Here is a 230686-nt window from a genome sequence, read left to right on the forward strand (position 1 = left end):
ACTACCGTCCGCAGTTCTACTTCCGTACCACCGACGTGACCGGCTCGATCGAGCTGCCAGCGGACAAGGAAATGGTCATGCCAGGCGATAACGTGTCGATCACCGTCAAGCTGATCAACCCGATCGCAATGGAAGAAGGCCTGCGCTTCGCAATCCGCGAAGGCGGCCGTACCGTCGGCGCTGGCGTGGTTGCCAAGATCATCGCCTAATAGCGTTTGATCGCCGGCGGTTCGTTCCGCCGGCACAACAAGAGGGGGCAGAATTTCCATTCTGCCCCCTCTGTTTAACGAGGAACGATGCTATACTCTCGCTCCTTTGCTGTACCGAAGTACCTGACAAATCATTGCCGGCCCTTCTGAAAGCCGGTTCGTTCTTTTCCAAGGAAATAGCATGTCCGCAAATCAAAAAATCCGTATCCGCCTGAAAGCGTTCGACTACAAGCTGATCGACCAGTCCGCACTGGAAATCGTCGACACCGCCAAGCGCACCGGCGCCGTGGTCAAGGGCCCAGTCCCACTGCCGACCCGCATCCAGCGTTTCGACGTGCTGCGTTCCCCACACGTGAACAAGACCTCGCGCGACCAGTTCGAAATCCGTACGCACCAGCGTCTGATGGACATCGTGGACCCGACCGACAAGACCGTTGACGCACTGATGAAGCTGGACCTGCCAGCTGGCGTCGACGTCGAAATCAAGCTGCAGTAATTTTTTGGCGAACGCGGAGCGATCCGCGAGCCGAAAGCAATCGGGGCCGGGAAGGGCCGCCAACTGGCGGACTTTCCCGGCCCCGATGCCGTTTACGATCCGGTAGCGTCAATATTGCTCGTTGTTAATTATGGTAGGATGGAATATCATTTTTGACAACACGTCAGGAGGCTGGCATGAAGAGCGTACGGGAGGCTGCGAGTCACTATGCAAGACAGCTCAACGAGGCCACCTGGACAAGTGTCCTGGGCTACGCCTACCTTCTGTTCTTCGGCATCGGCACCTTGCGGCTGCTGATGCCCGCTCAGTTGAGCGAACCGCTCCGCCTGCTCGGGCTCGCCATACCGCCGCTGCTGCTCATCGCAAAGGATTTGGCCCAGTTTCCCGACGTCGTCGTCCGTCTGCGGCGGCTGCGTGCGGAAGGCGCACGCTGGCCGCGTTTCATGGCAGCATGCCTGCCCCCCGCACTGCTCGGCATGGCCCGCCTCGACCGCGCGCTCTGGTCCGGCTTTTTCCGCTGGCTGCGCCGCCAGCCGAATCCGGCGCGCCCGGCCGGCAATGCGCTGACCTATCACCAGCGCGGCGCCTATTCGACCGCCGTCGCCTTCGGCCTGTTTTCTACCCTGATCGAACTGCCTCTCAGCGCCGCGATTCTTCCCTTGCTGATTCGCGATCCAGACGCCGTCGGCACCATCCACCTTGTCATGGCCGCCGCCAGCATCTACACCCTCGTATGGCTGCTGGGCGACCGCTGGATGGTGCGCGACGACTACCACGTGCTGACCGACACCCACCTCGATTTGCACATCGGTGCGCGCGCCAGCGCCCGCATTCCGCTAGATGCGATCGCCGACGCCCAGCCGCTGTCGCAATCCCTGGTCCAGTGGAGAAGGGCGAATCCCTGCCGCCCGGCCGACATGGTCAGCATTACGCCGTTCGACAAGCCGAATCTCGTGCTGCGCCTGCGGCCCGGTGTCGACTGCGCGATCACGCATCACGGCGTGGCGAGAGAAGAAGTACGCTACGTATTCCTGTATCTCGACCGGCCGCAGCAGCTGACGAGCGCGCTTGCAGGTGCGAGCCTTGGGAGCCGCGGCGCGTAAGCGCGATAGTTCAACACGCCGCACTCGACGCACTATACTGAAAGAGCAAGCGGCTACCGGGTGATTGGATATCGATGCCGACAGCCAAACCAGGCCACCGGGAGAACATCATGGGGCAGACCTTGAAGGCGGTCTTCGATGGCCGCGGCGCTGCGCAGCATGCGCTTTACAAATTGCTTGCCGCGGGATTCAGCCGTGCCGACGCGGCGCTTTCCCTTGCCGCCGACCCGCTTTCCGGTACTCGCCACGTACTCACGCTGACGGCCGAGTCGCCAGACGACGCGGACCGGGCTGCAAGGCTGGTCGGATGCCTGATTCCCGTCGATGGCACGCTCACGGCCGAGCACTACGGCACCGAGATGCACAACAGCGAAAAGTACCGCAACCGCTCGTGGGACGAGGTGGATCGCGAACTCAGGCGCGGTTGGGAACAGCGCTATCACGGTGGCGCGCGCTGGGACGAGTCGCAAGCCGCCATTCGCCGCGGCTGGACCGGCGCGGCTCCCGAGATCGACGAGGACCCTTACTACCGCACGCATTGGAATGCGTGCTACCCGCAGCCGGCGCGCCGCGCCGGATACCGCGGGCCGGGCACCGAGGGAGCCGTCAGCAAATCCCGGGACAGTTTCCAGCAGCACCTGCGCCGCTGGACGGCGGCCGCGGCGGGCCGCAAGGCCAGCTGGGCATCCCGCCACGAGCAGGAACTGCCGCCCTGGGCGAGATTCAAGGATGCCGTGCTGCACGGCTGGGGCCGGATCGACCTGGGCGACGGTGACACGCCAGGCCAGCGTGGCTGACGTCTCGGTCTTTGCCGCAGGCCTGGCGACCTCGATGCACAGCGGCGCCTAGTCCTTACTGCCGGTCGTCCAGCGTAGCCCGAAATTGAAGCGCCGGTCCATCAGCTCGTGCGCGCTGGTGCGGCCCTGCTGCTCGAAGTACTCCGTCATCTTGGTCACTTGTAGTTGACCGCCCTGGTTCTCGATCATCGCGATCGCGCACATCATCTGGTTGCCGCCGCCATCGAGGCACCTCGATCGGCGCCTGGTTCGGCACGGCGATGGTGACCACGCCATCGGTTGCCGACCAGTTCGGGACGCCCTCGTAAATAAAACTGAAGATGATCGCGCGCCGGATCTGGGCGAACTGGTCGCCGTTGATCCAGAGGTTTTCGCCATTGCTCGAGGCGCCCGTGCGGTCGTCGGCGTCGAGCTTCATGAAGGGCGCATGGTCGTAGTCGCCCCACGCATTGCCGAGCGCTTGCACCAGGCCCTTGCGGCCGTCGCTCAGTTCGAACATGCAGCCGAGGTCGAGATCGATGCCGCCCGAGCGCCGGCGTCCGCCCGCCGCGCCACCCATTACTTCGCTCAGGCGGCCGAGCAGGCCGGACTTTTGTTGCGGGACCGGGGCTGGCGCCGCGCCCATGCCCGAGCGGTTCCAGTTCAGGTTGACGTGGATGCGGCCGAAACCGGCGGCGCCGCGCTTGTCGAGAGAGACCTTGTCGCCGCGCTTTTCCAGCGTCACCTTCGACAGCGAGACTTTCGGCGCGGCCTGCGCGGCCGGGGCAGGCGAGGGCGCCGGCGCCGCCTCGGTCCCGCCGAAGTGTTTCAAGAGAGCCGACAGGCCACCATTAAAACCCTGGCCGACGGCGCCGAAGCGCCACTGGCCGTCGCGGCGATAGAGTTCGGCCACGATCACGGCCTTCTCGTCGCCGAAGTCCGATCCTGACCAGGGGAAGCGCAGCGCGTTCCCGAGCGTCAGGCTGCTCGCGCCCAGCGCACGCATGGTCTGGGCGCCGTCGATGGCTGCCACGAAGACGAGTTTCGCGATCGATGCCGGCAGGGCGTCGAGGTTCACGCTGAAGCGCGCCGGGTTGCCGAGGGTGAGGCGCACCGCCTCGCCCGGGCTGGCCAGCTGGTTGTAGAAGACCATGTAGCGGTCGTCCGAGAGTTTATCGGCGCCGTCCAGCCCGAAGCAGGAAACGTCGACGGCAAAGCCGGGCGCGTTGACGTCGAGTTCGACATTGAAAGCGCTGCCAACGCCGAGGTCGGCGAGCTTGCCCTTCTGGCCGCGTGCAAAAACGTTCATGGTCCTTCCCTTTCGATATTCAATGCGGCGGCCCCATGGGCACCAAATAAGTGTGATTGCGCGACCATGCGCTCGGCCCAGGCGCGGTGGGTGGCGACTTCGCACATCGAGTCGTGCATCTTGAAGACGGCCGGGCTGTTCTCGTCGAGGATGGCGCGCGCCGCGGCCAGGTCTTGCGGTTTCACTTTGTAGTGCTCTTCGATCGGCCCGATCTGGCTCGGGTGGATCGCGGTCTTGCCGACCATGCCGTAGGCGATGTCTTCGCTCACTTCCTGCGCCAGCAGCTCAGGCAAATCGAGGTGCTCGAACACCGGGGCGGTGAGCATGAAGCCGTGCGGACGGAAGATCGTCACCAGGCGCGCGATCACGGGGCCGAGCGGCGTGCGGTAGATGGTCATGCCGCGCGGACGGCGCAAGCCCAGCAGGGCGAGTAAATCGTTGCCGCCGATGCGCAGCGCCAGGATGCGGCTACGCACGCCGGGCGACTGCAGCAGGTCGCGGAAGGCTTCCATCTTCTGCTCGCTGAACACCTCGCTTGTCTCCAGCGTCGGCATCAACATGTGATCGGTATCGCGCACCAGGCGGTAATAGGACTCGAAATTCTGGCGCGTCGCCTTCGGGATCACGAAGCCGGTCAGTTTATCGGCGCCCGGCATCGCCAGCACCCGCGTCAGGACCTCGGCGTTGCGCACGCGGACGAAGCGCTCCGCCTGCACGCCGCCGCGCATGTTTTGCAGCACGACCGACAGGTTGAACAGCGCCCAGCTGAGATCGCGGTCGGCGACCGAGTCCTCGGTACAGAAGATCAGCGAGCGCGCCTGCGGCAGCTTCTCGCCGTTCGCGATCTGCAGCAGGTCCTTGTGATTGGCCGGCACGTACAGCGACGCGCCCATCGATTTATGCATCCGACGCACTCCTGATCAGGGAAACAGCTTGATAGGGCAAGGCCGGATCGATCGCGACCGGCACCTTCTTTTCTTCCGCCAGCAGGCGCAGGTGCGCGACCGCCGGATCCAGCGCATCGCGCAGCAGCAGCAGGCGCGGCATCCGGCGCAGCAGCACGCGCGTGGCTTCGCCGATGCCGGGTTTTATCAGATTGACGTCATTGATGCCGTAGCGGTGCCGCGCGGTCGCCAGAAAAGCGCGCGAGCGCCTGGCGGCGGCGCGCGCATCCACGGGCTCTCCGGTTTCAATGTGCGCGGGAGCCAGGGCGTCGAGCATGTCGACGAAGCTGCGCGAACGGTCCTCGCTCGCAAAATCCTCGTACAGCACGCAGCCGTGAAAATCCTCCGGTCCGATCGCTTCGTTGAGCACCGAACGGCTGACCAGGCCCGACACTGTCGCGTTCAGGATGCTCGACGGGATCAGGTAATCCTCGCAGGAGGCGGCGACGGCGGCGGCACCGGCCAGGTCGGACAGCACGTGCAGGCCCGGATCGATCTCGACGCCGTGGGACGCATTGAAGCGGGCGATCGAATCGGCCAGCTCACGCGCGATCACGCCCTTGCCGGTCCAGCCGTCGACAAACACGATCGAAGACGGCGCGTGGCCCTGCGCCAGGATATGGCGCAGCGCATTGGCATCGATACCGCGGTCGCGTACGATCGAGACGGAATAATGCGTCGCTTCGCGGCCGCAGACGCGCTCCAGCAGGCGTTTCAGCACGACGCCGACCGGCGTGCCGCCGCGCGCCAGCGAGACCAGCGTGACCGGCCCCGCGCGGCGCGCCGCGATCAGCTGCGCCAGGCGCAGGCAGTCGCGCGCCATGCGCTCTCCGTTCAGGCGGCAGGCCTGCTCGAATAGAGCGAGATAGCGCGCCGAGGGCAGGCGCTCGGGCGAAAGCATCTCGCTGTAGTGGCGCCGGCCCGACTGGATCAGCGCCTCTTTCTCCTGCACCTCGACGAAATCGGCCAGCGGCAGCCGCTTGAGCAGGAAGTGGACATCGCTGTCCAGATAGCTGCCGGCGAAGGTCACAGCGCCTCCAGCGCCAGCCTGGCCAGCTGCGTACGGCGCGGGACGATGGCGTAGTCGCAATCGGCCATGAAGCGCGCGTCCGAGCGGCTGTCTCCCATGCCGAAGGTGACGATCTCACCGTGTTCGCGGCGCAGGCGTTCGGTGACCCAGGCAACCGCATCCGCTTTGTCCAGACTGCGCGGCAGTACGGCAAGGTTGTTGCCGTTGCGGTGCACGCAGTAGTCGCGGCCCTCGCCGGCGATCCAGGGCAACACCACCTCGCGCTCGACGCGCTCCAGGTTCAGCGCGACCTTGTCCGGATCCTTTACAACGACGAAGAAAGGCGTGCCGCCATCCTCCACCAGGCGCGGGCGCCCACCGTAGCCGGTACGCGCGCACCAGTTCTCGATGCGCGCCCCCAGCGCCTGCAGGCCGGGCAGGGCGGCCGTCATGAAGCCGTGCATGCGGCCCTGCCAGTCGCGCTCGATGCTGCCGTCGGGTTTCAATATGATGCCGCCGAAGTCGAGTATCGCGTAACTGGTAAAACCGATGTCGACGCGGCGGTAGGCATCGAGACTGCGCGCCGTCGTCGGGATCACGGTCATGCCCGCGCTCATGAAATCAAACACTGCGCGCTGGGCCGGCGTGGTGAACGAACAGATGCTGCCGTCGCTGTAGTAGGCGGCAGGCTCCAGGGCATCGCGCACGGCGCATTTCTCGAGCGTCTGGAACAGGGTGTCGTCCAGGTCAGCGAACAGGAACTTCTTCAACATCGTCCTCGGTGTGATAGTGGAACAGGCGCGCATCGAGCGTGCGGGCAAAGCCGAGCAGGGCCTCGTTCGGCGGCGTTTCGTGGCAAATCAACACGTGCTGATACTGGCCGGGCGCCACGTTGTAGACGAAATTCGGGATGCCCTCGCCGTAGTTGTCCGGCAGGCCCAGCGCATGCCGGACCGCGCCCCAGGTCAAAATGGGCGAGCGCGTGGTCGATTGCACGACGACGTCGAGGCCCAGGCCTTCGAGTGCGGCGCCCAGCAGCGTCGAGGGATGCATGAATTCGCCGGTGCCGAGCACCAGCACCTTGTCGTTCGCCTTGATGCCGGCCGCCAGTTCGCGCGCCAGCCCTTCCGGCGTGCGCAGCGCACGGGCCAGGCCCAGACGGCCGAACGCCGTGCTGGCGCCGCGTTCGGCCGTTTCTTCGTAACGCTGGGCCGGGGCCGCGTCAAACGGGCAGTCGGCGGGCGTGAACCGGTAGGCGCCTTCGACCAGGGCGCCCATCGTCGCCGGCACGGTAAAACGTTCGCTCAAGGCCGCGGTCGCAGCCGCACCCATGAAGTTGGCGAGTACGGCGAGATGCACGCGTTCGAGCTGCGGATTCAGGCGGCGGCAGGCCTGGGTCAGGTTCAGGAAGGTGTTGCCGGTGCTGGCCTCGTCGTCGACCAGCACGATGGTACGGGCGCTTTTCAATAGCGCCTGCTCGTGCGCGCCGGCCGGCATGTGCAGGAACTGGCGCGGCGCGTGGCTATGCGCTTCCTCGAATTCGATGATCGGCCCCGTGCCGACGCGGTAGCGCGTCGTCTGCAGGAACAGGGCTTCCTGTCCCGGGTGGGCGCGCAGCCAGGCTTCGAACACGCCCTGGCCCAGGCCGACGGCGGTTTCCGCCATTGCGATGAAGAGGACCGGGCCGGGCGCAGCGGGCACGGTAGCGGCCAGGCGTTCGTGGATCGCCAGCATGCGCGCGGGACGCACCGGCCAGTGCTTGCCCAGCACTTTACTCACGAACAGGAAGCCGCGTTTCGCATTGGCGCGCGCGGCAAAGCCGAGCAGCGCGTCGAGTTCGTGCGCGCCTTCGTGCAGTTCGACTTCCAGCAGGCCGGTCGGCAGCTGCTGCGTCAAACGCAGGGGGATGGTTTCGCTGCGCGCGTTCATGTCAGCTCCACGGCGCGAGACAATTCGGCGACGCGGATGCCGTCGCGCACGGCAGGAATCTCCAGGCTTTCATAACCGTCGGCGAAGCCGCGCAGGGCAATGTACGGCAGGTTAGGCCCGGCCACGCAGGCCATGCCGATCCCGCCCGACATGCGCGGATTGATCTCCAGGAGGCGTGGTTTGCCGGCGGCTTCGCGGAACTGGACATTGAACATGCCGTTCAGGCCGTGGGTGGCGCACAGCTGGGCGGTCGCTTCGAGGATGTCGGCGCGCTGGTCGATGCGCTGGCCGGCGCCGGCCTGGTTTGACTTGCGGCGCACCACGGCGGTGACCAGGCGGCCGTTGTCACCGACGCAGTCGACGCTGTATTCGCGCCCTTCGAGGTATTCCATCAGCAGCATGCTGCGGAAGGTCTCCAGCCTGGCCAGGCCGGCGCGGAAGTCGGCCAGGGAAACGTGGTATTCGGCGCCCGCCATCAGCAGCTCGGCGCTATTTCTCTCCTCGTCGAGGACGGCGAAACCGAGGCCGTAGATCGAGTGCGCGGGTTTGACACAGAGTTTCGCGTGGCGCCGGCGCAGGAAGTCGTAGGCGGCTTCGAAACCGGCGGCGTCCTCGAAGTGACGGAACTCGGCCACTGGCGCGACCGGCAGCGCCGTCTCCGCATAGAAGCGGGCCTTGTCGTGGATGAGTTGCAGGTGGGGTTCGGAGGCCGCGCTCAGCACCCGCGTGCCCGCCGCTTCGAAACGGGCCTGGGCGCCGGCGATGGCGGTCGCTTCGCGGCCCGGCACGAAGATGTCGATCCGGTGCTCGCGGCAGAAGCCGGCGCACCAGTCGATGTAGTCGGCGGTGGCGAGGCCGGTCGGTTCGGTATGAAAAGCGTGCGCCAGGCGGGCGGCGGGCGTACGCGGGTTCGGATTGCTGTGGATGATCGTGAATCGCTCATCCACGTCCGCCTGGCGGATCAGATCGATCGCCGTGTGGACGGTGGAGAAGCCACGGTTGAACCAGACGCGCATGGGTGTCTTCTGTTACAAGGGAAGAGGGCAGTCCCGCCCTGCGGCGGGACCGGGGTCTGGCAGGAACGGCTTAGACGTTCACGCCGAACGAGCGGGCGAGGGGGCCGAGGCCGCCGTTATAGCCCTGGCCGACGGCGCGGAACTTCCAGTCGCCGCCGGCGCGATACAGTTCGCCGAAGATCATCGCCGTCTCCGTCGAGCTGTCCTCGGACAGGTCGTAGCGCGCGATTTCGGCGTTGCCGTTGGCGTTCATGCAGCGAATGAAGGCTTTGCCGACCATGCCGAAGTTCTGGCGGCGGTTGTCCGCTTCGTGGATGGTGACGCAGAAGGAGATCTTGTCGACATCGGCGGGCACTTTGGTCAGGTCGACGGTGACGGTTTCGTCGTCGCCTTCGCCCTGGCCGGTGGTGTTGTCGCCGTTGTGGACGACCGAGCCGTCGGAGGACTTCAGGTTGTTATAGAAGATGAAGTCGGTGTCGCTGCGGACCTTGGCGTCGGATTTCAGCAGGAAAGCCGAGCCGTCGAGGTCGAAGGCGGCGCCGTCGGTCGAGCGCGGGTCCCAGCCCAGGCCGATGACGACCTTGGTGAGATTCGGTGCTTCCTTGCTGAGGTTGACGTTGCCGCCTTTTTGCAGACTGATTGCCATTACAGCTCCTTTCGTGATTGAAACGGGTCGTGTGGCGCGGCTGTCCGGCCGCCGCGAATGCGCACTGTGAATATAACGCTAATTGACGGATATTACACATGCGGGCTTATGGAAGACTTAGGCGGGCGGTGGCGACATGCATGCATCCGCGCGGGCATGCCCGCCCTACGGTGCACCGCAGCCAGTGGCAGTTGCGTAACGTACGGGGCCGTTGAGGCCAATGGCCTCAACGGCGGATTCACTGGGCATGCCCGCGCGAAACGCCGTGTCGTGTTGGCCCGGCCGGCGAGAGCCGCACCAAAATAAACTCAGCTATTGCAAACCGCTCCAACCCTTGGCATAATGCGGCTCCCCGGGCGGTTAGTTCAGTTGGTTAGAATACTTGGTCGACATCCAAGGGGTCGCAGGTTCGAATCCTGCACCGCCCACCAAATTCCAAATGTCGCAGAGCCTCGATGCTCTGCAGAGAAAAGGCGCTTCAAGTGCCTTTTCTGTGCTGGCAAGCCTTGCCAGATTCCTTCTTCTCCAGACTACTCGCGATAAACGCGCAACAGGGGCGACATACCCCCGATTCTCTTGTTGCGTCAAGCCTTTTTGCGCGCTATACTAGCCGGCTTCGGTATGGGTTCGTTGTTCAGGACCTGTACGTTTTTAGTAGTTCAACTACCCCCGCCCAATCGTAGGTGGGAATGGAGAAAAAATGAGCTTGGGCCTTCTCGGTCGCAAGGTTGGCATGATGCGCATCTTCACGGATGACGGGGACTCGATCCCAGTCACCGTGCTGGACGTGTCGAACAACCGTGTCGCACAAATCAAAACTCCTGAAACTGACGGCTACGCTGCAGTCCAGGTCGCATTCGGTCAACGTCGCGCTTCCCGCGTGACCAAGGCTGTTGCGGGTCACCACGCAAAAGCAGGCGTCGAAGCTGGCACCATGCTGCGCGAATTCCGCGTTGACGCTGCCAAGGCAGCCGAACTGAAAACTGGCGACGCAGTCAATGTCTCGCTGTTCGAAGTGGGCCAGAAAATCGACGTGCAAGGCACCTCGATCGGTAAGGGCTACGCCGGTACCATCAAGCGTTACAACTTCTCGTCGGGTCGTCAGACCCACGGTAACTCGCGTTCGCACAACGTTCCTGGCTCCATCGGTATGGCGCAGGATCCGGGCCGCGTGTTCCCAGGCAAGCGCATGACCGGTCACATGGGCGACGTTACCGTCACCACCCAGAACCTGGAAATCGCGCGTATCGACGCCGAGCGTCAACTGCTGCTGGTGAAAGGTGCCGTTCCAGGCGCCAAGAACGGTCAAGTGATCGTCAAGCCGGCTGTCAAAGTCAAAGCCAAGAAAGGAGCTTAAATATGGAACTTCAGCTCCTGAATGAGCAAGGTCAAGCCGGCGCCGCTGTTGCTGCTGCCGATACCGTGTTCGGCCGCGAATACAACGAAGCCCTGATTCACCAGGTCGTGGTCGCCTACGCTGCCAACGCACGTAGCGGCAACCGCAAGCAGAAAGACCGTGAAGAAGTCAGCCACACCACCAAGAAGCCATGGCGCCAAAAAGGCACCGGCCGCGCTCGTGCTGGTATGTCGTCGTCGCCTCTGTGGCGCGGCGGTGGCCGTATCTTCCCGAACTCGCCTGACGAGAACTTCACCCACAAGGTCAACAAGAAGATGTTCCGCGCAGGTATCTGCTCGATCTTCTCGCAGCTGGCCCGCGAAGGCCGTCTGAGCGTTGTGGAAAACCTGTCGATCGAAGCCCCAAAGACCAAGCTGCTGTCGCAAAAGCTGCAGGGCATGGGCCTGGAATCGGTCCTGGTGATCACCGACACCATCGAAGAAAACCTGCTGCTGGCATCGCGCAACCTGCCGAACGTGCTGGTCGTCGAGCCGAAAGCAGCTGACCCGATGTCGCTGGTGTTCTACAAGAAAGTCCTGGTCACCAAAGCTGCACTGGCCAAGATCGAGGAGATGTACGCATGAGCACCGCAATCAAATTTAGCGAAGAGCGCCTGATGAAGGTGCTGATGGCTCCGGTCATTTCCGAGAAAGCTACCTTCGTCGCGGAAAAGAACGAGCAGATCGTGTTCAAGGTTCTGCCTGACGCGACCAAGCCGGAAATCAAGGCTGCCGTCGAACTGCTGTTCAAAGTCGAAGTGGAATCGGTGCAGACCGTGAACCGCGAAGGCAAAGTCAAGCGTTCGGGCCGTTTCACCGGTCGCCGCAACCACACCAAGCGCGCTTTCGTGTGCCTGAAGCCAGGCCAGGAAATCAATTTTGTCGAGGAGGCTAAATAATGGCACTCGTTAAGATGAAGCCAACCTCCCCAGGCCGCCGCGGCATGGTGAAAGTTGTGACCGAGGGCCTGTACAAGGGTCGTCCGTTCGCAGCACTGGTTGAGAAGAAATCGAAGACTGCTGGCCGTAACAACAACGGTCACATCACCACCCGTCACATCGGCGGTGGCCACAAGCACCACTACCGTCTGGTCGACTTCAAGCGCCAGAAGGACGGCATCCCTGCCAAGGTCGAGCGTATCGAATACGACCCGAACCGTACCGCGCACATCGCACTGCTGTGCTACGCGGACGGCGAGCGTCAGTACATCATCGCCACCAAGGGCATGGCTGTGGGCGACACCGTCATGAACGGCTCGGAAGCGCCGATCAAGGCCGGTAACTGCCTGCCGATCCGCAACATCCCGGTCGGTACCGTGATGAACTGCGTCGAAATGCTGCCAGGTAAGGGCGCCCAGATGGCCCGTACCGCCGGCGCCGCCGTGGTCCTGATGGCCCGCGAAGGCACCTATGCCCAGGTTCGCCTGCGCTCGGGTGAAGTCCGTCGCGTGCACATCGAGTGCCGTGCAACCGTGGGTGAAGTCGGCAACGCCGAGCACAGCCTGCGCAAGATTGGTAAAGCCGGTGCAATGCGCTGGCGCGGTGTCCGTCCTACCGTCCGCGGTGTGGTCATGAACCCGATCGACCACCCGCACGGTGGTGGTGAAGGTCGTACGGCTGCCGGTCGCCATCCAGTGTCGCCATGGGGCCAGCAGACGAAGGGCAAGAAGACGCGTTCGAACAAGCGCACTTCTTCGATGATCGTTTCGCGCCGCGGCAAGAAATAAGGGATAACACATGACTCGTTCATTGAAAAAAGGGCCGTTCGTTGACGCCCACCTGGTGAAAAAAGTCGAAGCCGCGCAAGCGACCAAAGACAAGAAGCCAGTCAAAACCTGGTCGCGCCGCTCGACGATCACGCCAGACTTCATCGGCCTGACGATCGCTGTCCACAACGGCAAGCTGCACGTGCCGGTGTACGTCTCCGAGAACATGGTCGGCCACAAGCTCGGCGAATTCGCGCTGACCCGTACGTTCAAGGGCCACGCCGCTGACAAGAAGGCGAAAAAATAATGGAAACTAAAGCTATCCTCAAAGGCGTGCGCCTGTCGGAACAAAAAGGCCGCCTGGTGGCCGACATGATCCGTGGCAAGAAAGTTGACGCAGCACTCAACATTCTGCAGTTCAGCCCAAAGAAGGGCGCCACCATCATCAAGAAGGTTCTCGAGTCGGCTATCGCCAACGCGGAACACAATGACGGCGCCGACATCGACGAGCTGAAAGTCGTTCAGATCTACGTCGAAAAGGGCCCGATCCTGAAGCGCTTCACTGCTCGTGCAAAAGGCCGCGGCGATCGCATTTCTAAACAATCCTGTCACGTCTACGTGACTGTCGGTAACTAAGGAGCAAACGATGGGTCAGAAAATCCACCCAACCGGCTTCCGCCTGGCGGTCACCCGTAACTGGGCGTCGCGCTGGTACGCTGGCAACGGCAACTTCGCCGACATGCTGAAGGAAGACCTGGAAGCACGCGCTTTCCTGAAGAAGAAGCTGAAGAACGCTTCGGTCGGTCGCATCGTCATCGAGCGTCCAGCCAAGAACGCGCGCTTCACCATCTACTCGTCGCGTCCTGGCGTCGTGATCGGCAAGAAGGGCGAAGACATCGAAGTGCTGAAGTCGTCGCTGACGAAGATCATGGGCGTGCCTGTGCACGTCAATATCGAAGAGATCCGCAAGCCGGAAATCGATTCGCAGCTGATCGCCGATTCGATCTCGCAGCAGCTCGAAAAGCGCATCATGTTCCGCCGCGCGATGAAGCGCGCCATGCAGAACGCCATGCGTCTGGGTGCCGTCGGCATCAAGATCATGTCGTCGGGCCGTCTGAACGGCATCGAGATCGCACGTACCGAATGGTACCGCGAAGGCCGTGTGCCTCTGCACACCCTGCGCGCCGATATCGACTACGGCACCAGCGAAGCATCGACCACGTACGGCATCATCGGCGTCAAGGTCTGGGTCTACAAGGGCGACCGTTCGGTCACCGGCGAAGCCCCGGTCATCGACACCCCGCCGGACGAGAAGAAGCCACGCGGCCCACGTCGTGACGATGGCAAGCCATCGCGCGGCCCACGTCCAGCTGGCGGCGCCCGCCCAGCTGCAGCGCCTACCGTGCGTGCTCGCCCAGCCGTCAAGCTGGCGACCCCGGCCGCTGCTGCACCAGCTGAGAAAGCAGGAGAATAAGCATGCTGCAACCATCGCGCAGGAAGTATCGTAAAGAGCAGAAAGGCCGTAACACCGGCATTTCGCACACCCGCGGCACCGCGGTCTCGTTCGGTGAATTCGGTCTGAAGGCAGTTGCCCGCGGCCGTATCACCGCCCGCCAGATCGAAGCGGCACGTCGCGCCATGACCCGTCACATCAAGCGTGGCGGCCGTATCTGGATCCGTATCTTCCCGGACAAGCCGATTTCGAACAAGCCGGCCGAAGTCCGTATGGGTAACGGTAAGGGTAACCCGGAGTACTACGTCGCTGAAATCCAGCCAGGCAAAGTCCTGTACGAGATGGACGGCGTCGCAGAAGAACTGGCGCGCGAAGCATTCCGCCTGGCCGCTGCCAAACTGCCACTGGCTACCACCTTCGTGGTGCGCCAGGTCGGCCAATAACAGGAGTTGAATATGAAAGCATCGGAACTCCGCGGCAAGGACCAGGAAGCGCTGCAAAAGGAGCTGAGTGAGCTGCTGAAGGCCCAGTTTGGCCTGCGCATGCAAATCGCTACCCAGCAGCTGGGCAACACCGCGCAGCTCAAGAAAGTACGTCGCGACATCGCGCGTGTGAAGACTGTGATGAACTCGAAGGAAGCCAAATGAACGACACCACTAAAACGGCGCTGAAGCGTACGCTGGTCGGCAAGGTCGTGTCCGACAAAATGGACAAGACGGTAACCGTCCTGATCGAGCGTCACGTGAAGCACCCGCTGTACGGCAAGATCATCGTGCGCTCGAACAAGTATCACGCGCACGACGAGACCAACCAGGCCAAGACCGGTGACACGGTCGAGATCGCGGAAGGTCGTCCGATCTCGAAGACGAAAGCTTGGACTGTGACCCGTGTTGTGCAGGTTGCACAGGTTCTGTAAGCACTAGCAAAATTTGTCTTGCGTGGCCCGCTGGTATCTGGGATACTAGCGGGCTTCGTTCATGTGTTGCCGCAGTTTGTCCCCCTCGGTAACTGCGGCCTGTACGAAGTTAATTGGAAAGTCCAATCACCCAATCGTGTGCTCCAGCAGGGGCGCTCCGGCGGGACCAAGACTGACCGCAGGCCTACGGTTCTCCGTGGGGTTTCTTCGGCTTAAGTTGGGAAAGAAAATACTATGATTCAAACTGAAAGCCGGCTCGAAGTAGCCGACAACACCGGTGCAAAAGAAGTTTTGTGCATCAAGGTGTTGGGCGGCTCCAAGCGCCGTTATGCGAGCATTGGCGACATCATCAAGGTAACCGTCAAGGTTGCTGCGCCACGTGGCCGTGTCAAAAAAGGTGAAATTTATAACGCTGTGGTTGTGCGTACCGCCAAAGGTGTGCGCCGCCAAGACGGCTCCCTGGTGAAGTTCGACGGCAACGCCGCCGTTCTGCTCAATGCCAAGCTGGAACCGATCGGCACCCGTATCTTCGGACCAGTGACCCGCGAACTGCGCACTGAAAAGTTCATGAAGATCGTGTCCCTGGCACCTGAAGTACTGTAAGGAGTCGTAATGGATAAGATTCGTAAAAACGACGAAGTCATCGTTTTGGCCGGTAAAGACAAGGGCAAGCGTGGCGTGGTTTCGCGTCGCGTCGACGCCGAGCACGTGATCGTCGATGGCGTGAACGTTGCCAAGAAGGCCGTCAAGCCGAACCCGATGACCGGCGTCCAAGGTGGTATCGTCGACAAGGCGATGCCGATTCACGTCTCCAACGTCGCGCTGTTCAACGCCGCGACCGGCAAGGCTGACCGCGTAGGCTTCAAAGACCAGGACGGCAAGAAAGTCCGCGTCTACAAGTCTTCCGGCGAAGAAGTGAAGGTGTAAGAAATGGCCCGTCTCCAACAATTCTACAAAGACAAAGTCGTCGCTGACCTGACCGAAAAATTCGGCTACAAGTCGGTGATGGAAGTGCCACGCCTGACCAAGATCACCCTGAACATGGGTGTTGGTGAAGCCGTCGCTGACAAGAAAGTGCTCGAGCACGCAGTCGGCGACCTGACCAAGATCGCCGGCCAGAAGCCAGTGACCACCAAGTCGCGCAAGGCAATCGCAGGTTTCAAGATCCGCGAAGGCTACCCGATCGGTACGATGGTGACCCTGCGTGGCGCCCGCATGTACGAGTTCCTGGACCGCTTCATCACCGTGGCCCTGCCGCGCGTGCGTGACTTCCGCGGTGTGAACGGCAAATCGTTCGACGGTCGTGGCAACTACAACATCGGTGTCAAGGAACAGATCATCTTCCCTGAAATCGACTACGACAAGATCGACGCGCTGCGTGGCATGAACATCTCGATCACCACCACCGCTAAGACCGACGAAGAAGCCAAAGCGCTGCTCGCCGCCTTCAAATTCCCGTTCAGGAACTAAGAGCATGGCAAAACTTGCACTGATTAACCGCGAACAGAAGCGTGCAGACCTGGTGGAGAAATTCGCCGCAAAGCGTGCAGCTCTGAAAGCAATCATCGACGACCAGTCGAAGACCGAAGAAGAGCGTTACGAAGCGCGCCTGAAGCTGCAGGCACTGCCACGTAACTCGGCGCCGACCCGCCAGCGTAACCGCTGCGCCATGACCGGCCGCCCACGTGGCACGTTCCGCAAATTCGGCCTCGCCCGTACCAAACTCCGCGAATTCGCCATGAAAGGCGAAATCCCGGGTATGACTAAAGCCAGCTGGTAATAGGAGAATAAGCAATGAGTATGAGCGATCCTATCGCCGATATGCTGACCCGCATTCGCAACGCGCAAGGCGTGCAGAAGACTAACGTCGCTATGCCGTCGTCGAAGCTGAAGGTTGCAATTGCCAACGTCCTGAAGGACGAGGGTTACATTGAAGATTTCGCCGTGTCCACCGAAGGTGGCAAGTCGGAACTGAAAATCGGTTTGAAGTATTACACCGGCCGTCCGGTTATCGAGCGCCTCGAGCGCGTTTCCCGTCCTGGCCTGCGCATCTACAAGGGCAAGGATGAAATCCCGTCGGTCATGAACGGCCTGGGCGTGGCAATCGTCTCGACCCCACAGGGCGTGATGACTGATCGCAAAGCACGCGCTACCGGTGTCGGTGGCGAAGTGATTTGCTACGTGGCTTAAGGAGTAGACGATGTCTCGAGTAGCTAAGATGCCAATCGCTGTCCCAGCTGGCGCCGAAGTGGCGATCACTGCAGCAGCGATCACGGTCAAAGGCCCACTGGGCACCCTGACCCAGCCGCTGAACGGCCTGGTCAAGGTAGAAAACAACAATGGCACGCTGACCTTCGACGTGGTGGACGATTCGCGTGAATCGAACGCCATGTCGGGTACCCTGCGTGCTCTGGTCAACAACATGGTGACCGGCGTGACCAAGGGCTTCGAGAAGAAGCTGAACCTGGTCGGCGTGGGCTACAAGGCAGCAGTGCAGGGCAACGCCCTGAACCTGTCGCTGGGCTTCTCGCACCCGGTGCTGCACGCGATGCCGGAAGGCGTCACGGCTGCAACCCCGACCCCGACCGAGATCCTGATCAAGGGTATCGATCGTCAAAAGGTCGGCCAGGTTGCCGCTGAAGTGCGCGCTTACCGCTCCCCTGAGCCTTACAAGGGCAAGGGCGTCCGTTATTCGGACGAGGTGGTGAAGCTTAAAGAAACCAAGAAGAAATAATCGGAGCTGACGATGGACAAGAAAGAATCGCGTCTGCGTCGCGGACGCCAAACCCGCATCAAGATCGCGCAGCAAGGCGTGAACCGCCTGTCGGTTCACCGCACCAACCTGCACATCTATGCGAACCTGATCAGCCCGGATGCGAAGGTCCTGGTTTCGGCTTCGACGCTGGAAGCAGACGTGCGCGCCGAACTGGCCGGTCAAAGCGGCAAGGGCGGCAACGCCGCCGCTGCTGCCCTGGTTGGCAAGCGCGTCGCAGAGAAAGCACTGAAAGCAGGGATCACCGAAGTCGCATTCGACCGTTCGGGTTTCCGTTACCACGGCCGTGTGAAGGCGCTGGCAGAAGCCGCGCGTGAAGCCGGTCTGAAGTTCTAAGGAAGAATCGTCATGGCAAAAATGCAAGCGAAAATGGCAAGCGACAAGCCGGATGATGGCATGCGCGAAAAAATGATCGCGATCAACCGCGTGACCAAAGTGGTCAAGGGTGGTCGTATCATGGGTTTTGCAGCGCTGACCGTTGTCGGTGACGGCGATGGCCGCATCGGCATGGGTAAAGGCAAGTCGAAGGAAGTTCCTGTCGGCGTGCAAAAGGCAATGGAAGAAGCCCGCCGCAACCTGATCAAGGTGCCCCTCAAGAACGGTACCCTGCACCACACCGTCACCGGTCGTCACGGCGCCTCGCGCGTCATGATGTCGCCAGCCAAGCCTGGTACCGGCGTCATCGCTGGTGGCGCAATGCGCGCTATCTTCGAAGTGATGGGCGTGACCGACGTGGTCGCCAAGTCGACCGGTTCGTCGAACCCGTACAACCTGGTGCGTGCAACCCTCGACGGTCTGTCGAAGATGAGCACCGCCGCCGACATCGCCGCCAAGCGTGGCAAGTCGGTCGAAGACATCCTGGGCTAAGGTGAAGACAATGGCAAACACCATCAAAGTACAACTGGTCAAGGGCCTGATCGGCACCCGTCAAGACCACCGCGCTACCGTGCGTGGTCTGGGTCTGCGCCGCGTCAACTCGGTTTCCGAGCTGCAGGACACCCCGTCGGTGCGTGGCATGATCAACAAAGTCTCGTACCTCGTTAAAGTAGTCGGGTAAGCCTTCGGGCTTACCTAACGGAGAAAACAATGGAATTGAATACCATTCAACCAGCTGACGGCGCCAAGCACGCGAAGCGTCGCGTCGGCCGCGGTATCGGCTCGGGCCTGGGCAAGACCGCCGGTCGCGGTCACAAGGGTCAGAAATCGCGTTCGGGCGGCTTCCACAAGGTCGGCTTCGAAGGCGGTCAGATGCCTCTGCAGCGTCGTCTGCCGAAGCGCGGCTTCAAGTCGCTGAACGCTACGTTCAAGGCTGAAGTGCGTCTGTCGGACCTGAACAACCTGGCCGTCGGCGACGTCGACATCCTGGTGCTCAAGCAAGCAGGCATCCTGCCGGTGGTGGCACGCGACGTGCGCGTCATCCTGTCGGGCGAGATCACCAAGGCGGTGAACCTCAAGGGCCTGAAGGCGACCGCGGGCGCGAAAGCGGCCATCGAAGCAGCTGGCGGTTCGGTCGCTTAATTGCGATCCTGCCTGATCGGAGCAAAAATTGGCGACTAATTCACAACTTGGTAAAAGCGCCGCCGCCGGCTTCCCCTGGGGTCGGCTGTGGTTTTTGCTTGGCGCATTGGTCGTGTACCGCATCGGTGCTCACATCCCGGTTCCCGGGATTGACCCGGTAGCGCTGGCGTCGCTGTTCAAGCAGAACGAAGGCGGCATCCTGGGCATGTTCAACATGTTCTCGGGTGGTGCCTTGTCCCGCTTTACCGTGTTCGCACTCGGGATCATGCCCTACATTTCGGCTTCGATCATCATGCAGCTGGGGTCGATCGTTTCGCCGCAGCTCGAAGCGCTGAAGAAGGAAGGCGAAGCAGGGCGCCGCAAGATCACCCAGTACACCCGTTACTTCACGGTGGCACTGGCTCTGTTCCAGGCGTTCGGCATCGCCGTCGCGCTCGAAGCCCAGCAGGGCCTCGTGATCGACCCGGGCATGGGCTTCCGCTTCGTCACGGTCGTGACCCTCTTGACCGGCACCATGTTCCTCATGTGGCTGGGCGAGCAGATCACCGAACGTGGCCTCGGCAACGGCATCTCGATCATTATTTTCGCCGGTATCGCAGCCGGTCTGCCGTCGGCACTGGGTGGCCTGTTCACCCTGGTTTCGAACGGTTCGATCAGCAGCATCGCCGCGATCTTCATCGTCATCCTGGTGGTGGCGGTTACGTATGCAGTCGTGTTCGTTGAACGCGGGCAGCGCAAGATCCTCGTGAATTACGCCAAGCGCCAGGTCGGCAACAAGGTGTACGGTGGCCAAACCAGCCACCTGCCCCTGAAGCTGAACATGGCCGGCGTGATTCCACCGATCTTCGCGTCCTCGATCATCCTGTTCCCGGCGACGATCGTCGACTGGTACACGCGAGGCAAGGACTCCAGCGGCCCGGTCATCGGGTTCCTGAAGGACCTCGCTGCTTCGCTCGGTACCGGTGAGCCGATCCACGCGTTGCTGTATGCGGTGGCGATCATCTTCTTCTGCTTCTTCTATACCGCGCTGGTGTTCAACAGCAAGGAAACGGCGGACAACTTGAAGAAGAGCGGTGCGTTTGTTCCTGGCATCCGTCCAGGTGACCAGACGGCCCGTTACATCGACAAGATCCTGATGCGCCTGACCCTCGCCGGTGCGGTTTACATCACCCTCGTGTGCCTGGTGCCGGAGGCCCTGCAGTCGTTCTGGAAAGTTCCTTTCTATTTCGGCGGCACGTCGCTCCTGATCATCGTGGTGGTGACGATGGACTTCATGGCACAAGTGCAGAACTACGTCATGTCGCAGCAATATGAATCGCTGCTGCGCAAGGCGAACTTCAAGGGCGGAATTCCGACGCGATAAGCGGGGAGTGAAGAGACCGAATGGCAAAAGACGACGTCATCCAAATGCAAGGCGAGATTCTCGAGAATCTCCCAAATGCGACATTTCGCGTAAAGCTGGAAAACGGGCATGTGGTCCTGGGTCATATCTCGGGTAAAATGCGGATGAACTATATCCGCATTCTCCCGGGAGACAAGGTAACGGTGGAACTCACGCCGTACGACTTGTCCCGGGCGCGCATCGTATTCCGCACCAAGTAAAAAATATTCAGTAATCTCACCAGGAGTACAAAATGAAAGTTAATGCTTCAGTCAAGCGGATCTGCCGCAACTGCAAGATCATCAAGCGCAAGGGCGTGGTCCGCGTGATCTGCGTCGAGCCGCGTCACAAGCAGCGTCAAGGTTAAGAGGAATAACGAATGGCACGTATTGCAGGGGTTAACATCCCAAATCATCAGCACACTGTTATCGGCCTGACGGCGATCTACGGTGTTGGCCGTCCACGTTCGCAGAAGATCTGCGACGCGACTGGTATCGCGACCAACAAGAAGGTCAAGGACCTGGACGACAACGAACTCGAAAAACTGCGTGACGAAGTTGCGAAGTTTGTCGTGGAAGGCGACCTGCGCCGCGAACTGTCCATGAACATCAAGCGTCTGATGGACCTGGGCTGCTACCGCGGCATGCGTCACCGTAAGGGCCTGCCAGTGCGCGGCCAGCGTACCCGTACCAATGCACGTACCCGCAAAGGTCCGCGTAAGGCCGCTCAATCGCTGAAGAAATAATAGGAACTGACCATGGCTAAGCAACAAAGCAGCGCAGCAGCAGCGCGCGTTCGCAAGAAAGTCAAGAAGAACGTGGCTGAGGGCATCGCCCACGTCCACGCTTCGTTCAACAACACCATCATCACGATCACCGACCGTCAGGGCAACGCTCTGTCGTGGGCGACGTCGGGTGGCGCAGGCTTCAAAGGCTCGCGTAAGTCGACTCCGTTCGCAGCTCAGGTCGCTGCTGAAGCAGCCGGCAAGGTCGCACAGGAAAGCGGCGTGAAGAACCTGGAAGTGCGCATCAAGGGCCCAGGCCCAGGCCGTGAATCGGCTGTCCGCGCACTGAACAACCTGGGTATCAAGATCACCGAGATCCAGGACGTGACGCCAGTTCCGCACAACGGCTGCCGTCCTCCAAAGCGTCGTCGTATCTAATAACGGCCGGGCAGTTCTGCTGCCCAGTTGTTTTCGGTACACCGCTTGAGCAGTAAGCAGTAGCAAAAGCCGGTGCAGTGACCCGAATTCGGGTATACTGCCCGGCTGTTGTCGCCTCGGGCTCTCGCTCGGGGTTTATTTTTTAGCCACGTCCGCTCGCTATCGGGTCGGACTAGCGCCTGCCGCATCCTCAAGGATGCCTCTGGGGCGTGATTAATACATTAAAGGATTCAACGTGGCACGTTATATCGGACCAAAAGCAAAACTGTCGCGCCGTGAAGGCACCGACCTGTTCCTGAAGAGCGCACGCCGCTCGCTCGACTCGAAGTGCAAACTGGACGTCAAGCCAGGCCAGCACGGCGTCAAGTCGGGTGCGCGCACCTCGGACTACGGCAACCAGCTGCGTGAAAAGCAGAAGGTCAAGCGCATGTACGGCATCCTCGAGCGCCAGTTCCGCCGCTACTTCGCAGAAGCGTCGCGCCGCAAGGGCAACACCGGCGAAACCCTGCTGAAGCTGCTGGAATCGCGCCTGGACAACGTCGCTTACCGCATGGGCTTCGGCTCGACCCGCGCTGAAGCGCGTCAGCTGGTGAGCCACAAGGCCTTCACCGTCAACGGTAACGTCGTGAACATCGCTTCGTACGCCGTCAAGACCGGCGACGTCATCGCCGTCCGCGAAAAGGCCAAGAAGCAAGTGCGTATCGTCGAAGCGCTGTCGCTGGCTGAACAGATCGGCATGCCGAGCTGGCTGTCGGTCGACACCAAGAAGATGGAAGGCACCTTCCGTTCGTTCCCAGAGCGTAACGAGATCGCCGCCGACGTCAACGAAGCACTGATCGTCGAACTGTACTCGCGTTAATCGTAAGACAGCAGATTCGCCTACTCGCATGCGAGAGGGCGAATCTGCTTTTTACGTTCTGTTTCAAGATTTTAATAAGCCATCAGCCTTATCGGTGTAACGAGCCGAGGGTATTGAAAAGGACATTTCATGCAAAATAGTTTGTTGAAGCCACGTATCATCGACGTCGAAGCCCTGGGCGCCGGTCACGCCAAAGTCGTGATGGAGCCGTTCGAGCGTGGCTACGGCCACACGCTGGGCAACGCGCTGCGCCGCGTCCTGCTGTCGTCGATGATCGGCTACGCGCCGACCGAAGTCACCATCGCCGGCGTCGTGCACGAGTACTCGTCGCTCGACGGCGTGCAGGAAGACGTCGTCGACCTGCTGCTGAACCTGAAAGGTGTCGTGTTCAAGGTGCACAACCGTGACTCCGTGACCCTGACCCTGAAAAAGGAAGGCGAAGGCGCCGTCCTGGCATCGGACATCGATCTGCCGCATGACGTGGAACTGATCAACCCGGATCACGTGATCGCTCACCTGACCGCCGGTGGCAAGCTGGACATGCAGATCAAGGTCGAAAAAGGCCGTGGTTATGTCCCAGGTAACGTCCGTCGCCTGTCGGAAGACACCAACAAGACGATCGGCCGCATCATCCTGGACGCATCGTTCTCGCCAGTGCGCCGCGTGTCCTACGCAGTCGAATCGGCTCGCGTCGAACAGCGTACCGACCTGGACAAGCTGATCATCAACATCGAGACCAACGGCGTCATCACCCCGGAAGAGGCGATTCGCCAGTCGGCTCGCGTGCTGGTTGACCAGCTGAACGTGTTCGCTGCCCTGGAAGGCACGGAAGCCGCCGCCGAAGCACCATCGCGTGCTCCGCTGGTCGATCCGATCCTGCTGCGTCCGGTGGACGACCTGGAACTGACCGTCCGTTCGGCAAACTGCCTGAAAGCAGAAAACATCTACTACATCGGCGACCTGATCCAGCGTTCGGAAAACGAACTGCTCAAGACGCCGAACCTGGGCCGCAAGTCGCTCAACGAAATCAAGGAAGTCCTTGCTTCGCGCGGCCTGACCTTGGGTATGAAGCTCGAGAACTGGCCGCCAGCTGGTCTGGAGAAGTAATTCGCAGTACCTGCCCGGACAATGTTGTCCGGGCAGTCTTAAACCTCAATAACCGGTCCGCGGTCATGCTCCGGCATGAACGATCGAAGAACTGGAATTTATACACTCGAAAGGAAGTACCATGCGTCACCGTCACGGCCTCCGTAAGCTGAACCGTACCTCGTCCCACCGTCTCGCCATGCTGCGCAACATGACCGTCTCGCTGCTGCGTCATGAAGCCATCAAAACCACCGTGCCAAAGGCCAAGGAACTGCGTCGCGTCATCGAACCGATCCTGACCCTGGGCAAGACCGACACGCTGGCCAACAAGCGCCTGGCATTCGCCCGCCTGCGCGACCGCGAAATGGTGCAGAAGCTGTTCGCTGAACTCGGCCCACGTTACGCCAACCGTAACGGCGGCTACCTGCGCATCCTGAAGATGGGTTTCCGCGTGGGCGACAACGCGCCGATGGCGTACGTCGAACTGCTGGACCGTCCGGAAGTGACCTCGGCTGAAGAAGCTCCGACCGCCGAGTAAATCGCTTCATGCGAATGAAAAAACCAGGCCCTGTGCCTGGTTTTTTTTCGCCTGTCGAGCCGCTGCGTTAACATCGCAAGCATCCCGATCGTCCAGAGACAAGAAATGAACGCTTTCGAAGAATACGTGCATGACGCCGTAAAGGCGGCGCTCGCACACATCGATACGGCCGAGTTGGCGGATGTGTACGCCCTGTCGTTCTACCTCCCGCAAGCGGAGCCGCGCGAGCCGCTGCTGCAGGTTGGCTACAACACGCGCTCGCGAGTGCAGGCCTGTACTCCGGCCCCAGGCCAGTCCGCTGGCTGGCCGACCGCCTCCGATGCCGGCGAAGCTGCATGGAACTATGCCTTCTGGCTACAGAACGAACTGGTATGGGTGCCTGAACCGGACAGCGCGGGGCAGGCGATCCTGGAAGAGGTCCTGAAAGGCGAGGGCCTGTGGTACACCGACGAGGAAGCCGACGACGATGAAGACGGTTGTCTCGCAATCGCCGAGCAGATCGACACCCGCTTCGCCGACATGTGCGCCGCAGCTGCGCGCGCGCTGCATGCGTCGGGTGCGATCGAGGCGATGTTCGGCCGCGCCATACCGATCATCGTTCACGAGCTCGAGTATCACGACAGGATCGTGAGTCTCACCGAACTGGCCAATCCGCCCGCCCTTGCTGGGCAATTCACCGCATGGGTCGGCTCCCTGTACGGCTGAGATTCACCGCGCACGCCCGGCCGGTGTACCATGCTGCTGCGCCGTGTCCCACCAAAGGAAGTCATGTTCATCGCCCGTTTTCGTGAAGCCCCCAAGCGCCTGCTTGCCGCGCTGACCCTGCTGTTCATCTCGTTCGCCCTGTTTTGCGCGCCAGGCCGCGCCGAGGACTTCCTCGACCCCGCTGTCGCCTTCAAATTCTCGGCGCGCATGGAGGGCGAGCGTACGGCCGTCGTCACCTACGATATCGCCCCTGGCTACTACATGTACCGCGAGCGCTTCAAGTTCACGGCGACCGGCGCCCAGCTGGACGAGCCGCAGATCCCGCCAGGCAAGGTCAAGTATGACCAGACCTTCGAGAAGGATGTCGAGACCTACCACGGCAGCGTCACCATCCGGATTCCCGTCGAGAGCGGCAGCGCTTTCACCCTCAACGCGACCAGCCAGGGCTGCGCCGATGCCGGCCTCTGCTATCCGCCGCAGGAGCACAGCGCGCGCCTGACCGCTGGCGGCGGCACAGCGCAGCCGTCGATTCCGATTGGGGCCAACGCTGCGCCGCAGTCGTCGATCGCGCTGTCCTCGGCGCCGCTGAGTGAAGGGCCTGCAAGCGCTTCCACGCCCGGACCCCGAAGCACGCAAGCCGAGTCGGTGCCCGCACCTGCGCCCGCTGAAGAGGCGCCGGCACCGGCTCCGGGCGTCTCCAGCCCGGCGCCCACCACGACCACCGCGCCTTCGGACATGGCCAGCATCGGTGCCATCCTGCAAGGCGGCCGCCTGCTCGCCATCGTGCCCGCTTTCGCGTTGCTCGGCCTGGGACTGGCGTTTACCCCCTGCGTCCTGCCGATGGTCCCGATCCTGTCGTCCATCATCGTGGGTGAGGGCAAGACAAAACGTTCGCGCGGCCTGCTATTGTCGGTCACCTATTCGCTGGGCATGGCGATTGTCTACACGGCCCTGGGCGTCGCCGCCGGCCTGATCGGGGAGGGACTCTCCGCCGCGCTGCAGAACCCCTGGGTACTGGGCGCTTTCGCCTTGCTGATCGTAGCGATGGCGATGTCGATGTTCGGCTTTTATCAGCTGCAGGTGCCAGCCGCGCTGCAGACGAAGCTGGCCAACGCGTCCGGACGCCAGGCTTCAGGAAAGCTGGCCGGCGTGTTCGCGATGGGGGCGATCTCGGCCCTGATCGTCGGCCCCTGCGTGGCGGCACCCCTGGCCGGCGCCCTGGTCTACATCAGCCAGACGCGCGACGTGCTGGTCGGCGGGGCAGCGCTGTTCTCGATGGCGATCGGCATGAGCATCCCGCTGCTGCTGGTCGGGGTCTCGGCCGGTTCGCTGCTGCCGCGCGCGGGCGCCTGGATGGAATCCGTGAAACGCTTTTTTGGCGTGCTCATGCTGGGCATGGCCTTGTGGCTGGTCTCGCCCGTGCTGCCGGCACTGGTGCAGATGATCCTGTGGGCGGCGCTCCTGCTCGGCTACGGCGCCTGGCTGTTGAGCCGGCGCGGACACTGGGCGGCGATCGCGTTCGGTGCAGCCTTCGGCATCCTCGGCGCGCTGCAGCTGGTAGGACTTGCCACCGGCGGCCGCGACCCATTGGCGCCGCTGGCGCACCTGACCGGTACGCCGAAGCATGCGCTCCAGTTCCAGCGCGTGAAAACCGTCGCCGAGCTCGACGCCGTACTCGCCGCCAACCGCGGCAAGACGGCCATGCTCGACTTCTATGCCGACTGGTGCGTCTCGTGCAAGGAAATGGAAAAGCTGACCTTCGTCGAGCCGGCCGTGCAGGCGAAACTCGCGAACACGCTGCTGTTGCAAGTCGACGTCACCGCCAACGATGCGGCCGACAAAGCGATGCTGAAGCGTTTCGGATTGTTTGGCCCGCCCGGCATCATCCTGTTCGGCAAGGACGGGACCGAGATTCCCGACAGCCGCGTGATCGGCTACCAGAGCGCCAACAAATTCCTCGGGTCGCTGCAAAAGCTCGATTAGCCGGGGGCGTCCAACGTACAAATGCAAAAAAGGGATGCCGATGGCATCCCTTGTCGTTTTATTACCTAAACAGTTTAGCTCTGCACTGCCGCGCCGCGCTCGCCATGATGGCCGCCATGGCCACGGTGACCGCGGTGCTTGCCGCCGAAGCGCATCGCTTTGCTATCGAGCACCTGCTTCTGTTCCGGCGTCAGCACGGCGTACAGGTTGTTCAGGGCGGCCAGGCGCGCCTCCATGCGGGCGGTGCGCTGCTTCTGGCGCTCGATGTGCTGCTGCAGGCGCTGCGGCGCGGGCAGGGCGGCCAGCTGGGCACGGTCGCCTTGTGCACGTGCGTGCTGGCCGGCGGCTGGCTTGCCCGCAGCCAGGAAGGCGGCGAAGGCCGGTTCCTGCTGCGGCGTGATCTTCAGCTCGGCGCGCAGCTTGGCGGCGCGCTCGGCCTGGCGCTCGGCGCGCTTGGCCTTGAAGGCGGCGCGCTGTTCGGCGCTGACGGCGTGGCCATGGCGGCCTGGCTCCGGTTGTGCCGGTGCGGTCTGGGCGGCGGCGGCGCCGGCGATGCCGAAAGCGGTCAGGGCGATCAAGACATTTTTGTGAAAGGTGTTCATTTCAGGGTCCTTGTTGGTGTGTGAGTCAGTCGAAGTTGTGCGTGAACCACTCACTGCACGGAATCCATCATCGCGAAAAAATGTAAGCCCAGCGTGTCCGCTGCCACACTCTTTGTATCAGTTTGTTTCCTTCGTTATTTCATATACATACGGATACAAACCCGCTGTTCATGCCCCATAGAAGCAAGGATAATTGCGACCATGGACAATCCATCTACCATTCTCATCGTCGACGACGATCGCGACATCCGCCAGTTGCTGGCCGACTACCTCGAGTCGAACGGCTACCGCGCGCTGGCCGCCGGCGACGGCGTGGCGATGTGGAAGATCCTCGACGAGGCGCGTCCCGACCTGATCGTGCTCGACCTGAACCTGCCGGGCGACGACGGCCTGACCCTGTGCCGCAAGCTGCGCGCCACCTCCAGCCTGCCCGTCATCATGCTGACCGCGCGCAGCGAGCCGCTGGACCGCATCCTGGGCCTGGAGATGGGCGCCGACGATTACCTCCCGAAACCCTTCGAGCCGCGCGAACTGCTGGCGCGTATCCGCAGCGTGCTGCGCCGCTCGCATGCGATGCCCTCGAATGCGCCGGCCGAGAACGTCCAGCAGATGCGCTTTTCGGGCTGGACGCTCGACCTCACCGCGCGCCACCTGCTCAATCCCGACGGCATGGTGATCATGCTCTCGGGCGCCGAGTTTCGCCTGCTGCGCGTGTTCCTCGAACACCCGAACCGCGTGCTGAACCGCGACCAGCTGCTGAACCTGACGCAGGGACGCGACGCCGATCCCTTCGACCGTTCGATCGACATCCAGATCAGCCGCCTGCGCCAGAAGCTGGGCGAGGATGCGCGGATGCCGCAAATAATTAAAACCGTGCGTAATGGCGGCTACGTGCTGGCCGGCCAGGTAACCGTGGAGCCGACCACGTGAAAGCCTTCCTCGGCTCGATGACGGGCCGTGTCTTTGCAACCCTGCTCCTCGGTATTCTGATTTCGGCGGCACTGACCCAGTGGCTGGCCGACGTCGAGCGCCAGCGCGTGCTCGAGCGCCAGCGCGACCAGACCCTGATCGAACGCGCCGAGCAGCTGATCATGGCGACCGAGATCGTGCCGGCCTCGGCCCGCCGTGCCTATCTCGGCGTCGCCAACCGTCCCGGCCTGCAGCTCGAAGCGGGACCACCGCAAGCGCTGGCGACGACGCCGACCCCGTTCGCGAAAACCCTGTCCGACCGTATGGGCAAGGGATACCGGATCGAGGCCGCCGCCAACCCGCCGGCGGCCTGCGCAAATCCGCCGCGCATGCCGCTGCTGTACGGCTTGCTCAGCGCCGAATGGCGCGGCGCCTGCGAGAACCTGAACGTGCGCCTGCGCGACGGCGAGCAGCTGCACCTGGCGGTGCTGCCGCCGCGTAGTCTCGTCTCCGCAGAAACCGACTACCGCGCCGTGCTGGCGCTGTTTTTCCTGAGCATCGCCATCCTGGCTTACCTGGTCGCGCGCATGACGACGCGGCCCCTGAAACAGCTGGCGCAGGCGGCCCAGGACCTTGGCAACGACATCAACCGCGCGCCGCTCGACCTCACCGGCGCCAGCGAAATCCGCCAGGCCAGCGCCGCCTTCAACGCCATGCAGGCGCGTATCCGTCAGTACATTTTCCAGCGCACGCAAATGCTGGCCGCCATCACCCACGACTTGCAGACCCCGCTCACGCGCATGCGCCTGCGCCTGGAAAAAGTGGCGGACCACGAACTCCAGGAGCGCCTGATCGGCGACCTGTCGGCGATGCAGGCCATGGTGCGCGAAGGGCTGGACCTGGCGCGCAGCATGGATACCACCGAGAGCATGCAGTGCGTGAACCTCGATTCGCTGCTCGACTCCGTTTGCGACGACGCGGCAGACGCCAGCCAGGCCGTCACGCTGACCGGGCGCTCGAACATGGCGCTGCTGGGCCGGCCGCTCGACCTGCGCCGCTGCCTCGGCAACCTGATCGACAACGCGGTGAAATACGGCCAGCAGGCGCAGGTCACGGTGGACCGGGTGAACGGCGCTGCGCGCATCCGCGTGCGCGACGGCGGACCCGGCATTCCGCAGGCGGAAATGCAGCGCGTGTTCGATCCGTTCTACCGCGTCGAAACCTCGCGCTCGCGCGAATCCGGCGGCACCGGCCTCGGCCTGACGATCGCCCGCAACATCGCCGAGCAGCACGGCGGCAGCATTGCATTGGCGAACCATCCCGAGGGCGGCCTCGAAGTCACGCTGATGCTCCCCGAGTACTACCCGAGTAAATGAGCATCTCAAAAAATCCCCATGGCTGCGTTGCATCGTCTCGCCGTACTAGCGTACTGTCTTCGACGATGCGCCTTGCCCTGTGAATTTTGTGAGATGCTCTGGCGCCGTCATATGCCGGTGTCATACTGATTGATCTCATCGCACCATTGACTGATAAAGCCGCCGACACGCGCGGTAAGGGACTTGAATGAAAAAGAATACGCTCGCAATCATCGCCATCGTCGTGGCCGCAGGTGCCGGCGGCGCCTGGTACATGAACCATGGCGCCTCTGCTGAGAGCCAGTCTGGCCAGGGCGGCCCCGGCGGCAAGGGCGGCGCCATGCCCCCGACCACCGTCAACGTGGTCAGCCCGCAACGCCAGGACGTCGGCGTCGACGTCGCCGCCAACGGCACCGTGACGCCCCAGCGCACGGTCGACCTGCGTCCGCAGACCACCAGCACGATCCGCGAAGTGCACATCAAGGAAGGCCAGTTCGTGAAAGCGGGACAATTGATGTTCTCGCTGGACGACCGCAGCGACCGCGCCAGCGTGGCGCAAGCCGAGGCGGAAGTGGCGCGCGGCCGCGCCACCCTGGCCGACCTCGAACGCCAGTACAAGCGCAGCCAGGACCTGGTGGCGCAGAAATTCCTGGCGCAAAGCGCCGTCGATACGCTGAAGAGCCAGGTCGACGCCGCGCGCGCCGCGCTGGCCGCCAGCAGCGCCGCGGCGCGCGCCAGCCAGGTGAACGCCAGCTACACCTCCATTCGCGCTCCGATGGCCGGTCGCGTCGGCGCCATCAACGTCTATCCGGGCAGCCTGGTGCAGCCCGCCACCTCGCTCACCACGGTCACCCAGCTCGACCCGATCGACGTCGCGTTCACGCTGCCGGAATCGAGTCTCGGCTCGCTGCTGGCCGCCCAGAAACAGGGCGCGGTCACGGTCGAGGCGAGCACCGGCGGCGAGGCCAAGCCGGTGAGCGGCAAGCTTTCCTTCGTGGACAACACGGTCGATCCGACCAGCGGCACCATTCGTGTAAAAGCGCAGTTCGGCAACAGCGAGGGCCTGCTGTGGCCAGGACAATACGTGAACACCCGGGTCACCGTGCGCACGATCCGCGACGCCGTGGTGATTCCGCAAAATGCGATTATCATCAATGCCCAGGGCACTTTCGTCTACGTGGCCGAGAACGGCGCCGCGCGCATGGTGCCGATCACGCGCCTGCATGCCTTCGGCCTGAACGCGGCGGTGAGCGGCCTGAACGGCAATGAACAGGTCATTACCGAAGGCAAGCAGAACCTGCGTCCGGGCGGCAAGGTACGCTCGGCCGGCGCTCCGGTGGCTGGCGCCAAGGGACCGGGCGCCCAGGGCGCCCAGGGTGCAACTGCGGCGGGAAAGGATAAAGCGGCATGAATGTGTCCGAACTGTGTATCCGCCGTCCCGTGATGGCGGTGCTGCTGTCGATCAGCCTGGTGCTGGTCGGCATCCTTGCCTACATGCACATCCCAGTTGCGGCGCTCCCCAGCTATAACACGCCGGTCATCAACGTCAACGCCAACCTGCCGGGCGCCAGCCCGGAGACGATGGCGTCCTCGGTGGCGCTGCCGCTCGAGAAGCAGTTTTCCACCATTGCCGGCATCAAGCTGATCACCTCGACCAGCACCCAGGGCAGCACCTCGCTGACGCTGGAATTCGACACCGCGATCGACGTCGACAAGGCGGCGGTGGACGTCCAGGCCGCGCTGCTTGTTGCCCAGCGCCAGCTGCCGCTGGAAATGACCGACTTGCCGTCCTACCGCAAGATCAATCCGGCCGACGCCCCGATCCTGTTCGCGCACATGACCTCGCCGTCGATGAACCTGTCGGAGCTGAACGACTACGCCGAGAACATGATTTCGCCGGCGATCTCGACCTTGCCGGGCATCGCCCAGGTCACGGTGAACGGCGGCAAGCGCTTCGCCGTGCGCGTGCGCGCCCGTTCCGACCTGATGAACGCGCGCAACATCTCGATGGATGAACTGGCGACCGCGCTGCGCGCCGCCAACTCGAACGCGCCGCTGGGCGTGCTCGACGGTCCGGCGCAGACGCTCACCATCCAGGGCGGGGGCCAGCTGATGAAGGCGGCCGATTTCGCCAAGCTGATCGTCGCCACCCGCGACGGCATGCCGGTGCGCCTGCAGGACGTGGCCAGCGTCGAAGACAGCTACCAGTCGGTCAAGGCGGCGGGCAGCCTGAACGGCGAGCGCTCGATCGTGCTGATGATCCAGCGCCAGCCGAACGCGAATACCGTGCAGGTGGTCGATGCCGTGCGCGCGCTGCTGCCGAAGTTCGAGCAGCAGCTGCCGGCCTCGATCAAGATCCACCTCGTCAACGACCGCTCGGTCTCGATCCGTGAAGCGATCCACGACGTCAACCTGACGCTCGCCGGCACCATCGTGCTGGTCATCCTGGTCATTTTCCTGTTCCTGCATCGCCTGGCCGCGACCCTGATCCCGGCGGTCACCGTGCCGATCTCGCTGCTGGGCGCGCTGTCGCTGCTGTATGCGTTCGGCTATAGCCTCGACAACATTTCGCTGTTGGGTATTACGCTGGCCGTGGGCCTGGTGGTCGACGATGCCATCGTGGTGCTCGAAAACATCGTGCGGCACATGGAGTTGGGGAAAAAACCCTTCCACGCGGCCCTGGTCGGTTCGCGCGAGATGGGCTTCACCATCATTTCGATTTCGATCTCGCTGGTTGCCGTCTTCATCCCGATCTTCTTCATGCCGGGCGTGATCGGCCTGTTGTTCCGCGAGTTCGCCGTCATCGTCGGCCTGGCGGTGCTGGTGTCGGCGGCGGTGTCACTGACCCTGGTGCCGATGCTGTGCTCGCGTCTGCTCAAGGGCGGCGGCCATGTCGAGCCGCACGAGATGTCCTGGATCGGCCGCCGTTTCGAAGCCCTGTTCACGAGCGTGCGCAACGGCTACGCGCGCAGCCTGGACCGTGCGCTGCGGCATCGTTTCCTGGTGCTGATGCTGGCGGTCGGTACCGTGGTGCTGACCGGGGTGCTGTACTCGACCATGCCGAAGGGCTTCTTCCCCGAGGAAGACCTGGGCCAGTTGCGGGTCACGGTGGAGGCCGCGGAAGACACCTCGTCGGCCAAGCTGATGGAATTGCAGGGCAAGGTCGTCGACATCATGCGCGCCAACAAGCACGTGAAGGACGTCACCTCGTTCACCGGCGGCGGCAATACCGGACGCATGTTCCTGGTGCTGGTGCCGCGCTCCGAGCGTCCGGCCATGCCGCAGGTGCTGGACGAACTGCGCAAGGCCACGCGCGGCGTCGCCGGCGTCCAGGTGTACATGGCGCCGGTGCAGAACCTGCAACTGGGCGGCCGCCAAAGCAAGAGCCGTTACCAGTACTCGCTGCAAAGCGTCTCCGGCGGCGAAATCGGCGGCTGGGCCGACCAGTTCCTCGAGCGCATGCGTGCCAACCCGATCTTCCGCGACGTTACCAGCGATTCGCAGAACCGCGGCCTGCAGGCCACGCTCGACATCGACCGCGACAAGGCGGCCCTGCTGGGCGTCGAGATGGCTGACGTGCGCACCGTGCTGTACGCCACCTTCGGCGAGCGCCAGGTGTCCACCATCTATTCGACCGCGGCCAGCTATTACGTGATCCTGGAAGCGGCCGAAGCCGACCGTTATTACGACGACGCCTTGTCGAAGGTATCGGTGCGCTCGAAGAGCGGCCAGCTGGTGAAACTGTCGAGCTTTGCCAACGTGCGCCGCACGGTCGGCCCGATCGCGATCAATCACCAGGGTCAGCTCCAGGCGATCACGCTGTCCTTCAACCTGGCGCCCGACGTGCCGCTGGGCGACGCCACCGCGGCGATCGAGCAGATGGGCCGCGACATGAAGCTGCCGGCCTCCGTCATCACCCAGTACGGCGGCGACGCGGCCGTGTTCCAGGACACGCAATCGAGCCAGCTCATCCTGATCATCACGGCCATCGGCGTCATCTACGTGCTGCTTGGCGTGCTGTACGAAAGTTATATCCACCCGTTGACGATTCTGGCCGGCCTGCCGTCGGCGGCAGTGGGCGCCTTGCTGACGCTGTGGCTGTTCAACATGGACCTGACGCTGATCGCGATGATCGGTATCCTGATGCTGATCGGTATCGTCAAGAAGAACGCGATCATGATGATCGACTTCGCCCTCGACGCCCAGAGGAATGCCGGCATGACGCCGGTCGAGGCGATCCGCGAAGCCTGCATCCTGCGTTTCCGTCCGATCCTGATGACGACGCTGGCCGCGATGATGGGCGCGCTGCCGATCGCGCTCGGCATCGGCGCCGGCGCCGAACTGCGCCAGCCGCTGGGCCTGGCCGTGGTGGGCGGCCTGATCTTCTCGCAGGTGATCACGCTCTACATCACGCCGGTCATCTACCTGTACCTCGACAAGTACAGCGGCAGCGGTCCGATGACGGACGACGACGTGGCGGCGGCAGAAGCGGCGGCCGATGCCCACCACGCGCAGCACGAACCGCTGAAACATCCGCACGTGCGGGTCGGCTGAAACATCCTGTAACAACCATCAGGATACGAGGCCTGTAAGCTGTACGCGGAACGCGGCCGTGCGTAGTCCACTCAAACCGGGTAGACTGCGCACGCGGCCGCGTGTCGCGTTAATGGCTATCCGGAAAGTGTTATCGATCTTGCGTGACCAATCCCATATTTGCGTAGAGCACGGCGAAGTGTGCGAACACTGCGGGCAGCCCTTGCCTGGCCGCGGCCCCACTGTGCCGCAATATGGCGACCACCGCACCAGCCGCATCGGCCTGGCCGTTACGATCCTCCTGCACTTGCTGCTGGTGTCCTTGTACTTCTACCAGCCCGAAAAGCCGGAAAAGAAAGCCCGTCCGCCCGACGGCAGCGAGGTCGTGTATGTCGCGCCCTTGAAGAAACCGTCCCCGCCGCCGCCGCAGAAGTCGACGGTCAAGCCGACCCAGCCGAACAAAAGTACGCCGCGCCTGCGCCCGACGACGCCGCGCGTCGAACGCTTGCCCGACACCATCACCTTGCCGAACGAAAAACCGGTCGAGGTGGCCAAGGTCGAACCGCCACCCGAGCCCAAGCGCGAGGAAATTCCGCCGGACATGGACATGACGGAGTACATCGCCAAGCGTCGCCAGGCGCGCGGCGCGACCGACCCAAGTACCACGACGGAGGAAAGCGAAGCCGCACGCGGCTCCCGCAATGCGCTGGCGAACATTGCCGCGATCAACAACCGCGGCCGCGACGATGCCAACGAGAGCGGCGGCATCTTCTCGATCTCGAACAAGACCTTCCACAGCATGGACTTGAAGTTCCGTGGCTGGAACCCGAACTTCAAGCGCCGCTGGCTGACCGCGGTGACGGTGGAGCAGGGCAGCGAGCCGGATGTCGAGACCGCCGTCGTCAAGAAGATGATCGAACTGATCCGCCGCGAGAAATCGGGCGACTTCGAATGGGATTCGCATCGCCTCGGCAAGGTCATCACGATGAGCGCACGGCCGAAGGATACGGCCGAACTGCAGGCCTTCCTGATGAAGGAAATGTTCCCGGAATACAGGCCGCCGGCACGCTGAACACGCTTGCTCCCGGACTGTGCGGCCGCTCATGCGGCCGTTTTCTTTTCCGCGGAAAACATCGTCGACATCCTGTGCGGTAACCGAACCGCACCTTTGCGGTGCATTATGGGGAACTGATATGGACGAGCTAGGCTGGTTTCACGCCAGCCGGTTCGTGCCCACCCCGGGTGCAGGCGGGCGATCCTCCCGGAGCAACCCATGAGCAAGAAGCCGTTATCCGCCTTCGATCCCTCACGTCGTGCCACCCTGGTCAAGACCGGCGCCGCCCTCGCCGCCGGCATGTTGCCGTTCGGCCTGTCCGCAGCACCGCCTCTCGTGTCCACAGCGCATGCACGTACCTGGCGCCGCCCGAACGCGTCGAGTCCTGTCGGCAAGCACATGCTCAAGATGTACGCGAAGGCGGTGCGCGCGATGCTGGCGCTGCCGCCCGAAGACCCGCGCAACTGGTATCGCCATGCCATCATCCACACGCTCGACTGCCCGCACGGCAACTGGTGGTTCCTGCCCTGGCACCGTGCCTATCTCGGTTATTTTGAACAGATCTGCCGCGAACTGAGCGGCTACCCGCGCTTCGCCTTGCCCTATTGGGACTGGACGGCGGAGCCCAAGGTCCCCGACGGCATGTTCGACGGCGTACTCGACCCCAACCACGAGGCCTATATCCCGACCGCCGCCGACTTCGACGCCCGCCTGCGTTCGGCGCTCGCCAACTCCGCTTACTGGACTTCGCCGAACGGTGTATTCAGCCGCAATTCGCAGTTCGGCCAGCTGCTCGGGCGCAGCGTGCGCTTCGAGCAGGACCTGATGTTCGATATCGTGAGCGACCCGTCCGGACGCCTGTTCTACGAGCAGCCGGGTGCGCGCGGCCTGCGTCGCGAACGTCCCGAATTGAATGCCGCCACCACCGATTCCGTCTCCACTGCCACCATCCGCGCGGCACTGGCCGCGCCCGACTTCCCGACCTTCGCCAGCCCGAAGACCTCGAACCACGCCACTTCGGCCGGCTTCGGCATCCTGGAATCGAAGCCGCACAATTCGGTGCACCGCTGCGTCGGCTCGCGCGACTGCAACTTCGTTGAGTCGCGCGGTTTCATGGCCGACATGCTGTCGCCGGTCGACCCGATCTTCTTCCTCCACCACGGCAACATGGACCGCCTGTGGGATGTCTGGGAGCGCAAGCAGCAGCGCCTCGGACTGCCGACCCTGCCGAGCGGCGTGGAACTGCGCACCGACTTGCCGGACGACCAGAAGTCAGCCGCAGAAAAGGCGACCGACTACTACCGCTGGGCACGCGAGCAATTGCTGTTCTTCGTCGACGCGCAGGGCGCGCCGGTCAAGGAAACGCGGGCCGGCGCCTATGCGGCGATGGCGGCATTCAACTACGACTACGAGCCCGGATCCGGTGAAGACGTGGTGCCGCGCACCGACAGCCGGCCGCGTTCGCGCCCGGCGGGCCCGCGTTCCTTCCCAGGCAAGGTCCTCACCCGGCGCGTTGGCGGCGAGCAGCCGGCCAGCGCCGTCGTGCCCGTGCCGGCCGCGACGATCGAGGCCGCGGCGACGTCCGGGATCACGCTGGTGGCCAACGTCACCCTGAGCTTCAGCGACATGGCGCACGACCCCTATGTCGTGGTCCTGAACGGCCCCGACGACCTGTCCTCGGTCGATGCGAACAGCCCCTTCTACCTTGGCACCATCATCATGTTCGGCCACCACCGCCACGGCGGCCCGTTGACCTTCGCGCTGCCGCTGGGCGAGAAGCTGGGCAGTGCCGGCACCAGCCAGCGCAGCGATACGGACGGCGGCTTGCGGGTGCGCGTCGTGCCGCTGCATACGGCGATGGGGCACCATGGGATGGGAGACATGGGGCAGGTGGAGCTGGTGGGAGTGGATGTCGAGGCGTATTGAGCCCGGCCTGCGGGCATAAAAAAACCGTGCCTCGGCACGGTTTCGTAGGGGTGGTCGAGGCCAATGGCCTTGACCACGGTTTCATCGGGCATTCATGCCCACGCGGTCGCATCGTCGTAACAGCGTCAGCGAGAAGCCAGGCCAGCGGCGGGTGCATGTGGCGCCGATGTTCGAATGGTGAGACCGCGTGGGCAAAATTGCCCGATGAAACCGTGGTCGAGGCCATTGGCCTCGACCACCCCTACAAAATCACAGGCTCGCCTTCAGCTTGCGCGCCACATCCAGCGCAAAATAGGTCAGCACGCCATCCGCGCCGGCGCGTTTAAAGGCCATCATCGATTCCATCATGACCTTGTCGTGATCGAGCCAGCCGTTCTGCGCCGCGGCCTTCAGCATCGCGTACTCGCCGCTGACCTGGTAGGCAAAGGTCGGCACCTTGAACTCTTCCTTTACGCGGCGCACCACGTCCAGGTAGGGCATGCCGGGTTTCACCATCACCATGTCGGCGCCTTCGGCCAGGTCCAGCGCGACTTCGCGCAGGGCTTCGTCGCTGTTGGCCGGGTCCATTTGATAGGTGTTCTTGTCGGCCTTGCCGAGGTTCGCGGCCGAGCCGACGGCGTCGCGGAAGGGGCCGTAGAAGGCCGAGGCATACTTGGCCGAGTAGGCCATCAGGCGCGTGTGGATGAAGCCGCGCTGCTCGAGGGCATTGCGGATCACGCCCATGCGGCCGTCCATCATGTCGGATGGGGCAACGACGTCGACGCCGGCTTCGGCCTGGGCCAGCGCCTGGCGCGTCAGCATGGCGATCGTCTTTTCGTTGACGATGTAGCCGGTCTCGTCCGGCAGGCCATCCTGGCCGTGGGTCGTGTACGGATCGAGCGCGACGTCGGTCAGGATGCCCAGCTCCGGGAAGTGCTTTTTCAGGGCGCGCACCGCGCGCGGCACCAGGCCGTCGGGGTTGGTCGCTTCCACGCCGTCATAAGTTTTAAGGGAGGCATCGATCACCGGGAACAGGGCCAGCACCGGGATGCCGAGCGACACGCATTCTTCCGCCACCTTCAGCAGCAGGTCCACCGATACGCGCTCCACGCCCGGCATCGAGGCCACCTGCTGGCGCTGGTTTTCGCCGTCGAGGATGAAGACCGGGTAGATCAGGTCGGAGGCGGTGACGGTGTTTTCGCGCATCAGGGCGCGCGAGAACGGGTCGCGGCGCATGCGGCGCATGCGGGTGGCGGGGTACTGGCCGGTAATGATGGAACTCATCGTGATCGCTTTCTTCAGGATTAGTCGGGATCGCTGCCGCCGTCGATCGCATCGTCGATCTCGGGCTCGATGTCCAGACCGATCAGGGACTGGATCTTGGCGTCCGCTTCTTCGATGCCGATCCGCTTCAGGGCCGAGAACAGTTGCACGGTAAATGGAAAACCTTCGCCATCCTCGTCGACATAGCTCTCCAGCACGCCCTTCGCTTCGCGTAGCGCATTCGCCTGCTCGTTGCGGTTGAGCTTATCGGCCTTGGTGAGAATGCAGTGGATCGGCTTGCCGGTCGGGGCGAACCATTCGAGCATCTGCACGTCGAGGTCGGTGAAGGGGCGGCGCGAATCCATGATCAGGACCAGGGCCGCCAGCTGCTCGCGCCGCTGGACGTAGTCGCCCAGCAGCTTTTGCCAGTGCAATTTCGCATTGCCCGACACTTCCGCATAGCCATAACCCGGCAAGTCGACCAGTAGGGCGCGGATTTCCTCGACGATGGTCGGGTCCTTGCGGTGCTGGGCGACGTGGGCGCCACCGATCGAAAAATAATTGATGTGCTGCGTGCGGCCAGGGGTCTTCGAGGCGAATGCCAGGCCCTTCTGGTTGGTCAGGATATTAATCGCGGTCGACTTGCCCGCGTTGGAACGGCCGGCAAAGGCGATCTCCGGCACCACGGTGTTGGGGAGATCGCGCAGCTGGTTGACGGTCGTGAAGAAGCGGGCTTGCCAGAGTTTGGACATTGGGAAAGAGGTGAAAAAGGCAATGAAATGAAGCAATGAGGAAACAAAGCTATTGTACAATAAGGGGTTATCAATTGTTTGGGGCTTCCCTCCGGGAGCCGGTTAGGCCGCTGTAATTACAATATTCTTGTTGTCGACTTTTTCAGGGTGCTCGAATGAATCGTGTGTCTGTATCGTCCGCTAACGCGGTGTTCGTGAAATCGTTGTTGGTTGCAACCCTGGCTCTCAGCAACGTCGCTGGCGCAGCCGAAGCGCAGCGCCCCGCCAAACCCGACGCCGCCAAAGGCGCCACCCTGTACGAAAGCGGCGATACCGCTAGAGGCCTGCCGGCCTGCCTGTCCTGCCACGGCGCCAACGGCAATTCCACCATCGCAGCAAACCCAAAATTGTCGGCGCAGATCGAAGCCTACACCCACAAGCAGCTGGTCGACTTCACGACGCCGCAGCGCGTGAACCCGGTCATGACGACCTACGCCAAGATGCTCACCGACGAGGAAAAGCGCAACGTCGCCGCCTACCTCGCCGTGCAAAAGACCAAGCAGGGCGCTGCGAAGAACAAGGATACCGTCGAACTGGGCCGCAAGATCTATCGCGGTGGCATTGCCGAGAAGGGCGTCGCCGCCTGCGCCAGCTGCCATGGCGCCGCCGGCGCCGGCATCCCGGTCCAGTATCCGCGCCTGGCCGGCCAGCAGCAGGACTACACGACCGCCCAGCTCGTCGCCTTCCGCACCGGGGCACGCAAGAACAGCGCGCAGATGACGGCGCTGGCGCAGCGTCTGTCGGACGATGAAATGAAGGCTGTCGCTGACTATATCGCCGGCCTGCGTTAATCTGTCTGGCTTGACCTGAGTACCGAAAGGGCGGCAGCGCGAGCTGGCGCCCTTTTTGCTGCAAACTATGCTGTACAAGGAAGTCGCAAGAACCATGAGCACCACCGGAATTGAACTGAAAACGCGCCGCTCCTGGCTCGCCGAAACCGTCGAGCTGGTCTCGTCGATGCGCTTTGCGATCAGCCTGCTGGTGATCCTGGCGATCGCCGCCATCGTCGGCACCGTGCTGCGCCAGGGCGACATCATGCCGAACTACGTGAACCAGTTCGGTCCCTTCTGGTACGAAGTCTTCCGCAAGCTCGGCCTGTACACGGTCTATACGAGCTGGTGGTTCCTGCTGATTCTGCTGGTGCTGATCGTCTCCACCAGCCTGTGCGTGATCCGCAACGCGCCGAAGATGATGCGCGACATGCGCAGCTGGCGCGACAGTGTGCGCGAGGAGTCGCTGCGCAACTTCCACCACAAGGCCGAATGGACGGCGCCGCTGGATGCGCGCGCGCTGGCCGAGCAAAGCGCCGTGCGCCTGGGCCATGTCGGCTACAAAGTGAAAATCGTCGAGAAGGAACACGGCACCCTGGTCGCGGCCAAGAAGGGCGCCGGCAACAAGTTCGGTTATATCTTCGCGCACACGGCCATCATCGTGATCCTGCTCGGCGGCATGCTCGATTCCGAGCTGCCCATCCGCATGCAGCAATGGTTCTTCGGTAAGACCCCCTACATGGGCGGCGGCCTGATCTCCGACGTCCCGGCCCAGCACCGTCTCAGCGTCAACAACCCGACTTACCGCGGCAATATCCTGCTGGCCGAAGGGCAGATCGGCCGCGTGGCCACCATCCAGCAAGCCAGCGGCTCGCTGCTGCAGGAACTGCCTTTCGACATCGAACTCAAGAAGTTCAACATCGATTTCTACTCGACCGGCATGCCGAAGCTGTTCGCCAGCGAAGTCCTCGTGCACGACCGCGAAGGGAATAAAACCTTCCCGGCGACCATCAAGGTCAACGAACCGCTGATTTATAAAGGCGTTGCCGTCTACCAGTCCAGCTTCGAGGATGGCGGCAGCCGCCTGAAACTGACCGGCTTCCCGATGACGGGGCCGGATGCGAAGAGCTTTTCGATTAGCGGCGCAGTCAATGGCGCGACCGAATTGAAGGCGGCCGGCAGCAGCTTCTCGGTCGAGTGGTCGGGCTTCCGGCCTTTTAATGTCGAGAACGTGTCCGGCAACGATCCGCGCGCGGTGGCGAAAGGGCAGACGCTCAACGAGCAGTTCGCGGCGACGCTGGGCAAGGCCTCCGGCTCGGCCGGCAAATACGCCGACAACAAGGACCTGAAAAATGTCGGCCCCAGCGTGCAATACAAACTGCGCGACCAGACCGGACAGGCCAAGGAATTCCTGAACTACATGCAGCCGGTGACGCTCGAGGGATCGCAGGTCTACCTGGCCGGCGTGCGTTCCAGCCCGTCGGAAACCTTCCGCTTCCTGCGCATTCCGGCCGACGACGCCTACAGCGTGCGCGAATGGATGCGCCTGCGCGCGGCGCTGGCCGATCCTGCTTTGCGTGCCGAGGCTGCGCAGCGCTACGCCACGCGCACCATGGCGCAAGGGCAGCAGGGTGGCGCGGCATTCGCCGAACAGCTGCGCGATTCGGCCGAGCGCACGCTGGGCATGTTCGCAGGCGTGGGCACGCCGGGCGGCTTTGTCGCCGTGGCGCAGTTCCTGGAAAAGATCCCCGCGGCCGAGCAGGAAAAGGCGGCTGGCGTCTTCATCAAGATGCTCAACGGCGTGCTGTGGGAATTGTGGCAGGCAGCGCGCGCACGCGAGGGCTTGCCGGCCATCGAAGGCAACGACACCCATGCGCGCTTCCTGCAGCTGGCGACGAATGCGCTGTCCGACAGTTTCTTCTACGGCGCCCCGGTCTACCTGCAACTCGAGGAATTCCATGAAGTCAAAGCCTCGGTACTGCAGGTGACGCGTTCGCCGGGCAAGAAGATCGTCTATCTCGGCTGCGTGCTGCTGATTGCCGGCATTTTCGCGATGTTCTATATTCGCGAGCGGAGACTGTGGGTCTGGGTGCGCAAGAACGAGGAGGGCGCCCATGCCCTGATGGCGATGAGCACCCAGCGCAAGACCCTGGATTTCGAAAAAGAACACGCCGAGCTGTCAGCCAAGCTGGCGCAATCGGCGTAAGCTGTTCCAAAAATTGGCACTGGAGACAAGCATGGAAGCATCCCAACTCAAGCCCGGCATGGCCCACAAGGAGGCCTATAAGGAAGCGCCAGGCTATTTCCGTAGCCTGAGCGCGGTCGACTGGCTGTTCGGCGCCGGCCTGCTCGCCGCGGCCCTGTTCGCCCTGAACCGCTACGCCGGCTACATGGACATCTACGAGCGCGCGATTTTGCTGCTGGCCGCGCCGACCTTTGCCGCGCTCGGCTGGCACTGGAAGCCGGTGCGCTGGCTGATGCCCCTCGTCGCCCTGCTGTCGCTGTGGGCCGTGTCGCTGTACGACGGCGCGCTGGTGAATGCCGAGCAAAAATTCTTCCTGAAATACATGCTGTCGAGCCAGTCCGCGATCCTGTGGATGAGCGCGCTGTTCGTGTTCTCGACCGTGTTCTACTGGATCGGCCTGCTGGCCCGTTCGCCATCCGGCGCCGCGATCGGCTCGCGCCTGTGCTGGGCCGCGGTGGTGCTCGGCTTTACCGGCATGATGGTGCGCTGGTTCGAGTCGTATTTGATCGGCAGCGACGTCGGCCACATTCCGGTGTCGAACCTGTACGAGGTGTTCATCCTGTTCGCGATGATCACGGCCCTGTTCTACCTGTATTACGAGAAGCGCTACGCCACGCGCCAGCTGGGCGCCTTTGTCCTCCTGATCATCGGCGCCGCCGTCGCCTTCCTGCTCTGGTACACGGTCTCGCGCGACGCCGCCGCGATTCAACCGCTGGTGCCGGCGCTGCAGAGCTGGTGGATGAAGATCCACGTGCCGGCCAATTTCATCGGCTACGGCACCTTCGCGCTGGCGGCCATGGTGGGCACCGCGTATTTGCTGAAATCGCATGGCATCCTGGCCGACCGCCTGCCTGCACTGGAAGTGCTCGACGACGTCATGTACAAGTCGATTTCGGTCGGTTTCGCCTTCTTCACGGTGGCCACCATCCTCGGCGCGCTGTGGGCGGCCGAAGCCTGGGGCGGCTACTGGTCCTGGGACCCGAAAGAGACCTGGGCACTGATCGTCTGGCTGAACTACGCGGCCTGGCTGCACATGCGCCTGATGAGCGGCCTGCGCGGACGGGTGGCGGCATGGTGGTCGGTGGTGGGCCTGTTGGTGACGACGTTTGCCTTCCTGGGCGTCAACATGTTCCTGTCGGGTCTGCATTCCTACGGAGAGTTGTAACGCCTTTGTAAAAAAGGGCCAACGCGGCATGCCAATTTGACGAAATCGTGTAAGGTAAAGATTCAATTGCCTGGAGTTAGCGATGCTCATCAAACCACACCGCGACGGCAGCAATCCGCCGCTTTCCTCCGAAATCACGCCGCGTGAAGTCTACGAGGAGCGGCGCAAGTTCATCGCCCGCATGGCGGCCGGCGCCGCCGTCGGCAGCGCGCTGTGGGAAATGGCCAACCGCGAGGCCTTCGCCCAAACCCCGGCAGGGCAGAAGCTGGCCGCGAAGGCCAATCCGGCGCTGTCCACCACCGAGCCGCGTACCGCCTTCAAGGACGCGACCAACTACAACAATTTCTACGAGTTCGGTCTCGATAAAGGCGATCCGGCCGACAACGCCCATACGCTCAAGACCCGTCCCTGGACCGTCTCCATCGAAGGCGAGATCAAGAAGCCCATGCGCCTCGACATCGACTCACTCACCAAGCTGGCGCCGCTGGAAGAGCGCGTGTACCGGTTGCGCTGCGTGGAAGGCTGGTCGATGGTGATCCCCTGGGTCGGCTACTCGCTGTCGAACCTCATCAGGCAGGTCGAACCGACCGGCAACGCCCGCTATGTCGAATTCACGACCCTGGCCGATTCGAAGCAGATGCCGGGCCTGCGCAGCGGCGTGCTCGACTGGCCCTATGTCGAGGGCCTGCGTCTGGACGAGGCCATGCACCCGCTGACGCTGCTGACGGTGGGCATGTACGGCCAGGTGCTGCCGAACCAGAACGGCGCGCCGGTGCGCGTCGTCGTGCCCTGGAAATACGGCTTCAAATCCGCCAAGTCGATCGTGCGCATCCGTTTTATGCGCGACCAGCCGAAGACGGCCTGGAACGTATCGGCGCCTTCCGAATACGGTTTCTATTCGAACGTGAACCCGAAAGTGGATCACCCGCGCTGGTCGCAGGCGAGCGAGCGCCGCATCGGCGAGGATGGCTTCTTCAAGAAAAAGCGCGAAACCCTGATGTTCAACGGCTACCCGGAAGTCGCTTCGCTGTACGCCGGCATGGACCTGAAAAAGTTCTTCTGAAATGGCCTTCAATCCCTCGGCCAAACAGATCCCGCTGATCAAGGGCGCCGTCTTCGTCGCGGCGCTGCTGCCATTTCTTTGGGGTGCCTTGCTCGTGTTCGGGGGCGAGCTGGTCGATCCGCTCGAGTACATCACCCACGAGACGGGCGACTGGGCCCTGTACCTGCTTTGCACCACGCTGGCGGTGACGCCGCTGCGCCGCTTCACCGGCTGGAACTGGCTCGTGAGATTGCGGCGCATGCTCGGGCTGTACACCTTTTTCTATGCGCTGTTGCACTTCATCGCCTTCTTCTGGTTCGACCATTTCTTCGACGTGGCCGCCATGTTGCGCGACGTCGCGAAACGGCCTTTCATTCTGGTCGGCTTCACCGCCTTCGTGCTCTTGATCCCGCTGGCCGCGACCAGCACCAATGCGATGATCAAGCGTCTGGGCGGCAAGCGCTGGCAATGGCTGCATCGCCTGATCTACCTGATCGCGCCGCTCGCCATATTGCACTTCTGGTGGATGAAGGCGGCCAAGAACAACCTGGCGCAGCCGACCCTGTTCCTGGTGATCGTGGCGCTGCTGCTGGGGCTGCGGGTGTATTGGAGCCGCACGAAAACCAAGGCGGCGCAGGCCCCGGCGCGCGTCTGAGCGTATTTACGCTCTGAAACATTTCGTAGCCTTCCTTACCGGTCTGCTTCACCTGTTGGGGCCGATCGGCGGTGTAATGGATCCATCGACGCAACCTTCGCGTTACCACCGAAAGGAACGACAATGAAAACCAAACTGATCGCCTCCGCACTGATCGCCCTGAGCGTCGCCGCCAGCGGCAGCGCGTTCGCCCAACGCGGCGAGTATGGCCATGATCGTTACGAGCGGGATGCACGAACCCATCAGCGCGACAATGACCGCTACGACCGCCACGACAACCGCCGCGACGACGCCCGCCGTTATCACCGCGACGACACCCGCGGCGGCGGTCCGCGCCACGACCTGCGCCGCGGCGGACGCCTGAGCCAGGAATACCGCGGCAGCCGCTACGTCGTCACCGACTGGCGCGCCCGCCACCTGAGCGCGCCTCCGCGCGGTCACCAGTGGGTCCGTGCCGGCAACGACTACGTGCTGGCCGCGATCGCCACCGGCATCATCGCCCAGGTCCTGCTGAACAATTAAGCCCGGCCTGAAAACAAAAAACCGCGCCTCGAAAGAGAGCGCGGTTCTTTTTTTACGTACTGCCGGCGTGCTTACTTCAGCATCGTCTCCAGCGCAAACAGGTCCGCCGGATTCTCGCGCTGGCGGATCACGTGCACCTGGTCGCCGTCGACCATGAGCTCGACCGCGCGGCCGCGCGTGTTGTAGTTCGAGGCCATCGTCATGCCGTAGGCGCCGGCGCTCATCATCGCCAGCAAATCTCCCGGCTCCAGCGCCAGGGCGCGTTCGCGCGCCAGCCAGTCGCCCGATTCGCAGACCGGGCCGACGATGTCGTAGACCGCCTTCTCGCCTTCGCGCGGCACGACCGGCTGCATGTCCATCCAGGCGCCGTACAGGGTCGGACGCATCATGTCGTTCATGGCGGCGTCGATGATGGCGAAGTTCTTTTCCGCGCCGGGTTTGAGGAACTCGACTTTCGTGACCAGCACGCCGGTGCTGGCGACGATCGAGCGGCCCGGTTCGAAGATGACTTTCACGGGGCGGCCGTCATGGCGCGCGGCGCGCCAGGCGTCGATGCGCGCGAACAGGCGCCCGAGATACTCGCCGACCGGCACCGGCGGCTTGTCGCCGGCCACGCCGTAGTCGACGCCCAGGCCGCCGCCGATGTCGAGATGGTGGATGTGGATGCCCTCGCCGTCGAGCGTGTCGATCAGCTCGATCAGTTTATCGAGCGCTTCCAGCAGCGGCGCGTCGTCCAGCAGTTGCGAACCGATGTGGCAGTCGATGCCGACCACGTCCAGGTGCGGCAGGGAGGCGGCAGTGCGGTAGGTGTCCAGGGCATCGTCGAAGGCCACGCCGAACTTGTTCGCCTTCAGGCCGGTGGCGATGTAGGGGTGGGTCTTGGCGTCGACGTTCGGGTTCACGCGCAGCGAGACCGGGGCGCGCTTGCCCATGCTGCCGGCGACGGCGTTCAGGCGGTGCAGCTCGGGGATCGACTCGACGTTGAAGCAGAGGATGCCCTTGCTAAGGGCCAGGCGCATCTCGTCCTCGGTCTTGCCCACGCCCGAGAAGATCACTTTGTTCGGATCGCCGCCGGCCGCGATTACGCGCAGCAGTTCGCCGCCCGAGACGATGTCGAAGCCCGCACCCTGGCGCGCCAGCAGGTCGAGGATGGCCAGGTTCGAGTTGGCCTTCATCGCGTAGCAGACGAGGGCGTCGCGCCCTAGGCAGGCGTCGCTGTAGGCGGCGAAATTCTCCAGCAGGGCCGCCTTCGAATAGACATAGGCCGGCGTGCCGAATTCTTCGGCGATGCGGGACACGGGGGTGCGTTCGGCGTGCAGGACGCCGTCTTGGTACGAAAAGTGCGACATGAATGGCTTATTGGACGGGCGGGTTCAGGGTCTGGTTCGGCGGCGGCAGCGCTTCCGAGGTCGGGGAGACGACCGGGGTCACCGGTTTGACCGGCGCCGCGGCCGGCTTGGCCGGCGGTCGCGGCATGTACAGCGGGCCGGTCTGGCCGCAGCCGCCCAGGACGATAGCAAGCGCGGTGGGAATCGCAGTGGTAATAAGGCGCGCGGTAGGTGACTTCACGATTAGAATCACGGTTTGATCAAGACCTTGGAGTGTAGCATGACCGAATCCGAATTTTTGGACCTGGCCGATTCGACCCTGAACCGCATCGAAACCTGTTTCGACAAGCTCAACGACGACGACGTGGTCGACGTCGAGTGCAAGCGCAACGGCAACGTGCTCGAGATCGAGTTCATCGCCAATGGCTCGAAGATCATCGTCAACAGCCAGGCGCCGCTGCAGGAAATGTGGCTGGCGGCGCGTGCCGGCGGCTACCACTACAAGCGCGTCGGCGACGAGTGGCGCAACACGCGCGACGATTCGGAGTTCTTTGCGGCCTTGTCCGATATCGCCACCCAGCAGGGCGGCGCGCCGGTCAAGATCGGGTAATCCGGGCGTTGTGACGCGGGCATGCCCGCCCTACGGTGCACCACTGCCCGTAGCCGTCGCGCACCGTAGGGCGGGCATGCCCGCGTAAAGCGTATGCCCATCGTGAAAGAATATTTCACGGATGAGCATCCAACGAAATATTCTTTCAGTCTTTAAAACAACTCATTCCGCACCGCGTCCTGCTGCTTCTGTTCAGCCGGCGCCGGCGTCGTGCCCACATCCAGCGACTGCACGCCCGTTCCCGGCGGGTTCTCGGCATAGTAGTACTCGCCGTTCGCCATAAGCAGTCCCGGCGGCACTTCGCGTTCCTCGATTGGCACGCCTTTCAGTGCCGTCTGCATGTAGCCGATCCAGATCGGCAGGGCCAGGCCGCCGCCGGTTTCCTTGTTGCCCAGGTTTTTCGGCTGGTCGTAGCCCATCCAGGCGATGCCCACCACCTTCGGCTGGTAGCCGGCGAACCAGGCGTCGATCGAGTCGTTGGTGGTGCCGGTTTTACCCGCGATGTCGGTGCGCTTCAGGATTTGCGAGGCTTTCGCGGCGGTGCCGTAGCGCGCCACGTCCTTCAGCATGCTGTCCATCAGGAAGGCGTTGCGGGCATCGATCACGCGGTTCGCCTCCATGCCGGCGCGTTCCGGACGCGCTTCCGACAGCACTTTACCGGCGCTGTCGGTCACCTTCGAGATCAGGTAAGGGCTGATGCGGTAGCCGCCGTTGGCGAACACGGCGTAGGCGCCGGCCATCTGCAGCGGCGTGGTGGCGCCGGCGCCCAGCGCGAGCGTCAGGTAGGGCGGGTTCTTTTCCGCGTCGAAGCCGAAGCGGGTCGCGTATTCCTGGCCGTAGCGCGCGCCGATGCGGTTCAGGATGCGGATCGAGATCATGTTCTTCGACTTGGTCAAACCGCGCCGCATCGTCATCGGGCCTTCATACTTGGCGTCGTAGTTCTTCGGCTCCCAGGCCTGGCCGCCGGTCTGGCCGGCGTCGAAGGAGATCGGCGCATCGTTCACCAGCGTCGCCGGCGACAGGCCGCGTTCCAGCGAAGCCGAATAGATAAACGGCTTGAACGAGGAGCCCGGCTGGCGCCAGGCCTGGGTCACGTGATTGAATTTGTTGCGGTTGTAGTCGAAGCCACCGACCAGGGCCTTGATCGCGCCATCTTCGGTACTGGCCGCAACGAAGGCCGATTCGACTTCCGGCATCTGCGTGATCTTCCAGTCGGAAGAGCCATCCTGGGTCACCCGGATCAGCGCGCCGCGGCGGATGCGGCGGTTCGGCGCCGCCTTGGCGGACAGCCAGCTCGACGCGAACGAGAGGCCGGGACCGGTGATCTTGATCTCTTCGCCCGAGGCCAGCACGGCCGTCACGCTCGACGGCGAGGCCGCCAGCACGACGGCGGCTACGATATCGTCGCTGTCCGGCTTTTCCGCCAGCTCCGCTTCGATCGCCTCGTCGGCTTCGGTCTTGTCCTTCGGGATCTCGATATACGATTCCGGGCCGCGATACGGGTGGCGGCGCTCGTAGTCCATCACGCCGCGACGCAGGGCAAGATAAGCCGCGTCCTGGTCGGCCTTGGTGATGGTCGTGAACACGTTCAGGCCGCGCGTATAGGTGTCTTCCTTGAACTGTTCGTACACCAGCTGGCGCGCCATCTCTGCCACGTATTCGGCGTGCACGCCAAAGGCGGTACTGTCCGATTTGATTTTCAACTCTTCGTTTTTCGCGGTCTCGAACTGGGCGTCCGTGATGTAGCCGAGCGAATGCATGCGCTGCAGGATGTACTGCTGGCGGGTGCGGGCGCGGGTTGGATTGACCACGGGGTTATAAGCCGATGGCGCTTTTGGCAGGCCGGCCAGCATGGCCGCTTCAGCCACGCTGATGTCGCGCAGGTCCTTGCCAAAATAGATCTGGGCCGCCGACTGGAAGCCGAAGGCGCGCTGGCCCAGGTAGATCTGGTTCATGTAGACCTCGAGGATCTGGTCCTTGCTCAGGTTCTTTTCGATCTTCCAGGCCAGCAGGGCCTCGTAGGCCTTGCGCTTCAGGGTCTGTTCCGAAGACAGGAAGAAGTTACGCGCCACCTGCTGCGTGATGGTCGACGCGCCCTGGCGCGCGCCGGAGCCGGTGGCGTTGTGCAGGGCCGCGCGCAGCACGCCCATGTAGTCGACGCCGCCGTGCTGATAAAAACGGTCGTCCTCGATCGAGAGCACGGCCTTCTTCATGACGTCCGGGATGTCCTTGAAACGCACCAGGGTACGGCGCTCCTCGCCGAACTCGCCGATCAGGACGTTATCGGCCGTGAAGATCCGCAGCGGCATCTTGGGCCGGTAGTCGGTGATGGTATCGAGGGCCGGCAGGTTGGGGTAGGCCATCGCCAGCGCGAACACTACCAGCAGCACGCCGACCAGGGCGAGCCCGGCGAGGGAGGCAAACGCCCACAGGATCAGGCGCTTGGCGCTGAATTTGTTCGGTGCCGGGGAATTCGTCGTTTGGGAAGATTTCATGCTGACTCACAAAATTGATCCGCCTCATTATAAGGCACCCCCTTCCGTGGTGGCGCAAGCTCAGCCGCAGACAGGGCGGCAAGGTGCTTTGTGGACGAGGTGACAAGAGGTATTACCAAGGGAATATCAGAGTGTGGCATCCCCGTCGGATTGTAATGTTCCAGTGAAGAAATATCTTGTCCAGGCGCACTATTCTGGATAGGATTTGATGCGGTGCCTCCTATGTAGGCACATGATTTCGGTTTCATAAGAAGATTTTTTCCCCTGCGCGGGCGTTGGATATTTTGGCCTGACACGCAGGCCGCAGCTGAGGAGTACGCTCGTGATCAATCTAGGTTCCTTGTTCGGGAAGTCGAGCCCGCCGCTCGCCGGCCTCGACATCAGCACGTCGGGCCTGCGCCTGGTCGAGCTGGCCGACGCCGGCAAGGGCGTGGTGCGCCTGGAACGCCACGCCTTCGAAGCGCTGCCGCGCGGCGCCGTGGTCGATGGCAATATCGAAAACTTCGACCAGGTTGCCGAGGCCGTGCGCCGCATCTGGAAGAAGAGCGGTACCCGTGCCCGCAACGTCGCGCTCGGCATGCCGCCCGCGGCCGTCATCACCAAGAAGATCATCCTCCCGGCCGGCATGGCCGAAGACCAGCTGGAAGTGCAGGTCGAATCCGAAGCCAGCCAGTACATCCCGTTTGCGCTCGACGAAGTCAGCCTGGACTTCGACGTGGTCGGCCCGGTCGCCAATTCGCCCGAGGACATGGAAGTGATGCTGGCCGCGGCGCGCCGCGAAAAGGTCGAGGACCGCGTGGCGCTGGCCGAAGCGGCCGGCCTGACGGCCACCGTGATGGACATCGAATCCTACGCCGCGCGCGCCGCCTTGTTACGCTCGATCGAGGGCGTCGCGCCAGGGCGCGCAGCCCTCGGCGCCGAGAAAATCGTCGCCCTGTTCCAGATCGGCGCCGGCATCACCCATGTGTCGATGCTGATCAACGGCGACACCGTCTACGAAAAAGAGCAGGCCTTTGGCGGCAACACGCTAACCCAGGACATCGTGCGCAGCTACGGCCTGGCCTACGAGGAAGCGGAAGCGCGCAAGAAGTCGGGAGATTTGCCGGAAAACTTCAATGCCGACGTATTGACGCCTTTCCTGGAAAGCGCCGCGCTGGAAGTCACGCGCGCGATCCAGTTCTTCTTCACTTCGACGCCGTACACCCGCATCGACCAGATCTGGCTGGCCGGCGGCAGCGCCCAGCTGCCCGGCCTGGTGGAGTTGATCGGCGGCCGCACGCGCATCCCGACCGCCACCGTGGCGCCCTTCGACGGCATGCTGCTGGCGCCGAACCTGCGCGAAGCGCAGCTGCGCGCCGAAGGCCCGTCGTATCTGGTTGCCTGCGGCCTTGGCCTGCGGAGGTTCGGCTGATGATCCGGATTAACCTGCTCCCGCACCGGGAAGCGAAACGCAAACAGAAGCAGGCGGCCTTCATCGCCATGCTGGTGCTCGGCGGCCTGCTGGGCGTGGCCGTGGTGCTGCTGGTCGGCGGCTGGAACGCCAGCCGCATCGCGATCCAGGAACAGCGCAATGCCGCGCTCTCCACCGAGAACGCGGAACTCGACAAGAAGATCAAGGACATCGCCACACTGAAGGAAGAAATCAACGCGCTGAAGTCGCGCCAGCAGGCCGTCGAAGACCTGCAGGGCGACCGCAACCAGCCGGTCTACCTGTTCGACGAACTGGTGCGCCAGACGCCCGAAGGCGTGTACCTGAAAGGCTTCGAGCAGAACGGCCAGCGCGTGATCCTGAACGGCTATGCCCAATCGCAGGAACGCGTGGCCGAGCTGCTGCGCAACCTGTCCGGCAATTCGCCCTGGCTCGAACGCCCCGACCTCACCGAGGTAAAAGCCGCCACGATCACGCAAGGCAAGATCGTGCGCAAGGCGGTCGAGTTCACGCTGGCGGTCAACATCAAGCGCGCCCGCGAAAACGAAGAGGGCGAGGACGCAAAAGACGGTAAAGGAAAAGCCCCGCTGGCCGGCATCGCCAAGGCCGAGGGGAGCAAGCCATGAACATCGACCTGAAACAACTGGGCGCCGAGCTGTCGTCCCAATTCCAGGACCTGCAGGGGCGTCCTCCCGGCCTGTGGCCGCTGGCGCCGCGCCTGCTGTGCGCGGCCGGCGTGATGGCGGCCGTGATCGTGGCCGGCTATTTCGGTTACTGGAGCGGGCAGTTCGACACGCAGGAAGAACTGGCAAGCAAGGAATCGTCGCTGCGCGACGAGTACCGCTCGAAAATCGCCCAGGCCGTGAACCTGGAAGCGCTGCAGGCGCAGAAAATCCAGGTCGACCAGTCGGTCGAACGCCTGGAAAAGCAGTTGCCGAGCAAGGCCGAGATGGCCGCGCTGCTGTCGGACATCAACCAGGCCGGCGTCGGCCGCGGACTGCAATTCAAGCTGTTCCGTCCCGACCAGGTCGTCGTGCGCGACTACTACGCGGAACTGCCGATCGCGATCGAACTGTCGGGCAGCTACCATGACCTGGGCGCTTTTGCTGCCGACATGGCCCACCTGCCGCGCATCGTCACGCTCAACAACATGCGCCTCAAAACGGACAAGGACGGCTCGCTCACGCTGGAAGCGATCGCCAAGACCTTCCGCTACCTCGACCAGGAAGAACTGGCGACGCAGAAGGCTGCGCGCCTGAAGGCGAAGAAGAACAAGAAAGCCGAGGGCACGCCATGAGGTCCGCAAAATTGATGGTGCCGGCCTTGCTGGCCCTGCTGCTGGCCGGTTGCGGCGACAGCGACGTGCGCGAAGTGCGCACCTGGATGGAAGAAACCAAGGCGCAGACCAAGCCCTCGGTCAAGCCGCTGCCGGAATCGAAGGAGTTCGTCCCCTATGCCTACAACCAGGCGCAGGCACCGGATCCCTTCAGCGCCGACAAGCTGGCAGGTCCCGGCACGCTGGCGTCGGAACCGAACGCGGCGCAGCCGGACCTGAACCGTCCGCGCGAAGCGCTGGAAGCCTACCCACTCGACACCATGAGGATGGTCGGCATGATGCAGAAGGGCGGCGTCAGCTTCGCCCTGGTGCAGATCGAGCGCAGTGTCTACCGCGTGCGGGCAGGACAGCGCCTGGGCCAGAACTTCGGCCAGGTGACGCGCGTGACCCCGGCCGCGGTGGAGATCCGGGAACTGGTACAAGACGCCGCCGGCGATTGGGTCGAGCGCATATCGAAGCTGGAATTGCAGGAAAGCAAGGAGATCGGGAAATGACCCCATTCGCAATGATGAACCTGAAGCGCGCCATCGGCACCATGTTGGTGCCGGTGCTGTTGGCGCTGGGGGGCGCGGCCAACGCGCAAGAAAATGCGATCGAGTCGATCAGCGCCAACCAGCAGGGCGCGAACGTGGTGGTCAACATCGCGATGAAGAACGCACCTAGCAAGCCGCCGCTTGGCTTCGCGATCACGAATCCGGCGCGCATCGCGCTCGATTTCGGCGCGACCAGCAATGCCACGGGAAAAAGCGCGCAGGAGATCAACCTGGGCGAAGTGCGCGGCGTGAACGTGGTGCAGGCCGGCGAACGTACGCGCCTGGTGATGAACCTGAAGCGCCCCGCGCCGTACACGACGGCGATCCAGGGTAACTCGGTCGTGGTGACGGTCGCCGGCGCCGGCGCCGCCGTGGCCCAAACGGCCGCGGCGCCTGTCTCCACGCCGGCGCAAGCCGCCGCCCCACGTCAGACCCTGCGCAACCTCGACTTCCGCCGCGGCAGCAATGGCGAAGGCCGCGTCGTGGTCGACCTGCCGAACAACGCGGTGGCCGTCGACGTGCGCCAGATCGGCAACAAGGTGCAGGTCGACTTCATGAACACCGGCCTGCCGGAAACCCTGCGCCGCCGCCTCGACGTGACCGACTTCGGCACCCCGGTGCAGCGCGTGACGACCAGTGCCAACGGCGGCAACGTGCGCATGATCATCGAAGCGAACGGCCAGTGGGAACAGTCGGTCTACCAGAGCGACACCCAGCTGGTGGTGGCCGTGCGTCCGGTCAAGGAAGACCCGAACAAGCTGGCTTCGGGCCCGCAAGGCTACCGCGGCGAGAAGATCAGTTTCGATTTCCAGAACATCGAAGTGCGCGCCGCGCTGCAGGCGGTGGCCGACATCTCGGGCCTGAACATCATCGCCAGCGATTCGGTCAGCGGCAGCCTGACCCTGCGTTTGAAAGACGTGCCCTGGGACCAGGCGCTGGACGTGATCCTGCAATCAAAAGGCCTGGACATGCGCAAGAACGGCACCGTGATCTGGATCGCGCCGAAAGAGGAACTGCTGGTCAAGGAAAAGCTGGAACTCGAGCAGCGCGCCCAGATCTCGGACCTGGAGCCGCTGAAGTCGGAAATCTTCCAGCTGAACTACCAGAAAGCCGAATCCTTCCGCACCGTGTTCGGCCTCGATGCGACCGGCGCCGCCACCACCGACACGCGCAACCGCGTGCTGTCCAAGCGCGGCAGCGCGATCATCGATCCGCGCACGAACCAGCTGTTCGTGACCGACATCGCTTCCAAGATCGAAGACATCCGCCTCTTGATCCAGAAGACCGACGTCGCCTCGAAGCAGGTCCTGATCGAAGCGCGCCTGGTCGAAGCGAACGACGGCTTCTCGCGCAACTTGGGCGCCAAGATCGGCTTCAACGACATGCGCGCCCTGCGCGGCGGCGACCAGGGCTTCGGCATCGGCGGCAACAACCGCGTCGCCATCGGCGGCAACCTGCTCGGCGTCGGCCAGGACACCCTGCAGACCCCGGACAAGGGCGACGCCTACACCAACACCACGATGGTGAACCTGCCGGCGGCCGCGATCAACGGCATCAACCCGTCGAGCATCGCTTTCTCGCTGTTCTCGTCGGCCGACAACCGCTTCCTGAACCTGGAACTGTCGGCGCTGGAAGCGGATGGCAAGGGCAAGATCATCTCCAGCCCGCGCGTGGTCACCGAAGACAAGATGGTGGCCGTGATCGAGCAAGGTATCGAACTGCCGTACCAGGTAGCGTCCTCCAGCGGCGCCACCTCGATCGAGTTCAAGAAGGCGAACCTGCGCCTCGAAGTGATCCCGCAGATCACCCCGGACGGCAACGTGGTGCTGGAAGTGGACGTGAGCAAGGATTCGAAGGGCGACGAGACCCGCGCCGGCTTTGCCATCAACACCCAGCACGTCAAGACCAAGGTCATGGTCGAGAATGGCGGCACGGTGGTGCTGGGCGGTATCTACCAGCAGACCGAGCGCACCAACGTGAGCAAGGTGCCGCTGCTGGGCGACGTCCCGGTGCTGGGCTACCTGTTCAAGACCCAGGGCCGCGAGAGCGCGAAGACCGAACTGCTGGTCTTCATCACGCCGAAGATCGTCGCCGACCGCATGACGTCGGGACGCTGAACGCCGTACCTCCAAGAGACACGCATTACCTACACCGAGACTGCCGGACCGTCGAACGACGTTCCGGCATTTTTTACAGCTGACAAAGAATAGGAACAACAACATGCAGCATGCATCCACCCGTACTCCTTCCGCCGCCCTTGGACGCGTGGCGGCAATGACCCTGATCGCCGCCGCGGTCCTGACCGCCTGCGGTGGCGGCGGTGGCGATCCTGGCGCCGTGCCGGCCAAGTCCGGCAACACGGGCAGCACCGGCACCGATACCGGTACAGGTACCGGCAGCACCGGCAGCACCGGTACCGGCAGCACCGTCACGGCCCAGGCCAAGGTTGCCGTGACCATGGTCGACGGTTCCGGCGCCGCGATCAACAGCCTGTCGGGCGGGCAGAGCGCCACGCTGAAAGCGACCGTGCTGACCCCGGCCGGCAAGCCGGCCGCCAACGCGATCGTCCAGTTCGCGACCGCGAACCAGGACATGCTGGTCTTCACGCCCGGCACCGGCTCGGCCCTGACCGATGCCAACGGCGTGGCCGTGGTCTCGGTCAAGCCGGCCAGCTTCACCACGGCGGGTGCGGTCGCGGTCAGCGCGACCTCGGTCGTCGAAGGCACGACCGGCAGCAGCGGCGTCAACATCACCATCGGTGCGGCCCCGCTGACGGTGGGCGCGCTGGCCTTCTCGCCGGCGCCGAGCGGCACCCTGCCGGCCTTCAGCACCGTGGCGCTGAAGATCCCCGTCACCAGCGGCGGCCAGCCTGCGGGCGTCTCGACCGGCCTGGTGCTGAGCTCGCAGTGCGTGGGCGACGGCACCGCCACCCTGGTGCAGGGCGCGATGAGCGGCGGCGTGCAGCTGGCCACCTATACCAACAACGGCTGCGTGCGCGGACGCGACACGATCACCGCCGCGATCGGCAACTCGAGCCAGACCATCGGCATCGACGTCGGTGCGGCCAACATCGGCACCGTGAAGTTCTCGGGCAGCAGCCTGGCGGGCACTTCGATCGTGCTCAAGGGCTCGGGCGGCGAAGGCCGTTCGGAATCGGCGCAACTGACTTTCCAGGTGGTCGACCAGCAGGGCAACGGCCTGGCCGGCGTCGACGTCGACTTCAGCGCCACCACGAATACCGGCGGCCTCACCGTGAGCCCGGCGCGCGCCACCACCGACGCCTCCGGCAACGTCGTCGCCACGGTCTCGTCGGGCACGATCCCGACCCCGGTGCGCGTGATCGCTAGCGCGCGCCGCAATGGCGTCAGCATCACCGGTTTGTCCGATGCGCTGACGGTCTCGACCGGCCTGCCGATCCAGAAATCGATGTCGATGAGCGTCGGCCGCTACAACATCGAAGGCGGCGACTACGACGGCGAGACCACGCCGGTCACGGTCATGCTGGCCGACCAGTACGGCAATCCGGTCTCGGACAACACCGCGATCAACTTCGTGACCGAAGGCGGTTCCATCGGCAGCGCCGCGCGCGGCGGCTGCACCACCCTCAACGGCGCCTGCTCGGTCGACCTGCGCAGCCAGGACTTCCGCCCGGCCGATGGCCGTGTCACCCTGCTTTCCTACGTGCAGGGTGTCGAGACCTTCACCGACGTCAACGGCGACGGCCAGTACAGCTGCAGCAACTGGACCTCGGGCGATGCCACCGTGCCAGCAAGCTACCGTCAGCTGGTCGACACCTGCGTGTCGGGCGGCGAGCCGTTCGAGGACCTCGGCGACGCTTTCCTCGACACCAATATCGACGGCAGCTACAACGGCGCCGCAGGCGACCTGCCGTTCCCGTACGGCCATGCCAGCTATGCCGCCAGCGGCAACGGCAAGTGGGGCATGAACTACATCCGCAAGTCGGTGGAAGTGGTGTTCAGCGGCTCCTTCGCCCAGGTGACGCGCCAGGTGTGGACGGGCAGCGCATGGCGCGACTGGACCGCCAACGATGGCAACGCGTCGGTCATCACCCTGCCAAGCACTGCCAATAGCTGCAGCGACGGCCAGCTGGTCGTGCGCGTGACCGACAAGAACAACAACCCGATGCCGTATGACACCACGCTGTCGGTCGAGCCGGGCAGCAACGTCAGCGTGCCGGCGGTTTCGCCGGACAAGATTGCCTCGACCAATCTGCGCGGCGGTACCTACCATTACCTGTCCATCAAGCCGAACAAGAGCGATGCCGCTTGCGTCGGCGGCTCGTTTACACTCCAGATCAAGACGCCAAAGGGTAATATCACACCGTTTACGTTTACCACTAACTGATGTGAAATCCGAAAATGTGTTTCTTGTCGGACTGATGGGGTCCGGCAAGACCACCATCGGCCGGCTCCTGGCGCGCCGGCTGAACAAGCGTTTTGTCGACTCCGACCATGCGATCGAGGCGCGTACCGGCGCCACGATCCCGTGGATCTTCGAAATCGAAGGGGAGGCGAGCTTCCGCCGGCGCGAAGCGGACATGATCCGCGAACTCACGGGCCAGCGCGGCATCGTGCTGGCCACCGGCGGCGGCGCCGTGCTCGACGCCGCCAGCCGCGCCCATCTTGCCGAACGCGGCACCGTCATTTACCTGCGCGCCGGCATCGGCAGCATCCTGCAACGCACCTCGCACGACAAGAACCGGCCGCTGCTCCAGACCGCCGATCCGCGCAAGAAGCTGGAGGAATTGCTGGCCCAGCGCGAACCCCTGTACCGCGAGATCGCGGACCTCGTCATCGATACCGGCCGACCTAACGTACAATCTATGGTTCAGACAATTTTGGACCAGCTGGACGCGCTCGAAGCAGGGCGGGCCCGGCGCGCAAGGGCGGCATCGATGAATCAAACGGCATACACCAACCTCAACGTCGAACTGGGCGAGCGCAGCTACCCGATCGCAATCGGCCCCGGCGTCATTCAGGACGCCTCTTTGCTGGCGCGCCACGTCGGCGGACATAAGGCGGCGATCGTCACCAACACGACGGTGGCGCCGCTGTACCTGGACCAAGTGGCGGCGCCGCTGCGCGCGGCCGGACGCGACGTGGTCGAGATCGTCCTGCCGGACGGCGAAGAACATAAACACTGGGGCTCGCTGATGCAGGTGTTCGACGCACTGCTGGCGAACAAATGCGACCGCAAGACCACGCTCATCGCCCTGGGCGGCGGCGTGATCGGCGATCTGACCGGCTTTGCCGCGGCCAGTTACATGCGCGGCGTGCCCTTCGTTCAAATTCCGACGACCCTGCTCGCCCAGGTCGATTCCTCGGTCGGCGGCAAGACCGGCATCAACCACCCGCTCGGCAAGAACATGATCGGCGCCTTTTACCAGCCGCGCGCGGTGCTGGCCGACACCAGCACCCTGTCAACCTTGCCCGACCGCGAGCTGTCGGCGGGCCTGGCGGAAGTGATCAAGCACGGCGCCATCCTGGACGCCGCCTTCTTCGACTGGATCGAGGCCAACATCGGCAAACTGATGGCGCGCGATCCGCAAGCGCTGTCGCATGCGATCGCGCGTTCCTGCGAGATCAAGGCCGATGTCGTGCGCAAGGACGAGCGCGAAGGCGGCCTGCGCGCCGTGCTGAACTTCGGCCACACCTTCGGTCACGCGATCGAGGCCGGTCTCGGCTACGGCGCCTGGCTGCACGGCGAAGCCGTCGGCTGCGGCATGGTGATGGCGGCCGACCTGTCGCATCGGCTCGGCCAGATCGACGCGGCCGCCGTGGAACGCGTGCGCGCCCTGGTAAAAGCGGCGGGCCTGCCGACGGTGGCGCCGGATCTCGGCCTGGAGCGCTGGATCGAACTGATGGAAGTCGACAAGAAGAACGAGGGCGGGGCCATTAAATTCATCCTGCTCAAACCGCTGGGCAGCCCGCGCATCGCCAGCGTGCCCCAGGATCTCCTGACCGCTACCCTGGAAGCCTGCACAAAAGGATAAGGACATGATCGATTTCGACGCCCACCTGGCCCCGTATGCCGCGCATTCGAAGGCTTCGCGCGGACGTCGTTTTGAAGAGCCGGCGCCCGGTTCGCGCAGCCAGTTCCAGCGCGACCGCGACCGCATCATCCATTCCACGGCCTTCCGCCGCCTCGAATACAAGACGCAAGTCTTCCTGAACCACGAGGGAGACCTGTTCCGCACCCGGCTGACGCACTCGATCGAGGTCGCCCAGATCGGCCGCACGCTGGCGCGCAGCCTGCGCCTGAACGAAGACCTGGTCGAAGCCACGGCCCTCGCGCACGACCTCGGGCACACGCCTTTCGGCCACGTCGGCCAGGACGTGCTCAACGAATGCATGAAGGACTACGGCGGTTTTGAACACAACCTGCAAAGCCTGCGCGTGGTCGATCATCTGGAAGAGCACTACGGCGCTTTCGACGGCCTGAACCTGACGTTCGAGACGCGCGAAGGCATTTTGAAACACTGCTCGCTGACGAACGCGCGCAACCTCGGCCCACTGGGCCAGCGCTTCATCGACAAGACCCAGCCGAGCCTGGAGGCGCAGCTGACCAACCTGGCCGACGAAATCGCCTACAACAACCACGACATCGACGACGGCCTGCGTTCCGGCTTGCTCACGATGGAGCAGATGATGGAGGTCGAGCTGTTCGCCCGCCACCGCCGCGCCGTGGAAGCCGCGTATCCGGGCCTGCCGGGCCGGCGCGCCCTGTACGAGACGATCCGCCTGATGATCACGGCGATGACGGCGGACCTGGTCGAGACCTCGGCCGCGCTGCTGCAGGAAGCCGCCCCGCGCAGCATCGACGATGTGCGCACCTCGAAACCCCTGATCCGCTTTTCGGACGCGATGCGCGCCGAAACGACGGCCTTGAAGCGCTTCCTGTACGCGAATCTGTACCGCCACTTCAAGGTCAACCGCATGCGCGTGAAGGCCAGCCGCATCGTGCGCGAGCTGTTCGATGCCTTCATGACGGACCCGGTGCTGTTGCCGCCGGATTATCAGGTGGCGTCGGGTGACACCATGAAGCAGGCGAGGAAGATTGCGGATTACATTGCGGGGATGACGGACCGGTATGCGATCCGCGAGCACAAGCGCATCTTCTCGCTCGACGAGTTGTAATCGGCGGTTTTCCGCCAACGGGGCTGCGCCGATAGGGTAGTGGTATGGTGCGGCACGTACGCGTGGGCATGCCCACCCTACGTCACGCGGCGGTTGTGCACCGTAGGGTGGGCATGCCCACGCGGTACGGCGTCTGATTATCGTTGTCGTCCCATTAAAACAAGCTCGGGCGAGCCAGCTCCAATAAAAGCTTCTTGACCGGCGCCGGCAGCGCCGCATCCGCAACATCATCCATCCTGACCCATACGTGTCCGGCCGGCGTCGCAGCGCGTTCGCCCAGCGTCACCTTGTGCGGATAAATATGCAGCTTGTAGTGCGTGAACACGTGAACGAGCGGCAGCAGCGCCTGCACTTCCTCGACGCTCCCCAAGGTCTGCGCGTGCGCCGCTAGCGCGATGCCGCCGTCGTGCGCAGTCGCGATGTGGACATGTCCGTCCACTTCCGGCAGCGACAATAAACCGCCCCAGATCCCGGTCCCCGCCCGCTGCTCGAGCAGCACCTCGTTATCGTGGACCACCACCAGCATGTCGGCGCGCTTTTCCGGCGTCGTCTTCTTCGGCTTACGTACCGGCAGTTCGTCGGTGCGGCCGGTGGCGTAGGCCACGCAGCGCGCTTGCAGCGGGCAGCGGCCGCAGTCGGGTTTCGAGCGCGTGCACAGCGTCGCGCCCAGGTCCATCAGGCCTTGCGTGTAGGCCTCGATGCCCTCGTCAGGCAGCAGCGCATCGGCGCGCCGCCATAGCCCTTCCTCGACGCGCTTTTCTCCCGGATAGCCCTCGACGCCGAATACGCGCGCGAACACGCGTTTGACGTTGCCATCGAGGATGGCGGCGCGGGTGCCGTTCGAAAAGGCGGTAATGGCGGCGGCGGTGGAGCGGCCGATGCCGGGCAAATCCGCCAACAGGACCGGGTCGGCTGGAAAAACGCCGTCGTACTCGTTCACCACGCGCACCGCGCAGGCGTGCAGGTTGCGCGCGCGGGTGTAGTAACCGAGGCCGCTCCAGTGGGCCATCACGTCCTCGATCGGGCCGGCGGCGAGCGCCTGCACGGTCGGGAAGCGCTCCAGGAAGCGCGCGTAATAGCCCAGCACCGCGGCCACCTGCGTCTGCTGCAGCATGATCTCGGACAGCCAGACGCGGTAGGCGTCGCGCGTGTTCTGCCAGGGCAGCGTGTGGCGCCCGTGTGCGCGCTGCCAGTCGATGACGCCTTGCGAAAAGGTGGGATCGGCGAGGTCCTCGAACTCGGTCAAGCGTTTCAAGCGGCTTCCTTCAAGGGTGTGTCATCCAGCGCGGCGGCGACGGCGCCGTTCAGGCTGGCCAGGCGCGCGCGCTGGCCGTCCAGTTCGACCTGGCTGGCCTCAAAAGCGGCGATCTTCTGCTCCAGGCTGTCGGTCGCGTCGTGGATGCGCTGAATCGACGATAAACGGTGCCGCAACTGCTCCTTGTGCTGACGGATCTGGGTCTCGAGCGGGACCATGATCACCTTCAGCCAGGACTCGGCTTCGGCGTTCGCGGCACGGAAGCTGCGCCGCACGCTCGAGACGATCGAGTCGAAGAAACGGTCGAGCAGGGTGCTGCGGCTGCTCATGAGCAGGGTCGCGGTGCCGAACTGTTTCACATACAGCGCCTCGACGGCGTCGATCTCGTCGCGGTAGCGGCGCAGCGACAAAGGCACCGGCGGCGACAGCGTCAAACCGTGTTCGGCCGCGAAGCCGCGCAGCATGCCGTCCATCAGGCTGCCGATCTCGGCCACCTGGGCGTCGGCCGCCTCCATGCTGGCGCGGACGTTCTCGAAGAAGCTGCGCACCGGCGCGCGCATGCCGGTCGCGAAGCGCGCCGCCTGCAGCGCCAGGCGCACCGTCTCGGCCTGGCGCGCCACGGCGCCCTGGTCGAGGATCGAATACAGCTCGGTCGAGAGTTTAGAAAAGCGCGTGCGCGCATCCTGCAGGCGCATCAGGCCGGCGTCGAAATCCTTCCGCTCGGCCTCGATGCGGCGCATCATGTGCGCCAGCACGTTCTGGTTCTTGCCGCGCAGGCTTTTCAGTTCCTGCAGCTGCTCGACCAGGCCGCGTCCGCGCGCGGCCAGCACGCTGGCCTGGGCGCCGGACAGGGCCGCCAGGTCCTCGCGCAGGGCCTTGCCGAGGATCGCCTTCTTTTGCGGGATCAGGCCATGCAGCAGGGCCGCTTCCAGGTCTCCCAGGCGGCTGCGCTCGAACAGATCCATGTCGCCCTGGATGCGTCCGACCAGGGCTTTTTGCGCCGAGACCGGATACACCTGTTCGGCATTCAAGCCCAGCTGCTGCGCCACGCTCGCCTGCTGGCGCGCGATCTCGGCTTCGTTCTGGGCCTCGCTGCGCAGCGGGTCCCACATCGCATCGATCTTGTTGAGGACCACGATGCGGCCCGGCCCGGCGCCGATATGGGTGCGCCAGACCTCGATGTCGCTGCGCGTGACGCCGGTTTCGGCGGCCAGCACGAACAGCACCGCATGCGCGTTCGGGATCAGGTTCAGGGTCAGTTCCGGTTCGGTGCCGATCGCGTTCAGGCCCGGCGTGTCGAGGATCACCAGGCCTTGCTTCAAGAGCGGATGCGGCAGGTTGATGATGGCGTGTCTCCACTGCGAGATCTCGACCAGGCCATCCGCTCCGAGGGCGTCCGCCAGCTCGGAATTTTCCGGATCGTACAGGCCGTAGCGCTGCGCTTCCTCGGGAGAGACGCGGCGCGTCATGCTGACCTGGCGGAAGCTTTCCGTCATCCGGTCCGGGGCGTCCAGGTCGAGCGGCAGCACGGTCCAGGCCGAAGCGTCCTCGCGGTAATCGCTGGTCGACAGTTGGCGTGCGCGGGTTTCGATCGGCAGCAGGCGGATGCAGGGTTCCCAGGCGCCGTCCCACAGCAGTTCAGTCGGGCACATGGTGGTGCGGCCGGCAGCCGAGGGCAGGATGCGCTGGCCGTAGTCGGCGAAGAAGATCGCGTTGATCAGCTCGGATTTACCGCGCGAGAATTCGGCGACGAAGGCGACCGACAGGCGGTCGTCGCGCACGCGCGCCGCAGCCTGGGCCACGCGTTGGGTCGTGGCCGCGTCCGAGACGTCGAAGCTGGAGAGTGCCGCGCGGTATTCGTCCAGCGCCGCTGCGATCGAGACGCGCCAAGCGCCGTATTCCTGGATGTCGTGCATGAGGTTCTACCTGCTTTGGATTTCGCCTAGCGTTGGCAGGTAGCGCAGTAAAAGGTCGACCGCTGCCCCTGTTTAATCTGGCGCACCGGCGCGCCACAGTTTCTGCAAGGCACTCCTGCACGATCATAGACGAAATATGTCTGCTGGAAATAGCCAGATTGACCATTCACGGCAATAAAGTCTTTCAGGGTGCTGCCGCCCTGCACGATGGCGGCGGCCAGGATGTCGCGGATCGCCGCCGCCAGCTTGTCGTAACGCGCCCGGCTGATGCGCGATGCGGGCGTCTTCGGACTGATGCCGGCCCGGAATAAACTCTCGCAGGCGTAGATGTTCCCGACCCCGACCACGATGTCTCCGGCCAGCAACACCTGCTTGATCGGCGCGCTGCGCTTTCTTGTTTCCTTGTGCAGCAACTCAGCAGAAAACTTGTCTTCCAGCGGTTCGACGCCGAGGCCGCGCAGCAGGATGTGCTGCTCGATGTCGCCGTCGTCGTGGGCATGCCAGAGCACGGCGCCGAAGCGGCGCGGGTCGTGCAGGCGCAGTACGTGGAGCTGGTCGCCATCACGCACGACCAGGTCGAAGTGGTCATGCTTCTTGATTTCAACACCAGGCGGCAGCACGCGCAGGTGTCCGGACATGCCGAGGTGCACGATCAGGATGCCGCTGTCGAAGCCGATTAATAAGTATTTGCCGCGCCGGCCGACGCTGGTGATGCGCTGGCCGACCAGGCTTTCCGTCAGGTGGGCCGGGAAGGGCCAGCGCAAGCCTTCACGCCGGAACACGACCTGCTCGACGACACGGCCTTCGAGGTGGGGCGCGACACCGCGCCGGGTCACTTCTACTTCGGGGAGTTCAGGCATGAAAATCTGACAAAATACGTGTAAATTCGTGTTGCGCCCGCGCACGCGCGACGGGGCTTGGGCGTAGAATCGAACATCACTCCACACATGGACTTGCCTTGAAAAACGCTTTCGTCATTGTAACCCTCTCCGGCTTGCTGTCGGCGTGCGCCGTGGCGCCCCGGCAGCAGCCTGTTGTGCAATCGGCGCAGCTTTCGCAAGAGCAGCAGGCCGACGTGCAGGAGAAGGCTGAACTGAAGGCCGAGCTCGAGGCGAAAGCCGAGGCGGATGCGGAACAAGCACGCCTGCCGAAGGTCGAACTGACGAGCACCTTGCTGAACCAGCTCCTGCGCGCCGAGTTCGCCTTCCGTGCCGGCGACTGGCAGGGTCCGTATCTGACCATGCTGAGCCTGGCGCAGCAGACGCGCGATCCGCGCCTGGCGCGCCGCGCCGCCGAGATGGCGCTGGCCGCACGCCAGCCCGAGGACACCCTGGCCGCCGTGCGCCAGTGGCGCCAGCTCGACCCGCAATCGGACGAAGCGACGCAGTACTATCTGGGGATGGTCATCCTGTCCGACAATATCTCGGACGCAGAAGAAATTTTCCGCAAGCGCCTGGAAGGTGCGCCGGCCAATGTGCGCGGCATCGTCCTGTACCAGATCCAGCAACTGCTGGCGCGCGCCAAGGACAAGGAAGCAGCCAACGCCATGCTCGAGCGTGTGGTCGGGCCTTACCGCGGCACCCTGGAAGGGCACGTGGTGCTGGCCCAGGGCGCGCTGGCGCGTGGCGACAAGGCGGCTGCAGGGCGCGAAGCACGGGCCGCTCTGGCCCTCAAACCCGATTCCGAGATCGCGGTGCTGACCCTGGCCCAGGCCGGCGAGAACGAAGCGCAGGTGAGTGAACTGCTGGCGAAGTTCGTCGCGGCCCATCCGAATGCGCGTGAAGTGCGCGCCGCCCGCGCCCGCCTGCTGGTCAACGACAAGCAGTTCGAAGCCGCGCGCAGCGAATTCCTCCTGCTCGACAAGCAGCAGCCCGACAACGTCACGACCCTGTACGCCCTCGGCGTCCTGTCGACCCAGCTGAACGATCCCGGCAATGCGGAACGCTATTTCGCGCGCTTCGTCGACGTGCTCGGACGCAATCCCGAAGACGAGCGCGATCCCTCCAAGGCCCTGCTGATCCTGTCGCAGCTGGCCGAGGAACGCGGCGACATCAAGGCCGCCGTCGGCTGGCTCGATAAATTGCCCGAGGGTGACGAAAAAGCCGCATTCGGCGCCCAGCTGCGCCGTGCCCAGCTGCTCGGCAAGGGCGGCGACGTGCCGGCCGCGCGGCGTCTGCTCGCCAGCCTGAAGCCAGGCGATCCTGCGGCGCAAGCCCAGGTCGCGGCGATGGAAGCGCAGGTGATGCGCGACGCCGGCCAGAACGAACAGGCCTTCACGCTGATGCAGGCGGCCACGCGCCGCTTCCCGAACAATCCCGACCTGCTGTACGATTTCGCGCTGCTGGCCGAAAAGACCGGCCATCTCGAGGTCATGGAAAAGAGCCTGCGCGAAGTGATGCGCCTGGCGCCCGACAACCACCACGCCTACAACGCCCTCGGCTACTCGCTGGCCGAGCGCAACGTGCGCCTGGAAGAGGCGCGCGCCCTGGTCGAAAAGGCGCTCGGCATGGCGCCGGAAGACCCCTTCATCATGGACAGCATGGGGTGGGTCGAATACCGGCTCGGCAACCTGGACGCCGCCGAAGCCCACCTGCGCCGTGCCTACGGGCTGCGCCGCGACCCGGAGATCGCCGTCCACCTGGGAGAGGTGCTGTGGCAGAAGGGCAAGCAGGCCGATGCACAGAAACTGTGGCGCGAAGCGCGTGCGAAAGATCCGCACAACGACACGCTGCGCAGCACGCTGGCGCGCCTGAAGCAGTCGCTGTGAAATAATGGCGGAATTGCACGGCGGGCAAATGCCCGCCGCTCCTCTTTATTCCTGACCGACCAATGCCGCTCAATTGCCCCATTAATCGCCGTCTTTCCCTCTTCGTCCTTGCCGCCGCGCTCGCCGGCTGCGCCACCACTTCCACGCAATCGACAGGCAGCACGCCCGCCGCCGCCGTCGCTCCTTACCAGGAAACCATCGAGCTGACCGGCCGCCTGCAGGTGACTTACCAGAAGGATGGCCAGCCCGGTTCGACCAATGGCGGCTTCGAGTGGTCGCAGCGTCCCGGCCAGATCGACGTGGCCTTCCTCAATCCACTGAAGCAGACGGTTGCCACGATCAGCGTCACGCCGCAGCAGGCGACCTTTACCGAAGCCGGCCGCCCGCCGCGTACCGCCCAGGACATCGATACCCTGAGCGCGCAGGCGCTGGGCTGGTCGCTGCCGGTCTCCGGCCTGCGCGACTGGCTGCAGGGCTATGCGACCTCCGCCGACGGCAAGCGTTTTATTGCTTCCCCAAGCAACAACAGCGTCTATACCAAGGATGGCTGGCGCCTGCGTTTCGTGTCCTGGCAGGCCGGCGCGAACGGCACGCAAATGCCGCGTAACATCATGGCCGAACGCAATGCCGGCGCCAACGGCGGCGACCTCGCCATCCAGATCATCCTCGACCCGGCAGCATGAATACGCGTTCGCTGCACGATTGCCCGGCCCCGGCCAAGCTGAACCTGTTCCTGCACGTCGTCGGCCGCCGCGCCGACGGCTATCACTTGCTGCAAAGCGTCTTTCAACTGATCGACCGCGGCGACACGCTGCATTTCGACCTGCGCGACGATGGCCGCATCGTCCGTACGAACGATGTGCCCGGCGTGCCGGAAGAATCGGATCTGATCGTGCGCGCATTGCGCCGTCTGGCGGATGCTTCCCAGGAGCGTCACGGCCGCGCCGTGCCCGGGATTGATGTCGCGATCAATAAAATCCTGCCGATGGGCGGCGGGCTCGGCGGCGGCTCTTCGGATGCGGCTACCGCGCTGATGGCGGCAAATTACCTGTGGCAGGGCGGTTTCAGCGACGTGGAGCTGATGGCGATCGGCTTGCCGCTGGGCGCCGACATTCCCTTCTTTATCTATGGCCGCACGGCCTTCGTCGAGGGAGTAGGGGAGGCGATGCAGCCTGTGGAGGGGCCGGATTGCTGGTATGTCGTGATCGAGCCGGGCGTCTCGGTACCGACCCCTGCAATTTTTACCGCCGAGGATTTGACGCGCGATACGAAGCCCGTTAGAATAGCGGACTTTCCTGAAGCGAACTTGTTAAGTGCGTTTGGGAAAAATGATTTGCAAGCAGTGGCGTCCCGTTTGTTTCTGCCGGTAGCAGAGGCGATTGAATGGCTGGGGCAATACGGTGCAGCAAGGATGACTGGTTCGGGTGCTTGTGTGTTTTGCGCGCTACCCGGCGAGGATGAAGCGGATCAGGTGGTGGGGCAGGTTCCCGGTCACTGGAAAGCGTGGAAAGCCCGGTCCTTGAGGCAACATCCGCTGAAATCGCTCTTGCAAAACAATGAGTTGTAGAATAAAATTTTGCCTGTTGCAGGATTTGACGAGTAGTCGTTAAGTGATGCAATAAGCTGTAAGTTGCGTAGGGGAATCGCCAAGCTGGTTAAGGCACCGGATTTTGATTCCGGCATACCAAGGTTCGAATCCTTGTTCCCCTGCCATTCATTTTATCCGGGCTGTCGATACGAATGTGTCCAGCGGATGAATCGGGTAAGTTGCTCAGCCAGCTGCCCTGACGCTAATCAGCCGGTATATCCGGCTGATTGTTTTTCAAAGTATCATCGCTCTTCTCTCGGGACTCCCATGGCTTACGAAAACCTGATGGTTTTTACCGGCAACGCTAATCCGGCACTAGCAGAAGGGGTCGCAAAAAGCCTCGGTATTCCTCTCGGCAAGGCAGTCGTCTCGAAGTTCTCGGACGGCGAAGTCATGGTCGAAATCAACGAGAACGTGCGCGGCAAGGATGTCTTCGTCCTGCAGTCGACCTGCGCACCGACCAACGACAGCCTGATGGAAATCATGCTGATGGTCGACGCGCTCAAGCGCGCATCGGCCGGCCGCATCACCGCCGCCATTCCCTATTTCGGTTACGCCCGCCAGGACCGCCGCCCACGCTCGGCGCGTGTCGCGATCTCGGCCAAGGTCGTTGCCAACATGCTCGAAGAAGCCGGCGTCGAGCGCGTCCTGATCATGGACCTGCACGCCGACCAGATCCAGGGCTTCTTCGACATCCCGGTCGATAACATCTACGCTTCCCCGATCCTGCTGGGCGACCTTCAGAAGCAGAAGTACGACGACCTGCTGGTCGTCTCGCCTGACGTCGGCGGCGTGGTGCGTGCCCGTGCGCTGGCCAAGCGCCTCGGCTGCGACCTGGCGATCATCGACAAGCGTCGCCCGAAGGCGAACGTGTCGGAAGTCATGAACATCATCGGCGAAGTCGAAGGCCGCAACTGCGTCATCATGGACGACATGGTTGACACCGCCGGCACGCTGACCAAAGCTGCCGAAGTGCTCAAGGAGCGCGGCGCCAAGAAAGTCGTTGCGTATTGCACCCACCCGGTTCTGTCGGGCCCGGCAATCGAGCGTATCTCGAACTCGCCGCTGGACGAACTGGTCGTCACCGACACGATTCCGCTGTCGGCCGCCGGTGCCGCCTGCCCGAAGATCCGCCAGCTGACCTGTGCTCCGCTGCTGGCCGAAACCTTCAAGCGTATCGTCAAGGGCGACTCGGTCATGTCGCTGTTCGTCGACTAAGTTTTACCTGATTGAAGACACGGCGCGCCCGGCTTTATGCCCGGCGCGCCGTTGTACTGTAGATTTTCTTGAGCGCGTCGTCAGCGCTCAGCCTAGCCAGCCCCTGGTCGCGGGGGCGGGCACAACCGGGAAATCGGGCGGGAACATCCTGCATGCGATCCCACACTTATGGAGTTTCACATGAAAGTAGTTGCATTTAACCGCACCCTGCAGGGCACCGGAGCGAGCCGCCGCCTGCGCAAGGCTGGCCAGACCCCAGGCATCATCTACGGCGGCGCCGCTGCCCCGCAACTGATCGCCCTGGACGGCAACGCCCTGTTCCACGCGCTCAAGAAAGAAGCTTTCCACGGTTCCGTGCTGGACCTCGAAATCGAAGGCCAGACCCAGCAAGTCCTGCTGCGCGACTTCCAGATGCACGCATACAAGCAACTGGTCCTGCACGCTGACTTCCAGCGCGTCGACGCTTCGCAGCCGATCCACACCAAGGTCACCCTGCACTTCGTCAACGCCGAGACCTCGCCAGCCGTCAAGCTGAACAGCGCCGTCATCTCGCACGTGCTGAACGAACTGGACGTGACCTGCCTGCCAGGCCAACTGCCTGAGTTCATCGAAGTCGACCTGGGCAAGCTGGAAGCCGGCCAGTCGATCCACGTGAACGACCTGCAACTGCCAGCCGGCGTGACCGCTGTGACCCACGGCCAGAACCTGACCATCGTCACCTCGTCAATCCCGCGCGGTGCCGTGTCGGCCGAAGCCGAAGAAGAGAAGAAGTAATTCCACGCGGCGCAAGCCGCTTGTGGACGAGACCCGCCGCGCGCATAGCCGGCGGGTTTTTTTATTCCCGCGTGATCATTGCCACTTGAGCGATAATCCCTTTTTTCCTGACCCGACCGCTAATGTCCATCCGCCTCATCGTCGGCCTCGGCAATCCTGGCCCCGAATACGAACAAACCCGCCACAATGCCGGCTTCTGGCTGGTCGACAACCTCGCCAACAGCCTGCCTGGCTGCCGCCTGCAGCGCGAGAGCCGTTTCAATGCGCTGGTGGCGAAAACGAACATCGCCGGCAATGAAGTCTGGCTGCTCGAGCCGCTGACCTTCATGAACCGTTCCGGCCAATCGGTCGGCGCACTGGCGCGCTTCTATAAAATCAATCCGGACGAGGTACTGGTCGTGCACGACGAACTCGACCTGATGCCGGGCGTGGCCAAGCTCAAGAAGGGCGGCTCTTCCGGCGGCCACAACGGTTTAAAAGACATCACCTCAGCCCTCGGCACCCAGGAATACTGGCGCCTGCGCCTCGGCATCGGCCACCCCCGCAGCCTGAACCTGCAGCAGGGCGTGGCCGATTTCGTCCTGCATCGCCCGCGCAAGGACGAGCAAAGCCTGATCGAGGAGTCGATCGACAAGGCCTTGCGCATCATTCCGCTCACCGTTCAAGGCAAGCTCGACACGGCGACGATGCAGCTGCACACCGCCTGATCAGCGCGGCGCCTGGCTCAGGGCGTGCTTGGCCGCAGCAGCCCACGCTGGACGATGTAGTCGACGATCTGGTGGCTCAACTGCTTCCCGCCGCTCACGTCGAATTGCCAGTGCACACCCAGATAGATCCGGCTCTGTGCATTCTCGGCTTCCGCCTGCGACAGCGAGGAGAAGCTGCGCGGCAGGCGCGGCCGCACGCGGCCGTCGTTGTCGCGCGTAATCCCGTTGAATTCGTCGGACACGAAGGTGAAAGACTGCCGGTCGCCGTACAGGCGGCGCAGCATGTGGAACATCGCGCCGCCCAGGCCCGCGTGGCCGGACACATAGGCCGGGAAGGGCGGCGTGAAATCCGGACCGACCAGGTTGCTGGCCGGCGCGCCCAGCGGGGTCCAGCGCGGATCGGCCTGCGTCGCGGGATTGCCGTCGCCCAGGCCCGTGGGGCCGGTCCCCGGACTGGCTTCGCGGATCGCCGTTACCGGACGCCAGAAATCGTAGTCGTACTTCGCCTGCCAGACGGCCATCGTCGTATCCGCAATCGCTACGTTAACCAGGGCCAGCACGCGCGCCAGTTCGAGCGCGTCGCTGCAGCGCCCCAGCGCCAGCTGCACCGCGATCTGGTTGTACAGCCGCACCGGCGTGCCGATCCAGGCCGTGCCGTCGTAGGACCAGTAGATGCCGGCCACGGTCTGGTCACGCGTACGGATGGTCGGCGTGCGCACCCCGTCGCCGCCGAGCTGCTTCACCTCGTTGAAGGCGCGCGTGTAGGCGTCGCTGGTCAGCGCCGGCGGTGGCGGCGCGCGGAACTGGTCGCTCGCCTGCAGTACGAAGGGCTGCACATTGTCCCAGTAGGCGCCCAGCGCGATCGGGCTGCGGCTGACCGGATCGGGACGCCACACGCCGGGCGCGTTGCCGACCGGGTAGTCTTCGTAGACCAGGGGTTCGCTGTTATAGGTGCCGTCGCTGGCGCGCAGCGCCAGGATCGCCGCCGCGGCGCGGCGCCCGACATCGATGCCGTTGAGCTTGGCGCGGCCGTCCGGCAGGCGTGCCAGGTCCGCATTCAGCCAGGTATCGAAGCGGCCGGCCTGGCGCGGGTAGAGCGCCACCAGGGTGTCGTGCGCCGCCTGGGCGATGGCGGCATCCTGCGAGCTGTCGGCGAAGGCGGCAAGGGGACCGGAATAGGCGGGGTAGCGCTTGAGGATGGCGTTGAGCGCATCGTAGACGGCGATCTGGACGATCGCCATCACGCGGCTGGTACGCGTCGGCCCCAGCTGTTCCGCTTCCAGCGCCGCGCCGCCGACGATGGCCGGCGTATGGTCGACCGCAATGGCGCGCAGCGCCACCTCGTTCCAGTAAGCCAGGCGCAGGCGCGCGTTCGGCCCCGCGGGCGGTGCATAGCGGGGCGGCAGCTCCTGCGTGCCCGGCTGGACCTGGTAAGGACCGCCGCCTCCGATCGGTGGATGGGAGCCCGCCCCGGCCGGTCCGGAAAGCGCCAGCAGCAGCCAGCAGCACAACAGCGCAACGCGCGATTTCATGATCTTCCTCCAGTCGGAATCGAAGCCCGTAGTCGAGCTTAGAAACGGACGAGCTGGAAGACAAGCGAAACAGCGCCGAAGTTTGATAAGGCCCAGCTTGAATTCTGCGCTGCATTAAAGTGCTCGGCGAAATGTTTTCCTGACGACCAATGCCTGATGGCGAGGAGGCGCGGCAGACTGCGCGCCGTCCTGCGATAATTCCACGCATGAGTGCACTTTCCTTTCACGCCGGGCCGCGCGCGCTGGCCCGGATCCGCGCGCACGGCCTGCGCGCCGCCGACGTCGCCGTCATTCCCGCCGCCGCAGGCGGCCCCAAGGGCCTGATCTTCCAGGCCCTCGATCAATATGTCTTCGGCGACTGGCTGCCCGCCAGCCCGCGCGAGCGCACCCTGATCGGTTCCTCGATCGGCGCCTGGCGCATGGCGGCCGCCTGCCAGCGCGATCCGGTGCGCGCCTTCGAGCGCCTGGGCAGCCTGTACGCCGGCCAGCGCTATACCAGTACCAAGCCGAGTCCGCGGCAAATCAACGAGGTAGTGCAGGGCTTGCTGCACGAATTCGTCAGCGGCCACGAGGACGATATCCTGGCCCATCCGCAGCATCGGCTGCACCTGCTGGCCGTGCGCGGCAAGGGCGCGCTGGCCGCGCCGACCCACCGCCGCGCCGAAATGCGCGGCTTCGCCGCCGCCGCCCTGACCAATGTCGCGTCGCGCGCGCGCCTGGGCGGCCTGCTCGAGCGTGTCGTGCTGGCAGACCGTCGCGGCCACGCGGGCTGGCTGCAGGAAAGCTTCGACGGCTTCGCGACCCACTTCGCCACGCTCAGCCGCGCCAATCTGGCCTCCAGCCTGCTGGCCTCGGGCACCTTGCCGCTCATCATGCAACCGGTGACCGGCATCGACGGCGCCCCGCCCGGCCATTACTGGGATGGCGGCATCATCGACTATCACCTGGCGCTGCCCTACGCACGCCTCGAACGCGAGGAGCCGGACACGATTGTCTTCTATCCGCACTTTAACGAGCACATCGTGCCGGGCTGGCTGGACAAGGCCATGCCCTGGCGCCGCTGCGCGCGCGGCCCGAACCGCGGCTGGCTCGACAATGTCCTGATCGTCGCCCCGACGCCCGCTTTCCTGAAGACCTTACCGCGTGCAAAGCTGCCGGACCGCAGCGACTTCAAGCATTACGGGCTGGACCACGATGCGCGTATTCAAGCCTGGTCGCAGGCCATGCGCGAAGGGCAGCGACTGCGCGACGAGCTGGCTGCCTTTGTCGAGCGGCCTGACCTGTCGCGCCTGCGTGCCATTTGAGCCCTTGATACGGCTTGACGCGCCTGTTTTTGCGGCATGCGGGGCCATCCCCGGTTACAATGTGGGGTTTCGAGCCGCGCTAAGAGGCTCATCTATTATCGAAAGAAAGAATTCCCATGAGTCTCCAATGCGGCATCGTCGGCCTGCCCAACGTCGGCAAGTCCACCCTGTTCAACGCGCTGACCAAGGCCGGTATCCCGGCTGAGAACTATCCGTTCTGCACCATCGAGCCGAACGTCGGCGTGGTCGAGGTGCCGGACCCGCGCATGCAGGCGCTGGCCGAGATCGTCAAGCCGGAGCGCATCGTGCCGGCGATCGTCGAGTTCGTCGACATCGCGGGCCTGGTGGCCGGCGCGTCGAAGGGCGAGGGCCTGGGCAACCAGTTCCTGTCGCACATCCGCGAGACCGACGCCATCGTCAACGTGGTGCGCTGCTTCGAGGACGACAACGTGGTCCACGTGGCCGGCAAGGTCAGCCCGATCGACGATATCGAAGTCATCCAGACCGAACTCGCGCTGGCCGACCTGGGCGCCGTCGAAAAGGCGATCCACCGCGAAAACAAGAAGGCGCGCTCGGGCGACAAGGACGCCGCCAAGCTGGTCGCCCTGTGCGAACGCATGCTGCCGCACCTGAACGAAGGCCAGCCGGTGCGCACCCTCGGCCTGGACGCGGACGAGATGGCGATGATCCGCGAACTGCACCTGATCACCGCCAAGCCGGCCATGTACGTGGCCAACGTCTCCGACACCGGTTTCACGAACAACCCGCTGCTGGACCAGCTGACCGAATTCGCGAAAAAGCAGAACGCGCCGATCGTCGCGATCAGCGCCGCCATCGAATCGGAAATCGCCGACCTGGACGATGCCGACAAGGCGGCCTTCCTGTCCGACATGGGTATGGAAGAACCGGGCCTGGACCGCCTGATCCGCGCCGCCTATAAACTGCTCGGCCTGCAGACCTATTTCACCGCCGGCGTGAAGGAAGTGCGTGCCTGGACGGTCAAAGTCGGCGCCACCGCCCCGCAGGCGGCCGGCGTGATCCACACCGACTTCGAACGCGGCTTCATCCGCGCCCAGACCATTGCGTACGACGACTACATCGCCTACAAGGGCGAGGCGGGCGCCAAGGAAGCGGGCAAGATGCGCGCGGAAGGCAAGGAATACATCGTCAAGGATGGCGATGTGCTGAACTTCCTGTTCAACGTCTAACAGACAAAAGAAATGATGGCGTGAGGGGACGCTTGTCTTCACTCGAGTGAAGCCTGCCCGCGCTCCCCTCCGCGCAAGGCAGCTGTAGAAGCAGAGTGTCCTTGTATTGACACATTCACGAAAGGCTCGTGGCTGAGTGCCAACGAGCCTTTTTCTTTTCTACTGTCGACCGTCTTTACAGTCGTCTTGAAAAAATTGCGCCTTGTTTCGACAAGTAATTGATTTAAATAAAGAAAGCTTTCTGGCAGGATTCTTGCTTAATAGATAATGTAGTCAAAAATTCTAAAACAGGAGCCTGAAATGAACTTGAACTTGAAAAAACTTGCCGCCATCGCCGTCACCGTCCTCGCGGCGGCGCAGGCATCGGCTGCCCCGGTTTTCGACAACGGCGGGGCCTCGACTAACAACGGTTACGGGATCGCCGGCCCGGTAACGGGAAACGGTTCCACCTCGGCGGACGATTTCGTCCTGACGACAGCCGCCGAGATCAGCAGTGTCGGTTTTTACTTCAATAACTATAACGGCGTAACTGGCTGGGACGGCAAAATCAGCTACGCTTTCCTGTCGAATGACGGCGGTCGGCCGGGTACGATCCTGGCGACCGGCGAGGGCCGCAACGTCCGGCAACTGGCGGGCGACTATGCCTGGTGCTGCGGCGATCAGAACAGCAAACTCATCGAGTTCGATTTGCAGGCTTCCTTTGCGGCCAGCGCCAACACCTCCTACTGGCTGCGCCTGGGCAGCGCCGGTGGTCCTACTCCATGGTGGGTGACGTCCGGCACCAATGGCAACGCCTTCGCTTCCGGCAGTTCGACCGGCGCCTCCCTGGCCTTCTACCTGAACGCGGTGGAAGACGCACCGGGCGAGGTTCCCGAGCCGGCCAGCCTGGCATTGATGGGCCTCGGCCTTGCCGCGCTTGCGGCACGCCGCCAATTCAAGCAAGGCTGATTCGGCGGCCACGCTTCCTCGCGCAGCCTGTGTAGTGATCGCCATGAACTGATGAACATTTGTCGGCTGAGCCGTTGCTCTAAAAAATCAAATGTTTACAATGTGCATGGCGTGTTCATTCCGGGGCGGTGCAAGATCTGAGCATGCAACCGATTCCGGCAGATGAGCAGGGCCCCGCTGCCTTCAGGTACCGGGGCCTTTTTTATTTGAGAATGCAATGATCAGAGTAATCTACCGCTGGCGCGTGGACCCCGAACGTGCGGAGGAATTCGCCGCGGCGTGGCGCGAGGTGACGCGCCATATCCAGCAAGCCTGTCCGGATGCGCGCGGCAGCGTCCTGCTCAAAAGCCAGCTGGACGCGCATGTCTACCTGGCAGTGGCACGGTGGGACAGCATCGATGCCTGGCGGGACAGCCGCGAGGCGGAAGACCTCGTTCCCGCGCCCCTGGTCGAACGGATGCGGGCGGCGGCGGGCGGACCGGCGAGCTACGAAATCTTCGACGAATTGCCCGACTGGGCTCCGCACTAGCGCATCAGGCGCTGCGGCATGCTGTCATCAGCCTGACATACGCCTCCACTATTGTGCTCATCCATGGACGCGGCCACCGCCGCGCGCAATCACGCAACCCTGGAGAGAAGCACATGAACCCGACGACCCCTGAACTGTCCCGCCGCCGCCTGTTACGCATGCTGGGCGCCGCCCCGATGCTGCCGTTGGGGAGCGTCGCCGCCGCCTCGCTGCTGAGCGCCTGCGGTGGTGGCAGCGACAACGACGCACCAAGCGTGGTAGCCCCGGTCGCGCCCGTCGCGCCGGCCGTCACCCTGAGCTCGGTCACTTTCAGCTCGATGGCGGCGCCGACGCTGGCGAATGCCGCCGCGATGGCGACCAACACGGTCGGTTCGACCATGACGGTCAACTTCAGCGACAGCAGCAAGCTCGATTTCAAGCTGGCCTACCAGCCCTTCTTCATCACCGGGGACCTGGTCCCGAACGGCAGCGGCGGTACGGTCCTCGCCGGCGGCTACTACGACATCCGCAATCAGCCGATTATCGACACCACGGTTGCTGGCCGCGAGCGCCAGTTCTTCTCGGACGCGCCGGACGGCACCTCGCTGCTCACCGTCCCGAACGCGAACGTGGCCGGCGTGAAGGGCAAGCCGGTATTCGCCGTGGTGCAGTTCGAGTACACGACCTTCGCCCAGGACGGCAAGACCGGCATGTATGGTCGCCTGCCGTCGCCGATCGGCGTGCTGACCCTCGACCAAGACCAGGCCACCGGCAAGCTGACGCTCGTGAAGTACCACAACGTCGATACCTCCAGTGTCGAAGGTCTGTGGATCACCTGCGGCGCCAGCCTGTCGCCCTGGGGCACCCATTTGTCGAGCGAGGAGTACGAACCGAACGCTTTTACGGCCGCGAGCGACGCCCAGTTCAAGGCTTTTAGTAAAAACCTGTACGGCAGCGAGACCACCGCGAATCCCTATAACTATGGCCACCTGCCGGAAGTGACGGTCAATCCGGACGGTACGGCCTCGATTAAAAAACACTTCTGCCTGGGCCGCATCTCGCACGAACTGGTGCAGGTGATGCCCGACCAGCGGACGGTGCTGATGGGCGACGACGCCACCAATAGCGGCTACTTCGTGTTTGTCGCCGACAAGGAGAAGGACCTGTCGAGCGGCACCCTGTACGTCGCGAAAGTCGGCGCCGGCTTCTCGCTCGAACCGGCTGCCACCGCCGCACCGCTCACCTGGATCAAGCTCGGTTCCGCCACCAGCGCCGAGATCCGCGCCCTGGCCGCGTCGCTGAAGGCGATCGACATCATGGACGTGCGCACGGCCGATCCGCAAGACACCAGCTTCACCAAGGTCGCGGCGAATGGCGCGATTGAGTGGATCAAGCTGAAACCGGGCATGGAGAAAGCCGCGGCCTTCCTCGAGACCCACCGCTACGCGGCCCTGGTCGGCGCGTCGATGGGTTTTACGAAGATGGAAGGCACCACCGTCAACGCGAAGGACAAGATCGCCTACTCGGCGCTGCAAAACTGCCAGAGCGCGATGGTGGCGGGGAATGCGCTGAACGTGGCGGGCAATGGCATCTCGATTCCGAAGGCGCTGAATGCGGGCGCCGTGATGGCTTTGAAGCTGTCCGGCGGCCAGAGGGACCTTGGCGGTGCGGCCATCAACAGCGAGTGGATGCCGATCGACCTGAAGGCGCTGCTGACCGGCGAAGACATCGCGGCCGACGCGCTGGGCAACACGGCGAATCCGGACCGCATCGGCAATCCGGACAATTTAAAATTCTCGGAAAAGATGCGCACCCTGTTCATCGGCGAGGACAGCGGTCAGCACGTCAATAACTTCCTGTGGGCGTATAACGTCGACACCAAGGTACTGTCGCGCGTGATGTCGATTCCGGCGGGCGGCGAGTCGACCGGGCTGCATGCGGTCGATGAACTGAATGGCTGGACCTACATCATGAGTAACTTCCAGCACGCGGGGGATTGGGGTTCGATCCACAATGTGGTCAAGCCGACGCTGGATCCGCTGGTGCGGGCGAACTACAAGGACAAGTTCGGGGCGGCGGTGGGGTATTTGACCGGGGAGCTCAGCCAGACGACGCTGGCCAAGGCGTGATGGCGCGTCGTCATTGAGGTTGTAAACGCGTGGAGTCCTGACTCCACGCGTTTTAAAAGCGGTTAAAACCGATACTGCACGTCCGCCAGCACCATCGGCGAACCCGCATGCGCATCCGACTGCACCGCGCCGCCGCGGCCACGCCAGGCGGCAGCCAGATTCGCATACCACTGGCCATGGTGATAGCGCAGCCCGACACCGCTGCCCGACAGGCTGCGCCGGTTCACATCCGCTGTCCACGGCGAACGATTCACGGTCACCTTGCCGGCATCATGGAAGATGAAGGGCGCGAACTCTTCCATCGTGTAGCGCAGCTCCACCTGCACGATGCTGCCGGCATCGCCAAAGCCTTCGCCGCTCGGCCAGGCGCGCACGCCGTGCGAGCCGCCCAGGCCGAATTTCTCCGACGAGTCCAGGTTCTTCGAGGCCCACTGGCGCGACAGGCGGCCATACAGGTCGACGTGTTCGCTCAGCGCCTGGATGCGCGCCAGGTCGAGATTGATCTTGCGGAAGCGTCCGGCGCTGCGCGCGCTGGCCTGGTCGGCTATGCTCAGCGTGTCGTCCAGGTGCAGGCGGCCGAGGCTCCAGCGCAGCGCGCCGAAGGTGATGCCGGTGCGGATGAATTCGTCACGCGCGTCGAAGTTCAGGGCCAGGCCGGCCACCAGGCTCGACTTGTCGACTTCCGCGTCGAGCGCGCCCTGGCGGTCGTTCAGGCGCTTATGTTCGAGCTGGCTCGATACGCTCAGGTTGCGCCGCTGCGAGCGCACGATCGGGTAGCTCAGGCCGGCGCTGGCGATGTCGGCGGTGCCGGTGGCGTCGAGCGCGCGGAAGTCGCCCGCCAGCGTGTAGTAGGAATGGGTCAGGCCGGCGCGTCCGCGCAGGCCGGAGGAACCGATCGGCAGGCTGTAGCCGAGCGCGCCGAACCACATCTTCTCGTTCGTGACCAAGGCTTGCACCGAGAGCTGGTCGCCGAAGGTGAAGGGGCTGTTCCACTCGACGCCGGCGCGGGCGCGGGTGCGGCCCGTGTGGCGGTTGCCGTGGTTGTCGAGCGCGACTTCGCCGGTCTGCGCCTGCTCGCGCTGGACGTCGACCAGCAGGTCGCCGCTGCCGAAGTCCTGGCCCGGACGGATCGTCGGCCGCGTCTTGATGCCGGGCTGGTCGTCGAGGATCAGCGTGACCCGTTCCAGCTGGCCGCTTTCGATCGGCGCGCCGCTGCTCAGGTGGTCGAGGAAGGGCTGGGCCGCCTGGGCCAGCTCGGGCTTGCCGCCGGCGGCGATCTTGCCGTAGCGGCCTTCGATGACGCGGATGCGCAGCTGGCCGCCGCTCAGGTCCTGCTGCGGCAGCACGGCGCGCGCGAACGGATAGCCGGCCGCCTGGTAGTGCGCAGTAATGCGCGCGGCCAGCTTCTCGAGCCCGGCGAAATCGAAGGTTTTGCCGCCCACGTCGCCGAGCGTGGCCAGCAGGGCCGGCGTGCCGATCGCGCTGTTGCCGTCGATCGTGACCTGGCGCAGGCTTACCTGCACGCCGCCCGGCGCCGGCGCCGCGGCTGGAGACTGGACGCTGACGCCCGGGGCCGGACGCGGCGCCTGCAGTGGCGGCACGGCGTTTTCCTGCAGCAGGCGGCCGGCGTCGGGCAGCTGCTGGGCGCAGGCCGGGTAGGCTAGCAGGACCAGCAGGGCCGCCGGGACCAGGGAGAAAGAGGTGTTCATGGTTCTACGTTCGTTTTTCAGTTGGGGGCGCCGTCCTGGTTCGCGGCGCCGGTATTGATGCCGCCCGAGACCACCATCACGTCGAGGAACTTGACGTCGCGGCCCGAGGTCGGCGCGTGCGAGGCGGCGCGGTCCAGGCCCTGGCCTTCGGCCTCGCCCTTGTCGCCGCTGTCGCTGCGCTCGGCCACCGCGACATAGGAGAGGGCGCCGACGGTCGGCGGCACCAGTTCCGGCACGATGTTGGTGTAGGGAGAAGCGATGGCGGTATTGCGGGCCGGCGCCGGCGGCGTGACCACCGGTGCCGGCGTGGCCGCGACCGGAGTGTCGACGACCGGCGTCGGTACGACAGGCGTCGGCACGACAGGCGTCGGCACGACAGGTGCCGGCACTACCGACTCCGGTGCGGCAGGCGTCGCCACTTGCGCCGCCGCGATCTGCAGTGCCGCGCCCGTGAATCCGATCGCGTAATTGCGGTTACCCAGCGTGCCCTGGCCGATCGTATAGCTGCCGGCGCTTTCCCCTGCTGCGCGCGCCAGCTGGCCGGCCAGCGTGTCGTTGCCGACCAGGCTGCCGTTCGTCAGGCGCCAGGTCAGCAGCGGATCGGCTTCGCCCGCGACCTTGGCCACGGCGTCGGCCGCGACCGAGATCGCGCGCGGCGCGATCGTCAGCGTGCCGTCGTTCACCGTCAGCACGTAGTTGCCGTTGGCGAGGCTGCTGCCGTCGATGGTGTAGCTGCCCGCGTCTTCGCCGGCCGCGCGCACCACGCTGCCCGTCAGCTGGTCGCTGCCGACCAGGTTGCCGGACACGATGCGGTAGCCCAGCAGCGGATCGCCGTCGCCATAGGTCTTGGTGGCGTCGTCGACGGCAACCGTCAGCGCGCGCGGACGGATCGCCAGCGTGCCCGGCGTCACGCTCAGCGTGTAGTTCGGGCTGGCGCTGGCGCTCACCGCGTAGCTGCCCACGTTCTCGCCCGCCACGCGCGTCACGCCCAGGCTGTCGCCGCTTGCCAGGCTGCCGCCGGTAATGCGGTAGGCCAGCAGCGGGTCGGCGTCGCCATACACCTTGTCGAGCGGGTCGAACATGATCGACAGGGCGCGCGGCGTGACCGTCAGGGTGCCGTTCTGCACGCTCACGAGATAGTTGCCGTTGGCGAGGGAGGAGGCATCGATGGCGTAGCTGCCGACGTTCTCGCCGGCCGCGCGCGTCAGGCTGCCCGCCAGCGTATCGCTGCCTACCAGGCTGCCGGCCGTGATGCGGTAGCCGAGCAGCGGATCGGCGTCGCCATAGGTTTTGTTGGCGTCGTTGGCCGCGACCGTGATCGCGCGCGGCGTGATCGTCAGGCTGGCGCCACTGGCGGTGACGGCGTAGTTCGGGTTGTTCAGGCCGGAAGCATCGACCGTATAGGTGCCGACGTTCTCGCCGGCGGCGCGCACGACCTGGCCGGACAGGCTGTCGCCGCCCACCAGGCTGCCCGCGGCGATGCGGTAGCCCAGCTGCGGATCGGCGTCGCCGTAGACTTTCGCGCCGGCGTTTGCCGCGACCGCGAGCGGACGGGCGCCGATGGCGGCGGCGACGTCGCCGCTGCTGGAGGCCAGCACGTAGTCGGACGCGTTCGCGATGCCGCCGCTGACGCCGTTCACCGACATGCCGGAGACGACCAGGCGATTCGCCTCGAGCACGTTGGCGCTGTTGTAGGCCATGCTTGTCGTGCCGACCGAGACCGTGGCGCCGGTGTCAGGCGCGGCCAGGCCGGTCACCGAGACGCCCGGGGCGAAGCCGTTTGGCGCCGCCAGCGTGCCGTCGTAGGTCTTGCTCGCCGTGCCGGTCAGCGTCGCGTTCAGCACGCGCGGCGTGATGGCTGCGCGGTTGGCGCTCGATGCGCCGGCCAGCGAAGGCAGGACGTAGTTGGCGGCGGCGCCGTTGCTGCCGTCGAGCAGGGTAAGGGCGCTGACGTAGCGGGCGCCGTCCACGTGCAGGCTGTTGGCGGTGGCGCCGCTATAGTTCAGCTGCTCGCCCGCGACCAGGTTGCCGATCACGAGGGCGCCGCCCAGGTCATCCGACCCGTCATAGGTTTTAGTGGCGGTGAGCGTGACTTCGCGCGGCAGGATGCTGGCGCTCATGCCGGCCACCGTGTCGCTGCCGAGGGTGTAATTGCCGGCGTCGCTGCCCGAAAGCGTGATGCCGCTGGCGCTGACGTTGTTGTACTGGCCGATGGTGGCGCCGCCGAAGCTGCCGCTGCCCTGCAGGCGCACGTCGTCGCTGCCGATCACGCCGCCGGCGCTGACGGCGGCGCTGCTGTTGCCGTCGTAGACCTTGCTGGTGACGGTCGGCGTCAGGGTGCGCGGCGTGATCTGGTAGGTGCCGCTGTTGAAGTAGCCGACCGCATAGGTCTCGCCGCCGGAAACCAGGGCGGTCGGGTTGGCGGCGTCGCGCACCAGGCGGGTGTAGTTGCCGACGTTCTTGCTGGTGGTGTGGAACAGCGGCGCCGGCTGCAGGCTGGCCGGGGTAAAGCCGGCCGGGCCGCCGAGCGCGCTCAGGGTCAGGTTGGTGGCCAGGGTGCTGCCGTCGTAGACCTTGGTGCCGGCGCCGCTCTGGATCACGTAGGCGGCCTTGGTCGCCATGTCGACCGACTGGTAGCCGGCGTACAGGTAGCTGTTGTTCGAGCCGGGAACGACGAGGTAGCCGCAGTTCAGGTAGCCGTTCACGCAGTTGAGCTGCGGGGTACGCGTGTAGCCCGAGAGCTGGGGCACGCCGTTGATGAACACCAGCCAGCTGGCCACCGAGGGCCCGTAGAAGGACAGGCGGTCGACGCTGCCGTAGTTGACCAGGCCGATGGCGCCCTGGTCGCGTTCGGCGGCTGTGCCGCCCGAGCTGTTCACGCCGTTCATCAGCATGTTGCCGCCGTTGGTGGCGCTGCCGACCACGGTGAGGGTGTTCGAGTTGGCTTCGAACGCGAGACCGAAGGTTTTCAGGCCGGCGCTGCTTTCGCCGGTGATGTACAGGTCGCCGGTGCCCGACAGGATCTTCGCGCCCGACTTGATGTAGACGCCGCCCGTGACGCCCGAATAGCTGCCGTTGTTCGAGCCGACCGTGGAGCGGCCGTTGATGGTGATGTTGCCGCCAGTGGACAGGATGGCTTTGTTCTGCTCGACGACGACCGCCGCTTCCGATGCGTTCAGGTTGCCTGCGAAGCCGATGCCCTGGTTCGGGGTGCCGCGTGCGCCGCCGATCAGGATGTCGCCGCCGTTCGAGCTCAGGTTGCCGTTCACGCGCACGCCGCCATAGGTGCCGCCGCCGTTGCCCGCGCTCAGGGTGACGCCGAGCTTGCCGCTTGTCGAGCCGATGTCGGCGTTGACGATGACGTTGCGGTCCGCCCGCAGGGTCAGCACGGCGTCGCCGCCGGCCGACTTGGCAATCGCGCTGCTCACCGTGATGTCGCCGCCGGTGGTGGCAAGCGCGCCGTATTGCGGCGCGCTGCTCTGGGTCGTGATGGTGACGCTGGTGCCGGTGTTCAGGCTGGAGACGATCGTGTTCGCCGCCGTGGCGTTGATCACGTAGTCGTAGGGATCGACCAGCCACTCGCCGCCGCCCCCTTGCGCCGCGCCCGCGTTCACGTTCAGGCCCGTGTTGGTGGCCACGTGCGCCGCCGAGGTTTCGATGAAGCCGCCGTCGCCGCCCGCGGGCGCGCTAGCGTCCAGCGTGCCGCCCACGTTCAGCTGGCCGCTGGTCATGTCGCCCAGCAGCAGGATCTGCCCCTGCTTGCCGGTGGCGAGGGTGCGGGCACGGATGGTGCCGCCCTGGTTGATCACGCTGCCCGCCAGTTCGGACGCTGCCTTGGCCGTCAGCAGCACGGTGCCGCCGTCGGCGCGGATCGCGCCGCCGTTCTCGACCAGGGTGTCGACGACCGCTTTCTGCAGCTGCAGTTTCACCGGGCCGCCAAGGTCGACCAGCACCTGGGACGCCGCGCCCAGGGCGACGCCGCCTTCCGGCGCATCGATGCTGCCGGCATTGATCACGCGCGCGGCCACCAGCGCGACACTGCCGCCATTCGCGGCGCGCAGCGCGCCCTGGTTCACCACCGCGTTGGCGCTGGCGCCTTCGAGCAGGTAGCGGCCGTCGAGGAAGTCGCTCGTCTTCATGTCCAGCGTCGAGGCCAGCAGGCCGCCGGTATCGACCTGGGCACTCGGCGAGAACAGCACGCCGTTCGGATTGAGCAGGAAGACCTGGCCGTTGGCGCGCAGGGCGCCCTGGATCAGCGAGGGATCGCTGCCCAGCACGCGGTTCAGGGCGACGGCATGCGCCGACGGCTGCCTGAAGACGACGCTGCCGCCCTGGCCGATCGAAAAGCTTTGCCAGTCGATGGCCAGTTTCGCACTCGCCTGGTCGATGGTGGTCGTGCTGCCCGACTGGGTGATGCTGCCGTTGCCGGCGACCACGTTGCCGCCGGTCGGCAGCTCGGGACCGGCCGAGGCGGAGCTGGCCAGCGCCAATGCGACGGATGCCAGCAGGGGGCGCAGCGCGCGCGAGGATTTGTTCTTGCCGCGGCCTTTGGCGGTTTCGGGAGCAGCTTGCCACAGGCCGAGGGTGGCGTTCCAGACCAGGCGGTAGGTGTTGTTCATGATTTAGGGCAACAGTAGATGGGCGCGATTCTATCTGCTGCCTGTAGGAAATATCTTACAGGGTCGATAAATTCGGTAATTCTGTCGGGGTTGTGCAACGTTCCGTTAACATGAAAATAAGCTCTTGCTTTTATGAGAAGATTTCCCGACAAGGCTGGGAGCGCAGGCCGGCGGTTTGATGCGATACTGTCGGCCCCGAACGATCGCTCCTGCCATGGCCATCCTGTCCCAACTCGTCCTCTATCCGATCAAATCCTGCGCCGGCATGCCGGTCGAGGAAGCGCGCGCCACCGTCTCCGGCCTCGTGGCCCAGGGCGTGCACGACCGCGAGTGGATGCTGGTGACGCACGACGGCCAGTTCCTGACCCAGCGCGAAGTTCCGCGCATGGCGACCATCGTGCCGCGCGTCGAAGGCGATGCCTTGCTGGTGACGGCGCCGAACATGCCGCCGCTGCGCCTGCCGCTGGCGCTGGAAGGGGATGCACGCATGCTGCGCGTGCAGATCTGGGACGACGCGGTGGAGGCCCTCGACTGCGGCGATGCCGCCGCCGCCTGGTTCGGCGACGCGCTCGGCACGCGCTGCCGCCTGGTGCGCTGCAGGCCGGAGAGCGTGCGTCCGACCAGCGAAAAATGGACCGGTGGTGCGCCCTCGAGCGCGCGCTTTGCCGATGCCTATCCGCTGCTGCTGATCGGCCAGTCCGCCCTCGACGAGATCAATGCGCGCCTGCTGGCGGCGGGCCGCGCGGCGCTGCCGATGGACCGTTTTCGCCCCAACCTGGTAGTTGAGGGCACCGATCCTTTCGAAGAGGACTATACCGAGTCGCTGCAGGCAGGTGCGGTCGTCATCAAACCCGTGAAACCCTGCGCGCGTTGCCCGATTCCCGCCATCGACCAGGCCACCGGCATTCCCGGTCCGGATCCGCTCGACGTCCTGCAATCCTGGCGCAGCAAGGCGATCCTGGACGGCGCCGTTTGCGTCGGCATGAACTGCATCGTGCTGGAAGGGGAGGGCACGATCCTTCGAGTAGGGCAGGCGTTCGAGGTCAGCCTGTCGTTTTAAGGCCGCGCTCCGGATTGCCAAGAACGAAAAAATCGGCAATTCCGTTTGCAAGTGATGAAAAGTCACGTAATGTAACGGGTATTGCTGAAAGGAATTCCCATGCACCAGCCGGACGCGCTATCGCCAAGCTTATCCGTGTCGCCCGACCTGCGTCATCTCGCTGCCGAAAACGAAGCCCTGCGTGCGCGGATCAGCTATGTCATGGAACAGGCCCAGCGCAATCACGAGATCATGTCGCGCCACCAGGCCTTCGATCTCGAGATCGTCGGCGCCTCGAATTTTCCGCAGCTGGTCGGCACCATCTTCCGCCTGCTGCCCGTCATCTCCGATCTCGACAGCGTGACCCTGTCGCTGGTCGACACCGATGCCGACATCTACACGGTGATGCACAAGCTCGGCGTGGATTTCGAAGCTTTCCCGAACCTGCTGTTTTGCGAGCACGCGGTCGAACTCGGCTTCGAGCCGGGCGAACATCCGCGTCCGCGCCTCGGCCCCTACGACCGCGCGCAACACGGCGCGATGTTCCCGCAGCCGCCCGCCGGCCTGCAAAGCGTGGCCCTGGTGCCGCTGCTCCGGAATAAACGCCTGATCGGCAGCCTGAACCTGGGCAGCACCGATTTGCAGCGTTTCACCGCGGCGCTCGGCACCGATTTCGTCGAGCACATGGCCTCGATCATCGCGATCTGCCTGGAAAACGTGATCAGCAACGAGATGTTGAAGTACATCGGCCTGACCGATCCGCTGACCGGCGTCTACAACCGGCGCTACATCGACCGGCGCCTGGTGGAAGAGATCGCGCGCGCCCAGCGCCAGAACTACCGCATTTCGCTGATGTTCATCGACGTCGATTACTTCAAGCGCGTCAACGACAGCGTGGGACACCAGGCCGGCGACGACGTGCTGCGCGAAGTCGCGGCGCGCATCAAGATGGAATTGCGCGTCTCGGACGCGCTGGCGCGCTTCGGCGGCGAGGAATTCGTGGTCCTCCTGATCAATGCCGATTTGCCGGCCGCGGCGATCGTCGCCGACCGCATCCGCGCCGGCGTGGCCGACAAGCCTTTCGATCTGGCGGGCGGCCAGTGCCTGGACGTGTCGGTCTCGATCGGGGTGGCCGCGCTCGACGATTACGCGCGCGATCACGCGATCGAAGGGGTGGCGCAGCAGCTGGTGGCGTCGGCCGACGCGGCCTTGTACCAGGCGAAGGAAGCGGGACGCAATCGGGTGGTCACAGCGGAATGAGGGCCGGTTGAACGCGTGGGCGGGAGACCCGCCCACCTTACAATAACCGTCCCTCGGCCCGCGTCACCGCATCGCCGGAACCGCGCAGCACCACCACATCTCCCGCCTTCAGCTCCGTCTCCGGCATCGGCTCGATCCGCACGCGCGCGCGCCGGATGCCGCTGACCTCGGCGCCCAGCTCGTCCAGTCCCAATTCGTCGATGCGTCGTCCGACCGCCTGCGCGTCCTCGTTCAGCACCACCGAATGCAGGCGCACGTAGGTGTGCTCGGGATCCTCGATCAGGTCGCTGGCGCCGTGAAAATAACCACGCAGCGAGGCGTAGCGTTCGTCGCGCGCGCTCTGCACCCGGTGCACGACACGGCGCAGCGGCACGCCGACCACGACCAGCGCGTGAGAAGCCAGCATCAGGCTGCTCTCCAGCGCTTCCGGCACCACCTCGGTCGCGCCGGCCTGGCGCAGCAGTTCCAGGTCGCTGTCGTCGTGGCTGCGCACGATTACCGGCAGCGAGGGCGCCAGCTCGTGCACCAGGTGCAGCACTTTTAACGCGGCGCGGGTGTCGGCGAAGGTGATTACCAATGCACTTGCCCGATTAATGCCGGCCGCGATCAGGGCTTCGCGCCGCCCGGCGTCGCCGTACGAGACGCTGGAGCCGGCCGCCTGCGCTTCCTGCACCCGTTCCGGATCGAGGTCGAGCGCATACCAGGGCAGTTTCTCGTCCGACAGCAGGGTGGCCACGCTCTGGCCGCTGCGTCCAAAGCCGGCCAGGATCACGTGCTTCTGCGCCGCCATCGTGCGGCTCGCCAGCTGGGTCAGCTGGAGCGACTGCATCATCCATTCGTTGGACGCGATCTTCATGACGATCTGGTCGGACTTGGCGATCACGAAAGGCGCGACCAGCATCGACAGCACCATCGAGGCCAGCACCAGCTGGATCAGGAAGGGGTCGATCAGCTTCGAGCCCGAGGCCAGGTTCAGCAGCACGAAGCCGAATTCGCCGGCCTGCGCCAGGGCCAGGCCGGTGCGCATCGCGACCCCGTCCGAGGAACCGAACATTTTCGCCAGCGCGGCGATCAGCGCGAATTTCAGCAGAACAGGAATAAAAAGCAAGACCAGCACCAGCCACCAATGCTCGAGGACCAGCTGCAGGTTGAGCAGCATGCCGATCGTGATGAAGAAGAGGCCGAGCAGCACGTCGCGGAAGGGTTTGATGTCCTCCTCGACCTGGTGCTTGAACTGGGTCTCCGAAATGAGCATGCCGGCGACGAACGCGCCCAGCGCCAGCGACAGCCCGGCGCGCTCGGTGATCCAGGCCGCACCCAGCGTCACCAGGAGCAGGTTCAGCATGAACAGTTCCTGCGAGCGGCGCTTGGCGACCAGGGTGAACCAGCTGCGCATCAGTTTCTGGCCGAAGAACAGCAGCAGGGCCAGCACCGCCGCCGCTTTTACTCCTGCCCAGGCCAGGGTCTTCACGAGGTTTTCCGGATCCTTGGCCAGCGCCGGAATCAGGATCAGCAGCGGCACCACGGCCAGGTCCTGGAACAGCAGGATGCCGATGATGCGCCGGCCATGTTCGCTTTCCAGCTCCAGGCGCTCGGTCAGCAGTTTGACGACGATCGCGGTGGACGACATCGCCAGCGCGCCGCCCAGCGCAAAGGCGGCCTGCCAGCTGATGTGCAGCTGCGGCGCCCACATCGAGATGAAGAGCCCCCCGAGCACGGTGGCGACGATGGTCAGCACCACCTGCGCCAGCCCGAGGCCGAACACGATCCGGCGCATCGCGCGCAATTGAGCCAGCGAGAATTCGAGGCCGATCGAGAACATCAGGAAGACGACGCCGAATTCGGCCAGCGCGTGGGTGGAATGGGTTTCGGCGGCCAGGCCCAAGGCGTGCGGGCCGATCAGGACGCCGACGGCCAGGTAGCCTAGCATCGGCGGCAGATGCAGGCTGCGGAACACGACCACGCCGAGGACGGCGCTGCCGAGGAGCAGCAGGGTCAGTTCGAGTCCGGATGCCATGCAGATTGGTTACATTGTGTAAGACAAGCGTTGTTTAGTACGTCTGGCAAGTTTTTTGCTTTCCCAATTCGTTTATACTTCCAGAATGAGTGTAACCGATGAAAAAACAATGCTGAACAGTTTTGACGAGAACCAGTCGCGCCGCGTACTGGAGCTGGCGCGCGAAACCCTGACCATCGAAGCCGACGCCATTACGGCGCTGCACGCACGGCTGGACGCCGACGACAGCGTCGCCCGTGCGGTGGCCCTGATGTACGCCTGCAGCGGCCGCGTGGTGGTGTCGGGCATGGGCAAGTCCGGCCACATCGCGCGCAAGATCGCGGCGACCCTGGCCTCGACCGGCACCCCGGCCATGTTCGTGCACCCGGGCGAAGCCGCCCACGGCGACCTGGGCATGGTGACCGAGAAGGATGTTTTCATCGCCATCTCGTACTCGGGCGAATCGTCGGAACTGATGGACATCCTGCCGGTCGTGAAACGCATGGGTACGCCCCTGATCGCGATGAGCGGCAAGCCGAAGTCGCGCCTGGCGCAGCTTTCCGACGTCCACCTCGACGTTTCGGTCAGCAAGGAAGCCTGCCCGATGAACCTGGCACCGACCGCCAGCACGACCGTCACCCTGGCGCTGGGCGACGCCCTGGCAGTGGCTTTGCTGGATGCGCGCGGCTTCCGCGAGGAAGACTTCGCGCGTTCGCACCCGGGCGGCGCCCTGGGCCGGCGCCTGCTGACCCACGTGCGCGACGTGATGCGCAGCGGCGAGGCCATTCCCTCCGTCACCCCGGACGTGCCGCTCACGCGCGCGCTGCTGGAGGTGAGCCAGAAGGGCATGGGGATGACGGCCGTGGTCGACGAGGCTTTCAAGCCGCTGGGCGTGTTCACCGACGGCGACTTGCGCCGCCTGATCGAGCGCGTGCAGGACTTCTCGGATCTCACCATTCGCGACGTGATGCACGTCGGCGCGCGCACCGTGCACCCGGAGCAGCTGGCCGTGGACGCGGTGGCGATCATGGAAGAATTCCGCATCAACCAGATGCTGGTGGTCGATGAGGCGGGCGTGCTGGTCGGCGCCCTGCACATCCACGACCTGACCCGCGCAAAGGTGATCTGATGACGCCTCTGGAACACACCACGCGCGCAGCGCGCGTAAAAGTCATGATCTTCGACGTCGACGGCATCCTGACCGACGGCAGCCTGACCTATGGCGCCGACGGCGAGATCACCAAGACCTTCAATGTCCTCGACGGCCTGGGCATCCAGCTGCTGCAGAAGACGGGCGTGATCACTGCCATCATCAGCGCCCGTAAATCGCCGATCGTGCTGGCGCGCGCGCGTGACCTCGGCATCAACCACGTCTGGCAGGGCCACCACGACAAGCGCGTCGCGTTCGCCGAGCTGCTGGAAAAAACCGGCGTCACGGCCGAGCAGTGCGGCTACATCGGCGACGACGTGATCGACTTGCCGCTGCTTACCCAGGTCGGCTTCGCCGTCACGGTGCCGACCGGCCATCCGGAAGTGCAGTACCGCGCGCATTACGTGACCCGCGCCGGGGGCGGACGCGGCGCCGTGCGCGAAGTCTGCGACATGGTGATGCGCGCCCAGGGGACCTACGAGCAGGCGCTTGCGCCTTACTTCGCTTGAATATAAACGGATGGCGACCTACGTGAACAAACGGACCGCACATCGCTGGCGCCTGCTGGCGCTGATGCTGACGGCCGTCTTCTTCGCCTTCGGCAGCTTCTGGCTGCTGCAGGCGATCCAGGCCGAGGATCCTGCGCAGGTCGGCAACAACCTGAGCGAGCCGGACTACATCGTCGAGAACTTCAGCTTCGTGCGCATGACGGAGAACGGCGTGCCGCGCTACGTGATGTCGGGCGAGCGCCTGGCGCACCGTCCGGACAACGACGTCTCGGAAGTGACCAAGCCGGTCGTCGAGAGCATTGCGCCCGGCCGTCCGCGCATGAGCATGCATGCCGAGCGCGGCCACATTTATCACCGCGAGAACCGCGTCGAGTTGATGGGCAACGTCGACATCGCGCGTCCTGCCACGCCGAACAGCGAAGCGCTGCGCGCGAAGACCGAGGCCCTGACCGTGCTGGCCGACGACGAGATCGTCAAGACGAATCGCCCGGTCAAGATGACGCTCGGCGCCTCCTCGGTCGACGCCGTCGGCCTGGTGGCCGAGAACCCGACCCAGAAACTGCACCTGGGCGGGCGCGGCACCATCGTCTATCCGCCGCGCCAGCGCGGCGCACCCAACCAATAACCGGAACGAGCCCGAATGAAAAAAATACTAGCCGCCGCCTTCCTTTCGCTGCTCTCGCTGTCCGCCTCGGCCGAGCGCGCCGACTCGCTCAAGCAGGCCGTCATCAACTTCGATTCGCTCGACGTCGACGAAGTCACGCAGACGCGCATCCTGACCGGCAACGTGGTCCTCACGCGCGGCACGCTGGTCATGAAGTCCGACCGTGCGCTGGTCAAGGAAACGCCGGAAGGCTACATGAGCGTGACGCTCACCTCGGGCCCCGGCCGCGTGGCCACCTTCCGCCAGAAGCGCGACGGCGGCCCCGACCTGTGGATGGAAGGCCAGGCCGAGCGCATCGAATACGACGAGCGCGTGGAAGTGGTGAAGCTGTTCTCGAAAGCGATCGTCAAGGAGCTCGAAGGCGGGCGCCTCACCAACCAGATCGACGGCGCCTACATCTCGTACGACAGCCGGCGCGAAGTGGCCACCGTGCGCAACGACGCCAGCGGCGAAAGCAAGGTCGGCGGCGGCCGCGGCACCCTGATCATCGCACCGCGCCGCACCGCAACCGGCACACCAGCGGCCGCTCCCGCAACACCCGCAGCCCCCGCAGCAACGCCGGCAGCGGCAGGAAAGAAATAATGAAAGATGCACGCGACAACCGCAGTACCCTGGTCGTACGGGGCCTGCAAAAAAGTTATGGCAAGCGCCTGGTCGTGCGCGACGTATCCCTGGAGGTCGGCTGCGGTGAAGTGGTCGGCCTGCTCGGCCCGAACGGCGCCGGCAAGACCACCTCGTTCTACATGATCGTCGGCCTGGTGCCGCTTGATGCCGGCGCCATCGAAATCAACGGCACCGATATTTCGAGCCTGCCGATCCACCGCCGCGCGGTGCTGGGTTTGTCCTACCTGCCGCAGGAAGCCTCGGTGTTTCGCAAGCTGACGGTCGAGGACAACATCCGCGCCGTGCTGGAACTGCAGCACGACGAGAACGGCAAGTCCCTGAGCCGCGCCGCCATCGACGAGCGGCTGGACTCGCTGCTGGCGGAACTGCAGATCGAAAAGCTGCGCGAGAACCCGGCGCTGTCGCTGTCGGGCGGCGAGCGCCGCCGCGTCGAGATCGCGCGCGCGCTGGCCACCAATCCGCGCTTCGTGCTGCTGGACGAACCTTTCGCCGGCGTCGACCCGATTGCCGTGATCGAGATCCAGCGCATCGTGCGCTTCCTGAAGGAGCGCGGCATCGGCGTCCTGATCACCGACCACAACGTGCGCGAGACGCTCGGCATCTGCGACCGCGCCTACATTATCAACCAGGGCGCCGTGCTGGCGTCGGGGCGTCCCGACGACATCATCGCCGACGAGTCGGTACGGCGCGTCTACCTGGGCGAACACTTCCGCATGTAGTAACGATCAGAACCTAAGCGGACCATGAAACAATCCCTGCAACTCCGGACTTCGCAGCACCTGGCGCTCACGCCGCAGCTTCAGCAGTCGATCCGCCTGCTGCAGCTGTCCACACTCGAACTGCACCAGGAGATCGAGCAGATCCTCTCGGATAACCCGTTGCTCGAGCGGCTCGACGATCCGCTCGACCACTCGGTGCGCCTGCTGGCCGACGGCGCGATCAATGCCGCGCCGGCGCCAAGCGAAGCGCCGGCAAGCAACGGCGAAGAAAGCGCAGCCGCACCCGATGCGCCGGAAAGCGGGGAGGGCGGCGACGTCGAGCGCGGCGACAGCGAGGGCGAGTGGGGCGACCTGTCGCGCAGCGGCAATGCCGAAGGCGACGACGACGGCCGTCCGCAGCTGGGCGCGATGGGCGTGACCCTGCGCGAGCACCTGTGCGAGCAGATCCGCGTCACGGCCGTCTCGCCGCGCGACCGCGCGCTGGCCGAACTGGTGATCGACGCCATCGACGACAACGGTTACCTGGAAGAGCAGCTTGACGAGATCCACGCGCGCTTACCAAGCGAACTCGAAGTCGAGATGGACGAACTGCGTTGCGCGCTGGCGCTGGTGCAAAGCCTGGACCCGGTCGGCGTCGGTGCGCGCAGCGCGGCCGAGTGCCTGGCGCTGCAGATCCGCGCCATGCCGGGCGTGCCGCTGGTGACGCGGCGCATGGCCCTCAAAATCGTCGAGGGTTACCTGAGCTGGTTCGCGCAGCGCGAATTCACGAAACTGAAAAAGGCGCTCGACTGCGACGACGAAGACCTGCGCGAAGCGCAAGCCGTCATCCGCCAGTGCAATCCGCATCCCGGCGCGGCCTTTGCCTCGAGCGTCTCGGACTATGTGGTCCCGGACGTTATTGTCCGCAAATCGAAGAACGGCTGGACCGTCTCGCTGAACAACGAAGTGATGCCGCGCCTGCGCGTGAACAACGTCTACGCCAACCTGCTCAAGCAGGGAAAAGGAGAAGGCCAGATGAGCGCGCAGCTGCAGGAAGCGAAGTGGCTCATCAAGAATATGCGCCAGCGCTTCGACACGATTCTGCGTGTTTCGCAGGCAATTGTTGAACGCCAGAAGAACTTTTTCAGCCATGGCGCGGTTGCCATGCGTCCCCTTGTGCTTCGCGAGATAGCTGATACACTAGGTCTACACGAGAGCACTATTTCTCGGGTAACAACTCAGAAATTCATGCTGACCCCGCACGGCATGTTTGAGCTGAAGTATTTCTTCGGAAGCCATGTCGCCACCGAAGCGGGGGGCGAAGCATCGTCGACGGCGATACGGGCGCTCATTGCGCAACTGACAGGAGCAGAGGACCCTAAGAACCCATTATCCGACAGCAAGATCGCGGAAATGCTCGGTGAACAAGGCATGGTCATTGCGCGCCGCACGGTTGCAAAATACCGCGAGGCACTCAAGATTCCTCCCGTCAGTCTCCGCAAATCCTTGTAACAGCGGCCCCACGCGCACTCCTTGCGCGGCCCGGCGGCCGCTCTCTTTTCAAAGGAGTGTGTATGAATCTCACCATCAGTGGCCACCACCTCGACGTCACCCCCGCCATCCGTGAATACGTACAGAACAAGCTCGAACGCATCACCCGCCATTTCGATCAAGTGATCGATTCCCATGTCATCCTCGCGATCGACAATCTCACTGAAAAAGACAAACGACAAAAAGCCGAGATCAACCTGCGCGTCTCCGGCAAGACCGTGCACGTGGAAAGTGTGGCGCAAGACTTGTACGCAGCGATCGACCTCCTGATGGACCGGCTCGATCGCCAGGTGATGAAATACAAGACGATGTTGAAGGACCATAGTCGTGAGGCGCTCAAGCGCCTGCCTGAAGGCGGAGAGGCCGCTGCCGCGATGTAATTCCCGGCAAGCAAGCACCGTCTAACGAGGGCGCCGCAAGGGCGCCCTTTTCATTTTGTCCGTAGGGCGCAGGCTTGGGTAAAATGCATGTCTTTCCCATCAGCCTATTGACCATGACCGACCATGTCCTCACCCGCGTTGCCAACGGCACCGGCGTCATCACGCTCGATCGCCCGAAGGCCCTGAACTCCCTGTCCCTGGCGATGGTGCGCCGTTTGGCGGACATCCTGCTGGCCTGGCGCGACGACGCGAGCGTGTCCGCAGTGGTGCTCACCAGCAGCAGCGAAAAAGCCCTGTGCGCGGGCGGCGACATCCGCTTCTTCCACGAAGCCGGCCATGCCACGCCGACGGGCGGCAGCGCACTACTCGAAGATTTCTTCACCGAGGAATACGCGCTGAATCACCTGATCCACTTTTATCCGAAACCGTACATCGCGATCATGGACGGCGTCGTGATGGGCGGCGGCATGGGTATCGCCCAGGGCGGCCCGGACACGGGCCTGCGCATCGTGACCGAGCGCACGAAAATGGCGATGCCGGAAGTGAACATCGGCCTGTTCCCCGATGTCGGTGGCAGCCATTTTCTCTCGCATGCGCCTGGGCAGCTGGGACATTACCTGGGCCTGACCGGACTGACGATCGGCGCCGCCGATGCGCTGTATGTCGGCCTGGCCGACGTGTTTATCCCGAGCGCGCAGTTGGGCGAATTGAATGCCTTGATCGAGGCGACGCCGGGTGCGCAGCTGGCGGACAAGGTGCGCGCCTTCGCTGCGGGTTTTGCCTCGGACGCGGGACCGAGCGTGCTGGAAACGCAGCGCGCCGCGATCGACCGGCATTTCGGCGCCGGCTCGGTGGGAGCAATCATGGCCTCGCTGGAAAAGGATGAGAACCCGTTCCTGCAAAAGGCTTTGGGGGCGATGCGCCAGCGTTCGCCGCTGATGATGTGCGTGACCCACGAGATGCTGGTGCGCGGCGCCTCGCTCGACGTGGCCGACTGCCTGCGCATGGAACGCTCGCTGGTGCGCCGCAACTTCGAACACGGCGAAGTGCTGGAAGGCGTGCGTGCGCTGGTGATCGACAAGGACAATGCGCCTGCCTGGAATCCGCCGTCGCTGAAGGCAGTGACGCCGGAGATGGTCCATCGCTTCTTCGAATCCGTGTGGCCGAATCACGCGCATCCGCTGCGGCATCTGGGTTAACGAAACGGATACGCATTTGACGCGGAATCTGCGTCAAGAGAACCGTAGGGTGGGCACTCCGTGCCCACGCGGACGCCTCAGTTGATCAGTGTTGATGGTGATCGACGCCGAGTAGTACGCGCAGGTTCAACCGCGTGGGCACGGAGTGCCCACCCTACAAAAGCGGTAAGAACGCAGGCTTACGACTGCTCGCGATGCCGCAGCACGACCCGCTCGGTCTCGTTGAAGTAGGCCGCCAGTCGCTCCGCCATGTACACCGAGCGATGCTGCCCACCGGTGCAGCCCACCGCCACCGTCAGGTAGCTGCGGTTATCCGTCTTGAACGACGGCAGCCACTTCTCGACGAACTTGCAGATGTCGTGCAGCATCTCGGTCGCGCTCGGCTGGGCGTCGAGGAAGGCGATCACGGGGGCGTCCTTGCCGGTCAGCGGGCGCAGGGACAGGTCGTAGTACGGGTTCGGGATGGCGCGCACGTCGAACACGAAGTCGGCGTCGAGCGGCACGCCGACCTTGAAGGCGAAGGATTCGAAGAACAGGGTCAGCGGTGCGTGCTGGACTTCGGCCAGTTCCTTGATCCAGGCGCGCAGTTTATTCGCCGAGGCTTCCGAGGTGTCGATCACGTGGCCCAGCTGCTCGATGGCGCCGAGGCGCTCGCGTTCTTCGGCGATGCACTCGATCAGGGTGCGGCGCGAGGCCGGGTTTTCGCCGGGACGCAGGGTGTGCGAGAGCGGGTGGCTGCGCCGCGTTTCGGAAAAACGGGCGACCAGGGAATGGGTGCTGGAGGTCAGGAACAGCACCTTGACCTGGTGGCCTTCCTCCTTCAGCGTGCGCACCGTCAGCGGCAGCTCGGCCAGCGATTCGGCGCTGCGGGCGTCGACCGCGACACCGAGCTTGGCCGTGCCTTCGTTCGAGACGGCCTTCACCAGCTGCGGCAGCAAGGCCGGCGGCAGGTTGTCGACGCAGTAGTAACCCGCGTCTTCGAGAACGTTCAGGGCAACCGATTTGCCCGAACCGGAGATACCGGTGATGAGAACAATGTGCATGGCCCGATGATACCGCAACCGTTGCTGCTTTGTCGCCGATCGTCCCGTTTTTGACCGGTTAGGCGTGCATACGTTCCGATCGCGGCAGTTGGCAGAGAATGCGCGGTTTCAGTCGCCGCTCATGGCCTGTCTCTGGTGGAGCAGGGGTTTCGCGGGACATGTCCCGCGCCTGCGGAACGGCCTGCCCTTGCAAGGGCAGGCTCCTTGGCAACATTCAATCGCCGCTCATCGCTTGACGTTGCCGCTCCATGAACTCCTGCAGCGTATCGATCCCGCGCAGTTGCAGGATCGTGTTGCGCACCGCGGCCTCGAGCAGCACCGCGATGTTGCGGCCGGCCGCGACGGGAATCACGACCTTGCGGATCGGCAGTCCCAGCACCTCTTCGGTCGGGAAGTGGAAGGGCAGGCGCTCGACTTCCTCGTCCAGCACGCCGCGTTTCACCAGGTGCACGATCAGCTTCAGCCGCATCTTGCGGCGCACGGCGGTCTCGCCGAAGATCGCCTTGATGTCCAAGAGGCCCAGGCCGCGCACTTCCAGCAGGTTCTGCAGCAGGGGCGGGCAGCGGCCCTCGATCATGTTCGGGGCGATGCGCGAGAATTCGACGGCATCGTCGGCGACCAGGCCGTGCGAGCGCGAGATCAGTTCCAGGCCCAGCTCGCTTTTGCCGAGGCCGGAGTCGCCGGTGATCAGCACGCCCACGCCGAGCACGTCCATGAAGACGCCGTGCATGATCACGCGCTGGGCCAGTTTCTTGGACAAATAGACGCGCAGGAAGTCGATCACCTGCGCCGCCGGCAGCGGGGTCGAGAACAGGGGAATGTTCTGCTCGTCGCAAATGGCGAGGATGTCGGGCGGGGTTTCCAGGCCCTGCGCGATGATCAGGGCCGGCGGGCCGCCGCCGATCAGTTCGCCGATCACGTGGCTGCGCGAACTCGATTTGAGGCGGTGGTAGTAGTTGAGTTCCTGATGTCCGAAGACCTGGATGCGGCCCGGGTGGATCAGGTTCAGGTGGCCGACCTGGTCGGCGGCCGAGGCGACGTCGCCGGAAATCAGCCGCTCGCCGCCGGGAAAGCCGGCGAACCAGCCCAGTTGCAGGCTGTCGCGGTTGTCGTCGTACAGCCTTTGGATGGTGAGCGGAGTCTGCAGCATGGCGTAGGAAGTGTGAACACTCGGGGAGGAATCTCCCCCGAGTTTAACCCAAGGCCTGCAAGCTAGGTTGCCAGTTGATAATACGTTCGTGGATCGAGCGCGGGTCGGTATCGGTCGCCAGCGCCGTACGGATGGCTTCGTCCGAGAACAGTTCCGCGATTTCCGACAGGATCTCCAGGTGCTGCTGGGTCACGTGATCCGGGATGAGCAGGAAGAACAGCAGGCTGACCGGCTGGCCGTCCGGCGATTCGAAAGGAATCGGCGACTTCAGGCGCACGAAGGCGGCGATCGGCTGCTTCAGACTCTTGCTGCCCTTGATGCGCCCGTGCGGCACGGCGACTCCATGGCCGAGACCGGTCGAACCGAGGCGCTCGCGCGCGAACAGGTTGTCGGTGACGGTCGAACGTGCGATCCCGCAGTTGTTCTCGAAAATCAGTCCGGCCTGTTCGAAGGCGCGCTTCTTGCTCGACACTTCGATGTCGAGCTGGACGTTATCGAGAGAGAGGATTTTGCTCAGATTGGTCATTTCACGCTTTTCATGTTGCGGCGCACGAGGAGCCGACTTGCGGAGCGGAATTATAGGCCTGTTTCCTGGCCCTGTAATTCGATTTCGCGTCGGTATGCTACGCCTGTCGGCGGCCGATTTCGAGCTTTCAGCCAGCAGTGTCGTGAGCGCTGTTTGCGCTTACACAAGGGTCCACGCAATTTCCGCTACGAAAACCCATGCGCCTTGGATGAAACGGGGGAGAGACGACATATTCGCCGTGTTTTCCCCATATTTGCTTAAAAATTGTGCAGGCTGATCACGCGCTACGAGTGTTGTTTTTTCATCATTTTCTGTGGCTGGAAGGCGACAGAAAGACGAAGGTTTTACTGGCGTGCGCCGCGCAAATTATGGGGCCGGCCCGTGCTGAAGTTCGCGCGCCAGGGATTGATGTCGAGCCCGCCGCGGCGGGTGTAGCGCGCATACACGGCCAGCTTGCTGGGCTTGCACTGGCGCAGGATGTCGATGAAGATGCGCTCGACACATTGCTCGTGGAATTCGTTGTGCTCGCGAAAGCCGATCAGGTAGCGCAATAGCCCTTCCTGGTCGATCTGCGGGCCGGCGTACTCGATCTGCACGCTGCCCCAGTCCGGCTGGCCGGTGACGAGGCAATTCGATTTCAGCAGGTTCGACACCAGGGTTTCCTCGACCGGCGCTTCCTCGAAATTAGCCGTGAGCAGGTGCGGCGCCGGCGCGTAATTGTCGATCTCGATGTCGAGGCGGTCCAGCGACAGGCCCTCGAGCTCGCCCATTTTCAGCTTGCCGAAGTGCTCCGGCTCGGTGAGCGTGATGTGGACCGGCGCGCCGAAGGCATTCGACAGGTCTGCGCGCAATAGAGAAAGCAATGCTTCGGGACCAGCCAGGCGGGTCTGGTTGAAGGAATTCAAATACAGTTTAAAAGACTTCGATTCGACGATGTTCGGCGAATCGGCCGGCGCGCTGACGGTCGCGATCGCCACCTGCGGCTTGCCGCGCATGTTCAGCCACGACAATTCGTAGGCGTTCCAGATGTCCAGGCCGAAGAAGGGCAGCGTGCCCTGGATTTCCAGCTCGTCGCGCTTTTGCTGGCGCGGGATCGGGAACAGCAGCTCGGGGGCGTACTGGGTCTGGTAGGCGGAGGATTTGCCGAGTGGCGATTGATCGGGGGTGTTATTCATGGGTCTCGTCTCGTGGGCCGGCGCTGCGAGGAGATGCCGGCCCGGCGGCGGCAAAGCGGCGTATCGTACACCTTTCCGCGGATGGGTGCGTGTCCGGTCCGCTTTGCGGCAAGAGACGCCGTGCGGTTTGCGAGAGCCGCATGACGCGTGGGCATGCCCACCCTACGGTGCACCACTGTCGGTAGCAAGTTCATGGAACCGTAGCGTGGCGTAGGGTGGGCATGCCCACGCGTTACGCACGTATCACCCGGCCGACATCACAAGAACAGCTTATAAACCGGATTCGCCGTCTCATCCCAATACCGGTACCCCAGCGTCGCCAGGAACTGCCGGAACTCGTCCATCTCCCCGCTTGGCACCTGCAAGCCGACCAGGATGCGCCCCACGTCGCCGCCCTGGTTGCGATAGTGGAACAGCGAGATGTTCCAGTTCGGCGCCATGCTGTCGAGGAAACGCATCAGGGCGCCCGGGCGTTCGGGGAATTCGAAGCGGTACAGCAGCTCGTCGCGCGCCAGCGCACTCTTGCCGCCGACCAGGTGGCGCACGTGCAGCTTGGCCAGTTCGTCGTGGGTGAGGTCGAGCGTGGCGAACTCGTGCTGCTCGAAGGTGTGGGCCAGCAGGCCCGACTCGCCCCGGCTGCCGACCTGCACGCCGACGAACACATGCGCCTGGCGCTCGTCGCTGATGCGGTAGGTAAACTCGGTGACGTTGCGCGGACCAACTAATGAACAGAAACGCTTGAAACTGCCGCGCTGCTCGGGGATCGTCACCGCGAACATGGCCTCCCTCGCTTCGCCCAGCTCGGCGCGTTCGGCCACGAAGCGCAGGCGATCGAAGTTCATGTTGGCGCCGCAGGCCACCGCCACCAGCGCTTCGTTCTTGATCGGCTGGCGCGCCATCTGCGAACGTTCGACGTAGGCCTTGGCGCCTGCCACGGCCAGGGCGCCGGCCGGTTCAAGGATGCTACGCGTGTCCTGGAACACGTCCTGGATCGCCGCGCAGATGGCGTCGGTGTCGACCAGGATGATCTCGTCCACGACTTCCTTCGCCACGCGGAAGGTCTCTTCGCCCACCAGGCGCACCGCGGTGCCGTCCGAGAACAGGCCGACGTCCGGCAGCGTGACGCGTTCGCCTGCTTTCAGACTTTTCGCCATCGCATCCGAATCGATCGACTGCACGCCGATGATGCGGATGTCCGGCCGCACCGCTTTCACATAGGCGCCGATGCCCGAGATCAGGCCGCCGCCGCCGATGGCGACAAAGATCGCGTGGATCGGGCCGGAATGCTGGCGCAGGATCTCCATGCCGATCGTGCCCTGGCCGGCGATCACGTCCGGATCGTCGAAGGGGTGCACGAAAGTCAGCTTCTGCTCGCGCTCGAGCGTGATCGCGTGGTTGTAGGCATCGGTGTAGGAATCGCCGTGCAGCACGACTTCCACCGCATTGCCGCCGCGCGCCTTGACAGCGTCGATCTTCACTTGCGGAGTGGTGGTCGGCATCACGATCAGGGCGCGGCAGCCGAGGCGGGCGGCGGACAGGGCCACGCCTTGCGCATGGTTGCCGGCCGAGGCGCAGATCACGCCGCGCTTCAGGGCTTCCTGCGAGAGATGGGCCATCTTGTTGTAGGCGCCGCGCAGTTTAAAACTGAACACGCTCTGCATGTCTTCGCGCTTGAAATAGATGCGGTTGCCGAAGCGCTGCGACAGGGTAGGAGCGAGTTCGAGCGGCGTTTCCTCGGCAACGTCGTAGACGCGCGCGGTGAGGATTTTCTTCAGGTAGTCGGTGCTCATGATCAAGAAAGGAGAGTGTGTGGCCAGTGTCCTGGTTCCTGTGACGCGAGACTGATGACCGTGGCGGGTGACCGGGGCCGCAGTGCGACAGGAAGCTCCGGGTTGCAGAGGCAGCCTATCGTGTCGGGGCGATGTTTTTTCCTCATTATAATGGACGCCTCCAACTCCCGAATCCTCACCGATGATCGAAACCGCTGTCCTCTGGCTGCTCAAGGTCCTCGCCGCTCCCACAGTCGGGCTCACGTCGGTCTTCCTCATCGCATTCGTTTCCGCCACCCTGGTCCCGCTCGGCTCCGAGCCGGCTGTGTTCGCCGTGGTAAAAGCCAACGAGGCCATGTTCTGGCCGGCGATCCTCGTCGCCACCGTCGGCAATACCCTGGGCGGCGCCGTCGATTACCTGATCGGCTACCGCGCCAAGATCGCCTTTGCCCGCGAACGCCAGAGCCGCTGGTTCGGCTGGCTGGCAAAGTACGGCTCGAAGACCATGCTGCTGTCCTGGGTGCCGGGCATCGGCGATCCACTGTGCACGCTGGCCGGCTGGTTGCACCTGCCGTTCTGGCCGAGCGTGATGTACATGGCGATCGGGAAGTTCGGGCGCTATCTGACCATGACGGCGGCGCTGCTGTATGTGCCGGACGGATTCTGGAAACGGGTCGGCGACATGATCACGCAGATCACGGGATGACTGCAATTCGGGCTGACTCGACGGTCGGCTTACTTTTGATGCCTGCAGCCACCTTTTTGCAAATCTAATTTGCACAGTAAGCCTTCTTTGCACATTTTGTTGCTTCTCGACTCGGCAGGAAACTGGCGCAGCCCAGCGTTGTGCGCCGCAATAAGCTAGAATGATTGTCCTTCGGGCCAGTCCAACGTCGATCTCATCCATGAACGCCCCAGTACACATCCAGACCCTGCTCGCCGATAACGCACCGGCGCGCCTGCGCGAAATTCCCTATAACTACACCTCGTTCTCGGACCGCGAAATCGTGATCCGCCTGCTCGGCGAGTCGTCCTGGCAGCTGCTCGACCAGCTGCGCGGTGCGCGCCAGACCGGGCGCTCCGCGCGCATGCTGTACGAGGTGCTGGGCGACATCTGGGTGGTGCGCAGGAATCCCTACCTGCAGGACGACATGCTGGACAACCCGAAGCGCAGACAAAAGCTGATCGACGCCCTGCATCACCGCCTGGCCGAAGTCGACAAGCGCCGCCTGACGGTCGATAGCAGCGAAGGCGATGCCGACACCGCCGCCGCACGCAGCGCCGCGGTCGAACAGCTGCTCGCCGCCGCACGCCAGGCCGTCGACGACTTCGGCCGCGAGTTCCGCGAGATGTACGACCTGCGCAAGAAGGCGAAATCCGTCCTCGGCGCCTACACGGATAAACGCAACATCCGCTTCGACGGCATGCACCGCGTGTCGCACGTGACCGACGCCACCGACTGGCGCGTCGAATATCCCTTCCTGGTCCTCGTCCCGGACAGCGAGGAAGAGATGGCCGGCCTGGTCAAAGGCTGTATCGAGCTGGGATTGACCATCATCCCGCGCGGCGGCGGCACCGGCTACACGGGCGGCGCGATTCCGCTGACGAACATGTCGGCCGTGATCAATACGGAAAAGCTGATCGGCCTGGGCGAAGTCGAGATGACGCGCCTGCCGGGTGTGGACCGCGAGTACGCGACCATCCATACCGGCGCCGGCGTCGTCACCCAGCGCGTCTCGCAGGCCGCCGAAAAGGCCGGCTTCGTGTTCGCGGTCGACCCGACCTCGGCCCACGCCTCCTGCATCGGCGGGAACATCGCGATGAACGCGGGCGGCAAGAAGGCGGTGTTGTGGGGCACGGCGCTGGACAACCTGGCCTCATGGCGCATGGTCGATCCGAACGGCGACTGGTTAGAGGTCACGCGCCTCGAGCACAACCTGGGCAAGATCCACGACGCGCCGACCGCCGTTTTCAAACTCGAATGGACGCACCCGAGCGTCAAAGGCGCGCCGCGCGGCGAGCCTTTCCGCACCGAGACGCTCACGATTGAGGGCCGCAAGTTCCGCAAGGAAGGCCTGGGCAAGGACGTCACCGACAAATTCCTGTCCGGCCTGCCGGGCATCCAGAAAGAGGGCACCGACGGCCTGATCACGTCAAGCCGCTGGATCCTCCATAAAATGCCGAAGTTCACGCGCACCGTGGCGCTGGAGTTCTTCGGCCAGGCGCGCGATGCGATTCCATCGATCGTCGAGATCAAGGATTACCTCGATTCGCTGCCAAAGAACGGCAAGCCGGAATTCGAGACCCTGCGTCTCGCCGGCCTCGAACATTTGGATGAGCGCTACCTGCGCGCGGTCGGCTATGCCACCAAATCCAAGCGCGGCACGCTGCCTAAAATGGCGCTGTTCGGCGACATCGTCGGCGACGACGAGAACGCGGTCGCCATGGCCGCCTCGGAAGTGGTGCGCATCGCGAACACCCGCGTCGGCGAAGGTTTTGTCGCCGTCAGCGCCGAAGCCCGTAAAAAATTCTGGCTCGACCGCGCCCGTACCGCGGCCATCGCGCGCCACACCAACGCCTTTAAAATCAACGAGGACGTCGTCATCCCATTGAACCGGATGGGCGAGTACACCGACGGCATCGAGCGCATCAACGTCGAGCTGTCGATCAAGAACAAGCTGCAGCTGGCAAGCGAACTGCATACCTACCTGTCGGGCGGCCACCTGCCGCTCGAGAAGAGCGACGACGCCACCGGCGACACGGTCGCGCGCGACGAGATCATGGGAGACCGGCCGGAGCAGGCCGTGGCCCTGGTCGAAGCCGTGCAGGCGCGCTGGAACTACGTGCTGGCCAACCTGGACCAGAAGCTGGTCGCCATCCACTACCAGCTCGATGAACTCGGCCTCGGCCATCTGTCTTCCACCTTCGACCTGCGTATCGGCCAACAGCCGGACGCCACCCTGTTCGACGTGGTGCAGGACCATACGCTGCGCATCTCCTGGAAAGCGGACCTGCGCGCACCGCTGCGCCAGATCTTCAATGGCGCGGCGTATAAATGCATCCTCGACGAGACGACTGCGATCCACAAGCGCGTGCTGCGTTCGCGCGTCTTCGTGGCGCTGCACATGCACGCCGGCGACGGCAACGTGCACACGAACCTTCCGGTGAACTCGGACGACTACGCGATGCTGCAGGACGCCCATAAAGCCGTCGAGCGCATCATGAAGCTGGCCCGTTCGCTGGACGGCGTGATCTCGGGCGAACACGGCATCGGCATCACCAAGCTCGAATTCCTCACGGACGACGAGATCCAGGACTTCCGCGACTACAAGCTGCGCGTCGACCCGGAAGGCCGCTTCAACAAGGGCAAGCTGCTGAACCTGAAGGAAGCCCACGCCGACCTGCGCAACGCCTACACGCCCTCGTTTGGCCTGATGGGCCACGAGTCGCTGATCATGCAGCAGAGCGACATCGGCGAGATCGCCAATTCGATCAAGGACTGCCTGCGCTGTGGTAAATGCAAGCCGGTCTGCACGACGCACGTGCCGCAGTCGAACATGCTGTACTCGCCGCGCGACAAGATCCTCGCGACGTCGGCCTTGATCGAAGCCTTCCTGTATGAGGAGCAGACCCGCCGCGGCGTCTCGATCCGCCACTGGGAAGAGTTCGAGGACGTGTCGGACCACTGCACCGTCTGCCACAAGTGCGTGACCCCGTGCCCGGTGAACATCGACTTCGGCGACGTCTCGATGAACATGCGTAACCTGCTGCGCAAGATGGACAAGCGCAGCTTCAAGCCGGCCAACCGCGCGGCCATGTTCTTCCTGAACGCGACCGATCCGACCACCATCAACGCCACGCGCAAGGCCATGGTCGGCGTCGGCTTCAAGGCCCAGCGCCTCGGCAACAGCATCCTCAAAAAATTCGCCAAGGAGCAGACCGCGGCGCCGCCGCCGACCACCGGCAAGCCGCCGGTGCGCGAGCAGGTCATCCACTTCATCAACAAGAAGATGCCGGGGAACCTGCCGAAGAAGACGGCGCGCGCGCTGCTTGACATCGAGGACGACAAGGTCATCCCGATCATCCGCAATCCGAAGGCGACCAATGCCGACAGCGAAGCCGTGTTCTACTTCCCCGGCTGCGGTTCCGAGCGCCTGTTCTCGCAGGTGGGCCTGGCCACGCAGGCCATGCTGTGGGAAGTGGGCGTGCAGACCGTGCTGCCGCCGGGTTACCTGTGCTGCGGCTATCCGCAGCGCGGCGCCGGCCAGTACGACAAGGCCGACAAGATGATGACGGATAACCGCGTGCTGTTCCACCGCATGGCGAACACCCTGAACTACCTCGACATCAAGACGGTCCTCGTTTCGTGCGGAACCTGTTACGACCAATTGGCGACCTATGAATTCGAGAAGATCTTCCCGGGCTGCCGCATCATGGACATCCACGAATACCTGCTGGAGAAGGGCGTCAAGCTCGAAGGCGTGGAGGGTACGCGCTACATGTACCACGACCCTTGCCACACGCCGATGAAGATGCAGGATTCGGTCAAGACCGTGAACGCGCTGGTGAGCACCTTCGACAATGTCAAAATCGAAAAGAACGAGCGCTGCTGCGGCGAGTCGGGCACCTTTGCCGTGACGCGTCCGGACATCGCCACCCAGGTCCGCTACCGCAAGGAAGGCGAGATGGAAAAGGGCGCGGCGAAACTGCGCGAAGACGGCTTCGAGGGCGAGGTCAAAGTGCTGACCAGCTGCCCGTCCTGCCTGCAGGGCCTGTCGCGCTACAACGGCGATTCGAAAACCACGGCCGACTACATCGTGGTCGAGATCGCAAAGCACCTGCTGGGCGAGAACTGGCTGCCGGATTACGTGGCGCGCGCCAACAACGGCGGTATCGAACGGGTGCTGGTATGACGAACTGCGAGCTGTGCGTCCTGGACGTGCCGACCGTTGTCGCCAACGACAAGTTCGCGGTCATCATCGTCGACGACGCCAACTACCCGGGCTTTTGCCGCGTCATCTGGCGCGAGCACGTGCGCGAGATGAGCGATTTAAAACGCGAAGACCGCCTGCTGCTGAACGAGGCCGTGTACGAGCTGGAGCAAGCCGTGCGCGAGGTGATGGCGCCGCATAAAATCAACGTGGCCAGTCTCGGCAACGTCGTGCCGCACCTGCACTGGCACGTGATCCCGCGCTACACTGACGACGCGCACTTCCCGGCGCCCGTATGGGCGAACGCCGTGCGCGAGACGGACGCCGCCGTGCTCGACGCGCGGCGCGCCTTGTTGCCGCAGCTGGCTGACGCCATCGCGCGGCGTTTTAATCGAACCTGAACCACCATGCCGATCCCGACCGAACTCACCGTCCATCAAAAATCCCGCCTGCTCGATATCGCCTTTGACGACGGGCGTGCCTTCTCGATTCCCTTCGAACTGATGCGCGTGTACTCGCCTTCGGCCGACGTGAAGGGCCACGGCCCGGGCCAGGAAACCCTGCAGGTCGGCAAGCGCGAAGTCGGCATCCGTGGCGTCGAGCCGGTCGGGAATTATGCGGTGAAGCCGCTGTTCACCGACGGTCACGAGAGCGGCATTTTTACCTGGGATTACCTGTACAAGCTGGGGAATGAACACGACGCGCTGTGGCAGGACTACATGAATCGCCTGCACGCGGCCGGCTTCGAAGGCGACAGCGGACGCGAGCCGGGAACGGTGCTGCCGGGCGCGCAGCCGCGCGGCGGCGTTTGCGGCGGCCATAGTCACTGATTGCATGGGCTTGTGGCGCTGTGGCGTCGGGCGTTCTTGGTTCGTTTGATCCGCGCGGGCATGCCCGCCCTACGTCACCGCTATCGGCGGGATCGTGCGGAACCCGGATACGTAGCGTGTCTCGTAGGGCGGGCATGCCCGCGCGGATTGTGCGAACCAGCTAAGCCTCCACGCAACAGCGCCACAAGTTCTCGACATCCCGGCCATAAAAAAAGCACCCTTGCAGGTGCTTTTTTATTTGAGCCGCGTCGGCTGCCTGAGCAGCCGCACAAAACAACATCACTGCGGCTGGATGTTGGCAGCCTGTTTGCCCTTCGGGCCCGTGGTGATCTCGAAGCTCACGCGCTGGTTTTCGGCCAGGGACTTGAAGCCCGGGGTGTTGATTGCCGAGAAGTGCGCGAACAGGTCTTCACCGCCGCCGTCAGGCGTGATGAAACCAAAACCTTTTGCATCGTTGAACCACTTAACAGTGCCAGTCGTCATTTTAATTCCCCAAAAGTTTATTGTAATGTGCCTTGTTACGGCGTGTCGGGAACCACGGATGACGCCAACGACTGTCTTAACAAAGCGAAATTATTATAGGCACAATTTCGCTTGTGTGAAGCACAATTCGATGTCGATTTTTTACTGTCGAGTTGGGCCGATGCGACAAATGCCTTGCTTAGCACATGAGCTTGTTCTCAGGCGCAATGAAAGTTTCCGGGAGTCGAGAAAAACCCCGATTTTCCAGGCGATTCATCCCTGCGCGATCGTCTTTGACAGGGTGGCGACCAGTTGCTCGATTGCGTACGGTTTCGCCAGTACCTGCACGCCAGGCAAGTCGATCTGCTGTTCCGTATAACCGGTAGCCAGCACCACCGGCAGGCCGGGATAGCGCTGGCGCAGGATGCCGGCCAGGTCGATGCCGCTGACCAGGCCCGGCATGACGATGTCGGAGAACACGACGTCCGGGCGGCGCCCCTGGGTCTCCAGCAGGCGCAGCGCCGCTTCGCCGTCTTCGGCCACCAGCACCTCGAAACCCGACTCCTGCAGCGCGCGCACCACCGCCTCGCGCACCAGGGCATCGTCTTCCACGAACAGGACCGTGCCGCTGCCATGCGCCAGCGTCGCGCCAGCGTCGATCTGCGGCGCGGCAGCGACTTCGTCGCGCGCACGCGCCAGATACAGGTCGACCCGGGTGCCGATGCCCGGGATGCTGTCGAGGATCAGCGTACCGCCGGCCTGCGTGGCAAACGCATAGGCTTGCGGCAGGCCGAGGCCCGTGCCTTGGCCCGGCGGTTTCGTCGTGAAGAAGGGGTCAAGGGCGCGCGCCATCACGCTTGCGGTCATGCCGCTGCCGCTGTCGACCATGCTGACCAGTACGTAGTCGCCGCGCGCCAGGGTGTCGTGGGTCGAATCGATCTCGACGTTCTTCGCTTCGAGGCGCAGCAGGCCGCCCTGCGGCATGGCGTCGCGCGCATTCAGCGCCAGGTTCAGCAGGGCGACGTCGAACTGCAGCGGTTCGACCGTCACCGGCCACACGTCCTGCTCGCAATGCACCTCGACGGCGACGTCGCTGCGCAGCGAGCCCTTCATCAGCTGGACGGCGTTGCGCAGCTGCTCGCAGATGTCGACCGTCGTCACGCGCGCTTCCTGCAGGCGCCCGAAGGAGCCCAGCTGGCCGGTGAGGGCGGTCGCACGCGCCACCGTGCGCTGGCAGGTCTGGAGCAGGCCTTTGACTTTTTCCTCGCGCGTGGAAAAGGCGGCCAGCTGCAGCGCCGTGGTCAGCGTTTGCAGCAGGTTGTTGTACTCGTGGGCGATGCCGCCGGTGAGGCGTCCCAGCGCTTCCAGCTTCTGGTTCTTCAGCAGCGCGCTTTGCGCCCGTTCGGTGGCGGCGATCGCGGCGGCGACGCGCGCTTCCATCTCGGTCTGGCCGTGGCGGATGCGGGTGCTGGCCTCGGCCAGGTGCCGCGCCACGCTGTCGAGCTCAGTCCATCCGACTGGTACGTAGGGCACCTCGGCGCCTTCGCCCAGCGCCTTTGCGTTCTGTCCAAGCGCTTCGATCGGCGCGATGGCGCGCGCCGCGAAACGGCGCGCCGCGACCAGGCCAGCGATCAGCAGCAAGGCCATCAGGCCGCCGAGCAGGGCGGCTGCGCGCAGCGGGGCGGCGCGCAATTCGTTGTCCGGGATGCTGAGCAGGACCTTCCAGTCGGCCGAGGGCACCGTGCTGGCGAACACGCGCGATTCAATGCCGTCGAGAGAAGTCGATTCGAACATCGTGTCGCGCGATGTGACAAGGCGTGCACGTGTCTGTGGACGGATCGGCTTGCCGATAAACAGTTCCGGCGTGCGCGAGCGCGCGACGACGATGCCGTTGCGGTCGACGATGGTCGCCATCCACCCCTGCGGCAGTTGCTGGCGATCGAGCAGGCGCTGTAGCGTGCTGGCGTTGAGCCCCAGCGACAGCAAATAACGGACCTGCCCCTCCAGCTTGACCGGGACCTGGATCGCGAAATCGTGGCGCTTGCCCACCTGCGCCAGGAACAGGTCCGACACGAGCGTGCGCTCGGCGCCGTAACGCTTCATCAATTCGGAGATGTTTGAGGCGCCGCGCTGCGGCAGTTCTGCACCATAGGCCCGGCGCGTATTCAGGAGCTGGCGCCCATCGGGATCGAACAGGACCACGACCGAGGCCGGCGGCGGCGCGGCGCGCTGCGCGTGCTCGTAGAACTCCGGTAAATCGCCGCGTTCGAGCGACGGCGCCCCGGCCAGCGCGCGCAGCAGCGTCTGTCTCGTCTCCAGCTCGTTGTCCACCAGCAGCGCCATCGCCCGCGCGGTCTCGGCCATGCTGCGGTTTTGCGCCTGCTGGGCATCGCGGTAGACATACACAACGGCCAGCGTCGCCGCGATGAACGAAGGAACCAGGATCGACAGCACAAGCAGCAGGAAACGTGTCCTGGTTCGCATGGGAATAAATGTTGCTCAAGGGGAAGCGAAAGGGAGGAGGAAATTATACAAGAGTCAATAAAAGCGGGTTGCACGGCTGAGTCCATTCAGTGCAGCCTTCCCGGCCCCGCGCTTGCCTCATGCATGTCGCTTGTATAATGCGCACAAATCAACCGGCAGAGCACTATGACCAACACCACCCATTTCGGCTACAAGACTGTCTCCGAGGACGAGAAGGTCCACGAGGTCGCCAAGGTTTTCCATTCCGTCGCGTCGAAGTACGACGTCATGAACGACCTCATGTCTGGCGGCCTGCACCGCCTCTGGAAGACGTTCACCATCGCCCAGGCCGGCGTGCGTCCGGGCTTCAAGGTGCTCGACATCGCCGGCGGCACGGGCGACCTGTCGAAGGCCTTCGCCAAGCAGGCGGGTCCGAGCGGGGAAGTCTGGCTCACCGACATCAACGAGTCGATGCTGCGCGTGGGCCGCGACCGTCTATTGAATAAAGGTCTAGTCACCCCCACCTTGCTCTGTGATGCGGAAAAGCTGCCCTTCCCGGACAATTATTTTGACCGGGTCAGCGTGGCCTTCGGCCTGCGCAACATGACGCACAAGGACCAGGCGCTGGCGGAAATGCGCCGCGTGCTGAAGCCGGGCGGCAAGCTGCTGGTGCTGGAGTTCTCGAAAGTGGCGGCGCCGCTGCAAAAGCCGTATGACGTGTATTCGTTCTCGGTGCTGCCATGGCTGGGCCAGCGCATCGCGGGCGACGCCGAAAGCTACCGTTACCTGGCCGAGTCGATCCGTATGCATCCGGACCAGGAAACGCTGAAGACCATGATGGAAACCGCAGGGCTGGAGCGCGTGCAGTACTTCAACCTGACGGCGGGTGTGGCGGCACTGCACACCGGTATCAAACTCTAAGTAAGGGGACGACAATGAAAAAATTCCTGGTCACGATGGTGCTGGCCCTGACCACGACGGCAATGATCAGCGAAGCGATCGCCCGTCCGATGGGCGGCCGCCGCTCGATCGGCCGCCAGTCGCAGACGGTGCGCCAGATGCCGGCCCCGGCCCCGGCCCCCGCGCCGATGACGCCGATGAATCGTCAGGCGGCAACGCCGGCCCCGAACGCGCCAGTCGCCGGTACGGCCGCCGGCGCCGCTGGCGCACGCGCTGCGGCCCAGCAGCGTCCGAGCATGTGGAAAGGCCTGCTGGGCGGTGCGCTGCTCGGTCTCGGCTTGGGCGCCCTGTTCTCGCACCTGGGCATCGGCGGCGCCATGGCCTCGGTGCTGTCGACCATCCTGATGCTGGCGCTGCTGGCCCTGGCCGTGATGTTTATCGTGCGCATGTTCCGCCGCAAGGACACGCCGGCGAATGCCCAGTTCCGCAACGGCGGCTTCAACCAGCCGGTGCCGGCCGGGGCCACGCCGGAAATCGGCTCGGGCCTGCAGCAGCCGTATCAGCCGCAGTCCTTCCAGGCGCAGCAGCCGGCCTCCGGCGTCTCGCTGGACAAGGGCGCCGCCGCCCAGCACACCCCATGGGGCGTGCCGGCCGACTTCGACACCGACGCCTTCCTGCGCCACGCGAAGTCCTCCTTCATTCGCATGCAGGCAGCCTGGGATAAAGGCGACGTTGCCGACCTGCGCGAATTCACGACGCCGGAAGTGTTCGCCGAACTCAAGATGCAGATCGCCGAACGCGGCGCCAATGCCGACTTTACCGACGTCGTCTCGATCGACGCCCAACTGCTCGGCATCGAAACGGGCCCGGCCGACTACCTGGCCAGCGTCCAGTTCAACGGCATGATCCGTACGGCGCCGAATGCGCCGGCCGAGCCTTTCGCCGAAGTCTGGAACATGGAAAAGCCGCTGTCGGGCAACACTGGTTGGGTACTGGCAGGCATTCAGCAGCTGGCCTGATGTTTCTTTGAAAACTTTCCCGTGCGCTCGGGTTTGTGCCCGGCAAACTGGTAAGATCGAAACCGCCCGCGTCATTACGGGCGGTTTTGTTTTTTAGCGACCATATTTTTATGTTCCCGAGCTCCTTCATTTTGTCGCCGCAACGTGCCCTGAGCGCCTCCGCCGTCGCCACGATCAACCATTTATTGGCGGACGAGGCCTGGGCGCGCGCGTCGCTGCAGCGTCATGCCGGCAAGATCGCCGTGATCGATACCGGCCATCTTGCCTTGCGCCTGCGCGTGGCCGCGGACGGCTTGCTCGAAGCCGGGCAGCCCGATGCGGTGCCGAACGTCACCATTCACGTCAAGCTGACGGACTTGCCGCTGATCGCCCAGAACCGCGAACGCGCCTTTTCCTATGTGCGCATCGAGGGCGATGCCGAGTTTGCGAATACTATTTCCCAGCTCAGCCGCGGCTTGCGCTGGGAGCCCGAGCACGACTTGGAACGCCTGTTCGGGCCGATCGGTGCGCAGCGCTTGGCCGGCGGTGCCCGCAGCGCCTTTACGAATGCCAACGCCGCCGGGCGCCGCCTGGCCGAAAACCTGGCCGAGTTCCTGGTCGAGGAGCGACCGGTGCTGGTGCGGCCGAACGACGTCGAGGCTTTTGGGGCCGACGTGGTGCGCCTGCGCGACGACGTCGAGCGCACCGCCAAGCGCATATCTCGCCTGGAACAATTGATGAAGCAGCCGCCGGTGCCAGTCGCGCCGACGGCGCCGGTGCCGGCCGGCACCGCCATTCCGACAACCCGCCCAAGCGGGGACCATACCCTGGATAGCTGATGATATTGAAATTCCTGCGCCTGCTTAAAATCTTCACGGTCGCAACCAAGTACGGCCTCGATGAAATTGCAATGTCCGGCCTGGGCGTGCCGCGTACCGCCCGCATCATCAATGGCATGTTTTTCTGGCGCAGGATCACGAGCCCGCGCGCGGTGCGCCTGCGCCTGGCGCTCGAGGAACTCGGCCCAATCTTCATCAAGTTCGGCCAGGTGCTGTCCACCCGGCGCGACCTGATGCCGCCGGACATCGCCGACGAACTGTCCCTGCTGCAGGACCGTGTTCCACCTTTCGATTCGAAGCTCGCGATTGCCCAGATCACGGCCGCGCTCGGCGCCCATCCGGACGAGCTCTTCGCCAGCTTCGATCCTGTCCCGGTGGCTTCGGCCTCGATCGCGCAAGTCCACTTCGCGACCCTCAAAAACGGCAAGCAGGTCGCGATCAAGGTGCTGCGTCCGGGCATGAAGAAGACGATCGACGAAGACATCGCCCTGATGTACATGGCGACGGGACTGATCGAGCGCGTCTGGGCCGAAAGCCGGCGTCTGAAACCGCGCGAAGTCGTGGCCGAGTTCGACAAGTACCTGCACGACGAGCTGGACCTGATGCGCGAAGCGGCGAACGCCGCCCAGCTGCGCCGCAATTTCGCGGATTCGGAATTGCTGATGGTGCCGGAGATGTACTGGGACTATTGCACCAGCAGCGTGATCGTCATGGAGCGCATGAACGGCATCCCGGTCTCGCAGATCGACCGCCTGGCGGCCGAAGGCGTGGACCTGAAAAAGCTGTCCAGCGACGGCGTCGAAATCTTCTTCACCCAGGTCTTCCGCGACGGCTTTTTCCACGCCGATATGCACCCGGGTAACATCCTGGTCTCGATCGAGCCGGAAACCTTCGGCCGCTATATCGCGCTGGATTTCGGCATCGTCGGCACGCTGAACGACTTCGACAAGGATTATCTGTCGCAGAATTTCCTCGCCTTCTTCCGGCGCGACTATAAACGCGTGGCCGAAGCCCACATCGAATCGGGCTGGGCGCCGCGCACTACCCGCGTCGACGAACTGGAAGCGGCCGTGCGCGCCTGCTGCGAGCCGATCTTCGACCGGCCTTTGAAAGACATCTCGTTTGGCCAGATCCTGCTGCGCCTGTTCCAGACCTCGCGCCGCTTCAATGTCGAGGTGCAACCTCAGCTCGTGCTGCTGCAAAAGACCCTCTTGAATATCGAGGGTTTGGGACGCCAGCTGGATCCGGACCTGGACCTGTGGAAGACGGCGAAGCCGTACCTGGAGCGCTGGATGGCCGAGCAGGTCGGCTGGCGCGGTTTTGTCGAGAAACTCAAGGACGAGGCGCCGCGCTACGCCCACATCTTCCCGCAACTGCCGCGCCTGGTGCACCGCGCCCTCGAACACCAGGCCCAGCCGCACGCGGCCACGCACGATTTGCTGACGATGCTGGTGCTCGAGCAGCGCCGCACGAATCGCCTGATCGGTTTTGTCGCCTGGCTGGCCGGCGGCATTGCCTCGGGCATCATCTTCGCCGCCCTGTTTGCGCGCTATGGCCAACACCTCTGACATGCCCGTTTTTAAAAGCCGCGATCCGCTGCGTGCGGAGTTCTGGGACGAGCGCTTCGAGCAGGACTTCATTCCCTGGGACCTGGGCGGCGTGCCGCAGGCGCTGCGCGAGTTTGTCGAACGCAGCCCGGCGCCGCGCACCGTCCTGATTCCGGGTTGCGGCAACGGCTACGAACTGCGTTTCCTGTGCGATGCGGGGTGGAATGCGACCGCCATCGATTTTTCGCCGGCCGCCGTGCAGCGGGCGCGCCGCCTGGTCGGGCAGTGGGAGCAACACGTGGTGGAGGCGGATTTCTTTGCATGGCAATCCGAGCAGCCGCTTGATCTCATCTACGAACGCGCCTTCCTGTGTGCGCTGCCGCCTGCCATGCGTCCGCAAGTCACGGCGCGCTATGCCGAGCTGCTGGCGCCAGGCGGCCTGCTTGCCGGGTTCTTTTTCTTCGGCAGCGCGCCGAAAGGGCCGCCTTTCGGTATCGCACGTGCGGAACTGGAAACCTTCCTTGAGCCTCATTTCGAACTGGTCGAGGAAGGGGAGGTGGTCGATTCCTTGCCGGTCTTTGGCGGGCAGGAGCGCTGGATGGTGTGGCGCCGCCGCTGAGATAAAAAAAAGCCCGCATGCGCGGGCTTTTAACTACAGCATTCTTGTACGGCCAGGCGGCGATGCAAGATCGCGCCAACTTCTGTTTCTTAGACCTAGTCCCACCGGCCGAAGCCTGGCGGCAGCTTGCGCTATCGAAGATGCTATTTAAACAGCCGAGTTGATTTTCGGCAAATGAATCGGGCAAATTGGTCTCTAAGTAGTGATTAAAAACAACACTTAGCGCGGCTGCTGCTTTCCTGAGCAGTACCGGCCGGTTCCGGCGAGGCCATCAATCGGCCAGAGGCCATCAAAAGGCTTTATAATTCAGGGTTTTGAAGATTTTTGCGGAGTATCAGATGCCGATTTACGCCTACCGCTGCGACGAATGCGGTTTTTCCAAAGATGTACTGCAAAAAATTTCTGATCCGGTCCTGACGACCTGCCTGTCCTGCGGCAAAGACGCGTTCAAGAAGCAAGTGACGGCAGCCGGTTTCCAGCTCAAGGGTACCGGCTGGTACGTGACCGATTTCCGCGGCGGCAGCGCCCCGGCCACCGGCACGGCCCCGGGTACGACGGCCGCGGCAGCACCGGCCGCGGCAGGCGCTACCGAGAGCAGCACGGCCGCCAACACGGCCGCCAGCGCGGCGCCTGCGGCTCCGGCCAAGAGCGACACGAGCGCGTCCTGACGCGAACTGCGGCCTGCAGGCCGCAGCAATAAGAACAATGAGAATCTGATGCGCAAATATTTCCTGACTGGCTTGCTGATCCTCGTGCCGCTGGCGATTACCGCCTGGGTGCTGAGCATGATCATCGGCACCCTCGACCAGTCGCTGCTGTTCGTGCCCGAGCGCTGGCAGCCGCGGACCCTGTTCGGTTTCGACATCCCCGGCATCGGCGCGATCCTGACCCTGGCCATCGTCTTCCTGACCGGCCTGCTGACCAACAACCTGGTCGGCAAGTACATCGTGCGCCTTGGCGAACGCTTGCTCAAGCGCATCCCGGTCGTCAGCTCGCTCTACGGCAGCGTGAAGCAGGTATCCGACACCCTGTTCTCGTCGTCCGGCAACGCCTTCCGCCAGGCCGTGCTGATCCCGTATCCGCATGCCGATTCCTATACCATCGCTTTCCTTACCGGCGTGCCGGGCGGGGACGTGAAGAACCACCTGGTCGGCGACTACCTGAGCGTCTACGTGCCGACCACGCCGAACCCGACCTCGGGCTTTTTCCTGATGATGGAACGCAGCAAGGTCGTCGAGCTGGACATGACGGTCGATGCGGCACTGAAATACATCGTCTCGATGGGCGTCGTGGCCCCAGAATAAGCTCTCCGAGCGGACTACAATAGCAAGAATATGACCCGCCGCTGGCGGGACAACCGATACACCAACCTGGAATAGAGAAAATATGTCCTCCATGCGTACCAACTACTGCGGCCTCGTCACCGAAGAACTGCTGGGCCAAACCGTCAGCCTGTGCGGCTGGGTGCATCGCCGTCGCGACCACGGTGGCGTCATCTTCATCGACCTGCGCGACCGCGAAGGCCTGGTGCAGGTCGTCTGCCACCCGGACAACGCCGAGGTCTTCAAGGCCGCCGAGCACGTGCGTAACGAGTACTGCCTGCGCATCACCGGCACCGTCGCCAACCGCCTGGAAGGCACGGCCAACGCTAACCTGAAGTCGGGCAAGATCGAGATCAATGCCGCCACCGTCGAAGTGCTGAACGCGTCGGTGCCGGTGCCGTTCCAGCTGGACGACGACAACCTGTCGGAAACCACCCGCCTGACGCACCGCGTGCTCGACCTGCGCCGCGACCAGATGCAGCACAACCTGCGCCTGCGCTACAAGGTCTCGATGGAAGTCCGGAAATACCTCGACAACCTGGGCTTCATCGACATCGAAACCCCGATGCTGGGCAAGTCGACCCCGGAAGGCGCACGCGACTACCTGGTTCCGTCGCGCGTGAACCCAGGCACTTTCTTCGCGCTGCCGCAGTCGCCGCAGCTGTTCAAGCAGCTCTTGATGGTCGCCAACTTCGACCGCTACTACCAGATCACCAAGTGCTTCCGCGACGAAGACCTGCGCGCCGACCGCCAGCCGGAATTCACGCAGATCGACTGCGAAACCTCCTTCCTGACCGAACAGGAAATCCGTGACCTGTTCGAAGACATGATGCGCACCGTCTTCAAGAACGCCGCCGGCATCGACCTGCCGAACCCGTTCCCGGTGATGGACTTCGCCACCGCCATGGGTTCCTACGGCTCGGACAAGCCGGACATGCGCGTGAAGCTGCAGTTCACCGAACTGACCGAACTGATGAAGACCGTCGAGTTCAAGGTCTTCAACAGCGCCGCCAACATGACCGGCGGCCGCGTGGTCGGCCTGCGCGTGCCGCAGGGCGGTTCGATGCCGCGTTCGGAAATCGACGCGTACACCCAGTTCGTCGCCATCTACGGCGCCAAGGGCCTGGCCTACATCAAGGTCAACGAGAAGGCCAAGGGCCGTGACGGCCTGCAGTCGCCGATCGTCAAGAACCTGTCGGACGAGGTCCTGGCGCAAGTGCTGGAACTGACCGGCGCGCAAGACGGCGACCTGATCTTCTTCGGTGCCGATAAAGCCAAGGTCGTCAACGACGCCATCGGCGCGCTGCGCGTCAAGATCGGCCACTCGGAATTCGGCAAGAAGGCCGGCCTGTTCGACGACGTCTGGTCGCCGCTGTGGGTGATCGACTTCCCGATGTTCGAGTACGACGACGAAGCCAACCGCTGGACCGCGACCCACCACCCGTTCACGGCCCCGAAAGACGGCCACGAAGACATGCTGGAAACCAATCCGGGCGCCTGCATCGCCAAGGCCTACGACATGGTCCTGAACGGCTGGGAACTGGGCGGCGGCTCGATCCGTATCCACCGCGAAGAAGTCCAGAGCAAGGTCTTCCGCGCCCTGAAGATCGACGCCGAAGAAGCGCAGCTGAAATTCGGCTTCCTGCTCGACGCCCTGCAGTACGGCGCGCCGCCGCACGGTGGCCTGGCCTTCGGCCTGGACCGCCTGATCACCCTGATGACCGGCTCGACCTCGATCCGCGACGTGATCGCCTTCCCGAAGACCCAGCGCGCGCAAGACCTGCTGACCAACGCGCCGTCCGAAGTCGACGAGAAGCAACTGCGCGAGCTGCACATCCGCCTGCGCAACGAGCCGAAGGTAGGCTAATCACGCTCGGCCGTATGGCTGGGTAGAATAGGGGCCGCAGCGTCATCGACGCTGCGGCCCTTTTATTTTGTTTCGGAGAAGTCCCGCGTGCACAAGATTCCTGAATCGGTCCTGGTCGTGATCCATACGCGTGACATGGAGGTGCTGCTGATCGAGCGCGCCGACCGGCCGGGGTTCTGGCAATCCGTCACGGGCTCGCTCGATGCGCTCGACGAACCCCTGCTGGAAACGGCGACGCGCGAGCTGTTCGAGGAGACGGGGATTGTTGCGGACGGCGATACAATCCGCCTGCTAGACTGGGGATTGTCAAATATTTACGAGATTTATCCGACCTGGCGCCATCGCTACGCGCCGGGCGTGACCCACAATACCGAGCACGTGTTTTCGGTCTGCGTGCCGCGCGATATTCCGATCACGCTCAGTCCGCGCGAGCACGTGCAATACGCCTGGCTGCCCTTGCTGGAAGCGGCGGATCGCTGCTTTTCGTCGTCGAATGCGGAGGCGATCCTGCAGCTGCCGCGGCAGCTGTCTCAGTAAAGCGTTTCGCGCTGGCGCTGGGGTAAGGCGCTGTCGTAAGCCTGGCCATCGATGCTGCCTGCCGTCAGCGCGGCCAGCATCGCTCCTGGCGTCGGGACGTCCGACGTATCGCACTCCTCGCGCCAGAGGCCGGAGCGAATGATCGAACGCGCGCACTGGAAAAAGACCTTCTCGACCGAGATGCGCAGGACGCAGATGGGCCGCTTGCCGTCGACGGCAAAGGAGTCCAGCAAGTCCGGCGCGACGCAGATCTCTGCACGGCCGCGTACGCGCATCGTTTCGCCAATGCCCGGGATCAGGAAGAGCAAGCCGACGCGCGGATCGGCGATCAGGTTGCGCAGGCTGTCGATGCGGTTGTTTCCGCGCCGCTCCGGGAGCAGCAGGGTATGTTCATCCACGATGCGCGCCAACGCGCCAGGGTCGCCACGTGGCGATATGTCGAGTCCATGCGGCCCGCTGGTGGTCAGCAGGGCAAACCGGGCATGATCGATCCAGCGCGCGTACAGCGGATGCAGGTGATCGGTTTCCTTGGCAATGGAGGGTGCGGCGACGGGCCCGAACAAGGCTTCGAGCGATGCAAGATCTGTGATGAGATGGTCGGACATGGCGGCGCGAATATTGGCATGAGGAACGTGAGACATCATACCTCGCTGCGTCAGGCCAAGGTCCCAGCCAGCGAGCATAAACAAGTGTGATTAAAATCGTTCGCGTTCTCCCAGGCTTGGAGTAATCTGGTCAAATGGACAACTACGACACGGAGCAGGCCGGCTCCAGCCCCTGGCACCTCGGCCCCATTATCGACGCGCTGCGTACCTCGCGCGAATCGACCCACAACATCCGCCACCAGGGACGCGTGCGCGAGCTGCCGTCGCGTACGGTGCTGCGACAGGTAATCGAGGGCGTGTCGGCGGCGCTGTTTCCGACGCATTACGGGCGCCCGGACCTGAACGACGAGAGCATCGATTACTTCGTCGGCGACACCCTGAACGTCGCGCTCGACCGCCTGGTCGAGCAGGTGCGGCGCGCGCTGCGTTTTAACCCTGAGCTGGAGAACGTGGGCGAAGCCGAGCTGGCGGAGCGGGCGCGGGCGATTACGCGCAGCTTCGCCGGCAGCCTGCCGGAGATCCGCGCGCTACTCGTGTCCGACGTGCAGGCGGCGCTGGCCGGCGATCCGGCGGCCAGTTCGGTGGCCGAGATCATGCTGTGCTATCCGGGCACGATTGCGGTCTTGTACCACCGCCTCGCTCACTGCCTGCATCGCCTCGGCACGCCTTTCCTGGCGCGCCTGGCGGCCGACATCGCGCACACGCTGACTGGAATCGACATCCACCCGGCGGCGCAGATCGGCGCGAGCTTCTTCATCGACCACGGCACCGGCGTCGTGATCGGAGAAACGGCCATCATCGGCAAGCACGTGCGCCTGTACCAGGCCGTCACGCTGGGCGCGCGCCGCTTCCCGACCGACGAGAGCGGCGCCCTGGTGAAAGGCGCGCCGCGGCACCCGATCGTCGAGGACGACGTCGTCATCTATGCCGGCGCGACCATCCTCGGCCGGATCACGGTCGGCGCGGGTTCGACGATTGGCGGCAATGTCTGGCTGACGCAGAGCGTGGACCCGGGCAGTAACGTCACCCAGGCGCAGATGCGTAATGTCTAAAGGAAATTGAAGCGTTCGTCTTGGATTCGTCCCGGTATTGTCGAGGCGCCGCAGCGAGCAATCGCTGCGGCGTTTTGCTTTAATCAAAGGTGCAACGAGCGCCAGCCTTCATTTTTTCGATGAGAGGTCGAAGTATTTACAAGTCAAGCGTTTTTTGGTTGTAAGCGAAAATACAACACACAACCTCTTTTTATCCTACAAAGCGACTGCGTCTAGACGGACAAAATTTTGCCTTGTTGCAAATAATTTATCAAATTGTTACCTATAGTAATTAATGTTGTGTCGAAAGTTCGTCAGACAAGTGTGAAACCTCGGCGAATATGCATACAAATTGATACAAATATCCATCCATACTAAATAAATTATCTACGGAAACATTGCCTGTTACATATTGAAACAAGTTCCGCAAGGAAAAATGACTGAAGGAAATTCGCTATGTTAGGTAGCGCACAATAGAATCTGCGTTTGACAATCGGAAACCAGTCGCCTATTGTCAGCAGCTCGCGTTAAGCGAATTTGTGAACTGCAACACGTCCAACCAACGGATTCTGGGAGAAAAAAGAGATGAAACAATTCGAACCGAAGCACGAGGAAAAAGTGAAAGCAGTGAGCGTGGACGATGATTGCTTCTACATCGATCTGCAATGCGGTCTGCGCTTGAGCGGCCCGCGCCTGGTTTCTGTTCCTCTATCCGAGGCAGAGAACCTGGCTGCGCCGCGCAATGCCGCGTTGCGTCAGAACTGGGAAGCAGCACCAGCGTTCGAATGAACTGCGTGCGGGGTAGTGGCTCCCAGAGGCCGCACCCCGTGGCGCACGATTGGCAATGTTATAAAAATGAACACGGGCTGATGGGGGTAGAATATTCCCATGAAGATTCGTGTCGCAACCTACAATATCCATAAGGGTGTTTCCTCCTTGCGCAGTACCCCCCGGGTGCTGGCGCTGAAGAAGGCGATCTCCGAATTCCACGCCGATATCGTCTTCCTCCAGGAAGTGCAGGGGCGGCACGACCGCCACCAAGCGCGCTACGGCCAGCACAAACGCGAAACCCGCATCTGGCCGGAAACCGCCCAATACGAATACTTCGCCGGCGACTCGCATCATTCCGCGTATGGCATGAATGCGGTCTACGACCACGGTCACCACGGCAATGCCCTGCTCAGCAGTTTTCCGATCGAAAACTCGCACAACCACGACGTCTCCGACCACGCCTACGAACAGCGCGGCATCCTGCACTGCGTGCTGGAAACGCCGGCCGGCAAGGTCCATTGCTATGTCGTGCACCTGGGCCTGTTCGAAGGCGGGCGCGGGCGCCAGACTGAACAACTGATCGAAGCGGTGAATAAATCGGCGCCGAACGGCGAGCCGGTCGTCATCGCCGGCGACTTCAACGACTGGCGCAATACCCTCAGCGACCGCCTGCGCAATGCGCTCGGCGTCGTCGAGGTGTTCGACGAACTGGGGCCGAAATCGGCCCTGGGCGACATGGTGCGCAGCTGGGCCGGACGCCAGCCGAGATTGGCACCGGCACGTACCTTCCCGGCCGCGCTGCCGTGGTTCCGCCTCGACCGCATCTATGTACGCGGCTTCAAGGTCGACAATGCCCAGGTAATGGCCGGCCCGATCTGGGCCAAGCTGTCCGACCACGCGCCAATCGTTGCCGAATTGCAGCTGGCGTGACGCAATGCGCAGCGTTAGCTATGTAGCGAGCAACGACATCACCCTGCTGGAAACCGGACAACAGCTGTTCCCGGCCATGCTGGCCGCAATCGACGCCGCCCGCCACGACATCTTATTCGAGACCTATATCTTCGCCGAGGACGAGGTCGCGCGCGGCATCGAGGCGGCGCTGATCCGTGCCGCCGGCCGCGGCGTCAAGGTGCGGGTGCTGGTCGACTGGTTCGGCACCGGCCACCGCGCCTGCTGCCGCCGCGCCGAAGCCTTCGCCAAGGCCGGCGTGCACTACCGCGTCTTCAATCCCTGGTTCAAGCGCGGGATCGCGCGCACCCATCGCAAGATCACGGTGGTCGATGGTGACATCGCCTTTGTCGGCGGCATCAACATCAACGACGATATGCTCTGCGATTACGAGCCGCACCGGCCGCTGCCGGCCCCGCGCTGGGATTTCGCGGTGCAGGTACGCGGCCCGCTGGTGGCGCAGATCCATTTCGAGGCCCAGGCGCAATGGATGCGCGCCGGACGCCTCGACCTGTTCAGCCGTATCGGCCTGTTCCGCGAAACGCGGCGCACGCCGCCGACCGAGGGCGCGCGTCCGATGCGCGCCGCCTTCGTCGTGCGCGACAACCTGAGAAATCGCCGCACCATCCAGCGCGCCTACCTGCAGGCGATCGGCCAGGCGAAGAAAAGCGTGCTGCTGGCCAACCCTTATTTTGCGCCGGGCCGCAAGTTCCGCGAAGCCCTGGCCCGGGCCGCGCGCCGCGGCGTGAAAGTCACGCTCCTGATCGGCGTCGGCGAATTCAAGATGCAGGATGCGGTGGCACGTTCCTTTTATCCGAAACTGCTGGCGCACGGCATCCACGTGGTCGAATACCGCAAGACCCAATTGCACGCCAAGATCGCCGTGGTCGACGACGACTGGTCCACCGTCGGCTCGAGCAATTGCGACGGCCTGTCCCTGTTCGTGAACCAGGAAGCGAACATCGTGGTGAAAAACGCGGCCTTTGCCCGCGCCGTGCGCGCCCACATCGAGCGCGGGATTGCCGACGGTGAAACCGTGCGCATGGAGGATTTCGAAGGCATCGGATGGGTGCGCCGCGTGCGCTATGAAATGGCTTACCTTCTCTATAAACTGACCATGAGAATTTTCGCAATCGGTTACGCATAAGGAAGGGTTTTATGGACAAGGACGACGGTAACGTACGGATCGACAAGTGGCTATGGGCGGCGCGTTTTTTCAAGACGCGCTCGCTGGCGGCCGACGCGGTCGAGCGCGGGCGGGTGCGCATCGGCGGGGAACCGGTCAAGGCAGCACGTTCGGTCAAGCCGAACGACAAGATTACGATCGACAATGGGTCGGATCGCTGGGAAGTGATCGTCGCTGCCGTCTCGGACAAGCGCGGCCCCGCACCGGTGGCCCGTGAGCTCTACTTCGAAACCGACGAGAGCATCGCCAAGCGCGAGAACGACAAGACGGCGCGCCGGCTGTTCCCGGAGCCGAGCCTGGACATCAAGGGACGGCCGACCAAGCGTGATCGGCGGGCGATCGAGAAGGCAGGAGGGTAGGGTGGGCGCCCCGTGCCCACCAAAATGTGATGTCATCGGCGGCGCCAAGACGAGCCAACACGGTTCCCCATATGGTGGGCACGGGGCGCCCACCCTACGGTTACGCACGAACACGGAACGTCACCACAATAGAACCGCGCCTCTAAGTTCCCGTTTGACATTCACCGCGCTATAGATAATAGTACGAGCGTTCGGATTTTTCGATTCACGCAGGGGAAACCTATCAACACTTCAGCAAAATTCATGCGCAAGGGCGAGCAAACGCGGGCGGCGATTCTCGACGTCGCGCTCGAGCTCGCCAGCCGTAACGGCCTGGAAGGCCTGACCATCGGCTTGCTGGCCGATCGCATGAACATGAGCAAGTCGGGTGTGTTTGCCCACTTCGGTTCGCGCGAAGACTTGCAAATGGAAGTGCTCAAGCTCTACCACCATCGTTTCGAGCAGGAAGTGTTTTTCCCGAGCGTCAAGGAGCCGCGTGGCTTGCCGCGCCTGGAATCCATGTTCGCGCGCTGGCTCAAGCGGGTGTCGGTCGAAATCGCATCGGGCTGCATTTATATCAGCGGCGCGGTGGAGTACGATGACCGGCCAGGCCCGATCCGCGACGCGCTGGTGGCGATGGTGCGCGCCTGGCAGGGCGCACTGCTGCGCGCCGTGCAGCAAAGCGTCGACTGCGGCGACCTGCAGCAGGGCGCCGACCCGCAACAGCTGGTCTACGAGATGTACGGGCTGATCCTGGCCCTGCACCATGACGCACGTTTCCTGCGGATCCCCGGCGCCGTCGACCGCGCCAACCGCGGCTTCGCGCGGCTGATCGAGAATTACCGTAATCCCGTTCAAAGCAAATAAGCGGCTTCAACGCCTGCTTTCCAGTTACACACAAATCTCACCTTCATCAGGAGAACACCATGGGTCAGTACGTCGCGCCAATCCGGGATATGCAGTTTGTGCTGCATGAATTCCTCAACGTCACCGAAGAATTCAAGAACCTGCCTGCCTACCAGGAAATCGACGCCGACATCATCAACCAGGTGCTGGAAGAAGGCGCGAAATTCACGCAGGAAGTGCTGTTCCCGCTGAACCACTCGGGCGACCGCGAAGGCTGCCACTTCGACGCCGCCACCAAGACCGTGACCACGCCGAAGGGCTTCAAGGAAGCGTATAAGCAGTACGTCGAAGGCGGCTGGGCGGCACTGGCCTGCGATCCGGAATACGGCGGCCAGGGCCTGCCGGTTTCGCTGAACAATTCGTTCTACGAAATGCTGAACTCGGCCAACCAGGCCTGGACCATGTACCCGGGCCTGTCGCATGGCGCCTACGAGTGCCTGAAGGAACACGGTACCGACGAGCAGAAGAAGTTCTACCTGCCGAAGCTGGTGTCGGGCGAGTGGACCGGCACCATGTGCCTGACCGAAGCCCACTGCGGCACCGACCTGGGCCTGCTGCGCTCGAAGGCCGAGCCGCAAGCCGACGGCACCTACAAGATCACGGGCTCGAAGATCTTCATCTCGGCCGGCGAGCACGACGTGTCCGAAAACATCGTCCACCTGGTGCTGGCGCGCCTGCCGGACGCACCGGAAGGTTCGAAGGGCATCTCGCTGTTCCTGGTGCCGAAGTTCCTGCCGAACGCGGACGGTTCGATCGGCGAGCGCAACCCGATCTTCTGCGGCGCCATCGAAGAAAAGATGGGCATCCACGGCAACTCGACCTGCCAGATGAACCTGGACGGCGCCGTCGGCACCCTGATCGGCCAGCCTCATAAAGGCCTGAACGCGATGTTCGTGTTCATGAACGCCGCCCGCCTGGGCGTCGGCATGCAGTCGCTCGGCCTGACCGAAGTGGCTTACCAGAACGCCCTGGTCTATGCAAAAGACCGCATCCAGATGCGTTCGCTGTCGGGCCCGAAGGCACCGGACAAGCCGGCCGACCCGATCATCGTGCACCCGGACGTGCGCCGCATGCTGTTGACGGCGAAAGCCTACGCCGAAGGCGCGCGTGCGCTGACCTCGTATGTCGCGCTGCAGATCGACCGCGAACTGAACCACCCTGACGAAGAAGTGCGCAAGGAAGCCGCCGGCGAAGTCGCGCTGCTGACCCCGATCGTGAAAGCCTTCATCACCGACAACGGCTGGATCGCGACCTCGGAAGCGATGCAGGTCTACGGCGGCCACGGCTACATCAGCGAGTGGGGCATGGAGCAGTACGTGCGTGACGCGCGCATCAACATGATCTACGAAGGCACCAACACCGTGCAGTCGCTCGACCTGCTGGGTCGCAAGATCCTGATGGACAACGGCGCCAAGCTGCGCGCCTTCGGCGAGAAAGTGAAAGCCTTCGTCGAAGAGAACGGCCTGGACGAGTCGATGTCCGAATTCGTGACCCCGCTGGGCGAACTGGGCGAGAAAGTCGGCAAGCTGACCATGGAAATCGGCATGAAGGCCTTCACCAACCAGGACGAAGTGGGCGCCGCTGCCGTGCCTTACCTGCGCGTCGTCGGCCACATGGTGTTCAGCTACTTCTTCGCCCAGATGGCGAAGATCGCGCTGGCCAAGAAAGACTCGGGCGACAAGTTCTACGAAGCGAAGCTGCACACCGCGCGCTTCTATTTTGCCCGCCTGTACCCGGAAACCGCGATGCTGATCCGCCAGGCACGTTCGGGCGCGAACAACCTGCTGGCGCTCGACGCCGACCTGTTCTAAGAACTAGAGGATAAAACCATGACCAATTTCACCGTCAAGAAAGTCGCCGTCCTGGGCGCGGGCGTGATGGGCGCGCAGATCGCTGCGCACTGCGTCAACGCCAAGGTGCCTGTCGTCCTGTTCGACCTGCCGGCAAAGGAAGGCCCGAAGAACGGCATCGTCCTGAAAGCCATCGAGAACCTGAAAAAGCTGTCGCCTGCTCCGCTGGGCAACAAGGAAGACGCGTCGCTGATCGAAGTGGCCAACTACGAGGACAACCTCGACGTGCTGGCCGGCTGCGACCTGATCATCGAAGCGATCGCCGAGCGCATGGACTGGAAGCACGACCTGTACGCCAAGGTCGCTCCGCACATCGGCGCCAACGCCATCTTCGCCTCGAACACCTCGGGCCTGTCGATCAACAAGCTGGCCGAAGGTTTCGATGAGAACCTGAAGGCGCGCTTCTGCGGCGTGCACTTCTTCAACCCGCCGCGCTACATGCACCTGGTCGAGCTGATCCCGACCACCAGCACAAGCCCGGAAATCCTCGACCAGCTCGAGACCTTCCTGACCTCGGTGCTCGGTAAAGGTGTCGTGCGTGCGAAAGACACGCCGAACTTCATCGCCAACCGCGTCGGCATCTTCGGCATGCTGGCCACCATCCACGAAGCCGAGAAGTTCGGCCTGTCGGTGGACGTGGTCGACGACCTGACCGGCGCCAAGCTGGGCCGCGCGAAGTCGGGTACCTTCCGTACCGCCGACGTCGTCGGCCTGGACACCATGGGCCACGTCATCAAGACCATGCAGGACACCCTGCAGGACGACCCGTTCTTCGGCGTGTACAAGACGCCTGAGGTGCTGGCCAAGCTGATCGAGAAGGGCGCCCTGGGCCAGAAGACCGGCGGCGGCTTTTATAAAAAGGTCGGCAAGGAGATCCAGCGCCTCGACTTCGCCACCGGCGAGTACGTGGCCGGCGGCGCGAAGGCTGCCGACATCGTCGCGCGCATCCTGAAGGAAAAGGACCCGGTCAAGAAGTTCAAGGCCCTGCGCGAATCGACCAACCCGCAGGCGCAGTTCCTGTGGGCGATCTACCGCGACGCCTTCCACTACATCGCCGTGCACCTCGACACCATCGCCGACAACGCACGCGACGTCGACTTCGCGATGCGCTGGGGCTTCGGCTGGAGCGTCGGTCCGTTCGAGACCTGGCAAGCCGCCGGCTGGAAGCAGATCGCCGAATGGGTCAAGGAAGACATCGACGCCGGCAAGGCGCTGACCAACACCCCGCTCCCAAGCTGGGTCTTCGAAGGCCAAGTCGCCGAGAAGGGCGTGCACACCCCTGAAGGTTCGTACTCGGCCGCATCGAACAGCTACGTGCCGCGCTCGAACCTGGCCGTCTACGAACGCCAGGCCTTCCGCGCACCGGTGCTGGGCGCAGGCGCCCAAGACGCCAAGACCGCCGGCACCACCGTGCACGAGGACGATTCGGTCCGCATCTGGCACACCGGCGACGACGTCCTGATCATCTCGCTCAAGACCAAGATGCACGTCATCGGCGACGGCGTCGTCAAGGGCCTGCAGCGCGCGATGGCGGAAGCCGAAAAGAACTTCAAGGGCCTGGTCATCTGGAACACCGACGCGACCGAAGGCGGCGCCTTCTCGGCCGGTGCCGACCTGCAATCGGCCCTGCCGGCCTTCATGACCGGCGGCGCGAAAGCGATGGACCCGATGGTGCGCGAACTGCAGAACACCTTCATGCAGATGAAGTACTCGAACGTGCCCGTGGTGGCGGCCGTGGCCGGCCTGGCGCTGGGCGGCGGCTGCGAAATGGCGCTGCACGCATCGAAGCGCGTGGCCTCGATCGAGTCCTACATCGGCTTGGTCGAAGTCGGCGTGGGCCTGGTGCCTGCCGGCGGCGGCCTGAAGGAAGCGGCAGTGCGCGCCTTCACGGAAGCGAAGGGCAACGACATCCTGCAATTCCTGAAGACCGGTTTCACCAACGCCGCTACCGCGCAGGTGTCGAAGTCGGCGCTGGAAGCGAAGGCGATGGGCTACCTGAAGGAAGACGACATCATCGTCTTCAACACCTACGAACTGCTGCACGTGGCGAAGGTCACCGCGCGCGCCATGTTCGATAGCGGCTACCGCGCGCCGGCCAAGCGTCCGGTGACCGTGACCGGCCGCTACGGCTGGGCGACGATCCGCGGCCAGCTGGTCAACATGCGTGACGGCGGCTTCATCTCGGCCCACGACTACAAGCTGGGCGACATGATCGCCGAGATCGTGACCGGCGGCGACGTCGACCAGGGCAGCGTGGTGTCCGAGCAGTGGCTGCTCGACATGGAGCGCAAGGCCTTCATCGAACTGCTGAACAACCCGAAGACGCAAGAGCGGATCATGGGCATGATGCAAACTGGTAAGCCGGTGCGGAATTAATTACAGGACGACTGACATGAGCAAACAACTTCAAGACGCATACATCGTCGCAGCGACCCGCACCCCGATTGGCAAGGCGCCGCGCGGCATGTTCAAAACGACCCGCCCGGACGACCTGCTGGTGCACGCGATCCGCGGCGCCATGGCCGCCGTGCCGAACCTCGACCCGGCCCTGATCGTCGACGCCATCGTCGGCTGCTCGTTCCCGGAAGCGGAGCAGGGTTTCAATATCGCCCGTAACTCGGTGGTGCTGGCCGGCCTGCCGAACACGGTCGGCGGCGTGACCGTCAACCGCTACTGCGCGTCGGGCATCACCGCCCTGGCGATGGCCGCGGACCGCATCCGCGTCGGTGAAGCCGACGTGATGATCGCCGGCGGCGTCGAATCGATGTCGATGGTGCCGATGATGGGCCACCACCCGTCGATCAACATGGACACGTTTAAAGACGAAAACGTTGGCCTGGCCTACGGCATGGGCCTGACCGCCGAGAAAGTGGCGCAGCAGTGGAAAGTGTCGCGCGAAGACCAGGACGCCTTCGGCCTGGAATCGCACCGCCGCGCCATCGCCGCCCAGCAGGCAGGCTACTTCAAGGACGAGATCACCCCGGTCGAAATCGTCACCCGCACGCCGAACCTGGCGACCGGCGAGATCTCGGTCAAGCGCCGCACCGTCGACCTGGACGAAGGCCCGCGCGCCGACGCCAGCGCTGAAGGCATGGCCAAGCTGAAGCCGGTCTTCGCCGCCAAGGGCACCGTCACGGCTGCGACCTCGTCGCAGATGTCGGACGGCGCCGGCGCCCTGATCGTCGTCAGCGAGAAGATCCTGAAGGAACACAACCTGACCCCGCTCGCGAAATTCTCGTCCTTCGCCGTGCGCGGCGTGCCGCCGGAAATCATGGGCATCGGCCCGAAGGTGGCGATTCCCGCGGCGCTGGCTGCCGCCGGCCTGACCCAGGACCAGCTGGATTGGATCGAGCTGAACGAAGCGTTTGCAGCGCAGGCCCTGGCCGTGATCCGCGACCTGGACCTGGACACCAGCAAGGTCAACCCGATGGGCGGCGCGATCGCCCTGGGTCACCCGCTGGGCGCGACCGGCGCCATCCGCGCCGCGACCGTCGTGCACGCACTGCGCCGCAACAACCTGAAGTACGGCATGGTGACGATGTGCGTCGGCGCCGGCATGGGCGCGGCTGGTATCATCGAGCGCGTTTAATTTTGGACAGGGGCCGTGTCAGCGTGTGCGTTGACGCGGCCTGTGAATCCGCGCGGGCATGCCCGCCCTACGGTGTGCTACAGCCAGCGGCTGCGGTGTACCGTAGGGCGGGCATGCCCGCGTGGTCTTTCGTACTTCTGAACACCCTGGAGACACATGATGGCCATCCAAACGAATAAACAAAAAGGCATCCTCACCATCGAATTCGACCGCCTCGAGCGCAAGAACGCCATCACCGGCGCCATGTACACCACCATGGCCGACGCCTTGCTCGACGCCGAACAAGACCCGCAAGTGCGCGCCGTCCTCATCACCGGCAAGCCGGAAATCTTCACCGCCGGTAACGACCTCGACGACTTCCTGAACAACGTCGGCGAAGGTGCCATGACCGAAGACCGTCCGGTATTCCGCTTCATGAAAGCCCTGGAAGGCTGTACCAAGCCGGTCATCGCCGCCGTCAGCGGCGCCGCGGTCGGCATCGGCACCACGATGCTGATGCACTGCGACCTGGTCTATTGCGCCGACAATGCGAAATTCTCGATGCCCTTCAGCCAGCTCGGCCTGTGCCCGGAATTCGCGTCGTCGCTGCTGGTCGCGCAAGCCGCCGGCTACACCCGCGCCGCCGAAAAGCTGATGCTGGGCGAAGCCTTCGGCGCCCAGGAAGCCTTCGAGATGGGCATCGTGGCAAAAGTGCTGCCGGCCGTCGAGCTGCTGGAGTTTGCGCGCGGCCAGGCCGCCAAGCTGGTCGCCTTGCCGGCCGCCTCGATCCGCGCCACCAAGGCCCTGATGCGCCGCCCGCGCGCCGCCATCGTCGCCGAGACGATGGCCGTCGAAAACAAGCAGTTCAGCACCATGCTGGTCGGCGCCGAAGCCAAAGAGGCATTCACGGCCTTCTTCCAGAAGCGCAAGCCGGACTTTTCGAAGTTCGACTAAATCCCGTCCCCGATCGCGGTCTCATCATCGTCCGCGCCTGGGGATGCCAGGCGCCGCGCGATGACGGCCGTCAGCACGCCCTGCAGCACGTGGATGAACCAGCGCTCGCCGGCCTTGCGCGGGCCGGCTGCGAATTCTCCCTGCGTGATCCCGAGCACGGGCGCGATGGCGCCGATGTTGACCGCGTACAGGGCCGTGCCGTAGAGCGCGCCGAGCGTCACTGGAGACAGCGACGGCGCCATGTCCTCCAGTTTCGGTAGTGCCGCCCCGAAGGCGGCCGACGCGCCCAGGTGGTTGGCGAACTCGGCAATGCTGGTGCCGGTGTCGCCGATCACCGCGCGCGAACCCGTCTTCTCGTCGATCCAGTCGACGGCGTCCCGGTCCAACGTCTTGGTCATGACGCCGCTCTTGCGGCCCGCAAACATGACTGCGCTCGTCACCACGCCCGCGATGATTCCGCCTACCATGGCGGCTGCCTGTCGTTGCATGAAAGCTCTCCTTTAGAAATATGAACCGGCTGCGGTGTCACGCCACAGTCGGGGTCGTCATGCGACCTTACCCCGGCAGGCGGCGTGCTTCGGTTCGATATCGTACGGAGTGCGTGCAGTGTATCGACGCAGCGAGACGGACAGTGCCGCTCGAAAAGAGAATTGGTGCCGGTATGTTTCCCGACCGCCGGCGCCGGTAGGGCAGCGAAGCTGCCGCGTTCTTGAGAACGATGTCTATCTTCGCTCCCCAATATGACAGCAGTTTGACTTCGAGCGCCTAACAAAACTGCCATGGCTGCGTTGCAGCGCCTCGCCGTACCCTCGTACTGTCTTCGGCGCTGCGCCTTGCCCTGTCAGTTTTGTTAGACGCTCTTACACGCGCTTCGGTTCGGGAACCGGCTTTTGCACTGCGTTGTCGCACAGCGTCAGCACCGCCCGCACCAGTTCCGCCGGCGCAACCGGTTTCGACAGGTATTCATCGAAACCCGCTTCGAGCGAGCGCATCCTGTCTTCGCGGCGCGAGAAGGCGGTCAGCGCCAGGGCGCGCACGCCGGCCACGTGCGGGTTGCTCGACGCGCGCACGCGGCGCATCAGTTCCATCCCGTCCATGCCCGGCATACCGATGTCGCTCACCATCAGGTCGGGTTTCAGACGGTCGATCATCTGCAACGCCTCATACGCGGTCGAGGCGGTGACGATGGTGGCGGCCATGTCGGCCAGCACGTAATGGACGATGTCGAGCGAATCGCGCTCGTCGTCGACCACCAGGATGGTCAGGCCGCTGAGTGCGCCGCTGCCGGCGCGCACGGCATCGGGGTCGTGCGGCTTGAGCAGGCAGTCGGGCGCGGCAGGTGCCTCGTCGATGCGCTGCAGCGGCATCGTCAGCGTGAAGGTGGCGCCTTCGCCTTCGCCGGCGCTGGCCGCGCTTAAGCTCCCGCCTTGCAGTTCGACCAACTGGTGGGCGATCGACAGGCCGAGACCCAGGCCGCCATGACGGCGCGTGGACGAGGCATCGGCCTGGCGGAAGCGGTCGAACACGTGCGGCAAGAAGTCGGGGGCGATGCCGATGCCGGTGTCGCTGACCTCGATGACGATGGTGTCGCCGACGCGCTTCGAGCTGACGCGCACGGCGCCGCCGCCCGGCGTGAACTTGATCGCGTTCGACAGCAGATTCGTCATCACCTGCTGCAGGCGGCCGGCGTCCGCCGCCAGCGGGCCGGCATGGCTTTCGATCAGCATTTCCAGGCGCACGCCCTTGGCCAGGGCGACCGGGCGCACCGTCTCCACCGCGGCGGCGATGAAGTCCGAGGGCCAGGTGCGGTCGACCTCGATGCGGATCTTGCCGGCAATCAGGCGGCTCATGTCGAGCATGTCCTCGATCAGCTGCGACTGCGCGCGCGCATTGCGCTCGATCGTCTGCAGGCCGCGTTTCAGCATCTTTTCGTCCTTGCCGCCGTCCATCAGCAGCTGCGCCCAGCCGAGCATGGCGTTGAGCGGGGTGCGCAGCTCGTGCGAGAGGGTGGACAGGAATTCGTCCTTCATGTCGGACAGGCGCTCGGCCTCGAGGCGGGCCTTCTGCTCATGCAGGTACAGGGTCTGGCGCTCGGCCGAGGTGGCGAGCGAGGCGGCCAGGATGCGCGAACGGTCTTCCAGGCGCGAGTCATAGACGGCGACCAGGGTGGCGATGGTCAGCAGCAGCAGGGCGGTCACGGTCACCATGCCGGCCAACAGATCCTGGCTGATGCCGACGTCGGCTTCCAGGCAGATGCTGCCCGGTAAAAAGTGCGCCGCTTCCATGCCGGTGTAGTGCATGCCGACGATGGCGAAGCCCATCATGACGGCGGCCGCCAGCTGGGCCAGCCCGGCGTGGCGCATGCGGTGGCGCAGGTGGAAGGCGAGCCAGAGCGCGCCGGCGGAGGCGCCGATCGCGATCAGGACCGAGAGGCCGAACAGCAGCGGATCGTATTCGATGCCGGGACGCATGCGCATGGCGGCCATGCCCGTGTAGTGCATGGCATTGATGCCCAGGCCCATCAGGACCGCGCTGAGGGCGAAGTGGCCGGGGCGCGGCATTGGGCGGCTGATCTGCGACAGGGCCAGCATCGAGGCCAGCACCGGCAGCAGCCAGGAAATGAAGGTGATGCCGATGTCGTAGCCGACCGGGAAGGGCAGGCGGAAGGCTTGCATGCCGATGAAGTGCATGGCCCAGATGCCGCTGCCCATGGCAAAGGCGCCGCCACCCATCCACCACCAGGTGGTGCGGCCGTGCGAATGGCGCACGCGTTCGGCCAGGCTCAGCGCGGTGTACGAGGCATAGATTGCGACCAGGATCGACACCAGGACGAGTGTCGGTTCGTAATGGCCAAGAGACATGGCAAATTGGAGAAAAAGACGAGTGGGCCAGTCTACACGGCGACGGCCCAGTTCGCATCAAATTTCCCAGCTGCAACTTATAAACGGCCACAAGCGGCGCGGCGGCGCAACAGCGGCGCCGCGGCGTTCAGGCCTGGCGCCGGTGGGTGGCGGGCAGGAAGGCGGTCGCCAGGCCCAGTAGCGGCAGGAAGGCCAGCACGCCGTAGACCTGCACGATGCCATAGCTGTCGGCCAGCTTGCCCAGGCCGGCGGCGCCGATGCCGCCGATGCCGAACATGAGGCCGAACATCAGGCCCGAGACCATGCCGACGCGTCCCGGCACGGCTTCCTGGGCATACACGACCAAAGCGGCGAAGGCCGAGGACATCACCAGGCCGATGACGATCGCCAGTACCGCCGTCCACCACAGGTTGGCTTGCGGCAGGATCAGCGCGAAGGGAGCCACGCCGAGGAAGGAGATCCAGATCACCGCCTTGCGGCCGATGCGGTCGCCGACCGGCCCGCCGGCGAAGGTGCCGGCCGCCACCGCCGCCAGGAACATGAACAGGAACATCTGGCTGTGCTGGACCCCGAGATGGAAGCGCTCCATCAGATAAAAGGTGAAGTAGTTCGTGAACGAGGCGATGTAGACGAACTTGGCGAACATCAGGATGCAGATCACGATCACGGCGCGGATCACGCCCGCGCGGTCGAGGCCGGCGTGGTGCTTGCCAGATAAGCTTTTCGCCTTGGCGCTGCCGTGATGCCTGACCCAGTGCGTCAGGCGGAAGAGCAGCAGGATCGCCGCCACTGCCACGACCATGAACCAGGCCACGGCGCCCTGGCCATGGGGAATGATGATGGCGGCCGCCAGCAGCGGGCCGATTGCCGAGCCGCTGTTGCCGCCCACCTGGAAGGTCGACTGCGCGGTGCCGAAGCGCCCGCCCGAGGCCAGGCGCGCGATGCGCGAGGCTTCCGGGTGGAAGGTTGCGGAGCCGACGCCGATGGTGCCCGCCGCGAGCAGCAGCATTGGATAGCTGCCGGCGCTGGCCAGCAGCGCGATGCCGATCAGGGTCATCACCATGCCGAAGGGCAGCAGATAGGGTTTCGGGTGCTTGTCCGTGTACAGGCCGATCCAGGGCTGGAGCAGCGAGGCGACCACCTGGTACACCAGCGCGATGATGCCGATCTCGCCGAAGCTCAGCTTGAAACTCGTTTTCAGCAGCGGAAAGATCGCAGGCAGCATGGCCTGGATCATGTCGTTGAGCAGGTGGGCGACTGCCGCGCCGCCGACGATGGGCAGCAGGAAGCCGTGCGCTTGTTGTGAGGAAACCGGTGTATCGGGCGTGACGGACTGGGTGGCGGGATTGGTCATGGCGAGGAGGGAGAGGACGGCTGTGCAAGTGCGCATGCCTGCGCCGCCAGGGTCTGGCGGCCTTGCGGCATGACATCTTCGGGATTTTACAGGGAGCTGGTCAGCGCTGCAGGATCAGCGCCGCCATCGCCGCGACCGCGCCGGCGGCCGCCACGGCCCAGGGACCGATGCGCATGATCTCGCCGGATTGCCCGGCCTGCACGGCCAGCGGACCGCTGACGGGACGCCATTCGTCGCGTCCGGCCGCGGCGGCGCGTGCGGCGGCCGCTTCCTGTTCGTAGAGGGTGGAAAAGCGTTCCAGGTCGAGCGGATTCAATGTGGCCATGTAGGCAACGATCTGGTCGTGCTGGTCGAGCCTGACCTGGTAGCGGTTACGTCCGGCCGCCACCGCGCTGCGCAGGTGGGCGGCTTCGGTCTCGACCAGTTCGCGCACGTGTTCGCGCGTAATGGCGGCCAGCACGATCCTCGGTCGTTCAACGCTTCGTCTTTCGGCTTGCACTTGCTGTCTCTCTCGGCGTTCCGTCTGAACGAGCAGTCTACGCCGCCGGCCGCTCCTTTGCCAACACACTTGGCTTGCCCACACTGCTGTCGAGCAGACAAGAACGGCCGGCAAAGCGTCTCAAAATTTCTACAAAGAAAAATATATTTCATGCGGTTACCAGATTGGCATTTAGTTCGCCCCGAGAAATGCGTAACCTGAGCGGCTCGCCGCCTTCGGCGAACGACAGCGCAGTACACGGTATCTGAATTGAACGACAAGACAACGACAAGCGATCTGGCACGGCTGGCCGAGGAAAACACCGCCCTGATCGAAAACTCCCTGGACCTGATTGCCCTCATCGACGCCGAGGGCCGTTTCCTGCGCCTGAACGCGGCAACCTTCGACATCCTCGGCTACCTGCCTGAGGAGCTGGTGGGGCGCTGCTACTTTGAATTGCTGGCCGAGGATGAGCGTCCCCTGTTCGAGGTTCTGCGCGCCAACCTGCGCGCGGGCATGTCGATCCGGCGCGACCTGCACAGCCGCTGGATGCACAAGGCGGGGCATGCCGTCGTGATGTCGGTCTCGGTGCGCTGGTGCGCGCTCAGCCAGGTAACCTACGCGACGGCGCGCGACGTCACCGAAGAGCATGTTGCGCGCCAGGCCCTGGACAAGTCCCAGCAGCAACTGCAGGTCATGCTGGAAAGCATCGGCGACGCCTTCTTTGCCGTCGACCGCAACTGGCGCGTGACCTACGCCAACCGCAAGGCGGGCAATTTCGTGAACGTCGACGCCGGGGCCGCCATCGGCCGCAACCTGCTCGAGGTCGCGCCCGACCTGCACAACTCCCCCTCGCTCGCCTATTATCGGCGCGCCATGGAAACCGGCGAAGCCTGCGCCTTCGAGACCTACTGGGAGCCGTCCGGCGTCTGGGTCGAGGCGCGCGCCTATCCGAGCGAGGACGGCCTGTCCGTCTATTTTCATGACATCAGCTTCAAGCGCCAAGCCGAGCAGGCGCTGAGGAAAAGCGAGCAGCGCTTCCGCAATCTGTTCCAGCAGGCGGCCGACAGCATCGTCATTGCCGACCGCGAGCTGCGCATCGTCGCCGCCAACGGCCGCGCCTGCAGTGTATTCGGCTATACCGAAGAGGAATTCCTGGGCCTGCGCGCGCCCGACATCGACAGCGACTTCAGCTACACGGCCGAACTGGGGGCGGCGCTCCAGGATGGACAAACCCGGCTGCTGCGCATCACCAAGCGGCGCAAGGACGGCAGCACCTTCCCGGCCGACGTCCACATCTCCCGTTTCGAGGACGGCGGCAAGGAGTTTTACCAGGCCATCATCCGCGACGTCACCGAACGCGAGGAAACGCAGAACCGCCTGCGCGAGCTGGCCACCCACGACACCCTGACCGGGCTGCCGAACCGCGCGCTGCTGGGTGAACGCGTGCAGCGCCTGCTCGACACCTGCCCGCATGGTTCCACGGTGGCGACGATGTTCCTCGACCTCGACCGTTTCAAGGAAGTCAACGACTCCTTTGGCCACGAGTTCGGCGACATCCTGCTGTGCGAAGTGGCGGCGCGCCTGCGCGGGGTGATCCGTCCGGGCGACGTCATCGCCCGCCTGGGCGGCGACGAATTCGTGATCGCAGCCCTGTGCCCCAGCGGCCAGGCGGCGGCCGGGCGCATCGGCGAGAAACTGCTGGACGTGCTGACCACCCCGATCACGATCGCCGGCCAGGACGTGATCATCGGCGCCTCGATCGGCATCAGCCTGTTCCCGGCCGACGGCAACAGCAAGGAGCAATTGTTCCAGGCGGCCGACACGGCGATGTACCGCGCCAAGGCGGCCGGGCGCAACCGCTACCGCTTCTTCGAGCCGGAAATGGCCTTCGCCACGCGCGAACGGATGGCGCTGGAAACCTCGCTGCGCCCGGCGCTGGCGCGCGGCGAATTCGAGCTGCACTACCAGCCGCGCATCGACCTGCGCAGCATGACCATGGTCGGCATGGAAGCCCTGATCCGCTGGAACCATCCGGAGCGTGGCCTGGTCTCGCCGGCGCAGTTCATCCCGATCGCCGAGGAGACCGGATTGATCGCGCCGATCGGACGCTGGGTGTTGAGAGAGGCCTGCCTGCAGACGCGGCGCCTGATGACGGAATTCGGACGCGAGATCTGCGTCTCGGTGAACGTCTCGGCGCGCCAGCTGGCGCATGCGACTTTCGTCGGCGAAGTGCGGCAGGCGTTGCAGGAGTCAAGCATCCCGCCGCATTGCCTGGAACTGGAACTGACCGAAAGCGCGCTGATCGCCGACATCGAGCGCACCGCGCTGATGCTGCGCGAGTTGCACGGGCTGGGCGTGAAACTGGCGGTCGACGACTTCGGCACCGGCTACTCGGGCCTGGCCTACCTGCGCAGCTTCCCGATCGACGTGTTGAAACTCGACCGCTCCTTCGTGCTGCAGGAAGACGAGCGCATCAGCGCTTTCGATTTCGTGAAAGCGTTTGTGGACATGGCGCATGCACTGAAGCTGGCGGTGGTGGCCGAGGGCGTGGAGACGGCCGAGGTGGTCGAGTTCCTGCGTGCGGCCGATTGCGACGAGGCGCAGGGGTATCACTTTGCGAAGCCGCTGCCGCTAGAGGAATTACGCAAAAGACTCGCGGCCGAAATGTAGGGTGGGCATGCCCACGCGGTTACATCGCTCGCTACATGCCGGCCTTGTTCCGGGCGTTACTTGGACCGACGTCGACATCGTCGCGTCGGTGCCACCGGTAAAACGCGTGGGCATGCCCACCCTACAACACCCAACCGTGAGCGCCTGTCGTCAATATTTTCAGTAGGCAAGAAACGGGCGATAATCGCTGTTTTCCTTATTCAAGCGACGCCCTCATGTCCGACCGCGATCTCAACGAACAACCGGCGCAAGCGCCCGCCAGCCCGTCCCGCCGCCGCATCTTCCAGGCCGCCGCCGCCGTCGGCCTCGGTGCCAGCCTGCCGGCTGCCGCCGACGCCGCACCGCGCGCCAAGGCAAAACCCGCATCCTCGCTCGACGCCAAGCTCAAGGCGCACGTCAAGAACGTGGTCGTGATCTTTCTCGAGAACCGCAGCTTCAACAACCTGTTCGCCGGCTTCCCCGGCCTGGCCGCGCCGATGCCGGCCAGCGCACCGCAGATCGACCGCGACGGTTCCACGCTGCCGGCGCTGCCGAAGATCTGGGGCGGCATGGTGCCGGGACGCCAGAACATCGGCGGCAAGGATTACCTGATCGGCGAAGACAAGATCGCCAGTCTCCCCAACGGTCCGTGGAAACTGCATGACGGCGAAGGCCAGCCGCTGCCGGAAGCACTGGTCACGCGCGACCTGGTGCACAATTTTTATCACAACCAGATGCAGATCAACGGCGGCAAGAACGACGGTTTTGTTGCCTGGGGCGACTCCGGCGCGCTGGTGATGGGGCATTACGGCGAGACGAGTAAAAACCTGGGCCTGTGGCAGATCGCGCGCGAGTACACGCTGTGCGACAACTTCTTCATGGGTGCCTTCGGCGGTTCCTACCTGAACCACCAGTTCCTGATCAGCGGCCGCACGCCGGAATTCTTCAACGCGGCCGAAACGCCGGCCAGGAAAAAGATCACCGTGCTCGCGGACGGCCCGCAAGGCAAACGCCTGGCCGTGGCGCCGGACTCGCCGAAGTCCGCGCTCGACGGCAAGCCCAAGTTCGTCAACGCCGGCGCGATCACGCCCGACGGCTACGCCGTCAACACGATGGCGCCGCCTTACCAGCCAAGCTGGGTGCGTCCGGCGCCTGGGGGCGACGCCAACGCGGCCGATCCGCAGGATCCTTCCGTGCTGCCGCCGCAAAGCTACGACACCATCGGCGATCTGCTCTCGCGCAAGAAAGTGAGCTGGGCCTGGTACGGCGGCGCCTGGCAGGCCGCGCTCGATGGACGCGGCGCCGGCCAGCGTCCGAACTTCCAGCACCATCACCAGCCCTTCAATTACTTCCGCCAGTTCGCACCGGGCAGCGCGGCGCGCGCCGAACACCTGCGCGACGGCGGTCTGGGCGACAGCCCGATCTCGAACCGCTTCATCGCCGACGCGCTCGCCGGCAAGCTGCCGGCCGTGGCCTTCTACAAGCCGCAGGGCAACCTGAACCTGCACGCCGGCTATTCGGACATCGAATCGGGCGACGCCCACGTGGCCAACGTGATCGCGCACCTGAAAAACTCGCCGCAGTGGGAAGACATGGTGGTCGTCATCACCTTCGACGAGAACGGCGGCTGGTGGGACCACGTGGCGCCGCCCGAAGGCGACCGCTGGGGACCGGGTTCGCGCATTCCGGCGATCGTCGTTTCGCCGCACGCGAAGAAGGGCGCGGTCGACCACAATTTCTACGACACCACCTCGATCCTGCGCTTCATCACGCGCCTGCACGGCCTGCCGAAGCTGGAGGGCCTGGCCGCGCGCGACGCCGCTTTTGCCGCCCGCGGCGCACGTGGACCGGGCGACCTGACGGCGGCGCTCAGCTTCCGCTGAGTTGTTCGTTCATTGCCACAGCCGGCCTGCGCGCCGGCTTTTTTCATGCCCGCTCCCTCGGTAATCTTGCTAAAAGGCTACCGCGCGCTGGGTTGCGGAACCCGGCGATACACTGCCGCTTGGCTCGAGAATGCGCATCCGTGTGCTGCCGTCAAACACGGCGCAAGCGCTGCGCAACATGCCGAAGTCATCAACAGGAGCGGCGCATCGGAGACATGATGCCGGCTCCATCCCCAACCCCCAGGAGAGCATCATGCAAAAAAATAAAGCGTTGAAAGGACTGCTCGCCGTTTCGGCCGCAGCCGCCATGTTCGCCAGCTTTGGCGTGCAAGCACAATCGGCCACCACCGTGAGCCCACAGGGCCAGCCGAACATGACCGGCAAGACCGCGGGCGACGGCACGGTCAACAACACCAACAGCCAGGGCATGGAAAATCGCGGCAGCCAGGTCGGTTCGAGCACCGCCGGCTCGACTACCGGTTCGGCCACCGCGGGTCACGCGGGCCACCAGAGCGGCGCCGGCATGAGCGGCAGCACCGGCACAGGCAGCACCGGCATGGCCGACCAAACCTCGGGCCAGTCGGGCACGGCCGGCGCCACCGCGTCGGGCGCAGCGAAGATGAGCAAGGCCGACAACAAGGCCATCATGGATATGGCGATGGTGAACATGGCCGAAGTCGAAATGGGCAAGCTGGCGCAAAGCAAGAGCCAGAACCAGGAAGTGAAAACCTTCGCCCAGCAGATGATCGACGACCACACGAAGGGCCTGGCCGAAGTGCAGACCGTGGCGCAAGCCAAGGGCATCACCCTGCCGACCGAGCTCGACGCCAAGCACAAGGCCATGGCGGCCAAGCTGGCCAAGCTCGAGGGCGACAAGTTCGACCGCGAGTACATGAAGACGGGCGGCACGGGCGGCCACAAGGAAGCGCTGGCCATGCTGAACAAGAACGAGAAGAACGCCAAGGACAGCGACGTCAAGGCCCTGGCAACGAAAATGAAGCCGACGGTGGAACAGCACCTGAAGGCGGCCCAGCAGATGCCGGCTGCAAAGTCGGGCACGACCTCGGGCAAGTAATCCATCATTGATGGCCGCAAGCGGCGCCCTGGCGCCGCTTGCACGGGCGCGCTCCGGAACGATTCCGGAGCGCGCTCTCGTTTTATGCGGCGGCGTCGGGCGCTGCCTGCATGGGCTGATTTATACTTGCAACATGACCACCCATCGCTGCAGCTGGGCCAACCCGGCCAATCCCCGCTACCTCGACTACCACGACCACGAATGGGGCGTGCCCTGCCACGACGAGCGGCGCCTGTTCGAGATGCTCAACCTCGAGGGCGCCCAGGCCGGCCTGTCCTGGGAAACCATCCTGAATAAACGGGAGAGCTACCGCGCCGCCTTCGACGGCTGGGACGCGGAAAAGATCGCGCGCTACGACGACGCCAAAGTGGCCGAACTGCTGGCCAATCCCGGCATCGTGCGCAACCGCCTGAAGGTGGCGGCGGCGATCGCCAATGCGCGCGCCTACCTTGCCTTGCGGGCCGCGGGCCAGACCCTCGACAGCTACCTGTGGGCGTATGTGGACGGCAAGCCGCTGGTGGGGGACTGGGCCGACGGCACGCGTCCGAGCAAGACGCCGCTGTCCGACCGCCTCTCGACAGACCTGAGTAAGCGCGGCTTCAAGTTCGTCGGCTCGACCATCGTGTATGCCTACATGCAAGGCATCGGCATGGTGGATGACCACCATCCGAACTGTTTTCGCTACGCAGGGGCGAAGTGAATCCAGCACGCTTCTGGCAGGGCCGCGAACGCTACACCGTCTTCGACAGCGCCTACGGTGACGGCTCGCGCACGGCGGCCCTGATCGAGGCCTGGCGCCAGGATCCCGAGCGTCCCAAACGCCTGCACGTCGTGGCGCTGGCCGAGGGACAGCTGCCGGGCTTTCACCGCATCCCGCAGCCGGATTCCGGCCTCACCCTCGATCTGCTGAACGCACCGCTGGATACGGCGCTGGCCCAGCTGGCGGCGCGCATCGATTTCGCCTGGCTGCATGGCCTGCGCGGCCCGAACACAGGCTTTGCGCGCGCGCTGGCGCGGCTGGCGGCAGTGGACGCCCGCCTCGCCTTCGACTGGCTCGAACAGGAGCAGGTCGCGGCGCTGATGGCGCAGGGCTTCGTGTTCGAGAAAGGCGGCGCGCGCTTCGCCAGCCGCAAGCCGCGTCCTGTACTGCCCGAAGTCCCGGCGCGCCAGGCGATCGTGATCGGCGCCGGGCTGGCCGGCTGCGCGGCGGCCGAACGCCTGTGCGCGCGCGGCTGGGACGTGACCCTGGTCGAACGCCATGCCGCGCCGGCGAACGAAGCTTCCGGCAACCTGGCCGGCATCTTCATGCCGCTGCTCTCGAAAGACGACAACATCCCGACGCGCCTGACGCGCGCCGCCTACCTGTACGCGCTGCGCTACTGGGAGACCCTGGGCGGTATCGGCAAGGCCATCGAGGGCGCGGCCTGCGGCGTGATGCAGCTGGCGCGCGACGCGCAGCACGCGGCCGCCTCGCGTGCGATCGCCGCCGGCAAGCGCTATCCGCGCGCCTTCGCCGAATGGCTGGAAGCGGAGCAGGCGAGCGCCGCGCTCGGCCTGCCGGCACCCGATGGCGCCTGGCTGTTCCGCCAGGGCGGTTGGGCGCGTTCGGGCAGCGTGTGCGAGGCGATGCTGGCAGCCTGCGGCGAACGCCTGACCCGGCGTTTCGGCGTGGGCAGCGTGACGCTGGAGCGCGCCGGCGACGAATGGGAAGTGCGTAACGAAGGCGGCACGATCGCGCGCGCCGCGACCGTGGTGCTGGCCGCCGGCGCCGCGTCCACGGAGATTGCGCAGGCGGCGCGCCTGCCTTTGTCCGCGCTGCGCGGCCAGGTGACCCACCTCGACGCGGCCACGCTGCCGCAACTGCCTTTCGTGCTGTGCCGCGAAGCCTACCTGACACCGGCCGCCAAGGGCATCGCCTGTGCCGGCGCCACCTACGACCTGGACGCCGATCCACGCCTGCGCGCGGCCAGCCAGCAGGAAAACCTGGAACGCCTGCAAGCGCTGGTATCCGATCCGGCCGCGGGCGAGGGAGCGCCGCTGCGCGGCCGCGTGGGTTTTCGCTGCGTGGCGCCGGACCGGCTGCCGCTGGTGGGCGGCTTGCCCGACTTCGAATCGGCCGGCAGCACCGAGCGCCTGCGCGACGTGCCGCGCCATCCCGGTGTGTTCAGCCTGCTCGGCTACGCCTCGCGCGGCCTGATCTGGGCGCCGCTGTGCGCGGAGCTGCTGGCGGCGCGCCTGGAAAACGAGCCGCTGCCGCTGGAAGCGGCGCTGGTCGACGCCCTCGATCCGGCCCGCTTCGTGTTGCGTGCACGCCGCAGCATTCGCACGCCCGCAACGTTCGCCCCTGATTAAACGCATTGCCGCTCGCGGCATGTGAACTGTATCGCCGAGTCGGCGTATAATTTACGTACGGCAACTTTTTGCGCCACCCATGGCGCCGGCGCATGGACGACACCGCACACTCCCAGGACCTGCTCCTGTTCCTGGCCTCGACCGCCCACGACATGAAGAATTCGATCAGCGTGCTCTCCGGGACCCTGGAGCGCCTGCTGGTCGAGAGCGGGCCGCAGAATTCGACGGCCTATCCGCACATGGCGCAAATGCTGTACCAGACGCGCCGCCTGAACGACAACCTGATGCAGCTGCTGGCCCTGTATAAACGGGTCGGCACGCCCGAGTATCCATTCGACGTGCAGCCGATCGAAGCGGGCCAGCTGGTCGAGCAGGTGGTGGCGCTCGGGCGCGTGCTGTTGGAGGCAAAGGGGATCGCGCTCGAGGTCGAGGCGGATCGTGACTTGATCTGGCACCTCGACGAAGACCTGGTGGTCGGCGTCGTCTCGCACGCCGTCAACAACGCCGCCCACTACACGCGCGACCGCATCCGCCTGGCGCTGCGCGCAACCGGCGGCCTGCTGGAAATCCGCGTCGAGGATAACGGTGACGGCTACCCGCAGGCCTTGCTGGACGCCGGCGCGGCGGGCCTGAACGGTGCCGCCAGCGGCATCGACTTCCGTACCAACAGCGCAGGACTGGGCCTGTATTTTTCGCGCGAAGTCGCGCGCATGCACCGTCACCGCGGCCGCGAAGGCAGCGTGCGTCTGGAAAACGGCGGCGCCCTCGGTGGCGGCTGCTTCATCCTGAACCTGCCATGAACCTACCTGTCAAAGCTGCCGCCGAGCCGATCGACTGGGCCGGCAAGAACTACCTGGTGGTCGACGACTTCATCGGCGTGCGCCAGCTGCTGCGCGAGGCCCTGCGCAGCCTGGGCGCGAAGAACATCGACCAGGCGGCCAGCGGCGGAGAAGCGATCGGCCTGCTCGCCAAGACCCGCTACGACGTGGTGCTGTGCGACTTCAACCTGGGCGACGGCAAGAACGGCCAGCAGGTGCTGGAAGAGGCGCGCGTGCGCAACCTGCTGCTGCCGTCGAGCGTGTGGATGATGGTCTCGGCCGAGAAGAGCGTCGAATCGGTGATGGGCGCGGCCGAGCACCAGCCCGACGCCTATCTGGTGAAACCGATCACCGAGGGCGTGCTGCTCACGCGCCTGAACCGCGCCTGGCACCGCAAGCAGGTGTTCCGGCCGATCGACCAGGCCTACGCCGAAAAGGATTATTTGCGCGCGGCCCGCCTGTGCGACGAACAGATCGAAGCGAGCCGCGTGCACGAAATCGAGCTGCTGCGCATGAAGGCGCGCCTGATGGAAAAGAGCGGCGAGCCGGAAAAGGCGAGGGAGGCCTACGAGCGTGTGCTGAACCAGCGCGAATACCAGTGGGCGCGCGCGGGCCTGGCCAAGATCCGCCTCGCCAACGGCGAATTCGAGCAGGCGCGCCAGATGTTCCAAGGCGTGATCGCCGAGAACCGTTATTACATCGACGCCTACGACCAGCTGGCCCTGGTCTTCCAGAGCATGGGCAAGCTCGAGGAAGCCTGCTCCGTCCTCGAGCGCGCGGCGAAGCTCTCGCCGAATTCCGTGCCGCGCCAGCGCAACCTGGGGCAGATCTGCCTGAAACTGGGGAATGTCGCGCTGGCCGAAAAGGCCTTCCGCAAGTGCATCGCGATCGGAGAATACTCGGTGCGCCGCACGCCCGATGCCTACCTGGGACTGGCGCGGGTCTGCGGCCTGAAGAACGATCCGAAGGAAGCACAGGCGCTGCTGCTGGCGGCACAGCGCGAGTTTGGAGATGCGCATCCCGACATCGACCTGCGCGCCAAGATCACCGAGGGCCTGGTCTGGCACGAGAGCGGCGATTATCGCCGCGCGCGCAAGGCCGGCGACGAACTCGAAGCCTTGTTGGGCACGCGCACGGACCGTCCCGACACGGCCACCTGCCTCGAGATGGCGACCCTGCTGTTCGCGGTCGGCGTCAAGGAAGCGCCCGTCGAGCTGCTCTGCTACGTCATCCGCAACAACCACGACAACGCGGTGCTGCTCGACGAGGTGCAGGCGATCTTCGACAAGGCGCGTCTCGGCGAGGAGGGCGCAGACCTGATCCGCGCGGCGAAGAAGGAAGCGTCCGACCTGATGAACCAGGGCGTGCTGCTCTGGAAGACCGGCAAGCTCAAGGATGCCGTCGAGTGGATGCGCGAAGCGCGCGCCCGGCTGCCGAACAACCAGCGCATCCTGTTCAATGCGGCCCAGGTGCTGATCTCGCACATGCGCGAGCGCGGCTTCGACGAAGCCCTGTCGCTGGAGGCGCACGCCGTGCTGGCCCACGTCGACCGTTTGCAGCCGGGGCAGCAGCGCTTTGCGCAGCTGATGGAGCAGTTGGCGGCGCTGGCGCTGAAGCCCGAAGCACCGGACGCGCCATCGACCGAGGTCGACACCACGGCCTGATGGTGGGCACGGGGCGCCCACCCTACCTCACTACCTGAACCCGTCCCGCACTTCGGTTCTCTGTAACGGCACCACCGGCGCCGGCGCCGTCCCGCAGTTCACCGCGACCTTATGCTCGCGCAGCAGGAAATCGCATAGCCGCGCCACATCGTGCCGCCCGTTCGCCAGCTGCGCGGCCGCCGCCGCCTTCGCCAGCGCCGCCTTCGTGATGTGGTAGCCGAGCGCCCGATAACTTTCGAACTGGGCCTCGTCGAACCACTGGTCGGCCGTGCTCTGGTGCGGGTAGGCGGGATTGGCCTTGCGGTAGTTGAGCACGTCCGCGTTCTCGAGGCCGACGATGCCCGGCTTGATGTAGAGGAGGGTGCCGTCCTGGCCCTCCGGGTCGGCGTGGCTGTAGCGGATCGCGCCGACCGCGCAGCTGGCGCCGCACAGGCCCGTGGCCTTGATGATCTCCATCTTCGAGACGTCGATGTCGATGCTGACGTGCAGGTCGGTGGCGCACTTGCGGATGGCGTTGCCGAGGTCCTCGAAGGCCATGGTCTTGTCGCTGGCGACATCGACGGCGACGATGAGCCGGCAGCGCCGCCGCACCAGTTCGTAGATCCCCAGGTTCTCGAAGTGGCCGCCGTCCGACAGGTAGACGTAGTTGGCGTCGGCGTTGGTCATGCCGAACAGCTCCGCGATCAGGCTGAAGAGGCCGATGCCGGGCGAGGAGCGGGTCCAGCTCGATTTGAGCGGGTTCGGGCACCAGCGCCCCAGGCGCACGTTAAACATCGTCATCAGGAAGTTCAGCGGCGGCGACGAGTGGGTGCCCATGTTCGGACTGGCGGCCGCGCCCGACAGCGCCACCGCCATTCCCAGGCGTACGTGGGCGTCGTCGTCGGCCGCGTTCGGGCCGGAGGCATACTCGCGTGTGGGCCGGTAGGTGCCGCGCCGGGCCGCGTGCAGGTTCGGCATCAGCGGCATCTCGAAGCCGCAAAAGCGCGGCGTGAAGACGAAGGAGGCGGCCTTCCGCGTCTGCCAGGCCAGCTCTTCGCCGCTGACCAGGTTCAGGGAGGTGTTGACGATGTGGTAGGGGCGCTGGTTTTCCATGTCGGCCAGCTGCGGATCGTCGTGCGGATCGAAGCCGGTGAAGGGATGCGGCTTGCGGCGCGCGCTGCTGGCGCCGAAGTAGGCGCGCACCAGGCGGTTCCGGTACAGCATGTAGAGCGAGAACTTGTTGATGTCGACGCGCCAGCCCAGCAGCAGGGCCGCGCCTAGGAAGCAGCAGAAGGCGACCGCCAGCGTGGTGCCGCTGGTGGCCAGCGTCGCGTTGGCGTGCGCCGCGTACACGCAGGGCAGCGAGACCGGCGCCGGGCAGGCGACCTGCGGCATGGCGACCACGACCTGCACCAGGCTCGAGAGCAGGGCGAAGATGCCGACCGTGAAAAAGTAGGGCGCCAGGCGCGCAGCGATTTCGCGCTTGGCGCAGTTGCCGTCGCGCGAACCGGTGGCGCTGCCGCTGCCGGCCTTCAGGCCGATCACGGTCATCACCACCCAGCCGATGGCGGTGCCGGCGTTCGCGATCGGGTCGTAGGTCAGCCAGGCCCAGTGTAGCAGCGGCGCGAAGAAAAAGGCGACGCCGAACATGATCAGCCAGGCCAGCGAGAAGATCGAGGACCAGGCGCCTTGCCGGCTCCACCACTCGCGGCTGGCGTCGCTGTAGAGCGATCCGATCAGGCCGATCATCAGCGTCATCGTCACCGAGAACAGCGTCATCATCAGCGGCATGCCGAAGCTGCCGAGGGCGATGGCATTGTTCAGGATCGGATGCACCGCGGGATCGGGCAGCAAAGCCAGGCCCACGAGCAGCAGCAGGGTGCCGGCGGCCAGCGCAGCGAGGGCGCACACGAAATGGCTCAGGCCTTCGAGCAGCTCGGCGCGCGAGAGGTCGCGGATCGGCCGGTGCAGGCGCAGGCGCTGCTCGAGCGCCAGCGCCGCGCCGACGCCGATCATCAGGAGGCACAGCGCCGGGCACACGCGCCAGGCCAGCAGGCGCCCGACGTCGATGGTCAGCAGGTGCGCCACGGCGCCGGGCGCGAACTCGAGCGCGGCCGAGAGCGACAGGCTGGCCACCAGCATCGCGCCGGCGGCGCACAGCACATAGCCGGCGGTGCGGTAGGGACTGGTGCGGTCGTGCGCCAGGTACCAGCCGCTGGCCCAGACCACGAAGTACACCAGGCCCGGCACCAGCAGCCAGCCAGCGCCCCAGCCGTGAAAGCGCGTGGGCAGGCCGTCTTCCCACAGCGCCGGCACCACGCCGCCGTGGCGCCACAGGCCGATGCTGACCAAAAAGCCGGCCAACAGCAGCGGCAGGTTAACGCAGCGCAGGACCGCGCCCTGCTGCAGCGGAAAGCGGCGCAGGCCGCGCGAGCTTTCCGGTTTGCTCGAGATCGATAATGCGATACAGAACACGGCGAACAGGAACAGTCCCATGCCGACCAGCCAGATCGCATCCGACCAGCTGGCCCAAGGGGCACTGGGGCCGATCACCCGGTGCACGGCCCAGACTGCAAAGCGTGGCAGCAGCAGCAGGGCGCACAGCCAGGCAACCAGCATGGCGAGATTCAGGCAGGTGTTGCGCACATAGGTGCCGATCAGGGTCCAGGTATCGGCGCTGAATGTGCCGCTTTTTGGCGACAGGTAGTTGCTGTACTGGCGCAGGAACTGGATCTCGACCGGCTCAGTCGCTACCGTCTGGCCGGCCGCGCCGGGCGTCAGCAGGGCCTCGACGGCGGCCACGTCGCCGCCCCGCTCGCGGATGCATTTCGACAGCCAGCCGCCGATGAAACCGCCGCCCGAGACGGTGGACAGGTAATCGACGTCGCGCAGCAGGCGCAGTTCGGCCAGGGCCTGCAGGGCGCCGAGGTTGAAGGTGGCGCTGCGCACGCCGCCGCCGGACAGCGCCAGGCCGGCCAGGCGCGCATCGTGGGCGCGTGCCAGCAGGTCGCGGGTAGCAGCCGGCTGCACGTCTTCCGGACCGCCGCTGACGCCTGCTGCGCCCGGTTCCGGACGCAGCAGGCCGAGTTCATTTTGAAACACTTCGCTGAAGACGGTGCCGCTGCAGGCGTTCAGGCGGCGCCAGGTGGCTTCGTCGAGGGGGCCGCCGCCGGGCAAGCCTTGCTGGCGGCGGAAGGCGGCGATCGCGCCGGCCAGTTGTTCGACGCGGCGGGCGCTGGGCGGCACCGGGCAACCGGCGCTGTCGAGCTTGCGCCGCAAGTCGGCGACCTGGTCAGGCGTGAGACGGGAAAAATCGATGGTGGACATGCCGGTCTCCAACAGGGGAACGCGGCGGCCGGCTGCCCCGGCCGCACTGTCAAGTTCAGCACGGCAGGGGCGGGTGTGATGCCCGTCAAATCAAGACATGGGCGCGGCAGGAGGGATTTCCTGCCTGCGGATTACGCTTTGTCGGATTTCGTACGGGAAGGTTTCTGGGAGGAAGTGCCGGGCGTGCCGCCGGTGTCGCCCCCTGTCGTGGCACGCTTGGCCGGGTCGGGTACCGCGCTTGCAGCGGCTTCTGGCGCCGCGCTCTTGTCGCCGGCGCTGCCACTGCCGTCGGCCGGCATCGCGCTGGCCACGGCTTGACGGAACTGCTCTTGCAACAAATTCCACCAGGCCATGGCGGCCGGCATCACGGTCTCGGCCGTGGCGCCGTCGGCCGGCGGCGTGCCCGCCTGCTGGACGCCCGCGGCGTTGAAGAAGGCGGCGAAGGGCGGCAGCGAGGTGGTCTGCTCGCCTTTCTGGCCCATGGCCTGCGCCATGTTCTCGCTCATCGTTTTCAGGGTGGCGAGCGTGCCGCGCTGCACTTCCAGGGCCTGGATCGAGGTGCGCAGCATCGACAGGTTCAGGTTGAGCCAGTTTTCGACGGCTTTCAGGTCGGTAATACGCTTGTCGAGTTCCTCCACGGAGAGGGCGGGGGTACCCAGGCTGCCGGCGCCGGAGCCGGGCATGGTGACGCCGGGCACGCCCATGCTGCCCCAGAGGTTCTTTACGAACTCGAGCGTATCGGTCATGCCGGGAACGTTCTGCGAGGGTGGTTTCAGCATCATGGTCTCCATTGATTATTGGTCTAGCGTAGCAGATAAATAACACGCGTACCAAGCCGGACAGGCACTGCTGAGCAGCAAGCGTGCACATGGGCGAGTACACTAGGCACCATGGGTATTGTCGATGCCATTTTGCGACAGCGCCGCCCCGTGCTGGTCGGTGCGCTGATCGTCCTGCTGCACATCGCACTGTTTTTCCTTATTTCGGGAACGGTGTCGCTGCCGCGCATGCCTGCCGCGCAGGACCTGAGCTTCATGCAGGCCGAGCTGCTGCGCACGCCGCCGGCGCCGCCAGTCGAGCCCGTGGCGCTGCCGCTGCCGAAACCGGTTCCGCTGCCGCCTCCGCCCCTGCCGAAGCTGTCGCAGGACAATGCGCCGGTGCTGAACGAGGACGCCGTTGGGCCGCCGGGCGAGGCGGGCACCGGTGGCGCGGGGGAAGGCATCCCTGAAGCGGCACCCGTGGCCGTTGCCGCGGCAGAGTCTGCGCCTGCGCCGGCACCGGCACCCGCGGCGCCGCCGCCGCCCCCGGCGCCCGAGCCGCGCCGTTATAAAGTCGACGTGCCGCCGCCGGCGACGATCACGATGGACGTGGCCCGGGTCGATCCAGACGGCACGCGCTGGAGCGGCGAGGCGCAGCTGATGTGGCGCTTCAATGACGACAGCTACCGGATCGAGTTCGAGGCCGGCATCCGCATCGTGTTTACGCGCGTGAACCTGGCCGTGCTGACCAGCGAGGGCGCGCTCGCGGCGACCGGCTTCGCGCCCGTGAAGATGACGGAAAAGCGGAGAGGAAGGGCGCTCACCGCCACCCACTTCGATTGGGCGCACGACAAGATCACCTTCTCATCATCGCAAAAAACCGTGCCCTTGACCCCGGGCGCCCAGGACAAGGCCAGCGTGCCGCTGCAGCTGGCGGCGATCGCGCGCGGCGACCCGGGCCAGCTTTCCGGCGACATCGACATCCAGGTCGGCGAGGACCGCGACGCCGTCGTGTTCCGCTTCGTCGTGGTCGGACAGGAAGAGATCGACACCAGGCTCGGCAAGCTGCAGACCGTGCACCTGTCGCGCCCGCCGAAAGAGGGCTCCTACCGCTCGCGCCTGGACGTCTGGCTGGCCCCGAGCCGGGGCTGGTATCCGGTGCAGATTCGCAATTCGGAAGCCAACGGTGCAGTGACCACGCAAACCGTGAATAATATAGGCCTTACCGATACAGGAAAATGATAATGCGAAGCAATCTTCTGAAGAGTGGGGCAGCGGCTGTCCTGCTGGCGCTGGGCATGAATGCGTTTGCAGCGGCGCCCGTGAAACGCGCGGTCGAGCTGCCGCCGGCGGCCGACCTGTCCTATGAACTGAATGCCCAGCAGCGCGGTTTCGGCCTGAAGGGCGAGGCGCTGATCGCCTGGCGCAATAGTGGCAATAATGACGGCAAGTACGAGGTCAATGTGGAAGCGCGCGTGCCGCTGATCGGCAAACTGACCGAATACCGCAGCCGCGGCACGATCGACAGCTATGGCCTGGCGCCGGACGAGTTCTACGAAAAGCGCTACCGCAAGGACGCTACCACGACCACTTTCGATCGCGATAGCAAAACGATCACGTTCACGGACGCCAAGGAGCCCTACGCCCTGAAAGGCGGCGAGCAGGACCGCGCCTCGGTCACCTGGCAGCTGGCGGCGGTGGCGCGCGCAGCGGGGGAAAGCAAGTTCAAGCCGGGCAGCGAATGGAGTTTCATCGTCGCCGGGCGCCGCGACGCCGAGCCCTGGACCTTCAAGGTGGTCAAGCGCGACAAGATCCAGACCGGCATGGGCGAGCTCGACACGGTATTGGTGACGCGCGAACCGCGCGCGGATGGCAAGAGCGAATCCGTCGACATCTGGCTGGCGCCGGGGCAGGAGTGGTATCCGGTGAAATTGCGCTTCCGCGACGACGAGCGCGAGACGATCGAGCAGACCGTCACTAAAATTACCCGCAAATAAGCGTTGTTGGCCGGTTTACGGCATGCACCTGGCGGCGATCGACGCGTGGACGGGGGACCTGTCCACCCTACGATGAGGCTGGCTGTAGGGTGGACGGCTATGCCGTCCACGCGTCGGTACGCGACGCCTGCGCACTCGAAACCGCACCGCCACCGATTTGCAAGCCCCACACGCCCAACTGTGTCATTCCTGCCAACGGGCAACATCATCCCTCCTGATTGCCAGTCCTGAACTGTTATACTGGCGCCCCCGCGGACATCCCGGCCGGCAACACGCCGCCCGCGCCTCCGCGCTCGCAAAACTGGTATCCCACATGATCGACATACAGGCAGGCGCGGCCCTCGCCGCCGAATCCCATGGCGTAATCCCCGACGAGCTCGATCCGCTCGCCGCCCATTTCCAGAATGGCATCGCGCCGGACGAAATCGAGCAGGTGTTCCATTTGAAACGCGCACAGCCCATGCTGTCCGCGTTCACGGCCCTGTTCCACGGCACCCAGGACGGCGTGCTGGTGCGCCTGCTCGTGCTGCGCGAACTGGCGGCCGATACCGGCAGCTCGGCCTTCTCGCGCGCCGACATCAATCAGAAGCTGGCTTACCTGATCCCGGAAAGCCTGGAAACGGTGCTGAACCGCCTGCGTTCGCACGGCCTGCTGGCCTGGGACGCGCCGAGCGCCGTCTACCGCATCACGCCGCTGGCGCGCAACGTGCTGTCCGCGCTGGACACCCTGATCGCCCTGGCCAAGCCAGAGGAAGACGATGCCGAGATGGGCTTCCTGCTGTCGCAGGTGGCCGGCGCCCAGGCCGTCGGCGGCGTCACGGTCGAACAATTGAAGCACCTGCTGGGCCGCCTGATCGAGCTGACCGAGGAATTCCGCGACGCGATCGCCTCCGGTTCCGAATTCAAGCTGCGCAATTCGCAGGCGAAGTGGCACATGGCCTGCGACTGGGTCGAAAAGGGCTCCGTCATCCTGCGCGCGATCACCTCGGACGAACGCGCGGACGCCGCGACCCACAAGGCGGCGCAGGCGATCGGCCGCGCGCAGAGCGCCTTGCTCAACATGCAGGGCATGTTCTCGCGCGCCCTGAACCAGATCGAACGCCAGCGCGTGCACCTGGGCCAGTCCGGCCTGTCGACCACCGACGTGAAACGCTGGCTGCTGGCCCACGAGGACCTGGCCAGCCTTGCCGAAGGCGCGATCGACCGCCCGGTGGTGCCGCTGTTCGGCACGCCGGCCGAGATGATCGACGTGGCCGAAACCGAACTCCTGACCGAGCGCGTCGCCGTCGCCGGCCCGAAAGGCCTGCCGAGCGGCGAGGATGCGCCCCTCACCATCAACGACAACCCGGCCATGCAGGCCGAACTCGACGACTGGATCAACAAGCTGGCCGACTTCGCCAACCTGGGCAACTTCCCGGAGTTCTCGGAGACGGGGCCGAAGAAGGTGCAGCTGCACGAATCGCTGCTGCCTGCCGGCTTTGCCGTCGCCTCGTATCGCGCCTCGCTGCTGCCGCTGCTGGGCGACGCCGCCGAGGCCAGCCTGCAGGGCGCGACCGCCGAACTGGCGCGCCTGCCGATCCGCTTCGAGCCGACCGATGAAATGGTCCAGCTGGACGACCCGGAAGTCGCGGCCATGTCGTTTGCAACCCTCTCACTGAATCTGGAATTAGGCCCGGACCATGAATGACGATTCCCAAATCCTGATCGCGCGCCTGCTGACGCACCAGACCCTGCGCCGCGACGACAAGATGGTCAAGCGCGCGCTGTCGGATGACCAGTTCCGCGCCGAAGTGGACAAGCGCCTGCTCGAATGCGGCCTCAAGTTGCTCGACAACGTGTACGCCGACCACGTGACGATCGCCTTGCACCGCAACGTCGAACCGAAGATCTTCGGCGCCAAGGACATCTGGCAGAACAATAACTTCGGCCTCACGCGCGACGGCGTGGCTTTACTCGTCGTGCTGTGGGCGCAGATCATCCTGCCCAAGCGCGAGCGCCAGGAAACCCACGTCACCGTGGACGACGACCAGAACGACCTGTTCGACAAGGACAACCCGATTCCGCGCGCCGAGGACACCTCGATCGGCATTTCCTACACGGCGCTGCTGTCGGACTTCGGCGACAAGCTGGGCAAGAAGACGCGCATGGACATGAACCTGGGCCAGCTCTCCAAACTCGGCTTCATCGAACGCCGCGGCGACGTGATCCTGGAAGGCCCGCTGCTGGACTTGATGATGGACACCGACGTGCTCAAGGAGCGCATCATCAACGGCGCCCTGTCCGACGTGTTCAAGCGCGCGCCGCTGGCGGCGGTGCCGCGCAAGATCGACGCGGCCAACGATGCCGACGCCGTAGAACCTCTCGAACCATCGAACTGAGACACTATGTTCCACATCAAATCACTCGAGCTGGTCCACTGGGATTACTGGCAGCGCATCAAGAACATCCCGCTCGACGCCAAGATCATCACCATCGCCGGCCAGAACGGCTCCGGCAAGACGACCCTGCTGGACGCGCTGCGCACCCTGTTCGGCCTCGACTGCTCGATGGGCCGCACCTATAAACACTATGCGCGCCACTCGGGCCAGCAGAGCGCCTGGATCCGCGCCGTGGTCGACAACAAGGCCGTCGGCCGCCAGCTGTCGAACCGTCCGTTCCGCCACTCCGGCTTTTTCGCCGACGACGAAGTCACGCTGTTCTGCCAGGTGCAGAAAAACGGCGGCGACTGGAAGCGCCAGTACCTGATGCGTCCGGGGAACGTCGACATCGAGGAAGTGACGGAAGCGACCGACTGGCTCGGCGTCGAAAACTACCGCAAGCGCCTGGCATCGGCCGGCCTGTCGCCGGCGATGTCGAAGGTGCTGGCCCTGGAGCAGGGCGAGACGGATAAGCTGTGCGAATACGCGCCGCGCCAGCTGCTCGACCTGGTGTTCCAGGTCTTCGGCGATAAAGAGGTGCTGGACGCCTACGACGAAGCCAAGCGCCACCAGCGCGACACCGAGACGGAACTGAAGCGCTTCGAGGCCGAACTGGAAACCTCGCGCATCAACCTCGAGGGCCTGCGCCTGCGCGTCGCCAACTACCACCAGTGGGAAGACCTGCACAAGGAGCGGCGCGACCTCAAGGAAGAAGTGCTGCCGAGCCTGGAATACCACGAGGCGCGCGAAAAAGCGGCGAACATCAGCCGCGCCCTGCACGAACAGCGTAAGCCCCTGGCGCAGGTCGACAGCGTCCTGAGCGAGAAGCGCCAGGCCTTGGCCGCGCAGCAGCGCGCGCTGACCGAAGCCCAGCAGCAGGAGACCCTGCTCGAGCAGGAAGGCACGGCGCTGGCCAGCCGCCTCACGCAGATCAACAGCCGCATCAAGCCGCTGGAAAACCTGATCGAGCAGAAGGAACGCCTGCAGAAGCTGGCGGCGGAAGCCGGCGCCGACATGGCGGAAGTGGCGACCCAGCTGGAAGAAAAGGAAGCGGAACTGGCGCGCCAGAAGGCCGCGCGCGAAGCGCTCGGCGCGAAGATCGCCGCCGAGCTGGCGACCATCTCGGCGCTGCAGGGCAAGAGCGCGATGCCGGAACCGGAAGCCCAGAGATTGATGCGCCGCGCCTTGCGCGACGAGGGTATTGCGCACGCCATGCTGTCGGACATCGTCGAAGTGACGGATCCGAAGTGGCAGGGCGCGGTCGAGGGCGTGCTGGGCGGCTATGCCTCGGTGGTGCTGCTCGAACGCGCCAAGGATGCGCCAGCGGCATACCGCCTGGCGGAGAAGGAGCGCTATCGCCACTTCATCGTCCCGGACTGCATCGAAGCGCCGAAGATGAAGGACGACAGCCTGCTGTCGGTGGTGAACTTCTCGGCCCCGGCGCCGGGCTGGCTGATCGACCAGCTGGCGCGCATCGACCGCGTCGATTCCGTCGATGCCGGTTTCAAATCGGGCAGCGACGAGTGGATCACGCCGGACGCCTACCACCGCGAACGCCGCGGCGGCCGCTCGCTGTTCGTCGAGCCTTCGCGCTACCGCTTCGGCGCCGCCGGCAAGACCCAGCGTCTTGAGGCGATCCAGAAGTCCCTGCCGGCGCTGGAAGCAAAGGAAGACGCGCTGACGCTCACCATCAGCAAGCTGGCCGCCGAAGTGGGCGGCCTGAAGGCGCGCATTGCCGGCGTCGACGCGGCGAAAGAGCTGGCGGCACGTCAGGCCGAGTTCGAGGAAGCGGCGCGTTCGATCGCGCCGATCCGCGCAGAGCGCCTGGAAGTGGGCGCCCGCCTGGGAGAATTGCAGACGCTGACCAAGAACGCGACCGTCGCGCGCACGCGCGCCGACACCGTCTGGCAGAACGCGCGCATGGCGCTGTCGGAAGCGGAAGCGGGCCTGCGCCTGAACAGCCGCCGCCAGATCGAGCAGCGCAGCGAGCATGCGAAAGCGCTGCTGGAACTGCGCCGCGGCTGGAAGAACATCCCGGCCGCCTGGAAGCGTGCGGCGCGCCGTGCGGCGCTGGTGTCCCAGCACCAGAACGCGCACCAGGTCAACCTGCGCATTTCCTCGCTCGAGCACGCCCTGGCGCGCGACGACTGGGAACTGGACGCCACCGTGATCGACCAGTACGCACGCCTGAACGACCAGCTGGCTGGCCGCCAGGTCGAGACGGAAGAGCGCCGCTACCAGAACAACCGCGCGATCGAAGCGACCAGCAATGCGCGCGGCGCCTACATCGAGCGCCTGCGCTACACCATTAAAACCTATTCGAAGAACATCAAGGAGCTGGGCGAGCTGGCCGGCATCGACGTGCAGGCCGACCCGGTACGCCTCGAAAACGACGACGTGCAACTGGCGCAGGCCGGCCTGCATGTGCGTTTCAAGTTCGACGGCAAGGACCAGATCGGCATGAACGACGGCGAAGCCTCGGGCGGCCAGCAGGTGATGAAGTCGCTGGTGCTGCTGATCGGGCTGCTGAAGTCGGAAGAGGGCTCGGGCGGCTTCGTGTTCATCGACGAACCCTTCGCGCACCTGGACATCCGCAACATCCAGCTGGTCGGCGAGTTCCTCAAGAACACCGACGCCCAGTACCTGATGACGACGCCGCTGACCCACAACACCGACGTGTACGACCCTTCGGAACTGACGCTCATCACGAGCAAGAAGAAGAAGGACACGCAGTGGGCGCAGCCGATCTTCGTGCTGCAGCGCCGGAAGGAAGAGGCGCAAGCCGCGTAAAGCAACGGGACCCGCGGGTCCCGTTGTTGTTTGCCCTGGCTCTAACTGGATTCATACGCTTGGTGGGCCCGGGGCGCCCGGTGAAACCGTGGGCGAGGCCATTGGCCTCGCCCACCCCTACGTCTGCTCGCGGTGTAGGGTGGGCGCCCCGAGCCCACCAGACGCAGTATACGTAGGGTGGAGTCCTGACTCCACGCGTCGCGGCTTTTTCATGGTCCCACCCTCACCATTATTCGAAAAGCTGATTGCGCCAATCAAATTTGGGCAAGTATGCAGTCTCCGCGAACTTGTGCACACTAGGTGCACAATATAAAAGGAGACAAACATGAAACACGCAGCGTCCAGGATCATCCTGGCAGCGGCCGCATTCGGCGTCACCATGCTCGCCCAAGCCGCGGACACGATCAAGGTCGGCCTGATCGCTCCCTTCTCCGGACCGTTTGCCGACTACGGCAAGCAGATGGAAGGCGGTATCAAGGCCTATATGGCCCAGCATGGCGCCACGGTCGCCGGCAAGAAGGTGCAGATTGTCATCCGCGACACCACCGGCCCTGCGCCCGAAATCGCCAAGCGCCTGGCCCAGGAACTGGTGGTGCGCGAGAAGGTCGATTTCCTGGCCGGCTTCGGCCTGACGCCCGAGGCGCTGGCCGTCGCGCCACTGGCCGAGCAGTCGAAGAAGCCGATGATCATCATGAACGCGGCCAGTTCCGTCATCACGACCAAGTCGAACTACATCGCCCGGGTGTCGATGACCCTGCCGCAAAGCTCCGCGCCGATGGCGACCTGGGCGCTGAAGAACAAGATCCGCAAGGTCGTCACCCTGGTCGCCGACTACGCGCCGGGCATCGATGCCGAAGCGGCTTTCAAGGAGACGCTCACCGCCGGCGGCGGCACCGTGCCCGAAACGATCCGCGTGCCCTTGAAAAATCCCGACTTCGCGCCCTACATCCAGCGCATCAAGGATGCCAAACCGGACGCGGTCTTCGTCTTCGTGCCGCCCGGCGAGCACACGATCGCCTTCATGAAGGGCTACCGCGAGCGCGGCCTGGCCGAAGCCGGCATCAAGGTGATCGGCACCGGCGACCTGACCGACGACCACCTGTTGCCGGCAATGGGCGACGCGACGCTGGGCGTGATCACCACTTTTCATTACTCGGTGGCGCACAAGTCGCCTGAAAACGCCGCCTTCCTCAAGAGTTTCGCCAGCGTGAATCCGGGCGCGGGCCGGCCCAACTTCATGGCCGTCGGCGGCTACGACGGCATGGCGGCGATCTATGAGGTGGCGCGCAAGCTCAAGGGCGACATCGACGGCGACAAGGCGATGGCGGTCCTGAAGGGCCTGAAGCTGACCAGCCCGCGCGGACCGATCATGCTCGACCCGGCCACGCGCGACGTGGTGCAGACGGAATACGTGCGCCGGGTCGAGAAGGTCAACGGCGAGCTGTACAACGTCGAATTCGACCAGTTCCCGAACCAGAAGGACCCGGGCAAGAAGTAATCCCCGGCGCTCTTAGCCGGCGAACAGCGCGGCCACCATTTGGCGCAACCAGCAGTTCGAGACGTCGGCATGATAGCGCTCGTGCCAGTGCTGCTTGACCTGGTAACTGGGCAGCTCCACCGGGATCGGCAGGAAGCGCACCGCTTCGCTGCCTGCCACCAGCCGTGCATAGCGCTCGGGGACGATGGCCAGCAGCTCGGTCTGGGCCACGATCGAGGCCACGCCCAGGAAGCTGGGCAGGTTCAGCACCACGTTGCGCTCGATCTCCTCGCGCGCCAGGATCTTGTCGACGATCGCGTGACCCGTGCCGGAAGTCCGCACGCGCACATGTCCTTCCTGGCGCAAAGCGTCGACCGTGAGCGTCTCGCCCACGCGCGGATGGGTTTTCGCGACCAGGCAGACGAAGTGCTGGTCGAACAGCTTTTGCTGGTAGAAGCCGGCTTCCAGGTGCGGCATGAAGCCGACGGCGAGATCGACGATGCCGTCGGCCAGTTCGCCTGGCGAGTCGGGCGAAATGCGCGAGATCTCGAGATGGATGCCGGGGGCGATGGCACGCAGGTGGTTGAGGATGCGCGGCAGCAGCACGATCTCGCTGATGTCGGTCATGCAGATGCGAAAGCGCCGCGTGCTGGCGGCGGGATCGAACACGGGCTGGTCGGCCAGCGCGTGCTGCAGGGCCGCGATCGCGCGGCGCACGTCCTCGATCGCGTTCTGCGCGCGCGGCGTGGGCACCATGCCCTTGGCGGTGCGGCTGAACAGCTGGTCCTTGAAATGCTCGCGCAGCTTGGCCAGGGCGAGGCTGACGCTCGACTGCGGCAGGCCGAGATTGTGCGCGGCCCGGGTCACGTTCCCCGTCTTGAAAATCTCGTCGAACACCAGCAGCAGTTCCAGGTCGAATCGCTTCATGGCCAGCCCAATATGTGGATTCCTGATTATAGCAATCAAGAACCATCCATTTTCAACATACTCCCTTTGCGTCACAGTAGCGGCATGACAGCAGCTATCAGGAGCTACACTCTAGTCTTGAGAATCATGGAGAAATGTGAGCAAGCATCCGCAAGGTGCGCACCAGCGGGAATGACTGAACCGGCCCGATACAGACCGGGTCCAACAGTTCATTGTCCGCAACGCTTTGTTGACATGCTGCTGGCCCACCGCATTCGGCTTGATCCGGCACCTGTGCAGCGTGATTATTTTGCACGCGCGGCAGGTACCGCACGGCGCGTCTGGAACTGGGCTCTGGCCGAGTGGCAGCGCCAGATGGTTGCTGGCCAGCGTCCCGACGCGATGGCGCTGAAAAAGCAGTTCAATGCCATCAAGTACGCCCACCCCGACTGGCTCAATGCCGACGGTCAGCCATGGCTGCGCAGCATCCACCGCGACGCCCATTCCCAACCATTCGCCAACCTTGCCAAGGCATGGGGCCGTTACTTCGCTGCGTTACGCGAGCACCGACCTGCCCACCGTCCCGTATTTAAAAAGAAAGGGCGCTGCCGCGACATCTTCTACGTCGCTAACGACAAATTGCGGCTGGTCGGGAAGTGCGTCGTGCTGCCCAAGGTCGGGCCGGTGCCGCTACGCGAATCGCTGCGCTGGCCCGGCAAGATCATGGGAGCCAGCGTCAGCCGGGAAGCGGATCATTGGTTCCTGGCGCTGCAGGTGGAGGTACCGGAGCAAGTAGCGCTCTTGCACCGAAGCGGCGATGGCGTAACAGGCGTCGATCTTGGCCTTAGCACTGCCGCTACCTTATCCAGCGGCGAGAAGATTGATGCCCCCCGTCCGTTGAAAGCAGCGCTGCGGCGCCTGCGCATCCGAAACCGCCGCCAGTCACGCAAGGTAAAAGCCGCCAAAGTAGCCTCCGGCATATCAGGTCGGATTCCAAAAGGTACCCGGCTGCCGGTATCGGCAAACCGGACCAAGGGCGCGCGTACGTTGGCTCGATTGCACGCGCGCATCGCCTGCGTGCGCAAGGATTTCATACACAAGCTTACGACCCGTCTCTGCCGCGAAAACCAATCGGTAGTGATCGAGGACTTGAACGTGAGCGGCATGCTGGCGAACGCCCGGCTGGCGCGTGCGATTGCCGATGTCGGCTTTTATGAATTTCGGCGTCAGCTCCAGTACAAGGCCACACGTTACGGTACGACGCTGGTGCTGGCCGACCGCTGGTACCCGTCGAGCAAGCTATGTTCGCGCTGCGGTATTCGCCATGGCGGCTTGATGCTGGGTGAGCGCACCTGGACCTGCGACCACTGCGGCGCGCAGCACGACCGCGACGTGAACGCGGCGATCAATTTACAACGGCTCGCAACCGGCGCCTTCGCGGCGCAGTCTGCGCTACCCGTGGCGAGCCTGGCGGCAACGCCGGGCACTGCCGCCGACATAGGGTCGGCGGGAGGCGGGAAAGTCACGCCTGTCAGGCACGAGCACGGTCAGCAGGACGGCTCGGGGCAGGAACAAAACGATGCTCATTTTTGAGCACATTTTTGAAAGCAGACCATCATGCAATTCCATCTCGACGGATTTCGCCCCGGCGACCCGCAGCTTCATCCCGTCTCGCCGCTGGCCCTGCCGCACCGTGATGCCCTACCGGCACAGGTCGACGTGCTCATCGTCGGCTGCGGCCCGGCCGGCCTGACGCTGGCGGCGCAGCTGGCCGCCTTCCCGGAGATTCGCACGGCGATCGTCGAGCAGAAGGCGGGACCGCTGGAGAAGGGGCAGGCCGACGGCATCGCCTGCCGCACGATGGAAATGTTCGAAGCCTTCGATTTCGCCGGCCGCGTGCTGCAGGAATCGTGCTGGATCAACGAGGTGACCTTCTGGAAGCCGGACGAGCAGAACCCGCGGAACATCACGCGCCATGGCCGCGTGCAGGATACCGAGGACGGCCTGTCCGAGTTTCCGCACGTGGTCCTGAACCAGGCGCGGGTCCACGATTTCTATCTCGAGACGATGCGTAATTCGCCCAGCCGATTGGCGCCGCATTATTCGCGCAAGCTCCTTAATGTGGAGGTGGACGAGGCGGCTGCCGACTATCCGGTGACGGTGAGCCTGGACCATGCGGGCCAGCGCGAGAGCGTGCGTGCGCGCTATGTGGTCGGCTGCGACGGCGCCCGCAGCGCCACGCGCGCCGCCATCGGGCGCGAGTTGAAAGGGGAAGCCGCGCACCAGGCCTGGGGCGTGATGGACGTGCTGGCGGTGACGGACTTCCCCGACATCCGCTACAAGGTCGCCATTCAGTCCGAAGCGGGCAGTATCCTCATCATTCCGCGCGAGGGCGGCTACCTCACGCGGCTTTACGTCGAGATGGACAAGCTGGGCGAGGACGAGCGGGTGGCGCAGCGCCAGATCACGGCCGAGCAGCTGATCGCGGCGGCGCAGCGCATCTTTTACCCCTACCAGCTGGATGTGAAGGAAGTGGCCTGGTGGTCGGTGTACGAGATCGGCCAGCGCATCTGCGACAAGTACGACGACGTGGCGGCAGGAGAGGAGGAAAGCAGGCCGCCGCGCGTCTTCATCGCCGGCGACGCCTGCCACACGCACAGCCCGAAGGCCGGGCAGGGCATGAACTGCTCGATGCAGGATGCCTTCAACCTGGGCTGGAAGCTGGCCGCCGTCCTGCGTGGGCAATGCCCGCCCGCGCTGCTGCACAGCTATAACGCCGAGCGCCAGGCGGTGGGCAAGCAGCTGATCGACTTCGACAGCGAATGGTCACGGATGATCAGCGAAAAGCCCGCCGACGGTCAGGGTGCCGGCCTGGACCCGAAGGAGTTCCAGCGTTATTTCGAGCAGCACCTGCGCTATACGGCAGGCGTGGGCACGCAATATCGTCCCTCGCTGCTCTGCGGCGACGACAGCCACCAGGGGCTGGCCAGCGGCTTCGCCGTCGGCACGCGTTTCCATTCGGCCGAGGTGCTGCGCATCAGCGATGCGAAAGTGGTCCAGCTGGGACATGCGGGCAAGGCCGACGGACGCTGGCGCCTGTATGCCTTCGCCGGAAGGGACGACGAAGGCGTGCGCGCACTGTGCCGCTTTCTCGAGGAGGCGCCCGATTCGCCGGTGCGCAGGTACACGGCCGCGGGCCAGGATCCGGACGCCGTGTTCGACCTGCGCGCCGTGTTCCAGCAAGCGCACGCCGAGCTGGAGACCGGCAGCATGCCGGCCCTGCTATGGCCGCGCAAGGGGCGCTACGGCCTGCACGACTACGAAAAGGTCTTCAGCGCGCGGCTCAAGCACGGCCCCGACATCTACGACCTGCGCGGCGTCGACCGGGATCAGGGGACGCTGGTGGTGGTGCGCCCCGACCAGTACGTGGCGCAGGTGTTGCCGCTCGATGCGCACCAGGCCCTGGCCGATTTCTTCGCGGGCTTCATGCTGCCCCGGGATTGAGGCGGAATCTATGCTGCCAGCCCTTGTGCCCACGCGTGATACGTACCGGCTCCAATGTCGCGCTCGACGATCTTGGGGGTACATATCACCGCGTGGGCTCGGAGAGCCGCCCTACGTTTCTGGATTCATACGCTTGGTGGGCCCGGGGCGCCCACCCTACACCGCAAGCAGACGTAGGGTGGGCGCCCCGGGCCCACCAAACGCATGCGAAGCGATTACGCCTTTTCGATCGCCTGGCGCAGGCGCCGCCGCCACAGCAGCAGCCCCACCGAATAGGCCGCAAAGTAGGCCGCGGTCAGCCCCACGCACAGCATGGTCAGCGGGCTGTCAGTAAAGCGCGGCGCCGGCACGTTGCCCTGCTGGCTCGCATAGATCTCGACTCCGAGGTAGAGCACGCGCGCGACCAGGACCATGGCCATCACGATCCCGAGGCGCATCGGCGGTGTGAAGAAGTAACCGCCTTCGGTATCTTCGTAGACCGTGCGCTTCAGGGCGAAGACGCCCCAGAACACACCGAGCGCCGTGCCGGCCGCCAGTGCCCCAAGCGCGTACGGCCGGTTGAAGACTTCCGACAGCGACACCAGGATCATCCCGGCGAACACCAGCACGCCCGTGTAGTGGCGCGAGACGATCGAGCGCTGGCGCGCCATCTGCGTTTTCAGGCGCGAATAGATGCGCCAGACGAGGATCGGCGTCAGCAGGAGCAGGGCGAGCGTGGTGATGGTCATCTAGCGTTCGGAAATACTGGTTGAGTCGAAGCCGGCATTGTAACCGGGCGTCGGACAGAAGCGCGTCATGGTAAGGTGACAACACCGTATTCAGGAGAGCCGAACCATGCTTGCAGCCATCCCCATCCCGGTGCGCCTGCACCGCGCACCCGATCCCGTGCCGGCCGACGAGCCGTTGCCGGAGCCTTTCGACGCCCCGCACCATCCGCACCACGCGCCGGCGCACACGCCGGCCAACGAGGAGCCGGTGCCGGACCCGAAACCGAGCCTGCATTGAAAGTAAAAGAGGTCCCCGCGGGGACCTCTTCTTTGTTACCGGAACCTAATCGAAGGCCCATGCATACAGCACATCGAGCGCCGTATTCGTCCCCGCCTGGAACTGCAGCGTGAACCTCGGCGTCAGTTTATAGCGCAGGCGCACCAGGCTCGACGCCGTCGTCGCGCCCTGCTCGAAGCTGATGTAGGCGCGCGAGGAAATCCGCTTGCCGACCGTGACCACCGTGTTGGCCAGCCCTTCGGCCTCGCCGTTGCGGCCCTGGCCGATGCCGAGTTCGTCCACGCCGAGCGAATTGGCCAGTTTCGATTGGATGCCGCCGGTGCCGCCTTTGCCGCCCAGCAGGGCGCCGGCCGCGGCGCTCAGCACGTCCTTCTCGTTGCCGCTGGTGCCCTCCATGCCGTGGCCGAGCACCAGCCAGGACAGCTTCTCGCTGTCGGGCACGTTCGGCGTCGACACCAGCTTCGCTTGCGGCGAACGCGCCGTGCCACGCACCTGCACGCCGGCTTCCACATTCGTCTCGCTCAGCTGCGTGCCCTCGGGCTGCTTGCGCAGCGCGAGCACGTCGAGGGCCGGGTTGTCGTAGGGGCCGCTGAAGGTGATCACGCCGCGCTCGATCGCCAGCTTCTGGCCATAGGCCGCGTAGTTGCCGCTGGCGACGCGGATGGTGCCGTTCACGCGCGGCGCGCCGCTGCCCGTCATGCGCACGCGGGCGCTGCCTTCCAGCATGGCGTCGATGCCGAGGCCGCGCAGGTGGAAGTTGTCGCCCAGGTCGGCGCGCAGGTCCACGACCAGCGGCACTTCGGCTTCCTTCTTCTGCGGCGGCATCGGCTTGCCGCGGCCGAGCACGATGACGTCGTCGGAGATCGTCGGCCGGCCCTGGGGCGCGAACTCGATCAGCGCGCGGTCGACGTTGACGCGGCCTTCCAGCGAGAAGCGGGTCGCATCGCGCACCAGCGCCGCATTACCCGAGAGGATCACGGTGCGGTCCGGACGCGACAGCGCTTCCAGTTTGTCCGCCACCAGGTTCAGCTGCATCGCCGGGTCGCCCGCGCCGAAGCGGATCGAGCCGTCGGCGGTGGCGCTGCCCTGCAGGCCCTGCAGATAAAGCCGTTGCAGCACCAGGCGGTCACCCGCGAGCTGGGCGCGCAGCTGGCCGTTCTGCAGGCGCACGCCCTGTTCCGGCCAGCGCACCGACAGGCCGTCGCCGTTGACGGTGCCGTTCAGGACCGGAGTGCCGATGGTGCCGGCGCCGGTCACGGCGAGTTTCAGGCTGCCGTCCAGGTCGAGGTCGCGCTGGCCGGCGAAGGGCGCGAGCCAGGCGATCGAGGCCATGTCGGCATTCGCCGTCATGCGCAGCGGGCTGTCGCGGTCGATGCGGCCTTTGAGCATCTGCACCGTGCCATCCACGCGCGCGGTGCCGGTGCGGCTGCCGTCGATGGTCAGCTGGGTGCGCAGCGAGCTGCCCTGCACGTCGGCGCGCGCATCGAAGGTGCGCAGGCCGAGCGCGACCGGGGTGCCGGAGCCGACCAGGGCATCGCCGCCTTCGCGGAACACGTGCACGCTGCCGGCCAGGCTTGGGACGCCGCCGGTGCTTGTGGCGGTGCGCAGGTCGAGCGCCCAGTCGGCGCCGAGCGTCAGGTTGCCCTGCACGTTTTCGCGCAGCGCTTCGGAGAACTGGCCGAGGTAGTTCAAGGGCACGCCGGCCGCCGCGCCGCGGCTGTTCCAGCGCGCGCCGGTCTTGGTCAGCTGGTCGATCCGGACCGTCCCCGCCGGCAGACGGATCACGGCGCCATTAAACGCCAGCGATTCCGGTTTGGCTAGGCCCGCCACGCCGGCGCTAGGCGCCACGCCGATACGCAGCGGGACCGGTTGCGCCAGGGTCATCGCATAGCGGCCCTTGTTCTGCAGGGAGGCCAGCGTGCCGGCCCAGGCGTTGCCGCTCCAGCCGCCGCGTACTTCGGTGGAGGCATCGAAATCGTCGCCGCGGGCGGCGGCGCGCAGGGTGTGCGCGGCGCGCGTGCCGTTGGTCTGCAGGCTGGCGGCGGCAATGCGCGTCTCGCCGCTGGTCAATTCCACAACCTGGATATCGCTGACCAGGGGATCGGCGCCGCCGCGGCCCGCGCCGAGATTGGCGCTGGCGCGCAGCGACTTCAGGCTGTGCTTGCCGAGCAGGCGCAGGTTCTGGCCTTCGAGATTCGCGGTGAGCGAAGGCGTGTCCATCGTGCCGCTGACCGTACCGGCGCCGCGCAGCAGGCCAGCGTAGTCGGGACCGAGCGCGCCCAGCTGGGGCGCGTCGATGCGCCAGTCGAGACGGTCGCCGCCGGCGCCGAAGCTGCCTTTCGCCGCGATCACGTTGGCGCCCACGTGCAGGTCGACGTCCGCGCCCGACACGTGGCGTTTATCCGCCGCCAGGCGCGCATAGCCCCACAGCGGCGACTTTGCCAGCGTCGATTCTTCCAGCTTCAGGTTCAGGGCCCCGCGCCAGTCGGCGCCGGAGCGGCCGCTGGCGTCAAAAGCGCCGTTGATCGAACCGGGCAGCGGGCTGCCGAATGCGGCTGGATTGAAGCGCGCCATGTTGCCGCTGCCCTTGGCCTCGACGAAGCGCGCACCTTCGGCGCCGGCCAGCCAGGCTTCGCCGCTGACATGCAGGTTGCTGGTGTTGGCCTTGCGCTGGGCGGCGACCCAGCCCAGGCCGTTGGCGTCGGCCACGAAGGTCGTGCGCGGATTGGCCATGGTGCCGGTGACGACACCGTTGGCATTCACCGCGCCGTACAGGTCGGCGCGCAGGGTGGCCAGGTTGCGGCCTTCCACGCGCCAGGCCAGGCGTTCGCCCGGCGCGCCGAAGGCGCCGTTCAGGTTGACCGTGTTCTGGCCCAGGGCCAGGTTGGCGTCGACGCCGCTGACGTGCTTGGCGTCGGCCGTGAGCTTGCCTTTACCCGACAGCGGCTGGTCGAACAGCCGGCTCGGACGCAGCGCGAAATCGGTATTGACCTTCCACGTTGGTGCCAGCACGCCACTGGCATTGACCACGGCATTGATGTCGGCTTGCGGATAGTCGCCCAGCGCGGCCGGATTGAAGCGGCTGGCGCTGGCGTTGACCTTGAAGGCTTTGTCCTCGCCCAGCTTCATGTTGCCGCTCAGGGCGACGCTGCCGCTGCCGGCCAGCAGGCGCGCTTCGGAGACATCCACCACGTTGTTCTCGAGCTTCGCCTTGGCCGTCAGGCGCAGGCCGCTCTCGACCAGGCGCACGTCGAGCGACTGTACCTGATCGACATTCGCCACCGCGATGTCGCCGGCGATCTTCGTCGGCTTCATGCTGCCATGGATGCCCTTCAAATCGAAGCGGTCGGTGTGCAGGGCGAAATTGGCGGTGCCGAGACCCTCGGTGTCTTCGCCGCGCTGCACGCTGCCGCTGCCGGTAAACCGGCCGGCGGCGCCGAAGTCGAGCAGCACGTCGGCCAGGCGCATCGATTCCAGGTTGCCGCCCAGCTGGCCGCGGAAAGCGCGCAGCGGCAGGCGTTGCTGGTCGATCGTGCCTTCCGGCCCCTCGTTGACCAGGTTGACACTGCCGGCGATGGCGCGCTTGTCGTCGAGCTTGGCCGCGATCGTCAGGCTCAGGTCGGCCGTCGGCAGCGAAGGATTGAAGAAGCCCGGATCGATGTTGTGCGCCTTGAGGTCCATCGTGCGCAGCGGGATCTCGGCAAACGGGGATAAGGTCAGGCGCGCATCGCCGCCGGCGCGGCCGGCATTGCCGGTGGCGTCCAGGGTCGTCAGATTCAGGTCGCCGCCGGCGCGCAGTTTCAGCGCCGCCGGCGTGGCGCCGGGGCCGACTGTCGCTTGCGACAGGCTGGCATTCGCGTCCAGTTTAAAAGGCTTCGTCGCCGCGATCTTGCCGTCGGCCGCCACCTTGCCCCACGGGGTAGTGGCCACCGCATCGCTCAGCTGCCACTGTACCTTGTCGCCATGCAGGCGCATGCGCACGTCGGTAATCACGGTGCTGGCGCCCTTGTTCACGAAGGTCGCTTTCGCCAGGCGCGCATCGTCGAGCGCGATCCGGAAAGGGGCGGCGAGCGAGTTCGGCATCGTGGCCGGTTCGTCGGTTTCCTTCAGGGTCTCCATGCGCAGGTCGGCCGCATGCAGCTTGTTGATCTCGATGCCTTTCGAGAGCAGCTGGCGCGGCGACCAGGACAGGTCGATGTTGGTGACGGTGGCCAGCTGGGTCTCGGTGCGCCAGACGATGCGGTCGATGTGCATGTCGCCGTAGATCGAGCCGCGCACACCGGTCATCGTCAGCTTGCCGTCGGTCGCGCGTGCAGCGCGTTCGGCGATCATCTGCAGCGTCGTTTCGCGGCCCAGGTACCAGAGGGCGCCGCCGACGACGACGCCGGTCGCCACGAGGCCGATGGCGACGCGGCGCGGCCAGCGCCTGGTTTTCGGCGCCGGCGCCTTGGCCGGCGGGGGAGGGGTGGTGTTGTGGTCGTCCATCAGAACGTGAATCCAAGTGAGAAGTGCAGGCGCGCCTTGCGCACCGCCTGGCCGTAGGCGATATCGACGTTGATCGGGCCGACCGGGCTGCGCCAGCGCGCGCCGACGCCGTAGCCGTATTCGGGTTTCAAGTCCTTGAACTTGTCGGCGGCATTACCGGCGTCGACGAAGAAGGCCACGCCCCATGGTGGACGGAACCAGTACTGGTATTCGGCGCCGCCGGTGAGCAGGTAGCGTCCGCCGACGATGGCGTCGCCTTCGCGCACGCCCAGCTGCTGGTAGCCGTAGCCGCGCACCGACTGGTCACCGCCGGCACGGAACAGGAAGGTGCTCGGCACGCCGATCTTGTCCTTCGAGAACACGGCGCCGGCTTCGCCCTTCAGGATCAGGGTGCCGCTGGTGCCGACCGGCTTGTAGTACACGCCGCGCGTATAGGCGCGGATGAATTTTTCGTCGGTGAAGATCGGCAGCGGCGCAATGCCCAGCTGCCAGTTGAGCGCATAGCCGCGCGTCGGCTGCAGCAGGTTGTCGAGTTTGCGGCGCGTGACGCTGTAGGTGACGGGGATGCTCTTGCTGTATTCGGTGTCGATGCCCGCGCTTTCGACCTCGCGCTTTTCGGCGAGCAGCTCGATGCTGAGGCTGCGTTCGAGTTCCGGCGTGCCCCAGGCGCGCCGTCCGCTGACGCTGGCGGTGGTCGTGATCTCGCCACGGACGTCGGTGCGCTCGAAACCGCCGCCGACGCTGTCGTTGTAGCCGTCGGGCGTGGTGGGCCAGTAGAAATCGGCGCGCGCCAGCTGGTGCTTCTGTTCGTAGACCAGGTCGCTCTTCATGCGCTTGCCAAACACGTTCAGGTCGTCGTAGCCGAGCGAAGCGCGCCCGCCCGTGTTGGTCGAAAAGCCGAGACCGACCTCGATGTTCTTCTGCTTGTTCTCGGTGACGCGCACCAGCACCGGCAGCATGGTCGGGCCGGCCGCGGTGGGCGGCTTGACGCCGGTCGTGGCTTGGCCGGGCACGGCTTCCTGGCCGGTAGCGGCAGCCTGCGCGGCCGGGGTGGGCGCATTGCCCTCGTCGTCTTCCTTCAACTCCTGGATCTCGGCGTTGAGCACGGCGCGCATGTCGGCGCTCACCTCGACGGTGGCGAAGTAGCCCGTCTCCTGCAGGCGCGCCTGTAAAGCCTGCAGCGCGGCTTCGCTGTAGATGTCGCCCGGCTTGATCTTGTTCAGGTTGGTGATGACCTCGCGCGGATAGCGCTTCAGGCCGCGAATGCGCAGCTCGCCGAAGCGCATTTCCGGACCGCTGTCGATCACCACGCGCAGCGAGGCTTGATAGGCATCCGGGTCGACGGTGGCGCTGGTCTCGACCAGCTGGGCACGCGGGAAGCGCGACTGCATCACTTCGCGTAATAAATCGCGCTTGGCCGCTTCCCAGTCGGCCTGGACGAAACGGGCGCCAACCGGCAGCGACCAGCGGTTGCGCAGGGCTCCGGCGTCATAGGGCGCGCCGCCCTGGTCGAAGGACACGAAGCCCTGCAGCACCAGGTCGATGTCGCTGACCAGCACCGGCTGGCCGGGATCGACGACGATGCGCGCCACCGGCGTGCCGCCACTGGTGTCGAGGCCGGCGCTGATCTTGGGCGAATAATAGCCTTCGGTGGCGACCAGGGTTCTCGCTTCCTCGGGCGCGGCCTTGACCAGGCGCTGCAATTGTTCGAGGTCGACGCGCGGATTGCCGCGCCAGCGCAGCAGGTCGAGGTTATCCTCGAGCAGGTCGTCGAGTTTGCCGGGTGCGTCGATGCGCACGGTGTAATTAATGCCTTGTGCCTGTTGGGCATACGCGGCTTGCGCGCCCAGTACGGCATACGCGGACAGCATGATTTGTGCCAAAATCCGTGATTGCCTTGGCCCCGCCTGTGCGGTCCGGTGGGATGTTGCGGGAACCATGTGTCTCCGTCTCAGTATTCAGTATCAATGCTGAGCGCATCTTAGCGGAATTGCAAAATTGACGGCGAACGATTAACTACCAAAAATACGACACATGCACGCTCCCGATACCGCGCTCGTTCTCTTCAGTGGAGGACAGGATTCGACCACCTGCCTGGCCTGGGCCCTGCAGCGTTATCCACGGGTTGAAACCATTGGTTTCGATTATGGCCAGCGCCATGCGATCGAGCTGGAGGTGCGGCCGACCGTGCTCGCCAAATTGCGCGAACTGTCGCCCGAGTGGAATGCGCGCCTGGGCGAGGACCACATGATCGATCTGTCGCTGATCTCGCGGATTTCCGATACTGCGCTGACCAGCAATGTTGCCATCGAAATGCAGGCCAACGGCTTGCCGAATACCTTCGTGCCCGGCCGCAATCTGCTGTTCATGACGGTGGCAGCGACGGTGGCTTACCGGCGCGGCCTGACGGTGCTGGTGGGCGGCATGTGCGAGACCGATTTCTCCGGCTATCCGGATTGCCGTGACGACACGATGAAGGCGCTGCAGGTAGCCCTGAACCTGGGCATGGCGACGAGATTGAAAGTCGAGACGCCGCTGATGTGGATCGACAAGAAGCAGACCTGGGAGCTGGCCGAGCAGGCCGGCGGGCAGCCGCTGGTGGACCTGGTGCGCTTCGAGACCCACACCTGCTATCTCGGCGAGCGCGGCGCCCGCCACGACTGGGGTTATGGCTGCGGCACTTGCCCGGCTTGCGAACTGCGGGCCAGGGGCTATGCGCAGTTCGCGGCGGAAAAGACTGCTTAAACTGCGACCTTCGCCACGGCGCGGTTGCGGCGTGCCCGGCTGACCAGGTACCAGATCAGGGCCAGCGGCAGCAGCAGCGGCAGCAGGAAGGGCACGATCGCAGCCGCCACGGCCAGGCCGGCAATCGCCAGTGCGCCGATCACGACGATGCCGACGCCGGCGAACACCACCGCCAGCACCGCGCCCACGACCAGTGCCACGAACAGGCCGATCAGCGTGCCGCCGCCCGCGAACAGGATGCCGAGCGCGGCGCCGAGCGGACCGCCGACTTCCTCTCCATCGATGTGGAAGGTCGCGTCGCCGAAGGTGAACAGCAGGTCCCACAGCAGCAGCGCGCACAGGAACAGGACGAGATAGGGGACGATCTTTTTCATGGCGTTTTCCTCGAAGGAGTGGAGATGCGTGGAGTGGGATTGGCTTTACTGTAGGCATGAACGAGGTCGCGGGCGAGCCGTCTGCGACGAGCGGCATTTTCGGCGGGCCGGAGCGCAGCCAGGGCCGACGAATGCAGATGTTTTCCGACCTTGCAATGCGCGGATCGCCGCCTATACTGACAGCCTGCTCTGTTGTAGGAGGGACCCCATGCCTGTCGTCAGTTCAACGATGAAGGCGCACCGCAGCGCGCCGCCGCCAGCCTGGCTGGGTGGAGGACCGAAGGGGCCGCCGTCGGCTCCGCCTACCATCCCGCCCATCATCATCAACCCATTCAATCGGGAAGCGCCGAAAGAGCGCATCATCGACCCGTTCCGCACGCCACCGCCACCGCCGGTGCGTCCGCCCGGCCTGCCCGGCATGCGCATGTAGCCTCCGCGCAGTGCGGGAAACATTTGTGCAAATGAATAGGCGGATTCTTGTCCGTTTGCTATCGCATCGCCTCTCTTGTTCCTCTAAAATCTTACCTTTGGGCGATAGCCTCATAGAAGGAACAAGCGAGCGATGAACGACGACGTAACCGACCTGGAATCGGGCGACAACGATGCCCCGGTGCAGGAAGCGCGCCTGTGGCAAGGCAATGGCTGGACCGCACGCGTGATCAAGAACGAAGATGACGAGGGCTGGGCCGTCGCGATGTACAAGGATGGCGAACCGGAGCCGGCGCTGGTCGGTCCGTGGACCATGGGCCGCGACAAGAAGAACCCGAAGCCGCTCGACGTCAACGCCTTCAATACGCTGATCAAGACGGCGTCGGAAGTCATCCGCCGCCACGAGCAGCACCTGCATGCGATGCTGCATAAAAGCACGGTGGTGTGGTGGGAAGGCAGCGAGCTGAAGGTCACGCTCGACATCAAGCCGGACGACGACGATCCATACGCCTTGCTGACCGCCATCGACGAGATGGGCGAGCAGCTGGCGCAGGTGCGCGTGGCCGCGAGTTTCAAGCTGACGCCGGCCTCGGCGCAGAGCTGGATCGAGAACGGCTATAAAGCGCCGCGGTAACCCCGGCACCACACTTTCACGCACGGCGCGTGCGTTCCGGCGCGCCCGCTGCTAATATTTCCCTTGAGAATTAATTCTTCAAGGGAATCCATGGATCGTCTAGCCCGACTGGAAGCGGTGCAGTCGATGTTGCTCGAAATCGGGCAGACCTCGACCAGCTGCAGCGACATCACCGAATTCATCCGCGCCGTGCACCGCGCGCTGGGCCGCATCATGTATGCGGCCAACTTTTATGTGGCCCTGTCCGACCGCGACGAGGGCACCGTGCGCTTCGTCTACTTCGTCGACGAATCCGACGAAGGCCCGCCGCTGAATCAGCCCGTCAAGCTCGCTTCGCCCGACGAATCGCCCACCGCCTGGGTCATCCTGAACCGCCAGACCCTGGTCGTGACCGCGGAAGACTTCAAGGCGCGCGAGGCGGACGGCTCGAACTTCGGCGCCGGCAGCGCGGCCGAGCACTGGATGGGCTGCCCGCTGCTCGACCAGCAGCACCTGCCGCTGGGCGCGATCGTGATCCAGAGCTACAGCCCTGAAAACACGTATAGCGACGAAGACCAGGCCCTGTTCGGCGTGATCGCGAACCACGTCTCGGTCGCGCTGCAAAGCCTGCAGAGCATGGACCGCCTCGAGCGCGCCGTGCAGGAACGGACCGCGCGCCTGGCCCATGAAGTGGCCGAACGGCGCCGTGCCGAGCAGGTGCAACATGCGCTGTACCAGATCGCCACCCTGTCCGCCAGCGCGGCCGACAAGGCGGTGCTCACCACCAGCCTGCACCGCATCATCGGCGAGCTGATGGTTGCCGAGAACTTCCTGATCGGCTTGTATCACCCGGAAACGGAAGAAATCAGCATCCCGTACTTTGTCGACCAGAAGGACGCCACTGCCCCGGTCACGCGCTTCCCTTACGGCAAAGCCATGTGTTCCTATGTGCTCGCCTCGAAGCAGGCGCAGTTGCACGACGCCGGCAGCTTCGCGCGCCTGGTCGCGAGCGGGCAGGTCAAGGAGCCCTACGGCAACGTCGACATCGCGAGCTGGATGGGCGCGCCGATGCTGGTGCACGACAAGCCCTATGGTGTACTGGTCGTGCAAAGCTACGATCCGAGCGTCATCTATACCAAGGCCGACCTCGACCTGCTCGCCTTCATGGCCAGTCACGTCGCCGTCGCCCTGGCGCGCATGCAGGCCGACCACCGCCTGCGCCAGACCAAGGAGCGGCTGGAAGAGCAGAATGCCGCGTTGAACACGGCGCTGACGCAACTCCAGCAAGCCCAGGGGGAGCTGGTGCGCCAGGAAAAGCTGGCCTCGCTCGGCCGCCTGGTAGCCGGCGTCGCGCACGAGATCAACACCCCTTTGGGCATCTGCGTGACGGCAACGAGCCACCTGGTAGAAGAGTTGCGCCTGACGCGCGAGGAACTCGGCGCCGGCGAGATGACGGAAGACAGCCTGAACGGCTTCCTCGACATCGTCGACCAGTCGCTGCGCATCATGACCACCAACACCCAGCGCGCCGCGGCGCTGGTGCGCAGCTTTAAACAGGTGGCGGTGGACCAGTCCTCGGACGACATCCGCAGTTTTAATCTGCGTAATTACCTGAACGAAGTGCTGCTTTCTCTGCAGCCGAAGCTGAAGGGCCGGCCGGTGAAGGTCGAGGTCGCGTGCCCGGCCGATGTGGTGCTGGAAAGCTACCCGGGCGCCGTCTCGCAGATCGTCACCAACATGCTGATGAATTCGCTGGTGCACGGTTTCGAGCACGACGAGAAGGGCGCGATCGCGATCCGGGTCTCGGTGGAGAACGAGGTCGTCTCGCTGAGCTATGCCGACGACGGCGCCGGCATGGACCAGGACACGCTGGATAAACTGTTCGATCCCTTCTTCACGACCAAGCGCGGCAATGGCGGCAGCGGGCTCGGTGCGCACATCTTGTACAACCTGGTGACGGGGGCGCTGGGCGGCAGCGTGCATGCGCACAGCGCGCCGGGGGAGGGTTTAAGGTATGAGCTGAGTTTCCCGCGCAGCCGGCGGGAGCAAAAACTCGCAGCGTGATGTAGGGTGGGCGGATCCTCCGCCCACGCGGTGATTGTTACCGGCTCCGATATCGCGCCGGATGATCTTGCTGCCATCTATCACCGCGTGGGCGGGAGACCCGCCCACCCTACATCCTTGGCGGACACGCCGGAGTTTATCCCGGCAACCTTCTCAATCCGGCCACTGCCGATTGATCTCCACCGCCTTGTCCATATTCTTGATGAGCAGATCGACGTAATGCGGATCGAGATGCTTGCCCGCGACTTCGCGCAGGTAGTCGGTCACCTGCTCGGCCGGCCAGGCCGGCTTGTACACGCGCTCGTGGCTGAGGGCGTCGAACACGTCGGCGACGGCGACGATGCGGGCGTAGGGATGGATGTCTTCGCCCTTCAAACCCTGCGGATAGCCGCTGCCGTCGTATTTCTCGTGGTGCTGGTGCGCGATCACGGCGGCGGCTTTCAGGATCGGGCGGCTCGAGCCGTCCAGGATCTGCAGGCCGACCGTCGGGTGCTGCTTCATGACTTCCCACTCTTCCGGCGTCAGGCGGCCCGGTTTCAGGAGGACGGCGTCCGGCGTCGCGATCTTGCCGATGTCGTGCATCGGCGCGGCATGCATCAGCACGGCCGTCTCGTCTTCGGGCAGGCCCGAGGCTTGCGCCAGCAGGTGGCAGACCTGGGCCATGCGGCGCACGTGGTTACCGGCTTCGTTCGAGCGGGATTCGACCACGTCGCCCAAACGCAGGATCAGCTCGGCCTGGGTGTCGGTGATTTCCTGGTTCAGCAGGATGTTGTCGAAGGCGATCGCCACGCCCGAGCAGAACACCTCCAGCAACTGCGCGTCGATGTCGGAGATTTCCTCGACGCCTTGCAGCACCAGCAGCGAGGCCTTGCCGCTGTTGTTCGGGAAGTAGCCGACATAGGTGTCGCCGTGCAGCTTGGAGATGCGGTTATGGCGCGCTTCGTCCAGCTGGGCCAGCAGGGCCGGGTCGATGCCGTCGCCGAATTCGCCGATCTTGGCCAGCACTTCGTACTGGCTCTCCCCGGTTATCACGCTCGCGCCTTTCAGGCGCAGCAGCATGCTTTGCTCCAGGCGCAGCAGGGCGACGACTTGCTGCAGCAGGCCGCCGGCGAAGTCCTTCAGGTTGCGCTGCTTGAAGATGTGGGACGAGGCAGACAGCACGCGCTCCAGGCCTTCGCGGTAGTTCTGCTGCACGCGGCGGGCGTCTTCCACCTTCATGATGTCGCGGTAGGCGCGCAGGGCCGCGAAGGTGGTGGTGAACAGTTTTGTCCGGTCGAGTTCCGTCTTTTCCTTGTAGTCGTTGATGTCGTAGTCGACGATCACGCGCTCTTCCGGCGCCTGGCCCGGTTGGCCGGTGCGCAGCACGATGCGGCTGAACTGGTTGTCCAGGTCCTGCCGCATCCAGCGCGCCACTTCCAGGCCGCTGTCTTCGCGCTCCATCACCACGTCGAGGAAGACCAGCGCGATGTCCTTTTCGCGCGCCAGAATTTCCTTGGCCTCCGCGCCGCTGTAGGCGTGCAGGAAGCTGAGCGCGCGCCCGTCCAGGCGGAAGCGGTTCAGCGTGAGCTTGGTGATGTCATGGATATCCGGCTCGTCGTCGACGAGCAAAACCTTCCAGGGCGCGAGCTTGGGCGTGGCGGCAGACAAAAAAGACATGGTGTTTCCGATACCGTAAGAGTCGATACGAACGAAACAAAGGTGAAATGCAAGTCGAATCGATTGTAGTACGGCTACGCAGCATTAACAACAGGCAATAGATTGGGATGGAATGCAATAATTGCCGAGTGTTGGGCGGATGAGTCAATAGCCGCTAGTTATACCGTTTCTGGCAGTTCTCGCAAAAGAAGCTGCGGCGGTTGGTGCGCCCGAGGTGGGCCTTGGTAAAAGGGATGTCGCAGCGCGGACAGATTTTCTTGGCATGGGCCAGCCAGTGCTGCTTGAGCACGTACTGCTTTTTCCAGCCCAGGAAGTCGAAACTGTATTGACGCGCTTCCTCGACCAGGGCGCGCAGCTTGGGGGCGGGCAGGGCGCCCACGGTCGACGCCGGGTGCACGCGGATGCGAAACAGCACCTCGTTCTTGATGATGTTGCCGACGCCGGAAAAGATGTCCTGGTCCAGCAGGGCGTCGCAGGCCAGCATGTCGGGACAGGCGCGCAGCTTCTTGCGGGCCTGCTTCGGGTCCCAGGCGTCGCTCATCACGTCGGCGCTCCAGTCGTACTGGCTGTCGAGATCGGTATCGATCTCGCGAATCGCGCAGGCATAAAAATTCAGGACGTCGCCCTCGGCGGTGCGCAGATACAGGCGCGGCACCTTGCCTTCGCGCTCCTCGTTCACGCGGTAGGTGCCGAACAGCAGGAAGTGGATGCGGAGCGCCATGTTCGGCAATTCGATGAGGAAATGCTTGCCCCAGGTGCGCAGCGAGACGATGCTCTGGCCGAGCAGGCGCGCGGGATCGATGGCGCGCACGTTGCCGCCGGCTTCCACGATCTGCTGGCCGACGAAACGGGCGGTTTCTTCCTTCAGGATGACGAGCGATGGTCCTTCTGGCACGGGCATTCCTCCTTGATGGCAAGGATGCGCCGGCCGGGCGAGGCCGGCTGTGCGAGGACTAACAAAACAGGCGAGCCCGAGCTGCTTTCCCGCGCTCACAATCGGATACAGAATTTACTTGCCGTAGACGTCGCCTTGTGTCGAAGAAGCGTATATTGATACAGTAAAAACCAAGACATCCAAGAGAGGAATCGCCATGAACAACGTGATTCAGAAACTGGCCGCTAGCGGCCTGCTGGCATTGGCCGCGGGCGCGGCCTCGGCGGGGGACGTCACCGTCAACTATATTCAGCCGGAGCGCTTCTCCGACCTGCCATTCACGGCGTGGGACCGCGAGGACGCGCTGAAAAACCTGACCGAGCATTTCGCCAAGCTCGGCGCCAAGCTGCCGCCCGACCAGCACCTGCGTATCGACGTGACCGACATCGACCTGGCCGGCCGTGAAGTGCCAAGCCGCCGCGGCCACGAACTGCGCATCATCAAGCAGAACAGTGCGGAGTGGCCGCGCATGGAGCTGCATTACACGCTCGAGCGCAACGGCCAGGTCCTGCGCAGCGGCGATGCGAGGCTGAGCGACATGGCCTTCATGGACCGCATCGGCCGCTACTCGGATGGCGATCCGCTGCGCTACGAGCGGCGCATGATCGACGACTGGTTCTACGAAACGATCATGCCGCGCGAACGCTCGGCGCGGCGCTGATCCGGCTGCCTGGCGCCTTCGAGCCCGGAAAATCAAGCACTACGCATAAAAAAGGGCGCGCCGCAGTAGCGGCGCGTTTTTTTTTCGCCTGCGATGGCTTAAATTTACAAGCCGTCACAATTCGCAACGAATGCCGAGGTATATTGGCATCGCAATTTGAAACAGAGTCGTCGTGCAATCCAACAATAAGGAGTCGTCATGAAGAAGATGTTGCGGATGTTGGCGGTAAGCAGTGTACTGGCGCTGGCAGCGGGTGCCGCTTCCGCGGAAGTCGTCGTCACCTATGTTCAGCCGGAGCGTTTCTCCGATCTGCCGATCGACCAGGGGGAGCGTGAGCGCATCCTGGAGCAGCTGACTGCCCATTTCAACAAGCTTGGCGCACGGTTGCCTGCAGGCCAGGTCCTGCGCATCGCTGTCGACGACATCGACCTGGCCGGACGGATGGTGCGCACGAACGGCGTTCCAGCCATGCAGACGATACGGAGCGCGGTGGACTGGCCCCGCATCGATTTGCGTTTCCAGGTCGAGAGCAATGGCGAAGTCCTGCGTAACGGCGCCGTGCAGTTGCGCGACATGGCCTACATCGGCAATTCCAAGCGTTATTCCAGCGGCGATCCGCTGCGTTTCGAAAAGCACATGGTCGACGAATGGTTTTACGCCGTCGTTGCGCCGCGCGAACGCACCGCAAGCCGCTGAGACGGTCTCCTTGCCTGTTGCGCATCACGCGGCCCAGGCAAGGCGCATCTTCTACTTTCCTTGCATGCCGGCTGATGCCGGCATGTTTGTTGTTACTCCTCGCTTTTCCCACCCAGGCGCTTGCCCGGTTCGCGCACTTGGTAGTCGGACGGCACCGCGAACAGCGACGCATCCGGCTCGCCGCGCTTGATGCCCTCGAGGCGATACACATAGTCGCCGCTGCGCGGGTCGCTGTGTTTCGAATACACCGTCACCTGCAGGTCCGGCGCATACCAGGTTTCGTCGCTGACCACGATTGGATTGCGGTTGCCCACTTCGCCGGCCGGGATCTCGTAGCTGCGCTGCTTCCCTTCGGCCTTGACGCCCTCGAAGTCGCGCGTGCCGAGATCGCGGCTGACTGCCTTCGCTGCCCACTTGCGGTCGGCCAGGGCACCCGTCACCGCGCTGGCGATCATCGGGCCCATGCGCGCACCGAAGGCAGCGCCGTCGAAGGCCGGGCCCGGCGCCATCCGGATCACGCGCACGGTTTCGCGGTGGCCATCGCGCTCGTCGCCGGTCCTGCGTTCGACCCGGACGGCGACGCCATCTTCTCCTTCGCGGCGGGCCAAAGCCGGCAGGCGGCCTTCGCGACGCATGCGCTCGACCTGGGCGCGCGCCTTCTCGCGCGCCTCGCGGGCGATGCGTTCGATCTCGACCCGCGAAGGCAGGCGCTGGGCGCTGCGCTCTTGCGGATTCAGGATCCACATGGCACCCGCCACCGGATCGTTGATGGTCACGGTGCGCAGTTCTCCCTTGTCGTTGCGCACTTCATGGCGTGTGCGGCCGGCGCTGTCGCGGTAGCTTGCCGAGCGCGTACGCCGCTCGATCTGGTTACCGTCGGGCAGGTGCTGCAGCCGTTCGGAGACCGCTTGGGCGCTGTACGGCGCATTCTTGACCACTTGGGTGTGGCCGCGGTGGACCATACGCAGGGCCTCGTCGGGATGGCCGAACTCGCCCTGGGGCGGGAGGGCGGGCAGGGGCGCGACTTCCTCGGCCAGGGCGGGGAGGGCGAAACAGGCAAGCAGGGCGGTCAGCAGCAGGCGGTGGGCGTTCATGGTGTCCTCGGGTGAATAAAAGTAAAAGCGCTCAGTCGATGGAAGTCAGGCGCAGGGCCAGCGGTTCGCCGGCGGCACCGACCAGCATTTCGGCGCGCACGGCCTCGCCCGCGTTTTCGGGCGTGACCGGCAGGCCGAGCGCGGCCAGCATGGTGCGCGACACCTCGGTCTCGACCAGGCGCGGCGCCGGCTCGGCCTCGATGCGTTCGACGGAATCGAGTGCGATGAAGGCGCCGCCGTTGTCGATGCGCACCAGCGGGCTGTCATCGAAGCCGTCCGCCAAGCGTGGCGGCAGCGACAACAGGCCGACGACGGCGACGCAGACCAGCACGCAGGCCACGGCCGCGCTCCATTCGAGCAAGCCGAGGCGGCGGTACCAGGGCCGTGCACGGGCCGACTGGCTGGCAAAGGCCTGCATCAATTCCTTTTCCACGCAGCGTGGGGCGTCGACCTGGGCCAGCGCGTTGCGCAGCTGCGCCAGGCGGGGTTCGAGTTCGGGCAAATCGTCGTCGTGCATGATGGTGTCCATTCAGTTGGCGTCCAGCGCATGGAGGCGCAGGGCCTTGGCCAGGGCGGCGCGGCCGCGCGCCAGGCGCGAGCGCACGGTGCCGATGTCGACCGCGCAGATCGTGGCGATCTCCAGGTAGGACAGGCCGTGCATTTCGTAGAGGATGAGGGCGTCGCGGTAATGCGGCGCCAGCCGGGCCAGCGCGCGCCGCACTTCCTCGGCCGATTCATTGGCCAGGACGCGGGTCAGCGGGCAGGCATCTTCCAAAGCCGGCTCGAGCTCGTCTTCGTCGCTGTCGGGCAGGGGCGACTCGCGCCGGCGCGGTTCTTCGTGTTTCAGGATCAGGAGGCGCACCACGCCGAACAGGAAGTTGGACAAGGACCCGCGTAGCGGATCGAAGGCGAGGCGCCCGGTGAGCAGGCCCATGAAGGCTTCCTGGACGACGTCGGCGGCCGTGTCGCCGGAACCGCAGCGCAGCAGGGCGAAGCGGTACACCGGGCCCTGGTGGCGCCGGTAGAGCGCGGCAAAGGCCTGGGTATCGGCGCTGCGCATGCGGCGCAGCAGTTCGTCGTCGGAAGTGGTCGGGGTGATCGTCATGGTCGTCTCTCACCCATATTCCGGTCTCGACTCCGGAAAGTTCCAGCTATTTTTCGATAAAGGTGTGGATGTCTAGTCGACCCAGTTCACGCGTTCGAATTTGTTGCGGAACTCTTCGGGCATGACCACGACCTGGCTGGTTTTGTAGTTGTAGAAGACGAAGCCGGACTTGGCCATCGCGACCAGGGCCTTGTCCTTCGGGCGCGTGATGCGGAAAGTGATGTCGCCGCCGTACTTGTTGAAGTCCATGACGCCGACTTCGAACAGGAGCTGGTCGCGCGCATGGGCTTCGGCGCGGTAGGTCGTGGCCAGGTCGGTGACGATGATGCCGGTGCCGTCGCGCTCGGTTTCGGGGACGCCGAACTCGAACAGGAAGCGGGCGCGCGCCTCGGAGATCATCGAGATCATCGAGTCGTTGCCGAGGTGGTTCGCACCGTTGATGTCGGTGACCCGGACCGTCAGCGGCGTGGAATAGTAATACTGGTCTTCGGGGAAGTGGAGGTTTAAGCGTGCCATCGCCCCATTCTACCTTGCCTCAAGTTCCGCTGCCCCGTACCAGTTTGAAGATGCGCCCGTTCGCGCTGACCACGTACAGCTCGCCCGCGCCGTCGCGCCCGAAGGAGACGACCTGGCCGGCGCCCGTCAGGTTCCAGTCGCGCTGCTCGACGATGCCGGCGCCGCTGGCGAAGAAGCTCTTAATGTAGCCGCGGCAGTAATCCGAATAGAAATAGCGGCCGGCCAGCTCGGGAATCGCCGGTCCCCGATAGACATAGCCACCGGTAATGGAGCAGCCATTCACGTCGTTGGCGCCATGCTCGTATTCGAACACGGGCAGCGTCAGGCCGTTGCGGTCGCAGGTCGTCGCGTCGTAGCAAGCGCTTCCTTCCAGAATGTCCCAGCCGTAATTGAGGCCGGCTTGCGAGCTGCTGGCGAGATTCACCTCCTCGCGCGCATCCTGTCCGACGTCGGCAATGTAGAGCTGCTCGCCGTCGAAGGCGTAGCGCCACGGGTTGCGCAGACCCGCGGCCCAGATCTCGGGCCGGCGTCCCGGCTGGTTCAGGTAGGGATTGGTGGAGGGAATCGTGTAGGGCTGGCCGCTGGTGGCCGTGCGCACGTCCACGCGCAGCAGCTTGCCGAGCAGGACGTTCAGGTTTTGCGCATTCCCGAACGGGTCGCCGGCGCCGCCGCCATCGCCTAGCCCCGCATACAGCATGCCGTCCGGCCCGAAGGCGACCAGACCGCCGAAGTGGTTGGTGAACTGCGGATGGGCCACGCGCAGGATGGTCAGTGCGGAGGTCGGATCGGCAAGGTTCGGCGTGGGCGAGCTGGCGTAGCGTTCGACGACGATGTTCTGGGCCGGGTCGGTGTAATACAGGTAGAAGTAACCGTTGCTGGCGAAGTTGGGGTCGAAGGCCATCGACAGCAGCCCGCCTTCGCCGGTCGTGAACACGTTGGCGCTGATGTCGATCCAGGGCTGGGCCAGCACGGCGCCGTTGCGCACGACGCGCACCACGCCGCGCCGCTCGACCACGAACAGGCGGTCGTCCCCAGGCGGGGCGGTGACGAAGGTGGGACTGGTGAAGCTAGGCCCGATGTCGGACAGCGCCAGGCTCAGGTTGGCGCCGGCGTAGGCCACCGCCGCACTGGCGGTGGCGCCGGCCGTCACCACCACGCTCTGGGTGGCGGGCGTGGGCGTATAGGTGGCGCTGCCGAGGGTGACGCTGGACGCGGCCACGCTGTAGCTGCCGGGCGCGAGGTTGGCGAGCAGCTGGGTGGAGCTCAGGTCTTGCGAGTAATTGTTGGGGCCGGTGACGCGCACGGCCCCGTTCACGCCGGCGGGCAGGGCCGTGATCGACACCTGCAGCGAACCGGTGGTCGCGGCCGGTGGAGAAGTGGCTGGCGTGCCGGGATTGCCGCCGCCACCGCCGCAGCCGGCCAGCAGCAGCACATATAGCAGCACAAGCGCCAGCGGCAGGATGAGCATCCGTACGCGATCGACCAGCATGGGGCCTCCACAGGAAACGGCATTCTGTGAGGCAGATTCTGCCAGTCTTATCGAAACTGCCGCGCGCGCCAGCGCAGGGGCTTATGGCGCCGCGGGCGCGCGCTGGCGGGTCCGGGCGACGATACCTTGAGGATCGATCAGGACGACAAATTCGGCAAAACGCCCACCACCCGCAGGCGATTGGTAGAGCCAGCTTTCGTAGCCGCTGTCGAAGACGACTGCCTTGGTCTTGCCGAACGCGGCCAACAATTCGGCCTTGGTGGTGCGGCCTGGCACGATCGAGGAGGACAGGCGCTCGGCCGGTACTTGCGTGCCGATGGTGGCCTGGCCGGTGGCGCAGCCGGCCAGCACGAGGCTCATCAAGAGGGCAGCGGCTTTCATTGCTGCACCTCCGCCGCTGGTGCCGATACTGGCGCGGCGGGGGCCGCGGGCGTCATGTAGTCGAATTCGACCAGGGTATCGTCGGGCCAGCTGCGGTCCCAGAGCGGCGCGTAATAGGTGCGGTCCAGCAGCACCTGGCAATCGCAGAAGCGCAGCATCTCCGGCGTCTGGTCGCCGCCGGCGTAGAGCATCTTGAAGGGCAGGTCCTCGACCCGCTCGCCGGCGCGCAGGCGCACGCCGAACAGGGGGCGGTCGGCGAAGAACAGGTAATTGCCTTCAGGGCTATTGCAGACGTGGTCGGCGCTGAGCAGCGCGCTCGACAGCCAGGCGAACATCTGCGAGTTGTTCGATACCAGTCCGGCTTCGGTGCCGACGCGGCATTCCAGGCGCAGGTCGCCCAGGCGGCGCGTGTCGGGCGGCAAGCCAGGCGTGCGGATCAGGGCACGCCAGGTCATGCTGGTGGTCTTGCGGTTGGCAAGCACGGCGGCGTCTTCGCGCAGGGCCTGCTCATTACGGGGAAGAACGAAACTGTTGTCGGGCCCGACCGGCACCGGCACCGAGACCGTGTCGCCGGCCACGCGCAGGGTGATGCCGTCCATCTTGACGTCGGGGGTACGCGGCAGCAGCTGGAAACGCAGCGGCGCATTGGGGGCGAAGGCATGCTCGCGCTCGAAGCGTTCCATGCCTTTGATCATCTTGCGGTAGGATTTGTCGACCGGGTCGCGTGTCGTAGAAACATTGACCTTCGCAACAGGCTCCTGCGCCGCACTTCCTCCCGCCGCCGGGACGGCAAGAACGAGGAAGAGGGTGGGCAGGAGCAGGCGCATGCGCTAGCTTACCAGTAACGGACCCGGCCGGTATCCATGTGGACGAATTGCGAATCCGGGTAGTAGCCGACACCGCCAGCCTTCATCGACATGGCAGCCTTGTGCAACTGGGCCAGGTTCTTGCCCGGCATGCGGATGTCGATGGCCTTGCCGTCCATGTGCATGCTGTGCTTGGCCACGCCGCTGGAGTTGGCATGCAGCTTGGCGTTCGATTCGGGCGAACGGTAGCCGGAAATCACGTGCAGTATCTGGTTGTCGCCGAATTTATCGCCGACATCGTTGAGTAACAAAATCAGCTTTGGATCCATCTCTGCGATCTTGTCGTTGCGATGGTCGCGCAGCAGCTTATTGATGTCTTTCAGTGCGTCTGGAATGAACTGGCCTTCGGCCCAGAAAACACTACGCAGGCTTTCACCAGTATGAGTGTTGTACAGGCGCAGGACGCGTTCGGCAGGAGCGGGCTGGGCAGCTTTGGCCAGGGCCGGCATGCCGATGGCGGATGCGAGCACAACAGAGCTTTTGAGGAAAGAGCGTCGCTGGTTCATGGAACATCCTTACGCAAGTTCAGAAACAAAGATGATACTCCGATTTCGCTCCCTGTGCAGCGAGAACGCGGTTTTTGCGCCACGATGACGGTTAGATAACAACTTTTAAAGGGGTTTTGCATGCAAATCAGTCAACTCAAGTGCCGAATGTTAACTCTTGCGTGCCTGGGCGCTACCGCTCTACCGGCGCTGCCGGCGCTGGCCCAGGTTCAGGCCAGCGGCGAACCGCCGGCAATCAAGGGTTGGCGCGCCGAGACCGTCACCGCGGCCCTGCCGCAAGCCTGGGCCATGGCCTGGCTGCCCGACGGCCGCATGCTCGTGACGGGGAAGGAGGGGACACTGCACCTGGTCGCCGCGGGCAAGGTGCAGGATGTGCCCCTGGAGGGCTTGCCCAAGCTGATGACGAGCGGCCAGGGCGGCCTGCTCGACATCGCCATTCATCCGGCGGACAAGGGCCCGAACATCCGCGTCTACCTGACCATGGCGAATGGCAGCAACAGCGAGAACCGGACCATCCTGGTGCAGGGTGTGTTCGACGGCAAAAAGCTCGGCGGCATCAAGACCTTGTTCACGGCCTCTCCCTCGAAGAGCGGCGGCCAGCACTTCGGCTCGCGCCTGGCCTGGATGGCGGACGGCACCCTGTTGATGAGCATCGGCGACGGCGGCAATCCTCCCCAGCGGGTCGGCAACATGCTGGCGCGCGACCAGGCCCAGTACCTCGGCAGCCACAACGGTTCGCTCCTGCGCCTGACGGCCGAGGGCAAGCCGGCGCCGGGCAATCCGCTGGCTACGCGCGCCGGCGCGCTGCCGGAAATCTGGTCTTATGGGCACCGCAATATCCAGGGCCTGACAGTCGATGCGGCGAGCGGACGCGTGTATGCCAGCGAGCACGGCCCGCGCGGCGGCGACGAAATCAACCGCATCGAGGGCGGCAAGAACTACGGCTGGCCGCTGCAGAGCTTCGGTGCCGATTACAGCACGCGCGAACCGATCGGCAAGACCAGCGTGCCCGGCATGGTCGACCCGCTGGTCGCCTGGGTGCCGTCGCCGGCGCCCTCGGGCCTCGTGCTGTACACCGGCAGCGCTTTCCCGCAATGGCGCGGCAGCCTGTTCAGCGGCAGCCTGGCCGGCATGGACCTGCGCCGCATCGTTTTCGACGGCAACGGCAAGGTGGTACGCCAGGAAAAGCTCGATATCGGCAAGCGCGTGCGCGACGTGCGCCAAGGGCCGGACGGGCACCTGTACGTGTTGACCGACGAGGACAAGTCGGCGTTGCTGCGCATTGTGCCCGACAAATCCTGAGTACTGGCGCGTGCGCCGCGGCTTGATCGTTTCGCCGATACTTGCCATCAAGGAGGAAACGATGGACGACTTTTCGATCGATCTGGCCGGCACGGCCCTGGTGCTGATTGACCTACAAAACGGCAACATGGCGCGCGAACTGGCGCCGTATTCGGCGCAAGCCGTGCTCGGCAACTGCGTGCTGCTGGCGCAGGAAATGCGCAACCGCGGCGGCATGGTGGTGTTCGTGCGGGTGCTGATGAACGAGCTGCAAGCGCCGCCCGCGGATGCGCCCCTGCGCGCGCCAGGCTCGCCGCCGCCTCCGCCTGACGCTTCCCACTTCGCACCGGAAGCGGGCGTGGAGGCGACCGACATTGTGATCACCAAGCGGCAATGGGGCGCCTTCTACGGTACCGAGCTCGACCAGCTGCTGCGGCGCAGGCACATCAAGACGTTGATCCTGGGCGGCATCGTCACGAATATCGGCGTCGAATCGACGGCGCGCGCGGCCTACGACCGCGGCTACGGCCTGGTATTTGCCGAGGATGCGATGAGCGGCATCACGGCCGAGGCGCACGAGTTTGCGTGCAAGAACATGTTCAGGATGATGGGGAAAGTGAGGACCACCGCCGAGTTGATCGACGCGTTGCAGGCGGGGACCGGCGAAGCGTAGGCGGCCTTGGATTGGCGCCGCGTGTCCTCACGCGGTGCACGCGGGCATGCCCGCCCTACGCCGCCTCGTGCACCTGCGCCGTGATCTCGTACGAACGCAAACGCGCCGCGTGATCGAAGATCTGCGAGGTGATCATCAACTCGTCCGCCTTGGTGTAGGCAACAAACGCCTTCAACTGCTGCGCCACCGTCTCCGGCGACCCGATCGCCGAGCACGACAGCACCGAATCGAGCATCATGCGCTCCGACGGTCCCAGCGCTTCCAGGTAGCCGCGCACCGGCGGCTGCAGGCGCGTCGGCCGGCCGCTGCGCAGGTTCACGAAGGCCTGCTGCATCGAGGTGGCGCGGAAGTGCGCTTCCTCGTCGGTGTCGGCGGCAAACACGTTAAAGCCGAGCATGACATAAGGCTTGTCCAATTGTGCCGACGGCTTGAAATTGGCGCGGTACAGTTCGATTGCCTGCATCATCATTTGCGGCGCGAAATGCGAAGCAAACGCGTAGGGCAGGCCGAGATGGGCGGCCAGCTGGGCGCCGAACAGGCTGGAGCCGAGGATCCACAGCGGCACGTTCAGGCCGGCGCCGGGCACGGCGCGCACCTGGCGCCGCGGCGAGTCGGCAAAATAATCCTGCAGTTCCAGGACGTCCTGCGGGAACTCGTCCGCATCCGAGGCCAGGTTGCGGCGCAGGGCGCGCGCGGTGACGTGGTCGGAGCCGGGCGCGCGGCCCAGGCCCAGGTCGATGCGGCCCGGAAACAGGGATTCGAGCGTACCGAACTGCTCCGCGATGACGAGCGGAGAATGGTTCGGCAACATGATGCCGCCGGCGCCGACACGGATGGTCGAGGTGCCGGCTGCAACATAGCCCATCAGCACCGAGGTGGCGGCGCTGGCGATGCCCGGCATGCCGTGGTGTTCGGCCAGCCAGAAACGGTTGTAACCCCAGCGTTCGCCGTGCTGGGCGAGGTCGAGGGAATGGTGGAAGGAAGTGCGTGCGTCGCTGCCTTCGGCGATGGGCGACAGGTCGAGTATCGAGAAAGGAATCATGCGGTCCATGATACGCCGAAGGATTTTTTCGCGCTGGACGAGGCCTGAAAATGCGGCGCGGCAAGGACTCGGCGTAAAGATTGACCGGCAGAACTTGCCTGCCTATCATCGGCTTCCACGCCTTGTCCGCCATCTCCTTCTGCCCGGATTTTCCATGCACATGTTTTCCCCCCGCCGCCCGTTGAGACCCAGGCGCGCGCTGGCCGCTGCCTGCTTCGCTTTGCTTACCGCCGGCTGTGCCCACACGCCGACGCAGGAGAGCGGGCTCGACCGCACGCAGTTCGCCCGCATCGATGCCGCCATCGAGCAGGCCATCGCCGAACGCCGCATGCCGGGCGCAGTGTTTCACCTGGAACGCGATGGCGTCGTCCACGCGCGCGCCTATGGCCGCCTCGGCTACGAACCCGATATGGCGCCGGTGACCCTCGGCACCGTGTTCGACGCCGCCTCGCTGAGCAAGGTGCTGGCCACGGCACCCGCCATCCTGCTGCTGAGGGAGGACGGCAAGCTCGACCTGGAAGCGAAGCTGGTCGATTACTTCCCGGAGTGCAAGGGCGGCGGCAAGGACGCGATCACGATCCGCCAGCTGCTGACCCATACCTCGGGCCTGGCGGCGGGGCTGCCGGGTAAGCCCGCCTGGCAGGGCGACGCCACCGCCCACGCCATGGCTTGCGCGCAGACGGTGACACATACACCAGGAACGTATTTCCGCTATTCCGACATCAACTACATCCTGCTCGGCCAGCTGGTGCGAAAACTGTCCGGCATGGAACTCGACGTCTTCGCGCAGGAGCGCCTGTTTGGCCCGCTGGGCATGGCGCACACCGGCTACCTGCCGCTGCGCCGCATGGCCGCCAGCGGCATCGCGCCGACCCACAAGGCAGGCGCGGATGGCACGGCGCTGCACGGCGACGTCGGCACAGGAGCGCTGCTGCAAGGCGTGGTCCACGATCCGACGGTGCGCCGCATCGGCGGCGTGGCCGGTGCGGCCGGCGTGTTCGGCACCGTGGACGACCTCGCCCGTTATGCGCGCATGCTCCTGCAAGGCGGCGAACTCGACGGTGTGCGCGTGCTGGCGCCGGAGAGCGTGCGCCTGCTGACGACTGTGCAGAGTCCGCCGGGTATCGCGGCCCTGCGCGGGCTCGGCATGGACATCGATTCGCCCTTTGCCCAGCGCCCGCGCGGCACGCTGTTTCCGATCGGCAGTTTTGGCCATACCGGCTTCACCGGTTGCGTACTCTGGATCGATCCCGGTTCGCGCAGCTTCTACGTGTTCTTGTCGAACCGGGTCTATCCGGACGACAAGGCGAATGTGCTGCCGCTGTACACCGAGATCGCTACCCTGGCGGCACGTGCTGCGGGGCTGGGAAGCGCACCTTGATCCGTGTCGCATATCTTTCCAATCGGCTAACGTGCGCTGCTCCGAATCTGTCCTCTCTAAACTCGGCCACCTGCTCAATCAATGTTGTATGTCGTTGATATTGCTGAGCTTTCCTCAAGCCCGAAATATTAGGAGATAAACATGACAATGCATAAACTGTTGAAAGGCCTGCTGGCCGCCTCGATCACCGCCGCCATGGCGACTTCGTTCAACGCAAGCGCACAATCGAGCAGCACGGCCGACCAGAGCGGCAGCAGCGCATCGGGCTCGCAGACCTCGAGCGCCCAATCGGACGACCACAAGAAATCGTCGACCAAGAAGCACAAGAAACAAAAGAGCAAATCGAGCAGCAGCAGCGGCTCGAGCAGCAGCGGCACCACCGGCTCCAGCGGCGCATCGAGCAGCGGTTCGATGGGCACCAGCGGTAGCGGCAGCGCCAGCGGCACCAGCGGCAGCGGTACCACCGGCGGCTCGAGCGGCACCAGCGGCACGTCTGGCACCTCTGGTACCTCCGGCACCAGTGGTTCGATGGACAGCGGCACCAGCGGCTCAATGGGCACCGGCACCTCGGGCACCAGCGGCACCACCGGCGCCACCGGCACCAGCGGCTCCATGGGCAGCGGCGCCAGCGGCACCAGCGGTTCGATGGGCACCGGTACCAGCGGCAGCAGCGGCATGAACGGCTCGACCGGCACCGGCACCAGCGGCACCTCCGGTTCGATGGGCACCAGCGGCTCCATGGGCACCTCGGGTTCGATGGGCACCAGCGGCACTTCGGGCACCAGCGGCACCTCGGGCACCTCGGGCACGACCGGGACCTCGGGTACGAACAGCACCGGCACCGGCACCACCACGACCGGCACCGGCCGCTAATTTCTCCGGCGCATAAAATAACACCAGCCTGCGGGCTGGTGTTGTCGTTTGCGGCGCAAGAACCAGGCTACACCTTGCGCACGAACTCCGTCTTCAGGCTCATCGCACCGAAACCTTCGATCTTGCAATCGATGTCGTGGTCGCTGTCGACCAGGCGGATGTTCTTGACCTTGGTACCCTGCTTGATGACGCCGCCCGATCCTTTCGGTTTCAGGTCCTTGATGACGGTGACCGTGTCGCCGTCCTGCAGGATGTTGCCGGAGGCATCGCGGTAGACGCGCGCGGTCTCGGCGCCGGCGCCGGCCTGGGCCGACCACTCATGGCCGCATTCGGGACAGACCAGGTTGGCGCCATCCTCGTAGGTATAGGTGGACTGGCAGCTGGGGCAGGGTGGCAGGGAAGACATGGTGGGAGCTGAAAAGGAAAAGGGCGAGTATATCGCCCTGGTGGCTCAACGCAGCCAGTAATTCACCGGCAGCAGCGGCGGCGGCAGCTCGGCTTCGCCCAGCGCATCGCGCAGGTCGATCTCGATCGTGCGGCAGATCGCGTCCAGCGGCAGGTCGTTCGGCGACAGGCCGAAGGGTTCTTCGATCTCGTCGCCCAGCGCATCCAGGCCATAGAAGGTATAGGCGACGATCGCCACCACCAGCGGCGTCAGGTAGCCGATCGAATCGACCAGGCCGAAGGGCAGCAGGTAGCAGTACAGGTAGGCGGTGCGGTGCAGCAGCAGCGTGTAGGAAAACGGCACGGGCGTGTTCTTGATGCGCTCGCAGGAAGCGGCGGTGGCGATCATGGCGGACATGGTCGCGTCGAGTGCGGCGGCGCGCACGCTGTCGAGCATGCCGGCGCGGCGGCAACGCGCCAGGTCGGCGCCCATTTCTAGCATCAGCGCATGGCTCAGGTTGACGCGGCCGCGCAGCGCCGTCCATTCGGCCGGCGCCAGGTGCGGCGCCACGTCGAGTGCGGGATCGCTCTTGCGCAGCTGGTGGCGCAGGGAATGGGCATAGGCGATCGCGCGCCGGATCATGCGCTCGCGCACACCGGCGGCATCAAGCCCGCTGGCGTCGCCCTCGTCGATCAGGCTCAGGCACTGGCGTGCGAAATTCCGGCTGCGCAGGACCAATTCGCCCCACAACTTGCGGCCTTCCCAATAGCGGTCGTAGGCCGAATTGTTGCGAAAGCCGAGGAAGATCGCGAGCGGCAAGCCCATCAGCGTGAAGGGGACGACGGTGAGCTGGATCTTGTGGTCCCACAAGCGGCCATGGCTCAGGGTGACGAACACGGCCAGCAAGGTGGTGATCGCCAGGCTTTTCCAGATGCTCGGCAGGACCGAGCCGCGCATGGTGAGGAAGAGGCGCAGGCCGTTCGGGCGGTCACGCACGATCATGGCGCGCCTCCGCAAAGCAGGGCGGGTGCGTTGGCGATCTGGTGGCGCATGCCGGGTTCCGGAGAATATTCTTGTCTCATTCCTGGGGCGTGCGCACCAGCTTGCGCACATCGAGTCCCTGGCCCGACAGGCGCGCCACCAGCGCATCGTAGGCCGGCTTGCTGACGGTCGGCGTGCGCGACAGGATCCACAGGTAGTCGCGGCCTGGCTCGCTGACCGCGGCCAGGCCGTAATCGCGGTCGAGGTCGATGATCCAGTAGTCGCCCCAGACCTGCGGAATAAACGAGAGCAGCGCCGGCGCGAAGCGCACCTTCAGGCGCGGCGATGTGGGGCCGCCGACCTGGCGCGCCACGCCGACGGCGACGTCGGTGCTGCCATCCGCCTGGCGGCAGCGGTTCTCGACCTGCACCCGGCCGTCGGGCAAGGCGGTATAGGTTGCCGTCGTGAAGCCGGCGCAATTTCTCTGGAAACGGTTCGGGAACTTCGCGATCTCGTACCACTGGCCGAGGTAGCGCGGCAGGTCGACCGACGGGATGGTGGCCAGGTCGCTGCGCGGGTTCGCCTCCTTGCTGGCCGCCCAGGCCTTCATGCCGAGCAGGACCACGGAGGCCAGCAGCGTACCCTTGACCAGGGTCGGAGTCAGTCGCTTGTTCATGATGGATCCTTGTTCTTCGATACCGCCATGGTAGGGCGCAACGACGAACCCGGCCGCACGAATGCAGGGCGAGCGCGCGGACGAAAAAAAACCGGCCGCGAGGGCCGGTGACGCATCAGCGAGGAGGGTGCTTACCCTGCGGACTTGGCCTGGGCCGCGTGCAGCTGCTCGCGCAGCTGGTGGACCGGGACCTGCGTATAGTCCTTGTTGAATTCCTGCTTGATCGCGGCCTTGACTTGCGGGTGGAGGTTATTGCGCAGGCTGCCGAGGAATTGCGGCGATGCCGACAGCACCAGGTGCTGGTAGCGGCCCTCCTGCTGGGCTTTCAGCAGGTACTGTGCCAGATCCTTGGCGAACAGCTCGGTCTCGTGCTCGGCGGGTGTCTGGTTCGGTTCGTACTGGCTGTTCGGTGCGCCGGCAGCGGCGTTGTGCTGGGCGGGACCGCCCTGCGCGCCGCCGATCGCATGGCCGCTCTTGCCGGCCGCCAGGTTGCCGATGCGGTCGGTATTGATTTCCGAGTCGCGCAGGCGTGCGCCGTTATTCACCATGTCTTCCAATTCGTGCAGCGGTTCTGCTGGACCGTCCTCGGAGAAGAACCTTGCCCGGCCCGCATTGGCCGTGATAATCCAGGTTGTTGGCATGCTACCCCCTGTCAGTAATGAAGCGTGAATGATGTTCGATCCCATGGCCGGCCGCTGCCGGCCCGGGTGCAAACGCGAAAGACCGGCGATCGCATGCAGATGCGCCCTGTCAGGGTCCGCCGATGCCTGCGCACACCCGGCCTGGGCACTGCGCACACACATCGGCCGACCGACCGCCGTGACGGTGGGCGGAGCACGGATAGGCTGAGCCAATGAACAGGCTGGCGCCCGATCAGCGCGACCAGGATCGGCTGCATTCGATCGTCGTGTTAATTCAGTGTAGCACCGGGGTTTCCTGTCCGACGCACACCACGACGGGTGCCTTGGCGCAACTGTCGGTGCCCCCGGGGAGGGCCCGGTTTCATCCTGGCGCGCGCCGTCACGGCTCCCGGCCGGGGCACAATGAGCCTTGGCCACTCTCTTGGAAGCACCCATGCAGCGCACACTGATCATCCTCGGCATCGTCATCGCCGCCATCGGCCTGGCCTGGCCCTGGCTGCGCCGGCTGCCCTTCGGCCGCCTGCCGGGCGACATCCACGTCGTCCGCGAGGGCTTCAGCTTTCACTTCCCGATCGTCACCTGCATCGTCGTCTCGATCGTCATTTCGATCATTCTGTGGATCTTCCGGCGCTGACCCTCCCGCGCTCGCCAGGACGCCACCTCCGGGTGGCGTTTTTTTTCGCGTACCCGCCTGCCACACCCGCATGTCCGAAATAGGCCACAGCCCTGCGCTCAGCAAGATTTGACAAACATGGCGCTCGAAATGACAACACAATGCGGTCCATACGAAGAGAGAGGCGCCGGCCAAAAGCGCCCGACGAATTCGAAACGGGTTTGCACGCACAATCGAACGAATGTTTTGGAGAGAACATGAACCAGTTGATGGCACGGCAGGAGTACAGGGTCACGGCGATCGCCGCGGCGGTGATGGTGTTGACGCTGAGCGTGGCGCAGCAGGCACGCGCACAGCAGGCCGAGGGCGAAGCCGGCATGCAGCAGGTCGTCGTCACCGGCGTGCGCGCCGCGCTCGAGCAGTCGCTGCGCCAGAAGCGCAATGCCGACGGCGTGGTTGAAGTCGTCACCGCCGAGGACATCGGCAAGATGCCCGACAAGAACGTGGCCGATGCCATCCAGCGCCTGCCGGGCGTGAACACGCAGTCCTCGGCCGGCGGCGAAGGCGGCTTCGGCGAGAACGACCGCGTCAGCCTGCGCGGCACCAGCCCCAGCCTGCAGCAAACCCTGTTCAACGGCCACGCCATCAGCACCGGCGACTGGTTCCTGCTGAACCAGATCGGCGGCAACGTCGGCCGGTCCAGCAGCTTCTCCCTGCTGCCCTCGGAACTGGTCGGCTCGATCGTCGTGCAAAAGAGCGCCAGCGCCGACCTGGTCGAAGGCGGCGTCTCCGGCGCCATCAACGTCATCACGCGCCGTCCGCTCGACTTCCGCCAGCCGCTCACGGTGGAGGGCTCGATCCAGGCCAACTACAACGACCTGTCGGGCAAGACCGAGCCGCACGTCTCGGGACTGGTGGCCTGGAAGAATGCGGACAATACCGTCGGCTTCCTGCTGCAGGGCTTCAGCGAAAAGGCGGCCGTGCGCCGCGACGGCCAGGAGATCCTCGGCTACACGCCGATCGCTGCCACCAGCGCGGCGGCGGTGGCCGATCCGCGCCTGGCCGGCGTGCTGGTGCCGACCTTCATCGGCGCGACCCTGTTCGAGCAGACCAAGAAGCGCAGCGGCGGCGCCTTCGACGTCGAGACGCGTCCGATGCGCGGCCTGAGCCTCGACCTGAACGGCTTCTATTCCGAACTCAAGGCGCCGCACCAGAACACCAACTGGCTGGCCGCGCCCGCCAATTCGATCAACAGCGCCAACCAGATTCCACAAAATCCGGTTGTGCGCAATAACACCCTGGTCGGCGCCGGCTTCGCCGTCAACAACGGCGAGGTGGACAACATCTACCGCCCGAACGCCGGCGGCGAATCCTGGTATCTCGACTTCAACGGCAAGTACAAGGTCAACGACGACCTCACTGTCTCCGGCAAGCTCGGTAAAACCCATGGCGTCGGCTACGACCGCGACGACGTCTTCTACCAGAACAACGTCGACGGCGGCATGGTATATGCGCTCAACGGCCTCTCGCCGGCGACCGTCAGTTACCCGGGCGGGAATACCACGTCGCCAGGCAGCACGGCCTGGGCCGGCGGCGGTGAGGCGCAATCGGTCGACCAGGAAAAGTATGCGCAGCTCGATGCCGATTGGCGCGTGCGCGATTCGATGGTGACGAACCTGCGCTTCGGTGCGCGCTTCACTGACCACCACCGCACTGCCGAACACCCGCTGGAAACGCGTCCGGGACCGCTCGGCTTCAGCAATCCGGGCCCAAGCTGGAGCGGCCAGATGTACCCGTCGGATTTCGCGAACGACCTGGGCGGCAACCTGTCCTCGAACTATTTCAAATACGACGGCGCGGCCCTCGGTGCCTGGGGCGCGGTGCCGGGCAACCGGCTGCTCGACTACACGCTGCGCCACAACTGGATGGACGAATTCCAGGTCGGGGAGAAGACCAGCGCCCTGTACGGCATGGCGGAATTCGGTGTCGATCGCTGGAGCGGCAACGTCGGCCTGCGCGCCGTCGAAACGCGCCAGACCACGGTCGTGAACCTGCCGGGCGGCCCGAATCCCATTACCGGCTCCGCCTTCGGGCCCTACACGCCGACCACGTTCAAGCGCACCTACCGCGACTACCTGCCGAGCGTGAACCTCAAATTCGATGCGCGCGAGGACCTGGTGCTGCGCGCGGCCGTCGCGAAGACCATTGCCCGTCCGGACTACTCGGCTCTGGGCGGTTCGGTCTCGCTGAACGACGACGCCCTGAGCGGCAGCGGCGGCAACGTCAATCTCGATCCGGTCCGCTCGACCAACTTCGACCTCTCGGCCGAGTGGTATTTCGCACCGAAGGCGCTGCTCTCGGCCGGCCTGTTCTACATGGACCTGCGCTCGATCGTGGCCCAGGGCACCAGCACCGGTACCTACTACAACAACAAGAGGAGCGCCCCGGCCGAGTACCAGATCACCTCGCCCTTCAACACCACCGGCAAGAACAAGGGCGTGGAACTGAGCTGGCAGCAGCCCTTGTGGAACAACTTCGGCTTCCTCGCCAATTACACCTTCGCGGACGGCGAACTCGACGACGGCGGCGAGCTGCTGAACTCTTCGAAACGTACCTGGAACCTGACCGGCTACTTCGAGAACGAGCGCTTCAGCGCGCGCCTGGCCTACAACTTCCGGTCGGCCTACAAGGCGGGCGTGGACCGCGGCGCCAGCCAGCACGTGGACGACATGGATTCGCTGGCCGCGTCCGTCAACGTGAAGCTCACCGAGCAGCTGACGCTGACCTTCGATGCGCTCAATCTCACCAACGAGACCATCAAGATGTACGCCGAGAACAAGGACCGTCCACGGGCCTTCTACTCGAACGGCCGTACCTTCTACGTCGGTTTGCGCGGAAAACTCTGAGCCGATGCCGACGACACCTCCGGGCCCGCCATGCGGCGGCGTCCCGGTTGCGATCGACTGGGAGTGTGTGGCGAACGGCATCAATGGCCCTCATGGCGACCGTTTCGCCGCGCGGCTGACGCTGCGTAATGCCTCCACCCGGCCGATCGCACCGGGCTGGCAGATCTACTTCAACACCTGCCGCAAGGTGCTGCCGGAAACGGTCGGCGCAGGATTCAGGATCGATCACGTGAACGGCGACCTGTTCCGCCTGCGTGTCCTCGATGCCGCGTCCTGGCTGCCTGGCGATCGCTTCGAAATCGGCTACCAGGCGCGCTTCTGGGCGATCAGCCGCACCGACGCGCCGCTCGGGTTTTACCTGGTCACGGTGGGAGGGGAGGTGATCGACCTGGGCGACCCGCGCATCGCGCCGTTCACGCGGCCGGAGCAGCTGCGGCGCAGTCCGGACGATGTCGTGCCGACGATGGATGCGGCGCGGCGCTTCGCCGTCAACGCCGCCGTGTCACTGTTGCCCTCGGATGAAGTGGGACGCATCACGCCGCAGCCCTTGTTCGCCAGTTTTAAAAATGAGACGTGCCGCATCGGGTGTGATTCCGCCGTGCGCTGCGAGGCGGGGCTCGAGCAGGAAGCTGCTTGCCTGAACGCGTTCCTGGCCGGCCTGCCGCCCGGCGGGTCCGGTGTCGCCATTGTGCTCGAGACGGGCTTCGTGGATGCGGCATCGCCGGCGCCGCACGAGGCCTACCTGCTCGAGATCGATGCGGCGAACGTGCGCCTGCGCGGCACCGGCGCCCATGGCGTCTTCAACGGCGTGCAGACGCTACGCCAGCTGGTCGGCAGTGACGGCAGCCTGCCGCAAGGACGCGTCCTCGATGCGCCGCGCTTTGCCCATCGCGGCATGATGCTCGACGTCGCGCGCCATTTTGCCGATGTCGAAACGGTGCTGCGCCTGCTCGACTGCATGGCGCTCTTCAAGTTGAACCGCTTTCATTTCCACCTGACCGATGACGAAGGCTGGCGTCTGCCGATCAGCTCCCTACCCGAATTGACCGAGGTCGGTGCGCGGCGCGGCGTCAGCAGCGACGGCAGTCCCTGCCTGCCGCCTTCCTTCGGCTCCGGCGCCCGTGTCGACGCATCGGCCGGCAGCGGCCATTACACGCACGCCGAGTTCATCGCCATCATCCAGTATGCCCATGCGCGTCACATCGAGGTGATCCCCGAATTCAACATGCCGGGCCACGCGCGCGCCGCGGTGCAGGCCATGCGCGTGCGCCACGAACGCCTGCTGGCGGACGGCGACATCGAAGGCGCCAACGCTTACCGGCTCGACGATCCCGACGATGTTTCCGTCTACGAGTCGGTGCAGCTCTGGCACGACAACGTGATCTGCATCGCGCGTCCCTCCGTCGACCGCTTCATCGAGACCGTGGTGGCCGAAGTGGTCAGCCTGTTCCGCCAGGCCGGCGTGCCGCTGCGCGCGATCCATACCGGTGGCGACGAGGTGCCGCAGGGCGCCTGGCTCGGCTCGCCCCTGTGCCGCGCGCGCATGGCAGAGCAGGGCTGGAGTGATGTCGCCGAACTGCGCGCGGACTTCGTTGCCCGCTGCCGCGCCATCCTCGCGCGCCACGGCCTCGCGTTCGCCGGCTGGGACGATACGGCCCTGGTCGCGACAGGACAGGGCGTGGCCGCCGATCCGCGCTTCGCCGGGCCGGGCTTCGAAGTCTACGTCTGGAACAACGCCACCGGCTCGGGCCAGGAAGACTGCGCCTGGACGCTGGCGAATGCGGGCTACGAGGTAGTGCTGGCGAATGCTTCGCACCTGTATTTCGACCTGGCCTATGCCAAGGATCCACAGGAACCGGGTTACTACTGGGCCGGGTTCGTCGATACCCGCAGCGCCTTCGTCTTTTGCCCGCTCGACCTGGCGGCGCTGCCGGGCGTCGACCAGATGGGGCGTCCTCTGCGTCCCGCAGCGCGCGCGCGCCTGGTGCGCCTGGCGCAGCCCGGCCGCGTGCGCGGCCTGCAGGGCCAGCTGTGGGGAGAAAATGCCCACTCGCGTGCACGCATCGAATACCTCGCCACGCCGCGTCTTCTCGCTCTGGCCGAACGCGCCTGGAGTTCCGACCCCGGCTGGCACGGCATCGCCGACGAGACCGAGCGCGCGCGTCGCATCGCCCTGGCCTGGAACGAATTCGCCAACCGCCTCGGCCGGCATGCGCTGCCTTTCCTCGATGCTGCGCTGGCCTATGGCTACCGGCTGCCGCCACCCGGCGCCATGCTGCGGGACGGACGGCTGCATGCGAATACCGCCTTCCCGGGCCTGGTGCTGCGCTACACTCTCGACGGCAGGGAGCCCGATGCCGGCAGCATGCGCTACCGCGAGCCGGTCGCCGTGCCCGCCGGCGCCGCGGCCTTCAAGATCGCCAGTTTCGACACGCGCGGACGCAGCAGCCGCGTGGTCACCCTTCCGCTGAAAGACCGTACCGATGCCTGACGTTCCGATCGCCGCTGTGCCGGCTGCATCTGCCCGCCACCCGCTGGCCTGGGTGCCGACCCTCTACCTGGCGCAGGGCTTGCCGTTCTACGCGGTGGCGCTGGTGGCGGGACTGATGTTCAAGAGCATGGGCGTGCCGAATGAGCAGATCGCGCGCTGGACCGGGGTGCTGGGCCTGGCCTGGGTGTTCAAGGCGCTGTGGAGTCCTTTTCTGGAACTGGCACGCAGCCGGAAGCGCCAGGTGGTGTTCTTCCAGCTGCTCGGCGGCGCCGCCCTGGGCGCGCTGGCGCTGGTCCTGCAGCTCCCTGGCTGGTTCGGCATCACGATTGCGCTGCTGGCCGTGGTATCGCTGGCCTCGGCCTCGCACGACATCGCGGCCGACGGCCTGTACATCGCCAGCCTCACTGCGCGCCAGCAGGCGGCCTATGCCGGCTGGCAGGGCGCCTTCTTCAATGCCGCCAAATTCCTGTCCCTGGGCGGGCTGGTGATCCTGGCCGGCTACCTGGAGGCGCGCATCGGCACCAGCACTGCCTGGACAGTGGTGTTCTGCCTGCTGGGCGCCAGCCTGGCCGGACTGGGCCTGTACCACAGCTGGGCGCTGCCGGGCACTCTGAGCCCGGCGCCTCAGGCCGGCTCGACCCGCGCCGTGGTGCGCACGCTCATTGACGTGATCCGCGCCTTCTTCGCCAAGGACGGGATCTGGATGGCGATCCTGTTCATCGTCCTGTTCCGCGCGGCCGAAGGCCAAATCCAGACCATCGGTCCGCTGTTCCTGCGCGATGCGCGCGCCGTCGGCGGGCTGGGACTGAGCACGGCCGAAGTGGGCGCCGTCTACGGCACGGCCGGCACGGTGGCCTTCCTGGTCGGCTCGATCGCCGGCGGCTATTTCACGGCCTGGATCGGCCTAAAGCGCGCGATGCCCTTCCTGATCCTGGCGATGAACCTGCCGAACTTCGTCTTCTACTATCTGAGCACGGCGCAGCCGGATGCGCTGCCGGTCATCGCGGTGGCGCTGGGCGCCGAGATGTTGGGCTACGGCTTCGGCTTCGTCGGCGTGATCCTGTTCATCATGCAGGTGGTCGCGAGCGGCAAGTACCAGACCGCCCACTATGCGCTGGGCACCGGCTTCATGCAGCTCGGTTTCGTGCTGTTCAAGGTGATCAGCGGCGACGTCCAGCAGGCGCTGGGCTACCGCTCCTTCTTCCTGTGGGTACTGGCCTGTGCGCTGCCGGTGCTGGTACTGAGCTGCTTCATCCGGCTGGACAGCACGGAGAAAGGCCTCAGCGCTTCTTGACGGGCAGGGCCAGCCAGCCGCGCCAGCTGCCGTCAAGTCCGCGCTCGACCTTCTGGATGTGCGGGCGCGTGCTGTCCAGGCGCCAGAACTCCTGGCGATCCAGCCAGTCCTCGTACATCGAACGGAAACGCGGCCACTCGCCCGCGAAGTCGAGGCAGGCGTAGCTGCCGGCGGGCAGGGTGCGCGTCCCCAGGCTCGGGTCGGGGCGGCAGTCTCCGGCGAAGCCGAAGTCGTAGCAGTATTCGCGTTCGCCGGTGAAACCGGGATCCTCGTCGAACACGCCGTACCAGGGCGTGCCGGGCGCGGTGTCGCCGCGCCGCTCGCGCTCGCAGATAAAGTCGTTGCAGGCGATCGACAGGGCGGCGCCAGACTGGCCGAAGAAGCGCTGGTAGCGCAGGTGGATGGCCGGCAGCGGCTGCACGCGGATGCGTGCGGCCACGCTGCCCGGCTCGGGTGGACAGTAGGGCGCCAGGATCACGTCGAGGTTGCCCGGCTCCGCGACAAAGAAGCTGACGTCGCTCTCACGTCCGACCTGCTGGTCCATGTAGCTGCGCCAGCCGCCTTCGCGCCAGGCCTTGGCCGACATCGCGAACTGCTGCTTGAAGGCCTTGGCAAAGGCGGCGTTCGAGGGAAAGCCGCAATCCTGGGCGATGCGCAGGACCGACACGTCCGGTTCGTGGCGCAGCAGGTGGGCGGCGCGGCGCAGGCGGCGCTTTCTCTGGTATTCGACGGCGGAAAAGCCGGTCAGCTCGCGGAAGATGCGGTCGAAGTGGAAGGAGGAGTAACTCGCCGAGGCGGCCAGGCTTTTCAGGGCCAGCGGATCGCCCACCGAGTCGAGCATCAGGTCCATCACTTCGTACAGACGGGAGACGCGCGAGGTCGGTTTCACCGTGCCTCCCCGGCGCAGGTGCAATAGAGTGCAAGGGCTGATCTTGAACGCGGCATCGACGGCATCTCGGGCTAAGTTGACGCCATTATGGCTGAAGTCCCGGCCAATGGCGAACCGCCCGTCAATACAGGCGTTGTGCAGGCGCGGCATGCATATGCGAATGACCTTCCCATGGCTTGTCTCTTCCATTAGGATCGCTCGATTACAACAGTCATTGACGGAGAAAAAAACATGAAGCGTACCCTGTGCAGCAGCCTGATCGCGGGCTTGTTCGTGGTGAGCGCCCACGCCGGCGCCCACGATGCCACGGCCACCGCAGCGCCATCGTCGGCCGCCGCAGCCGCGGTGTCCGGCGTCGACACCGGCGCCATCGACGCCGGCGTACGGGCACAGGACGACTTCTTCCGCTACAGCCAGGGCAAGTGGCTGAAGGACGTCGAGATTCCGTCCGACCGATCGAGCTGGGGCGCCTTCAACATCGCCCAGGACAAGGTCGAAGGCCAGGTGCGCGCCATCATCGAGCAGGCCGCTCTCGACAAGGAGGCCCGTAAAGGATCGGCTGCGCAGAAGATGGGCGACTACTACGCCAGCTTCGTCGACGAGGCGCGCCGTAACGAACTCGGTCTCACGCCCCTGAAGGGCGAGCTGGCACGTGTGGCGGCGCTGAAGGACAAGCGCGGCATCGCGGCCCTATCGGCGCACTTCTCGCGCCTGGACGCCGGCGCGCCGCTCGACATGTACGTCCACCAGGACAACAAGGACTCGACCCGCATGATCGTCGACGTCAGCCAGTCCGGCCTCGGTATGCCGAACCGCGACTACTACCTGCAGGACGAAGCGCGCCTGAAGGACATCCGGTCCAAATACCAGGCCCACGTCGAGAAGATGCTGGCGCTGGCCGGTCACGCCAACGCGGCGCAAGAAGCTGCCCGGGTCCTGGCGCTGGAAACCGAGATCGCCCGTGTGCAGTGGAGCGCGGTCGAGAACCGCGATCCGGTCAAGGGCTACAACAAGATGAGCTTCGCCCAACTGAAGAGCCTGACGCCGCACTTCGACTGGACGGCCTGGGCCAAGGGCGTGGGCGTGCAGGGCAAGGTCGATTCGCTGATCGTCAGCCAGCCGACCTATCTCGCGGGCCTCGACAGGATCATCGTCGCCACCCCGCTGGATACCTGGCGCGCGTACTTCGCATTCCGCCTGCTGAGCGCCTACGCGCCTTACCTGTCGCAGCCGTTCGTCGACGAGAGTTTTGCTTTCCGCGGCAGCGTGCTGTCGGGCGCGAAGGTGAACCGCCCGCTGGAGAAGCGCGCGATCGCCCAGGTCAACCGCGACCTGAGCGAAGTGGTGGGCAAGGCCTACGTCGAGGCGCACTTCCCGGCCGAGCGCAAGCAGCAGGTCGAAGCGATGGTCAAGAATTTTATTATCGCCTTCCGCGAAGGCATCCAGACCCTGGACTGGATGACCGACGAGACGAAAAAGCAGGCGCAGTTGAAACTGTCGAAGATGAAGGCCAAGATCGGCTATCCGGACAAGTGGCGCGATTATTCGCGCCTGGACATCGCGCGTAACGACCTGGTCGGCAACGTGATGCGCTCGCGCGAATTCGCGCACCAGTACGGCATCGACAAGCTGGGCAAACCCGTGGACCGCGCCGCCTGGCACATGTCGCCGCAGACGGTGAACGCCTATTACAGCCCCGAGCTGAACGAAGTCGTGTTCCCGGCCGCGCGCCTGCAGTATCCGCTGTACGACGCCGACGCCGAACCGGCAATCAACTACGGCGCGGTCGGCATCTCGATCGGCCACGAGATCAGCCATGCCTTCGACGACCAGGGCTCGCAGTTCGACGGCGACGGCAACCTGCGCAACTGGTGGACGAAAGAGGACGCGGAAAAATTCGCCGCGCGCGGGAAAGTGCTGGTGGCGCAGTACGGCGGCTACAGCCCGCTGCCGGGCTACAACCTGAACGGCGAGCTGACCCTGGGCGAGAACATCGCCGACAATGCCGGCGCCATCATGGCCAGCCGCGCTTATAAAATCTACCTGAACGGCAAACCGGCACCGGTGATCGACGGCTTCACCGCCGAGCAGCGCCTGTTCATGGGCCTGGCCCAGGCACGGCGCGGCAAGGCGCGCGACGCGGCCCTGATCTCGCAGGTGAAATCGGATCCGCACTCGCCGGCGGAATTCCGCGTCAACGGCAGCATGCGCAACCACCCGGGCTTTTATGAAGCCTTCGACGTGAAACCGGGCGACAAGATGTACCTGGCGCCGGAGCAGCGCGTCATCTTCTGGTAAGAGGCTTGCGGTATCCGGCGCCGGCACATGTCGGCGCCGGATACAAACGATTACACACTTTTACGCCGATTGTGACATTGCGCGTAAATTCAGGCGTGGTGCGGATGCTAGAGTGGACGTTTCCTTTGTCCGCCGACACGCATGAAGATGCGCTCCCATCCGCGCTCCCGTCATTTTCTGCGCCTGGCCTGCTTCCTGGTCCTGGCTGCCGCCGCCTGGTTTGCGTACGTCCGCCTGCAGCTGCCTGCGCGGCCGCAAACGCCGGCGGCGCCGCTGCCGTATGCGGTACAGCAGGTCGAGTACGATAACGACAGCATCGGCCTGGAGGGCACGCTGACCGTGCCGCGCACGCCGGGCCGCCATCCGGCCGTGGTGCTGATTCCCGGTTCGGGCGAAGTGGACCGCGACGGTTCCCTGTTCGGCCACCGGTTCTATGCCGTGCTGGCCGACGACCTGACGCGGCGCGGCTTCGCCGTGCTGCGCAGCGACAAGCGCGGCATCGGCCGCTCGCGCGGCGAGTTCGCGCGCGCGACCAGCCTGGATTTCGCGGCCGACGTCCAGGCCGGCCTGGCCTTCCTGCGCACCCGCCCGGACATCGATCCCGAGCGTATCGGGCTGATCGGCCACAGCGAAGGAGGACTGGTCGGCAGCATCGTCGCGGCCAAGGCGCCGGGCATCGCCTTTCTCGTGCTGATGGCGGGGAATGGCGTGCCGGCCGACCAGATGCTGCTGGCGCGCACCCGCCGCCAGCTGGCGCAGGAGCCTGCTGCGCGCCTGGAGCGCGAACTGGCCTTGCAGAAGGCGGTGTTCGCGGCAGCGACGGCGCCGGGCAGCGAGGCCGAGCGTGCGGCCAAGGTGCGCACGCTCTACCGCGCCGCCGCCAGCCGGTACGGCCGCCCCTACTCGGAGGACGAAGTCGCGCCTTTCCTGACGCCCTGGATGCATACGCTCCTGAAGATCGATCCCCAGTTCCTGCTGCGCCAGGCTGCCTGTCCGGTACTGGCCCTGGTCGGTGACAAGGACGAGGTCGTGACGGCGGGCGACAACATCCCGGCCCTGCGCCAGGCGCTGGCCGCCAACCCGCGCGCGCGGGTAGAGCGCCTGCCTGGCCTGAACCACTTCTTCCAGACGGCGCGCACCGGTGCGCTGTCCGAAGTGGCCGGGATCGAAGAGACGATGTCGCCGCGCGCGCTGGCGCTGATCGGCGACTGGGCCGAACAACAGGCGCAACAGCTCTAGCGTCTTGTCCCGAACACCTGTGTCCAGTAGACGAAGCCGGGCAATTTCGCGCGGCTGATGTCGTAGCCCGCGCCCATCTCGGTAAACAGGGGATTCATCAGGTTGGCGCAGTGGCCGGGACTTTCGATCCAGCCGGCCACCGCTTCGGCCGCGGAGGTCTGTCCCGCCGCGATGTTTTCCCCGACCAGGCGCCAGCTGTAGCCGGAGCGGGTGGCGCGCGAAGCGACCATGCTGCCGTCCGATCCCTGGTGTCCGAAGTGGCGGCGCGCCGCCATGTCGCGGCTGTGCGCCAGCGCCGCCGCGGCCAGCGCATCGTTCCACGCGACCGCCGGCGCCGCGCCAAAGGCGCGCTCGCCGCAGTTGCGCGGCACGGCGCGCGCGGCATTTACCGCGTCCAGGATCTCGCGGCCCACCTCGCTTTGCTCCGGCAGTGTGAGCGGCAGCAGTGGCCGTGCCAGCACGATGGTCCATTCGTCGCCCTCGCGCGTGGCGCCGATATCGCGGTACTCGGGATTGAGCAGCACCCGGCAGTAGGGCTGGCGGATCAGTTCAATGACGCCGGCCTCATCCTGCGCGCCGCGCGCCGAAATGACTTCGACCTGGGCCGCGTTGTAGCCGGCGCGCTCGACCGCGTATTCTGGAAAGGTGCCGGCGCCGATGCGTACGCGCGCCAGCCGCGGGTCGCTCTTCAGGGCCGGCGCCGGCGCCGGCCGGGCACCGCCACAGGCGCCGGGAGCGGCGCGCATGGCATTGACCAGCGCGACCAGGCGCGCGTCGTTCTGCGCCTGCGCGCTGCCGGCAAGGAGCGCGGCAGCGGCGAGGAAGGGTTTGAACGCGCAGTAGCGCATGGCGAAGGCCGCCGCCGAGGTCAGCGGCGGCAGGAGAGGCGCAGGGAGTCGCCCTGGCGCGCGACTACTCTCAGCGGCTCGCTACCGTCGCAACGGTAAACGATCTGCAGGCGCTTCACCTTGCCGGGAGCGGAATCACCGCATAGCCGGTCATTGGCGACGACGACACCACGATTGCGTTCAACCTGGTCACGCACGGACCGGCGCGCGTTACAGACGGAGCCGCGCACGCCGTAATTGGCTTCCACGATGTGCAGGCCGCCCCTGCCCGGGCCCGGGCCACGCCCGTCGAGGGCCGCGGCATAGCCGTCCTCGTAACCACGGCGATAATCGGCGCTCTGGGCAAAAACGGACGTGGAGGCGGCAGTCAAGGCCAGGACGGCGGCGATGCGCATGATGTGTTGTTTATGAATGTTCATGGGTTCTCCTTTACTCAACCGGTTCTCAGCTTATTCCGAACACTCGGACTGCTCTGTTCGTATGACCACAGTGTGTCAGCGAAACCCGGAAAAATCTGCCGCCTGACTGTAAGTAGGGTTTCAATCTGTAAGCAGGGGAGGAGACGTGGCGCAGCTTGTGCGGGGATTTCAGCCCTGGCTCCGGCTTTTGGCGGTGCCGGGCTTGCCGAGCGCATCATGCGGTGCCTTGCTCAGTGCGCCATCGGCTGACAGCATCGGCGAGATGTCCGGATCGCGCGCGAAGGCTTCCGCGAAAAACGAGACGAAGTGGCTGATCTTCAGCGAAGGCCGGCGCGCCGGCTGGAAGACGACGTTCAGCGGCAGCGGCGGCAGCCGGTACCGCGTCAGAATCGGTTTTACGCGCCCCGCGCGGATGTCGTCGCCGTAGACCCACTGCGGCGTGTAGCAGATGCCGAGACCTTCGACCACGGCCTGGCGGATCGCTTCCGAACTGTTCGACTGCAGATGGCCGTTGACGCGCACCGAGTGCTGCTGCCCGTCCTCGTCCTGGAAGCTCCATTCGTTCATCGTCGCCAGGCCCGTGTAGACGATGCATTGATGTTCGCGCAGCTCGCGCGGATGCTGCGGCTCGCCGTGGCGTTCCAGGTAGGCAGGGGAGGCCAGCGCGGCGCGGTGCGCGGTGCCGATGCGGCGCGCGATCAGGCGGCTGTCCTTCAATTCGCCGACGCGGAAGGCGACGTCGATCCCGCCCACGACCAGGTCGACGAAGCCGTCGTCGAGCTGCAGGTCGATCTTCAGCTGCGGGTAGCGCTCGAAAAAGGCGGGCAGGCGCGGCACGATGTGCAGGCGCCCGAAGGAGACCGGCGCCGCCACCCGCAGCACGCCGGCGATGTCGTTCTCGGTGCGCTGGATCTCGACCCGCGCTTCTTCCAGCGTGTCGAGCACCTGGCGGCAGCGCTCGTAGTAGCGCTTGCCCGCTTCGGTGAGCGCGTGGCTGCGCGTCGAGCGCACCAGCAGCTTGGCGCCGAGCAGGCTTTCCAGGGCCTGGATCTGCTTGCTGATGCTTGACTGGGTCGCGCGTTCCTCGCGTGCGACGGCCGAGAAGTTGCCGGTCTCGACGACCCGGACAAAGATTTCCATCAAGCGCAGCCGGTCCATTTTATACCTCCATCTATTCCTGGTTGGAATAGATATTATCATTCGTGCGGTCTACCCACGCGTGAGCGGAATACGCATACTGTCTATTGTCGTGACCGCCGGTGCTTCCTCCCGACAGTGCAGCAACCGGCGGTCCAGTTATTCCAACATTCAGCAAGGACCGAACATGACGCAGAAACTGTTTCAGCCTACCCGTATCGGCGACATCGACGTTGCCAACCGTGTCGTGATGGCGCCGCTGACCCGCAGCCGTGCCGACGAGGCCGCCGGCGACGTGCCGGGCAGCCCGATGAACATCGAGTACTACCGCCAGCGCAGCAACGCCGGCCTGATCATCAGCGAAGGCACGCAAGTTTCGCCGGTGGGCAAGGGCTACATGGCTACCCCGGGCATCTATTCGGATGCGCAAGTCGAAGGCTGGAAGCCGATCACCCAGGCCGTTCACGATGCCGGCTCGAAGATCGTGGCCCAGATCTGGCACGTCGGCCGCGTGACCCACCCGAACCTGACTGGCGGCGTGCAGCCGATCGCGCCTTCGGCCGTGACGCCGAAAGTGGTCGCTTACACCCATGAAGGCAAGGTCGAGGCGCCGGAACCGCGCGCCCTGGCGCTGGACGAGATCAAGGACATCGTCGAGGAATACCGCCGCGGCGCCGCCAACGCGATCCGCGCCGGTTTCGACGGCATCGAACTGCACGGCGCCAACGGCTACCTGATCGACCAGTTCCTGCGCGACGGCGCCAACAAGCGCACCGACGAATATGGCGGCTCGATCGAAAACCGCGCCCGTTTCGCGCTGGAAGTCGTGGATGCCGTGGTCGCCGAGATCGGCGCCGGCCGCGTCGGCATCCGCCTCTCTCCGGTGACGCCGGCCAACGACTTGGCCGACAGCAACCCGCAAGCCGTCTTCGCTTACCTGATCGAGGAACTGAACAAGCGCAATATCGCCTTCATTCACTTCATCGAAGGCGCCACCGGCGGCCCACGCGATATTCCCGGCTTCGATTTCGCCTGGGCCCGTAAAGCCTTCAAGGGCACGTATATCGCGAACAACGGCTATACCCGCGAGATGGCGATCGATGCGGTGGAATCGGGCGCGGCGGATGCGGTGGCCTTTGGCCGGGCGTACATCGCCAACCCGGACCTGGTGCAGCGCCTGAAACTGAATGCGCCGCTGAATACGCCGAATCCGCAGACCTTCTATGTGCCGGGCGAAGCGGGGTATATCGATTATCCGACGCTGGAGCAGGCAGCCTGAATGCCTGAACGGTAGCAAAGCAAACGCCAACCCTCGGGTTGGCGTTTTTATTTTCAACAACGTGTCGATTTCGGGCATCATCGTTCGTCGTCAGGATGCATCACCTATCCATTCCACCTTAGAGACGAGGACCGCATGAACAAGCAAGTCATCTTCAATCTTCCAGTCAAAGACCTGGAAAAATCCAAAGCCTTCTTTGCCGCGCTCGGCTTCGGTTTCAATCCCGATTTCAGCAACGAGCAGGCAGCGTGCATCGTCGTGCTGGAAGACAGTATCTATGCCATGCTGACGACCGAGCCCTTCTTCAAGTCCCTGATCAACAAGCCCGTCGTCCAGGCGAAAGAGGCCAACGAGGTCGTCATCTGCCTGAGCTGCGAAAGCCGGGAAGAAGTCGACAGCCTGATCGCCAAGGCCGTCGCCGCCGGCGCCCGCATTCCGCATCCGCCGGAAGACCACGGCTTCATGTACGACCAGGGTTTCGAGGATCTGGACGGGCATCTGTGGAATCTGGTCTGGATGGCGCCCAAGGGATAATTTGCTTACAGGCTGGCGAGAGCCAGCTCGGTCAATTGCATCATCAGGGCAGCTAACGATTAGTGAAGCAAATGTCCCAACCAAAATGAAACTTTTCTTCTCGCGGTAGACAGTGTGACAATTGGATAGATTTTTTCCTGTCGGAAATCGATATAGTGTATGCATTGCCCCGCGAGAGGCGCCTCTCTATAAGCGATTCCCATGCACAATTCCGTTGCTCCATCGTTTGTAAGTTCTGCCCGTCCTCCTCTCCTCAAACTACTCATTGTCTCTGTCTGTGCAAGTCCGCTTTGCTATGCGGACACCATGTACACCGATCTAAACAAGCTTTTTAAGTCATCGAGGCAGGTAACAACCTTAGGCCCTTCCTTGTTCGGGGATAAGGTCAGCCTTTACACAGGGGCGCTCGAGTTTGTCCAGACCGACGTTAGTCTTCCGGGGAATAGTCGCCTGCCGGTTTCTGTCGGACGTCGTCTGATTGCTGGCCAAGATTCGAAAAACGGATTGTTTGGGGCCTGGGATCTTGAAATTCCTCACCTGCACGGTGTTTATTCAAAATTCCGGGGTTGGGTTCCTGCGTCCAGGGATGTCAATGAGCGCTGTTCGAATTTCAGTGAACCAGCGTATGAAAGCGGCAGTTACGGTTCGCTGTCTGGATGGAACGGTACTGAATTCTGGCAGGGCAGTTTTTTGTATGTCCCAGGTATCGGTGACCAGGAGCTGTTGAGGCGCTCGCCCACCAACACCATTGCTCCGCTTGGCAATAGTTATCCCATCGTTACCCGCAACAATTGGCAAATCCGTTGCCTTGCCTCGATGGATCCACGTAACGGAGAAACAGGACAAGCTTTTGTTGCGGTTTCCCCGGACGGCACTGAATATCAATTCGACTGGATGGTCAGCCGAGATTTGCCGAATCTCACGAAAGCAAGCGCGGCCCCTGAGCTCAGCTTGAGGGAATCCACTTCGAGCTCCTTGTCGGTGAGTCGCATTGGCGGAGACGACGTGACGCCGATGGCGATCGGTGGTAACGCACTGGCAAGAAAGGAAGTATGGATCCTTCCAACGAAGATAACTGATCGCTTCGGTAACTCGGTCACCTACACATATGACACCGTCAATAAATGGCAGTTACAACGCATTGTCAGTAATGATGAAAGCGGGACGCCACGTCAGATCACCTTTAGCTATCTGACACCTGGATCGACAACATCTCGACTCGTTAGCTCGGTGTCGGACGGAACCCGCACTTGGACCTATCGCTATGGCGGTTCGGATGGGCGCGGACCACTTACGACCGTCACCATGCCAGATAACTCGACCTGGCAGTTGGCCGAGCTCGAAAAGCTGGCCACCGGCATCGATTACCTTGGCGACGGTAATTGTGAAGAGCCGGGGATGGTCAATCGCTTCACGCTAACGGGCACGGCGACCCACCCTTCTGGCGCGCGTGGCGAATTCGTTCTGAATCCAGTCAGGCATGCACGGGTCGGTGTGCCACGGGATTGTCGTGAATATCTCGATCCCTATGCGGCAGTACCTTATCAGCCGAACCAATTCGATACCTTCGCATTGACAAAGAAGACCATTACCGGCCCGGGATTGCCTGCGATGGAATGGGTTACGACCTATCCCGCTCCCGCGCCAGGCTGGGCTCCATGGAACGGGCAGAATGGATCCAAGCAGGTAGAGGTACGTGGTCCGGATGGCCACGTTACGCGGCATATTTTTGGCACCGTCTTCATGCAAGACGAAGGGCAAGTACAGGCGGTCGAGCATATCGATGCCATTCAGGGACTGCTTCGGCGAACGTCCACCCAGTACACACAGCCCGTTTCGCCACGTGGCACGAGCGACCAGCGGCGCGGTGACGGCGAGATGGCGGCGAGGGTGTATGAAGTCAACCGCCGTGAGATCGCTCAGCAGTCAACCACGTTCCTGTGGCAAGCGACTGCCTTCAATGCTTATGCCCAGCCTACGACAGTCGTGAAGTCAAGCAGCCAGGGTACATCCCGCACCGAAGTGACCACCTACGACAACAACCTGTCGAGATGGGTACTTGGGCAGATTGCGACAGTGACGGAAACGAGTACGACGCCAGGCACGGAGATCGTGCGCAATGGCTACAACGGCGCGACAGCCAACCTCGAATCCATCTCTCGCTTCACCTTGCCGGAGAAAACTTTCACCTATCACGCTGACGGAAATGTCGCCGGTGAAAAAGATGGCCGCGGCTATGAAACGACATATACCAACTACCGCCGCGGCATTCCTCAGAATGTTTCTTTCGCCGACGGCAAAACGACCAGTGCTTCAATTAACAATCTGGGCGGGATCGACTGGACCGTCGATCCGACGGGCGCGAGAACCGATTTCGGCTACGACGCCATGGGCCGCTTTGCGTCCATCTCCTATCCGGGCGGCGACCCCGTCACCTGGAAGCCAACGACCCTGGTCTTCGAGCAAGTCTGGATGCCTGAATTCGATCTGCCTGCTGGCCATTGGCGCCAAACCGTCACAACTGGCGCCGGCATCGAAGCCAATTATTTCGATGCCTTCTGGCGGCCAGTCTATTCGGTACGCTGGGACAACGATAACCGGCCCGCAACCGAGCGGCTCGTCATGCACCAGTACGACGCCGACGGTAGAAGCACCTTCGATTCGTATTCGGTTCGCTCGTACGGCGGGACTCCCCAGGGCGTACGCCGCGGCTACGATGCGCTCGGCCGCCTGGTCTTTACCGAAACCGACAGCGAGCTCGGCCTGCTTCGTTCGACCGTCTGGTATGACCCCGCTGTATTCCGCAAGACCCAGACGGATGCATTGACTCATTCGACCACGTATGAATTCCAGGCCTTCGACCAGCCATCGGAAGACGCCGTCACCCGGATCACGGCGCCCGAAGGCGTCCTGGTCACGATTGGACGGGATTTGTTCGACAAGCCCTTGTCGATTACGCGCAGCGGCGCAGGAAAGAGCCTCACACGCAGCTATCAATATGACCGTTACCAAAGACTGACGAAGACGGCCGAGCCGGAAACTGGGGCGACGCTCCAGGGCTACGATGCCGCGAACAATGTGGTCTGCCGCGCATCGGGCCTGTCGCTTGCTGCGGCCATTGCGTGCGATGACGCAGCAGTGCCATTGGCGAAACGGACGACATTTGGCTACGACGAACGCAACCGCCTGAAGAGCACTACGTATGGCGACGGCAGTCCCGCCATTACCCGTACGTATACGGCCGATGGGCTGCCGGACACCATCTCGTCCGGCGGGTCGGTCTGGACCTATGCATATAACAAGCGGCGCCTGAATACCGGCGAGACGCTGGCGTATGGCGGAAACACGTATCGCATAGGCCGCAGCTACGATGCCAACGGTTCGCTTGCGCAGCTCGCGTACCCATTCGACCTGACGCTCAACTACAACCCGAATGCGCTCGGCGAAGCGCGCCGGATCGGCGGCTACGCCACCGATATCCAATACCATCCCAACGGTGCAGTGGCGGGTTTCGTCTATGCGAACGGCATTCGCCGCGAGCTGCAGCAGTATTCACGCGGCCTGCCCAAACAGGCGATCGATACGGGCGTACTGAACGAGTTCTATGTGTACGACGCCAATGGCAACGTCACGCAAATCGACGATCGCCAGCAGCAGCTCGCAAGCCGCACGATGACGTACGACGACCTGGACCGCTTGCGCAACGTGTCGGCACCAAGCCTGTGGGGCACGGCCGTCTATACCTACGATGCGATCGATAACCTGGTCTCGACCTCGATCAGCGCAGGCGCCAATGCGCGTACGCTCACCCACGCTTTCAATTCGACCACGAACCGCCTCGACAGTACTTCCGGCGGACCGGCCAATTTCAACTTCGCCTATGCCTACGACGACCAGGGCAATGTCACGCAGCGTGGCGCGCAGACCTACCGCTTCGACCAGGGGAACCGGCTGACCGCCGCCGATGGGCGGGCAAGCTATGCCTATGACGGGCTGGGTCACCGCGTCAGTACCGTTGGCACCGACCAAGTCAACACCCTGCAGATCTATACGAAGGCGGGCCAGCTGCTGTATTCCGGTCCGCCCGATGGAAGCGGTACCAAGTACATCTACCTGAACAACCACGTCATCGCGGAGCAGAAATGATGGCCGTCCTTCGCTTCGCTCAAGCAGTTCAACTGTCTGCCAAAACTTACCTGGTGTGGGTGATGCTGGCACTGCTCATCTCTTGGGCTGCGCCGGTCAGCGATACGTATGCCCAGACGGTAACGGATAACGCGACCATGATGCGTGCGCCGCCGCCTCCGGACGAGGATGCCCCGCCTTTTAATGACGCGCGCGGCGTGATTCAGGATGTGCCACGGACCATGATCACCAATCAGGTCTATGACGTGTGGGTCATGATGAAGAACACCGGCACCCTTGAGTGGAATTCATGGGGGAACTATAGGCTCGGTGTGATAGGCGGCGATTACTGGGGGATTGGTCGTGTCGAATTGCCGGGAATCGTCCCACCTGACAGTTCACCGACGTTCCGTTTCCAGGTCAGGGCACCATCGACACCGGGTACCTACACGTTCCAGTGGAGGATGGTGCAGGACGGTGTCGAGTGGTTCGGCGTGCCCAGCACAGCGGTGACGGTAACTGTACGGGATCCGATCAACAACGCAAGCTACGTCAGCCATTACCAAACCACGGAAATGCAGACCGGCCAGCGTTATGACGTGTCGGTCACCATGTACAACAATGGTGAATCGACGTGGTCGCGCGCGCTTGAATACACCTTGATGGCACAAGGCCCGCATAACAACACAACATGGGGCTTTAACCGGGTGCCTTTACCGGTGGCAGAAGTCCGACCGGGCGAAAGCGTCACCTTCACGTTTCCGGTCACGGCGCCGGCAACTGCTGGCGCTTACATTTCCCAATGGGGGATGCAGCGCGAGCGCTACGGTTCGTTCGGAGTAAGCACCAATGCGGTATCGGTCAATGTCACGGCGCCCTACAACGACGCGCAGGTTGTAAGTGTCAATGTTCCGGCGCGCATGCAGACCAGGCAGAGCTATAACGTCGCGGTGACGATGCGAAACAGCGGCACCACAACGTGGGCACCGGGCGCGAATTACAACCTGGGATCGCAGAACCCGCACGATAACCAGATCTGGGGTCTGGGCCGGGTTGCTGTTGCGACGCCGGTCGCGCCAGGCCAGCAATATACCTTCAACTTCCCCGTAACGGCACCGGCGCCAGGCGACTACACCATGCAATGGGGGATGGTGCAGGATGGTGTCCAATGGTTTGGCCCAGGCGCCAGTAGCCCGGTCACGGTCACCGAAGACCTGAGCCGCGTCACCTTCATCCACACGGACGGCCTGGGCAGTCCGGTGGCGCGCACCGACGGCAACGGCAACCCCGTCAGCCAATCGCGCTACGAGCCTTATGGCTACGTTGCCAGCGGGGCGACGCCGACGATTGGTTTCACAGGGCATGTGAACGATGCCGATACGGGGCTGACGTACATGCAGCAGCGGTATTATGATCCGGTGGCGGGGAGGTTTTTGAGCATTGATCCGGTGGTGACGGATGCGAATACTGGATCCAGCTTCAATCGGTATGCGTATGCGATAAACAATCCATTTAAATTTATTGATCCTGATGGTAGGAAAGAGGAACAGCGCGAGATTACGCCCGAGGACAGGCGTAGGGCCAGAGAAGAAGCCAGAAAGATCTATGAGGAAACAAGAATCACGACACAAAGATGTGCTGAACAAACGTGCACAAATAGTGAAAATGCGGTAGCTGCGTTGCAAGGGATCTGGTCTGTATTCACTGGCGCAGGTAATAGCATTAGATTCGTGGCGCGCGGAATTGGTGTTTTGGGTCCTGAGGAAAAGAAAAAATGGAACGAGGAAAGCAAGCGTGTTGATGATTTTGTATCGCGATACAGAAACGATCCCGCATTTAAGCGTGAAGTTGATCAAGGCGCTCGGGATGTGGCCGGTAAAGTTTTAACTGAAAACAGTAATGGTGCTGGGAAAGCCTATATTTCTGCCAGAGCAGCCACAGGAATTATTACGGGTTTGGGTCCTGCGGCTGTGATAGGCGATACAGTTCGCGCTGTCGAACAAGGTAACGGCATGGCCGAGAGTTTGATTAGTGGGGGTATCCTTGGAGAGTGAGAATAAAATGGCTTTGGTTAGAAACTGGCGGTCCTGTTATTACGCTATCTTGGCATTAGCATCTTCGTTGGCTTTTGGCGTGGTTGGATATTGGCTGTGGAGCAATTGGTTTTTGTTGGCAATTTTTGTTTTTTCAGTGTATTTCTTTGGGGGGTTTCGGTTTTTGCCGTTTAAGACGGCTGCTCAAAAAACATTTTCGCTGGGAGCGTTTTTAGGTTGTCTTGTCAGTTCGATCGTCTTTTTTTTCGGCGCATTCTAGAAATTTTAGAGTGGTTGAACGAGCGGAGTCAGAAACAGTTCGTGCCACCTGTTCCGTCACGCCTGCGCCACCCACATGCTGGAGAACGGCGCCGATGTCCGCTTCATCCAGGCGCTGCTCGGGCACGCCAACCTGGGCACGACGGAGATCTACACGCGGGTGGCGATCGTCAAGCTCAAGCAGGTGCATGAGGCGACCCATCCGGCCCGTCTGCACGACCCATGCGCCGGCGAGCAGGCGTAGAACCCTGGTCAGGCCCACAAAGCGCGCTCGTTCCTCGCTTGCCGCCGCGCTTCGCCGTCAGTCGGAAAACAACCACGCAAAGGCACAGCCCCTCCGGGGTAAATCGCGCGTGCCGCGCGCTTTAACATAACGCGGCATTCTGTCAAATCGGCCCATTCACTACGCTGCGCTGCGTTCGGTGGGCCGATCGCTGCGCGCCCTGTGGGTTGACAGAATAGGCGTTATGTCTTGCGCCCCTGCGGGTCTGCCAGGCCAATGCGTGCGCCTCCGGCGCATGGTTTTGTCCAGGCGCTGCGCGCAGTCCACCATACGGGGTGAAGCCAGTCAGGCGCACAGGGCGCGCTCCTGCGTCGCTTGCCGCCGCGCTTCGCCGTCAGTCAGACGAAATCCACGCAAACCCAACCCCAACGGCCAAGTCGGGCCATTAATAAACAGGCAAAAAACAGCTTGTCGCGCGCGCGTGCGCGAGCCAAAATCGCGTCTAGGGAAAAATTCGCTCTTTACGCACAATCCGCCAGCAAAACCCTGCGCCAAGTCCTTGAAGGGTCTAGGGAAATCGGTTCGCCTACGACAAACGTATGTCGGGTGGACGATTCTTGAGCATCGACCCGGTGGTGACAGATGCGAACACGGGAAGCAGTTTCAACCGCTACAACTACGCAAAAAATAATCCTTTCAAATTTTTAGATCCAGACGGGCGCAGCGCAAGCGAACCTAAGGATATCTGTGCTGGTTTAAGCCGGATGAATTGCGGAACGGTAGAGTCATCTACCGCTGGGAGGCCTAAAGAATTTTATGACCGTTCGGGTGTCGGTCCTAATCTACGCGGCAATGAAGCAGTCGCAATTGTCGAGGATGAGTTGGTATCGCAGGGGTTTATCGTTTTGGGTCGCGAAGTTGTAGCGACGACAAAAGGACTAGAGTATACCAGACGTTATGATCTTGTAGTGCTAAATCCAGTTTCAAAAAACACATTTGGAGTAGAGATAAAATCAGCATTGTACGGTCCACTTAAGCTTAATGAGAAGCAAGTGACCTTCGATGTGGGCGTGATTAAAAACGGCGCGGTTACAACACGAGGCATAGAATTCGATGGCATTATGTACCGAGGTGTTGACTTTGGAACGAAAGTTCAATCGGTCTTCCGATCAGCAACATTACTAGATAAGCTTAAGGAGGCGGGAGTTTTTCCGGCATTGACTAAACCCCCGCATCTGTGACTAGTCAATACAGAAAGTGAATTATGAATGTAGCATCAGGAATTTGCGAAATATTAAAAACCAAAGGCTATGAGCCTATGGCATCAGTGCTAAAAGGGAAAAAAGACTTATGGTTCAGACGTATTGGGGAAAATAGTGATATTGAGCACTTTTTGTCATTGGAATATAAGCCAACCGCGAAGGCATATGCGGTTCACGTGGGTGTGGAAAGCATTTGTGCGAAAAATTTTTTGAAGGAGAACCTACCGGTAATACGCCCGTTTTTAAGCAGCTCACTCCAAGAAAGTTCTTTCCTCCTCCACTCTCCGTGCTGGACTCTTTTCGATGCTGGACGCGCTCTGCGATGGCCGGCAGTCTATGTGATCCCAAACCCTAAAGAACCAGAAAGCTGGCCGCTTATGATGGAGGAATTCTTTGATAAATTTCTTGAGCCTTTATTCTTGCCCATTTCGAATGCCAGCGATATTCGAACTTTGTTGTTTAGAACGGAACCTCCATTCGAATGGATCGTGTCTCCAGCCGTGCTGCGAGCAGCCGAGGTAATAGCATTAAGTTGTATCGACGGGCTTGGGTCGGAGGAAATAATGTCTAGTATTATTCCTTTCGCAGATGATATAGAAATAAAGTTAGCGAAAGGAAAGAAGGTCACCACGTTTGTCGATACCTTGATCAGTACTTTCGCCGTGACTAGGGCGCACTGAATACGAAGGAGGCAAGTGTGTAGATTGCGTGCGTGGTCCGGGTCCGAAGCCCGGTGTCAGGTCTGATATTCAGACACGAACTCTGCCTTAATCTACGATCTCGCTTTGCTCTGCAGAAGCCGCAACCGCAGATTGAGGGCTGGATGATACATAACGGGCGGTACGCTTGCTCCGCTGAATAAGAAACGCCAACCCGAGGGTTGGCGTTTTGTCGATTCACTGCCTGAGCGTATACACCGCCGGCTCGCTCTCCCCCTTTTCCACCATCGCCAGCGCCCGCTGCAGGCTGTCACGCAAGCCCTCGTCCTTGTTCGTGGCAATCAGCTGCTTCAGGATAGCCACGTGCGCCGTCTGCTGGGCCTGTGCGGCCGGCACCGCGATATCCGGTTTCACGCCGACCTGCTCCCAGCTGGTCTTGGTGACCGGATTGATCGCCTGCCCCCGTGGGATGGCGACGACGATGCCATGTCCAATGCTCTAAGGGCCGACCGGGTTGGCGCCGCCACCCGTGGTTTCGCCGACGAGGGTCGCCCGTTTCTGCGTTTGAAAATCGTAGGCGCATTCCTCGCCGCCGGAGAAGGTACGGGCCGAGGTCAGCACGTAGACGGGTTTGTCGTAGCGTTGCGTGATCGCGGGGTTGGTCCAGTATTGCTGGGTGGTGTTGGTCGGCCGGTCATAGAGGTCGTTCAGGTGGCGCTCGTCGCCCATCGGGAAGAAATGGCTCATCAGGTAGGCGACGCTGGCCGGACGCCCGCCGCCATTGCGGCGCAGGTCGAGGATCAGCGCGTCCGTTCCTGACAGCAGGCTGATGGCGGCGGTATAGGCGGGGCCGACGAATTCGGTCGGCCCAAAGCCGCGCAGATCGATATACCCGACATTGCCCATCAGGCGTTCCACTTTCTCGATGCCATAACCCCGCTGCGCCATCCGGTCACGGATTGCTTCCATTTCCGCCCGGGTCGGGAAACCGTCATCGCTCCGTTCGCGAAAGCGCTCGTCATGGTCGGTGCGGAAATGCTTGTCCTTGCTCAGCTCGCGCAGATCCTTCGAGAGTGCGGCACTGAAGGCCTGCGCGCTCGTTGCCGCGGCATAGCCGCCGTCGGCGTTCTTCTTGACGATGGCGGCGGCGACCCGTTCCGCCACATCGGGCAGGACATAGTTGGCTTTCAGTTTGGTTGCCAGCGTCTGCACGACTTCCTGGCGTGCGGCACTGTTCAAGGAGGCATCCGGTACCGCGAAGGCTTGGTGCGACAACAGACTGCCGACGACGAATGCTGCGACTGCAAGGTTCCTGACTGCCATGCCTGCCTCCAGAGAGAAGATGATCGATGTCGTTTCAGATGCAGGAGCGTAGCGGATGAGCAGGTAGAAGACCCGGGCCATGTGACGAACGGCCGAAAAGATGGGTCGAAGGAGCGTTTGCTTCGGATTAACGAATCGGACATCAGCCGGCTCGGCAGTACAATCGAGCGCACCGTTCATGAAAACATTCGCCATGCATCAGCCTGCCATCCTTGCCGCCGTGCTCGCGCTTGCCGCGGCGCCCATCCACGCCCAACCCGCCGCCAAACCCCTGCAAGTAAAAATCGGGACCGCGTCCCCGCTCTCGGGTACCGGCGCCCACCAGGGCAAGGACATCGAAAACGGCGCTCGCATGGCAATCGACGAACTCAATGCGAAAGGCATCGTGCTCGGCGGCCGCAAGGTACAGTGGGTGCTGCAGCCGGAAGACGACGCGGCCGATCCGAAGACCGGCGCCGCCGTCGCCCAGAAGCTGGTCGATGCCAAGGTGGCGGCCGTGGTCGGCCACCTGAATTCGGGCACGACGGTGCCGGCCTCGAAGATCTATGCCAACGCCGGCATCCCGCAGATTTCCCCGGCCGCGACCACGCCGCTCTACACCCATCAAGGCTTCAAGACCGCTTTCCGCGTGGTCGCCAACGACAACATGGTCGGGCGCACGCTGGCGAGCTATTCGATGAACACCCTGAAGGCGAAGAAGATCGCCGTGATCGACGACCGCACCGCCTTCGGTCAGGGCCTGGCCGACGAATTCGTGAAGGGAGTAAAAGCCGGCGGGGCAGGGGCGAGCGTCGTCAGCCGCCAGTTCACCAACGACAAGGCAACCGATTTCAATGCCATCCTGACCCAGATCCGCGCACGCGATCCGGACGTGATCTTCTATGGCGGCATGGACGCGGTGGCCGGCCCGATGCTCAAGCAGATGAAGGCGCTCGGCCTGCGCGCGAAATTGGTGTCGGGCGACGGCGTCTGCTCCGAGAAGATGCCGCAACTGGCGGGCGACGCCCTGGTCGACGACAAGGTGTTCTGCGTCGTCGCGGGAGGGGTCGAAGGTCCGCAGGAAGCCGGCATGCAGGCCTTCGTCCAGCGCTACCAGCAGCGCTACAAGATGCCGCTGCAGACCTATGCGCCTTACGCGTACGACGCCGTGATGGTGTTCGCGAAAGCCATGCAAACGGCGAACTCGAGCGAGCCGGCGAAATTCCTGCCGGCCCTGGCCGCCATCCAGTACGACGGCGTCACCGGCCACATCGCCTTCGATCCGAAGGGCGATTTGAAAAATGCGGCGCTGACGCTGTACACCTATCGCAAGGGACAGAAGACCAAGCTGCAGGTGCTGCGCTAGGACTCAATGCGGTACCGGATCGGCCGCCACTCTCGATCCCGCCCCCAGCGGATAGCACTGGAAGGCCTCCACGGCGACGTGCGCATCCATGAATTCGCGGAAGGCCGCGATGCGCCCGTCGCGGACCGTGAACACGTCCACCCAGTCGCTCTCGAAATCCTGGCCGGTCGCCAGGGCGGTCCAGGAGCCGTGGCCGAGCACGATGACCTTGTCGCCTTGCGCGATGAATTCCTGCGGCACGAAGGCGCGTACTCCCATCACTTCCGAAGCCAGCCGGAAGTACTCGGCAACCTGCTCGGTGCCGTGGCGCTTGCCGGTGAAGGGAAGGGCGGGGACGTCGGGAATTTCCCATTCGATGTCCGGCGACATGCGGGCCAGCACGCCGGCGACGTCGCCGCGCCCGTAGGCGGCGTAGGCTTGCCGGACCAGCTCGACATTCTGCTCATTCTGCTGCGCGCTCATGATTCGCTCCCGTCAAGAGGTGGAACGTTCAGTATGTGCCAGATGCGCCGATGTTCAAGCCTGGTGTGTTGAAGTGGCGTCCTGCAGGGCGGCGATCACCTGCGCCAAAGGCTGCGGCCGCGCGAACAGATAGCCCTGCATGGTCGGGCAGCCGTTGGCGCTGAGGAAGTCGGCCTGGGTGCGCGTCTCGACGCCCTCGGCGACCACGCGCAGGCGCAGGTGGGCGGCCATGGCGAGGATGGAGCGCACGATGGCGGCGCCGTCGGCATCGTCCGGCGTATCGCGGATAAAACTTTTATCGATCTTCAGCTCGTAGAGCGGCATGCGTTTCAGGTAGCCCAGGTTCGAGTAGCCGGTGCCGAAGTCGTCGATCGAGAAACGGATGCCGATCGCGGCCAGCGCATGCATGCGCGCGATGGTGGCTTCGCGGTCCTTGATCAGGAGGCCTTCGGTCAGTTCCAGGATCAGCTGGCCGGCCGGCACGCCGGTCTGCTCCAGCACGGCGCGCACCTGGGCCACGAAATCGGTTTGGCTGAACTGCATCGGACTGACGTTCACCGACAGCGGCAGCGGGTAGCCCGCCTCGTTCAGGCGCAGCCAGGACAGGCAGGCCTGGTGCAGGGCCCATTCGCCCAGCGGCACGATCAGGCCGCTGGCTTCGGCGATCGGGATGAACACGTCCGGCGGCACGAAGCGGCCGTCGGCGCGCTGCCAGCGCATCAGCATCTCGGCGCCGGTCGGCGTGCCGTCGATATCGCACTGCAGCTGCAGGTGCATCTGCAATTCGCCGCGTTCAATGGCGCCGGCCAGATCGCGCTCGAGCGTCAGGCGCTGTTCGGATTCGGTGCGCATCGATGCTTCGAACAGGGCCACGCCGTTGCGGCCGCGCGCCTTGGCGTGGTACATGGCGGTGTCGGCTTCGCGCAGCAGGTCGGCGGCGCTCTGGCCCGGATGCGGCAGCAGGGTCACGCCCAGGCTGGCCGAGGCGTTGTAGCGGTTGCCGTCCACCTCCACCGCGTTTGATAAGGCGTCGCGCAGGCGCTCGGCATGCAGCAGGGCGGCCTGGCGCGCGCTTTCGTGGTCGTGGCCGATGCGCGGCAGCAGGACGACGAATTCGTCGCCGCCGATGCGGGCCACCGAATCGCCTTTCTCTTCCTGCATCAGGGTCGACAGGCGCGCCGCGACGGTGCGCAGCAGGGCGTCGCCGGTCGCATGGCCGCGCGCGTCGTTGACGTATTTAAAATGGTCGAGGTCGATGAAGACGACGGCGCCCCAGCCCTGGCCGGACTGCGCTTCCAGCAGCAGCGCGTCCAGGCGTTCGAGCAAATAGCGCCGGTTCGGCAGCTCGGTCAGCACGTCGTAATAGGCGAGCCGGTGGATGGCGGTGGCCGCCTTCTTGCGTTCGCCGATGTCCCGCGCGACGACGACCCAGTGCGTGTGAACGCCGGCCTCGTCGCGGAAGGGGACGATCTCGATCTCGGTCCAGGCGGGCGCGCCGCTGGCGGTATAGGTCAGGACTTCGGCGCTGGCCGTCTCGCCGCGCCCCATGGCCTCGACCAGGCCGGCCACCACGGCCGGGTCGGAACCGGCGCCGCTGAACATCAGCATGCTGCGTCCGAGCACCGCTTCGCGCGCAAAACCGGTACGGCGGACAAAAGCGTCGTTGGCGAAGATGATCGGCCAGGGAACCTCGGGCGTACCGTCGGTTCCCGCGATCAGCACCATGTCGTTGAGCTGGGCGACGGCGGCGGCGGTGAGGCGCAGTTCCGCATTCAGGCTGTGCAGCGCATCCTTGCCTTCTTCCAGCGACTGCGCCACGCCATGCAGGTGGCCGAGCGAGGACTCCAGCTTTTGCAGCAGCGTGCTGCACGACACCGTGATCAGGGCGCCGATGAAGAAGAAATTGAGTGCGATGGTCCAGGACGGCAGCAGCGCAGCGCCGGCGGCGGCGTGTCCCGTCTTGAGCTCGCCCTCCAGGCTCAGCAGCAGGATCAGCACGGTACTGATCCCGAGCGCGCTCAGTGCCTGACGTCTTCCCAGCAGGACGGCCGCGAACACGGGTGGCCCGATCATGTAGATCTGGGCGACCGGACCGACGTTGACGATCATCCCGGTCGATACGAGGAAGACGATCGCGATGAAGTGGAGGACGCGGGTGTGATACGTCCAATTGCGCAGGCGCCACACGGCGAGCAGCCAGCCGATGGCGACCAGGTCGACCGCGATCAGGGCCCACAGGCCTTCCTCTGCGGCCAACACGATGCTGGGAATGGCCGTGCCGACGCCGAGGACCAGCACGATCGACAGCAGGCGGGAGAAAATGTGGGTGCGCCAATGCGCAATATCGGTGAGGGGCGCCACGCAATGCTTTCGGATTGCCGCAGCATGTAGTTGTCTAACTAGAAAGACAAATTGCTTCAATGCATTACTATAGCCCAATTAAGCGGCATTGTCCTGAGCCTCTCATCTCGGTGTTGCATAACTACATCGTCAATGCACTGACTGCGGAACCAACGCGCAGGATACGAGTCTGAATCTGGATCGGCGTCGATATCTGCATGTCCGCATCGAAGGAGAGGCAGAGCATGAGCCCCGGTGGACGTGACGACACCATCCCGGCCGAACTGGAAAAAACCTGTGCCCAGGAAGCGATTCACCTGCTGGGTACGGTGCAGGCTTACGGCTTCCTGATGGTGGTGGAGGTGGCGAGCGGCTGCATCGTGCAGGTCTCGGCCGGCATCATGCGCCACTGGCCCGGCCTGGCCGATGCCGCGGCGCCGCTCTCCAGGCCACTGTCGGAATGGGTGGCCACTGCGGACGACACCCAGGCGCTCGATCTCGACTCCCTGCCGGCATCGCGTCCGGTGCAGCTGCCCTGGCGTCCGCGTTTTGAGCTGACCCAGCCGCAGGAAGAGCTCGCGGGCCCGGTCTCCCCGCAGTGGGAATGCCTGGGCCACCGCCGCGGCGAGTGGGCGATCATCGAATGGCTGCCCATGCTCGCCAGCCCGGACGAGCAGCAGCGCCAGAACCAGGTCTTCGCCGACTTCGCCGGCGTCATCGGCCGCCTGCGCCGCTCCGAGGACCTCGATGCCTTCTTCCGCGACAGCGTCAGGGTGATCCGGGAAGTCAGCGCCTTCGACCGCGTGATGATCTACCGTTTCCTGTCCGACGGCAGCGGGGAGGTGGTGGCCGAGCACACTGCAAGCGGGTACCAGCAGAAATACCTGGGCCTGCGTTTTCCCGCTTCCGACATTCCCAGCCAGGCGCGCCGGCTGTATCTCACCAATACCTTGCGCGTGCTGGCCGACGTCGAGGCAGCGATGGATGGCCTGGTGCCGCCGCTGCTGCCGAACGGCGAAGCGCTCGACCAGAGCCATTGCATGCTGCGCGGCCTGTCCGAGGTGCACCTGGCCTACCTGCGCAACATGGGCGTGCGCGCCACCTTGACCCTGTCCATCGTCTGCGACGGCAAGCTCTGGGGCCTGATCGCCTGCCACCACCACGCGCCGCGCACGCCGCCGCACCAGATCCGCGACGGCATGCGCCAGATCGCCGAACTGCTGGCGGAAATCGCGAACATGCGCATCGAGGCGCTGTCCCACCTGGAAGCGGTCGGCCACCGCCTGCGCCTGGACCGTTTGCTGAACGGCTTGCACCAGGCCCTGATCCAGGATGGCGACATCACGACCGTGCTCGAGCTCTGGCTGCCGCGCCTGCTCGCGGCCTTCAATGCCAGCACCCTGGGCGTACGTATCGGGACGCTCGCCTGTGTCGGCGGGCCGGGCCGGCGCGAGGGCGGCACCCACCAGATTCTCGACGAGGTCGGCGCCCGGCTCGGCTTGCAGGACCAGGGGCCGGCGGTGCGCATGTGGGACGAGCTGCTGACCTCGAAAAAGCGCGCGCTGATGTTCCTGCCGGAGGCGGCCGGCCTGCTGCTGGCGCAGCGCCACGACGAGGACATCATTTTTTGTTTCCTGGCGCGCGAGGAAGTGGTGCAGCAGGTGCACTGGGGCGGCGAACCGGTCAAGCACCTCGTGTCCCTGCCGGACGGCCGGGTACGGCTGGAGCCGCGCCGCTCATTCACGAAGTGGCAGCAATCGGTGCGCGGCCACTCGGCGCCCTGGCAACAGGCCGAGGCCGACGCGCTGCAGAACCTGCTGCGCATCCTGAGCGAAGTGAACAAGCTGCAGATGAACCGCAAGATGCAGGAAACCCTGCACTGGCGCGCCCACCACGACCACCTGACCGGCCTCTACAACCGGCGTGCCATGGAAGACGAGGTCGCGCGCCGCCTCGAGGACGGCCAGTACAACACGGCCCTGATGCTGCTCGACCTCGATCACTTCAAAAAGATCAATGACACCTACGGCCATGAAACGGGCGACCTGGTACTGCAGCAATTGAGCTTGCGCCTGAAAGCGGTGATGCGCGAATTCGACCTGCTGGCGCGCCTGGGCGGCGACGAGTTCATGCTGCTGCTGCAGATCCCGCACCCGAACGCGGCCACCGCGCTGACCCTGGCCGAGCGCCTGCACCAGGCGGTCGCCACGCCCTTCGATATCAAGGGCCAGCAATTCCGGCTCGGCATTTCGATCGGCATCGCCATCCCGCCGGCCCACGGCCGCAGCGTCAGCGAACTGCTGCGCCACGCCGACCTGGCCCTGTACCAGGCCAAGTCCCTGGGACGCAGCCGCAGTGTCGTGTTCGAGCTGGCGATGGCCGCCAGCCAGCGCGATTACTACCTGCTCGAGCGCGACCTCGACGAGGCCATCGAGCGCAACCAGTTGTCGCTGGTGTTCCAGCCCAAGGTCGACCTCATCAGCCGCAAGGCCGTCGGCCTGGAAGCGCTGGTGCGCTGGAACCATCCGACCCGTGGCGAGAACAGTCCCAGCGCCTTCATCCCGATCGCCGAGCACAGCGACCAGATCATCCGCATCGACCGCTGGGTCATGCGCAACGCCATCGCCGAACAGGCCCAGCGCCACAGCGACGGCTTGCCCAAGCTGCCAATCGCGATCAACCTGTCGATCGCCGACATCCTCTCGCCCAACCTGGTTCCCTATCTGACCGGGCTGCTCGCCGAATACCGGGTGCCGCCGGAGGCGCTGGAAATCGAGGTCACGGAATCCTGTTTCATGCGCCAGCTGGCCGAAACCCGCAACGTGCTGCGCGCCCTGAACGACAGCGGCATTTCGACCTCGCTCGACGACTTCGGCACCGGCTTTTCCTCGCTGAGCTACCTGCGCCAGCTGCCGCTGCAATGCCTCAAGATCGACCAGTCCTTCACCCACAGCATGCTGCAAGATCCGAACGCGGAAAAGCTGACCCAGGCCATCGTGGCAATGGGCAATGCGCTGAAGATGAAGATCGTAGCCGAGGGCGTGGAAACGCGTGAGCAGATGAACTGGCTGCTGGCGCACGGCTGCCACATCGGGCAGGGCTATTACTTCAGCCCGCCGGTGCCGCCGGGGGATCTACAGCAGGTGATCGAGCGGCTGGAAGTGAGGTTGTCGGCCTGAGCGGCTTCAGGCGTCAGGCTTGTCATCCGGTTTGGCGGCGCGCCGGCAGCGTTCGGAACAGTATTTCACCTGCTCCCAGTCGCGCTCCCACTTCTTGCGCCAGCTGAAGGGCAGGGCGCAGTGGGCGCAAGTTTTGGTGGGGAGCTCGGATTTCTTGCGCATCTTCATTGGACGATTGTAGCGCCATCTTCCTGGAGGCCGGCTCGCCGGCAGAAACGCCAACCGGGATGGTCGGCGCTTCTGCTCTGCCACCCTTGCGCTACCGGGGCGTCTTGCGCGCGCGCCGCACCGCCATCATGCCCGCGCTGCCGACGGCGAACAGCAGCCAGGTAGCCGGTAGCGGCACCTCGGTCGGTGGCGGTGGTTCCTCGTCGGCCGTTCCCTGCACCCCCACGGTGAAACCATTCCAGAACTCGTTGGTGAGACTGCGCCAGGTCAGCGTGTCGAATGTACCGGTAAAGCGAATGGAGCCGTGCGGTTCGCCTGTACCGATCAGCCGATATTCGATGTTGCCGTTGCCCAGATCGACCACTTCCTTGGTCACGCCGCCACAACCCCAATAGCCGCAGCTATTGTTGCCGGGTGCGGGTTGCCCGAGGCCGGCGCCGAAACTGAGGATGTCGAAGTCCTGGTTGAGGAAGGCGTAACCGTTGCCGTTCAGGCTGACAAAAGCGAATACCGGATTGACGATCGCCTGCGAGAACGTCAGGGTCTGGTTGCCTGCGAACTGGAGGGCGATGATGTCGCTGTCGGGTGGCGGATTGTCGACCTGGGCGCTGGTGTAGGGCGAGTTCCCTACGGGCGTACGCGGAATCCAATAGTCCGTCCCGCCACTGGACTGGTAGAAGCCGACGCCGGCGGCATTGGTGTACGTGACGCCGACGGTCGAGGTCGAAGTGGTGATGGTGCCCTGGCCGATAAAGCCGGGACCTGGATCGGAGTCGGTGCCGGTCCAGTCGGTCCAGTAGACCGGCGCGGCATGTGCCGCGCCGGCGCTCATCAACAAGCTCAGAACGGGAAGTGCGCGATGCAGGAGTGCGGTAAAGCGTTGCGTAGCCATAGTTCCCCCTAGTTGTGATCGACCGTCGACATGACAGCCGCAGGGAGGCGCTGAGCAAATCCTGTACCAATTATGCTAGCTGCTTGAATTTTAACGAAAAGTTAAGTTTATATATGGATGAGTCGTCAAATTTTCCGACAGGGCGGCCGCACGCCGACATGGGCATATCGCTCGCGCCAGGGCTTGCCGCTGATGATCGAACAGCCCGGCACGGAAGGTACTGTTAAAATTTGCGATGGCTTGTCAATGTCGATTAACAGGAGTACACAAATCCTACGGTTTATTATCAGCGCGGCGCTAGGCCGGCCCAAGTTGGCGATCGCGGCAGTGTTATTGGTGCTGGCGGCTTTGGCCAGCACGATGACCTACACCGGTTACCTTGTCATCGGGGTCCTGGCCGATTATCTCGGTACAAGCCGGTTCGTGGCAGGGCTGCTTCTTGGCGTTCTTCTTGCAAGATTTCCTAAGCTTAGCAACGGTAAGCTGCGCATCGTCGGTCTGTTACCAAAACCTGTCCGCCGGCCGCTCATCGTGGGCTTGCTCGCGCTCTGCTTGCTGCACTTTCTGGTGCAAGGCGACTACGTGCCCGCGGCATTCACAGGTTTCGCGACGGCTTTCCTTCTTGGCTATCCCTGGTTGAGGCGAACGGTTTTCGATCGAACGATAGGCTCTGTCTTCAAGTTCGCTGGCCAACCCCGTCCCCCAAAAAGCACCGACGATATGGTGATCGACGGCGAATTCAGGGAAAAGAAGGATTAAAGGCTACAGCGAAGACAGGGCCGGTCCGTCCGGCTGGCCCAGCCAGGTGTTCGCAAAGCGCTGCCGGGCAGCGGCCAGCGCGGCGGTATCGCCACGGACGCGGTACACCTCCATCAGTCCGCGCAGTGCCCAGCCATTGCTCGGGGTACGTGCCAGCGAGGTGCGGAAGACCTGCTCGGCCTCGCCCAGCTGGCCGGCGCGCAGCAGTGCCACGCCGAGCGACTGGCGTACCGGGTAATACCAGTAAGGCGGTTCCATGTAGGGCAGGGCATCCTGGATCGCCACGGCTTCGCTGTAGGCGGCGATGGCGTCCGGTAGTTTGCCCTGCAGGTCGGCGATGCGGCCGCGCGCCACCGCCCTGGCGGTCCGGACGATCTCGCGTCCCGGTATGGCCCAGTCGCTGAGGGGCTTGAAATCGGCGCTGCGCTCGATGCGGTCGATGGCGGCTACTTCGCGGCTCGCAGCCTCCAGGGCGCCCTTGCGCACGTAGCCGATGGCACGCGCGTAGTGCCACATCGCCTTGACCAGCACGAAGTCGGAGCCGGGATCGGGCAGGGACACCAGCACGTCCGGGCTGCTGAACTGGACGTGGGCGAAATAGGGCGCCGACTTCACCGGTTGCAGGGCGCCGACGGCCTTGACGGCATCGGTGCCGACCGCCCTGTCGAGCTTGGCGGCCGCATCGAGGGCCGTCTTGCCGTCTCCTCCCATCAGCGCGGACACCATCACGAAGTGGATGTTGTGCGGGTAATAGGCGCCGCGGTAAATGGGATCGCTGGCAGAGGCGGAGAAATACTGCTCGTCGATGGCGACCGCTTCCACATTCGACTGCAGCGCTTCCCGGTACATGCCGAGCCGGTAATAGATGTGGGAAGGCATGTGGACGATATGCCCGGCCCCGGGAATCTGGCGCGCCAGCACGCGCGCGGCAGGTAGCGCCTTGTCGGGCTGGGACGAGGCTTCCATGGTGTGGATGTAATAGTGCGCGGCGCCGGGATGGCTGGGGTTGCGCTCGAGGACGCGTTCGAGCGCATCGACCATGTCGGCCGTGCGGTGCTTGGGCTGGGTGCCGGCGGCGGCCCAGTAATCCCAGGGCGCCAGGTCCATCAGCGCTTCGGCGAACAGCACCTGGATGGTGTCGTTGTTGGGAAAGACACGCGCCGCCTCGGTCATGGCGTCGGCAAAGGCCTTGTCGAGCGCGGCCCGCTCCATGCGTGGATCGGCGCTGTAGCGGCGCGCGACGGCCTTGATGAGGGCCTGCTCGGCAGGCGTGGCCTTTTGCGCCAGGCGCATCGCGGTGGAGGCGGCCTGGACGGCCGGTGCCACCGCCTCGGGAAACATCGGCGCGTTGATGTTGGGACCCAGCACCAGCGCTTCGCCCCAGTAGCACATGGCGCAGCTGGGATCGAGTGCCTGCGCGGCACGGAACGCGCGCGCCGCCTCGGCGTGGTTGAACGCAAACGTGAGCCGCATGCCCTGGTCGAAGTAGGCTTGCGCCCTGGGGTTCCTGGTCGTGATCGGCACGTGCAGGGTGCCGAGGTCCTCATACAGTGGCGGCGGCCCGGGCTCGGCCGGCGGTGCCTTGCCGGGCGGCTGCTGGCCCGGCTGGAATGGCCGGGTTTCCGCTTGCGCCAGCACCAGCTTGTCGAGCAGCGGGGGCCGGCCCGCCCATGGCGGTGCGCAGGCGGCGCCAGGGGCGAACAGCGGGTCGAAGGCGACAGGCTTGGTTACGCGCCCGGCCTGCGGGGACGACGCGGCAAGCAGGACGGAGGCTGCCGCGGTGGCAGCGCCAAGCAATACGAATCGCGGTCTCATGATGCTTCCCTCCCGCATCGCCGCCGTGGCGGTCATGCGAACATCGAGCTTGGAGTATAGGTTAGGGCGCCAAGTTTCGTGGGCGGGGACCGCAGCAGCCCCCTTGATTGAGAAACCTCAAACGTCTGCCCAAAGCGCCGGCGATGCCAGTCGCCGCGACTAGACTGAGTAAGCGCCCGTGCGATCGCGCTTGCCGGGCGATTGTCCAGTTGGGGGAAAGAACATGAATAAGCCTTGGAGAAGAAGCCGTCGCGTCTGGCTCGTTGCGGCGCTGATTGGATCGGCGGCAGTGTCGGTCTCGGCAGCCAATTTCTTGCGGGATTTTCTCGACAGCGAGAATCCCGTCAAGCGTGGCTATGCCATCGTTCCGGCCGGTGTCGTGCTGAATCTGGCAGACAAGGATCGCCAGCTGGTCGGGCTGGGCAGCTACGTCGTCAACACGAGCGGCTGCGTCGACTGCCACAGTCATCCAACCTATTCGCCAGGGGGTGACCCGTTCAAGGGCGAGCCGGAACGGCTCAATGCCGAAGAGTACCTGTCCGGCGGCCGCCAGTTCGGGCCGACGATTACGTCGGCCAATATCACCCCCGACAATGCGGGCCGGCCCGCGGGGCTGACGCGCCGGGAGTTCATCCAGATGATGCGCACCGGGCACAATCCCAAGGATCCGCCCGGCACCATCGTGCAGGTCATGCCCTGGCCGGTCTATGGCAAGAAGACCGAGCTGGAGCTGACCGCCATGTATGAATACCTGCGTGCGATCCCGTCTTTACCCGACAATACCCATCCGGGACCCTGAAGGCGCCTGCACGCCATCGGGGGCGGGTACTGTCGCTGGCGGCAATGCCACCCGCTGTACCGGCTTGGCCTGGGCGGCGATGAAGCCTTCGAGCGCGGCCGACAGCGACTCCAGCGCATGCTTGCCGAATGCCTGCTCGAGGTAGCGGTACTGCATTTCGATCAGCGGCGCCATGTCGTCGATCAGCGCATCCCCCTTCGGCGCAAGGCTGACCAGCACGCGGCGCTGGTCGGCT

207 protein-coding genes, 2 tRNA genes and 1 pseudogene (1 of these 210 cut by a window edge) are annotated in these 230686 nt (G+C 64.4%); 144 read left to right on the forward strand and 66 right to left on the reverse strand.

Annotated elements, in window-relative coordinates:
• The 4 genes and pseudogenes from C2862_RS09630 to C2862_RS09645 all read left to right on the forward strand — a co-directional run.
• Positions 1-209: pseudogene (locus tag C2862_RS09630) on the forward strand (elongation factor Tu); the annotation flags it as partial.
• A 181-nt stretch (positions 210-390) separates the two neighbouring features.
• Complete coding sequence (gene rpsJ / locus C2862_RS09635; RefSeq protein ID WP_136219921.1) at positions 391-705, forward strand: 30S ribosomal protein S10; 315 nt, start codon at positions 391-393, stop codon at positions 703-705.
• Positions 706-881: 176 nt separating this feature from the next.
• A complete protein-coding gene (locus tag C2862_RS09640) occupies positions 882-1808 on the forward strand; it encodes a hypothetical protein (protein WP_136219922.1) in 927 nt (308 codons plus the stop codon).
• Between the two features lie 110 nt (positions 1809-1918).
• A complete protein-coding gene (locus C2862_RS09645; RefSeq protein WP_136219923.1) occupies positions 1919-2605 on the forward strand; it encodes a hypothetical protein in 687 nt (228 codons plus the stop codon).
• A gap of 55 nt (positions 2606-2660) precedes the next feature.
• On the opposite strand, the gene C2862_RS09650 is transcribed toward C2862_RS09645, so the two are convergent.
• The 7 genes from C2862_RS09650 to C2862_RS09680 form a co-directional block, all read right to left on the reverse strand.
• Positions 2661-3893 (reverse strand): TerD family protein, encoded by a 1233-nt coding sequence (locus C2862_RS09650; RefSeq protein ID WP_229467361.1) that lies wholly within the window; start codon positions 3891-3893, stop codon positions 2661-2663.
• The gene (locus C2862_RS09655; RefSeq protein ID WP_136219924.1) at positions 3890-4798 is read right to left on the reverse strand and encodes an HpcH/HpaI aldolase/citrate lyase family protein; all 909 of its coding nucleotides are present in this window, start codon (positions 4796-4798) and stop codon (positions 3890-3892) included. Before C2862_RS09655 ends, C2862_RS09650 begins: the two co-directional genes overlap by 4 nt.
• The gene (locus C2862_RS09660; RefSeq protein ID WP_136219925.1) at positions 4791-5867 is read right to left on the reverse strand and encodes a cysteine protease StiP domain-containing protein; all 1077 of its coding nucleotides are present in this window, start codon (positions 5865-5867) and stop codon (positions 4791-4793) included. Before C2862_RS09660 ends, C2862_RS09655 begins: the two co-directional genes overlap by 8 nt.
• Positions 5864-6619, reverse strand: coding sequence for a hypothetical protein (locus C2862_RS09665; protein ID WP_307723538.1), 756 nt, complete (start codon positions 6617-6619; stop codon positions 5864-5866). The genes C2862_RS09660 and C2862_RS09665 overlap by 4 nt, the downstream gene beginning before the upstream one ends.
• Positions 6594-7775, reverse strand: coding sequence for a phosphoribosyltransferase domain-containing protein (locus C2862_RS09670; RefSeq protein WP_136219926.1), 1182 nt, complete (start codon positions 7773-7775; stop codon positions 6594-6596). The genes C2862_RS09665 and C2862_RS09670 overlap by 26 nt, the downstream gene beginning before the upstream one ends.
• The gene (locus C2862_RS09675) at positions 7772-8791 is read right to left on the reverse strand and encodes an ATP-grasp domain-containing protein (protein ID WP_136219927.1); all 1020 of its coding nucleotides are present in this window, start codon (positions 8789-8791) and stop codon (positions 7772-7774) included. The genes C2862_RS09670 and C2862_RS09675 overlap by 4 nt, the downstream gene beginning before the upstream one ends.
• A gap of 70 nt (positions 8792-8861) precedes the next feature.
• The gene (locus C2862_RS09680; protein ID WP_136219928.1) at positions 8862-9437 is read right to left on the reverse strand and encodes a TerD family protein; all 576 of its coding nucleotides are present in this window, start codon (positions 9435-9437) and stop codon (positions 8862-8864) included.
• 354 nt (positions 9438-9791) lie between these two features.
• Between C2862_RS09680 and C2862_RS09685 the strand changes: the two genes are divergently transcribed.
• The 31 genes from C2862_RS09685 to dsbD all read left to right on the forward strand — a co-directional run bounded on the left by C2862_RS09685 (position 9792) and on the right by dsbD (position 26911).
• Positions 9792-9868 (forward strand) — tRNA-Val (locus C2862_RS09685).
• 269 nt (positions 9869-10137) lie between these two features.
• Positions 10138-10794: a 50S ribosomal protein L3 gene (gene rplC / locus C2862_RS09690; protein WP_136219929.1), complete on the forward strand. Its 657-nt coding sequence runs from the start codon at positions 10138-10140 to the stop codon at positions 10792-10794.
• A gap of 2 nt (positions 10795-10796) precedes the next feature.
• Entirely contained in the window at positions 10797-11417 is a 621-nt protein-coding gene (rplD, locus tag C2862_RS09695) for a 50S ribosomal protein L4 (RefSeq protein WP_136219930.1), read from the forward strand.
• Positions 11414-11731 carry a 50S ribosomal protein L23 gene (gene rplW, locus C2862_RS09700; RefSeq protein ID WP_136219931.1) on the forward strand — a complete coding sequence of 106 codons (318 nt, stop codon included), beginning with the start codon at positions 11414-11416 and terminating at the stop codon, positions 11729-11731. The genes rplD and rplW overlap by 4 nt, the downstream gene beginning before the upstream one ends.
• Entirely contained in the window at positions 11731-12558 is an 828-nt protein-coding gene (rplB, locus tag C2862_RS09705) for a 50S ribosomal protein L2 (RefSeq protein WP_136219932.1), read from the forward strand. Before rplW ends, rplB begins: the two co-directional genes overlap by 1 nt.
• Before the next feature lie 10 nt (positions 12559-12568).
• Complete coding sequence (rpsS, locus tag C2862_RS09710; RefSeq protein ID WP_136219933.1) at positions 12569-12844, forward strand: 30S ribosomal protein S19; 276 nt, start codon at positions 12569-12571, stop codon at positions 12842-12844.
• Positions 12841-13173: a 50S ribosomal protein L22 gene (rplV, locus tag C2862_RS09715; protein ID WP_210735950.1), complete on the forward strand. Its 333-nt coding sequence runs from the start codon at positions 12841-12843 to the stop codon at positions 13171-13173. The genes rpsS and rplV overlap by 4 nt, the downstream gene beginning before the upstream one ends.
• A 10-nt stretch (positions 13174-13183) precedes the next feature.
• Positions 13184-14011 carry a 30S ribosomal protein S3 gene (gene rpsC, locus C2862_RS09720; RefSeq protein ID WP_136219935.1) on the forward strand — a complete coding sequence of 276 codons (828 nt, stop codon included), beginning with the start codon at positions 13184-13186 and terminating at the stop codon, positions 14009-14011.
• Between the two features lie 2 nt (positions 14012-14013).
• Entirely contained in the window at positions 14014-14433 is a 420-nt protein-coding gene (rplP, locus tag C2862_RS09725; protein WP_005663456.1) for a 50S ribosomal protein L16, read from the forward strand.
• Positions 14434-14445: 12 nt separating this feature from the next.
• On the forward strand, positions 14446-14637 hold the full coding sequence (gene rpmC, locus C2862_RS09730) for a 50S ribosomal protein L29 (protein WP_056337591.1): 192 nt from the start codon (positions 14446-14448) through the stop codon (positions 14635-14637).
• On the forward strand, positions 14634-14906 hold the full coding sequence (gene rpsQ, locus C2862_RS09735; protein ID WP_020655684.1) for a 30S ribosomal protein S17: 273 nt from the start codon (positions 14634-14636) through the stop codon (positions 14904-14906). Before rpmC ends, rpsQ begins: the two co-directional genes overlap by 4 nt.
• Before the next feature lie 234 nt (positions 14907-15140).
• Positions 15141-15509, forward strand: coding sequence for a 50S ribosomal protein L14 (rplN, locus tag C2862_RS09740; RefSeq protein WP_005663451.1), 369 nt, complete (start codon positions 15141-15143; stop codon positions 15507-15509).
• Positions 15510-15518: 9 nt separating this feature from the next.
• Positions 15519-15833: a 50S ribosomal protein L24 gene (gene rplX, locus C2862_RS09745; protein ID WP_136219936.1), complete on the forward strand. Its 315-nt coding sequence runs from the start codon at positions 15519-15521 to the stop codon at positions 15831-15833.
• A 3-nt stretch (positions 15834-15836) separates the two neighbouring features.
• The gene (rplE, locus tag C2862_RS09750) at positions 15837-16376 is read left to right on the forward strand and encodes a 50S ribosomal protein L5 (protein WP_136219937.1); all 540 of its coding nucleotides are present in this window, start codon (positions 15837-15839) and stop codon (positions 16374-16376) included.
• Between the two features lie 4 nt (positions 16377-16380).
• The gene (gene rpsN / locus C2862_RS09755) at positions 16381-16686 is read left to right on the forward strand and encodes a 30S ribosomal protein S14 (RefSeq protein ID WP_036240351.1); all 306 of its coding nucleotides are present in this window, start codon (positions 16381-16383) and stop codon (positions 16684-16686) included.
• A 14-nt stretch (positions 16687-16700) separates the two neighbouring features.
• Positions 16701-17096: a 30S ribosomal protein S8 gene (gene rpsH, locus C2862_RS09760; protein ID WP_136219938.1), complete on the forward strand. Its 396-nt coding sequence runs from the start codon at positions 16701-16703 to the stop codon at positions 17094-17096.
• 10 nt (positions 17097-17106) lie between these two features.
• Complete coding sequence (gene rplF / locus C2862_RS09765; protein WP_136219939.1) at positions 17107-17640, forward strand: 50S ribosomal protein L6; 534 nt, start codon at positions 17107-17109, stop codon at positions 17638-17640.
• 12 nt (positions 17641-17652) lie between these two features.
• Positions 17653-18015 carry a 50S ribosomal protein L18 gene (gene rplR, locus C2862_RS09770; RefSeq protein ID WP_136219940.1) on the forward strand — a complete coding sequence of 121 codons (363 nt, stop codon included), beginning with the start codon at positions 17653-17655 and terminating at the stop codon, positions 18013-18015.
• A gap of 12 nt (positions 18016-18027) precedes the next feature.
• Positions 18028-18546, forward strand: coding sequence for a 30S ribosomal protein S5 (gene rpsE, locus C2862_RS09775; RefSeq protein WP_136219941.1), 519 nt, complete (start codon positions 18028-18030; stop codon positions 18544-18546).
• 10 nt (positions 18547-18556) lie between these two features.
• Positions 18557-18736 (forward strand): 50S ribosomal protein L30, encoded by a 180-nt coding sequence (rpmD, locus tag C2862_RS09780; protein WP_056337609.1) that lies wholly within the window; start codon positions 18557-18559, stop codon positions 18734-18736.
• Positions 18737-18765: 29 nt separating this feature from the next.
• Positions 18766-19197: a 50S ribosomal protein L15 gene (rplO, locus tag C2862_RS09785; RefSeq protein ID WP_136219943.1), complete on the forward strand. Its 432-nt coding sequence runs from the start codon at positions 18766-18768 to the stop codon at positions 19195-19197.
• Positions 19198-19225: 28 nt separating this feature from the next.
• A complete protein-coding gene (gene secY / locus C2862_RS09790) occupies positions 19226-20560 on the forward strand; it encodes a preprotein translocase subunit SecY (RefSeq protein WP_136219944.1) in 1335 nt (444 codons plus the stop codon).
• Between the two features lie 20 nt (positions 20561-20580).
• Complete coding sequence (gene infA / locus C2862_RS09795; RefSeq protein ID WP_005663428.1) at positions 20581-20799, forward strand: translation initiation factor IF-1; 219 nt, start codon at positions 20581-20583, stop codon at positions 20797-20799.
• 32 nt (positions 20800-20831) lie between these two features.
• The gene (gene rpmJ, locus C2862_RS09800) at positions 20832-20945 is read left to right on the forward strand and encodes a 50S ribosomal protein L36 (RefSeq protein ID WP_005663407.1); all 114 of its coding nucleotides are present in this window, start codon (positions 20832-20834) and stop codon (positions 20943-20945) included.
• A gap of 12 nt (positions 20946-20957) precedes the next feature.
• On the forward strand, positions 20958-21323 hold the full coding sequence (gene rpsM, locus C2862_RS09805) for a 30S ribosomal protein S13 (RefSeq protein WP_056337616.1): 366 nt from the start codon (positions 20958-20960) through the stop codon (positions 21321-21323).
• Positions 21324-21335: 12 nt separating this feature from the next.
• Positions 21336-21740, forward strand: coding sequence for a 30S ribosomal protein S11 (gene rpsK / locus C2862_RS09810; protein ID WP_005663404.1), 405 nt, complete (start codon positions 21336-21338; stop codon positions 21738-21740).
• 235 nt (positions 21741-21975) lie between these two features.
• Positions 21976-22599 carry a 30S ribosomal protein S4 gene (rpsD, locus tag C2862_RS09815; RefSeq protein ID WP_056337619.1) on the forward strand — a complete coding sequence of 208 codons (624 nt, stop codon included), beginning with the start codon at positions 21976-21978 and terminating at the stop codon, positions 22597-22599.
• Positions 22600-22728: 129 nt separating this feature from the next.
• The gene (locus C2862_RS09820) at positions 22729-23706 is read left to right on the forward strand and encodes a DNA-directed RNA polymerase subunit alpha (RefSeq protein ID WP_026354946.1); all 978 of its coding nucleotides are present in this window, start codon (positions 22729-22731) and stop codon (positions 23704-23706) included.
• A gap of 121 nt (positions 23707-23827) precedes the next feature.
• Positions 23828-24223 (forward strand): 50S ribosomal protein L17, encoded by a 396-nt coding sequence (gene rplQ, locus C2862_RS09825; protein WP_005663400.1) that lies wholly within the window; start codon positions 23828-23830, stop codon positions 24221-24223.
• 105 nt (positions 24224-24328) lie between these two features.
• Entirely contained in the window at positions 24329-24928 is a 600-nt protein-coding gene (locus C2862_RS09830) for a hypothetical protein (RefSeq protein WP_136219945.1), read from the forward strand.
• Positions 24929-24991: 63 nt separating this feature from the next.
• Positions 24992-26911 carry a protein-disulfide reductase DsbD gene (gene dsbD, locus C2862_RS09835; protein WP_136219946.1) on the forward strand — a complete coding sequence of 640 codons (1920 nt, stop codon included), beginning with the start codon at positions 24992-24994 and terminating at the stop codon, positions 26909-26911.
• 74 nt (positions 26912-26985) lie between these two features.
• Here the strand turns inward: dsbD and C2862_RS09840 are convergent, their stop codons facing one another.
• Positions 26986-27513: a Spy/CpxP family protein refolding chaperone gene (locus C2862_RS09840; RefSeq protein WP_136219947.1), complete on the reverse strand. Its 528-nt coding sequence runs from the start codon at positions 27511-27513 to the stop codon at positions 26986-26988.
• Between the two features lie 201 nt (positions 27514-27714).
• On the opposite strand from C2862_RS09840, the gene C2862_RS09845 reads away from it, so the two are divergent.
• The 6 genes from C2862_RS09845 to C2862_RS09870 all read left to right on the forward strand — a co-directional run bounded on the left by C2862_RS09845 (position 27715) and on the right by C2862_RS09870 (position 37290).
• The gene (locus tag C2862_RS09845; RefSeq protein WP_136219948.1) at positions 27715-28443 is read left to right on the forward strand and encodes a response regulator; all 729 of its coding nucleotides are present in this window, start codon (positions 27715-27717) and stop codon (positions 28441-28443) included.
• Positions 28440-29798 carry an ATP-binding protein gene (locus C2862_RS09850; protein ID WP_136219949.1) on the forward strand — a complete coding sequence of 453 codons (1359 nt, stop codon included), beginning with the start codon at positions 28440-28442 and terminating at the stop codon, positions 29796-29798. The genes C2862_RS09845 and C2862_RS09850 overlap by 4 nt, the downstream gene beginning before the upstream one ends.
• Positions 29799-29985: 187 nt before the next feature.
• Positions 29986-31188 (forward strand): efflux RND transporter periplasmic adaptor subunit, encoded by a 1203-nt coding sequence (locus C2862_RS09855; protein ID WP_136219950.1) that lies wholly within the window; start codon positions 29986-29988, stop codon positions 31186-31188.
• On the forward strand, positions 31185-34331 hold the full coding sequence (locus C2862_RS09860; RefSeq protein ID WP_136219951.1) for an efflux RND transporter permease subunit: 3147 nt from the start codon (positions 31185-31187) through the stop codon (positions 34329-34331). Before C2862_RS09855 ends, C2862_RS09860 begins: the two co-directional genes overlap by 4 nt.
• 139 nt (positions 34332-34470) lie before the next feature.
• Positions 34471-35382 (forward strand): hypothetical protein, encoded by a 912-nt coding sequence (locus tag C2862_RS09865; RefSeq protein ID WP_136219952.1) that lies wholly within the window; start codon positions 34471-34473, stop codon positions 35380-35382.
• Between the two features lie 201 nt (positions 35383-35583).
• Positions 35584-37290: a tyrosinase family protein gene (locus C2862_RS09870; RefSeq protein ID WP_136219953.1), complete on the forward strand. Its 1707-nt coding sequence runs from the start codon at positions 35584-35586 to the stop codon at positions 37288-37290.
• A gap of 249 nt (positions 37291-37539) precedes the next feature.
• On the opposite strand, the gene hemB is transcribed toward C2862_RS09870, so the two are convergent.
• Both hemB and yihA read right to left on the reverse strand, forming a co-directional pair.
• The gene (gene hemB, locus C2862_RS09875) at positions 37540-38553 is read right to left on the reverse strand and encodes a porphobilinogen synthase (RefSeq protein WP_136219954.1); all 1014 of its coding nucleotides are present in this window, start codon (positions 38551-38553) and stop codon (positions 37540-37542) included.
• A 20-nt stretch (positions 38554-38573) separates the two neighbouring features.
• Positions 38574-39284, reverse strand: coding sequence for a ribosome biogenesis GTP-binding protein YihA/YsxC (gene yihA / locus C2862_RS09880; RefSeq protein WP_136219955.1), 711 nt, complete (start codon positions 39282-39284; stop codon positions 38574-38576).
• A 155-nt stretch (positions 39285-39439) separates the two neighbouring features.
• Between yihA and C2862_RS09885 the strand changes: the two genes are divergently transcribed.
• The 6 genes from C2862_RS09885 (at position 39440) to C2862_RS09910 (ending at position 45722) form a co-directional block, all read left to right on the forward strand.
• Positions 39440-40114, forward strand: coding sequence for a cytochrome c (locus tag C2862_RS09885; RefSeq protein ID WP_136219956.1), 675 nt, complete (start codon positions 39440-39442; stop codon positions 40112-40114).
• A gap of 94 nt (positions 40115-40208) precedes the next feature.
• Positions 40209-42299 (forward strand): cytochrome c biogenesis protein ResB, encoded by a 2091-nt coding sequence (locus C2862_RS09890; RefSeq protein ID WP_136219957.1) that lies wholly within the window; start codon positions 40209-40211, stop codon positions 42297-42299.
• Between the two features lie 58 nt (positions 42300-42357).
• Positions 42358-43503: a c-type cytochrome biogenesis protein CcsB gene (gene ccsB, locus C2862_RS09895; RefSeq protein WP_373888252.1), complete on the forward strand. Its 1146-nt coding sequence runs from the start codon at positions 42358-42360 to the stop codon at positions 43501-43503.
• A gap of 82 nt (positions 43504-43585) precedes the next feature.
• On the forward strand, positions 43586-44566 hold the full coding sequence (msrP, locus tag C2862_RS09900) for a protein-methionine-sulfoxide reductase catalytic subunit MsrP (protein WP_136219959.1): 981 nt from the start codon (positions 43586-43588) through the stop codon (positions 44564-44566).
• Between the two features lies 1 nt (position 44567).
• Positions 44568-45200, forward strand: coding sequence for a sulfite oxidase heme-binding subunit YedZ (locus C2862_RS09905; protein WP_136219960.1), 633 nt, complete (start codon positions 44568-44570; stop codon positions 45198-45200).
• Between the two features lie 123 nt (positions 45201-45323).
• Positions 45324-45722: an RcnB family protein gene (locus C2862_RS09910; RefSeq protein ID WP_136219961.1), complete on the forward strand. Its 399-nt coding sequence runs from the start codon at positions 45324-45326 to the stop codon at positions 45720-45722.
• 71 nt (positions 45723-45793) lie between these two features.
• On the opposite strand, the gene lysA is transcribed toward C2862_RS09910, so the two are convergent.
• Both lysA and C2862_RS09920 read right to left on the reverse strand, forming a co-directional pair.
• Positions 45794-47071 carry a diaminopimelate decarboxylase gene (gene lysA, locus C2862_RS09915; RefSeq protein ID WP_136219962.1) on the reverse strand — a complete coding sequence of 426 codons (1278 nt, stop codon included), beginning with the start codon at positions 47069-47071 and terminating at the stop codon, positions 45794-45796.
• Between the two features lie 7 nt (positions 47072-47078).
• Positions 47079-47291, reverse strand: coding sequence for a lipoprotein (locus C2862_RS09920; RefSeq protein ID WP_210735943.1), 213 nt, complete (start codon positions 47289-47291; stop codon positions 47079-47081).
• A gap of 39 nt (positions 47292-47330) precedes the next feature.
• Between C2862_RS09920 and cyaY the strand changes: the two genes are divergently transcribed.
• Positions 47331-47660, forward strand: a complete 330-nt coding sequence (cyaY, locus tag C2862_RS09925; protein ID WP_136219963.1) for an iron donor protein CyaY — start codon at positions 47331-47333, stop codon at positions 47658-47660.
• Positions 47661-47812: 152 nt separating this feature from the next.
• On the opposite strand, the gene C2862_RS09930 is transcribed toward cyaY, so the two are convergent.
• Positions 47813-50155: a penicillin-binding protein 1A gene (locus tag C2862_RS09930; protein ID WP_136219964.1), complete on the reverse strand. Its 2343-nt coding sequence runs from the start codon at positions 50153-50155 to the stop codon at positions 47813-47815.
• Between the two features lie 322 nt (positions 50156-50477).
• Here C2862_RS09930 and C2862_RS09935 point away from each other — a divergent pair, with 322 nt between their 5' ends.
• The 8 genes from C2862_RS09935 to C2862_RS09970 all read left to right on the forward strand — a co-directional run bounded on the left by C2862_RS09935 (position 50478) and on the right by C2862_RS09970 (position 60610).
• Complete coding sequence (locus tag C2862_RS09935; RefSeq protein WP_136219965.1) at positions 50478-51566, forward strand: pilus assembly protein PilM; 1089 nt, start codon at positions 50478-50480, stop codon at positions 51564-51566.
• Positions 51566-52210: a PilN domain-containing protein gene (locus C2862_RS09940; RefSeq protein WP_136219966.1), complete on the forward strand. Its 645-nt coding sequence runs from the start codon at positions 51566-51568 to the stop codon at positions 52208-52210. Before C2862_RS09935 ends, C2862_RS09940 begins: the two co-directional genes overlap by 1 nt.
• Positions 52207-52881, forward strand: a complete 675-nt coding sequence (locus tag C2862_RS09945; RefSeq protein WP_136219967.1) for a type 4a pilus biogenesis protein PilO — start codon at positions 52207-52209, stop codon at positions 52879-52881. The genes C2862_RS09940 and C2862_RS09945 overlap by 4 nt, the downstream gene beginning before the upstream one ends.
• Positions 52878-53414, forward strand: coding sequence for a pilus assembly protein PilP (locus tag C2862_RS09950; protein WP_136219968.1), 537 nt, complete (start codon positions 52878-52880; stop codon positions 53412-53414). Before C2862_RS09945 ends, C2862_RS09950 begins: the two co-directional genes overlap by 4 nt.
• The gene (pilQ, locus tag C2862_RS09955) at positions 53411-55570 is read left to right on the forward strand and encodes a type IV pilus secretin PilQ (RefSeq protein WP_136219969.1); all 2160 of its coding nucleotides are present in this window, start codon (positions 53411-53413) and stop codon (positions 55568-55570) included. Before C2862_RS09950 ends, pilQ begins: the two co-directional genes overlap by 4 nt.
• 103 nt (positions 55571-55673) lie before the next feature.
• Complete coding sequence (locus C2862_RS09960; RefSeq protein WP_136219970.1) at positions 55674-57818, forward strand: Ig-like domain-containing protein; 2145 nt, start codon at positions 55674-55676, stop codon at positions 57816-57818.
• Between the two features lie 34 nt (positions 57819-57852).
• A complete protein-coding gene (gene aroKB / locus C2862_RS09965) occupies positions 57853-59466 on the forward strand; it encodes a bifunctional shikimate kinase/3-dehydroquinate synthase AroKB (RefSeq protein ID WP_229467378.1) in 1614 nt (537 codons plus the stop codon).
• A gap of 4 nt (positions 59467-59470) precedes the next feature.
• A complete protein-coding gene (locus tag C2862_RS09970; RefSeq protein ID WP_136219972.1) occupies positions 59471-60610 on the forward strand; it encodes a deoxyguanosinetriphosphate triphosphohydrolase in 1140 nt (379 codons plus the stop codon).
• 154 nt (positions 60611-60764) lie between these two features.
• On the opposite strand, the gene mutY is transcribed toward C2862_RS09970, so the two are convergent.
• Genes mutY through mutM form a run of 3 tightly spaced genes read right to left on the reverse strand, consistent with a single transcriptional unit; the run spans position 60765 to position 64641 of the window.
• A complete protein-coding gene (mutY, locus tag C2862_RS09975; RefSeq protein ID WP_136219973.1) occupies positions 60765-61865 on the reverse strand; it encodes an A/G-specific adenine glycosylase in 1101 nt (366 codons plus the stop codon).
• Positions 61862-63781 (reverse strand): dynamin family protein, encoded by a 1920-nt coding sequence (locus C2862_RS09980; RefSeq protein ID WP_136219974.1) that lies wholly within the window; start codon positions 63779-63781, stop codon positions 61862-61864. Before C2862_RS09980 ends, mutY begins: the two co-directional genes overlap by 4 nt.
• 26 nt (positions 63782-63807) lie before the next feature.
• Positions 63808-64641: a bifunctional DNA-formamidopyrimidine glycosylase/DNA-(apurinic or apyrimidinic site) lyase gene (mutM, locus tag C2862_RS09985; RefSeq protein ID WP_136219975.1), complete on the reverse strand. Its 834-nt coding sequence runs from the start codon at positions 64639-64641 to the stop codon at positions 63808-63810.
• Between the two features lie 176 nt (positions 64642-64817).
• Here mutM and C2862_RS09990 point away from each other — a divergent pair, with 176 nt between their 5' ends.
• The 7 genes from C2862_RS09990 (at position 64818) to pth (ending at position 70835) form a co-directional block, all read left to right on the forward strand.
• Positions 64818-66548, forward strand: coding sequence for a tetratricopeptide repeat protein (locus C2862_RS09990; RefSeq protein WP_307723540.1), 1731 nt, complete (start codon positions 64818-64820; stop codon positions 66546-66548).
• 62 nt (positions 66549-66610) lie between these two features.
• Positions 66611-67231: an outer membrane lipoprotein LolB gene (locus C2862_RS09995; RefSeq protein ID WP_136219977.1), complete on the forward strand. Its 621-nt coding sequence runs from the start codon at positions 66611-66613 to the stop codon at positions 67229-67231.
• Positions 67228-68115, forward strand: coding sequence for a 4-(cytidine 5'-diphospho)-2-C-methyl-D-erythritol kinase (ispE, locus tag C2862_RS10000; RefSeq protein WP_136219978.1), 888 nt, complete (start codon positions 67228-67230; stop codon positions 68113-68115). Before C2862_RS09995 ends, ispE begins: the two co-directional genes overlap by 4 nt.
• 69 nt (positions 68116-68184) lie before the next feature.
• A tRNA-Gln gene (locus tag C2862_RS10005) sits at positions 68185-68261 on the forward strand.
• 142 nt (positions 68262-68403) lie between these two features.
• On the forward strand, positions 68404-69354 hold the full coding sequence (locus C2862_RS10010; protein ID WP_136219979.1) for a ribose-phosphate pyrophosphokinase: 951 nt from the start codon (positions 68404-68406) through the stop codon (positions 69352-69354).
• A gap of 180 nt (positions 69355-69534) precedes the next feature.
• Positions 69535-70128 (forward strand): 50S ribosomal protein L25/general stress protein Ctc, encoded by a 594-nt coding sequence (locus C2862_RS10015; protein WP_136219980.1) that lies wholly within the window; start codon positions 69535-69537, stop codon positions 70126-70128.
• Positions 70129-70250: 122 nt separating this feature from the next.
• Complete coding sequence (gene pth / locus C2862_RS10020) at positions 70251-70835, forward strand: aminoacyl-tRNA hydrolase (protein ID WP_136219981.1); 585 nt, start codon at positions 70251-70253, stop codon at positions 70833-70835.
• Positions 70836-70852: 17 nt separating this feature from the next.
• On the opposite strand, the gene C2862_RS10025 is transcribed toward pth, so the two are convergent.
• On the reverse strand, positions 70853-72367 hold the full coding sequence (locus C2862_RS10025) for a vanadium-dependent haloperoxidase (protein ID WP_136219982.1): 1515 nt from the start codon (positions 72365-72367) through the stop codon (positions 70853-70855).
• Positions 72368-72573: 206 nt separating this feature from the next.
• Between C2862_RS10025 and C2862_RS10030 the strand changes: the two genes are divergently transcribed.
• From C2862_RS10030 to C2862_RS10050, 5 genes are all read left to right on the forward strand, one after another.
• Entirely contained in the window at positions 72574-73671 is a 1098-nt protein-coding gene (locus C2862_RS10030; protein WP_136219983.1) for a patatin-like phospholipase family protein, read from the forward strand.
• 116 nt (positions 73672-73787) lie between these two features.
• Positions 73788-74879, forward strand: coding sequence for a redox-regulated ATPase YchF (ychF, locus tag C2862_RS10035; RefSeq protein WP_136219984.1), 1092 nt, complete (start codon positions 73788-73790; stop codon positions 74877-74879).
• 312 nt (positions 74880-75191) lie between these two features.
• Positions 75192-75827: a PEP-CTERM sorting domain-containing protein gene (locus C2862_RS10040; RefSeq protein WP_229467362.1), complete on the forward strand. Its 636-nt coding sequence runs from the start codon at positions 75192-75194 to the stop codon at positions 75825-75827.
• A gap of 217 nt (positions 75828-76044) precedes the next feature.
• Complete coding sequence (locus C2862_RS10045) at positions 76045-76356, forward strand: antibiotic biosynthesis monooxygenase (RefSeq protein ID WP_136219986.1); 312 nt, start codon at positions 76045-76047, stop codon at positions 76354-76356.
• Between the two features lie 113 nt (positions 76357-76469).
• Positions 76470-78464 carry a PhoX family phosphatase gene (locus C2862_RS10050; RefSeq protein WP_136219987.1) on the forward strand — a complete coding sequence of 665 codons (1995 nt, stop codon included), beginning with the start codon at positions 76470-76472 and terminating at the stop codon, positions 78462-78464.
• A gap of 62 nt (positions 78465-78526) precedes the next feature.
• Here C2862_RS10050 and C2862_RS10055 read toward each other — a convergent pair whose 3' ends face one another.
• Entirely contained in the window at positions 78527-80173 is a 1647-nt protein-coding gene (locus C2862_RS10055) for a ShlB/FhaC/HecB family hemolysin secretion/activation protein (protein WP_136219988.1), read from the reverse strand.
• 17 nt (positions 80174-80190) lie between these two features.
• Positions 80191-84792, reverse strand: a complete 4602-nt coding sequence (locus C2862_RS10060; protein ID WP_136219989.1) for an MBG domain-containing protein — start codon at positions 84790-84792, stop codon at positions 80191-80193.
• A gap of 214 nt (positions 84793-85006) precedes the next feature.
• Between C2862_RS10060 and C2862_RS10065 the strand changes: the two genes are divergently transcribed.
• Both C2862_RS10065 and C2862_RS10070 read left to right on the forward strand, forming a co-directional pair.
• Positions 85007-85852, forward strand: a complete 846-nt coding sequence (locus tag C2862_RS10065; RefSeq protein WP_136219990.1) for an MOSC domain-containing protein — start codon at positions 85007-85009, stop codon at positions 85850-85852.
• 99 nt (positions 85853-85951) lie between these two features.
• Positions 85952-87091: a diguanylate cyclase gene (locus C2862_RS10070; protein WP_136219991.1), complete on the forward strand. Its 1140-nt coding sequence runs from the start codon at positions 85952-85954 to the stop codon at positions 87089-87091.
• Positions 87092-87128: 37 nt separating this feature from the next.
• Here the strand turns inward: C2862_RS10070 and C2862_RS10075 are convergent, their stop codons facing one another.
• Complete coding sequence (locus tag C2862_RS10075) at positions 87129-89108, reverse strand: monovalent cation:proton antiporter-2 (CPA2) family protein (protein ID WP_136219992.1); 1980 nt, start codon at positions 89106-89108, stop codon at positions 87129-87131.
• 85 nt (positions 89109-89193) lie between these two features.
• Here C2862_RS10075 and C2862_RS10080 point away from each other — a divergent pair, with 85 nt between their 5' ends.
• From C2862_RS10080 to C2862_RS10115, 8 genes are all read left to right on the forward strand, one after another.
• Positions 89194-90216 (forward strand): KpsF/GutQ family sugar-phosphate isomerase, encoded by a 1023-nt coding sequence (locus C2862_RS10080; RefSeq protein WP_168710036.1) that lies wholly within the window; start codon positions 89194-89196, stop codon positions 90214-90216.
• Positions 90216-90746, forward strand: a complete 531-nt coding sequence (locus C2862_RS10085; RefSeq protein WP_136219994.1) for an HAD family hydrolase — start codon at positions 90216-90218, stop codon at positions 90744-90746. The genes C2862_RS10080 and C2862_RS10085 overlap by 1 nt, the downstream gene beginning before the upstream one ends.
• Before the next feature lie 22 nt (positions 90747-90768).
• The gene (lptC, locus tag C2862_RS10090; protein WP_229467363.1) at positions 90769-91371 is read left to right on the forward strand and encodes an LPS export ABC transporter periplasmic protein LptC; all 603 of its coding nucleotides are present in this window, start codon (positions 90769-90771) and stop codon (positions 91369-91371) included.
• A gap of 15 nt (positions 91372-91386) precedes the next feature.
• Positions 91387-91992, forward strand: coding sequence for a lipopolysaccharide transport periplasmic protein LptA (gene lptA / locus C2862_RS10095; RefSeq protein ID WP_136219996.1), 606 nt, complete (start codon positions 91387-91389; stop codon positions 91990-91992).
• Positions 91992-92753, forward strand: a complete 762-nt coding sequence (gene lptB, locus C2862_RS10100) for an LPS export ABC transporter ATP-binding protein (RefSeq protein ID WP_136219997.1) — start codon at positions 91992-91994, stop codon at positions 92751-92753. The genes lptA and lptB overlap by 1 nt, the downstream gene beginning before the upstream one ends.
• A 24-nt stretch (positions 92754-92777) precedes the next feature.
• On the forward strand, positions 92778-94244 hold the full coding sequence (locus C2862_RS10105; RefSeq protein WP_136219998.1) for an RNA polymerase factor sigma-54: 1467 nt from the start codon (positions 92778-92780) through the stop codon (positions 94242-94244).
• 62 nt (positions 94245-94306) lie between these two features.
• Positions 94307-94663: a ribosome hibernation-promoting factor, HPF/YfiA family gene (gene hpf / locus C2862_RS10110; protein WP_136219999.1), complete on the forward strand. Its 357-nt coding sequence runs from the start codon at positions 94307-94309 to the stop codon at positions 94661-94663.
• Between the two features lie 113 nt (positions 94664-94776).
• Positions 94777-95862, forward strand: coding sequence for an enoyl-CoA hydratase/isomerase family protein (locus C2862_RS10115; protein WP_136220000.1), 1086 nt, complete (start codon positions 94777-94779; stop codon positions 95860-95862).
• Positions 95863-96041: 179 nt separating this feature from the next.
• Here C2862_RS10115 and rapZ read toward each other — a convergent pair whose 3' ends face one another.
• The 5 genes from rapZ to ilvA all read right to left on the reverse strand — a co-directional run bounded on the left by rapZ (position 96042) and on the right by ilvA (position 101546).
• Positions 96042-96905 (reverse strand): RNase adapter RapZ, encoded by an 864-nt coding sequence (gene rapZ / locus C2862_RS10120; RefSeq protein ID WP_136220001.1) that lies wholly within the window; start codon positions 96903-96905, stop codon positions 96042-96044.
• Positions 96906-97119: 214 nt separating this feature from the next.
• A complete protein-coding gene (hprK, locus tag C2862_RS10125) occupies positions 97120-98055 on the reverse strand; it encodes an HPr(Ser) kinase/phosphatase (protein ID WP_056345175.1) in 936 nt (311 codons plus the stop codon).
• A 43-nt stretch (positions 98056-98098) separates the two neighbouring features.
• Positions 98099-98581 carry a PTS sugar transporter subunit IIA gene (locus C2862_RS10130; protein WP_136220002.1) on the reverse strand — a complete coding sequence of 161 codons (483 nt, stop codon included), beginning with the start codon at positions 98579-98581 and terminating at the stop codon, positions 98099-98101.
• A gap of 344 nt (positions 98582-98925) precedes the next feature.
• Positions 98926-99756, reverse strand: coding sequence for an NADPH-dependent 7-cyano-7-deazaguanine reductase QueF (gene queF / locus C2862_RS10135; protein WP_136220003.1), 831 nt, complete (start codon positions 99754-99756; stop codon positions 98926-98928).
• Positions 99757-100013: 257 nt separating this feature from the next.
• Complete coding sequence (ilvA, locus tag C2862_RS10140; RefSeq protein ID WP_136220004.1) at positions 100014-101546, reverse strand: threonine ammonia-lyase, biosynthetic; 1533 nt, start codon at positions 101544-101546, stop codon at positions 100014-100016.
• A 181-nt stretch (positions 101547-101727) separates the two neighbouring features.
• Between ilvA and C2862_RS10145 the strand changes: the two genes are divergently transcribed.
• The 4 genes from C2862_RS10145 to C2862_RS10160 all read left to right on the forward strand — a co-directional run bounded on the left by C2862_RS10145 (position 101728) and on the right by C2862_RS10160 (position 107286).
• The gene (locus C2862_RS10145) at positions 101728-102231 is read left to right on the forward strand and encodes a YqaA family protein (RefSeq protein WP_136220005.1); all 504 of its coding nucleotides are present in this window, start codon (positions 101728-101730) and stop codon (positions 102229-102231) included.
• Positions 102232-102430: 199 nt separating this feature from the next.
• Positions 102431-106438 carry an FAD/FMN-binding oxidoreductase gene (locus tag C2862_RS10150; RefSeq protein WP_136220006.1) on the forward strand — a complete coding sequence of 1336 codons (4008 nt, stop codon included), beginning with the start codon at positions 102431-102433 and terminating at the stop codon, positions 106436-106438.
• Positions 106435-106857: an HIT family protein gene (locus C2862_RS10155; RefSeq protein WP_136220007.1), complete on the forward strand. Its 423-nt coding sequence runs from the start codon at positions 106435-106437 to the stop codon at positions 106855-106857. The genes C2862_RS10150 and C2862_RS10155 overlap by 4 nt, the downstream gene beginning before the upstream one ends.
• Before the next feature lie 6 nt (positions 106858-106863).
• Positions 106864-107286 carry a gamma-butyrobetaine hydroxylase-like domain-containing protein gene (locus tag C2862_RS10160; RefSeq protein ID WP_136220008.1) on the forward strand — a complete coding sequence of 141 codons (423 nt, stop codon included), beginning with the start codon at positions 106864-106866 and terminating at the stop codon, positions 107284-107286.
• A gap of 279 nt (positions 107287-107565) precedes the next feature.
• Here C2862_RS10160 and C2862_RS10165 read toward each other — a convergent pair whose 3' ends face one another.
• Together C2862_RS10165 and C2862_RS10170 are read right to left on the reverse strand one after the other, a co-directional pair.
• Positions 107566-107769 carry a cold-shock protein gene (locus C2862_RS10165; RefSeq protein WP_056345149.1) on the reverse strand — a complete coding sequence of 68 codons (204 nt, stop codon included), beginning with the start codon at positions 107767-107769 and terminating at the stop codon, positions 107566-107568.
• 252 nt (positions 107770-108021) lie between these two features.
• Positions 108022-110232 carry a response regulator gene (locus C2862_RS10170; protein ID WP_136220009.1) on the reverse strand — a complete coding sequence of 737 codons (2211 nt, stop codon included), beginning with the start codon at positions 110230-110232 and terminating at the stop codon, positions 108022-108024.
• Positions 110233-110397: 165 nt separating this feature from the next.
• On the opposite strand from C2862_RS10170, the gene ubiE reads away from it, so the two are divergent.
• From ubiE to nudB, 9 genes are all read left to right on the forward strand, one after another.
• Positions 110398-111132: a bifunctional demethylmenaquinone methyltransferase/2-methoxy-6-polyprenyl-1,4-benzoquinol methylase UbiE gene (gene ubiE, locus C2862_RS10175; RefSeq protein ID WP_136220010.1), complete on the forward strand. Its 735-nt coding sequence runs from the start codon at positions 110398-110400 to the stop codon at positions 111130-111132.
• 14 nt (positions 111133-111146) lie between these two features.
• Positions 111147-112130: a Tim44 domain-containing protein gene (locus C2862_RS10180; protein ID WP_136220011.1), complete on the forward strand. Its 984-nt coding sequence runs from the start codon at positions 111147-111149 to the stop codon at positions 112128-112130.
• Between the two features lie 110 nt (positions 112131-112240).
• A complete protein-coding gene (locus C2862_RS10185; protein ID WP_136220012.1) occupies positions 112241-112948 on the forward strand; it encodes an SCP2 domain-containing protein in 708 nt (235 codons plus the stop codon).
• On the forward strand, positions 112948-114516 hold the full coding sequence (gene ubiB / locus C2862_RS10190; RefSeq protein WP_136220013.1) for a ubiquinone biosynthesis regulatory protein kinase UbiB: 1569 nt from the start codon (positions 112948-112950) through the stop codon (positions 114514-114516). The genes C2862_RS10185 and ubiB overlap by 1 nt, the downstream gene beginning before the upstream one ends.
• A 1-nt stretch (position 114517) precedes the next feature.
• A complete protein-coding gene (locus tag C2862_RS10195; protein WP_136220014.1) occupies positions 114518-115114 on the forward strand; it encodes a methyltransferase in 597 nt (198 codons plus the stop codon).
• A 338-nt stretch (positions 115115-115452) separates the two neighbouring features.
• Complete coding sequence (locus C2862_RS10200) at positions 115453-115782, forward strand: FmdB family zinc ribbon protein (RefSeq protein ID WP_136220015.1); 330 nt, start codon at positions 115453-115455, stop codon at positions 115780-115782.
• A gap of 48 nt (positions 115783-115830) precedes the next feature.
• The gene (locus C2862_RS10205) at positions 115831-116418 is read left to right on the forward strand and encodes a DUF502 domain-containing protein (RefSeq protein ID WP_136220016.1); all 588 of its coding nucleotides are present in this window, start codon (positions 115831-115833) and stop codon (positions 116416-116418) included.
• Between the two features lie 91 nt (positions 116419-116509).
• Positions 116510-118303 carry an aspartate--tRNA ligase gene (gene aspS / locus C2862_RS10210; protein WP_210735952.1) on the forward strand — a complete coding sequence of 598 codons (1794 nt, stop codon included), beginning with the start codon at positions 116510-116512 and terminating at the stop codon, positions 118301-118303.
• Between the two features lie 87 nt (positions 118304-118390).
• Positions 118391-118840 (forward strand): dihydroneopterin triphosphate diphosphatase, encoded by a 450-nt coding sequence (nudB, locus tag C2862_RS10215; RefSeq protein WP_136220018.1) that lies wholly within the window; start codon positions 118391-118393, stop codon positions 118838-118840.
• Here nudB and C2862_RS10220 read toward each other — a convergent pair.
• Positions 118834-119445, reverse strand: coding sequence for a pyridoxamine 5'-phosphate oxidase family protein (locus C2862_RS10220; RefSeq protein ID WP_136220019.1), 612 nt, complete (start codon positions 119443-119445; stop codon positions 118834-118836). The two genes, nudB and C2862_RS10220, sit on opposite strands and share 7 nt — an antisense overlap.
• Before the next feature lie 134 nt (positions 119446-119579).
• On the opposite strand from C2862_RS10220, the gene epsC reads away from it, so the two are divergent.
• The 10 genes from epsC (at position 119580) to C2862_RS10270 (ending at position 130997) form a co-directional block, all read left to right on the forward strand.
• On the forward strand, positions 119580-120497 hold the full coding sequence (gene epsC / locus C2862_RS10225; protein WP_136220020.1) for a serine O-acetyltransferase EpsC: 918 nt from the start codon (positions 119580-119582) through the stop codon (positions 120495-120497).
• Positions 120498-121061: 564 nt separating this feature from the next.
• The gene (locus C2862_RS10230) at positions 121062-121265 is read left to right on the forward strand and encodes a hypothetical protein (protein WP_136220021.1); all 204 of its coding nucleotides are present in this window, start codon (positions 121062-121064) and stop codon (positions 121263-121265) included.
• Positions 121266-121364: 99 nt separating this feature from the next.
• Entirely contained in the window at positions 121365-122177 is an 813-nt protein-coding gene (locus tag C2862_RS10235) for an endonuclease/exonuclease/phosphatase family protein (protein WP_136220022.1), read from the forward strand.
• Positions 122178-122181: 4 nt separating this feature from the next.
• Positions 122182-123342, forward strand: a complete 1161-nt coding sequence (gene clsB, locus C2862_RS10240; protein WP_136220023.1) for a cardiolipin synthase ClsB — start codon at positions 122182-122184, stop codon at positions 123340-123342.
• Between the two features lie 11 nt (positions 123343-123353).
• Entirely contained in the window at positions 123354-123740 is a 387-nt protein-coding gene (locus C2862_RS10245) for an RNA-binding S4 domain-containing protein (RefSeq protein WP_136220024.1), read from the forward strand.
• Positions 123741-123983: 243 nt separating this feature from the next.
• Complete coding sequence (locus C2862_RS10250) at positions 123984-124586, forward strand: TetR/AcrR family transcriptional regulator (RefSeq protein ID WP_136220025.1); 603 nt, start codon at positions 123984-123986, stop codon at positions 124584-124586.
• A gap of 59 nt (positions 124587-124645) precedes the next feature.
• Positions 124646-126436, forward strand: coding sequence for an acyl-CoA dehydrogenase C-terminal domain-containing protein (locus C2862_RS10255; protein WP_136220026.1), 1791 nt, complete (start codon positions 124646-124648; stop codon positions 126434-126436).
• A gap of 18 nt (positions 126437-126454) precedes the next feature.
• Positions 126455-128851 carry a 3-hydroxyacyl-CoA dehydrogenase/enoyl-CoA hydratase family protein gene (locus tag C2862_RS10260; protein WP_136220027.1) on the forward strand — a complete coding sequence of 799 codons (2397 nt, stop codon included), beginning with the start codon at positions 126455-126457 and terminating at the stop codon, positions 128849-128851.
• Between the two features lie 16 nt (positions 128852-128867).
• Positions 128868-130064: an acetyl-CoA C-acyltransferase gene (locus C2862_RS10265; RefSeq protein WP_136220028.1), complete on the forward strand. Its 1197-nt coding sequence runs from the start codon at positions 128868-128870 to the stop codon at positions 130062-130064.
• A gap of 159 nt (positions 130065-130223) precedes the next feature.
• Positions 130224-130997 carry an enoyl-CoA hydratase gene (locus C2862_RS10270; RefSeq protein ID WP_136220139.1) on the forward strand — a complete coding sequence of 258 codons (774 nt, stop codon included), beginning with the start codon at positions 130224-130226 and terminating at the stop codon, positions 130995-130997.
• Here C2862_RS10270 and C2862_RS10275 read toward each other — a convergent pair.
• The 4 genes from C2862_RS10275 to C2862_RS10290 all read right to left on the reverse strand — a co-directional run bounded on the left by C2862_RS10275 (position 130994) and on the right by C2862_RS10290 (position 135672).
• Positions 130994-131485: a hypothetical protein gene (locus tag C2862_RS10275; RefSeq protein ID WP_136220029.1), complete on the reverse strand. Its 492-nt coding sequence runs from the start codon at positions 131483-131485 to the stop codon at positions 130994-130996. The genes C2862_RS10270 and C2862_RS10275 overlap by 4 nt on opposite strands.
• Before the next feature lie 372 nt (positions 131486-131857).
• Positions 131858-133858 (reverse strand): MHYT domain-containing protein, encoded by a 2001-nt coding sequence (locus tag C2862_RS10280; protein WP_136220030.1) that lies wholly within the window; start codon positions 133856-133858, stop codon positions 131858-131860.
• Between the two features lie 127 nt (positions 133859-133985).
• Positions 133986-135248 (reverse strand): MFS transporter, encoded by a 1263-nt coding sequence (locus tag C2862_RS10285; RefSeq protein WP_136220031.1) that lies wholly within the window; start codon positions 135246-135248, stop codon positions 133986-133988.
• A gap of 64 nt (positions 135249-135312) precedes the next feature.
• Positions 135313-135672 carry a hypothetical protein gene (locus C2862_RS10290; protein WP_136220032.1) on the reverse strand — a complete coding sequence of 120 codons (360 nt, stop codon included), beginning with the start codon at positions 135670-135672 and terminating at the stop codon, positions 135313-135315.
• A gap of 288 nt (positions 135673-135960) precedes the next feature.
• Here C2862_RS10290 and C2862_RS10295 point away from each other — a divergent pair, with 288 nt between their 5' ends.
• From C2862_RS10295 to C2862_RS10325, 7 genes are all read left to right on the forward strand, one after another.
• On the forward strand, positions 135961-138363 hold the full coding sequence (locus C2862_RS10295) for an EAL domain-containing protein (RefSeq protein WP_136220033.1): 2403 nt from the start codon (positions 135961-135963) through the stop codon (positions 138361-138363).
• Positions 138364-138578: 215 nt separating this feature from the next.
• A complete protein-coding gene (acpA, locus tag C2862_RS10300; RefSeq protein ID WP_136220034.1) occupies positions 138579-140225 on the forward strand; it encodes an acid phosphatase in 1647 nt (548 codons plus the stop codon).
• Between the two features lie 253 nt (positions 140226-140478).
• A complete protein-coding gene (locus tag C2862_RS10305) occupies positions 140479-141300 on the forward strand; it encodes a DUF4142 domain-containing protein (RefSeq protein ID WP_136220035.1) in 822 nt (273 codons plus the stop codon).
• Between the two features lie 133 nt (positions 141301-141433).
• Positions 141434-142000 carry a DNA-3-methyladenine glycosylase I gene (locus C2862_RS10310; RefSeq protein WP_136220036.1) on the forward strand — a complete coding sequence of 189 codons (567 nt, stop codon included), beginning with the start codon at positions 141434-141436 and terminating at the stop codon, positions 141998-142000.
• The gene (gene mnmC / locus C2862_RS10315; RefSeq protein ID WP_136220037.1) at positions 141997-143652 is read left to right on the forward strand and encodes an FAD-dependent 5-carboxymethylaminomethyl-2-thiouridine(34) oxidoreductase MnmC; all 1656 of its coding nucleotides are present in this window, start codon (positions 141997-141999) and stop codon (positions 143650-143652) included. The genes C2862_RS10310 and mnmC overlap by 4 nt, the downstream gene beginning before the upstream one ends.
• A gap of 92 nt (positions 143653-143744) precedes the next feature.
• Positions 143745-144452, forward strand: a complete 708-nt coding sequence (locus tag C2862_RS10320; protein ID WP_136220038.1) for a sensor histidine kinase KdpD — start codon at positions 143745-143747, stop codon at positions 144450-144452.
• Positions 144449-146134: a tetratricopeptide repeat-containing response regulator gene (locus C2862_RS10325; RefSeq protein WP_136220039.1), complete on the forward strand. Its 1686-nt coding sequence runs from the start codon at positions 144449-144451 to the stop codon at positions 146132-146134. Before C2862_RS10320 ends, C2862_RS10325 begins: the two co-directional genes overlap by 4 nt.
• A 30-nt stretch (positions 146135-146164) precedes the next feature.
• Here the strand turns inward: C2862_RS10325 and C2862_RS10330 are convergent, their stop codons facing one another.
• Both C2862_RS10330 and C2862_RS10335 read right to left on the reverse strand, forming a co-directional pair.
• Positions 146165-149440, reverse strand: a complete 3276-nt coding sequence (locus C2862_RS10330) for a patatin-like phospholipase family protein (RefSeq protein ID WP_136220040.1) — start codon at positions 149438-149440, stop codon at positions 146165-146167.
• 131 nt (positions 149441-149571) lie between these two features.
• A complete protein-coding gene (locus C2862_RS10335; RefSeq protein WP_136220041.1) occupies positions 149572-150219 on the reverse strand; it encodes a PhaM family polyhydroxyalkanoate granule multifunctional regulatory protein in 648 nt (215 codons plus the stop codon).
• A gap of 111 nt (positions 150220-150330) precedes the next feature.
• On the opposite strand from C2862_RS10335, the gene C2862_RS10340 reads away from it, so the two are divergent.
• The 6 genes from C2862_RS10340 (at position 150331) to C2862_RS10365 (ending at position 158900) form a co-directional block, all read left to right on the forward strand.
• Entirely contained in the window at positions 150331-151440 is a 1110-nt protein-coding gene (locus tag C2862_RS10340) for a DUF3108 domain-containing protein (protein ID WP_136220042.1), read from the forward strand.
• Positions 151441-151442: 2 nt separating this feature from the next.
• Positions 151443-152195 (forward strand): DUF3108 domain-containing protein, encoded by a 753-nt coding sequence (locus tag C2862_RS10345; RefSeq protein WP_136220043.1) that lies wholly within the window; start codon positions 151443-151445, stop codon positions 152193-152195.
• Positions 152196-152508: 313 nt separating this feature from the next.
• Positions 152509-153882, forward strand: coding sequence for a hypothetical protein (locus C2862_RS10350; protein ID WP_210735944.1), 1374 nt, complete (start codon positions 152509-152511; stop codon positions 153880-153882).
• Positions 153875-154573 (forward strand): hypothetical protein, encoded by a 699-nt coding sequence (locus C2862_RS10355; protein WP_136220044.1) that lies wholly within the window; start codon positions 153875-153877, stop codon positions 154571-154573. Before C2862_RS10350 ends, C2862_RS10355 begins: the two co-directional genes overlap by 8 nt.
• A 6-nt stretch (positions 154574-154579) precedes the next feature.
• Positions 154580-157402, forward strand: coding sequence for an ATP-binding protein (locus C2862_RS10360; protein WP_136220045.1), 2823 nt, complete (start codon positions 154580-154582; stop codon positions 157400-157402).
• 325 nt (positions 157403-157727) lie between these two features.
• Positions 157728-158900, forward strand: coding sequence for an ABC transporter substrate-binding protein (locus tag C2862_RS10365; protein WP_136220046.1), 1173 nt, complete (start codon positions 157728-157730; stop codon positions 158898-158900).
• Positions 158901-158912: 12 nt separating this feature from the next.
• Here C2862_RS10365 and C2862_RS10370 read toward each other — a convergent pair whose 3' ends face one another.
• Entirely contained in the window at positions 158913-159806 is an 894-nt protein-coding gene (locus tag C2862_RS10370) for a LysR family transcriptional regulator (RefSeq protein WP_136220047.1), read from the reverse strand.
• A 234-nt stretch (positions 159807-160040) separates the two neighbouring features.
• Here C2862_RS10370 and C2862_RS10375 point away from each other — a divergent pair, with 234 nt between their 5' ends.
• Complete coding sequence (locus C2862_RS10375) at positions 160041-161378, forward strand: RNA-guided endonuclease TnpB family protein (RefSeq protein ID WP_136220048.1); 1338 nt, start codon at positions 160041-160043, stop codon at positions 161376-161378.
• Between the two features lie 24 nt (positions 161379-161402).
• Positions 161403-163289 (forward strand): FAD-binding monooxygenase, encoded by a 1887-nt coding sequence (locus C2862_RS10380; protein ID WP_136220049.1) that lies wholly within the window; start codon positions 161403-161405, stop codon positions 163287-163289.
• A 215-nt stretch (positions 163290-163504) separates the two neighbouring features.
• Here the strand turns inward: C2862_RS10380 and C2862_RS10385 are convergent, their stop codons facing one another.
• Positions 163505-164017: a hypothetical protein gene (locus C2862_RS10385; RefSeq protein ID WP_136220050.1), complete on the reverse strand. Its 513-nt coding sequence runs from the start codon at positions 164015-164017 to the stop codon at positions 163505-163507.
• A gap of 106 nt (positions 164018-164123) precedes the next feature.
• Between C2862_RS10385 and C2862_RS25225 the strand changes: the two genes are divergently transcribed.
• The gene (locus tag C2862_RS25225; protein ID WP_168710037.1) at positions 164124-164294 is read left to right on the forward strand and encodes a hypothetical protein; all 171 of its coding nucleotides are present in this window, start codon (positions 164124-164126) and stop codon (positions 164292-164294) included.
• Between the two features lie 45 nt (positions 164295-164339).
• Here C2862_RS25225 and C2862_RS10390 read toward each other — a convergent pair whose 3' ends face one another.
• On the reverse strand, positions 164340-168779 hold the full coding sequence (locus tag C2862_RS10390; RefSeq protein ID WP_136220051.1) for a translocation/assembly module TamB domain-containing protein: 4440 nt from the start codon (positions 168777-168779) through the stop codon (positions 164340-164342).
• Positions 168779-170650 (reverse strand): autotransporter assembly complex family protein, encoded by a 1872-nt coding sequence (locus tag C2862_RS10395; protein ID WP_229467364.1) that lies wholly within the window; start codon positions 170648-170650, stop codon positions 168779-168781. Before C2862_RS10395 ends, C2862_RS10390 begins: the two co-directional genes overlap by 1 nt.
• Before the next feature lie 163 nt (positions 170651-170813).
• On the opposite strand from C2862_RS10395, the gene queC reads away from it, so the two are divergent.
• Positions 170814-171524: a 7-cyano-7-deazaguanine synthase QueC gene (gene queC, locus C2862_RS10400; RefSeq protein ID WP_136220053.1), complete on the forward strand. Its 711-nt coding sequence runs from the start codon at positions 170814-170816 to the stop codon at positions 171522-171524.
• On the opposite strand, the gene C2862_RS10405 is transcribed toward queC, so the two are convergent.
• On the reverse strand, positions 171521-171898 hold the full coding sequence (locus C2862_RS10405; protein ID WP_136220054.1) for a hypothetical protein: 378 nt from the start codon (positions 171896-171898) through the stop codon (positions 171521-171523). The two genes, queC and C2862_RS10405, sit on opposite strands and share 4 nt — an antisense overlap.
• A gap of 208 nt (positions 171899-172106) precedes the next feature.
• Here C2862_RS10405 and C2862_RS10410 point away from each other — a divergent pair, with 208 nt between their 5' ends.
• From C2862_RS10410 to C2862_RS10420, 3 genes are all read left to right on the forward strand, one after another.
• Complete coding sequence (locus tag C2862_RS10410) at positions 172107-172328, forward strand: hypothetical protein (RefSeq protein WP_136220055.1); 222 nt, start codon at positions 172107-172109, stop codon at positions 172326-172328.
• A 132-nt stretch (positions 172329-172460) separates the two neighbouring features.
• Positions 172461-172961, forward strand: coding sequence for a hypothetical protein (locus C2862_RS10415; RefSeq protein WP_136220056.1), 501 nt, complete (start codon positions 172461-172463; stop codon positions 172959-172961).
• 90 nt (positions 172962-173051) lie between these two features.
• Positions 173052-175004, forward strand: a complete 1953-nt coding sequence (locus tag C2862_RS10420; protein ID WP_136220057.1) for a GAF domain-containing protein — start codon at positions 173052-173054, stop codon at positions 175002-175004.
• A gap of 153 nt (positions 175005-175157) precedes the next feature.
• On the opposite strand, the gene C2862_RS10425 is transcribed toward C2862_RS10420, so the two are convergent.
• A complete protein-coding gene (locus C2862_RS10425) occupies positions 175158-176660 on the reverse strand; it encodes a response regulator (protein ID WP_136220058.1) in 1503 nt (500 codons plus the stop codon).
• Between the two features lie 154 nt (positions 176661-176814).
• A complete protein-coding gene (locus tag C2862_RS10430; RefSeq protein WP_136220059.1) occupies positions 176815-177555 on the reverse strand; it encodes a DNA-formamidopyrimidine glycosylase family protein in 741 nt (246 codons plus the stop codon).
• A 196-nt stretch (positions 177556-177751) separates the two neighbouring features.
• Here C2862_RS10430 and C2862_RS10435 point away from each other — a divergent pair, with 196 nt between their 5' ends.
• Together C2862_RS10435 and C2862_RS10440 are read left to right on the forward strand one after the other, a co-directional pair.
• The gene (locus C2862_RS10435) at positions 177752-178255 is read left to right on the forward strand and encodes a DUF3016 domain-containing protein (protein WP_136220060.1); all 504 of its coding nucleotides are present in this window, start codon (positions 177752-177754) and stop codon (positions 178253-178255) included.
• A 198-nt stretch (positions 178256-178453) separates the two neighbouring features.
• Entirely contained in the window at positions 178454-178951 is a 498-nt protein-coding gene (locus tag C2862_RS10440) for a DUF3016 domain-containing protein (RefSeq protein WP_229467365.1), read from the forward strand.
• Positions 178952-179043: 92 nt separating this feature from the next.
• On the opposite strand, the gene C2862_RS10445 is transcribed toward C2862_RS10440, so the two are convergent.
• The 8 genes from C2862_RS10445 to C2862_RS10480 form a co-directional block, all read right to left on the reverse strand.
• Positions 179044-180045, reverse strand: coding sequence for a hypothetical protein (locus tag C2862_RS10445; RefSeq protein ID WP_136220061.1), 1002 nt, complete (start codon positions 180043-180045; stop codon positions 179044-179046).
• Between the two features lie 31 nt (positions 180046-180076).
• Positions 180077-180574, reverse strand: a complete 498-nt coding sequence (locus C2862_RS10450; RefSeq protein WP_229467366.1) for a hypothetical protein — start codon at positions 180572-180574, stop codon at positions 180077-180079.
• Positions 180575-181150, reverse strand: coding sequence for an RNA polymerase sigma factor (locus tag C2862_RS10455; protein ID WP_136220062.1), 576 nt, complete (start codon positions 181148-181150; stop codon positions 180575-180577).
• Between the two features lie 72 nt (positions 181151-181222).
• Positions 181223-181666 carry a thioesterase family protein gene (locus C2862_RS10460; RefSeq protein ID WP_136220063.1) on the reverse strand — a complete coding sequence of 148 codons (444 nt, stop codon included), beginning with the start codon at positions 181664-181666 and terminating at the stop codon, positions 181223-181225.
• 19 nt (positions 181667-181685) lie between these two features.
• Entirely contained in the window at positions 181686-183155 is a 1470-nt protein-coding gene (locus C2862_RS10465; protein WP_136220064.1) for a sorbosone dehydrogenase family protein, read from the reverse strand.
• Positions 183156-183236: 81 nt separating this feature from the next.
• Complete coding sequence (locus C2862_RS10470; RefSeq protein ID WP_136220065.1) at positions 183237-183536, reverse strand: hypothetical protein; 300 nt, start codon at positions 183534-183536, stop codon at positions 183237-183239.
• Positions 183533-184363, reverse strand: a complete 831-nt coding sequence (locus C2862_RS10475) for a hypothetical protein (RefSeq protein ID WP_229467367.1) — start codon at positions 184361-184363, stop codon at positions 183533-183535. Before C2862_RS10475 ends, C2862_RS10470 begins: the two co-directional genes overlap by 4 nt.
• A gap of 8 nt (positions 184364-184371) precedes the next feature.
• Complete coding sequence (locus C2862_RS10480; protein ID WP_136220066.1) at positions 184372-184908, reverse strand: DUF882 domain-containing protein; 537 nt, start codon at positions 184906-184908, stop codon at positions 184372-184374.
• A gap of 147 nt (positions 184909-185055) precedes the next feature.
• Here C2862_RS10480 and C2862_RS10485 point away from each other — a divergent pair, with 147 nt between their 5' ends.
• Both C2862_RS10485 and C2862_RS10490 read left to right on the forward strand, forming a co-directional pair.
• Positions 185056-186210: a PQQ-dependent sugar dehydrogenase gene (locus C2862_RS10485; protein WP_229467368.1), complete on the forward strand. Its 1155-nt coding sequence runs from the start codon at positions 185056-185058 to the stop codon at positions 186208-186210.
• A gap of 61 nt (positions 186211-186271) precedes the next feature.
• Entirely contained in the window at positions 186272-186862 is a 591-nt protein-coding gene (locus C2862_RS10490) for an isochorismatase family protein (protein WP_136220068.1), read from the forward strand.
• A gap of 55 nt (positions 186863-186917) precedes the next feature.
• Here C2862_RS10490 and C2862_RS10495 read toward each other — a convergent pair whose 3' ends face one another.
• Complete coding sequence (locus C2862_RS10495) at positions 186918-187904, reverse strand: LLM class flavin-dependent oxidoreductase (protein ID WP_136220143.1); 987 nt, start codon at positions 187902-187904, stop codon at positions 186918-186920.
• Between the two features lie 154 nt (positions 187905-188058).
• On the opposite strand from C2862_RS10495, the gene C2862_RS10500 reads away from it, so the two are divergent.
• Positions 188059-189285: a serine hydrolase gene (locus C2862_RS10500; RefSeq protein WP_229467369.1), complete on the forward strand. Its 1227-nt coding sequence runs from the start codon at positions 188059-188061 to the stop codon at positions 189283-189285.
• A gap of 141 nt (positions 189286-189426) precedes the next feature.
• On the forward strand, positions 189427-190158 hold the full coding sequence (locus C2862_RS10505; RefSeq protein WP_210735946.1) for a hypothetical protein: 732 nt from the start codon (positions 189427-189429) through the stop codon (positions 190156-190158).
• A 67-nt stretch (positions 190159-190225) separates the two neighbouring features.
• Here the strand turns inward: C2862_RS10505 and C2862_RS10510 are convergent, their stop codons facing one another.
• The 4 genes from C2862_RS10510 to C2862_RS10525 all read right to left on the reverse strand — a co-directional run bounded on the left by C2862_RS10510 (position 190226) and on the right by C2862_RS10525 (position 192841).
• Positions 190226-190564: a zinc ribbon domain-containing protein YjdM gene (locus tag C2862_RS10510; RefSeq protein WP_136220069.1), complete on the reverse strand. Its 339-nt coding sequence runs from the start codon at positions 190562-190564 to the stop codon at positions 190226-190228.
• Between the two features lie 45 nt (positions 190565-190609).
• Complete coding sequence (locus C2862_RS10515) at positions 190610-191545, reverse strand: bestrophin family protein (protein WP_136220070.1); 936 nt, start codon at positions 191543-191545, stop codon at positions 190610-190612.
• Between the two features lie 76 nt (positions 191546-191621).
• A complete protein-coding gene (locus C2862_RS10520; RefSeq protein WP_229467370.1) occupies positions 191622-192200 on the reverse strand; it encodes a lipocalin family protein in 579 nt (192 codons plus the stop codon).
• Between the two features lie 131 nt (positions 192201-192331).
• Complete coding sequence (locus tag C2862_RS10525; protein ID WP_136220071.1) at positions 192332-192841, reverse strand: host attachment protein; 510 nt, start codon at positions 192839-192841, stop codon at positions 192332-192334.
• A 433-nt stretch (positions 192842-193274) separates the two neighbouring features.
• On the opposite strand from C2862_RS10525, the gene C2862_RS10530 reads away from it, so the two are divergent.
• From C2862_RS10530 to C2862_RS10545, 4 genes are all read left to right on the forward strand, one after another.
• Positions 193275-193475, forward strand: a complete 201-nt coding sequence (locus C2862_RS10530; RefSeq protein ID WP_136220072.1) for a DUF2905 domain-containing protein — start codon at positions 193275-193277, stop codon at positions 193473-193475.
• Positions 193476-193711: 236 nt separating this feature from the next.
• Positions 193712-196360 carry a TonB-dependent receptor gene (locus C2862_RS10535; protein ID WP_229467371.1) on the forward strand — a complete coding sequence of 883 codons (2649 nt, stop codon included), beginning with the start codon at positions 193712-193714 and terminating at the stop codon, positions 196358-196360.
• A gap of 4 nt (positions 196361-196364) precedes the next feature.
• Complete coding sequence (locus tag C2862_RS10540) at positions 196365-198851, forward strand: family 20 glycosylhydrolase (RefSeq protein ID WP_136220073.1); 2487 nt, start codon at positions 196365-196367, stop codon at positions 198849-198851.
• Positions 198844-200145, forward strand: a complete 1302-nt coding sequence (locus tag C2862_RS10545) for an AmpG family muropeptide MFS transporter (RefSeq protein ID WP_136220074.1) — start codon at positions 198844-198846, stop codon at positions 200143-200145. Before C2862_RS10540 ends, C2862_RS10545 begins: the two co-directional genes overlap by 8 nt.
• Here C2862_RS10545 and C2862_RS10550 read toward each other — a convergent pair.
• Positions 200132-201034 (reverse strand): helix-turn-helix domain-containing protein, encoded by a 903-nt coding sequence (locus C2862_RS10550; protein ID WP_229467372.1) that lies wholly within the window; start codon positions 201032-201034, stop codon positions 200132-200134. The genes C2862_RS10545 and C2862_RS10550 overlap by 14 nt on opposite strands.
• Before the next feature lie 231 nt (positions 201035-201265).
• Between C2862_RS10550 and C2862_RS10555 the strand changes: the two genes are divergently transcribed.
• Positions 201266-203332, forward strand: a complete 2067-nt coding sequence (locus C2862_RS10555) for a M13 family metallopeptidase (protein WP_136220075.1) — start codon at positions 201266-201268, stop codon at positions 203330-203332.
• A 141-nt stretch (positions 203333-203473) separates the two neighbouring features.
• A complete protein-coding gene (locus tag C2862_RS10560) occupies positions 203474-204571 on the forward strand; it encodes a S9 family peptidase (RefSeq protein WP_136220076.1) in 1098 nt (365 codons plus the stop codon).
• Here C2862_RS10560 and C2862_RS10565 read toward each other — a convergent pair.
• The 3 genes from C2862_RS10565 to C2862_RS10575 form a co-directional block, all read right to left on the reverse strand.
• Positions 204568-205419, reverse strand: coding sequence for a CAP domain-containing protein (locus tag C2862_RS10565; RefSeq protein ID WP_136220077.1), 852 nt, complete (start codon positions 205417-205419; stop codon positions 204568-204570). The two genes, C2862_RS10560 and C2862_RS10565, sit on opposite strands and share 4 nt — an antisense overlap.
• A 20-nt stretch (positions 205420-205439) precedes the next feature.
• Positions 205440-205838 (reverse strand): hypothetical protein, encoded by a 399-nt coding sequence (locus C2862_RS10570; RefSeq protein ID WP_136220078.1) that lies wholly within the window; start codon positions 205836-205838, stop codon positions 205440-205442.
• A gap of 168 nt (positions 205839-206006) precedes the next feature.
• Complete coding sequence (locus C2862_RS10575) at positions 206007-206996, reverse strand: LysR family transcriptional regulator (protein ID WP_136220079.1); 990 nt, start codon at positions 206994-206996, stop codon at positions 206007-206009.
• Positions 206997-207162: 166 nt separating this feature from the next.
• On the opposite strand from C2862_RS10575, the gene C2862_RS10580 reads away from it, so the two are divergent.
• From C2862_RS10580 to C2862_RS10610, 7 genes are all read left to right on the forward strand, one after another.
• A complete protein-coding gene (locus tag C2862_RS10580; protein WP_136220080.1) occupies positions 207163-208254 on the forward strand; it encodes an alkene reductase in 1092 nt (363 codons plus the stop codon).
• Positions 208255-208389: 135 nt separating this feature from the next.
• Positions 208390-208788 carry a VOC family protein gene (locus C2862_RS10585; protein WP_136220081.1) on the forward strand — a complete coding sequence of 133 codons (399 nt, stop codon included), beginning with the start codon at positions 208390-208392 and terminating at the stop codon, positions 208786-208788.
• 306 nt (positions 208789-209094) lie between these two features.
• The gene (locus C2862_RS10590; protein ID WP_136220082.1) at positions 209095-212934 is read left to right on the forward strand and encodes an RHS repeat domain-containing protein; all 3840 of its coding nucleotides are present in this window, start codon (positions 209095-209097) and stop codon (positions 212932-212934) included.
• On the forward strand, positions 212931-214967 hold the full coding sequence (locus tag C2862_RS10595; RefSeq protein WP_136220083.1) for an NBR1-Ig-like domain-containing protein: 2037 nt from the start codon (positions 212931-212933) through the stop codon (positions 214965-214967). The genes C2862_RS10590 and C2862_RS10595 overlap by 4 nt, the downstream gene beginning before the upstream one ends.
• 307 nt (positions 214968-215274) lie before the next feature.
• Positions 215275-215469: a tyrosine-type recombinase/integrase gene (locus C2862_RS10600; RefSeq protein ID WP_136220084.1), complete on the forward strand. Its 195-nt coding sequence runs from the start codon at positions 215275-215277 to the stop codon at positions 215467-215469.
• 596 nt (positions 215470-216065) lie between these two features.
• The gene (locus C2862_RS10605; protein ID WP_210735948.1) at positions 216066-216689 is read left to right on the forward strand and encodes a hypothetical protein; all 624 of its coding nucleotides are present in this window, start codon (positions 216066-216068) and stop codon (positions 216687-216689) included.
• A gap of 23 nt (positions 216690-216712) precedes the next feature.
• Positions 216713-217390, forward strand: coding sequence for a hypothetical protein (locus C2862_RS10610; RefSeq protein WP_136220086.1), 678 nt, complete (start codon positions 216713-216715; stop codon positions 217388-217390).
• A 216-nt stretch (positions 217391-217606) separates the two neighbouring features.
• On the opposite strand, the gene C2862_RS25230 is transcribed toward C2862_RS10610, so the two are convergent.
• Both C2862_RS25230 and C2862_RS10615 read right to left on the reverse strand, forming a co-directional pair.
• Positions 217607-217783 carry a hypothetical protein gene (locus tag C2862_RS25230; protein ID WP_168710038.1) on the reverse strand — a complete coding sequence of 59 codons (177 nt, stop codon included), beginning with the start codon at positions 217781-217783 and terminating at the stop codon, positions 217607-217609.
• Positions 217784-217867: 84 nt separating this feature from the next.
• Positions 217868-218872 carry a S41 family peptidase gene (locus tag C2862_RS10615; protein ID WP_168710039.1) on the reverse strand — a complete coding sequence of 335 codons (1005 nt, stop codon included), beginning with the start codon at positions 218870-218872 and terminating at the stop codon, positions 217868-217870.
• On the opposite strand from C2862_RS10615, the gene C2862_RS10620 reads away from it, so the two are divergent.
• Positions 218871-220037 (forward strand): branched-chain amino acid ABC transporter substrate-binding protein, encoded by a 1167-nt coding sequence (locus C2862_RS10620; protein ID WP_229467374.1) that lies wholly within the window; start codon positions 218871-218873, stop codon positions 220035-220037. The genes C2862_RS10615 and C2862_RS10620 overlap by 2 nt on opposite strands.
• Positions 220038-220040: 3 nt before the next feature.
• Here C2862_RS10620 and C2862_RS10625 read toward each other — a convergent pair whose 3' ends face one another.
• Entirely contained in the window at positions 220041-220499 is a 459-nt protein-coding gene (locus C2862_RS10625; protein ID WP_136220088.1) for a nuclear transport factor 2 family protein, read from the reverse strand.
• Between the two features lie 54 nt (positions 220500-220553).
• The gene (locus C2862_RS10630; RefSeq protein ID WP_136220089.1) at positions 220554-222860 is read right to left on the reverse strand and encodes a bifunctional diguanylate cyclase/phosphodiesterase; all 2307 of its coding nucleotides are present in this window, start codon (positions 222858-222860) and stop codon (positions 220554-220556) included.
• A gap of 224 nt (positions 222861-223084) precedes the next feature.
• Between C2862_RS10630 and C2862_RS10635 the strand changes: the two genes are divergently transcribed.
• Entirely contained in the window at positions 223085-226018 is a 2934-nt protein-coding gene (locus tag C2862_RS10635; protein WP_168710040.1) for an EAL domain-containing protein, read from the forward strand.
• Between the two features lie 6 nt (positions 226019-226024).
• On the opposite strand, the gene C2862_RS10640 is transcribed toward C2862_RS10635, so the two are convergent.
• Positions 226025-226186, reverse strand: a complete 162-nt coding sequence (locus C2862_RS10640) for a DUF2256 domain-containing protein (protein ID WP_136220091.1) — start codon at positions 226184-226186, stop codon at positions 226025-226027.
• 91 nt (positions 226187-226277) lie between these two features.
• The gene (locus C2862_RS10645; RefSeq protein WP_136220092.1) at positions 226278-227078 is read right to left on the reverse strand and encodes a PEP-CTERM sorting domain-containing protein; all 801 of its coding nucleotides are present in this window, start codon (positions 227076-227078) and stop codon (positions 226278-226280) included.
• Between the two features lie 117 nt (positions 227079-227195).
• Between C2862_RS10645 and C2862_RS10650 the strand changes: the two genes are divergently transcribed.
• Entirely contained in the window at positions 227196-227837 is a 642-nt protein-coding gene (locus C2862_RS10650; RefSeq protein WP_136220093.1) for a hypothetical protein, read from the forward strand.
• 3 nt (positions 227838-227840) lie between these two features.
• Here the strand turns inward: C2862_RS10650 and C2862_RS10655 are convergent, their stop codons facing one another.
• The gene (locus C2862_RS10655) at positions 227841-229652 is read right to left on the reverse strand and encodes a hypothetical protein (protein ID WP_229467375.1); all 1812 of its coding nucleotides are present in this window, start codon (positions 229650-229652) and stop codon (positions 227841-227843) included.
• A gap of 223 nt (positions 229653-229875) precedes the next feature.
• On the opposite strand from C2862_RS10655, the gene C2862_RS10660 reads away from it, so the two are divergent.
• Complete coding sequence (locus tag C2862_RS10660; RefSeq protein WP_136220094.1) at positions 229876-230451, forward strand: cytochrome C; 576 nt, start codon at positions 229876-229878, stop codon at positions 230449-230451.
• On the opposite strand, the gene hpaR is transcribed toward C2862_RS10660, so the two are convergent.
• Positions 230422-230686 carry the 3' portion of a homoprotocatechuate degradation operon regulator HpaR gene (gene hpaR, locus C2862_RS10665; protein ID WP_136220095.1) on the reverse strand. It continues 257 nt past the right edge of the window, so only the last 265 of its 522 coding nucleotides appear in the window; the start codon falls outside the window, past its right edge — the gene reads right to left on this strand; the stop codon is at positions 230422-230424. The genes C2862_RS10660 and hpaR overlap by 30 nt on opposite strands.

The sequence above is a fragment of the Massilia sp. Mn16-1_5 genome (assembly GCF_004798585.1).
Lineage (GTDB): Bacteria > Pseudomonadota > Gammaproteobacteria > Burkholderiales > Burkholderiaceae_D > Telluria.

Bases quoted from the DNA above. Each gene is read 5' to 3' on its own strand.
- C2862_RS10455 (WP_136220062.1), bottom strand. From the start codon at position 181,150: ATGACGATCACCCCGACCACTTCCGACGACGAACTGCTGCGCCGCATG.
- C2862_RS10165 (WP_056345149.1), bottom strand. From the start codon at position 107,769: ATGACGACTGGCACTGTTAAGTGGTTCAACGATGCAAAAGGTTTTGGT.
- C2862_RS10590 (WP_136220082.1), top strand. From the start codon at position 209,095: ATGTACACCGATCTAAACAAGCTTTTTAAGTCATCGAGGCAGGTAACA.
- C2862_RS10280 (WP_136220030.1), bottom strand. From the start codon at position 133,858: ATGTCTCTTGGCCATTACGAACCGACACTCGTCCTGGTGTCGATCCTG.
- C2862_RS10350 (WP_210735944.1), top strand. From the start codon at position 152,509: ATGATCGACATACAGGCAGGCGCGGCCCTCGCCGCCGAATCCCATGGC.
- queC (WP_136220053.1), top strand. From the start codon at position 170,814: ATGCACGCTCCCGATACCGCGCTCGTTCTCTTCAGTGGAGGACAGGAT.
- C2862_RS10180 (WP_136220011.1), top strand. From the start codon at position 111,147: ATGAAAAAATTCCTGGTCACGATGGTGCTGGCCCTGACCACGACGGCA.
- C2862_RS10325 (WP_136220039.1), top strand. From the start codon at position 144,449: ATGAACCTACCTGTCAAAGCTGCCGCCGAGCCGATCGACTGGGCCGGC.
- queF (WP_136220003.1), bottom strand. From the start codon at position 99,756: ATGAATAACACCCCCGATCAATCGCCACTCGGCAAATCCTCCGCCTAC.
- rplF (WP_136219939.1), top strand. From the start codon at position 17,107: ATGTCTCGAGTAGCTAAGATGCCAATCGCTGTCCCAGCTGGCGCCGAA.
- epsC (WP_136220020.1), top strand. From the start codon at position 119,580: ATGGACAACTACGACACGGAGCAGGCCGGCTCCAGCCCCTGGCACCTC.
- C2862_RS10645 (WP_136220092.1), bottom strand. From the start codon at position 227,078: ATGGCTACGCAACGCTTTACCGCACTCCTGCATCGCGCACTTCCCGTT.
- pilQ (WP_136219969.1), top strand. From the start codon at position 53,411: ATGACCCCATTCGCAATGATGAACCTGAAGCGCGCCATCGGCACCATG.
- C2862_RS10570 (WP_136220078.1), bottom strand. From the start codon at position 205,838: ATGAACATTCATAAACAACACATCATGCGCATCGCCGCCGTCCTGGCC.
- C2862_RS10235 (WP_136220022.1), top strand. From the start codon at position 121,365: ATGAAGATTCGTGTCGCAACCTACAATATCCATAAGGGTGTTTCCTCC.
- C2862_RS10195 (WP_136220014.1), top strand. From the start codon at position 114,518: ATGCCCGTTTTTAAAAGCCGCGATCCGCTGCGTGCGGAGTTCTGGGAC.
- C2862_RS10265 (WP_136220028.1), top strand. From the start codon at position 128,868: ATGAGCAAACAACTTCAAGACGCATACATCGTCGCAGCGACCCGCACC.
- ubiE (WP_136220010.1), top strand. From the start codon at position 110,398: ATGACCAACACCACCCATTTCGGCTACAAGACTGTCTCCGAGGACGAG.
- C2862_RS10625 (WP_136220088.1), bottom strand. From the start codon at position 220,499: ATGAGCGCGCAGCAGAATGAGCAGAATGTCGAGCTGGTCCGGCAAGCC.
- rpsK (WP_005663404.1), top strand. From the start codon at position 21,336: ATGGCTAAGCAACAAAGCAGCGCAGCAGCAGCGCGCGTTCGCAAGAAA.
- rpsQ (WP_020655684.1), top strand. From the start codon at position 14,634: ATGAACGACACCACTAAAACGGCGCTGAAGCGTACGCTGGTCGGCAAG.
- lptB (WP_136219997.1), top strand. From the start codon at position 91,992: ATGAAAGATGCACGCGACAACCGCAGTACCCTGGTCGTACGGGGCCTG.
- acpA (WP_136220034.1), top strand. From the start codon at position 138,579: ATGTCCGACCGCGATCTCAACGAACAACCGGCGCAAGCGCCCGCCAGC.
- C2862_RS09820 (WP_026354946.1), top strand. From the start codon at position 22,729: ATGCAAAATAGTTTGTTGAAGCCACGTATCATCGACGTCGAAGCCCTG.
- C2862_RS10560 (WP_136220076.1), top strand. From the start codon at position 203,474: ATGAAGATGCGCTCCCATCCGCGCTCCCGTCATTTTCTGCGCCTGGCC.
- C2862_RS10010 (WP_136219979.1), top strand. From the start codon at position 68,404: ATGGCTTACGAAAACCTGATGGTTTTTACCGGCAACGCTAATCCGGCA.
- C2862_RS09645 (WP_136219923.1), top strand. From the start codon at position 1,919: ATGGGGCAGACCTTGAAGGCGGTCTTCGATGGCCGCGGCGCTGCGCAG.
- C2862_RS10425 (WP_136220058.1), bottom strand. From the start codon at position 176,660: ATGTCTTTTTTGTCTGCCGCCACGCCCAAGCTCGCGCCCTGGAAGGTT.
- C2862_RS10115 (WP_136220000.1), top strand. From the start codon at position 94,777: ATGACCGACCATGTCCTCACCCGCGTTGCCAACGGCACCGGCGTCATC.
- clsB (WP_136220023.1), top strand. From the start codon at position 122,182: ATGCGCAGCGTTAGCTATGTAGCGAGCAACGACATCACCCTGCTGGAA.
- C2862_RS10085 (WP_136219994.1), top strand. From the start codon at position 90,216: ATGACGCCTCTGGAACACACCACGCGCGCAGCGCGCGTAAAAGTCATG.
- C2862_RS09910 (WP_136219961.1), top strand. From the start codon at position 45,324: ATGAAAACCAAACTGATCGCCTCCGCACTGATCGCCCTGAGCGTCGCC.
- C2862_RS10130 (WP_136220002.1), bottom strand. From the start codon at position 98,581: ATGACCAATCTGAGCAAAATCCTCTCTCTCGATAACGTCCAGCTCGAC.
- C2862_RS10395 (WP_229467364.1), bottom strand. From the start codon at position 170,650: ATGCTGTCCGCGTATGCCGTACTGGGCGCGCAAGCCGCGTATGCCCAA.
- C2862_RS10145 (WP_136220005.1), top strand. From the start codon at position 101,728: ATGATCGAAACCGCTGTCCTCTGGCTGCTCAAGGTCCTCGCCGCTCCC.
- C2862_RS10015 (WP_136219980.1), top strand. From the start codon at position 69,535: ATGAAAGTAGTTGCATTTAACCGCACCCTGCAGGGCACCGGAGCGAGC.
- ispE (WP_136219978.1), top strand. From the start codon at position 67,228: ATGAATACGCGTTCGCTGCACGATTGCCCGGCCCCGGCCAAGCTGAAC.
- C2862_RS10530 (WP_136220072.1), top strand. From the start codon at position 193,275: ATGCAGCGCACACTGATCATCCTCGGCATCGTCATCGCCGCCATCGGC.
- C2862_RS25225 (WP_168710037.1), top strand. From the start codon at position 164,124: ATGCTTGCAGCCATCCCCATCCCGGTGCGCCTGCACCGCGCACCCGAT.
- C2862_RS10515 (WP_136220070.1), bottom strand. From the start codon at position 191,545: ATGATCGTGCGTGACCGCCCGAACGGCCTGCGCCTCTTCCTCACCATG.
- C2862_RS10305 (WP_136220035.1), top strand. From the start codon at position 140,479: ATGCAAAAAAATAAAGCGTTGAAAGGACTGCTCGCCGTTTCGGCCGCA.
- C2862_RS10565 (WP_136220077.1), bottom strand. From the start codon at position 205,419: ATGCGCTACTGCGCGTTCAAACCCTTCCTCGCCGCTGCCGCGCTCCTT.
- hemB (WP_136219954.1), bottom strand. From the start codon at position 38,553: ATGAGTTCCATCATTACCGGCCAGTACCCCGCCACCCGCATGCGCCGC.
- rplX (WP_136219936.1), top strand. From the start codon at position 15,519: ATGGATAAGATTCGTAAAAACGACGAAGTCATCGTTTTGGCCGGTAAA.
- C2862_RS10500 (WP_229467369.1), top strand. From the start codon at position 188,059: ATGCACATGTTTTCCCCCCGCCGCCCGTTGAGACCCAGGCGCGCGCTG.
- C2862_RS10045 (WP_136219986.1), top strand. From the start codon at position 76,045: ATGATCAGAGTAATCTACCGCTGGCGCGTGGACCCCGAACGTGCGGAG.
- C2862_RS10470 (WP_136220065.1), bottom strand. From the start codon at position 183,536: ATGAAAGCCGCTGCCCTCTTGATGAGCCTCGTGCTGGCCGGCTGCGCC.
- C2862_RS10580 (WP_136220080.1), top strand. From the start codon at position 207,163: ATGACGCAGAAACTGTTTCAGCCTACCCGTATCGGCGACATCGACGTT.
- C2862_RS10610 (WP_136220086.1), top strand. From the start codon at position 216,713: ATGAATGTAGCATCAGGAATTTGCGAAATATTAAAAACCAAAGGCTAT.
- C2862_RS10440 (WP_229467365.1), top strand. From the start codon at position 178,454: ATGAAGAAGATGTTGCGGATGTTGGCGGTAAGCAGTGTACTGGCGCTG.
- C2862_RS10075 (WP_136219992.1), bottom strand. From the start codon at position 89,108: ATGGCATCCGGACTCGAACTGACCCTGCTGCTCCTCGGCAGCGCCGTC.
- mutM (WP_136219975.1), bottom strand. From the start codon at position 64,641: ATGCCTGAACTCCCCGAAGTAGAAGTGACCCGGCGCGGTGTCGCGCCC.
- C2862_RS10435 (WP_136220060.1), top strand. From the start codon at position 177,752: ATGAACAACGTGATTCAGAAACTGGCCGCTAGCGGCCTGCTGGCATTG.
- C2862_RS09830 (WP_136219945.1), top strand. From the start codon at position 24,329: ATGAACGCTTTCGAAGAATACGTGCATGACGCCGTAAAGGCGGCGCTC.
- infA (WP_005663428.1), top strand. From the start codon at position 20,581: ATGGCAAAAGACGACGTCATCCAAATGCAAGGCGAGATTCTCGAGAAT.
- C2862_RS10555 (WP_136220075.1), top strand. From the start codon at position 201,266: ATGAAGCGTACCCTGTGCAGCAGCCTGATCGCGGGCTTGTTCGTGGTG.
- C2862_RS10275 (WP_136220029.1), bottom strand. From the start codon at position 131,485: ATGCAACGACAGGCAGCCGCCATGGTAGGCGGAATCATCGCGGGCGTG.
- ilvA (WP_136220004.1), bottom strand. From the start codon at position 101,546: ATGAGCACCGACTACCTGAAGAAAATCCTCACCGCGCGCGTCTACGAC.
- C2862_RS10345 (WP_136220043.1), top strand. From the start codon at position 151,443: ATGCGAAGCAATCTTCTGAAGAGTGGGGCAGCGGCTGTCCTGCTGGCG.
- C2862_RS10650 (WP_136220093.1), top strand. From the start codon at position 227,196: ATGAGTCGTCAAATTTTCCGACAGGGCGGCCGCACGCCGACATGGGCA.
- C2862_RS10070 (WP_136219991.1), top strand. From the start codon at position 85,952: ATGCACCAGCCGGACGCGCTATCGCCAAGCTTATCCGTGTCGCCCGAC.
- C2862_RS10080 (WP_168710036.1), top strand. From the start codon at position 89,194: ATGAGTGTAACCGATGAAAAAACAATGCTGAACAGTTTTGACGAGAAC.
- C2862_RS10405 (WP_136220054.1), bottom strand. From the start codon at position 171,898: ATGAAAAAGATCGTCCCCTATCTCGTCCTGTTCCTGTGCGCGCTGCTG.
- C2862_RS10030 (WP_136219983.1), top strand. From the start codon at position 72,574: ATGAGTGCACTTTCCTTTCACGCCGGGCCGCGCGCGCTGGCCCGGATC.
- C2862_RS10255 (WP_136220026.1), top strand. From the start codon at position 124,646: ATGGGTCAGTACGTCGCGCCAATCCGGGATATGCAGTTTGTGCTGCAT.
- C2862_RS10485 (WP_229467368.1), top strand. From the start codon at position 185,056: ATGTTAACTCTTGCGTGCCTGGGCGCTACCGCTCTACCGGCGCTGCCG.
- C2862_RS10575 (WP_136220079.1), bottom strand. From the start codon at position 206,996: ATGGACCGGCTGCGCTTGATGGAAATCTTTGTCCGGGTCGTCGAGACC.
- rpmC (WP_056337591.1), top strand. From the start codon at position 14,446: ATGAAAGCATCGGAACTCCGCGGCAAGGACCAGGAAGCGCTGCAAAAG.
- hprK (WP_056345175.1), bottom strand. From the start codon at position 98,055: ATGCTGCAGACTCCGCTCACCATCCAAAGGCTGTACGACGACAACCGC.
- C2862_RS10495 (WP_136220143.1), bottom strand. From the start codon at position 187,904: ATGATTCCTTTCTCGATACTCGACCTGTCGCCCATCGCCGAAGGCAGC.
- C2862_RS10460 (WP_136220063.1), bottom strand. From the start codon at position 181,666: ATGGCACGCTTAAACCTCCACTTCCCCGAAGACCAGTATTACTATTCC.
- rplR (WP_136219940.1), top strand. From the start codon at position 17,653: ATGGACAAGAAAGAATCGCGTCTGCGTCGCGGACGCCAAACCCGCATC.
- rpsC (WP_136219935.1), top strand. From the start codon at position 13,184: ATGGGTCAGAAAATCCACCCAACCGGCTTCCGCCTGGCGGTCACCCGT.
- C2862_RS09860 (WP_136219951.1), top strand. From the start codon at position 31,185: ATGAATGTGTCCGAACTGTGTATCCGCCGTCCCGTGATGGCGGTGCTG.
- C2862_RS10340 (WP_136220042.1), top strand. From the start codon at position 150,331: ATGGGTATTGTCGATGCCATTTTGCGACAGCGCCGCCCCGTGCTGGTC.
- C2862_RS10065 (WP_136219990.1), top strand. From the start codon at position 85,007: ATGGCCATCCTGTCCCAACTCGTCCTCTATCCGATCAAATCCTGCGCC.
- rplW (WP_136219931.1), top strand. From the start codon at position 11,414: ATGAGCACCGCAATCAAATTTAGCGAAGAGCGCCTGATGAAGGTGCTG.
- C2862_RS09845 (WP_136219948.1), top strand. From the start codon at position 27,715: ATGGACAATCCATCTACCATTCTCATCGTCGACGACGATCGCGACATC.
- rplC (WP_136219929.1), top strand. From the start codon at position 10,138: ATGAGCTTGGGCCTTCTCGGTCGCAAGGTTGGCATGATGCGCATCTTC.
- C2862_RS10105 (WP_136219998.1), top strand. From the start codon at position 92,778: ATGAAACAATCCCTGCAACTCCGGACTTCGCAGCACCTGGCGCTCACG.
- rpmD (WP_056337609.1), top strand. From the start codon at position 18,557: ATGGCAAACACCATCAAAGTACAACTGGTCAAGGGCCTGATCGGCACC.
- C2862_RS10200 (WP_136220015.1), top strand. From the start codon at position 115,453: ATGCCGATTTACGCCTACCGCTGCGACGAATGCGGTTTTTCCAAAGAT.
- dsbD (WP_136219946.1), top strand. From the start codon at position 24,992: ATGTTCATCGCCCGTTTTCGTGAAGCCCCCAAGCGCCTGCTTGCCGCG.
- C2862_RS09950 (WP_136219968.1), top strand. From the start codon at position 52,878: ATGAGGTCCGCAAAATTGATGGTGCCGGCCTTGCTGGCCCTGCTGCTG.
- rpsH (WP_136219938.1), top strand. From the start codon at position 16,701: ATGAGTATGAGCGATCCTATCGCCGATATGCTGACCCGCATTCGCAAC.
- C2862_RS10260 (WP_136220027.1), top strand. From the start codon at position 126,455: ATGACCAATTTCACCGTCAAGAAAGTCGCCGTCCTGGGCGCGGGCGTG.
- yihA (WP_136219955.1), bottom strand. From the start codon at position 39,284: ATGTCCAAACTCTGGCAAGCCCGCTTCTTCACGACCGTCAACCAGCTG.
- C2862_RS10450 (WP_229467366.1), bottom strand. From the start codon at position 180,574: ATGGACACCATCATGCACGACGACGATTTGCCCGAACTCGAACCCCGC.
- C2862_RS10490 (WP_136220068.1), top strand. From the start codon at position 186,272: ATGGACGACTTTTCGATCGATCTGGCCGGCACGGCCCTGGTGCTGATT.
- C2862_RS10365 (WP_136220046.1), top strand. From the start codon at position 157,728: ATGAAACACGCAGCGTCCAGGATCATCCTGGCAGCGGCCGCATTCGGC.
- C2862_RS10615 (WP_168710039.1), bottom strand. From the start codon at position 218,872: ATGAACGGTGCGCTCGATTGTACTGCCGAGCCGGCTGATGTCCGATTC.
- C2862_RS10595 (WP_136220083.1), top strand. From the start codon at position 212,931: ATGATGGCCGTCCTTCGCTTCGCTCAAGCAGTTCAACTGTCTGCCAAA.
- C2862_RS10375 (WP_136220048.1), top strand. From the start codon at position 160,041: ATGCTGCTGGCCCACCGCATTCGGCTTGATCCGGCACCTGTGCAGCGT.
- C2862_RS10475 (WP_229467367.1), bottom strand. From the start codon at position 184,363: ATGCGCCTGCTCCTGCCCACCCTCTTCCTCGTTCTTGCCGTCCCGGCG.
- C2862_RS09655 (WP_136219924.1), bottom strand. From the start codon at position 4,798: ATGCATAAATCGATGGGCGCGTCGCTGTACGTGCCGGCCAATCACAAG.
- C2862_RS10205 (WP_136220016.1), top strand. From the start codon at position 115,831: ATGCGCAAATATTTCCTGACTGGCTTGCTGATCCTCGTGCCGCTGGCG.
- ubiB (WP_136220013.1), top strand. From the start codon at position 112,948: ATGATATTGAAATTCCTGCGCCTGCTTAAAATCTTCACGGTCGCAACC.
- C2862_RS10465 (WP_136220064.1), bottom strand. From the start codon at position 183,155: ATGCTGGTCGATCGCGTACGGATGCTCATCCTGCCGCTGGCGCTTGTG.
- C2862_RS09980 (WP_136219974.1), bottom strand. From the start codon at position 63,781: ATGCACGACATCCAGGAATACGGCGCTTGGCGCGTCTCGATCGCAGCG.
- C2862_RS10545 (WP_136220074.1), top strand. From the start codon at position 198,844: ATGCCTGACGTTCCGATCGCCGCTGTGCCGGCTGCATCTGCCCGCCAC.
- C2862_RS10520 (WP_229467370.1), bottom strand. From the start codon at position 192,200: ATGAACAAGCGACTGACTCCGACCCTGGTCAAGGGTACGCTGCTGGCC.
- C2862_RS10655 (WP_229467375.1), bottom strand. From the start codon at position 229,652: ATGAGACCGCGATTCGTATTGCTTGGCGCTGCCACCGCGGCAGCCTCC.
- C2862_RS10510 (WP_136220069.1), bottom strand. From the start codon at position 190,564: ATGTCTTCCCTGCCACCCTGCCCCAGCTGCCAGTCCACCTATACCTAC.
- C2862_RS10310 (WP_136220036.1), top strand. From the start codon at position 141,434: ATGACCACCCATCGCTGCAGCTGGGCCAACCCGGCCAATCCCCGCTAC.
- C2862_RS10150 (WP_136220006.1), top strand. From the start codon at position 102,431: ATGAACGCCCCAGTACACATCCAGACCCTGCTCGCCGATAACGCACCG.
- msrP (WP_136219959.1), top strand. From the start codon at position 43,586: ATGCTCATCAAACCACACCGCGACGGCAGCAATCCGCCGCTTTCCTCC.
- rplE (WP_136219937.1), top strand. From the start codon at position 15,837: ATGGCCCGTCTCCAACAATTCTACAAAGACAAAGTCGTCGCTGACCTG.
- C2862_RS10385 (WP_136220050.1), bottom strand. From the start codon at position 164,017: ATGACCATCACCACGCTCGCCCTGCTCCTGCTGACGCCGATCCTCGTC.
- C2862_RS10230 (WP_136220021.1), top strand. From the start codon at position 121,062: ATGAAACAATTCGAACCGAAGCACGAGGAAAAAGTGAAAGCAGTGAGC.
- rpsS (WP_136219933.1), top strand. From the start codon at position 12,569: ATGACTCGTTCATTGAAAAAAGGGCCGTTCGTTGACGCCCACCTGGTG.
- C2862_RS09960 (WP_136219970.1), top strand. From the start codon at position 55,674: ATGCAGCATGCATCCACCCGTACTCCTTCCGCCGCCCTTGGACGCGTG.
- C2862_RS10535 (WP_229467371.1), top strand. From the start codon at position 193,712: ATGAACCAGTTGATGGCACGGCAGGAGTACAGGGTCACGGCGATCGCC.
- C2862_RS09885 (WP_136219956.1), top strand. From the start codon at position 39,440: ATGAATCGTGTGTCTGTATCGTCCGCTAACGCGGTGTTCGTGAAATCG.
- rpsM (WP_056337616.1), top strand. From the start codon at position 20,958: ATGGCACGTATTGCAGGGGTTAACATCCCAAATCATCAGCACACTGTT.
- lysA (WP_136219962.1), bottom strand. From the start codon at position 47,071: ATGTCGCACTTTTCGTACCAAGACGGCGTCCTGCACGCCGAACGCACC.
- C2862_RS10415 (WP_136220056.1), top strand. From the start codon at position 172,461: ATGAACGACGACGTAACCGACCTGGAATCGGGCGACAACGATGCCCCG.
- rpmJ (WP_005663407.1), top strand. From the start codon at position 20,832: ATGAAAGTTAATGCTTCAGTCAAGCGGATCTGCCGCAACTGCAAGATC.
- lptA (WP_136219996.1), top strand. From the start codon at position 91,387: ATGAAAAAAATACTAGCCGCCGCCTTCCTTTCGCTGCTCTCGCTGTCC.
- C2862_RS10055 (WP_136219988.1), bottom strand. From the start codon at position 80,173: ATGAACACCTCTTTCTCCCTGGTCCCGGCGGCCCTGCTGGTCCTGCTA.
- C2862_RS09640 (WP_136219922.1), top strand. From the start codon at position 882: ATGAAGAGCGTACGGGAGGCTGCGAGTCACTATGCAAGACAGCTCAAC.
- C2862_RS09970 (WP_136219972.1), top strand. From the start codon at position 59,471: ATGATCGATTTCGACGCCCACCTGGCCCCGTATGCCGCGCATTCGAAG.
- C2862_RS09665 (WP_307723538.1), bottom strand. From the start codon at position 6,619: ATGTTGAAGAAGTTCCTGTTCGCTGACCTGGACGACACCCTGTTCCAG.
- C2862_RS10445 (WP_136220061.1), bottom strand. From the start codon at position 180,045: ATGAACGCCCACCGCCTGCTGCTGACCGCCCTGCTTGCCTGTTTCGCC.
- hpf (WP_136219999.1), top strand. From the start codon at position 94,307: ATGAATCTCACCATCAGTGGCCACCACCTCGACGTCACCCCCGCCATC.
- rpsN (WP_036240351.1), top strand. From the start codon at position 16,381: ATGGCAAAACTTGCACTGATTAACCGCGAACAGAAGCGTGCAGACCTG.
- C2862_RS10620 (WP_229467374.1), top strand. From the start codon at position 218,871: ATGAAAACATTCGCCATGCATCAGCCTGCCATCCTTGCCGCCGTGCTC.
- C2862_RS10525 (WP_136220071.1), bottom strand. From the start codon at position 192,841: ATGCCAACAACCTGGATTATCACGGCCAATGCGGGCCGGGCAAGGTTC.
- pth (WP_136219981.1), top strand. From the start codon at position 70,251: ATGTCCATCCGCCTCATCGTCGGCCTCGGCAATCCTGGCCCCGAATAC.
- C2862_RS10640 (WP_136220091.1), bottom strand. From the start codon at position 226,186: ATGAAGATGCGCAAGAAATCCGAGCTCCCCACCAAAACTTGCGCCCAC.
- C2862_RS09940 (WP_136219966.1), top strand. From the start codon at position 51,566: ATGATCCGGATTAACCTGCTCCCGCACCGGGAAGCGAAACGCAAACAG.
- C2862_RS10380 (WP_136220049.1), top strand. From the start codon at position 161,403: ATGCAATTCCATCTCGACGGATTTCGCCCCGGCGACCCGCAGCTTCAT.
- C2862_RS09855 (WP_136219950.1), top strand. From the start codon at position 29,986: ATGAAAAAGAATACGCTCGCAATCATCGCCATCGTCGTGGCCGCAGGT.
- cyaY (WP_136219963.1), top strand. From the start codon at position 47,331: ATGACCGAATCCGAATTTTTGGACCTGGCCGATTCGACCCTGAACCGC.
- C2862_RS09650 (WP_229467361.1), bottom strand. From the start codon at position 3,893: ATGAACGTTTTTGCACGCGGCCAGAAGGGCAAGCTCGCCGACCTCGGC.
- rplB (WP_136219932.1), top strand. From the start codon at position 11,731: ATGGCACTCGTTAAGATGAAGCCAACCTCCCCAGGCCGCCGCGGCATG.
- C2862_RS10480 (WP_136220066.1), bottom strand. From the start codon at position 184,908: ATGAACCAGCGACGCTCTTTCCTCAAAAGCTCTGTTGTGCTCGCATCC.
- C2862_RS10245 (WP_136220024.1), top strand. From the start codon at position 123,354: ATGGACAAGGACGACGGTAACGTACGGATCGACAAGTGGCTATGGGCG.
- C2862_RS10505 (WP_210735946.1), top strand. From the start codon at position 189,427: ATGACAATGCATAAACTGTTGAAAGGCCTGCTGGCCGCCTCGATCACC.
- rpsE (WP_136219941.1), top strand. From the start codon at position 18,028: ATGGCAAAAATGCAAGCGAAAATGGCAAGCGACAAGCCGGATGATGGC.
- C2862_RS10320 (WP_136220038.1), top strand. From the start codon at position 143,745: ATGGACGACACCGCACACTCCCAGGACCTGCTCCTGTTCCTGGCCTCG.
- C2862_RS10155 (WP_136220007.1), top strand. From the start codon at position 106,435: ATGACGAACTGCGAGCTGTGCGTCCTGGACGTGCCGACCGTTGTCGCC.
- C2862_RS09890 (WP_136219957.1), top strand. From the start codon at position 40,209: ATGAGCACCACCGGAATTGAACTGAAAACGCGCCGCTCCTGGCTCGCC.
- rplN (WP_005663451.1), top strand. From the start codon at position 15,141: ATGATTCAAACTGAAAGCCGGCTCGAAGTAGCCGACAACACCGGTGCA.
- C2862_RS09945 (WP_136219967.1), top strand. From the start codon at position 52,207: ATGAACATCGACCTGAAACAACTGGGCGCCGAGCTGTCGTCCCAATTC.
- C2862_RS10060 (WP_136219989.1), bottom strand. From the start codon at position 84,792: ATGAACAACACCTACCGCCTGGTCTGGAACGCCACCCTCGGCCTGTGG.
- C2862_RS10390 (WP_136220051.1), bottom strand. From the start codon at position 168,779: ATGGACGACCACAACACCACCCCTCCCCCGCCGGCCAAGGCGCCGGCG.
- C2862_RS10025 (WP_136219982.1), bottom strand. From the start codon at position 72,367: ATGAAATCGCGCGTTGCGCTGTTGTGCTGCTGGCTGCTGCTGGCGCTT.
- C2862_RS09675 (WP_136219927.1), bottom strand. From the start codon at position 8,791: ATGCGCGTCTGGTTCAACCGTGGCTTCTCCACCGTCCACACGGCGATC.
- C2862_RS10355 (WP_136220044.1), top strand. From the start codon at position 153,875: ATGAATGACGATTCCCAAATCCTGATCGCGCGCCTGCTGACGCACCAG.
- C2862_RS09995 (WP_136219977.1), top strand. From the start codon at position 66,611: ATGCCGCTCAATTGCCCCATTAATCGCCGTCTTTCCCTCTTCGTCCTT.
- C2862_RS09930 (WP_136219964.1), bottom strand. From the start codon at position 50,155: ATGAAATCTTCCCAAACGACGAATTCCCCGGCACCGAACAAATTCAGC.
- rplP (WP_005663456.1), top strand. From the start codon at position 14,014: ATGCTGCAACCATCGCGCAGGAAGTATCGTAAAGAGCAGAAAGGCCGT.
- C2862_RS10050 (WP_136219987.1), top strand. From the start codon at position 76,470: ATGAACCCGACGACCCCTGAACTGTCCCGCCGCCGCCTGTTACGCATG.
- C2862_RS09870 (WP_136219953.1), top strand. From the start codon at position 35,584: ATGAGCAAGAAGCCGTTATCCGCCTTCGATCCCTCACGTCGTGCCACC.
- C2862_RS10270 (WP_136220139.1), top strand. From the start codon at position 130,224: ATGGCCATCCAAACGAATAAACAAAAAGGCATCCTCACCATCGAATTC.
- C2862_RS10335 (WP_136220041.1), bottom strand. From the start codon at position 150,219: ATGCTGAAACCACCCTCGCAGAACGTTCCCGGCATGACCGATACGCTC.
- C2862_RS10420 (WP_136220057.1), top strand. From the start codon at position 173,052: ATGGATCGTCTAGCCCGACTGGAAGCGGTGCAGTCGATGTTGCTCGAA.
- C2862_RS10360 (WP_136220045.1), top strand. From the start codon at position 154,580: ATGTTCCACATCAAATCACTCGAGCTGGTCCACTGGGATTACTGGCAG.
- rapZ (WP_136220001.1), bottom strand. From the start codon at position 96,905: ATGCACATTGTTCTCATCACCGGTATCTCCGGTTCGGGCAAATCGGTT.
- C2862_RS10330 (WP_136220040.1), bottom strand. From the start codon at position 149,440: ATGTCCACCATCGATTTTTCCCGTCTCACGCCTGACCAGGTCGCCGAC.
- aspS (WP_210735952.1), top strand. From the start codon at position 116,510: ATGCGTACCAACTACTGCGGCCTCGTCACCGAAGAACTGCTGGGCCAA.
- C2862_RS10540 (WP_136220073.1), top strand. From the start codon at position 196,365: ATGCCGACGACACCTCCGGGCCCGCCATGCGGCGGCGTCCCGGTTGCG.
- C2862_RS10170 (WP_136220009.1), bottom strand. From the start codon at position 110,232: ATGCGAACCAGGACACGTTTCCTGCTGCTTGTGCTGTCGATCCTGGTT.
- rplD (WP_136219930.1), top strand. From the start codon at position 10,797: ATGGAACTTCAGCTCCTGAATGAGCAAGGTCAAGCCGGCGCCGCTGTT.
- C2862_RS09905 (WP_136219960.1), top strand. From the start codon at position 44,568: ATGGCCTTCAATCCCTCGGCCAAACAGATCCCGCTGATCAAGGGCGCC.
- C2862_RS10410 (WP_136220055.1), top strand. From the start codon at position 172,107: ATGCCTGTCGTCAGTTCAACGATGAAGGCGCACCGCAGCGCGCCGCCG.
- C2862_RS10220 (WP_136220019.1), bottom strand. From the start codon at position 119,445: ATGTCCGACCATCTCATCACAGATCTTGCATCGCTCGAAGCCTTGTTC.
- rplO (WP_136219943.1), top strand. From the start codon at position 18,766: ATGGAATTGAATACCATTCAACCAGCTGACGGCGCCAAGCACGCGAAG.
- C2862_RS10160 (WP_136220008.1), top strand. From the start codon at position 106,864: ATGCCGATCCCGACCGAACTCACCGTCCATCAAAAATCCCGCCTGCTC.
- C2862_RS09670 (WP_136219926.1), bottom strand. From the start codon at position 7,775: ATGAACGCGCGCAGCGAAACCATCCCCCTGCGTTTGACGCAGCAGCTG.
- C2862_RS10635 (WP_168710040.1), top strand. From the start codon at position 223,085: ATGAGCCCCGGTGGACGTGACGACACCATCCCGGCCGAACTGGAAAAA.
- C2862_RS09680 (WP_136219928.1), bottom strand. From the start codon at position 9,437: ATGGCAATCAGTCTGCAAAAAGGCGGCAACGTCAACCTCAGCAAGGAA.
- C2862_RS09840 (WP_136219947.1), bottom strand. From the start codon at position 27,513: ATGAACACCTTTCACAAAAATGTCTTGATCGCCCTGACCGCTTTCGGC.
- C2862_RS10660 (WP_136220094.1), top strand. From the start codon at position 229,876: ATGAATAAGCCTTGGAGAAGAAGCCGTCGCGTCTGGCTCGTTGCGGCG.
- C2862_RS10585 (WP_136220081.1), top strand. From the start codon at position 208,390: ATGAACAAGCAAGTCATCTTCAATCTTCCAGTCAAAGACCTGGAAAAA.
- C2862_RS10185 (WP_136220012.1), top strand. From the start codon at position 112,241: ATGTTCCCGAGCTCCTTCATTTTGTCGCCGCAACGTGCCCTGAGCGCC.
- C2862_RS10250 (WP_136220025.1), top strand. From the start codon at position 123,984: ATGCGCAAGGGCGAGCAAACGCGGGCGGCGATTCTCGACGTCGCGCTC.
- rplQ (WP_005663400.1), top strand. From the start codon at position 23,828: ATGCGTCACCGTCACGGCCTCCGTAAGCTGAACCGTACCTCGTCCCAC.
- rpsJ (WP_136219921.1), top strand. From the start codon at position 391: ATGTCCGCAAATCAAAAAATCCGTATCCGCCTGAAAGCGTTCGACTAC.
- ychF (WP_136219984.1), top strand. From the start codon at position 73,788: ATGAGTCTCCAATGCGGCATCGTCGGCCTGCCCAACGTCGGCAAGTCC.
- C2862_RS10285 (WP_136220031.1), bottom strand. From the start codon at position 135,248: ATGCGCACTTGCACAGCCGTCCTCTCCCTCCTCGCCATGACCAATCCC.
- aroKB (WP_229467378.1), top strand. From the start codon at position 57,853: ATGGGGTCCGGCAAGACCACCATCGGCCGGCTCCTGGCGCGCCGGCTG.
- C2862_RS10370 (WP_136220047.1), bottom strand. From the start codon at position 159,806: ATGAAGCGATTCGACCTGGAACTGCTGCTGGTGTTCGACGAGATTTTC.
- ccsB (WP_373888252.1), top strand. From the start codon at position 42,358: ATGGCCCACAAGGAGGCCTATAAGGAAGCGCCAGGCTATTTCCGTAGC.